General features: G+C 62.5%; 205 protein-coding genes, 4 tRNA genes, 6 pseudogenes and 1 riboswitch (1 of these 216 cut by a window edge). Of the genes and pseudogenes, 130 read left to right on the top strand and 85 right to left on the bottom strand.

Annotated features, from left to right (window positions below):
• From RVU70_RS02385 to RVU70_RS02370, 5 genes are all read left to right on the top strand, one after another.
• Positions 1-55 carry the 3' portion of a hypothetical protein gene (locus RVU70_RS02385; protein WP_363349490.1) on the top strand. The gene continues 224 nt to the left of window position 1, outside the view, so the window shows 55 of its 279 coding nt (coding positions 225-279); its start codon lies beyond the left edge, outside the window; the stop codon is at positions 53-55.
• A 459-nt stretch (positions 56-514) separates the two neighbouring features.
• A complete protein-coding gene (locus RVU70_RS02380) occupies positions 515-781 on the top strand; it encodes a hypothetical protein (RefSeq protein WP_363349489.1) in 267 nt (88 codons plus the stop codon).
• Positions 782-1,105: 324 nt separating this feature from the next.
• Entirely contained in the window at positions 1,106-1,324 is a 219-nt protein-coding gene (locus RVU70_RS21590; RefSeq protein WP_405044839.1) for a GCG_CRPN prefix-to-repeats domain-containing protein, read from the top strand.
• Between the two features lie 82 nt (positions 1,325-1,406).
• Positions 1,407-1,643 (top strand): ArdC-like ssDNA-binding domain-containing protein, encoded by a 237-nt coding sequence (locus RVU70_RS21585; RefSeq protein WP_405044838.1) that lies wholly within the window; start codon positions 1,407-1,409, stop codon positions 1,641-1,643.
• A gap of 31 nt (positions 1,644-1,674) precedes the next feature.
• Positions 1,675-2,037: a YidB family protein gene (locus RVU70_RS02370; RefSeq protein ID WP_363349487.1), complete on the top strand. Its 363-nt coding sequence runs from the start codon at positions 1,675-1,677 to the stop codon at positions 2,035-2,037.
• A 17-nt stretch (positions 2,038-2,054) separates the two neighbouring features.
• On the opposite strand, the gene RVU70_RS02365 is transcribed toward RVU70_RS02370, so the two are convergent.
• From RVU70_RS02365 to RVU70_RS02345, 5 genes are all read right to left on the bottom strand, one after another.
• Positions 2,055-2,483 carry a hypothetical protein gene (locus tag RVU70_RS02365; protein ID WP_363349486.1) on the bottom strand — a complete coding sequence of 143 codons (429 nt, stop codon included), beginning with the start codon at positions 2,481-2,483 and terminating at the stop codon, positions 2,055-2,057.
• Between the two features lie 64 nt (positions 2,484-2,547).
• Positions 2,548-2,883 carry a hypothetical protein gene (locus RVU70_RS02360; RefSeq protein WP_363349485.1) on the bottom strand — a complete coding sequence of 112 codons (336 nt, stop codon included), beginning with the start codon at positions 2,881-2,883 and terminating at the stop codon, positions 2,548-2,550.
• 110 nt (positions 2,884-2,993) lie between these two features.
• Complete coding sequence (locus RVU70_RS02355) at positions 2,994-3,299, bottom strand: hypothetical protein (protein ID WP_363349484.1); 306 nt, start codon at positions 3,297-3,299, stop codon at positions 2,994-2,996.
• A gap of 458 nt (positions 3,300-3,757) precedes the next feature.
• Positions 3,758-5,875 carry a hypothetical protein gene (locus RVU70_RS02350; protein WP_363349483.1) on the bottom strand — a complete coding sequence of 706 codons (2,118 nt, stop codon included), beginning with the start codon at positions 5,873-5,875 and terminating at the stop codon, positions 3,758-3,760.
• A gap of 554 nt (positions 5,876-6,429) precedes the next feature.
• Positions 6,430-6,732, bottom strand: a complete 303-nt coding sequence (locus tag RVU70_RS02345; RefSeq protein WP_363349482.1) for a hypothetical protein — start codon at positions 6,730-6,732, stop codon at positions 6,430-6,432.
• A gap of 1,328 nt (positions 6,733-8,060) precedes the next feature.
• On the opposite strand from RVU70_RS02345, the gene RVU70_RS02340 reads away from it, so the two are divergent.
• Complete coding sequence (locus RVU70_RS02340; RefSeq protein ID WP_363349481.1) at positions 8,061-8,192, top strand: hypothetical protein; 132 nt, start codon at positions 8,061-8,063, stop codon at positions 8,190-8,192.
• Between the two features lie 247 nt (positions 8,193-8,439).
• Here RVU70_RS02340 and RVU70_RS02335 read toward each other — a convergent pair whose 3' ends face one another.
• Positions 8,440-9,333, bottom strand: a complete 894-nt coding sequence (locus tag RVU70_RS02335; protein WP_363349480.1) for a site-specific integrase — start codon at positions 9,331-9,333, stop codon at positions 8,440-8,442.
• A gap of 414 nt (positions 9,334-9,747) precedes the next feature.
• Between RVU70_RS02335 and RVU70_RS02330 the strand changes: the two genes are divergently transcribed.
• Positions 9,748-9,999, top strand: a complete 252-nt coding sequence (locus tag RVU70_RS02330) for a helix-turn-helix transcriptional regulator (RefSeq protein ID WP_363349479.1) — start codon at positions 9,748-9,750, stop codon at positions 9,997-9,999.
• Positions 10,000-10,145: 146 nt separating this feature from the next.
• Here RVU70_RS02330 and RVU70_RS02325 read toward each other — a convergent pair whose 3' ends face one another.
• From RVU70_RS02325 to RVU70_RS02315, 3 genes are read right to left on the bottom strand one after another with little or no spacing between them, the layout of a single operon-like run.
• Positions 10,146-11,063 carry a cation diffusion facilitator family transporter gene (locus tag RVU70_RS02325; RefSeq protein ID WP_363349478.1) on the bottom strand — a complete coding sequence of 306 codons (918 nt, stop codon included), beginning with the start codon at positions 11,061-11,063 and terminating at the stop codon, positions 10,146-10,148.
• A gap of 42 nt (positions 11,064-11,105) precedes the next feature.
• A complete protein-coding gene (locus tag RVU70_RS02320) occupies positions 11,106-11,762 on the bottom strand; it encodes an isoprenylcysteine carboxylmethyltransferase family protein (protein ID WP_363349477.1) in 657 nt (218 codons plus the stop codon).
• Positions 11,763-11,820: 58 nt separating this feature from the next.
• A complete protein-coding gene (locus RVU70_RS02315; RefSeq protein ID WP_363349476.1) occupies positions 11,821-12,948 on the bottom strand; it encodes a PAS domain-containing sensor histidine kinase in 1,128 nt (375 codons plus the stop codon).
• Positions 12,949-13,337: 389 nt separating this feature from the next.
• Here RVU70_RS02315 and RVU70_RS02310 point away from each other — a divergent pair, with 389 nt between their 5' ends.
• Positions 13,338-13,691: a Rieske 2Fe-2S domain-containing protein gene (locus RVU70_RS02310; protein ID WP_363349475.1), complete on the top strand. Its 354-nt coding sequence runs from the start codon at positions 13,338-13,340 to the stop codon at positions 13,689-13,691.
• A 36-nt stretch (positions 13,692-13,727) separates the two neighbouring features.
• Positions 13,728-15,446 (top strand): ATP-binding protein, encoded by a 1,719-nt coding sequence (locus RVU70_RS02305; RefSeq protein WP_363349474.1) that lies wholly within the window; start codon positions 13,728-13,730, stop codon positions 15,444-15,446.
• A gap of 34 nt (positions 15,447-15,480) precedes the next feature.
• Here RVU70_RS02305 and RVU70_RS02300 read toward each other — a convergent pair whose 3' ends face one another.
• The 3 genes from RVU70_RS02300 to RVU70_RS02290 all read right to left on the bottom strand — a co-directional run bounded on the left by RVU70_RS02300 (position 15,481) and on the right by RVU70_RS02290 (position 17,731).
• On the bottom strand, positions 15,481-16,038 hold the full coding sequence (locus RVU70_RS02300; RefSeq protein WP_363349473.1) for a hypothetical protein: 558 nt from the start codon (positions 16,036-16,038) through the stop codon (positions 15,481-15,483).
• A 314-nt stretch (positions 16,039-16,352) separates the two neighbouring features.
• A complete protein-coding gene (locus RVU70_RS02295; protein ID WP_363349472.1) occupies positions 16,353-17,285 on the bottom strand; it encodes a trypsin-like peptidase domain-containing protein in 933 nt (310 codons plus the stop codon).
• 8 nt (positions 17,286-17,293) lie between these two features.
• Positions 17,294-17,731: an OsmC family protein gene (locus RVU70_RS02290; RefSeq protein ID WP_363349471.1), complete on the bottom strand. Its 438-nt coding sequence runs from the start codon at positions 17,729-17,731 to the stop codon at positions 17,294-17,296.
• A 277-nt stretch (positions 17,732-18,008) separates the two neighbouring features.
• Here RVU70_RS02290 and RVU70_RS02285 point away from each other — a divergent pair, with 277 nt between their 5' ends.
• From RVU70_RS02285 to RVU70_RS02275, 3 genes are all read left to right on the top strand, one after another.
• Complete coding sequence (locus RVU70_RS02285; RefSeq protein ID WP_363349470.1) at positions 18,009-19,388, top strand: histidine kinase; 1,380 nt, start codon at positions 18,009-18,011, stop codon at positions 19,386-19,388.
• A complete protein-coding gene (locus RVU70_RS02280) occupies positions 19,385-20,056 on the top strand; it encodes a response regulator transcription factor (RefSeq protein WP_363349469.1) in 672 nt (223 codons plus the stop codon). Before RVU70_RS02285 ends, RVU70_RS02280 begins: the two co-directional genes overlap by 4 nt.
• Positions 20,057-20,179: 123 nt before the next feature.
• A complete protein-coding gene (locus RVU70_RS02275) occupies positions 20,180-20,761 on the top strand; it encodes a DUF3280 domain-containing protein (RefSeq protein ID WP_363349468.1) in 582 nt (193 codons plus the stop codon).
• Between the two features lie 803 nt (positions 20,762-21,564).
• On the opposite strand, the gene RVU70_RS02270 is transcribed toward RVU70_RS02275, so the two are convergent.
• The 3 genes from RVU70_RS02270 to RVU70_RS02260 all read right to left on the bottom strand — a co-directional run bounded on the left by RVU70_RS02270 (position 21,565) and on the right by RVU70_RS02260 (position 24,740).
• Positions 21,565-23,031 carry an outer membrane beta-barrel protein gene (locus tag RVU70_RS02270; protein ID WP_363349467.1) on the bottom strand — a complete coding sequence of 489 codons (1,467 nt, stop codon included), beginning with the start codon at positions 23,029-23,031 and terminating at the stop codon, positions 21,565-21,567.
• Between the two features lie 134 nt (positions 23,032-23,165).
• Positions 23,166-23,687 carry a polysaccharide biosynthesis/export family protein gene (locus RVU70_RS02265; RefSeq protein WP_363349466.1) on the bottom strand — a complete coding sequence of 174 codons (522 nt, stop codon included), beginning with the start codon at positions 23,685-23,687 and terminating at the stop codon, positions 23,166-23,168.
• 198 nt (positions 23,688-23,885) lie between these two features.
• Complete coding sequence (locus RVU70_RS02260; protein ID WP_363349465.1) at positions 23,886-24,740, bottom strand: metallophosphoesterase family protein; 855 nt, start codon at positions 24,738-24,740, stop codon at positions 23,886-23,888.
• 467 nt (positions 24,741-25,207) lie between these two features.
• On the opposite strand from RVU70_RS02260, the gene RVU70_RS02255 reads away from it, so the two are divergent.
• The 19 genes and pseudogenes from RVU70_RS02255 to RVU70_RS02165 all read left to right on the top strand — a co-directional run bounded on the left by RVU70_RS02255 (position 25,208) and on the right by RVU70_RS02165 (position 48,663).
• Positions 25,208-26,653: an exopolysaccharide biosynthesis polyprenyl glycosylphosphotransferase gene (locus RVU70_RS02255; protein WP_363349464.1), complete on the top strand. Its 1,446-nt coding sequence runs from the start codon at positions 25,208-25,210 to the stop codon at positions 26,651-26,653.
• 78 nt (positions 26,654-26,731) lie between these two features.
• The gene (locus RVU70_RS02250) at positions 26,732-28,180 is read left to right on the top strand and encodes an O-antigen ligase family protein (RefSeq protein WP_363349463.1); all 1,449 of its coding nucleotides are present in this window, start codon (positions 26,732-26,734) and stop codon (positions 28,178-28,180) included.
• 61 nt (positions 28,181-28,241) lie between these two features.
• On the top strand, positions 28,242-30,470 hold the full coding sequence (locus RVU70_RS02245; protein ID WP_363349462.1) for a polysaccharide biosynthesis tyrosine autokinase: 2,229 nt from the start codon (positions 28,242-28,244) through the stop codon (positions 30,468-30,470).
• Between the two features lie 17 nt (positions 30,471-30,487).
• Entirely contained in the window at positions 30,488-31,159 is a 672-nt protein-coding gene (locus RVU70_RS02240; RefSeq protein ID WP_363349461.1) for a hypothetical protein, read from the top strand.
• A 416-nt stretch (positions 31,160-31,575) separates the two neighbouring features.
• Positions 31,576-32,922 (top strand): WcaI family glycosyltransferase, encoded by a 1,347-nt coding sequence (locus tag RVU70_RS02235; protein WP_363349460.1) that lies wholly within the window; start codon positions 31,576-31,578, stop codon positions 32,920-32,922.
• 63 nt (positions 32,923-32,985) lie between these two features.
• Positions 32,986-33,723, top strand: a complete 738-nt coding sequence (locus RVU70_RS02230; protein WP_363349459.1) for an FkbM family methyltransferase — start codon at positions 32,986-32,988, stop codon at positions 33,721-33,723.
• 62 nt (positions 33,724-33,785) lie between these two features.
• Positions 33,786-34,925, top strand: a complete 1,140-nt coding sequence (locus RVU70_RS02225) for a glycosyltransferase family 4 protein (protein ID WP_363349458.1) — start codon at positions 33,786-33,788, stop codon at positions 34,923-34,925.
• 443 nt (positions 34,926-35,368) lie between these two features.
• A complete protein-coding gene (locus RVU70_RS02220; RefSeq protein WP_363349457.1) occupies positions 35,369-36,160 on the top strand; it encodes a glycosyltransferase in 792 nt (263 codons plus the stop codon).
• 280 nt (positions 36,161-36,440) lie between these two features.
• Positions 36,441-37,274 (top strand): glycosyltransferase, encoded by an 834-nt coding sequence (locus RVU70_RS02215; RefSeq protein WP_363349456.1) that lies wholly within the window; start codon positions 36,441-36,443, stop codon positions 37,272-37,274.
• Positions 37,275-37,590: 316 nt separating this feature from the next.
• Complete coding sequence (locus RVU70_RS02210; RefSeq protein ID WP_363349455.1) at positions 37,591-38,814, top strand: O-antigen ligase family protein; 1,224 nt, start codon at positions 37,591-37,593, stop codon at positions 38,812-38,814.
• 95 nt (positions 38,815-38,909) lie between these two features.
• Positions 38,910-39,581 carry a methyltransferase domain-containing protein gene (locus RVU70_RS02205; protein WP_363349454.1) on the top strand — a complete coding sequence of 224 codons (672 nt, stop codon included), beginning with the start codon at positions 38,910-38,912 and terminating at the stop codon, positions 39,579-39,581.
• A 523-nt stretch (positions 39,582-40,104) separates the two neighbouring features.
• Positions 40,105-41,070, top strand: a complete 966-nt coding sequence (locus RVU70_RS02200) for a hypothetical protein (protein ID WP_363349453.1) — start codon at positions 40,105-40,107, stop codon at positions 41,068-41,070.
• A gap of 169 nt (positions 41,071-41,239) precedes the next feature.
• Positions 41,240-42,424 carry a glycosyltransferase family 4 protein gene (locus RVU70_RS02195; protein WP_363349452.1) on the top strand — a complete coding sequence of 395 codons (1,185 nt, stop codon included), beginning with the start codon at positions 41,240-41,242 and terminating at the stop codon, positions 42,422-42,424.
• Positions 42,414-43,988, top strand: coding sequence for an FAD-dependent oxidoreductase (locus tag RVU70_RS02190; protein WP_363349451.1), 1,575 nt, complete (start codon positions 42,414-42,416; stop codon positions 43,986-43,988). The genes RVU70_RS02195 and RVU70_RS02190 overlap by 11 nt, the downstream gene beginning before the upstream one ends.
• On the top strand, positions 43,985-45,010 hold the full coding sequence (locus RVU70_RS02185) for an aldo/keto reductase (RefSeq protein ID WP_363349450.1): 1,026 nt from the start codon (positions 43,985-43,987) through the stop codon (positions 45,008-45,010). Before RVU70_RS02190 ends, RVU70_RS02185 begins: the two co-directional genes overlap by 4 nt.
• A gap of 255 nt (positions 45,011-45,265) precedes the next feature.
• Positions 45,266-46,219 carry a class I SAM-dependent methyltransferase gene (locus RVU70_RS02180; protein ID WP_363349449.1) on the top strand — a complete coding sequence of 318 codons (954 nt, stop codon included), beginning with the start codon at positions 45,266-45,268 and terminating at the stop codon, positions 46,217-46,219.
• 313 nt (positions 46,220-46,532) lie between these two features.
• Entirely contained in the window at positions 46,533-47,912 is a 1,380-nt protein-coding gene (locus RVU70_RS02175) for an oligosaccharide flippase family protein (RefSeq protein ID WP_363349448.1), read from the top strand.
• A 61-nt stretch (positions 47,913-47,973) separates the two neighbouring features.
• Positions 47,974-48,199, top strand: a pseudogene (locus RVU70_RS02170) (IS701 family transposase); the annotation flags it as partial.
• A gap of 173 nt (positions 48,200-48,372) precedes the next feature.
• The gene (locus RVU70_RS02165) at positions 48,373-48,663 is read left to right on the top strand and encodes a transposase (protein WP_363349447.1); all 291 of its coding nucleotides are present in this window, start codon (positions 48,373-48,375) and stop codon (positions 48,661-48,663) included.
• 47 nt (positions 48,664-48,710) lie between these two features.
• Here RVU70_RS02165 and RVU70_RS02160 read toward each other — a convergent pair whose 3' ends face one another.
• Positions 48,711-48,821, bottom strand: a complete 111-nt coding sequence (locus tag RVU70_RS02160) for a transposase domain-containing protein (protein ID WP_363349446.1) — start codon at positions 48,819-48,821, stop codon at positions 48,711-48,713.
• 52 nt (positions 48,822-48,873) lie between these two features.
• On the opposite strand from RVU70_RS02160, the gene RVU70_RS02155 reads away from it, so the two are divergent.
• Positions 48,874-50,060, top strand: a protein-coding gene (locus RVU70_RS02155; protein ID WP_363346330.1) for an IS3 family transposase whose coding sequence is annotated in 2 segments (ribosomal slippage) — positions 48,874-49,126 and positions 49,126-50,060 — 1,188 coding nt in all. Because the reading frame shifts where the segments join, the coding sequence is not laid out codon by codon here.
• A 4-nt stretch (positions 50,061-50,064) separates the two neighbouring features.
• Here RVU70_RS02155 and RVU70_RS02150 read toward each other — a convergent pair.
• On the bottom strand, positions 50,065-50,391 hold the full coding sequence (locus tag RVU70_RS02150; protein WP_363349445.1) for a transposase: 327 nt from the start codon (positions 50,389-50,391) through the stop codon (positions 50,065-50,067).
• Complete coding sequence (locus RVU70_RS02145; protein WP_363351184.1) at positions 50,370-50,681, bottom strand: transposase; 312 nt, start codon at positions 50,679-50,681, stop codon at positions 50,370-50,372. The genes RVU70_RS02150 and RVU70_RS02145 overlap by 22 nt, the downstream gene beginning before the upstream one ends.
• On the opposite strand from RVU70_RS02145, the gene RVU70_RS02140 reads away from it, so the two are divergent.
• A complete protein-coding gene (locus RVU70_RS02140; RefSeq protein WP_363351406.1) occupies positions 50,613-50,960 on the top strand; it encodes a hypothetical protein in 348 nt (115 codons plus the stop codon). The genes RVU70_RS02145 and RVU70_RS02140 overlap by 69 nt on opposite strands.
• A 2-nt stretch (positions 50,961-50,962) precedes the next feature.
• On the opposite strand, the pseudogene RVU70_RS02135 reads toward RVU70_RS02140, so the two are convergent.
• From RVU70_RS02135 to RVU70_RS02110, 6 genes and pseudogenes are all read right to left on the bottom strand, one after another.
• Positions 50,963-51,082, bottom strand: a pseudogene (locus RVU70_RS02135) (hypothetical protein); the annotation flags it as partial.
• On the bottom strand, positions 51,052-51,291 hold the full coding sequence (locus RVU70_RS02130; protein ID WP_363349444.1) for a hypothetical protein: 240 nt from the start codon (positions 51,289-51,291) through the stop codon (positions 51,052-51,054). The gene RVU70_RS02130 and the pseudogene RVU70_RS02135, both read right to left, overlap by 31 nt.
• Positions 51,292-51,360: 69 nt before the next feature.
• Entirely contained in the window at positions 51,361-51,717 is a 357-nt protein-coding gene (gene tnpB / locus RVU70_RS02125; protein WP_363349443.1) for an IS66 family insertion sequence element accessory protein TnpB, read from the bottom strand.
• Complete coding sequence (gene tnpA, locus RVU70_RS02120) at positions 51,714-52,145, bottom strand: IS66-like element accessory protein TnpA (RefSeq protein WP_405044836.1); 432 nt, start codon at positions 52,143-52,145, stop codon at positions 51,714-51,716. The genes tnpB (RVU70_RS02125) and tnpA overlap by 4 nt, the downstream gene beginning before the upstream one ends.
• A 104-nt stretch (positions 52,146-52,249) precedes the next feature.
• Complete coding sequence (locus RVU70_RS02115; RefSeq protein ID WP_363349442.1) at positions 52,250-53,197, bottom strand: GDP-L-fucose synthase; 948 nt, start codon at positions 53,195-53,197, stop codon at positions 52,250-52,252.
• A gap of 882 nt (positions 53,198-54,079) precedes the next feature.
• Positions 54,080-55,045, bottom strand: a complete 966-nt coding sequence (locus RVU70_RS02110; protein WP_363349441.1) for a tyrosine-type recombinase/integrase — start codon at positions 55,043-55,045, stop codon at positions 54,080-54,082.
• A gap of 385 nt (positions 55,046-55,430) precedes the next feature.
• Between RVU70_RS02110 and RVU70_RS02105 the strand changes: the two genes are divergently transcribed.
• Positions 55,431-55,637, top strand: coding sequence for a hypothetical protein (locus tag RVU70_RS02105; RefSeq protein ID WP_363349440.1), 207 nt, complete (start codon positions 55,431-55,433; stop codon positions 55,635-55,637).
• Between the two features lie 381 nt (positions 55,638-56,018).
• Here the strand turns inward: RVU70_RS02105 and RVU70_RS02100 are convergent, their stop codons facing one another.
• The 4 genes from RVU70_RS02100 to RVU70_RS02085 all read right to left on the bottom strand — a co-directional run bounded on the left by RVU70_RS02100 (position 56,019) and on the right by RVU70_RS02085 (position 58,627).
• Positions 56,019-56,255, bottom strand: coding sequence for an HGGxSTG domain-containing protein (locus tag RVU70_RS02100; RefSeq protein ID WP_363351181.1), 237 nt, complete (start codon positions 56,253-56,255; stop codon positions 56,019-56,021).
• Positions 56,256-56,265: 10 nt separating this feature from the next.
• Positions 56,266-57,063 (bottom strand): hypothetical protein, encoded by a 798-nt coding sequence (locus tag RVU70_RS02095; RefSeq protein ID WP_363349439.1) that lies wholly within the window; start codon positions 57,061-57,063, stop codon positions 56,266-56,268.
• 198 nt (positions 57,064-57,261) lie between these two features.
• Positions 57,262-57,933 (bottom strand): L,D-transpeptidase, encoded by a 672-nt coding sequence (locus tag RVU70_RS02090; RefSeq protein WP_363349438.1) that lies wholly within the window; start codon positions 57,931-57,933, stop codon positions 57,262-57,264.
• 466 nt (positions 57,934-58,399) lie between these two features.
• On the bottom strand, positions 58,400-58,627 hold the full coding sequence (locus tag RVU70_RS02085) for a hypothetical protein (RefSeq protein WP_363349437.1): 228 nt from the start codon (positions 58,625-58,627) through the stop codon (positions 58,400-58,402).
• A 121-nt stretch (positions 58,628-58,748) separates the two neighbouring features.
• On the opposite strand from RVU70_RS02085, the gene RVU70_RS02080 reads away from it, so the two are divergent.
• The 8 genes and pseudogenes from RVU70_RS02080 (at position 58,749) to RVU70_RS02045 (ending at position 67,297) form a co-directional block, all read left to right on the top strand.
• Positions 58,749-59,522 (top strand): ATP-binding cassette domain-containing protein, encoded by a 774-nt coding sequence (locus RVU70_RS02080; RefSeq protein ID WP_363349436.1) that lies wholly within the window; start codon positions 58,749-58,751, stop codon positions 59,520-59,522.
• A complete protein-coding gene (locus RVU70_RS02075; protein ID WP_363349435.1) occupies positions 59,519-61,033 on the top strand; it encodes a glycine betaine ABC transporter substrate-binding protein in 1,515 nt (504 codons plus the stop codon). The genes RVU70_RS02080 and RVU70_RS02075 overlap by 4 nt, the downstream gene beginning before the upstream one ends.
• A gap of 1,393 nt (positions 61,034-62,426) precedes the next feature.
• Complete coding sequence (locus tag RVU70_RS02070; protein WP_363349434.1) at positions 62,427-62,654, top strand: hypothetical protein; 228 nt, start codon at positions 62,427-62,429, stop codon at positions 62,652-62,654.
• 356 nt (positions 62,655-63,010) lie between these two features.
• Positions 63,011-63,244, top strand: a complete 234-nt coding sequence (locus RVU70_RS02065) for a hypothetical protein (RefSeq protein WP_363349433.1) — start codon at positions 63,011-63,013, stop codon at positions 63,242-63,244.
• A 263-nt stretch (positions 63,245-63,507) separates the two neighbouring features.
• Positions 63,508-66,081 carry a TonB-dependent receptor domain-containing protein gene (locus RVU70_RS02060; RefSeq protein WP_363349432.1) on the top strand — a complete coding sequence of 858 codons (2,574 nt, stop codon included), beginning with the start codon at positions 63,508-63,510 and terminating at the stop codon, positions 66,079-66,081.
• A 17-nt stretch (positions 66,082-66,098) separates the two neighbouring features.
• Complete coding sequence (locus RVU70_RS02055; protein ID WP_363349431.1) at positions 66,099-66,305, top strand: hypothetical protein; 207 nt, start codon at positions 66,099-66,101, stop codon at positions 66,303-66,305.
• Positions 66,241-66,462: pseudogene (locus RVU70_RS02050) on the top strand (hypothetical protein); the annotation flags it as partial. The gene RVU70_RS02055 and the pseudogene RVU70_RS02050, both read left to right, overlap by 65 nt.
• A 49-nt stretch (positions 66,463-66,511) precedes the next feature.
• Positions 66,512-67,297 carry a transposase gene (locus tag RVU70_RS02045; protein ID WP_363349430.1) on the top strand — a complete coding sequence of 262 codons (786 nt, stop codon included), beginning with the start codon at positions 66,512-66,514 and terminating at the stop codon, positions 67,295-67,297.
• Between the two features lie 577 nt (positions 67,298-67,874).
• On the opposite strand, the gene RVU70_RS02040 is transcribed toward RVU70_RS02045, so the two are convergent.
• Genes RVU70_RS02040 through RVU70_RS02020 form a run of 5 tightly spaced genes read right to left on the bottom strand, consistent with a single transcriptional unit; the run spans position 67,875 to position 73,224 of the window.
• Positions 67,875-69,158: an NAD(P)/FAD-dependent oxidoreductase gene (locus RVU70_RS02040; RefSeq protein WP_363349429.1), complete on the bottom strand. Its 1,284-nt coding sequence runs from the start codon at positions 69,156-69,158 to the stop codon at positions 67,875-67,877.
• Positions 69,159-69,205: 47 nt separating this feature from the next.
• The gene (locus RVU70_RS02035) at positions 69,206-69,652 is read right to left on the bottom strand and encodes a GtrA family protein (protein WP_363349428.1); all 447 of its coding nucleotides are present in this window, start codon (positions 69,650-69,652) and stop codon (positions 69,206-69,208) included.
• Between the two features lie 11 nt (positions 69,653-69,663).
• The gene (locus tag RVU70_RS02030) at positions 69,664-70,413 is read right to left on the bottom strand and encodes an SDR family NAD(P)-dependent oxidoreductase (protein WP_363349427.1); all 750 of its coding nucleotides are present in this window, start codon (positions 70,411-70,413) and stop codon (positions 69,664-69,666) included.
• A complete protein-coding gene (locus RVU70_RS02025) occupies positions 70,410-71,735 on the bottom strand; it encodes an FAD-binding oxidoreductase (RefSeq protein ID WP_363349426.1) in 1,326 nt (441 codons plus the stop codon). Before RVU70_RS02025 ends, RVU70_RS02030 begins: the two co-directional genes overlap by 4 nt.
• A gap of 13 nt (positions 71,736-71,748) precedes the next feature.
• Positions 71,749-73,224, bottom strand: coding sequence for a UbiA family prenyltransferase (locus RVU70_RS02020; RefSeq protein WP_363349425.1), 1,476 nt, complete (start codon positions 73,222-73,224; stop codon positions 71,749-71,751).
• A 226-nt stretch (positions 73,225-73,450) separates the two neighbouring features.
• Between RVU70_RS02020 and RVU70_RS02015 the strand changes: the two genes are divergently transcribed.
• Together RVU70_RS02015 and RVU70_RS02010 are read left to right on the top strand one after the other, a co-directional pair.
• Positions 73,451-75,031 carry a hypothetical protein gene (locus RVU70_RS02015; RefSeq protein WP_363349424.1) on the top strand — a complete coding sequence of 527 codons (1,581 nt, stop codon included), beginning with the start codon at positions 73,451-73,453 and terminating at the stop codon, positions 75,029-75,031.
• A gap of 104 nt (positions 75,032-75,135) precedes the next feature.
• Positions 75,136-75,497, top strand: a pseudogene (locus RVU70_RS02010) (transposase); the annotation flags it as partial.
• A 24-nt stretch (positions 75,498-75,521) separates the two neighbouring features.
• Here the strand turns inward: RVU70_RS02010 and tnpC are convergent.
• Both tnpC and tnpB (RVU70_RS02000) read right to left on the bottom strand, forming a co-directional pair.
• A pseudogene (tnpC, locus tag RVU70_RS02005) lies at positions 75,522-77,087 on the bottom strand (IS66 family transposase).
• Positions 77,088-77,159: 72 nt separating this feature from the next.
• Positions 77,160-77,504 (bottom strand): IS66 family insertion sequence element accessory protein TnpB, encoded by a 345-nt coding sequence (tnpB, locus tag RVU70_RS02000; protein ID WP_363349423.1) that lies wholly within the window; start codon positions 77,502-77,504, stop codon positions 77,160-77,162.
• 639 nt (positions 77,505-78,143) lie between these two features.
• On the opposite strand from tnpB (RVU70_RS02000), the gene RVU70_RS01995 reads away from it, so the two are divergent.
• The 3 genes from RVU70_RS01995 (at position 78,144) to RVU70_RS01985 (ending at position 80,934) form a co-directional block, all read left to right on the top strand.
• Complete coding sequence (locus RVU70_RS01995; protein ID WP_363349422.1) at positions 78,144-79,118, top strand: NAD-dependent epimerase/dehydratase family protein; 975 nt, start codon at positions 78,144-78,146, stop codon at positions 79,116-79,118.
• A gap of 300 nt (positions 79,119-79,418) precedes the next feature.
• Positions 79,419-79,907: a hypothetical protein gene (locus RVU70_RS01990; RefSeq protein WP_363349421.1), complete on the top strand. Its 489-nt coding sequence runs from the start codon at positions 79,419-79,421 to the stop codon at positions 79,905-79,907.
• 46 nt (positions 79,908-79,953) lie between these two features.
• Positions 79,954-80,934: an IS1595 family transposase gene (locus RVU70_RS01985; protein WP_363349420.1), complete on the top strand. Its 981-nt coding sequence runs from the start codon at positions 79,954-79,956 to the stop codon at positions 80,932-80,934.
• Positions 80,935-81,058: 124 nt separating this feature from the next.
• On the opposite strand, the gene RVU70_RS01980 is transcribed toward RVU70_RS01985, so the two are convergent.
• Positions 81,059-81,772, bottom strand: a complete 714-nt coding sequence (locus RVU70_RS01980) for a DUF3800 domain-containing protein (RefSeq protein WP_363349419.1) — start codon at positions 81,770-81,772, stop codon at positions 81,059-81,061.
• Between RVU70_RS01980 and RVU70_RS01975 the strand changes: the two genes are divergently transcribed.
• Positions 81,771-81,959 (top strand): DNA-binding protein, encoded by a 189-nt coding sequence (locus tag RVU70_RS01975; protein WP_363349418.1) that lies wholly within the window; start codon positions 81,771-81,773, stop codon positions 81,957-81,959. The two genes, RVU70_RS01980 and RVU70_RS01975, sit on opposite strands and share 2 nt — an antisense overlap.
• 110 nt (positions 81,960-82,069) lie before the next feature.
• Here RVU70_RS01975 and RVU70_RS01970 read toward each other — a convergent pair whose 3' ends face one another.
• Positions 82,070-82,276: a hypothetical protein gene (locus tag RVU70_RS01970; protein WP_363349417.1), complete on the bottom strand. Its 207-nt coding sequence runs from the start codon at positions 82,274-82,276 to the stop codon at positions 82,070-82,072.
• 32 nt (positions 82,277-82,308) lie between these two features.
• Positions 82,309-82,542 (bottom strand): DUF2188 domain-containing protein, encoded by a 234-nt coding sequence (locus RVU70_RS01965; RefSeq protein WP_363349416.1) that lies wholly within the window; start codon positions 82,540-82,542, stop codon positions 82,309-82,311.
• Between the two features lie 730 nt (positions 82,543-83,272).
• On the opposite strand from RVU70_RS01965, the gene RVU70_RS01960 reads away from it, so the two are divergent.
• The 3 genes from RVU70_RS01960 (at position 83,273) to RVU70_RS01950 (ending at position 85,750) form a co-directional block, all read left to right on the top strand.
• Positions 83,273-83,881, top strand: coding sequence for a DUF1190 domain-containing protein (locus RVU70_RS01960; protein ID WP_363349415.1), 609 nt, complete (start codon positions 83,273-83,275; stop codon positions 83,879-83,881).
• A 213-nt stretch (positions 83,882-84,094) separates the two neighbouring features.
• Entirely contained in the window at positions 84,095-84,904 is an 810-nt protein-coding gene (locus RVU70_RS01955) for a uridine kinase (protein ID WP_363349414.1), read from the top strand.
• A 12-nt stretch (positions 84,905-84,916) separates the two neighbouring features.
• The gene (locus tag RVU70_RS01950) at positions 84,917-85,750 is read left to right on the top strand and encodes a molybdenum storage protein subunit alpha (protein ID WP_363349413.1); all 834 of its coding nucleotides are present in this window, start codon (positions 84,917-84,919) and stop codon (positions 85,748-85,750) included.
• A gap of 340 nt (positions 85,751-86,090) precedes the next feature.
• Here the strand turns inward: RVU70_RS01950 and RVU70_RS01945 are convergent.
• A tRNA-Lys gene (locus tag RVU70_RS01945) sits at positions 86,091-86,166 on the bottom strand.
• 116 nt (positions 86,167-86,282) lie between these two features.
• Positions 86,283-86,837, bottom strand: coding sequence for a hypothetical protein (locus RVU70_RS01940; RefSeq protein WP_363349412.1), 555 nt, complete (start codon positions 86,835-86,837; stop codon positions 86,283-86,285).
• A 279-nt stretch (positions 86,838-87,116) separates the two neighbouring features.
• On the opposite strand from RVU70_RS01940, the gene mdh reads away from it, so the two are divergent.
• From mdh to RVU70_RS01920, 4 genes are all read left to right on the top strand, one after another.
• The gene (gene mdh, locus RVU70_RS01935; RefSeq protein ID WP_363349411.1) at positions 87,117-88,079 is read left to right on the top strand and encodes a malate dehydrogenase; all 963 of its coding nucleotides are present in this window, start codon (positions 87,117-87,119) and stop codon (positions 88,077-88,079) included.
• A gap of 183 nt (positions 88,080-88,262) precedes the next feature.
• On the top strand, positions 88,263-88,880 hold the full coding sequence (locus RVU70_RS01930; RefSeq protein ID WP_363349410.1) for a carbonic anhydrase: 618 nt from the start codon (positions 88,263-88,265) through the stop codon (positions 88,878-88,880).
• Positions 88,881-89,015: 135 nt separating this feature from the next.
• Entirely contained in the window at positions 89,016-90,206 is a 1,191-nt protein-coding gene (gene sucC, locus RVU70_RS01925) for an ADP-forming succinate--CoA ligase subunit beta (protein WP_363349409.1), read from the top strand.
• 282 nt (positions 90,207-90,488) lie between these two features.
• Entirely contained in the window at positions 90,489-92,279 is a 1,791-nt protein-coding gene (locus tag RVU70_RS01920) for a tetratricopeptide repeat protein (protein ID WP_405044834.1), read from the top strand.
• A 107-nt stretch (positions 92,280-92,386) separates the two neighbouring features.
• Here the strand turns inward: RVU70_RS01920 and RVU70_RS01915 are convergent, their stop codons facing one another.
• From RVU70_RS01915 to RVU70_RS01895, 5 genes are all read right to left on the bottom strand, one after another.
• Positions 92,387-92,809, bottom strand: coding sequence for an EVE domain-containing protein (locus tag RVU70_RS01915; RefSeq protein ID WP_363349408.1), 423 nt, complete (start codon positions 92,807-92,809; stop codon positions 92,387-92,389).
• Positions 92,810-93,091, bottom strand: coding sequence for a YciI family protein (locus tag RVU70_RS01910; protein WP_363349407.1), 282 nt, complete (start codon positions 93,089-93,091; stop codon positions 92,810-92,812).
• A 69-nt stretch (positions 93,092-93,160) separates the two neighbouring features.
• A complete protein-coding gene (locus RVU70_RS01905; protein ID WP_363349406.1) occupies positions 93,161-94,189 on the bottom strand; it encodes a hypothetical protein in 1,029 nt (342 codons plus the stop codon).
• Between the two features lie 171 nt (positions 94,190-94,360).
• Positions 94,361-94,951: a DUF1134 domain-containing protein gene (locus RVU70_RS01900; protein WP_363349405.1), complete on the bottom strand. Its 591-nt coding sequence runs from the start codon at positions 94,949-94,951 to the stop codon at positions 94,361-94,363.
• A 134-nt stretch (positions 94,952-95,085) separates the two neighbouring features.
• Positions 95,086-95,916 (bottom strand): inositol monophosphatase family protein, encoded by an 831-nt coding sequence (locus RVU70_RS01895; protein WP_363349404.1) that lies wholly within the window; start codon positions 95,914-95,916, stop codon positions 95,086-95,088.
• Between the two features lie 186 nt (positions 95,917-96,102).
• Here RVU70_RS01895 and chpT point away from each other — a divergent pair, with 186 nt between their 5' ends.
• Positions 96,103-96,786, top strand: a complete 684-nt coding sequence (chpT, locus tag RVU70_RS01890; RefSeq protein ID WP_363349403.1) for a histidine phosphotransferase ChpT — start codon at positions 96,103-96,105, stop codon at positions 96,784-96,786.
• 83 nt (positions 96,787-96,869) lie between these two features.
• Entirely contained in the window at positions 96,870-97,250 is a 381-nt protein-coding gene (locus RVU70_RS01885; protein WP_363349402.1) for a response regulator, read from the top strand.
• Positions 97,251-97,372: 122 nt separating this feature from the next.
• Here RVU70_RS01885 and ctrA read toward each other — a convergent pair whose 3' ends face one another.
• Complete coding sequence (gene ctrA / locus RVU70_RS01880) at positions 97,373-98,074, bottom strand: response regulator transcription factor CtrA (protein ID WP_363349401.1); 702 nt, start codon at positions 98,072-98,074, stop codon at positions 97,373-97,375.
• Between the two features lie 854 nt (positions 98,075-98,928).
• Between ctrA and rpmH the strand changes: the two genes are divergently transcribed.
• The 9 genes from rpmH to dapE all read left to right on the top strand — a co-directional run bounded on the left by rpmH (position 98,929) and on the right by dapE (position 106,318).
• Positions 98,929-99,063: a 50S ribosomal protein L34 gene (rpmH, locus tag RVU70_RS01875; RefSeq protein WP_165052887.1), complete on the top strand. Its 135-nt coding sequence runs from the start codon at positions 98,929-98,931 to the stop codon at positions 99,061-99,063.
• Positions 99,064-99,101: 38 nt separating this feature from the next.
• On the top strand, positions 99,102-99,539 hold the full coding sequence (gene rnpA / locus RVU70_RS01870; RefSeq protein ID WP_363349400.1) for a ribonuclease P protein component: 438 nt from the start codon (positions 99,102-99,104) through the stop codon (positions 99,537-99,539).
• Positions 99,536-101,317 (top strand): membrane protein insertase YidC, encoded by a 1,782-nt coding sequence (gene yidC / locus RVU70_RS01865; RefSeq protein ID WP_363349399.1) that lies wholly within the window; start codon positions 99,536-99,538, stop codon positions 101,315-101,317. Before rnpA ends, yidC begins: the two co-directional genes overlap by 4 nt.
• A gap of 51 nt (positions 101,318-101,368) precedes the next feature.
• Positions 101,369-102,025, top strand: coding sequence for a ribosome biogenesis GTP-binding protein YihA/YsxC (gene yihA / locus RVU70_RS01860; protein WP_363349398.1), 657 nt, complete (start codon positions 101,369-101,371; stop codon positions 102,023-102,025).
• Positions 102,026-102,118: 93 nt separating this feature from the next.
• A complete protein-coding gene (argB, locus tag RVU70_RS01855; protein ID WP_363349397.1) occupies positions 102,119-102,988 on the top strand; it encodes an acetylglutamate kinase in 870 nt (289 codons plus the stop codon).
• A gap of 8 nt (positions 102,989-102,996) precedes the next feature.
• Positions 102,997-103,725, top strand: coding sequence for a pyrimidine 5'-nucleotidase (locus tag RVU70_RS01850; protein WP_363349396.1), 729 nt, complete (start codon positions 102,997-102,999; stop codon positions 103,723-103,725).
• Positions 103,726-103,796: 71 nt separating this feature from the next.
• Entirely contained in the window at positions 103,797-104,654 is an 858-nt protein-coding gene (dapD, locus tag RVU70_RS01845) for a 2,3,4,5-tetrahydropyridine-2,6-dicarboxylate N-succinyltransferase (RefSeq protein ID WP_363349395.1), read from the top strand.
• Positions 104,654-105,133: a hypothetical protein gene (locus tag RVU70_RS01840; protein WP_363349394.1), complete on the top strand. Its 480-nt coding sequence runs from the start codon at positions 104,654-104,656 to the stop codon at positions 105,131-105,133. Before dapD ends, RVU70_RS01840 begins: the two co-directional genes overlap by 1 nt.
• Positions 105,134-105,151: 18 nt before the next feature.
• Entirely contained in the window at positions 105,152-106,318 is a 1,167-nt protein-coding gene (dapE, locus tag RVU70_RS01835) for a succinyl-diaminopimelate desuccinylase (protein WP_363349393.1), read from the top strand.
• A 14-nt stretch (positions 106,319-106,332) separates the two neighbouring features.
• Here dapE and RVU70_RS01830 read toward each other — a convergent pair whose 3' ends face one another.
• The 3 genes from RVU70_RS01830 to RVU70_RS01820 all read right to left on the bottom strand — a co-directional run bounded on the left by RVU70_RS01830 (position 106,333) and on the right by RVU70_RS01820 (position 107,574).
• Positions 106,333-106,731, bottom strand: a complete 399-nt coding sequence (locus RVU70_RS01830) for a hypothetical protein (RefSeq protein WP_363349392.1) — start codon at positions 106,729-106,731, stop codon at positions 106,333-106,335.
• 64 nt (positions 106,732-106,795) lie between these two features.
• A complete protein-coding gene (locus tag RVU70_RS01825; RefSeq protein WP_363349391.1) occupies positions 106,796-107,143 on the bottom strand; it encodes a hypothetical protein in 348 nt (115 codons plus the stop codon).
• Positions 107,144-107,274: 131 nt separating this feature from the next.
• Positions 107,275-107,574 carry a hypothetical protein gene (locus tag RVU70_RS01820; protein WP_363349390.1) on the bottom strand — a complete coding sequence of 100 codons (300 nt, stop codon included), beginning with the start codon at positions 107,572-107,574 and terminating at the stop codon, positions 107,275-107,277.
• A gap of 350 nt (positions 107,575-107,924) precedes the next feature.
• Here RVU70_RS01820 and RVU70_RS01815 point away from each other — a divergent pair, with 350 nt between their 5' ends.
• The gene (locus RVU70_RS01815) at positions 107,925-108,677 is read left to right on the top strand and encodes a polysaccharide biosynthesis/export family protein (RefSeq protein WP_363349389.1); all 753 of its coding nucleotides are present in this window, start codon (positions 107,925-107,927) and stop codon (positions 108,675-108,677) included.
• A gap of 19 nt (positions 108,678-108,696) precedes the next feature.
• Here RVU70_RS01815 and RVU70_RS01810 read toward each other — a convergent pair whose 3' ends face one another.
• The 3 genes from RVU70_RS01810 to RVU70_RS01800 form a co-directional block, all read right to left on the bottom strand.
• On the bottom strand, positions 108,697-110,919 hold the full coding sequence (locus RVU70_RS01810; RefSeq protein WP_363349388.1) for a transglycosylase domain-containing protein: 2,223 nt from the start codon (positions 110,917-110,919) through the stop codon (positions 108,697-108,699).
• Positions 110,920-110,930: 11 nt separating this feature from the next.
• A complete protein-coding gene (locus RVU70_RS01805; protein ID WP_363349387.1) occupies positions 110,931-116,753 on the bottom strand; it encodes an MG2 domain-containing protein in 5,823 nt (1,940 codons plus the stop codon).
• Between the two features lie 100 nt (positions 116,754-116,853).
• Complete coding sequence (locus RVU70_RS01800; protein WP_363349386.1) at positions 116,854-121,986, bottom strand: hypothetical protein; 5,133 nt, start codon at positions 121,984-121,986, stop codon at positions 116,854-116,856.
• A 204-nt stretch (positions 121,987-122,190) separates the two neighbouring features.
• On the opposite strand from RVU70_RS01800, the gene RVU70_RS01795 reads away from it, so the two are divergent.
• From RVU70_RS01795 to RVU70_RS01745, 11 genes are all read left to right on the top strand, one after another.
• Positions 122,191-122,589: an SH3 domain-containing protein gene (locus RVU70_RS01795; protein WP_363349385.1), complete on the top strand. Its 399-nt coding sequence runs from the start codon at positions 122,191-122,193 to the stop codon at positions 122,587-122,589.
• A gap of 327 nt (positions 122,590-122,916) precedes the next feature.
• Positions 122,917-124,566 (top strand): cytochrome-c oxidase, cbb3-type subunit I, encoded by a 1,650-nt coding sequence (gene ccoN, locus RVU70_RS01790; protein WP_363349384.1) that lies wholly within the window; start codon positions 122,917-122,919, stop codon positions 124,564-124,566.
• Between the two features lie 12 nt (positions 124,567-124,578).
• Entirely contained in the window at positions 124,579-125,334 is a 756-nt protein-coding gene (ccoO, locus tag RVU70_RS01785; protein WP_363349383.1) for a cytochrome-c oxidase, cbb3-type subunit II, read from the top strand.
• A gap of 4 nt (positions 125,335-125,338) precedes the next feature.
• Complete coding sequence (locus tag RVU70_RS01780; RefSeq protein WP_363349382.1) at positions 125,339-125,524, top strand: cbb3-type cytochrome c oxidase subunit 3; 186 nt, start codon at positions 125,339-125,341, stop codon at positions 125,522-125,524.
• Complete coding sequence (gene ccoP, locus RVU70_RS01775; RefSeq protein WP_363349381.1) at positions 125,517-126,407, top strand: cytochrome-c oxidase, cbb3-type subunit III; 891 nt, start codon at positions 125,517-125,519, stop codon at positions 126,405-126,407. Before RVU70_RS01780 ends, ccoP begins: the two co-directional genes overlap by 8 nt.
• Before the next feature lie 128 nt (positions 126,408-126,535).
• Complete coding sequence (gene ccoG, locus RVU70_RS01770; RefSeq protein ID WP_363349380.1) at positions 126,536-127,987, top strand: cytochrome c oxidase accessory protein CcoG; 1,452 nt, start codon at positions 126,536-126,538, stop codon at positions 127,985-127,987.
• Positions 127,988-128,008: 21 nt separating this feature from the next.
• Positions 128,009-128,539: a FixH family protein gene (locus RVU70_RS01765; RefSeq protein WP_363349379.1), complete on the top strand. Its 531-nt coding sequence runs from the start codon at positions 128,009-128,011 to the stop codon at positions 128,537-128,539.
• A gap of 22 nt (positions 128,540-128,561) precedes the next feature.
• The gene (locus RVU70_RS01760) at positions 128,562-130,841 is read left to right on the top strand and encodes a heavy metal translocating P-type ATPase (protein WP_363349378.1); all 2,280 of its coding nucleotides are present in this window, start codon (positions 128,562-128,564) and stop codon (positions 130,839-130,841) included.
• The gene (ccoS, locus tag RVU70_RS01755) at positions 130,838-130,996 is read left to right on the top strand and encodes a cbb3-type cytochrome oxidase assembly protein CcoS (protein WP_363349377.1); all 159 of its coding nucleotides are present in this window, start codon (positions 130,838-130,840) and stop codon (positions 130,994-130,996) included. Before RVU70_RS01760 ends, ccoS begins: the two co-directional genes overlap by 4 nt.
• Positions 130,993-132,147 (top strand): MFS transporter, encoded by a 1,155-nt coding sequence (locus RVU70_RS01750; protein WP_363349376.1) that lies wholly within the window; start codon positions 130,993-130,995, stop codon positions 132,145-132,147. The genes ccoS and RVU70_RS01750 overlap by 4 nt, the downstream gene beginning before the upstream one ends.
• Positions 132,148-132,197: 50 nt before the next feature.
• Positions 132,198-133,556 carry an MBL fold metallo-hydrolase gene (locus tag RVU70_RS01745; protein ID WP_363349375.1) on the top strand — a complete coding sequence of 453 codons (1,359 nt, stop codon included), beginning with the start codon at positions 132,198-132,200 and terminating at the stop codon, positions 133,554-133,556.
• Here the strand turns inward: RVU70_RS01745 and RVU70_RS01740 are convergent.
• A complete protein-coding gene (locus RVU70_RS01740; protein ID WP_363349374.1) occupies positions 133,553-135,817 on the bottom strand; it encodes a lytic transglycosylase domain-containing protein in 2,265 nt (754 codons plus the stop codon). The two genes, RVU70_RS01745 and RVU70_RS01740, sit on opposite strands and share 4 nt — an antisense overlap.
• A gap of 201 nt (positions 135,818-136,018) precedes the next feature.
• Between RVU70_RS01740 and dapA the strand changes: the two genes are divergently transcribed.
• Together dapA and smpB are read left to right on the top strand one after the other, a co-directional pair.
• Positions 136,019-136,912: a 4-hydroxy-tetrahydrodipicolinate synthase gene (gene dapA / locus RVU70_RS01735; protein WP_363349373.1), complete on the top strand. Its 894-nt coding sequence runs from the start codon at positions 136,019-136,021 to the stop codon at positions 136,910-136,912.
• Positions 136,913-136,971: 59 nt separating this feature from the next.
• Positions 136,972-137,448 (top strand): SsrA-binding protein SmpB, encoded by a 477-nt coding sequence (smpB, locus tag RVU70_RS01730; RefSeq protein WP_363349372.1) that lies wholly within the window; start codon positions 136,972-136,974, stop codon positions 137,446-137,448.
• A gap of 79 nt (positions 137,449-137,527) precedes the next feature.
• Here smpB and RVU70_RS01725 read toward each other — a convergent pair whose 3' ends face one another.
• Positions 137,528-138,154, bottom strand: a complete 627-nt coding sequence (locus RVU70_RS01725; RefSeq protein ID WP_363349371.1) for an NYN domain-containing protein — start codon at positions 138,152-138,154, stop codon at positions 137,528-137,530.
• Between the two features lie 380 nt (positions 138,155-138,534).
• Between RVU70_RS01725 and rpoZ the strand changes: the two genes are divergently transcribed.
• The 8 genes from rpoZ to recO all read left to right on the top strand — a co-directional run bounded on the left by rpoZ (position 138,535) and on the right by recO (position 145,874).
• A complete protein-coding gene (gene rpoZ / locus RVU70_RS01720; RefSeq protein ID WP_363349370.1) occupies positions 138,535-138,921 on the top strand; it encodes a DNA-directed RNA polymerase subunit omega in 387 nt (128 codons plus the stop codon).
• Between the two features lie 155 nt (positions 138,922-139,076).
• Complete coding sequence (locus RVU70_RS01715) at positions 139,077-141,290, top strand: bifunctional (p)ppGpp synthetase/guanosine-3',5'-bis(diphosphate) 3'-pyrophosphohydrolase (RefSeq protein ID WP_363349369.1); 2,214 nt, start codon at positions 139,077-139,079, stop codon at positions 141,288-141,290.
• 148 nt (positions 141,291-141,438) lie between these two features.
• On the top strand, positions 141,439-142,194 hold the full coding sequence (locus tag RVU70_RS01710) for a pyridoxine 5'-phosphate synthase (RefSeq protein WP_363349368.1): 756 nt from the start codon (positions 141,439-141,441) through the stop codon (positions 142,192-142,194).
• 158 nt (positions 142,195-142,352) lie between these two features.
• Positions 142,353-143,123, top strand: a complete 771-nt coding sequence (gene lepB / locus RVU70_RS01705; RefSeq protein WP_363351177.1) for a signal peptidase I — start codon at positions 142,353-142,355, stop codon at positions 143,121-143,123.
• Positions 143,124-143,134: 11 nt separating this feature from the next.
• Positions 143,135-143,824 (top strand): ribonuclease III, encoded by a 690-nt coding sequence (gene rnc, locus RVU70_RS01700; protein ID WP_363349367.1) that lies wholly within the window; start codon positions 143,135-143,137, stop codon positions 143,822-143,824.
• 83 nt (positions 143,825-143,907) lie between these two features.
• The gene (gene era, locus RVU70_RS01695) at positions 143,908-144,813 is read left to right on the top strand and encodes a GTPase Era (protein WP_363351175.1); all 906 of its coding nucleotides are present in this window, start codon (positions 143,908-143,910) and stop codon (positions 144,811-144,813) included.
• Positions 144,814-144,821: 8 nt separating this feature from the next.
• Positions 144,822-145,049 (top strand): DUF1737 domain-containing protein, encoded by a 228-nt coding sequence (locus tag RVU70_RS01690; protein ID WP_363349366.1) that lies wholly within the window; start codon positions 144,822-144,824, stop codon positions 145,047-145,049.
• 102 nt (positions 145,050-145,151) lie between these two features.
• Positions 145,152-145,874, top strand: coding sequence for a DNA repair protein RecO (gene recO, locus RVU70_RS01685; protein ID WP_363349365.1), 723 nt, complete (start codon positions 145,152-145,154; stop codon positions 145,872-145,874).
• On the opposite strand, the gene RVU70_RS01680 is transcribed toward recO, so the two are convergent.
• Entirely contained in the window at positions 145,871-146,218 is a 348-nt protein-coding gene (locus RVU70_RS01680; RefSeq protein WP_363349364.1) for a hypothetical protein, read from the bottom strand. The genes recO and RVU70_RS01680 overlap by 4 nt on opposite strands.
• Before the next feature lie 110 nt (positions 146,219-146,328).
• Between RVU70_RS01680 and parC the strand changes: the two genes are divergently transcribed.
• Positions 146,329-148,596, top strand: coding sequence for a DNA topoisomerase IV subunit A (gene parC, locus RVU70_RS01675; RefSeq protein WP_363349363.1), 2,268 nt, complete (start codon positions 146,329-146,331; stop codon positions 148,594-148,596).
• 176 nt (positions 148,597-148,772) lie between these two features.
• On the opposite strand, the gene RVU70_RS01670 is transcribed toward parC, so the two are convergent.
• The 3 genes from RVU70_RS01670 to RVU70_RS01660 are packed head-to-tail and all read right to left on the bottom strand — an operon-like array spanning position 148,773 to position 151,038.
• The gene (locus RVU70_RS01670; protein ID WP_363349362.1) at positions 148,773-149,372 is read right to left on the bottom strand and encodes a hypothetical protein; all 600 of its coding nucleotides are present in this window, start codon (positions 149,370-149,372) and stop codon (positions 148,773-148,775) included.
• 2 nt (positions 149,373-149,374) lie between these two features.
• Complete coding sequence (cysE, locus tag RVU70_RS01665) at positions 149,375-150,223, bottom strand: serine O-acetyltransferase (RefSeq protein ID WP_363349361.1); 849 nt, start codon at positions 150,221-150,223, stop codon at positions 149,375-149,377.
• Positions 150,224-150,270: 47 nt separating this feature from the next.
• Positions 150,271-151,038, bottom strand: a complete 768-nt coding sequence (locus RVU70_RS01660) for an alpha/beta hydrolase (protein ID WP_363349360.1) — start codon at positions 151,036-151,038, stop codon at positions 150,271-150,273.
• Positions 151,039-151,200: 162 nt separating this feature from the next.
• On the opposite strand from RVU70_RS01660, the gene RVU70_RS01655 reads away from it, so the two are divergent.
• Together RVU70_RS01655 and RVU70_RS01650 are read left to right on the top strand one after the other, a co-directional pair.
• Positions 151,201-151,277, top strand: a tRNA-Arg gene (locus RVU70_RS01655).
• 242 nt (positions 151,278-151,519) lie between these two features.
• A complete protein-coding gene (locus RVU70_RS01650) occupies positions 151,520-151,651 on the top strand; it encodes a hypothetical protein (RefSeq protein ID WP_363349359.1) in 132 nt (43 codons plus the stop codon).
• A gap of 399 nt (positions 151,652-152,050) precedes the next feature.
• On the opposite strand, the gene RVU70_RS01645 is transcribed toward RVU70_RS01650, so the two are convergent.
• The 4 genes from RVU70_RS01645 to RVU70_RS01630 form a co-directional block, all read right to left on the bottom strand.
• Positions 152,051-152,296 (bottom strand): hypothetical protein, encoded by a 246-nt coding sequence (locus RVU70_RS01645; protein WP_363349358.1) that lies wholly within the window; start codon positions 152,294-152,296, stop codon positions 152,051-152,053.
• A gap of 126 nt (positions 152,297-152,422) precedes the next feature.
• The gene (locus RVU70_RS01640; protein WP_363349357.1) at positions 152,423-154,051 is read right to left on the bottom strand and encodes a CopD family protein; all 1,629 of its coding nucleotides are present in this window, start codon (positions 154,049-154,051) and stop codon (positions 152,423-152,425) included.
• A complete protein-coding gene (locus RVU70_RS01635) occupies positions 154,048-154,404 on the bottom strand; it encodes a copper resistance CopC family protein (RefSeq protein WP_363349356.1) in 357 nt (118 codons plus the stop codon). The genes RVU70_RS01640 and RVU70_RS01635 overlap by 4 nt, the downstream gene beginning before the upstream one ends.
• Before the next feature lie 138 nt (positions 154,405-154,542).
• Positions 154,543-155,595 (bottom strand): alpha/beta fold hydrolase, encoded by a 1,053-nt coding sequence (locus RVU70_RS01630; RefSeq protein ID WP_363349355.1) that lies wholly within the window; start codon positions 155,593-155,595, stop codon positions 154,543-154,545.
• 252 nt (positions 155,596-155,847) lie between these two features.
• Between RVU70_RS01630 and RVU70_RS01625 the strand changes: the two genes are divergently transcribed.
• Entirely contained in the window at positions 155,848-158,253 is a 2,406-nt protein-coding gene (locus RVU70_RS01625) for a DUF4838 domain-containing protein (protein WP_363349354.1), read from the top strand.
• Between the two features lie 491 nt (positions 158,254-158,744).
• Here RVU70_RS01625 and RVU70_RS01620 read toward each other — a convergent pair whose 3' ends face one another.
• The gene (locus RVU70_RS01620) at positions 158,745-159,005 is read right to left on the bottom strand and encodes a hypothetical protein (protein WP_363349353.1); all 261 of its coding nucleotides are present in this window, start codon (positions 159,003-159,005) and stop codon (positions 158,745-158,747) included.
• A 237-nt stretch (positions 159,006-159,242) separates the two neighbouring features.
• On the opposite strand from RVU70_RS01620, the gene lepA reads away from it, so the two are divergent.
• The 3 genes from lepA (at position 159,243) to RVU70_RS01605 (ending at position 161,679) form a co-directional block, all read left to right on the top strand.
• Positions 159,243-161,051, top strand: coding sequence for a translation elongation factor 4 (lepA, locus tag RVU70_RS01615; protein WP_363349352.1), 1,809 nt, complete (start codon positions 159,243-159,245; stop codon positions 161,049-161,051).
• Positions 161,052-161,173: 122 nt separating this feature from the next.
• The gene (locus tag RVU70_RS01610; protein ID WP_363349351.1) at positions 161,174-161,428 is read left to right on the top strand and encodes a type II toxin-antitoxin system prevent-host-death family antitoxin; all 255 of its coding nucleotides are present in this window, start codon (positions 161,174-161,176) and stop codon (positions 161,426-161,428) included.
• Positions 161,425-161,679, top strand: a complete 255-nt coding sequence (locus RVU70_RS01605; RefSeq protein ID WP_363349350.1) for a Txe/YoeB family addiction module toxin — start codon at positions 161,425-161,427, stop codon at positions 161,677-161,679. Before RVU70_RS01610 ends, RVU70_RS01605 begins: the two co-directional genes overlap by 4 nt.
• On the opposite strand, the gene RVU70_RS01600 is transcribed toward RVU70_RS01605, so the two are convergent.
• The 4 genes from RVU70_RS01600 to RVU70_RS01585 all read right to left on the bottom strand — a co-directional run bounded on the left by RVU70_RS01600 (position 161,680) and on the right by RVU70_RS01585 (position 164,585).
• A complete protein-coding gene (locus RVU70_RS01600) occupies positions 161,680-162,582 on the bottom strand; it encodes an EamA family transporter (RefSeq protein WP_363349349.1) in 903 nt (300 codons plus the stop codon).
• Between the two features lie 36 nt (positions 162,583-162,618).
• Complete coding sequence (locus RVU70_RS01595) at positions 162,619-163,356, bottom strand: class I SAM-dependent methyltransferase (protein ID WP_363349348.1); 738 nt, start codon at positions 163,354-163,356, stop codon at positions 162,619-162,621.
• Between the two features lie 78 nt (positions 163,357-163,434).
• Complete coding sequence (locus tag RVU70_RS01590; RefSeq protein WP_363349347.1) at positions 163,435-164,121, bottom strand: MOSC domain-containing protein; 687 nt, start codon at positions 164,119-164,121, stop codon at positions 163,435-163,437.
• The gene (locus tag RVU70_RS01585) at positions 164,118-164,585 is read right to left on the bottom strand and encodes a redoxin domain-containing protein (protein WP_363349346.1); all 468 of its coding nucleotides are present in this window, start codon (positions 164,583-164,585) and stop codon (positions 164,118-164,120) included. Before RVU70_RS01585 ends, RVU70_RS01590 begins: the two co-directional genes overlap by 4 nt.
• Positions 164,586-164,809: 224 nt before the next feature.
• On the opposite strand from RVU70_RS01585, the gene RVU70_RS01580 reads away from it, so the two are divergent.
• A complete protein-coding gene (locus tag RVU70_RS01580; protein WP_363349345.1) occupies positions 164,810-165,607 on the top strand; it encodes a metallophosphoesterase in 798 nt (265 codons plus the stop codon).
• Here the strand turns inward: RVU70_RS01580 and RVU70_RS01575 are convergent.
• Positions 165,604-166,089, bottom strand: coding sequence for a Crp/Fnr family transcriptional regulator (locus RVU70_RS01575; RefSeq protein WP_363349344.1), 486 nt, complete (start codon positions 166,087-166,089; stop codon positions 165,604-165,606). The genes RVU70_RS01580 and RVU70_RS01575 overlap by 4 nt on opposite strands.
• A 151-nt stretch (positions 166,090-166,240) precedes the next feature.
• On the opposite strand from RVU70_RS01575, the gene RVU70_RS01570 reads away from it, so the two are divergent.
• Positions 166,241-166,495: a hypothetical protein gene (locus tag RVU70_RS01570; protein WP_363349343.1), complete on the top strand. Its 255-nt coding sequence runs from the start codon at positions 166,241-166,243 to the stop codon at positions 166,493-166,495.
• 2 nt (positions 166,496-166,497) lie between these two features.
• On the opposite strand, the gene RVU70_RS01565 is transcribed toward RVU70_RS01570, so the two are convergent.
• A complete protein-coding gene (locus RVU70_RS01565) occupies positions 166,498-167,712 on the bottom strand; it encodes a polyhydroxyalkanoate depolymerase (protein ID WP_405044872.1) in 1,215 nt (404 codons plus the stop codon).
• 113 nt (positions 167,713-167,825) lie between these two features.
• Here RVU70_RS01565 and RVU70_RS01560 point away from each other — a divergent pair, with 113 nt between their 5' ends.
• Together RVU70_RS01560 and RVU70_RS01555 are read left to right on the top strand one after the other, a co-directional pair.
• Complete coding sequence (locus RVU70_RS01560) at positions 167,826-168,479, top strand: glutathione S-transferase family protein (protein WP_363349341.1); 654 nt, start codon at positions 167,826-167,828, stop codon at positions 168,477-168,479.
• A gap of 86 nt (positions 168,480-168,565) precedes the next feature.
• A complete protein-coding gene (locus tag RVU70_RS01555; protein WP_363349340.1) occupies positions 168,566-169,549 on the top strand; it encodes a YihY/virulence factor BrkB family protein in 984 nt (327 codons plus the stop codon).
• On the opposite strand, the gene RVU70_RS01550 is transcribed toward RVU70_RS01555, so the two are convergent.
• Positions 169,550-170,614 carry a sodium:proton exchanger gene (locus RVU70_RS01550; RefSeq protein WP_363349339.1) on the bottom strand — a complete coding sequence of 355 codons (1,065 nt, stop codon included), beginning with the start codon at positions 170,612-170,614 and terminating at the stop codon, positions 169,550-169,552.
• 81 nt (positions 170,615-170,695) lie between these two features.
• Here RVU70_RS01550 and RVU70_RS01545 point away from each other — a divergent pair, with 81 nt between their 5' ends.
• The 5 genes from RVU70_RS01545 (at position 170,696) to RVU70_RS01525 (ending at position 174,293) form a co-directional block, all read left to right on the top strand.
• Complete coding sequence (locus tag RVU70_RS01545) at positions 170,696-171,085, top strand: hypothetical protein (protein ID WP_363349338.1); 390 nt, start codon at positions 170,696-170,698, stop codon at positions 171,083-171,085.
• A gap of 23 nt (positions 171,086-171,108) precedes the next feature.
• The gene (locus RVU70_RS01540; protein WP_363349337.1) at positions 171,109-171,345 is read left to right on the top strand and encodes a hypothetical protein; all 237 of its coding nucleotides are present in this window, start codon (positions 171,109-171,111) and stop codon (positions 171,343-171,345) included.
• Between the two features lie 10 nt (positions 171,346-171,355).
• Positions 171,356-171,517, top strand: coding sequence for a hypothetical protein (locus RVU70_RS01535; protein WP_363349336.1), 162 nt, complete (start codon positions 171,356-171,358; stop codon positions 171,515-171,517).
• 143 nt (positions 171,518-171,660) lie between these two features.
• The gene (locus tag RVU70_RS01530; protein ID WP_363349335.1) at positions 171,661-173,079 is read left to right on the top strand and encodes a glycosyltransferase family 1 protein; all 1,419 of its coding nucleotides are present in this window, start codon (positions 171,661-171,663) and stop codon (positions 173,077-173,079) included.
• Positions 173,080-173,096: 17 nt separating this feature from the next.
• Positions 173,097-174,293, top strand: a complete 1,197-nt coding sequence (locus tag RVU70_RS01525) for an acyltransferase family protein (RefSeq protein ID WP_363349334.1) — start codon at positions 173,097-173,099, stop codon at positions 174,291-174,293.
• A gap of 30 nt (positions 174,294-174,323) precedes the next feature.
• On the opposite strand, the gene RVU70_RS01520 is transcribed toward RVU70_RS01525, so the two are convergent.
• The gene (locus tag RVU70_RS01520) at positions 174,324-175,715 is read right to left on the bottom strand and encodes a cytochrome B6 (protein WP_363349333.1); all 1,392 of its coding nucleotides are present in this window, start codon (positions 175,713-175,715) and stop codon (positions 174,324-174,326) included.
• A gap of 172 nt (positions 175,716-175,887) precedes the next feature.
• Between RVU70_RS01520 and eutB the strand changes: the two genes are divergently transcribed.
• From eutB to RVU70_RS01505, 3 genes are all read left to right on the top strand, one after another.
• On the top strand, positions 175,888-178,062 hold the full coding sequence (gene eutB / locus RVU70_RS01515) for an ethanolamine ammonia-lyase subunit EutB (RefSeq protein ID WP_363349332.1): 2,175 nt from the start codon (positions 175,888-175,890) through the stop codon (positions 178,060-178,062).
• 324 nt (positions 178,063-178,386) lie between these two features.
• Positions 178,387-179,319: a CAP domain-containing protein gene (locus tag RVU70_RS01510; protein WP_363349331.1), complete on the top strand. Its 933-nt coding sequence runs from the start codon at positions 178,387-178,389 to the stop codon at positions 179,317-179,319.
• 292 nt (positions 179,320-179,611) lie between these two features.
• Entirely contained in the window at positions 179,612-179,752 is a 141-nt protein-coding gene (locus RVU70_RS01505) for a Flp family type IVb pilin (protein WP_363351173.1), read from the top strand.
• A 184-nt stretch (positions 179,753-179,936) separates the two neighbouring features.
• Here RVU70_RS01505 and RVU70_RS01500 read toward each other — a convergent pair.
• Positions 179,937-180,026 (bottom strand) — tRNA-Ser (locus tag RVU70_RS01500).
• Between the two features lie 50 nt (positions 180,027-180,076).
• Between RVU70_RS01500 and RVU70_RS01495 the strand changes: the two genes are divergently transcribed.
• Genes RVU70_RS01495 through RVU70_RS01485 form a run of 3 tightly spaced genes read left to right on the top strand, consistent with a single transcriptional unit; the run spans position 180,077 to position 181,661 of the window.
• Complete coding sequence (locus RVU70_RS01495; RefSeq protein ID WP_363349330.1) at positions 180,077-180,523, top strand: gamma-glutamylcyclotransferase family protein; 447 nt, start codon at positions 180,077-180,079, stop codon at positions 180,521-180,523.
• Positions 180,520-181,374, top strand: coding sequence for a pantoate--beta-alanine ligase (panC, locus tag RVU70_RS01490; RefSeq protein WP_363349329.1), 855 nt, complete (start codon positions 180,520-180,522; stop codon positions 181,372-181,374). The genes RVU70_RS01495 and panC overlap by 4 nt, the downstream gene beginning before the upstream one ends.
• Positions 181,371-181,661, top strand: coding sequence for an acylphosphatase (locus RVU70_RS01485; RefSeq protein WP_363349328.1), 291 nt, complete (start codon positions 181,371-181,373; stop codon positions 181,659-181,661). The genes panC and RVU70_RS01485 overlap by 4 nt, the downstream gene beginning before the upstream one ends.
• 19 nt (positions 181,662-181,680) lie before the next feature.
• Here RVU70_RS01485 and RVU70_RS01480 read toward each other — a convergent pair whose 3' ends face one another.
• Positions 181,681-182,010: a hypothetical protein gene (locus RVU70_RS01480; RefSeq protein ID WP_363349327.1), complete on the bottom strand. Its 330-nt coding sequence runs from the start codon at positions 182,008-182,010 to the stop codon at positions 181,681-181,683.
• Between the two features lie 653 nt (positions 182,011-182,663).
• Between RVU70_RS01480 and RVU70_RS01475 the strand changes: the two genes are divergently transcribed.
• The 4 genes and pseudogenes from RVU70_RS01475 to RVU70_RS01460 all read left to right on the top strand — a co-directional run bounded on the left by RVU70_RS01475 (position 182,664) and on the right by RVU70_RS01460 (position 187,483).
• Positions 182,664-185,780 carry a CheR family methyltransferase gene (locus RVU70_RS01475; protein WP_363349326.1) on the top strand — a complete coding sequence of 1,039 codons (3,117 nt, stop codon included), beginning with the start codon at positions 182,664-182,666 and terminating at the stop codon, positions 185,778-185,780.
• Positions 185,735-185,836 (top strand): annotated as a pseudogene (locus tag RVU70_RS01470) (hypothetical protein); the annotation flags it as partial. The gene RVU70_RS01475 and the pseudogene RVU70_RS01470, both read left to right, overlap by 46 nt.
• Positions 185,837-185,857: 21 nt before the next feature.
• On the top strand, positions 185,858-186,385 hold the full coding sequence (locus RVU70_RS01465; RefSeq protein WP_363351171.1) for a HAMP domain-containing sensor histidine kinase: 528 nt from the start codon (positions 185,858-185,860) through the stop codon (positions 186,383-186,385).
• Positions 186,386-186,463: 78 nt separating this feature from the next.
• On the top strand, positions 186,464-187,483 hold the full coding sequence (locus RVU70_RS01460) for a chemotaxis protein CheB (protein WP_363349325.1): 1,020 nt from the start codon (positions 186,464-186,466) through the stop codon (positions 187,481-187,483).
• Positions 187,484-187,490: 7 nt separating this feature from the next.
• Here the strand turns inward: RVU70_RS01460 and RVU70_RS01455 are convergent, their stop codons facing one another.
• The 8 genes from RVU70_RS01455 to yajC all read right to left on the bottom strand — a co-directional run bounded on the left by RVU70_RS01455 (position 187,491) and on the right by yajC (position 195,514).
• Complete coding sequence (locus tag RVU70_RS01455) at positions 187,491-188,900, bottom strand: MFS transporter (protein ID WP_363349324.1); 1,410 nt, start codon at positions 188,898-188,900, stop codon at positions 187,491-187,493.
• A gap of 87 nt (positions 188,901-188,987) precedes the next feature.
• On the bottom strand, positions 188,988-189,590 hold the full coding sequence (locus tag RVU70_RS01450) for an ActR/PrrA/RegA family redox response regulator transcription factor (RefSeq protein ID WP_363349323.1): 603 nt from the start codon (positions 189,588-189,590) through the stop codon (positions 188,988-188,990).
• 64 nt (positions 189,591-189,654) lie between these two features.
• A complete protein-coding gene (locus RVU70_RS01445; RefSeq protein WP_363349322.1) occupies positions 189,655-190,989 on the bottom strand; it encodes an ActS/PrrB/RegB family redox-sensitive histidine kinase in 1,335 nt (444 codons plus the stop codon).
• 32 nt (positions 190,990-191,021) lie between these two features.
• Entirely contained in the window at positions 191,022-191,840 is an 819-nt protein-coding gene (locus RVU70_RS01440; RefSeq protein ID WP_363349321.1) for a squalene/phytoene synthase family protein, read from the bottom strand.
• On the bottom strand, positions 191,840-192,214 hold the full coding sequence (locus RVU70_RS01435) for an MTH938/NDUFAF3 family protein (protein WP_363349320.1): 375 nt from the start codon (positions 192,212-192,214) through the stop codon (positions 191,840-191,842). The genes RVU70_RS01440 and RVU70_RS01435 overlap by 1 nt, the downstream gene beginning before the upstream one ends.
• A gap of 18 nt (positions 192,215-192,232) precedes the next feature.
• Positions 192,233-193,318 carry a protein translocase subunit SecF gene (gene secF / locus RVU70_RS01430; RefSeq protein ID WP_363349319.1) on the bottom strand — a complete coding sequence of 362 codons (1,086 nt, stop codon included), beginning with the start codon at positions 193,316-193,318 and terminating at the stop codon, positions 192,233-192,235.
• A gap of 15 nt (positions 193,319-193,333) precedes the next feature.
• The gene (secD, locus tag RVU70_RS01425) at positions 193,334-194,923 is read right to left on the bottom strand and encodes a protein translocase subunit SecD (protein ID WP_363349318.1); all 1,590 of its coding nucleotides are present in this window, start codon (positions 194,921-194,923) and stop codon (positions 193,334-193,336) included.
• Positions 194,924-194,968: 45 nt separating this feature from the next.
• Positions 194,969-195,514, bottom strand: coding sequence for a preprotein translocase subunit YajC (gene yajC / locus RVU70_RS01420; protein ID WP_363349317.1), 546 nt, complete (start codon positions 195,512-195,514; stop codon positions 194,969-194,971).
• Between the two features lie 255 nt (positions 195,515-195,769).
• Here yajC and RVU70_RS01415 point away from each other — a divergent pair, with 255 nt between their 5' ends.
• Positions 195,770-196,042 carry a hypothetical protein gene (locus RVU70_RS01415; protein WP_363349316.1) on the top strand — a complete coding sequence of 91 codons (273 nt, stop codon included), beginning with the start codon at positions 195,770-195,772 and terminating at the stop codon, positions 196,040-196,042.
• A 41-nt stretch (positions 196,043-196,083) separates the two neighbouring features.
• Positions 196,084-196,563 (top strand): hypothetical protein, encoded by a 480-nt coding sequence (locus RVU70_RS01410; protein WP_363349315.1) that lies wholly within the window; start codon positions 196,084-196,086, stop codon positions 196,561-196,563.
• Between the two features lie 21 nt (positions 196,564-196,584).
• Here RVU70_RS01410 and argE read toward each other — a convergent pair whose 3' ends face one another.
• Both argE and apaG read right to left on the bottom strand, forming a co-directional pair.
• A complete protein-coding gene (gene argE / locus RVU70_RS01405; RefSeq protein ID WP_363349314.1) occupies positions 196,585-197,742 on the bottom strand; it encodes an acetylornithine deacetylase in 1,158 nt (385 codons plus the stop codon).
• A complete protein-coding gene (gene apaG, locus RVU70_RS01400; protein ID WP_363351169.1) occupies positions 197,742-198,134 on the bottom strand; it encodes a Co2+/Mg2+ efflux protein ApaG in 393 nt (130 codons plus the stop codon). The genes argE and apaG overlap by 1 nt, the downstream gene beginning before the upstream one ends.
• A 197-nt stretch (positions 198,135-198,331) precedes the next feature.
• Here apaG and RVU70_RS01395 point away from each other — a divergent pair, with 197 nt between their 5' ends.
• The 7 genes from RVU70_RS01395 (at position 198,332) to RVU70_RS01365 (ending at position 220,961) form a co-directional block, all read left to right on the top strand.
• Positions 198,332-198,700, top strand: coding sequence for a hypothetical protein (locus tag RVU70_RS01395; protein ID WP_363349313.1), 369 nt, complete (start codon positions 198,332-198,334; stop codon positions 198,698-198,700).
• Positions 198,701-198,864: 164 nt separating this feature from the next.
• Positions 198,865-201,294, top strand: a complete 2,430-nt coding sequence (locus tag RVU70_RS01390; RefSeq protein ID WP_363349312.1) for a TonB-dependent receptor domain-containing protein — start codon at positions 198,865-198,867, stop codon at positions 201,292-201,294.
• Positions 201,295-201,997: 703 nt separating this feature from the next.
• Positions 201,998-209,590, top strand: a complete 7,593-nt coding sequence (locus RVU70_RS01385; RefSeq protein ID WP_363349311.1) for a SpvB/TcaC N-terminal domain-containing protein — start codon at positions 201,998-202,000, stop codon at positions 209,588-209,590.
• A gap of 106 nt (positions 209,591-209,696) precedes the next feature.
• A complete protein-coding gene (locus tag RVU70_RS01380; RefSeq protein ID WP_363349310.1) occupies positions 209,697-219,605 on the top strand; it encodes a neuraminidase-like domain-containing protein in 9,909 nt (3,302 codons plus the stop codon).
• Between the two features lie 230 nt (positions 219,606-219,835).
• Positions 219,836-220,204, top strand: a complete 369-nt coding sequence (locus RVU70_RS01375; RefSeq protein ID WP_363349309.1) for a DUF2946 family protein — start codon at positions 219,836-219,838, stop codon at positions 220,202-220,204.
• A gap of 109 nt (positions 220,205-220,313) precedes the next feature.
• Complete coding sequence (locus RVU70_RS01370) at positions 220,314-220,526, top strand: hypothetical protein (RefSeq protein WP_363349308.1); 213 nt, start codon at positions 220,314-220,316, stop codon at positions 220,524-220,526.
• A gap of 12 nt (positions 220,527-220,538) precedes the next feature.
• Complete coding sequence (locus tag RVU70_RS01365) at positions 220,539-220,961, top strand: hypothetical protein (protein ID WP_363349307.1); 423 nt, start codon at positions 220,539-220,541, stop codon at positions 220,959-220,961.
• A gap of 68 nt (positions 220,962-221,029) precedes the next feature.
• Here the strand turns inward: RVU70_RS01365 and RVU70_RS01360 are convergent, their stop codons facing one another.
• On the bottom strand, positions 221,030-222,223 hold the full coding sequence (locus RVU70_RS01360; RefSeq protein WP_363349306.1) for an O-succinylhomoserine sulfhydrylase: 1,194 nt from the start codon (positions 222,221-222,223) through the stop codon (positions 221,030-221,032).
• A gap of 85 nt (positions 222,224-222,308) precedes the next feature.
• A riboswitch (SAM riboswitch) is annotated at positions 222,309-222,388 on the bottom strand.
• Between the two features lie 118 nt (positions 222,389-222,506).
• Between RVU70_RS01360 and RVU70_RS01355 the strand changes: the two genes are divergently transcribed.
• From RVU70_RS01355 to RVU70_RS01325, 7 genes are all read left to right on the top strand, one after another.
• Positions 222,507-223,631 carry a 2'-deoxycytidine 5'-triphosphate deaminase gene (locus tag RVU70_RS01355; protein ID WP_363349305.1) on the top strand — a complete coding sequence of 375 codons (1,125 nt, stop codon included), beginning with the start codon at positions 222,507-222,509 and terminating at the stop codon, positions 223,629-223,631.
• A gap of 65 nt (positions 223,632-223,696) precedes the next feature.
• Complete coding sequence (locus RVU70_RS01350) at positions 223,697-225,097, top strand: HAMP domain-containing sensor histidine kinase (protein ID WP_363349304.1); 1,401 nt, start codon at positions 223,697-223,699, stop codon at positions 225,095-225,097.
• A 63-nt stretch (positions 225,098-225,160) separates the two neighbouring features.
• Positions 225,161-225,235: transfer RNA gene (locus RVU70_RS01345), tRNA-Gly, on the top strand.
• Between the two features lie 76 nt (positions 225,236-225,311).
• Positions 225,312-226,649 carry a 3-phosphoshikimate 1-carboxyvinyltransferase gene (gene aroA / locus RVU70_RS01340; protein ID WP_363349303.1) on the top strand — a complete coding sequence of 446 codons (1,338 nt, stop codon included), beginning with the start codon at positions 225,312-225,314 and terminating at the stop codon, positions 226,647-226,649.
• The gene (gene cmk / locus RVU70_RS01335) at positions 226,646-227,287 is read left to right on the top strand and encodes a (d)CMP kinase (protein ID WP_363349302.1); all 642 of its coding nucleotides are present in this window, start codon (positions 226,646-226,648) and stop codon (positions 227,285-227,287) included. Before aroA ends, cmk begins: the two co-directional genes overlap by 4 nt.
• Before the next feature lie 113 nt (positions 227,288-227,400).
• Positions 227,401-228,255: a tRNA glutamyl-Q(34) synthetase GluQRS gene (gene gluQRS, locus RVU70_RS01330; protein WP_363349301.1), complete on the top strand. Its 855-nt coding sequence runs from the start codon at positions 227,401-227,403 to the stop codon at positions 228,253-228,255.
• 104 nt (positions 228,256-228,359) lie between these two features.
• Entirely contained in the window at positions 228,360-228,623 is a 264-nt protein-coding gene (locus RVU70_RS01325; protein WP_363349300.1) for a phosphopantetheine-binding protein, read from the top strand.
• 5 nt (positions 228,624-228,628) lie between these two features.
• Here RVU70_RS01325 and RVU70_RS01320 read toward each other — a convergent pair whose 3' ends face one another.
• Positions 228,629-230,680, bottom strand: a complete 2,052-nt coding sequence (locus RVU70_RS01320; protein ID WP_405044833.1) for a M23 family metallopeptidase — start codon at positions 230,678-230,680, stop codon at positions 228,629-228,631.
• Between the last annotated feature and the right edge of the window lie 6 nt (positions 230,681-230,686).

Here is a 230,686-nt window from a genome sequence, read left to right as displayed (position 1 = left end):
CGGCGCGTGGGTGTGGAACAGGATGCAAGCGCGAAGTGAAGGATCAATACGCTAGCGAACGCGAACCGATATCGGCCTCGCTCTCAGGCCCATGTCGAGTGCCTCGCTGAGGCTTGCTCGGACGGGGTTCTTCACCTTGGCAGCCAGGGTTGAGCCGGTAGCGCTTGACAGAAACCGGCCGCTCAGTTGGGATGATCGCGTGAAGTGGCTAAGACAAGTAGACGGCCCTCAGCCCAGGGAGGTTCGAATGGGATGGCTCATTCCAATTTGCATGCTGGCTATGGTCATAATTCTCGCGGTGACCCTAACGCGCCTCTAAACCAGGGCGTGGCTCTATGTTTGCTCAAAGCAGATCGTCAACGGTCGCCCCTCGCAATTAGCAACTCGGCCCGGGGCATGTTGCGGCTGTGCTCAGCGGGCGCTGGGGATAGGCCACGTCTCTTTATTGCAGCGGATCGCATCTGCGTCATGCAATTAATTACGAAAGGACTCTTGCGGTAAGAAGGGAACGCGAATGAACCATAAGCATCGGACAGCTCTGCATGCCTTGTTTTCGCACCCTATGAGCAGCAATATCGATCCGAAGATCGTCAAATCAATGCTGGAAGAACTTGGCGCTGAAGTCACCCATAGCCGGCACAACCATTTGTTGGTCACGTTGAATGGCGTCGCACATGGGTTTCACGACACCCACCATAGCCTTTCAAAAGACGAGGTTGCAGCCCTGCGTAAATTCCTTGCAGAGGCCGGCATCGATCCTATTCGCGACTACCCACTGTGACGCTGCTTAAGCAGAAGTGTAGCTGGTTAAGGTGTTTGTCTTCCTTTTTCAGGCAAACCCCGGGAGGCTTGCGAGCCTTGTTTCGTGCGGACTTGACAAAGAGCGCAGCAATCTTGCTCTCGTCGCGCCGGCTGTCTTGCTCATTGCAAGCACGCTGGAACCCTTCCACGCGAGCGCGCGAGCGGCGGACTTCAATCTCTCTTGAGAACGGCGAGGGGCGGGTAAGCCTCCTGACTGAAAATTCTACCTGACCTAGCCAGGTTAATTCCTCATGATAACATCAAAATCGCCATTTGTGACGATGGCGAAAAAAATAGGTGGATCATGAAGAAATTGTCCGCTGTGCTTTGCGCCGCAATTCTTTCGGCCTCGTTATCTTCGGTAGCTACGCCTGCTTTGGCGTTGGGCGGCTGCGGTCCAAACGGGCACCGCAATGCGTGGGGTTATTGCGTGTTCGGCGGCCAAAATCAGGATTGGTGCCTCAGAAGGACCGGCCATCCAGCCACTCGCATGCCAAACGGCACGCTTCGTTGTTTCAGGTGAGCAGTTTCCCCGAAGCTTAAGCCAAGCTGAAGTGGCGCACAGGCGGTCGCTGTCGACAACCTTTGAACCACTCATAGCCGCCATGCTCTCCGCGAGGTTCGCGCTGTGGGCGCTCCCAGCAAGGACCTCGCGCGTATCGGGCTCCGGCGCCTGGTTGGCCTATAAGCAATGGGCCGAGGCCGGCGCACAAGTGCGCAAGGGCGAGGTCGCCACATGCAAAGATTGCCACGAGATCGGAATCAGTCGCTGCAACCGGGCCGGCATTTACGAAGTCACAAGGAACGCGACCTATTCTGGCCCCAATAATGGGGGCAGTTAACCGAAGCCGTTGCATGAAGCTAGAGGGTGACATGAACTGGATCAATCGCCTCTTCGAGTTTTTCTCCTTCGCATTTGTTCCGGCCTCAGCCGTTATCGTTACGGTCGAACGGAACGAACGGGATAAAGTGCTCGGCCTGCTGCAGGATTACATTAAGTCCCAGGGTGGAATTGACGAAGTGAGGCGGCGTTTTGAAAGCGCCGGCTTCATCGGCAAGGTGCGTTCCTGGGATTCAGATCGCCCCCTCCCCATCAACTCCGTCGAGGCGTTGCAGCTCATGGGCTGGAGGGACCTCCGCACGATGGCAGAGAAGGCGGAAATGCCCGTTGATCGAGCGCGCGAGCTATTGGCTGAACTGCTGCCCATCGCCGTCAAACGAGCCTTTTCGAAATAAGCGCTCGGTAAATAAGGCTACCTGTTCCGTGGCTCGCTCCTGTATCGAACCGAGCCACAATTCAAGCGGGCGCGTGGCTCGTTAAAAATATGGGTGGTCTGTAAAGGCTCGAGCTTGCGCGGCGCATCAAAGAAGGCGCGGACCTCAGGCGGAATGACTCGGAGCTTTTCGTTGAGCACCGATATTGCGAGGGCGACGCTTTCGGCGATGTTAAGCCCCGACAAGTCGACCCAGTCTTCGCCGAGACAGGCCGAAAGGTGATCAAGTTCGTCGGCCGCGGAGTCGGTCGACTCTAATTGAATATTGTGCGTCGAAACGCCGAGAGCCCGGGCGAGGGCGTCGAGCGGCGACTCGCCCTCGCGCCAGCCGCCGACGTGATAAGCTAAAATAGCGCGTTTAGAGTTGCGCCATTCGTGCTCGTGATGTGGCCAATCTGATTTGAACATGGCCCCCACCTCCGCACGCCATCGTCAGTGTCCTGCGTCCCATTTATCGGCCCGCCGGGGTCAACTAGGGTTGACCGGATGGCAAAGGAGGCAAAGACTCAATGTGCTGGCCAACGCCCGCGTAGCTTTGGTTCCCGACTTGAGTGACCGTCGTATCGTTGCTGAGCGAGCTTCCTGCCTTGCCAATGGCGACTTGTTGGACGCCGTAGAAATTGACGAGGCTGGTCTGGGTGGCGTTGTCGGTGTTGTGTTGCCCCAGCGACACGCCGGCCTTGGCGCTCAAGAGCGGGTTGTTGCCGAAGTTGACGCCGATGAAGCTCGGCTTGACGCTGATGAAGTCGCCCGCGTGCGCCTGGCCCAGGCCAATGCAAGCAAGGACGGGAATAAGCCAATATTTCATTCGTCTATTCCCTTCCGTCGTCAATGGCGACGACAGGTCGCTTCAGTATTTTTGGAGATGCGATCGCGGCCAATGTGGCCGCGATCAACTTCAAGACCGCAGAGCTATTCTCACGGAGCGCCGAAATTCAGCGGAACCTGAGCCTGGATAACCGTGCCCTTGTTGATGGCCGTGCCACCCTTCGACGTGTCGCCGATGCTCTGGCCAACGTCCAACTTCTGCGTAATGTCGCCGTGGCCGGGGTTGACCGGAACCTGCGCCTGCACGATGAAAGCCTTATTGAGCGCGAAGCCGCCCTTCGAGGTGTCGCCGATCGTCTGGTTCAGCTTCAGCGACTGGCTGATGTCGAGACCGCCTGCCAGAGCGAAGGTGGTGGAAAGGGCCAGAGCGGCCGAAACGAGAAGCAGCTTTTTCATAAAAGAATCCTCCGGGCTTCAAAGAAGCTACGTTTCTTAGCTTCTGCTAGGAATTTTATCTCCGCTCCGTGGAAGCGCTAGACGCCTCTTTGGCTAAATTCGGATTACCCTGCAGGGTCGGGAGGGCACCCAAATTGGGTAAGTATTTTTCCTAGGTGGTTACCGCGCGCGCCTCGCCGGATGGGTGCGCTGCGTAGTTCGTAGTTCTACGAATTCACGGGCAGGCGCTTGGTCGCTTAACTGACGGGGGTTCAGTATAAATTGCATCTCCGGCCGTGAGCGGTCTGCCCGACAAGAGGGCGGGCCGCTCATGTGCAGCGCGTCAACCGTGAGCGCCATCGCTGGCCTCGTGGCTGCTTCGGTTGGCGTCGCTCGTTTAGCTTGGCCTCCTCACATGCGCAGATGTGCTTCGGCGCTCGAGTTTGGGCTACATGTCAAGGAGGGGCGTTACCCCGCGCTTACTTCAAACGAACGCACGACGCATAGGCTCCTACCCGGTCGTTTTCTCCTGCGGGCGAGACGCGCAGCCGGATATCCTTGTTCGGCCCCTTATAGATTTCCGCGAAGGGTTGAGCTTTTCCGCCGTCGCGCGTGCTGGCCCAGGCGCCGGTGATTCCGGTGATGTAGCATCGCACATCATTGGCTTGGTCGGACGGCGCGAGCTGCACATCCGACGTGGAAAGGACCTCGGTCGCTGCAAACGGCGGCGACCACGCGGCGCATCCGTTTGTCCAGGATTCGCCGGTCATGGGTCTGAGTCCGGAGGGCGGCGCGTGCTCCTGCAGCAATGCGATTTTGCCGGCCGTCTCGAAGACGTGGAGCTTGTCAGGACGCTTGTCTGCATTGGCGATCGCAACGTTGCCGATAAAACCCGACAATACGTTTGCTGACGCCGCGCCGGTGACGGTGGCGTCGATGTTTTGCGCCAGGCGAGAGCCATCGGGATCGAAAACAGTGAACATGTTTGCGTAGCAGTTCTTGGGGTCTGGAACCGAGGCAATCTGATTGTAATTGACACATTCGGCCGTTCCGCCCGGCGGCGCGGTGGCTGGTCCACCGGTGGGATCGACGAAGGCGCGCCACTTCCATTTGCCGCCGTCGGCGTAGATGCGGGCGAACCCGCCGCGATAATTGGCGTCGCCAATCGGGATTTCGGACTTCGTCGTTTGCCAAAACGGTCCATGTAACGTACGCCAGTAGCAGAATCCGAGCGGACAGTCCCCGCTTGGCGCGCAGGCGCTGAGGTCGCCGCCGGTGTCGCTGCGGCTCGACGTCGGCTCCGTTTGCGTGGCGCCATTGATGACGATGCCGCCTGAGGGCGGTTGTGCGCAGGCGGCGGTCAGCGCGTCCTTATGCTTGGCGTAAGACGCGTTGTTGCCAGGATTGCTCGGCGGCATCGTGAATTTGATCGCCTTGGGCAGGATGATCGAACAATAGCCCGGCGTCGCCGTCGAAACCTCGGGAAAACGGCGGCCCGGAGGCCTGTCGTGACAGGAGGAGCAGGAACTCTCGCCTGAAGTCAACGTGATTCCCTGCAGAGCGTTGGTCGGCCCGGGGTTTTGCGGCCAGCTCGGATGAACCAGCGGTTCCAGCCAAGTCTTGGGAATGATTTTGGAACCCAGATCCATCGGCTCTGCGGGATGCACGATGTAGGGATTTTCTCCGGCGTGACAGTCTGTGCAAACGCCTCCCGTGCCGCCCTGCAGGTCGGCCCCGCCAGCAAAGCCCGATATCGAAACAGGCGTATTTTTTGGAATATCATATTGCTGCTTGTTGCGTTGGTTGTCCCAATAGCAGGATTTGCTTGTGTCGACGCCAAGACAGATGATCCCGAGAAGGCTGATCGTGTCGCCCGCCGATCTCGGCAAAGCGAAGCAAACGCCGCGGGGCGACTCGCTCTCGATTGCGAACAGTTCCGCTTCGATGCCGCTGCTGATGAACTTCATGTTTAATTTGCCGCGCGATTGCCAATTTGGACTTCCCCAATCCGACGGCAGCGGCACGCCCGACTTGCGGCATTCCTCCAGATAGCTTGCTCCCCCGGCATTCGTGGCGGCGTAAAAAGTCAGCAGATTTTGACGCCTGAGATAATCAAAGAACTCCTTACGGATTCCGCCCGAAGGCGGGTCCTTCGTCTCAACTCCATCATCCGTTATCCGCACGAAACGCGCCAGCAGGGCGGCGTTCTTGCTGGCTAAAAACGGCGCCTCCCGCTGTTCTGCCGCATCGATGAAGCGCGCGATCAGCGCGGCGTTGGCCAGGATGTCTTCAGACTGGGACCGGGATTTGAATTCGTTCAGGCCACGCTGGGCCGCGATGAATTCGCCGCGCCGCCGCTCGTCCATCAAACCGTATAATTTCTTGAGGTAAAACCTCTGCGCGTCGATGACGGCCTCGGGCGACGGATTGATTTCTTCCCCTTCGCGATTGAAAATCGCGCCATGCCCCACAGTTGCGATCGGGTCGCTTTCCGCAACCCGCCATGCGCTGATGTCTTCCGAAATGCCCTGGCTTTTTTCTTTCTCGCAGCCTGCGATTGACAGCGCGAGCAACAGGATCGCGAGCAATTTGTTCATGATGACCCTCGAAATCAATGTGCGCTAAGTCTGCGCAGCTTGCACTTAGTCCGCTCGCTTTTCTGCCAACGTGTCCGAGCCGCTTTCGAAGCCGCGAGCTTTTCTCTTAGCCATAGTGGCGGCGGCGTAATGCAATGAAATATTGGGTTACAAGAGCAATTTCACCCTGGGACCTTAGCCGATTCCGCGTATCTGAACTGGCAGATCTTAATCATTACGATTGTTATCGGGGTCGCCCGGCGCACGCAGCGCAGGCTAGACGTAGCGTTCCGATGTCGCACAAGCGGCCAATAAACCCATCGGCCAGGAGTCATCAAAAGCGCAAATGTCGGCGAGTGCAAGCGCCTTATCAAAAGGCCCAGTCCGCGCGTTGCACATCCCTGGCGTGACAACGACACATCGGATCGCCAGAGGTCCCGCCTCTTGCCGATGCTTTCGCTCTTTTCGGTATAGCGCCCACTGGCTTGCTGCCGGCCGCTGTGCTTCCCACAAGGGCTGCGACTACGGCTCTCTAACGTTCCCTGAACCCGCCCGTCGTTTCCGACAGTCACGACTCAACGGTGCATTTTATCCGGGACTGTAGGCGGCAGCATTTTGTTTGGAACCTGCATTTGATTGGGAAACGGCAGCGGCGCCAGATGATCGGGAATTATAGGCGACGACGGCGCCGTCGGCGCTGCGGGACACCACCAAAGCGACGGCGCTGCTCTGCACAAAAATGGCTGTGTCTTGGCTGCAAAGGCGCTTATCGCGTCGATCAAGGCAACGGCCGCTACCAAGAAAGCAGTCAAAGCCGCCATCTTGGCTGTCAGACTCTTCGATCCTTGAGAGGCAGAAAGATTGTCTGGCAAATTCATTGACTTTAAACTCCAGCGGGCGCTCGGGAATGATTGGACCCTATGCTACTGCATTTTACTGGTTTGCAGAATGATGGATCCATTCAACGCCCGAAACTCGTCCCCTCCGATGGCGGCGACGGCGCTTGCCTCACGCCCGATAGGATCGAGTCCGTCTGACCTGCCTCGGGCGAAGGATAATGCTTGGCATCCGCTGGGGTGCGTCCACATGGCTGATTGACTGTCGGTCCACGAAGGCCGAAAGTTCGGCATGCTCCGTGCTCCCGTCGCAGATTCCGTGCTTGGGTCCATTCTCGTCGCCGTCATCCTCGGCGGGGTGATGCTGGTGCTTCTCTACCTATGAATCGCTAAGACGAAACGAGCCATCTCGTCTTGCACAACCATTCAGGCCTTCCGCGCCGCTTCCGGATATGACATCCTTTGCGGATGATCATCCGAGACGAAATCAGCTACGCCATCATGCTGTCTGTGCTTGTCGCAGCGCTGGCGATCATTCTGTGGATCGCGAACGGCTGAAGGCGCTCCGAAGGCCAATCGCAAAATGAAGACGGCTCGGCCTGGTGATCTGTGCGGGCGCGCTTTGCATCGGGCCGAGTTTTGTCAACGGACACGATCTAGAAAAACTCGCGAAATATCGCTGAGGCTCCGTTTGTGTAACAATGCTTGCGGTGGAGTTGTTTCCGCGTCGGATCGGCCGCGGAGGCAAGAACAGCTGGAAACGCCAAGTTAAGTCTCCCTTCACTGAATAGTGGATTCCTGATGGAAGCTGGGGCCCTTTGGAGCTTAGTCCCATGATGAAGGCTAGACGCTCACTCCGCATCGCTCGTATCTACGCCGCCTATGCGCTCCGGCGTCTGATTGGTTTACCGGATATGCTGGCCGCAGCCATGGAGAAGCACGCCCGCGGCGATTAGCAGAGCAAGAACGCCCCGTCGTTGAGTACGGTCGGGGCGTTTTGACGGCGTTCAAACTGCCACAATCCGCATCGCTGCGAGGATCATCAGCAAAAATGCCTCCAGGGTGACGGCCAGGGCTATGACTTGTTCCGACATGGCAAGCTCTCAGGCAAGCGAGGGACCCCCTGAGAGCTAATGCAAGAAATCGTGTTCAGTTCCAAACAGTTGCTGAAATAACAAACAAAGCGCCCGCGCCTGTCCATCCCAGGTCGCGGGCGTCCTGTGTCGGCGCGCCTTTCTGCGACTCATGCTCCCGCGCCAGAAGTCATGGCGCCCGATGCTGCGTGTGCGTGCGGCAGCGCACCTCCAACTGGTTTGGGTTCGGCTTCTCTCAGCCCATCGAACGAGAAGAGAGAAATGAGGGAGCCGATCATGACCAAGCTGACCACTATCGTCGCCGCCATCGCTCTGACCCTGAGCGTCGGCTTCGCCAGCACCGCCTCCGCGGCCCCCGAAGGCTTCAACAATTTTGATGGCAGCGCCTGCTACTTCATGGAACCGTGATCACGATTTCTGTGGGGGGGGGACGGAAAACGGGGAGAGGGGGCGCTCATGTGCCTGCTTTTTGAGCGCCTCAGATGGCTCCTAGGGCGGCTCGAGGCCCAAGGAGCGCGCCTGGGCGGGCGAACCGGCGCCCGCGCGCCCAAGTTCGTGGGTCGTCTGCACCCAGGCGTCAGCCCTTCGAGCGGGCGTAGCGCCATACTTTCCAAGCTGCCCCGCCCACGTGAAAAGACGTGAGCCAATCGCGCGATCACGCTAATGTTCTTGCCCGCATTTCAAGCTTGCGAATGGCGCTTTCAGCGAGCGCCGGATCGCGCTGTAGGTAATTCGCGTCCAAGATGCTTCTTACGTCGCGCAACGAGTGGCCCGTAAGGGTTGCAATCTCCGCCTCGGTCGCGCCCGCGAGCGCAAGCCGAGTAACGGCCGTCCCCCGTAAATCGTGGAAGGTCAAGCCTTCGACGCCCGCGCGTTTGCACGCCTTCGCCCAAGAGGCGCGAAAGCCGTCCGGGGTCCAGGGCTTGCCGTCTAGATTGACGAGGATGACGGAGCTTTCGCGTTTGGCGGAGTCGAGCGTCGCCTTAAGGGGCCCGCCAACCGGCAAGACGACCCGGACGCCGGTCTTACTTTGAGAGAGCCGTATGCGCGCGCCGTCATAAGCCGACCACGTCAGGCGCAATAGGTCGCCTTGGCGCTGGCCCGTCCACAGCGCCAGTTGCAAAGCGAGCCGTAAGGGCGGACTTGCCGCCGCCACGAAGGCAGCTTCATCTTTTTCGGTCCAAACCTTATCCGCACGGTTGCCGCGATAAAGGCGGCCGCCTTTCTCGCAGGGGTTAAGCGGAACAAGCCCCCGCTCACAGGCCCACGAGAGCGTCCGCGCCAAGACCGTATAGGCATAATCAGCCTGCCGAACGGAGCGAATAGCAAGCCGATCGCGCCAAGCAAGGAACTCGCCACGCGTGCGCCGATCCGTCAGCCGCGCCAGGGGAAAATCTGCAAAGTCGGTTTGGATTTTTGCAATTTGCCGCGTGTAATCGGCGCGAGAGCGCGGCGCGAGGCGCAGGAAATCGGCGCTGTCCTCGAAGGCGCACAAGACCGCGCCGAGCGTTTCGTAGCGCGCCGCGCCGCGGCGTTCGCTCGGGCGCATGGGGCCGCCTCTCAGCTCCGCGAACGTGTCCCTATTATCCTCGCTAAGAGAGAGGGAAACCTTTCCATTGGAGGCGATTTCGATCCCGGAGAGATTGAAGCCGACCGATTTGACTGCCTTCAAAGCGCGCGCCAACTGGGTCTGGCTGAGGCGTGCCGGCTTTTTGTTCGTTGCCATAGCGACTCCGCAATGCAGGGCGGTCTTAGCCCACCACTCCGCTCGGCGTCGGGCTTGCAACCATCGCGTCCGGTCTCTTTGATCGCCGCGCGGAGGGCCCATCCTCGCGCTGGGACGAGGGGGAGAAGCGGAATGTAGGCGTGGCACATGAGCAAACCTGTCGGTTCACCGAATTATGTGTCTGCTCAGGTTTGTGGTAAGCGCAGAGTGATCGATTTTCGCATATGGAAATAGCACATGCCGAAGCATGTGACAAGAGCACAGATACGCGCCGGTAGAGCGCTGGTGGATTGGAGTGTTCGAGAGCTTTCCGCACGTTCAGGGGTGCATCGAAACACAATTACAAATTTCGAAACCGGGAAGTCCGGTGGAGATCAGACTACGCTTTCGTCGTTAAGAGCGGCGCTTGAAGCTGCGGGCGTCGTGTTTATTCCTGCCAATGGCGGAGGCGCCGGCGTCCGGTTGAAGAAAGAGCCAAACGAAGGATGATATTTAGCTTTGCCTTTAGGTAGCAAGGCCTCCTCGCGGGCCTGTCGCCAGTGCGCGTTTTCACGTATAGCTCCGGCCCGTACTCGGAAGAGGGAGGCCGGCGATGCCTCCGTTCCTAAAGGAACGCAGGAGTGGATGATTCCAAATCACACGACATGGCTCGGCGCGAGGCGGCATTCCGTCGCGCCGCTTTCAATCTGGATCGTGGCGTGATGGATGCAAAAGCGACGATCGAGCTCTCGCGCGACGTCCGCCAGAAGCGGGTCGTCCAATCCGGCGTGTGGACGCACGAGATGCGCCGTCAACGCGGTTTCAGTCGTGCTCATGCCCCAGATGTGGAGGTCGTGGACTTCGATGACGCCGGGCAGGCCTGCCAAATAGGCTTCCACCGCGGGTCGGTCTATTCCTGCCGGGACGGCGTCGAGCGCCAGATTGAGCGCATCGCGCATCACGCCCCAGCCGCTCCAGAGGAGGACGACAGCGACTGCGACGCTCGTTACGGGGTCGAGCCATAACCATCCCGTTTGACCAATAAGCAGCGCGGCGATGACGACGCCGAGCGACACCGCGGCGTCCGCCGCCATGTGCAGGAACGCGCCCTTGATGTTCAGGTCCTTTTCGCGACCGCGCATGAACATCAGCGCCGTCGCGGTATTGATGGCGATCGCGATCGAAGCGACCCATAGCACGGTGCTGCTTGCGACGGGCGGGGGGTCGGCGAGCCGTTGCGCAGCTTCGGCGAGGAGGCCGCCCGTGGCCACCAGCAGCAGGGAGGCGTTGCCAAGCGCCGCCAAAATCGATGCGCGCCGATAGCCGTAAGTGCGGGAGGCGCTCGGCTGGCGCGTCGCGAGCCAGGATCCGCCCCAAGCGAGGAGCAGCCCGAGCACATCGGAGAGATTGTGCACCCCGTCCGAGATCAGGGCGAGGGAATTCGACAGAAAGCCAAAAGCCAGTTCCGCAAGCACGAGCGCGAGATTGAGCGCGACGCCGAGAGCGAAGGCGAAATCATAGCCTCGCGGCGCGTGGGCGTGGCCCTCATCATGGCGGCGATGGTCGTGCGGCATCTCTATTGTCTAACATCCTTCCACTGTTTCGCAGCAAAGGCGTCAATATACCCCGGGCATCAGCCGATAGGTGCGGGCGCGATAGGCCCGATAGGCGTCGCCGAAATGGTCTTCGAGCAGCGCCTCCTCGGAATGGATGCGCGCGATCAGCGGCGGGATGAACAGCGCCGTCAGCGCCACCCCCGCCAGCGAACGGAAGGTCAGCCCCCAGCCGAGCATCATCACAATAAGGCCCAGATAAGAGGGATGACGAATGATGCCGTAAAGCCCGCCGGTCTCCAGCGTATGCCCCGGCTGGATCGCCACCAATCCGCTGAAGCGACGACCGAGCACGAAAGTCGGAGCGAGGCGCAGAGCGCCGCCGGCGGCAAACAGCAAGACGCCAAGCCAGCGCACGCTATCGCCGTCAATCACCAGAAAGTCGTGGCGATCGGACCATGCCGGCAGCCAACCGGACAACAGGCCGATGATCAGAAAGGGGATGAAGATCCAGCGGTTGCTGCGATCTTCCCGCTCGCCTGTCCGCAGGCCCGCTTCGCTAAAGGAGCCGGCGACGGCGAACGCGAAGCCGATTATCACGAGCGCGACGCGCGCCGGATGGGCGAAGAAGGCCGCGAGCCCGCCCCAGCCGAGAACCGCGAGGCCAAACCAGAGCAGCGACGAGAGGAGAATGATGAAGAGAAGGGCGGGCTTCGGCATGTTCGGCTCTCAACCATTCGCTCATCCGCGGGCGCTACGGCCAGGCCAGGGCGTTAAACTAATGCATGGCGGCTAAAGGCTGGTTGAGCGGAATATCCACCTGGAACCCAGCGCCATGGTCGGGCAAAGTTTCGATTTTGACCGTCCAGCCATTCTGTTCGCAAATCGATTTGACCGCCGCGAGCCCTGCTTCGGAGGGGATTTGCGACAGGGTTTGAAGCGAAGCGCTCGGTCCGTCCTTACCAACATCGCGCCCGCCAATCGCCAGCCGGATGCGATTATGTTCTTTGTTCAGCACCGCCGAAATGTTGATCTGAGGCGCGGCGGGCCTGCGCGCGACAGCCATAGATCTCTCGATGAGATTGCCGACGAGGCGCATGAATTGGTTGCGGTCAGCTTTTATCGTCAGATCGACCGGGACATTATTGGCGATCTTTACGCTGGCGTCGCCTTGCTGCGCGAGCTTTGCAATAATGAGATCGATTTCGCTTCTGAGATGAATAAATTCCAGATTGAGAATGGCGGAGGCTTCCAGGCTGTATTCCATCAGCGCGCCGACGAGCCGCTCGGCCCGCGACGCCGAGTCGAGGGCAATCTCGCCTGCGTTTGCCGCCGCCTTTGCGTCGCCCTGCGCCAGAGCCGTCGTAACGGCGTCGCAGCAGGACGCGATCATGCGTAAACGATCGCGAAGGTCGTGGGTGGCGAGATAGGCGAATTTCGAAACGCGACGCTTGGCCTCCTCGAGCTGGCTGCCTCGAAAAAGCAGCTCCAGCTCAGTCTGCTTGTATTTTGTGATGTCGAAGATGGTGACGGACAGATACGACGCCGCATCGGTCTCGATCCGGGACGTGCCGACGCGTAAGGTCAGCTCGTCGCCTTGTTTCGTTCGGCCTTTGATCTCCTCATCGTCTCCGACGATCCTCCGCCCCGGGAAATAGCGTCGAGGCACAGCAAGATTGCGATCTTTCGGGGACTTGAAAATGACGTCCACCGGCTTGCCCACCAATTCGCCCGGTGAGTAGCCGAACAAAGTTTCGGCGGCCCGATTGGCGAAGACGACGGCGCCTTCGCGGTCGACGAGCAACCGACTTGCGAAAGAGCTGTCGATCATCAGTCGGAGCCAGGAGTAGCCCTCGTCCATGTCGCGGGTCCCGTTTTCACACAGGGAAAACGTAGCTTTCGCCACGGTGTTTTCAACCGTTCGACGGCGTTAAACGCGTGTTTGGCTGCTGCTCTGAGCGGCGCGCGCGGTAGGTTATCAGCCAAACATGCGGCGGCTTCTGGGGCGTTTTGGAGAGCAGGGGCGCCACGAAGCTTCCCGGCTCGGCTTGCCTAACGGTAAGAGCGCCTATTTGTCGGCTTCGCAACACAGTGCGAAGCCTTGTACTCTATTGACAGGCTTTCCGCTGGGGCAGGGCAGGGCATTGGCCTGCGACGCAGACGCTGCACACCCTGAATAAGGCGCGTCGTTCGCGTCGACGCGGCGGCCTGATCCTCTGCTCCTTACGCCGGCTTGTCTGCTGGCCTGCTATTTGCAGCGATCGTGTCCATCTGCGTCTCGAAAAGGCGGCGGCGATGGCGTTCACCTCTATCTGTCACACAAGCGACGTGGCTGAGGGCGGCATGGGCCTTTTTCATGCCGGTAAGAAAAGCGTGCTCCTGGTTTGGCCCACGGGGGGTGAGCTCAAGGCCTTTCGTGGGCGCTGTCCACATGCGGATATGCCGTTGACCGACGCGACGTTCAACGGGAAGACCGTTACCTGCCCGCTTCATCAATGGGGTTTCGACGGCGTCAGCGGCAAATGCGTGACGCATGTGGTTCGCAACGCCCTTCATCCCTACGACTTGCGCATTGAAGGCGATCAGATTCAGGTCGACGTTGGACCGATCAAGCCAGCACGTTCGCCGGCGGGCGTCACCTCCGCTTAGAAGATCAGGGCGAAGCCAGGAACGACGGCGGACAGGATGAATATTGAAATAGCAAGAGGCGATGTCGAAGCGTTGATCGCGCGTTTTCCTTCTCAGGAAGGCCTCGCCGCGCAACTGCGCTTCAGCGACCGCGTCGACGTCAATCTATCGCATCTCTCCAGCGAGCAACTGGATTTCCTTGAGGAACGCTACCGGCGCGCAGGGCCGGAATTGCGGGCTCGCGCGGCGCAGCTCGCGACCTTGCGGGGCGCGTTGGCGACCGAGGGCGTCCGGTTCGAAGCCGGCGATCTCGAGGACGCGCTGCCTGCCTTGGTCAGATATCTGACAGTGGCGCCGATCCATGGCTGGCTGTTCACCGCAAACGTCACCACCAAGGCGTTGCCATATGTGATTACGCGCATCGATTACGTGCCGGCGTCGAACGACGAAGCTGGAAAGATTCTGATCGAGTTGAAGGCCAACGCCAAGGGGACGCTCCAGTCGAGTCTCATCCGCATCATGGCGGGGGACATCAGCGGCCGCACGATCAGCGAGGTTCTCGCGGCGAAGGGATTCCTGCGCGAGACGCCGCAACTCGTCGAGGCCTTCGAAGCAGCGAGTGCGACCTATTTCGAGTGGCGCTCCCGATATGGCCAGCAATTCAGCGGCAAAGGCATCGGATTTCACGCCGAGGACCCGAGTGCGACGCATCGGGACACGGATTGGGCGCGTAAGGATATTGTGGTCCTGTCGACGAGCGGCGCCGACGCGCGCCTTGTCAATGATGAAGGCGTGCTCTCGAACCGCAGCCTGACGCTCGAGGCGCCGGGAGACATTCTGGGCCATTTCCTGCGCAAAGCCGGCAAGAGCAATCGCTTCGCAGCGGAGGACGAGATCGCGGAACTGCGCGGGCATATACCGGAGGGCCTCTTCACGCGCATTCCGGTCCATCCGTACATCTTGATGTTCCATCTCGATCTGCACCAGCATCTTTGGGTGCATGTCGACGAAATGCAGCCTTACCGCTATCAGCCAGAGCTCAAGGACAAGCTGGTGCTTCCGCCCGAGCAGACGGACCTGATCGACATTCTCACGGCGGAGATGGATCTGCTGATGGATGACATTGTGAAGGGGAAGTCGGGCGGAACGACTGTGCTCTGCGCCGGGCCGCCCGGAGTCGGCAAGACCCTGACGGCGGAAGTCTATTCTGAAATCATCCAGCGCCCGCTCTATCGCGTGCACTCGGGTCAGCTCGGGCTCAATGTCTCGACCATGGAGACGGCGCTCAAGGAGGTTCTCACGCGCGCGCAGCGCTGGGGCGCGGTCATGCTGATCGACGAGGCGGATGTCTATATCCGGCGGCGCGACGACAATATGGCGATGAACGCCGTCGTCGGCGTTTTCCTGCGGGTGCTCGAATATTTCAACGGCTTGCTCTTCCTCACCACCAACCGGGTCGACGACATCGATGAAGCCATCGTATCCCGCTGCATCGCCTTGATTCGTTATTATCCACCCGACGAGGAAGCCCGACGCCGCATCTGGCGCGTCATGTCGGATCAGTTCGCACTCGGCCTGGATGACCGGATCATCGACGCGCTGGTGCGCGCATTCCCCGAGGCGACAGGGCGCGATATCAAAGGTCTGACGAAGCTGGTCGCCAAATTCTGCCACCACAAACAGGTTCCGCCGGATCTGAGCGTCTTTCGACGTTGTGCGATCTTTCGTGGTCTCGATATGGCCGCAATGGACAGGAGAACCGATGCGGCGGCCTGACGCCGCTCGGACCGATCGCCGCTATCTTTGCCTGCTAACGAGCGCTTCGCCACATCGTGGAGGTGAGCGGCGCGCCGGGAAGCGTCGGAAACGCGCTCTTGATGAGATCAAAGCCGAGTTTGAGATAGAGCGCGACCGTCCGGGAGTCCTGCGTTTCCAGATAGGCCGGCCATCCGTTCGCGTCGACTTCTTCGAGCAATTTGCGGGCTAGGATCGCCCCAATGCGGGCCCCGGCGCGACCGCCGAGAAAGTAGCCATGGCAATGCGGCTGTTTCGGCCGCAGGCGATCGAGCGCGGCCTGGATGCGGTACAGTTTGAATAGGCCGAGGGGATCACGGCAGGCGATGCGCAGATAATCCGGGAGGCCCCGCAAGGCGCGGCGGGTCGTCATCGGATAGGCCCCCGGCGGGTACCACAAAAGGACGCCGACAATATCGTCCGCGACCGCGACGTCGACGCGACCGAAAATCAACGCGTCCTCGACGATGGGGCGAAAAAGCCGGCGCAAAATCGCGCGTCTTGACGCGACGCGGGGAAAGGCGAAGTCGAAAAGCGGATGGTTTTGGAAGGTATCGGCAAGTAGAAGGATCACGTCGCCCTTGCGCGGGTCGGCGGGCGTCAGCCGCCGGATATCCAGATTAGAAATGCTCGCCTCCGAATCTTAAGATCGACCATCAACTTCGCCAGGACAATACGAAGCCGAGAACGGGTTCGTAATACGTGATCCTACCTAGTCCCGCGCGGTCCGCCCAACGACGGCGGCGCGCATGATCCATCCTGCAACTCTACCACCCAAGAATGAAAATTTCGATCAGGGCAAGAGCGTAGAGGAGCGCCACCGCGCCCATAACCGTTTTTTGGTTCATCATCGCCGCCTCCTCGATCAGATCGCTGAGATCTATGATTTCACGCCGCCTGACGCTCCTTCGGTCCAACCCAAAAGCGCTTGAGCTCGGAGCGCCGCAGAACGTCGAACGCGACGACGCGGCCGATCACCTCCGGACCGAGGAATCGGATGAGATCATTCGCCCCGGAGACGGTCTTGTTGTCGACGCTTAGAATAATATCCCGCGTCATCAGCCCCCCTTCCCAGGCGGGGCCGTCGGGTTCGATGCTGATGATCGAGGCGCCCAGCTCCTGTCCGATGCCGAGCCGCAGCGCGATCCGACGCGGCACCGAGACCGTGGCGGCGCCGACGCCGATATGACCCCGTCGCACGCGACCATGCTGAAGAATCTCGCTCATGACGAATTCCGCCGTGTTGGACGAGACCGCGAAGCAAATCCCCTGCGCCGCTCGAATGATGGCGGTGTTGACGCCGACGACCTCGCCGGCGGTGGTGATCAACGGCCCGCCCGAATTTCCCGGGTTGAGCGCCGCGTCGGTCTGGATGACGTCTTCGATCTGACGTCCCGTTCGCGCAGCGAGGCTTCGACCGAGCGCCGATATGACGCCGACCGTTACGCTCGCCTCGAGGCCGAGAGGGTTTCCGATCGCCAACACCAGCTGGCCGCGCTTGAGGCGCGTCGAATCACTGAGTCTCGCGGCCGGCAAAGCCGCGCTCTCGTCGATGCGCAGCAAAGCGAGGTCCGTGTCAGGATCGTCGCCGAGGACGCGGGCCGAGAGCGCGCGCCCCTCCATCGTCGAAGCTTCCACGCGGCGGGCTCCGTGGACGACATGGCTGTTGGTCAAGAGCAGGCCATCAGGGGAAACGATCACGCCAGAGCCGGAGCCCGCCCGCTCGGCCCCGCGACGCACGTCAATTCGAACGACCGACGGCGAAACGGCCTCGACGGCGTCGCTGAGCATTCTCGAATAGGGATCGAGCCCGTTGGTCACGTTTCGCTCTAGCCTTTAACTGAGCTCCCCAGCTTGGCGTCCAAGGTGATCTCAGCGTTGAGGAGCTTCGATACCGGACAGTTCGTTTCGGCGGTTTTGGCCATCTCGACAAAAGCCGCCTCGTCGAGCCCCGGCACGCTCCCCCGTAGAGTCAAAGCTGAGCTTCGAATGCGAAAGCCTTGTCCCTCCGGCTCGAGCGTCACCGCCGCTTCCGTGTGTAATTCATCAGGCGTATGGCCGGCCGTCTGAAGGAGAAAGGCGAGCGCCATTGTGAAGCAGCCCGCATGCGCGGCGGCGATCAGTTCTTCCGGATTTGTCCCGCGTTCGTTCTCGAAACGCGTCTTGTAGGAATAGGGCGTATGCGAGAGCACGCCGGAATCGGTCGTCAGCTCCCCGCGGCCATCTTTGCCGGCGCCGCGCCAGACGGCTTGTGCTCTGCGGATCATGGGCCTCTCCTGCTTCGCGAAAACCGGCCCGTTGGTAGAATTTATGTGGACCGCCCAAGACAGTCAGAAGGCTCCAATTATTGTTGCAGACCCTGGAGGCAAGGCCGCGCAGGGCGGGGGGCAGGCAAGGCCATGCGCGCGTTTCTGTGGATGGCGCGCGGACGCGGCCCGTTGGGCAATTTGCCCGACATCCTGTCGATGAGGCGCGGTCGTCTTGGCGTTTCAGCCGTTCGCTGATCTAATCGCGGCGTCCTGACACTATTTGACGGCGGCGCCCATGCGGCTGATCTTCCGACTGGTTCTGCGTCTCACCGCGATTGCGCTCGCGTGTCTGGTTCTCACCGCAAGCTTCGTTATGGTCGACGCGCACAAGGCGATAGAGGCGGAAACGACGGCCTCGGCGGAGCGCGTCGCTCATGGGCTCGAGAATTTGTTCTGGCGCGCGATTTTGTGGCGCGCGACGATGCGGCGCGACAATGTCCTCCCGACGCCTGACTGGGAATCCTTTTCGACTCTCCGCCTCATCTCCCCGGGCGTGTGCATCTCTTACGCCCCAGCGGGGGATACGCCGCGCACGCTCTGCAGCCAGACCGAAAACGTTGGCTCGGCCGCGCCCCCATGGTTCTCCGACCTTTACGAAAGCGCTTTCGGCGCGCCGGGCTCGGCGACGCGCCTCTTAACCGTGCGCGCGCCGGATACGGGCCTCGTCGTGGCCAGAGCTGATCCGCAAGCGGCGATTCGTCAGGCCTGGCGTCGGATTTCCGTCGTGCTCAGCGTCGCCGCGACGATGGCCGTCGGCATCTGCGTTCTTTCGGGGATCGCCATCTGGCAGGCGCTTGCGCCCACAAGAGCCATCGTCGATGGACTGCGCAAGCTAGGGGAGGGGGACTATCGCCACCGGATCGCTGTGTTCACCAAGGAGGAATTCGGCCTGATCGCCGCGGCCGTCAACGACCTTGCCGAACGTCTTGCGCAGACGACGGCCGAGCGGGTGGCGCTGACCAAACGCCTGTTCGAGGTTCAGGAAGACGAGCGCCGCGCGCTTGCGCGCGATCTGCACGACGAATTCGGCCAGTGTCTGACGGCCATGATCGCCTTTGCGGCGGCGATCGAGTCTAGCGCGAAGGATCGGCCAGACCTGGCGGAAGACGCCCGCGCCATCGCGAAAGTCGCCAAACGCATGATGGCGTCATTGCGGGAGACGCTTGCGCGACTGCGGTCGCAGGATTTGGAGGAGCTTGGCCTTGAAGCCTGCCTCGTGCGGCTCGCCGCCAGCTGGAACGCGCGAACTGCTCCCAAGGCCGTTGTGCATCTCGGCCTCGTGGGCGATCTCGGGGCCTTGCCGGTTGCGGTTTCGACCAGCGTCTATCGAATCGCTCAGGAATGTCTGACGAACGCGATGCGCCATGGCGCGCCGAAAGAGATTCACTTGCGCGTTGAGCGCGCCGGCTCGGATGAAGACGCGGTCTCCCTGGTCGTCGAGGACGACGGAGGCGGCGATCCGCAGAAAATCCACGCGTCCTCGGGGCGCGGCATTCTCGGCGTGCGCGAGCGGATCGCCGCTTTTGGCGGAAGCCTGTCGATCTGCGGCGCTGCGCGCGGCGTAAGGATCTCCGCGCGCATCCCCTGCGCGGCCAGCCGATTGGTGGAAGCGTGAGCACGATCCGAATTCTTCTTGTCGACGATCATCCCATTGTGCGGGAGGGCTATCGACGCCTCCTGGAGCGCCAGCCGGGGCTGTCGATCGTCGCAGAAGCGGACACGGCGGCCACGGCCTATCAGGCCTATAAAGCTACGGCGCCTGATCTGGCGCTGATGGATCTCTCCTTGCCGGGCGTCGGCGGGCTCGAGGCGATCCGGCATATTCGGCAGTGGGACAAAGGCGCGCGCATCCTCGTTTTCACCATGCATAGCGCGGCGGCTTTCGCGCTCAAGGCTTTCGAAGCCGGCGCATCCGGCTATGTGACGAAAAGTAGCGACGCCGCTGAGCTCGTCCGCGCGGTGACAATCGTGGCCCGGGGCGGTCGGGCCTTGAGCGACGACGTCGCCCGCGAAATCGCCGCTGAGCGGCTGGGCGACGGCGCCGCGCTCGCGAGCGAACTTGGGCCGCGTGAAACTGAGATCTTGCGGCTCGTGGCGTCTGGCCGCACCACGGAAGAGATCGCCGCGCTTCTCCATCTCAGCGCCAAAACGGTGCAAAACTACCACTATCAGATCAAGTCCAAGATCGGCGCGCGCACCGACGCGCATCTTGTCTGGCTGGCGATGGGCGCCGGCCTCGTCGAGCGCGACAGCGCCATTTCTCCAATCTTCCAGAGCTTTTGACTCCGTCGGCGCGCGCAGGCGATTTGCCCAGGCGAGATCAGGCGCCGCGCCTAGGCGCGCTTCGTCGCTTCGGCGTTACGCTCTCTTTGGATGTGACGAAGTCGCGTCGAAGGGGAGGGCCAAATGCCGATGACTTCTAGTTTTCGGGGGCTGCTGCGAGCGTTGGCGGTTGGGGTCATGGCGTTGGCGACGCTTCCCTCAGTGGGGTTAGGCGAGAATGCCCGTCCGATCCAACTTGCCGTCTTCGCAATGGAGCTCGACGATTTCAGCGCCGGCGGCCCGCTCGCCGGGGAAAGCCCAACGGAAACCGCGCGGCTCGAGCGCATGACCGATCTGGCGCGCGAACGCCTCGCCAGCTCAGGGCTATTCAAAATCATCGATGGCCGTGCGTCGCGCCATGAGATGGCCAAGGAGCATTGGCTGCGAAAATGCAACGGCTGCGAGGCCGACGCCGCCCGCGACCTCGGCGCCGAAATGTCCTTCATCGGCTTCTATCGTAAGATCAGCGTGATGGAGCAAAATCTCGAATTTCGTATTCGTGACGCGCGCAGCGGGGAATTGCTGAATGTCTCGCAGACCGACTTGCGCGGAGAAACCGACGAATCATGGAGCCGCGCGCTGAAGTTTCTGATCAGATATGCGCTGGTGGAGCCGGAGCTGCGCCGCCGGTCGGCCGGAAGTCGGCGGGAAACGCCGCCGCTTTGAGGCGAATGTGCCGTTCAGCAAAAGCTGAGTAGTTTTGTACTGCTAAGCGTTCGCTCGACCGTATCCTTTACAATAGAGGGTGAAACCGCGTCCTGTACAATAAGAATCAGATAGGGGTGGTGGTTGTCACGTTCTGGCCTGACGCATAATCGTCTGTTTTCTCGTCGCTTCGCCGCAAGAATTGAAAAGGCCGTCGTACGCTGGAGCCTCCCGTCCGCTATTGTAAGCGGGGCCAAGAAGTCCTACGCAGCCGCGAGAGTTTGACGTGCAGCTTTTTGATGCGTTGTGCTTATTGTCCTTGTGTAAAATATCCTGTAAAGTGAGATTATTAGCAGGTGGAGGATGTCATGAAAGTTTATTTGAGATACGGCCTTCTTGCCGTCGCGCTATCAATGGTCGCCGTGCCGTCTGCCGCTGAGGCGGCGCCGTTTGGGGGATTCTTGGGCTGGATTCTGCGGCCGATCTTCGTCCGTTTTCCTGGTCACCTCCCCAATCCGTTTCCTGGTAACCCGCCGGGAAATTTCCCGCCGCCCGGCCCGGGTTGCTGGTTCCGCAACTGTCCATCGCCGAACTGAGCACGGACAGGCGCGATACAGAGCCGATGTTATGCGCGAACTCCTGCCGGATGGAGTTCGCGTTTTTTTTCTCTAGCACGGCGTCTGTCAGGGCCGGCCGCCCTCCGACGACTTGGCGTCAATCGGCCGGCCAATGCATTAGCGTGGCAATAGGTTTTTTGTTTTTGCGAGTAACGGAGTATGTGCCGTGAGATTAGATGCTAGTCTGAAAACCGCGACGGTGGTTTTTTAGTATTTATAAGTCGCGCCAAGCGTGATCTGGTTTCGGTCCCAAGTATTATTGGCAAGGCTAGATATTACAGAGAAATAACTGTATTCGAACCTGGCGTCGAGATTCCGCCAAATTTCATAAGAAACATTTAGGCCGGCCTGCCAGTAACGAGAGTGACTGTGATTGGCGTCCTTGACGTATTTGAAATCGAGGTAGCCGCCAAAAATCGATGTCCGCCAGCTGCGTGATAAGGCGTAGTCGATCCTGACCTGCGACAGGAAGGCCTTTGCCGGGCTCCCCAGGACATTGCCGGTCGTTGGCATGAAGGCGTCTTGAATATATTGCGTGGCGAGAGCCGATATCGTCCACGCCCGTGTCGGGCTCCAAGAGGCGCTCCCCCCAATGACAGGCATCTCGACCGACTTGTAGCGCGCCCCCTGATAGAATTGCTGCTGAAACCCCGCATAGACCTCGCCGCGCAACAAACGTTCGCCGGTTTCACGGTCCTCGCCCCGGTCAACCCCCAAACCCGCAACGGCCCGATAGCCATGCGCCGCAAAATCGGCTGTGCCGAACGGCGTGGTGAGTGGCGGGAGTCCCTGGGAGAAGTCAGGCGTCGTGAAATTATAAAAATCGCGAATGCTGCCCGAGCCCTCGGAGAAGACGTAAAACGACGGGATCAGCCGGTAGCCGACGCGAGCAGTGACCCAATTGACGAAATCATGGCGCCGACTCGAGGCGTAATAAGCGACGCGCGGATTGATCGGCTCAAAATCCAATAGCGCAGTATTGAGGCTCGCGCCGACGAACAGACGGTCGAAGCTCTTGAGCGCGGCGACGGATCCGGTCAGCACGTTCCACTTTTGCAGATCGCGTTTCCGGCCCAAAGACGATGACGTCGATATCGGCAGCACGCCCAAACCGCTCTCGCCAAACAGAAACGCCCCAGAGCCATAGACGCTGGTAAAGTGATCCGCTTGCCCATGGAACTTGACAAGCAAGTCTCGTCTCACCTCCCAGACATGAGAGAGACCCAGCTGCCCATTGATCAGATTGTAATTATTGACGTCCGGCACGATCGTGAGATCGCCGGAGCCATAGACCTTGGTTCGATGAATGCCGGTGTCGCGAATCGCGACAAACCTAGGCTGCAGACGTATCCCTGCGGCGGCGATGGGCTTGACGCTCGAATAATAGATATTGTCACTATAGGTCGCGCCGACTGTCAGTTCGCCGGATAACATCCAGCCTGCAAGCGACACCCCATGATAATTGCGGGTCGGCCGACGCCGAATTCTATGGGCGAAGGGGGTCGGCGCAAGAAGACTGAGCGTGTCTTCCTGGTAGCCAAACGCATTAAAGCCGCTTCCCGAACTCACCTGGGGCAAAATAACAGTCTGCGCGACGCCATCACGTATCGATAGCGCAGCGCAAAAGAAAGCGAGGACGCCAAAGCGACGCCGATGTGATCGTTTTGCAAACACGCAACCTACCATGCGGCAAATGAGAAAAGCTTAACTAATCATCGTGCGTCCATAATCTAACCAGTGATTCTCACGAAACTTTGGCGGGAGATAGGACAAGCGCCAATTGTGCACAACGCAGAACCCAGCCCAACCTAAAAATATCGCTCAGGCAAGCGAACGACGTCTCCGGGATAAACCAGGATCTTCGGAGATCTCGGGCATTCGCGGTAGCCCGTGTCGCCGAGACGCTGAATGAGAACCCGCGTTTCACTAGCGCGATAGGTGTGGCCCCCGGCGACCGCGACGGCGCTTTCGACGTTGAGTCCGCCCTGATAAGGATACTCACCCGGCTTTTCGACTTCCCCGAGCACGTAGAACGGCTTGAACGACGCAATGTCGACGGTGACCTTGGGGTCAATGACATATTGCGCCCGGCGCAGCCGCTCGGTGAGCAGCCGTTCAAGTTCAGCCTTCGTCATCCCGGCGACCTGCACGGTTCCGACGAGCGGCAGCGACAGGCTGCCCCCGGGATCCACGAAATAGTCGCCGGTCAATTGCGCTTCGCCATAGACGGTGACACGCAGTCTGTCGCCAGCCCTCACCTCGATCGGCCCTGTGGCCCCGCCAGGCCCGATCTGGTGCGACTCGATCCCGACGCAGGGCTCCGTGCTCATCTCGATAGTGTCGCAGCCCGCCAGACTTCCTGCGAGCAAAAAGCTCAACAGTACTGAATGTGTCTGTCTGAACGATCTAAAGCTCAACGATGAACACTCCAAAAGGAATTGGTGATTTTTAATAGTGCCACGCCCTCTTGCCCGCAAGTCATTTAACCTGCAACTACAAAAGTGCGCTACTTCTCACAAGCGTTATAGTTAGCCATTGGTAAGACTGATCGCGGCGCCTCCAGCGGTGTCCAAAATCCACGAATCATTTCCCTCGAGCACCACGGCTGTCAACACATTCGTCGCGTAAGCGCCGGTGTCGGCGTTGATGCGGTTCGGCAAGATTTCGACAGTCGGTACGGCATTATGCCCGTGAACAATGATTTTGCCGAAACTCTCGGAGGCGCCAAGAAACTCGTCTCTTATCCACAACAGATCTCGTGGTTGTTGCTGATCGAGAGCGACCCCCGGGCGAACGCCCGCATGGCAGAAGAAATACTCCCCAAGCGTATAAGAGAGGCACGTTTGCTCTAAAAATTCGCGGTGCAGATCGGGCAGGTTGTGGCGCAGACGATCCTGGGCGGCTTTGAAACCCCGGCCCCGCATGACCTCCGTAACTTCGACATTATAAGAGGCGAGCGTCTCGACGCCGCCGAAGTGGCGCCATTTATCTAAAACGCTCTCATCCTCGAGAAACTGAAGCATGACCGCTTCGTGATTGCCGCGGAGCGGGATGAAAGACGTCGGGAAGTTGTTCGACGCTAAGCGCTCGATCACGGTCGCGGAATCCGGACCCCTGTCCACGTAATCACCCAGGAAGATCGTGAGCACGGTCTCGCACGGTCTCTCGATCACGTCTCGCCATATTTGTTCCCCGAGACAGTCCAATAAATCCGCCCGTCCGTGGATGTCGCCGATCGCATAGACCCGACAGCCAGCAGGCAGAAAGCTTTGATCCGCTCCGCCCGCTTGGCGCTGTTGACCTCGAAACAGCCGCCATGCCGATGGAAGCAGGTTGGCGGCGCCGCCAACGTCAAATTTGAAGCGTCTCAGATTTTGCAGCAAGGCGTCGGCGCCCCAGGAGAAACGGAAAGCGTCGTCGGGCGAGGGGTCGATCGGAGTGGAGCGGTCCGGAAAGCCGATCATGTGAATAGCCTTGAACGAATGCATGAGCATTATACGGAGGATCCTCGCTCCGGCAAGCGCTTGGCGCGTCGCTCGCGTGTCAATAAATAAGAGCGCACGGCGCCTCGCCTCGCGAGCTGGAAGCTATTCAAGTCATATCACTTGACCTTAGCAGAAGTCCTGTCGAAGGCTTTAGCGAAATGATTTACGTCAATTTGTTGAGTTAAGTAGTTTTACTTAAGCCTCGGCGGCGCTCAAAAAAATGGCCAAAGAGATTTCGATGCTGTTGCGCCACCGAGCAGCTGGCCTGTAAATTGTATCTATGCTGAACCGCGGCGTGGGTTGCGCGCGCGCATTGAGTGTGCAACTCTAACTTATTGTTACTACGGCTCACTTTAAGGCTAAACATGTTGAAAACCGATCTGAGCTCGCAGGATGGTTTCTCGCTTGCCGAGGCTCATGACGCTCTTTCCGAGCATAAGAAGATATGTCCCTATAACCACGTCGCCGCACTTGTTGTTCTCGACGCGGTTGCGATCGCGGTCGTCGGCATTGTCGCAACTTGGGCTATCGGATTCGCCCGCGACAGTTCGATGGAGCTGCAGCAATGGCAGATCTTCGCCATGACATTTGGGATCCTATTGCAATTCAATACGGCGAAAGCGGTGGGCGCTTATGACGTCGATAAAGCGTTTGACCTCACGCCGTCAGTCAAGGCGTCCATTTGCGCCCAAGTGACGACCTTCGCCATGCTGGCGGTTGCAGCGGCGGCGGCAAAACAGGCCGGACACTATTCGAGGCTCTGGTTTTTCACCTGGGCGCTCAGCAGCGTACTATCTGCTCAGGCCCTGCGCGCCTTTTTGGCAAAACGCTTCTACAATAAGATCGACGCTGGCCACCATATGAGCCGCGCCATGTCGATTGGCGTCGGCGGCGCCCCAATCGAGCGTGATGACATCGAGTTCGCCACGCAAAAGAAGGTGCGGGTCATCGTCGAACGGCGTCTCCAAAGCCACCATGATCTCGCGGCGCTTGCCAAGACCATTTCCGAACGGCAGATCGATTGCCTGTTCGTCTCCGGGCCTTGGGAGGCGATCCCAGAGATCGCCTCCGCGCTCAGCGCGCTCAAACACCTCTCGGTAAGAATACTTATTCTCCCCCGCGAAAAAGCCCTGTCGACGATCCTCGACGCTTCGCTCTTTGACGGGGATCGCTTGGCGCTTTGCGTCAGTAATCAGTCCATCGCCGGTTGGGGGCTTTGGCTCAAGCGCGTAGAAGACATCTTTATTGCCGGCGTGGCGCTCGCTTTGCTGACCCCCTTGTTCATCCTCGTGTCCTTGGCGATCAAGCTCGAGAGTCCGGGGCCGGTGTTTTTTCGGCAGACGCGCGTTGGCTTCAACGGCGAACGGTTTCAGCTGTGGAAGTTCCGGTCGATGTATGTCGAAGCCACCGACCCGCACGCTCAAATTCAGACCGCTAAGGGCGACACGCGCGTGACCCGGGTGGGCCGCCTCATTCGTCGCCTGAGCATCGATGAGCTGCCGCAGCTTCTCAATGTCATCGAAGGCGACATGTCGATCGTCGGGCCAAGGCCGCATGCGCTCGCGACCAAGGCCGAGAATCTCCAGCTCGAGGACGCTTTTGACGATTATGCCGCTCGACATCGCGTCAAGCCGGGAATAACCGGCCTCGCGCAGGTGAGCGGCTTTCGCGGCGAGCTGACCAGCCTGGAGAAATTGCGCCGGCGGATCGACTACGATCTCGACTACATCAAACACTGGAGCCTTTGGCTTGATCTCCAGATCATCACGAAGACGGCGGTCATCGTCTTGTGGGACAAGAACGCTTACTGATAGAAAGAACCTCGAAACGAAAAGGGCCGCTTTCGAAGGGCGCCCGCATGAAGAGTTGGAAAATTGCCGGATGCGTGCATGCCTAGCAGCGTAACTTTGGCGGGTCTCTCTGCAGCTGAGGCGCCATTAGCTTCATCTGCGTCGACAGAGCGCTCATTCGATCGCAAGCTGTTTGCGGCCTTGATATTCGGCCTCGCCTTCGCGCCGTTTTGGTTGGGCTCCAACCGCCCGATCGCTTGGGGCCTAAATGCGATCTACTATGGCGCGCTCGCCATCCTTTATGAGGCCGCGCTGCTCTGGAGCGGCAGAACCCATCCCGTCGCCTTGCGCCGTATTTGGTTTCCGGCGATCGCTTTCATGAGCGTCGTCGTGTGGTCGCTCTTGCAGATTGCGCCCTTCATGCCGGAGAGCTGGCGTCACCCGATCTGGCGCATGGCGAGCGACGCGCTCGGCGAACCGATCGCCGGCGCGATCAGTGTCAACCCCGACCTGACGGTTCTGGCGGTGACGAGGCTCTTGACCTGCGGCCTGGTGTTTTGGTTGTCATTGCAGCTTTGCCGCTCCGAGCGTCGCGCGCGCGCCATGGTCAAGGGAATAGCCCTGATTGGCCTCGGCTACGCGGTCTACGGAATCCTCGCCTTCTTTGTCTGGCCCGACACTATTCTCTGGTTCGACAAGGAGTATTATCGGGACTCGGTAACGTCGACGTTTGTGAATCGGAATTCATATGCCACCTACTCCGCGATAGGACTTGTTTGCTCGCTAGTTTGCGCGCTGCGCGTGTTTCAGCGCTTGACTCCGCCTGGAATGGCTACCGTTGGGCAGCGAGTCGCAGCTTTGATCGCAGCGGCACTGGGTCCCGGCGGCTTCTGGATTGTCTGTGCATTCATAATCGGCGCTGGTCTTATGCTTACAGGCTCGCGGGGGGGCATCGCATCCTCACTGGCTGGCGTTTCGGTCTTTTTCGTGCTGGCGGCCATCCGCGGCCGTAAAAACCCAATTTTTGTTAGCGTCACCCTATTGGTCATGGTCTCTGTGGTAGGCGTCACCTTGCTTTATTTCGGCGATTTCCTCGCCCATAGGTTAAACACGAACCATATGGATGATGAAGGTCGGCTTGCTGTTTATGCTTTGACATGGCGCGCGGTCTTGGACGCTCCCTGGCTTGGAACTGGTTATGGTACCTTCCAGGACGTCTTTAAGATGTATCGTGATGCAACTCTCGTATCGCTGTTTTTTTGGGATCGCGCACATAATACTTACCTAGAGCTGTTCCAAGGATTGGGGTTTCCGGTGGCAATCTTTTTTATGCTAAGCGTAGCCAATATCGTCGGGCACTGCATTTTGGGGGTGAAACAGGAGGCTGTGGCACCCGTCGCGGCCGTCGCCACAAGCGTGGTCGTTTGCCTGCACTCTTTTGTTGACTTTAGCTTGCAGGTCCAGGCTCTGGCGCTGACCTGGTCGGCACTGCTCGGGGCAGGACTCGCGCAATCCCCCAGTGTAATAAATCCTGACGGCTCCTTTTAGAGTCAATGGCACATGATTGGCTTTTGCCGGAGGTTTCCGAATTGCAAGTCGCAGAGGAAAAATGAATCAGCCGATCCTTGTGAACCAACGTTCGCCAAATGTAGGTGCAGGCACTACCAGCGAATTGGATCTTCGCCAAGTACAGGACTTCTTCTGGCGAAGGTGGAAGAATATTCTGGCGGTGACGGCCGTCGTGGTGGCATCAGCGACGATTGTGTTGCTCATGATGACGCCGCGCTATACCGCTACTGCGCAGGTATTCCTCCAGCCGAGAAAAGAAAAAATCCTCGGGACTGAACAGATTGTCGCAGAACTAAGTCTTGAGACTAGCAACGTTGACAGTCAAGTGTCTGTAATACAGTCAACTAACCTACTTCGTCGTGTTGTCGAGACAGAAAGACTTGCAGATGACCAGGAATTCGGCAAGGGCGAGTTAGGTCTGTTTTCCTTTCTCACCTCCATCTTTGATTCACTAGGAGGCGAACCGGGGGAAGGTGATCCAGACGCCGCAAAGACCGACGTCATTCCGCCAAAAATATCGCGCGCAATAAGGAATTTAAGAGACGCGTTGGAAGTACAGCGGCTGAATCGAACGTTTGTCCTGTCTATATCGGTTACTTCGAAGGACCGGGTAAAGGCAATGCGGCTAACGAACGCTATAGCTAACGCGTTTGTGCTGAATACCGTCGAGGCCCGTTATGAAGCGGCAAAACATGCTTCGGTCTGGCTCGGCGAACGGATAGAGGAGTTGCGCCGGCGAGTAAGACAGTCTGAGGAGGAGGTGGCAAAGTTTAGACGCGACCATAATTTGGTTGCAACGACAAGCGAAGGGAAGCAAACCGTCACCGAACAGCAGCTTTCGGAGCTAAATGAAAAGCTGATCGTTGCCCGGGCGGACACTGCAGAACGGCGCGCCAAATACGAGCAAGCTAAGAAGGTTGTTGTCGAGGGTGGAGATGTGCAGGCGATCCCAGACGCAGTCCGCTCAGAGGCGATTTCCAGGTTACGCGAGCAGCAGGCAGAGGTCACTCGAAAGGAGGCAGACCTTTCAGCCCGCTATGGTGCCAGAAATCCAATTCTGATCAACGCCCGCGCGGAGCGTCGTGATATTGATCGATCAATCTCGGCCGAGGTGCAGCGTATATTGCTTAATCTCAAAAACGATTACGAGGTAGCGGAAGCTCGCGAGAAATCGCTTGAGACGAGTCTTGATCAGGCGACAGGAAGGACGGGCGTCGATAACAACATTGGTGTGCGGCTTCGGGAACTCGAACGGATCAATGCTGCAAACAAGATGATTTTCGAAAACTTTCTTTCACGCTCAAAAATCACGCAGGAAGAGTCAAGCTTAGAAGAGCGGGAAGCGCGCGTTATATCCCCTGCTACGAAGCCTGTGAGGCCATCGCACCCCAAGAAGGTTCTCATTCTTTCGCTCGCTACTGCTTTTGGTATCATTCTTGGGATAGGGGGCAGTGTTGCCCTTGATCGCTTGAACCCGGGCTTCACATCAGCAAGGGAAATTGAAGAAAAACTTGGATATCCAGTGCTGGCGACTATACCCCTGCTTACTGACAAAGAACTTCGAGTCAACGATAAGGTAATGGACCCCGCGAGCTACCTTGCTAAGAAGCCTCTCTCACGTTTCGCAGAAGCGGTGCGTGCAGTTAGGGTCGGGATTCAGATGGCAGCTGTAGATCAGCCGCCGAAAGTTTTCCTACTCACCTCCTCCGTTTCTGCCGAGGGAAAATCAACATTGGCGCAATGCCTCAGTTTTTCTTCTGTGAAAAGCGGTCAGAAAGTGTTACTAATAGATGCTGACTTAAGACATCCCTCAAGCACGAAGTATTTCGACGCGGAAAACCATAAGGGGCTGGTCGAGGTGCTTACGGGATTAGCTACTATCGAAGAGGCTACCTTGCATATGAATGGTTTGAGTTTCCTACCAGCGGGAAGGAAATCCCAAACTCCGACGGAATTACTTAGTTCCATGCGTATGAAAAGTTTGGTAGAGCATTTTCGCGGGAACTTTGGCTGGATTATTATTGACGCGCCTCCCCTTGAGCCGGTTATTGACGCCAGAGTGTTGAACAATCTTGCAGATAAGGTGATTTTTGTGACGCAGTGGCAGCTTACAGCCAGAGAAACTGTGGCTCGTAATGCTGGAGTTTTCGCTGCTTCGGGAACCCTCGGCGGTATCGTTTTAAATCGTGTTGACGAGAGCAAGGCCCCACGTTACGGCGCCTATGCCGAGTATAAGGGTTATTATCATAGCCGTTACTATGAAAACTGATACGAGAGCAGAGAAACGTGACCAGCAAGGCTTTAGCAATCTCGGTGATGCTAGTGTCGCTAATTGTATTTTTAGAAGGGGCAAGTCTTCTCTTCTATGAAGCCTTATGCGCGCAAGAAGCCTACGTGATCTGGCCTGCGATCGAGCAAAAAACCAACTTTGTTACTCCTGGACCAGAGACCGAGGAACTGATTTCCAAATTTCGCGTCTTCAGCTCTCTACCGGGTACCAGCGGAGGTGCGCGAAGGATGCTCCAGACCCTGGATGAGTTAGTGTCTGCGGCAAAGCGCGTTGAGGAGGTGCACCCGAAGGAAATCCTCAAAGTAGAACCCACCTCCGGGACCAAATGGCTTGAGCTCGCGAAATTAAGAGCGGCGCGCTTTGGGTCAGGTAGTAAAGCTACGTTATCAGCTTTAGAAATGTCAGAATTAACTGAGCCACGCGAGATGGATGCTGTTGTCCAGAGGATAGTTTTTTACCTTTTGATCTGGGATGCTTTACCCGAAGGCAGACAAAGGCTAGCTCTCAGTGAACTATCGGATGCCGTGATTTTGATGGATGTTCAAGCCAAGCAAACCATAAGGTCCACCATTGCGGCAATGGATGCAACATCAAGGCAGGTTATCAAACAGAGGCTCGCTCCTTTGCATCCGGGAAAAAATGAGTGGATGAAAGCCATAGGGTTGTGATACTTTACGATCGATCTATAGCGTTTTGTCTTGCTCTGTGCAGGGGGGTGAGCGTTCAACGCGTCAATTGTGAAGCAAATAATAAGAACTATTGTGGACCCTTGACGAGGAGGTTTAGTAAAGGAATCACGGGGCGAAAGTCACCCTGTGTGCGGTAGCGCGCAAACATGAATTACATAGGATGCCACCTCGCGACGACAGGGAGGCTACGCATGCACATAGCATTAGTGGCGCTCTGGCGGTTTTCATCCGGACCGAGGAATGAGGCGCAAAACGTAAAATGATCTATCCTACACCAGGAAAGATGGCGCAATTGCCGCATGAATGGGCGCTAGCCAAGTTGGTGCCAAGACTTCCTGATCATCTCAGTCAATGTCAAGTCAGGCATCACCAACAGGCGGGATGCTCTCCCTTCTATGCCCCAGCGCGATGGTTCCTTCTACCGCGGTAATAAAGACGAGCTAGTTATGGATCTCAAAAGCTGTCGCGTTAGGCCAAAGAAGATATTGGTTCAAGCAATCAATTTTGCTCCAGAATTTATTGGTTGCGCAAAATACACAGCGGAACTGGCACAATATCTTGTATCGCGCGGCCACATAGTTGAAGTTATTACAGCGCCGCCACACTATCCCGGTTGGTCTGTGTGGGCGCCATACCGCGGGTTTTTATACGCAAAGGAGACACTCCACTCTATTAAGGTGTACAGGTGTCCAATTTTAGCGAAGGGCAAGGGCGGAGGTATTTGGCGGTTAATCGCCCCTCTATCGTTCGCTCTCGCTTCGATGCCGGTAGTTGCTTGGCGTATCTGGCGGTTTCGGCCAGAGGTCGTGCTCTGTGTGGAACCAACAATGTTTTCGGTTCCCACAGCAATAATAGCTGCCAAACTTGTCGGCACCCGATGCATTCTACACGTCCAAGATCTTGAGGTGGATGCCGCCTTTGAAGTGGGCCACATAAGGGGCGAGGCGCTTCGAAAGTTTGCGACTGCAACTGAACGGAGTCTTTTGAAGAAGTTTGACCGTATCATCACAATCTCTCAGGGGATGCGTGAGCGATTGATAGCAAAGGGCTTGGACGCGACCCGGATAACTATGGTGCGAAACTGGGTGGACACAAGGACGATCAGGCCGATACCGAGAAGCGAGCCAAATCTATTCCGCCTCGAGCTGGGGATAAATGAAATGAAATTTGTCGCTTTGTATGCCGGTCATATAGGCGCAAAGCAAGGATTAGACGTAATTATTTCGGCCGCCCGGGAGCTGCAGTTTCGAGACGATATTGTGTTTGTGATTGCAGGTGACGGTCCGTTGCAGGAACGTCTCAAGGAAAGCAGTGCCGAACTGCTTAATATTTCGTTTCTTCCTTTGCAGCCGGTGGATCGTTTGAACGAACTGCTGTCCATGGCGGATTTGCACGTACTGCCCCAACAAAAATGGGCCTCTGATTTAGTACTGCCGTCCAAACTCGGTGGCATGTTAGCTAGCGGACGGCCAATCGTCGCTGCCGTCGACACCGGGACAGAACTGTTTCGCATTCTATCGGACATTGCATTACTCGTGCCCGCAGGCGACCACGTTGCGCTCGCCAAGGCTGTTTGTCGCGCTAGAGAAGAAGAGCTTTCTTCGATGGTAGAGAGAGGATTGATGCTTGCTGATATGTTAGATGCCACGCAATTATTGCCGATGTTCGAACGAGAGCTATTTGAAGCCGCGGAGGATGACTCGGACGTTGGAACCGGCCTTAGGGTCGATGTTGAGCTTTAGAAGCTTGCGGGTGCGTCGCGTTAGATAAGCTCGCGCAAATCCCCTCTTTCCAAGGGTGCAGTTTTGGAGCCTCAGACCATAAATCGTTTCATCAAATATCTTAAGGCTGCGATGACGCCGTCGTTTTGGCCAGCCCTTGCAAAGGGAGTCATGCCAGCGGTCGAACATATCGGGGCGATTAAACGGCTCGCGCCAAGGACGCTGATCGATATCGGCGCTAACAAGGGGCAATTCTCACTGATGGCGCGGTACTTGTTTCCTTCAATTGAAATTCAAGCTTTCGAGCCTTTGGACCGGGAACTCCAAATCTACCGGTCGCTAATTGGAAGGCGCGCTCAACTTCATGCTACCGCGCTTGGGGACGTCACGGGTAGTGCGAACTTCTTCGTCACAGCGCGCGCTGACTCGTCCTCACTCTTGGAACCCGATTTGGGCCAGGAGAAGGCTTATGGGATACGGACTAAGGCATCGATGCTTGTCCCTGTTGCTCGGCTCCCGGAGATCATTGACGTTGAGACGTTCAAGCGACCTATACTAATGAAACTCGACGTCCAAGGTGCTGAACTGGAAGTGCTAATGGGTGCAGAACAAATACTGCGCTTCATTGATGCCATCTATTGCGAAGTGTCTTTCGTCGAACTCTACAAAGGGCAGCCCCGCGCAACGGAAATCATTCAGTACTTGGCCCAGCGCCAATTTGAGCTACGCGGGGTGTTCAATATGTCGACCACAAAAGAATACGGGCCTACGCAGGCGGACCTCTTATTTCTGCCGCGCGTCGAGGTGGGTCAGGGCCCCTAACCTCTCATTTCGATGCATTAACCGGGCTAGGGTGCAACCAAGGCGGCGGCAGCGAGCTGAAATTGAAAAAAATTGCATTCGTATGGGATAATTTTGGACCGATGCATATCGACAGGTGCGACGCCTTAGTGCATGAATGGGGCGGCCGCGCTTTGCTCATCGGGGTCGAGATATTCGGAAAGAGCGAAACGTACATATGGCCCTCATCAAAAGCTCGAACGTTCGAAAAAGTCACCCTCTTCCCTAATGGACTTCCGCTCTATCAACGCCAACTTAGGTTAACCCAGTCCCTTGTCCGAGCAATAAGCGAAATCAACCCATCTGCCGTGTTCTTTTGCCACTATGAACTCCCAGCTATCTGGGCGGCGGCCGCGATATCACGGATGCGCGGACGACATGTCTTTGTCATGAATAATTCTAGGTTTGAGGACAAGGAGCGTTTCCGGCTTAGGGAACTTGCAAAGGCCTTGTTCCTATTACCGTACGAGGGCGCGCTGGTAGCTGGAGAGGGAAGTAGGAGCTATCTTGAATTCTTGGGAATGTCACAATCACGGATTGCTCTGGGGTATAATACTGTTTCGGTCAAACGCATTCAACGCCTCTGCGAAGCGCCTCCGGCTCCAGAGGGAGCTCCTTTTTCCGATCGCCACTTTTCAATCATCGCGCGATTCGTTCCAAAGAAGAATTTGGCTACAGCGATTGAGGCCTATGGAGAATATGTCAAACTTGTCCCGCAGCCACGCGCATTGCATATTGCGGGCTATGGTCCAGATGAACCAGCATTGCGCAAGCTCGTTTCCGACTTAGGCTTGTCCCATAACGTCATTTTCAGAGGTGCGCTGCAAATCGAGGGTGTCTCAGAAATGTACTCAACGACCCTTGCGCTGATACTGACAAGCATAGAAGAGCAGTTCGGAAACGTTGTTATCGAAGCACAAGCGACCGGGCTGCCAGTCATCATTTCTGACCGTTGCGGGGCGTGGGAAGTAATGGTGCAGTCTGGGGTGAATGGCTTCGTAGCGGAGTCAGACAACGCTCCTGGTTACGCCTATTTCATGTCGCTTCTATCCGAGGATGAAGGCCTGTGGAGGGCGATGGCCTTGGCAGCGCGACAGAGTGCACGGCGCGGCGACGTGGAGAGATTTGTTGAAGGTGTCAATTCGCTGATTGGGCCTCTGGATAGCCGTCCGAGGGTGAGCTAGTGAAATCCCGAAAGTGCGGTGAACGCTCTGCCATGTCTTTTCCCACTAACTACGTAAGACGTTACATTACGGAATACCCATGTGGAAGGGAACGCAGGCGAAAGCCGCTCGTATTCGTTTGGGATAGCTTCGGTCCAATACAGGCAGATCGCTGTGACGCTGTCGCGGAACACTACGCGGGTCATAGAGTGGTGATAGCATTGGAGCTTGCTGAAAGCAGCGACCCCAGTGCTTGGTCATCGCCGGGTCCAAACAGGTTTCAAAAGTTTACCGTATTTCGAAATTCCGGTGCAGCCAAAGTTTCCCTAGTGCGTCGTCTAGTTAGTCTGCTCAAGGCAACGTGGTCAATAGGCTCAGCAGACTTCTTCTTCCGTCATTATGAAGCACCAGAAGTTTTTTTAGCCGCTCTCGCACTGAGACTTAGGGGTTGTCACGTATACATAATGACTGATTCGAAGTTCGACGACATGCCAAGACGCGCGTGGGGAGAAGTTTTGAAGGGTTTGGTGTTCCTGCCATACCATGGCGCGCTCATCACCAGCAGGCGGGTCGAGGAGTATATGAAGTTTATGCGCTTCCGAGCGGACCGCATCGCTTATGGATATGACTCGCTATCTTTAGAGCGCATCCGCGGGCTCGCAGAAACTGAACCCGCGCCACGTGGCGTCCCGTTTTCTTCCCGCCACTTCTCCGTCATCTCAGGCTTTGGCACAGAAGAGAGACTTCCGTCTGTCATAGATGGTTATGCTCTCTATGCAAAAAAAAGCTCAAACCCTCGCCCACTTCACCTTTTCGGAATCGGAGCGTTAGAAGCTCGGCTCAGAGAAAAGGTTACTTCATTGGAGCTTGACGAGTTAATAGTTTTCAGAGGCACTGTCCGTTCGCATTCATGCTCGCGTGCGTTGGCGAGCACACTTGCGTTGCTGCTTGTGGGTGCTGAGGAGCAATCCCGGCTGGTCGTGATCAAGGCGCAAGCCTTGGGGGTTCCCGTGATCTACTCGCCAGAATCTGGTGCCCGGGACGAAATACTGCGTTCTGGCATAAATGGCTTTCTCATCGGCCCAGATGATCCGGAGGGGCTCGCCTTCTTTATGGATTTAGTCGCTTCGAACCGAGCGCTTTGGGAGAGGGTCGCGACGGAGGCGCTAAAGGCTGCGAACCAGGGAGACGTGTCGCGGTTCGCTGCCGGAGTAGGACAATTGTGCGGGGCGAGAGCTTTTGATGCGAAATTCTGAAGGGTATCATCATAACACCGGCGGTGTCGTCGTTGCAGTGCTAGCCTTGCCTCCACCCATAAACGGCCAGACGATTATCAACGAGAGCATCGTCTCAGGACTAAAAAGGTCGACGCGTGTCGCTATAAAGCTTGTTGATACCTCTCCTCGCAACCACCGACGAACAAGAACTTACCATTTTCGGCGCATCATACGGACATGCTTTTCACCGTTAGTATTGCTATATAACACTAGTTATAAAAAGCGGAGCTTTTACACGGTGATCGAACCAGGATTGGGCATGTTTTATAACTTCCTGACTGTCACCTTCGCCAGATTGTTTGGTTACAAGCTGTTCCTTCACCACCACGCCTCGTCGTACATTAAGTCTTATGATTTACGGTTCGCTACACTTTGTCGGCTGGCAGGTGAGAGGTCTCTTCACATAGTGCTATCAGAGCAGATGGCAAAGGACTTGAAATTGCATTATAATAGCGCTCAGACCGTTGTGGCCCACAACGCGAGCCACATTCTCGCTTGCGAGAAGCACGAGCGCATTGATAAGAATGGGATGCTCACTATGGGGTTCCTATCTAATCTTACGATAGAAAAAGGCTTGGATACTGTTCTTGACGCGTTCGAGTCGATATATTCTGACGGCCTAGATGCACAGTTATTGCTCGCAGGCCCAATTGTTGACGAACGTGCACATGCTTTGATTGCAGCCGCCCGTTTGAAGTTTGGGGATGCTCTGATCGAGCTTGGGTCGGTATCGGGGGAAGCGAAGGATCGCTTTTTCTCGAGTATAGACTTGTTTCTCTTCCCGTCCCGATACCGCTTTGAGGCGCAGCCGCTCGTAATACTTGAAGCTCTGAGCCACGGCGTCGCCGTGCTTGCCACTGATCATGGCTACATTCAGGAAATTATCTCGCCGCTGGGGACGGGCGTTGGCGCCTCTGATTTCATAAGCTTTACGGACAGATATGTACGTGAGTGGACCAGAGACGAGACCTTTCGATGCTCACAGCGCGCAGCTGCCCGTTGCCGCTTCCTGGAACTTGCGAACGAAGCAAAATGCCAGGAAATTAGTCTCTATCAGCTGATCGCCGGCGATCAATCTACATCCGCTGGCTAAGGAAATTATCTTTAATCCTCTATAGAATCTTGTTTTGCAACGCGCCAGGTGAGAGGTCTTTGAACTTCGCAGCTTTGCTTTCTTCGTTGACAGAGGCTGTCACAGCATCTCGCTCTGCGAGCGTGCTGATTCCGCGCGGTCGTAGAGCGTTCGCTGGAGTGGAATGTGGTGCCAGCAGATGCTCGCCATGCAGCGGCTGGCAGATTTTGTCGACCGCCAGAAAATGTTATAGCGGATCACGTAGCGGAGGCCGTTCTTAATAAACGTGTCTGACACATTGAATCTACCTATTGGGCGCTTGAGCGAGCTCGATGATATGACCAAGTATCTTTTATCTTTAGCTCTATTCGTCCTTCTCTTCGCTAACGCTGAGGCGGGGAGCGCAATGTTATTCCAGCTTGGGGGCATTGGGATAATCACGATGATGGCAAGTGTAGCAGTGCTTCGGGAGGGTATAGATCGAAAACCGTTAAGCTTATTTGAAACCGTTATGTTAATTGCAGCTTCTCTTTCAATGGCAATTTCCATCTTTTCTGAAGTAGAGTACACGTCCTTATACTCGTTGACCTTCCTATATGTTATTTGCCTTGCTATAGTAGTGGCTCGAACAGTAACGCTCAGTGACATTCTATCAGGTGCCACGTATTCCTACTTGGCCATGATTTCAGCTTGCTTCCTGCTCACGCGCCAGGAGATGTTTGACGCTCTAAATATCAGCTTAGATAATCGTTGGGCTTTGCGATATGCTCCTTTCGGTTTGCATCCGAATTTGGCGGGCTTTATATTTGGGGGAGGAGTTGCAGTTCTGATAACGCAGGCGCTGGTTTCGACAGGAAAGAATAGGCTCCTGTTTGCTGGCGCTTCCCTGCTGAGCCTCCAAATTGTGATGGCATCATCTTCACGTGCGTCATTTCTGGCGTTGGCGCTTGCCGTGGCAATCGCATCTCTCGCGAACCTGAAACGAATAGGTGCCAAGGTGATAGGTGGCACAATAGCCCTTGCCTTTATCGTTGTTCTATTAAAGACTCAATCGCTCTTCGATTATCTCAGCGAGATATTTGAACTCTCTTCCGAACAAAGAGGTATCGGTTCGGGCGGCTCTGGGCGCCTTGAGCTGTGGCAAATGGCTCTGGACAGACTATTTAGCGACCCAATTCAGCTGTTCTTGGGGGGGGGGTTGCGATCCTCGTCCTATGAGTTACTCGGATTCAACACGGAGAACTCCTACTTAACAATTATGTTAGATTCGGGGATTCTGGTAGGTACGGTTCTCATCTTTTCGATATGCAGATTGATATCTCGGCTTTGGCGTCAAATAAGAGCACCGCAAGGAAGAGAATGGCGCCTTTATACGGGGGTTCTGATGTTAATAACATATACCGTTGCGGAATCGGTCTTCAACAGATACCTGATTGCTATCGGCAATCCACTATCCGTGCTTTTCTTACTTTTGTGCGCCAAGACAGAACTTGTTACGCAACATAATAGCCAAGAAGTCAATGATTACAAAGAAATGATTGAAATCCGAAGTCCATTTTAGGAGGCTTACAAAGCCAAGACGACGAGGATTATCTGGCTTGGCATGGTTGGCATGTTCTTATGACTGAAGACGGATCTCAGTGAGGAGCGGGTGATATGGTGACGTATGATAGACAAACGGTAAACTCGCCCAATCCCATCGCTCGCTTCGCTCATAGGACTCGCTTATCGAAATCCATCTTGTTAGCTGATAAGCATCTTCCATGCCGAGGCGCTGTTGCGGATTTTGGCGCTGGAAATGGCTATTTCTTAAGCGCTCTCGGAGATGTAAGAGTAGATGCCGTACTCTACGCGATTGAGCCTTATATGCCACCATCGGCGGACCCGCGGATACAATATATCTCCGATCTTAGAGGAACTCCTAGGGAATTTGATGTAATAACTGCTCTAGAAGTTTGTGAGCATCTGACAGACGATCAGATCGACATATTTTTAGCCGATTGTAAAAAAAAGCTTCGTGCCGATGGAAAGCTGATTATTTCCGTGCCGATCATGATTGGAGCGGCACTCCCTATCAAGGAGCTGAGTAGGACTATTTTATTTCAAAGACGGTCCGACTACTCAACGTCGGAGATTTTGTTAGGGTTAGTCTGCTGCGATGTGCAGCGGCCCGAGGATCGGCGACCTACTCACAAAGGATTTGATTTCAGGTTGTTGCGGAAAACTCTTTGCAAAAGCTTTGTGATAGAGACTGAGCTCTACTCCCCGCTACCGATTCCATGGTGGGCAAACTCCCAAGTTTTTTTTGTTTGCAGAAGGTTGAAATAATAGAAAAAACGTCGCTAAATGGCCGCTTATGATTTTGCAAAGGATACTAATCAACCTGATTTTAGGGGTCGGTGGATCGAAGCGGCGAAGGTCCATCGGGGCACACACCGCGACAACTCTTGCGAAAAATCTTCAACGGCCGTTCGTGGCTTGAGGAGAATTTGTTACCTCGGCTGCGGCCCGTATCTACGAGATTTACGGGGGATCGTCTATTTTTAGCCACGTTGCACTTGTCTAGATACCTTCCGTAAACTCATGCGCGATGGCGAGTGGGTGCCGGCCGTTAACACCAGGTGCGCCCTAGACCTGGGCACCAACCGCCTTCATGTCAGCTCACTTAAAGTCAGCGACGACCTCGGGGTAAAAAAATAATGAGGTCAAGGAGGGAAGCAGCAGATTGATCCCCCTGGGCTCCGTCCTCCTGCCCACATCCAGTTCGGTGTTAGGTGCTCTAGGGGTGAGCTTATGCGTTTCCTTGCCTAGACCTTGAATAGCAACGCTGAGCAAGAATAAGAATATGTTCATGAGATTCGGTCTCCGTGCCTTCTCGCTTCTCTGCGCATTGTGGCGCTTTGCCCTGCAATTTGCCTGGGCCAGCCCATTGGATCAATTTGATCCAAATGATCCGTCCGCGTCAGGTTACAGGAAAGTTTTCGAGGATGATTTCATAGATAACGCAGGGATAGATCTCAATCGCACGGGCAAGCCCGGTTATCGATGGTATCTAACAAAGTTTATCAAAGGCCATGTTCCGACGCCGCCGGAATCACTAGTCGTCAAGGATGGGGTCCTTACCCTAACCCCCACCGACTCTACCAATTGGAGTTTGGCTTCTGCGGGGCCAAGTCAAAATGGAACTGGATACGTTGGCCAGGCGTTCGGCGGGGGATTTTTTGTCGAGGCGCGAATCTCCTTCTCACCGAATCTGAGCAATGCCGAGAGAGGCTGGCCCGCTTTTTGGAGCATTGCGATCGAGAAGCTCACGTTGAACGGCGCAGATCATTGGGAGGATCAAGAGCCAGAGTTCGAGCACTTCGCGGAGGATGACTTATTTGAATATAACATCTCAGCATGGGCGGGTCCCAACTCTTTTACGAGCACGATGCTCGACTGGTATGGTAAATGGCGTAAAACCTGCTCCGAGGGCTTTTGTAGGATTGGCAATTTCGGCAAGCCTTCCCGTTTTGACAACCATGTGGTGCATATTAGAGAGGTCGTAAATTGGAGAGAGTTCCACCGGATCGCACAGTTATGGATCCCAGCAACGTCCGAACCGAATTCAAAGGGGTACATCCAAAATTACTTTGACGGCCTTCCAACGCGTTCGCGTGTGAGCTGGAGCAAATACCAAGAGGGAACTCCTCCTCCTCCAACCGGAGATGCAATCTTTAGTATAATCGATAGACAGCACTTGGTGATCATCATTGGATCGGGAATGGATCAGCCATTGCGAGTAGATTGGGTTCGCGTTTGGCAACTGCAAAAGTGAGAATAACGCTAAGCGGAGGCCCACCATGCCCTAGTGAAATGGGGGATCCAACTCGAATGATTCTTCCGCTACTGCTTGGAGGCAGATTGTGAGTTTACCCCGGGTTGGGGTGTTTCACCCCGGGACGCAACATTCGTGGCAAACGGCTCGTGCATTTGCAAAACGGGGGATGCTTGAATGGTACGTCACGTCTATCTTTTACCAGCCGCAGAAGTGGCCGTATCGTATCGAGGCCTATGCCCCGGGACGACTCCGGGATTTGTTGCATAGAGACTTTAAGCGGTTTTATCATCCCGACCTTGACGCTGCTTTGGTGCAAACGTCCGGGATATACGAATGGGCCTTTAGAGTGGCTCGGCGCTTTGGATTTGCTGAATCCGCGAAGAAGCTAAACAAGGTCAGCAATAAGTATCTAGCGAAAAGGGTTGCTAGTATATTGAACGCGGAACCGATAGATGTTCTTTGGGGATATGACGGTTGCTGTCTCGAAGCATTCGCTCAAGCCAAAAAACAAAACGTGCAAACAGTGCTAGATAAGACTATAGGAGACCCGCGCGTTTTCAACAAAATCATAGCAGAAGTTTATGAGGAGTTCCCAGAGTTTTTCGAAACGCGAAAGTTCCGGTTGCCAATGTCTACGATAGACAGGCAAGACCATGAGTACGATTTAGCAGATAGAATTCTGGCCGGTTCTGAGTTTTGCCGCGAAAGCATCGTAACTGCGAGACCGGAGCTCGAGGCGAAACTGCAAGTCGTTCCCTATTGTTTTGATGATGTTTTCTTTCCACAAACAACAAGAAGCTCACAGACTCCGTCGGTTGCGAGGCCCGTCCGCTTCATATTCGTCGGACAGGCAGGCCCGCGGAAGGGTATTCATCTGATTTTACGCGCTTTTGAGAAGATTGAGAAATCCGCGGCCCACCTCACAATTCTTGGTTCGCTGCAGGTTCCAAGAGAAGTGTTCGCGCCTTTCGCAGACCGCGTAGAAATCGTGCCGACGGTCAGGCGCGACGAGGTGTCTTGCTTCCTCGAGCACGGAGATTGTTTGCTTTTTCCCAGCTATTTTGAAGGGTCAGCAATTTCGATATACGAGGCGCTGGCTTCAGGGCTCGGCATAATCCAATCTAAGAACACCGGCGTTGTGATTGATTCATCAGTGGGATGGACTCTACAACAGCTCAATGTAGAGGAACTGCTGAGCGCAATAAGGACTATAATTGATTCACCGGAACTGTTGGCCTCTTGGAAGGCAAATGCTCGAGGGTTTGCTGAAAGGCTCAGCTTCGCGAACTACGCGGAAAAGGTGCAACGCATTGCAATAGATTTGGCGGATAGACAGACACATGATATCTGATTTTGAACAATTCGATTGCGGCGAGCTGGAATCTGACGTGGTGGTGGTGGGGGCGGGGGCGGTTGGTCTCGCCGTGGCGATATGCCTTTATCGAGCAGGGAAAAGTGTCGTCCTGCTGGAAGCAGGCGGGGAATCGGTGGAAGAACGATCACAGGCGTTCTTGCGGAATGCGATTTCCACGGGACGTCCTTTTGCAGGATTGGAAACCGGTCGCTTTAGCAGCCTTGGAGGGACTACTACGGCTTGGGGCGGACAACTAGTGCCGTTTGATCCCATTGTTTTCGAGCACCGCCCCTGGGTTTCGAGCGCAAAGTGGCCCATAAGTGCAGACAGCCTTGCTTATTATTATCAAGAAGCTGCGGCGTTGATCAACGCGAAGGATCCGCTAGTCCCAAGCGCAAGCCTATGGTCAAAGCTTGGCATCCCAATCGTAGACTGGAGCGAGGAGATCGAGCCGCTCCTCACGCAATGGCTCCGTCAACCAAATTTTGGAACGCTTTTCTTCCCTGAGCTTTCGGCGAAAGCGGGACCCCGGATCGTGCTTCACGCCAGAGTTACAGAGATTGACGCGTCGCCAGACGGTACTATCAATAGCCTTGCCTTCGTAAATCAAGCAGGAAAAGTTGGACTCGCCAGTGCCTCATGTTTCGTTTTGGCTACGGGAACCGTTGAGACTATTCGCCTGTTGAAAACCCGCCTGTCCAGAGGTCGATTCGCAACGTGGTCTGAAAATAATCTGCTGGGCTCGTATTTCACTGATCATATTGACGCTTTTGTAGGGAGGGTACGTCCTCTTGACAAGGCTCGTTTCCACGACGTCTTCGATAGTGCGATCCTAGATAATGTTAAGTACTTTCCGAGGCTCAAGCTGTCGGCACTATCGCAGCGAACAAATCATATGGTCGGTGTAGCTGGGCATATGATATTTGATTCTCTACTAGAGGACCATCTACAGAATTTTAAGGCGTTTGCGAAGGCGATTCTCCACGGTCGCTGGCCAAAGGATGCCATGAGTGCACCGTTTCACGTTTGGCAATTGGGCCGAGTAATGTTTCCACTGGTGACCCGATACGTTCGCTCAAATCGGATCCTCAGCCTTTCGGACAGAGGGATCCGGCTTCGGCTAACCTGCGAGCAAATCCCCATAAGGGAGAGTTGCGTCACCATAGGCGATCGGTTGGATGCCAACGGGATCCCGCTCGTGCAATTGAACTGGGCGCTCGATGGCCGAGAGTTGGAGTCGATGGCATTCCTGGCCAAAGCGATCCGTAACCAGCTTTGGAAGCAGGGCCTTGCCGAGGTGGAGATTGACGACCGTTTGGCGAAAGGAGAAGCTACGTTTCTAGACACGGCCGATGATGCCTATCATCAGATGGGGGGCGTGCGTATGGGATTTACTCCCGAAGAAGGGGTGGTTGACGCGAACCTGCGCGTGCACGGAAGTACGAATCTCTACGTAGCTGGCGCAGCGACGTTTCCGACAACCGGTTTTGAAAATCCCACGCTTACGGCTATATCCTTGGGCATTCGGCTTGGTGAGCATTTGACGAGGAGTGTTTTGTGACGAGGTTCCCAGGCTCTAATATTGAAACATCACGGATCGGCTTTGGCTGCGCGTTCTTGGTTGGCGGTGCGAGCGCAGGCGAGAGTGCGCGCCTTGTCGATGCGGCGTTTGACGCGGGGATCCGCCATTTCGACGTTGCGCCGAGCTATGGTCTTGGTCTAGCTGAGGACGTAGTAGGCGCTACGCTCAGCCGTCGTCGTCATCGCATTACGATCACGACCAAGGTGGGCGTGCCTCGCCCCCGTTGGGGTTATCAGCTTTCAGTGGTCCGTTCCACAGTACGGCCCTTGCTTCAACGCGTGGGCCGCCTCAGAGAGACCTCCGCGCGTATTGGAGGTGCCTTGGCTTCCGGGCGTGAGAAACTTGACCGGGTCATTCTTCGGCGTGGCCTGGAGGAAAGTTTGCGGCGGTTGAGGACCGACTACGTGGATGCCCTTCTTCTACATGAGCGGGCCCCGCATGAAGTTGGAGCCGAGATCGTTGAATCTCTCGAGGGTTTTGTCGATTCCGGCCAGATCGGTTCCTATGGAATCGGAATCGTTGGACCTGGAAATAACGATCTCTTTGAACGTCCAATAGGAAGAATTGTTCAATTTGCGTCGTCCATTTTTTCGCAACCATACGCTGCGGGATGCGGCCAGATGGTCATCACACACAGAGCCATAATGAATGGCCGCTTGAAGCTTGCTCGCGAACTTGCAGACGATGCCGCGCTAAGAGGACAGGTTTCTGAATTAGTTGATTTCGATCCCGTCGAGGAAGAGCATCTAGCGGATTTGCTCTTGGCTGCCGCCTTTCAAGAAAATCCAAGTGGTATAGTCCTCGTGTCTTCCAGGAAGGTAGAGCGAATCGCGCGCTATGCCCAAATCCCCTTTAATTCAGGGTTGATGGAAGCGGGCCGTCGGATTGCCACTCATTTCGGGGCTACGAGCCAATCAACATCTCGGGCACTGAACAACTCGGAAGCGGTGGAAAAGCCAAGGGGGCCGCGTTCTAGATTCAAGGATTCCGCCACGGGATAATTGCAGGTCAGACAGCTTCACCTGAGCTTCAGCTCCACCTTGAGGCAACGGGGCGGCTGATCTTGATGTTGTGTCTCTTTAGGGCGCTTCGTTCGGCGTCTCGTTGAGAGGCGTGCTGGACTCTCACTCTTGTGAGATCGCACCATAGCGGGAAGCGAAGCTCCATCCCCGCTGTGCGGCTCGACGTCATGCAGAGATGAGGGTGCAAAGGCATTATCGCGGTGTAACTTTCGGCGATCGGTATGATTTCTCCGAATGACGCTCAATGACTTCGCGCAAAACAACTCGACGCCTACAAAACAGAAGGGCCTAAGAATGACTAAGCTAACCTATTTTGCACGCTCGGCGCTAAAACTGTCCAAAAGTGAGCAATACCACTGCCCGAACTGTGGGTGCAAAGGTTCAAAATTAGTAGAGAGAAAGTATTTCATAACCGCATTGAGGCGGTGTGATGAGTGTAAGCTGATGTTTCGAACTCCGACAGACTCTCCGCAAGAAAGCGCTGCATTCTACAACGATTTATATGAGCAGGGGTTTACTACAGGTATGCCGACCGACCAAGAGTTATCAACTTACAAAGCGTCCAACTTCAAGGAATCTGATAGGGACTATGAAATATATTTATCAGTTCTCGCTATGCTTGGATGTTCGCCCGGTCAGAAGCTTTTCGATTTCGGGTGTTCTTGGGGCTATGGTAGCTACCAGCTCTCCCTAGCGGGATACGACGTAACTGCAACCGAAATATCACTGACACGTAGAAAATTTGCAGCAGAAAAGCTTGGGGTGAGAGTAAATTCTGATTTCGAGGGGTGGTCCCGCCGTCCGGAAAACCTGTCTTCATTCGACGTTTTCTTTTCATCTCATGTACTCGAGCATGTGCCGTCTCCTTCGAACGTCATAGATGCCGCTTTTAGAATTTTAAAGCCGGGCGGCTTGTTCGTAGCCTTTCACCCAAACGGTAGCGAGCCGTGTCGGGCCACACATCCAACGTGGAGTCGGCTTTGGGGAGAGGTTCACCCCAATATGATTGATGACATCTATTATGATAACGTTCTTGGCAAGTATTCCAGAATCTACGGCTCTACGCCTAGCACAATTACGTCCGAGCAACGGGATTTTTTGTTCAAAAGCTCCCGGCCGGGCGTATTGCGGACCAATAATCTAGAAGGTAGCGAAATGTTTGTTGCGGCGCGAAAGAACGGTCACTAGACCCCTTAGTCCCCTGCTGCAAAATCCAAATCTACTCGAGCGAATAATACCAGGGGTGACAACAAGGTGACGCCTGAGCGCATGCAGCACGCCCCAGGTCGCTCGCAAGACCGCGTCGCCAGCGCCTCTTGTTGGAACTGCTTGCTGTTGCTTCATCAGAGTGTCTTGGATCCCTAGCAAAAGCGCCGGGTGTCGTTCATTATTGACGCTTGGCAGCAGTCAACCCTAATCTAAGAATGCATCCGCTGGGACGATGGCAACGCCTACACAGCTGACAGCGGCGGCTTGCTCCTCCAATGATTAGAGCAACACCATGATATCGCGTGACCGTATTAAGCAAAGAATGCTCGGCGGTTTTGTTGCTCATTTTGGTAGTCGAGTATGGTTGATTGTCGCTCGGCTAGTTGAAGCTCCACTTTTCCTTTCGTATTGGGGAAGGGAGCTGTGGGGTGAGTGGCTGATGCTTACAGCTATCGCTGAATACGTGAGTCTTTCGCAAATCGGAGTGTCAGACGCGGTTCGTAACGAGGTCGTTATGGCGGTCGCGCGAGGGGATACTAATTCGGCTACCAAGAGTCTGCACACGACTCAAAGTGTATTGATTGTGTTAAGCGGGGTCGCCTTAATCCTAGTTTGCGCGGTTGTGTCTCTTGATCTCTCTCGTCACCTACACATTACAAATATTTCGGAAGCGTCAGCCAAGTTCGTGATCATTTTTAGTTCAATTCAAGCTGCGATCCGGTTGCAAGCTGCGATACCTCAGGCGACGTTGAGTGCGTCGGGGTATTATCCTCTTTCAACTACTTTGTCTGTTTGTGGTTCGATAATCGCGTTCGTGCCCTCAGTAATTCTTGTCCCACTGGAGTTTGGGCCTGCTTCATTGGCAGTTGCGCAGCTTTTGGCGGCGATACTGGAACTGAGCGCGTTTTGGGGGGTAACGCTCTACCTTTCTCGTTGGGCTAGATTTGGAGTTATCTGCAATAATTATAATGAATTGCGACGAATAGCTCTCCCGGCAATAAAAATGGCGTCTTTTAATGTGGGACAAATGCTCAACACACAAGGCTATCGCATCATAGTAGGGTTGGTTCTCGGTCCCAGCGCATTGAGTAGCGTTACCGTTGTCCGCACTTTCTGCCAGACACTTACACAAGGCGGCACTATGATTAGCCAAGTTTTTCATCCTGAATTAGCAGCCGCACAAGGGCGAGGGGATTTAGAAGACTTTCGTAAGCTTGCGCATTCATGCCTCCGCTGGTCCGCATGGGTTGGATTTGTAATCTTTCTAATTGCCACTCTGTTTGGGGAGAAATTCATCTTCTTTTGGACGAATGGTAAGGTTAAGTTTGGGATGGAGGCGCTTTTTTTGCCACTGCTGGCAACATTAATGGATGCAGTTTGGCGTAGTGCAATGATACCGGCTTATGCTACAAATCGGGCTGGCAAAATCGGATTTGTCTTTTTGGTTACGTTTGGATTTGGGTTCCTATTTGCAACATATTTTTTCAGCTACATAGGCGGAATTAAAGGAGCACTTGCAGCTCTACTACTGCCTCAGCTGGTAATGACATTTGCAGTTTTCTTCATCGTGCCTCCTATCTGCGGAGACTCTGGATTTTTTTGGTTCAAGATCATGCTTAGTCCGCCTATCGACTTGGAGATGTTAAAGAGAAGAATTGCATCATGGATTTAGCACTACTTTGGCAGATTTTTTGGAGCTCCGGCACTTTTAGGATTCCCTCGGATCGTTTTGCGTGATTCATGGGTGGTCGGCTTTTGGAGGGCCGGCCATGGACGAAAGCTGGAAGTCCGATCTCGAACGGTGGCTCACGCCTTTCATCGACGCACTTCGGCACAAGACGCGGGCGCGGATGTGTCCGGTTTATGTGGCGGGGCTGATCGGCGCAGGTGACCGTGGCGGCGCGGGATGGCGAGGTCGGCTACGACCAGCTTCATCACTTCATCGCCAGCAGCGTGTGGGGTATCCCCACGGGGTGGACCACCTTTTGAAATTTCGGCGAAGCGTGATGCTGTGCAGCTAAATCGGCTTTATGAGCGAGGCTAGCTGCACAGCATGGTAAGCGTTCAGCCGGCGCCATTCTGGCGGCGAGCGGCGTGGAAGTGGTAGCGGTTGGACATGGATAGCAACATCTATGTCTACGCCTATGCGCAGAACTGACACGAACCAGTTCATCGAGGTCCGCGCGGAACGTCTCGAAGGAGCGCTGGTCGGAGAACGCCGACGTTGGTCGGAGGACTTCAAGGACCGAGCGATCGCCGCGTCGCTTGAGCCCGGCACGAATTTCTCGGCGCTGGCGCGTTCGCCGGATATCGCGCCGTCGCAACTTTTCGGGTGGTGTCGCGCTGCCGCTCTGCGGGCGAAAAAAAATCGATTCAGGCGCCGGCGGAGCCGCGTGCGGCAAAGACGCGGCGCGTGGAGATAGAAAATCGGCGGCGCGGTCGTGCGGGGTAAGCGTACACCCGGCACCGTTCACTCGGTGGGCTTGAAATTCCAGGGCATGAGCGCCTCGATGTTCTTGTTGGGCCATCGATCGGCGATTCGTTCGAGGGTCTGCTGGGCCCAGGCGTAGTGACCTGGCACTGCAAAGTTCCTCCACGACCGATTAGAGTCCGGCCTTTGAGAGGACGGACGAATGAAGCGTGCACGTTTCACTGAAGAGCAGATTATCGGCGTGCTGCGGGAGCATGAGGCAGGCGCGAAGACCGCCGATCTCGCCCGCAAGCACGGCGTTTCCGAAGCGACGCTCTACAACTGGAAAGCCAAATACGGCGGCATGGACGTTTCGGAGGCTAAGCGTCTGAAGGCGCTGGAAGAGGAGAATGTAAAGCTTAAGAAGCTGTTGGCGGAAGCCATGCTCGACGCCTCCGCGCTCCGTGAGCTTCTGTCAAAAAAATGGTAGGGCCCGCCGCCAAGCGCGAGGGAGTCGCGCATCTGCGGGCCGCGATGGGCCTGTCGGAACGGCGGGCCTGTGGCCTTGTCGGCGCGGATCGCACGATGATCCGCTATCGTTCTCGGCGTTCGCCGGACATAGAGCTGCGGGAGCAGATCCGCGATCTCGCCAACGCCCGCAAGCGCTTCGGTTACCGGCGTTTATTCATTTTGCTGCGCCAGGCGGGCGAGCCTTCGGGCGTCAACCGCATCTACCGGCTCTATCGCGAGGAGGGCCTGAGCGTGCGCAAACGACGATCGCGAAAACGCGCCGTCGGGACACGGGGGCCAATTCCAATTGAGGCAAAGGCCAATGCGCGGTGGTCGCTCGACTTCGTTCACGACCAGTTCGCTAGCGGTCGCCGCTTCCGGGTTCTGAACATCGTGGACGACGCGACGCGTGAATGTCTCGCAGCAATCCCCGACACGTCGATTTCGGGCCGTCGCGTCGCGCGGGAGCTTACGGCGCTGATCGGCAGGCGCGGCAAGCCAGGGACGATCGTTTCCGACAATGGCACGGAGTTCACCTCGAACGCGATGCTCTCCTGGTCAGAGGAGCATCGGATCGCTTGGCATTTCATCGCCCCGGGCAAGCCCATGCAGAACGGCTTCTGTGAGAGCTTCAATGGGCGGATGCGCGACGAACTCCTAAACGAGACGCTGTTTCTCGGGCTAGACCACGCCCGAGAGAAGATCGCGGCCTGGGTCGATGACTACAATCACCGGCGACCGCATTCCGCGCTCGCCTACCTAACCCCGGCAGCCTACGCCGCCTCGCTCCCCGCAACATGCAATCGGCTGCGCAACCCCGACCAGCTTCGCCGATCGCATGTTGCTCACATCGCGCCTCACGGCGTAAAACTCCACGGGGCTCCAATCGCCGCTGGATGAAACTTCAGTGGCAGGTCAAGATCCGTTCGCCCTCGCGGATGCGCGCGAGCACATGCGCCGCCAGCGGCTCGAAGTGGAAAGCTACCGCGCCCATCCATTGCGCCATCAGCGAGCGTCCCAGCTCAACGCCGTCGCGAACGTAGATGGCCTCTTGGCGGTAGAGCGGCAGCCCATCGGCGTATTTAGACACCGCGACTTGCGCGAGCAGCGCTTCCGTCGGCAAGCCGGCTTCAACGATGTGCTCGGGCGCCGGCGCTTGCAGGATTGCGGCGGGGTCCTTGTAGGCGTATTTCGGCCGGATCGTCACGATCAGCCGGAAACGCGCGCGCACGACATCGAGCCTGACGCTCTCCTCCCGCCCGATCTCGACTCGCTCCTTGCCTTGGAGCTCATCGGGAATCCAGGCTCCATGACTTCCTCGACCCGCTCCAGATGCGAGGGAAACCGTGGCTTGTCGCGACGCGTCTTGCGCGGCTTGGAGTCCGCCTTCGCGGCCAACCGCGCGTCAATTGCCGCGAGCCCGGTTTCGACTTCTTCGAACACGAAGCTTTGTTGCTCGGCGTCGTCGGCGCCGAGCTTTTCGGAGCGCTTCCCGAAGCGGTCGCGATGAAGCGTCTTGATGATCGAAGTCAGCCGATCGATCTCGGCTTTCGCCGCCGCATTCGTTTGCGTGAGTTCCTCGACCTTCGCCGTCAGGCTCAATGTTTGCGAACGGAATGCCTCGCGTCGGTCTCTGAACGATCGACGCGCGCCAAGGCATCGCGCGCCAGCGCCTTCAGTTCGTCAACGTCGTCAGGAAGCTCGCCGAAGCGCTCGATCATGTTGCGTAAGGTACCGCTTTCGTCGCTGAAAGTCCCGCATTTTCTGGGTTTTTCAACGCTTCCGGCACGTCTTTTCTAAGGTCAGCCTGCGCTCTGCGGCGCTCGTACGTTCGCAGCCCGAACCCGTCGCCAGTCGAGTCCTTCGACCAGCGCCATGACTTGCGCGTAGCTCAGACGAACCTCGTGGCTCCCCGCTGTCGGCCAGCAGAAATGCGAGTGCTCGAGGCGCTTGGCGAAAAGACAAAGGCCTGAACCGTCTGACGCAGCGCGAGATCATCCCCTGCGGCCCACGCCGGATGCTTACTCTCCTTGATGATTTGAACGAGGCGCTCGTTGCGCGCCCGCTCGGCGAGAAGCATCGCCTTCAGCTCGTTGGGGTCGTCGGGAAGATTCTCGATCGCCTGCGCCATGTGGGCAGAAGACCATATTTGACGCCGGCTTTCGACGATCTTAGTCGCCCTGATTCACTGTGTCGCGGCTCATCCCGACAATGCCGGCGCCGGCGTCTCTTTCGCGCATTGGACGCGCCGCCAATCGAGCCCCTCGAGCAGCGCCGAAAATTGCGTCGCGGAGAGCCGCATCGTTCCGTCTTCGATCTTCGGCCAGCGAAACTCGCCATCCTCGAGCCGCTTGGCGAAGAGACAGACGCCTGTGCCGTCCCAATAGACCAACTTGATCCGATCTGCGCGCTTGGCGCGGAAAACGTAGAGCGCGCCGTCGAAAGGGTCCGCTTTCATTGTTTCGCGCACCAAGGCGGCGAGGCCTTCGGCACCCTTGCGAAAATCCACGGGCTTCGTCGCCACCATTACGCGAACCGCGCGAGTCGGGCCGATCATGACCAGGCCTTCAATGCGTCGATAATGGCCGTGACCATGCTGAGATCCGCGTCGCGCCAGATCCAGACGCTCGCGCCATTAACATCGAGTTCGATCACATGCGCCCCGACCGCAACCGCCTTGCTCTCCGGCGGCAGCGGCGCCGGCGCTGTCCCTCGCGGTTCAACAACGACCGGCGCGAAGGGAACTCCATCGGAAGCCGCCGCCTTTTCGCGTGCTTCGCGCCGCCAGGTGAACAATTGCTGCGGGGTCAATCCCCGCCGCCGCGCAACCTGCGAGACAACCATGCCGGGCTGCAGCGATTCCTCTACTGCCTCCGCCCTCTCGTCATCCGACCATCGGCGCCGGCGTTCCCCACCGCCCGTGATCACCTCAATGCGCTGGACAGTCTCGCCCTTCGGGTCAAGCGGATGATGAAGTTTGGACACAAGCCTTACCTCCTGCAGGAGATAAGACTCGCAGCTGTCGCTCCCGTTTTGAAGGTGAGGTCAGGACATCGCTTACCCTTAAAACCATCCCGCGCTTCGTGCTTCTAGGCAGCCTTATCCCCGGCGCGCGCTACCCAATTCGAGAGAAACCATGCATATGTTCGCGCAATTCCTTGCTCAAGGCTGATTTCGGGGGTCCAGCCCAGTTCCCGAATCCGACTGGAATCCATTAGTTTGCGAGGCGTGCCATCTGGTTTCGTGATATCGAAAACAATCCGGCCATCGTATCCAACACTGGACGAGACCAGCTTCGCAAGAGCTTCAATTGAGATCTCGGACCCGGCACCGCAGTTGATGTGTTCATATTCATTGTATTTATCTAAACAAAATAGTACGCCCCGCGCTAGATCGTCGACGTGCAGAAATTCTCTGAGGGGCTTTCCTGTCCCCCAGACAACAACTTCCTTGGTTCCCTCAACTCTCGCTTCATGGAACTTGCGGATGAGCGCGGGCAAAACGTGGCTTGTATTAAGGTCGAAGTTATCGTTGGGCCCATAGAGATTGCACGGCATCACCGAAATGTAGCGCCGTCCATATTGTTTTCGGTAAGCTTGGCAAAGTTTGATTCCCGCTATCTTTGCGATCGCGTACCACTCGTTGGTTGGCTCGAGCGGGCCGGTCAAGAGCGATTCTTCCTTTATAGGCTGTGGCGCAAACTTCGGATAAATGCAGGAAGACCCCAAGAACACCAGGCGATCTATTCCTGCTTGATGCGCTGAATGGATAATATTAGTTTCGATGGCAAGATTATCATAGATGAAATCCGCTGGAAAGCTGTCATTAGCGGAGATCCCTCCGACTTTTGCAGCTGCAAATAATATCGCATCAGGCTTGTTCTGCTTGAGCCAAACCTCGACGGCGAGTTGGTTGCGGAGGTCAACAATAGACCGATCAACCTCAAGAACGTCGTCTCCGCGGCCTCTTAGTTGGCGCACAAGAGCGGAGCCAACCATGCCTTTGTGACCGGCCACCCAAACGCGTTTCTTGCTCATTACAGTTCTCCTCAAAAATTGATTTAGTGTTCTCTATTGTCCCGAACCGCCTTCGGCCCGTCAAGGTGAGAAGTCTCTGCCTCTTGCAGCTGACCACGTACGTAGTCGTAATGTACGATATCGTCTTGAGAGCACGAGCACGGCGTCCGGCGTCGTCAACTGGCTTCTTAGCGCCCATCCACCGCCAAAGAACATCCTCGTCGTAGTGCGGCTGTTGAGAAGCGGGAGACCGGTCTTCCGATTTTTCTCTGCAGGCACGCTCGAAGCCTATATTATGGCTTTCGGCTAGCTATCTATCAATCGCTTCTATCTTCTTAAGATATCCACAAAGTGGGACGGAACAGATTTGCCTGCTTGATCGGTCTGGACCTAAGTGATCGACTTGCGTCCCTTTTGTGGTCGTAATTAAAAGTGTCGCCTGATGATCACAGTGATTAAGGTATTCAAGGCGCCACCTGTTTTCCTGCTTGTTGTAGTCATTGACGGTTATTTGGAAGCAACCTAGGTCCCTGGGCAAATTGAAGCTACTAAGGGCATATGTGTCCGAATACAAAAAGTAAGTTATTATAAACCCCATGATGCGCGTTAACATGATGGCCTCTCAGAAAATGACAGTATTAAAGGAGATTTGACGAACCGAAGCGTTGCTTGTTATCTTCTCGTACCAATGAGGCGCAGATATGATCGTGCTAGATACCCGCTTGCTGTAGACTTGATATTTTGAAGCTTACGCCGGGGCTAGGAGCCAAGGTCGCGCGGTGAGTCCGGCGTGGCTTCTCGGACTTGTGCAGCTTAGATTGCGCCACCGCGACCAGGTGCTCGTTGCGCGCCCGCTCGGCGAGGCGCCATCTCGATCGCCTGCGCCATCGTCGCACGGCTTCCTTACTTTTTAGCGATCATTTGGACTCCTGCTCGGGCTCTTTCCAGTAATGGAGTAAGATTTGCGTTTTCAACATACCTGTTTACGACATTGACGGACTTCCATCCACCAGCCTGCATGATGGGCAAAATACTCAAGCCCGAAACGATCATGTCTTGAGCGGCGCCAACGCGCATTGAATGCCCCGAGATCGCCTCTATGTCCCTAGGGTGAAGTTTGGCCGCCGCCGCATTTCGCTTCAGGATGCGGTTGATAGAAGAGGGGTGCAGCGGTTGGCGACCAACGCTGCCCCGGCGCACTGTCCGGAAGATAAATCCTTCCTCGATTTTCGCTGCTCTAAGCCACACGTTCAATAACTGGCGGGTATCTGGTGAGACATATCCGAGGCGTCCGTGTCCGTAAGGATCGCTTTTGGAGCGCCTGATGAGGATCTGGGCGGTTTGATTGTCGGAGCCAACGATGTCTTCCACTTGGAGGGCGACAAGCTCCGCACGGCGGCAGAGCGTATCATAACCAAGGGCGATGAGCGCACGGTCTCGCTTCCCAAGCAGTGAGTCCGGACATGCTGCAATAAGCCTGTTGCGGAAGCTGCTTGTTAGCCCTAACGCTTGCCGCGGCCGCGTCGGCCTTTTTCTCAAAGCCCGACGCATCGCGATGAGCACTTCTTCATCCGTTGCCGGGTTTTCCAATTTCATAAGTCTGTGGATTTTGCGAATTGCCGCGACGCGCCGCTTCAATGTTGAGGGCGCGACAAGTTCGGATTGCTGCGCGACGAAAGCGGCGAGCGTTTCTGGACAAGCGGGGATTGCCGCTCGTTTCGCTCTACTGCACCAGCTCTCAAAAACTTCCATGTCTGCGCGATAGGCGCGAAGGGTGCCGTCCGCGTAGGCGCCTTCAAGCCGAGTGAGGGCGTGGCGCCAGTCCTTGAGGCCGCGCCCGAGGCGTGGTCTACTTACTTTCGTATCCATTCCCGATCTTAGCAGAACCATTAGTGGTCCTAATAATACCGTTTGCGGTGAGAGTCAATGATAACGGCAGCTCAGATTCGTTGCGCGAGAGTAGCCTTGCGTTGGTCGGCGCTGAGATTATCGAAGGCTGCCGGCGTGGGGGTTCAAACGGTGAAAAGATTCGAAGCGGCGGATGGTGTCCCGCCCAGCAGGTCTTCGACGCTCCTAGACGTCAAGAAAGCGCTTGAAGCTGCCGGGATCGAATTCATCGGCACGCCGGAGGAGGGGCCGGGCATCCGTATCTGGGCGAAGGGAACGGCCGCGCCTAAGCCAACGGAAGCCATTGATTTTAGCTCAGAACGAGACTAGGTGGCGAACGTGAACAGCGTTGGAGGCGCGTCTTTTCATGCCAAGCGCAAAGCGCCAGCTGGAGCCAGCATCGGCGCCGCCGTCCGTGGGACGCGGCGATCTACAAAGTTTGCTCGGCGCGGCCCCGCTGCTCGAGGGCGAAGACGCGGACGCCTATCACGCGCTTTATGGCCACATCCGCGCCGCCGTCGAGCCCAACGACGCCATTGGAAGGAATTTGGGTGCGCGACGTGGGTCGGGCTGAAAGAGCGATCTCGACCGCATGGGCGGTAAGGCGGGCGTCAAGGATCTCCGATTTCTGATAGAGCATGCCCCGACGCCCCGTACCGCGGATAAGCGGGGCGTTTTTTGCTTTTCGCGTGCCCGTACCGAGTCAGTAATAGCGCGGCGGCGACGGCGCAGGCTGAGGCGATGTCAATGCGCCTACCGCCGCCCCAGTGGCCGCCCCGACCGCAGCGCCGCCGAGAGTTCCTGTCGTCGATCCGTCGAGGCAAGAGCGCCTATGCCTGCCCTCCGAGACCGCCGACAGCGGCCCCGCCGACTGCTCGTTCTCTGGGCGAGTTGCATCCGGTCGTCCCTCGATGGGGCGGACGACGCAGATGCGCGAGGGGAATGTCTAGGCGTGCTATTCGACCAATTTTGCGCGGTTACGTGACTGCCGGATCAATTCGCGGAGGGCCTTGCGGGCCTTGATGGCCTCCGCTGTAGAGAGACCGTGCGTCAATGCGTTGGAGTTCCTCTTCGGCGCGCCCGATCCCTTTGCGCCGCCATGCATACGGCATCGGGCCTTGCCCGAAACCGCCGGCGCCTGGCAGGGGGCGCCGGAACGGGTTTTGGCGCCACACCGGGGGCTCGTCAGCATCGGGTCGGTATTACGCGGGTGATTTCCTGCCATTCCTGCCCTTCCTGCGAGTCCGTTGTAAGGGGACCGGCGCCGCCTGCGTGACGTCGAGCATTGGCAGGGGCGCCTCGCCCGACGGCGTGAGCGCAAGCGGCGCAGCTTTAGCGTTCCCGGGCGCGGCGCCTGTTGGCGTCGTCACATTGCCGACGATCGCCTGTCCGCCGTCACTCACCGTGACATGCTGAACCGTCACTTTTTGTTCGCCGCCCGAGCGGTAACGCTTGAGCGCTTCGAGCTGCGCCGTAAACGTGCGGGTTAGCTTCGTAAAGGCGCTAACGGCGCTATCTTGCTGCGGGATGTTCTCGACATGGGCGAGCCGGCGCGCAAATGTCATGATGGACTCGTGAACCACGGCCATTTGCGCCGCCAACATGGCCTCCATCTGATCGCGCGGCCGGATGTCCTTGATCACCGAGATCAGGAAATTGAGGTCCTGCTCCTCCAATTTTCCGTTGCGTTGCGCGGCGTTTGAAAGTTGCCTCAACAGGCCGTTGACGAAGTCGATATCGACGGATCCGAGCGCCTCGGCGAGCAAGAGATGTCCGACGTCCTGGTTCGCGTGCGAGACAGTAAGCCTCGCGCCGTCTTTGGTTTGCTCGACCTTGACCCGCGGCGCAGTTGAATTGTCTCGGTCCCGCTTCTTGAAGAACCTTTCGACCGCCGCCTGCTCGGCGGCGGTCAATTCGTAACCGTCGAGCTTGCCGCCTCCGCGCTGTTTTGCGGAAGCGGAGGACGGTCGCTTTGATTTCTCGGATTTTGAGGGAGCCATGGTCGACGTCAGCGGCGCGCGCGGGTTTCTCGCTGATCTACCAAATATCGACCGGCGTTTCACGCCATTTATAAGCCCCAAAAGCTACTGTGCATGGGGTTGTTTTTGGCTTTTTTTTGACGCCTCCCCCCTGCCGCCAAGGCGCGATAACGCAAGTTACCAAGACTCTTCATGGACGTTATGAGTAGTGATAAATCATCATGCGAGGACAATGACCGGGGTTCCGATGGCTACGCGCGCATAAAGATGAGCGATGTCTTGGTTGATCATGCGAATGCACCCCGACGAAACGTTGGTTCCAATCGTTTCGGGCTCGGTGGTGCCGTGAATTCGGTAGCCCAGATCGCGGCCTTCGCCAAAAAGATACATGGCCCGGGCGCCAAGGGGACTGCGGGGGCCGCCCGGAACCCCGAGGCCGCGGGGGGTAGGCTGCAATTCAGCGACAATTTCTGGAGTCCGACTGACCATTTCCGACGGCGGGATCCAGTCAGGCCAGTCGCGCTTCATGTTTATGCGGGCGTTGCCAGACCAGGCGAACCCATCGCGACCGACGCCAACGCCATAACGCGTCGCTTTGCCGACCTCTTCCACGAAATAGAGGTGTCGGGTCGCGGTATCGACAACGACTGTGCCCGGGCGCTCGGGACCGCTATAGGCGACGGTTTGGCGAAGAAAGACCGGGTTGGCTTTCCGGTAATCAAACCCTCGGATTGCAAATCGCTCTCCGGGATATTCGTTATAGATCGCCTTGTAGTCAGGGCGCGCCAGCGTGACGTCAAGAGGACGGCTGGAGGGGGCGCCCGTGCAGCCTGTGAGAGCCCCGGCGCCCATAACGAGGCTGCCCGAGCAGAACTTGCGGCGGGTGATCATTTTTACGTCTCAACGATGGAACCTAGCGAAAGGCTCGGCGATCCCGGTTAACAATCATTTGACGAGGTCGCTTATACGAGCCGCCTGAGAAGAGGCCGCAGCGCAATCTCCCGCCAGCTTTCTTGGCGCCAACGCGCCGGGCGAGATGGTGAGAGGCTTCTTCTGAAGCCGGCACAAGAGCGGTCCACATCTGAATGGGTCGCTGTTATCATCGCGCGCGTCTCATGAACAGGAGCCTGCGAAGCTCGCGTCAACGGCAATATCGAGCGGGCGCCCGGAAGAGGAACGCGCGCAGCAGACCTAAGCCACACTCTCAGCTAAAGAGCCTTATATCGCCGCATTAGCCGAAACGCGGCCGCCGCGCTGGTCAAATGAAATACGAGCGCGAGCCGCACAGTTAAGCGCGGCCGCACGCATGACAAGGTCTCAAATAGCCGGGCTCGAGCGAGTGAGGAACCGCTTCCTACTAGCGGGAGAAGCCTGCCATTCCTACAAGCCGCATTGGGAAAATAACGATCAGGCTCAGTAGGACTAGCATTACGGTTGCAGCCGGAAACAGGTACGCCGCCAGCGCGACGAAAATCGCCAAACCACCGAAAACTTGTCTGGACTTCTCTTTGCTGTATTCGAGCCTCCTCGCCAGCTGCGCGGTAGACGGCACCCAGAGGCGTAGCGGATCGGCTTCGCCATTCACTCCCCAACTCCGAGGAGGCGACGGGCATTGCAGCCTCTCACGCGGGACCGCTCTCCCCGGTCTTGTCGTAATTGCACTCGCTCTAGATGATTAGAAGCGAACCATACAAGCGGCGGCAAGAATGATTCGACTGGAGAAAGTCAGCAAATTTTATGGCGAACTCCGAGTCATTGACGACGTTAGCCTGGCTATAAGACGCAGCGAGACAACAGTGCTAATCGGGCCGTCTGGATCGGGAAAATCCACGCTGCTGGCGTTGATGACAGGGCTGGAATGGCCCGACTGCGGGGCGATCACGATCGACGCCTGTCCGCTCACGCCTCGGTCGGCGCTCCGACTGCGGCGGCGGATGGGCTACGTCATCCAGGATGGCGGACTGTTCCCTCATCTCACTGCCCGCCAGAATGTCGAGCTCATGGCGAAGGAGGCCAGCTGGCCGGCGGAAAAGCGCCGTGAGCGGCTGGATATGTTGTCCGCGCTCACGAGTATCCCATCGTCCGTTCTGAACCGTTACCCCTTGGAGTTATCGGGGGGGCAGCGCCAACGTGTTTCCCTCATGCGGGCGCTGATGCTCGACCCTGATATTCTTCTAATGGATGAGCCCCTCGGCGCGCTTGACCCTATGATCCGAGCCGACTTGCAGGACCAGCTCAAGACCATCTTTCAGAATCTGGCGAAGACTGTCGTGCTCGTAACTCACGACCTTGGCGAGGCGGCGTTCTTCGGGGCGACAATCATACTCGTGCATCAAGGGCGGATCGCTCAGCAGGGGCAATTCCACGACCTGGTCGAGCATCCGCTAGAGCCCTTCGTCAGCCGGTTTATTCATGCGCAACTGCCGCGCCTTTCGATGTTGGATAGGCAGGCTCGCAACTCCAGAGGGCCGCGCGGGTGAAACGACGCGGAAAGAAATTCCTACTTGTCCTTTGTCTGGCTTCGATTCTTAGTTCGTCACTTAACGCGAGTCGTCCCGAAGAAGAAATCCGCATCGGCTCCAAAAAATTTACCGAGTCGGTGATCCTCGCCGACATAGCGTCAAAACTCGCCGGCTCGATCGGCGCAACCGTAATGCATCGTCAAGAACTCGGTGGAACAAGGCTGTTGTGGGGGGCCTTGCTGGCGGGCGAGATCGACGTCTACCCAGAATACACCGGAACGCTCATGGGCGAGATGTTCGCGCGTGAAGGCGTCCGCGATCAGGCGTCGCTTGGCCAGGCGCTTGCCAAGCGTGGGCTCCTCATCAGTCGCTCGCTCGGCTTTAGCAACGCCTACGGTCTGGGCATGGCGGCGGGCCGAGCGGAGCTATTGAGAATCTCCAAGATCTCAGATCTTCCCCGTCATGCGTCGCTGCGTTTCGGGCTGGGCGATGAATTCCTCAGTCGGGCAGACGGTTGGCCTGCTGTCCAGGCGACTTACGGCCTCAGCGCCGCGGACGTCCGCGGATTGGACCACGACATTGCTTACAAAGGACTGGCCGAAGGCTTAATCGACGTAATGGACGTATACCGGACCGATCCCGAAGTTGAGTACTACGGCGTTCGAACCCTTGACGACGATTTGCACATTTTTCAGGAGAGTACGGCCATCCTTCTCTATCGGGCCGACCTCCGCCAGCGCGCGCCAAGAGCGCTCTCGGCTATGCTTCGGCTCGAGGGTCGAATCGACCAACAGTTAATGATCGGCATGAATCGCGCCGTGAAGGTCGACCGACGCTCAGAAAGCGAGGTGGCGGCTCAGTTCTTGGCCGCAAATTTCTCATTGATCGATACGCAACCTTTAGAAGGTTTAGCAAGACGACTTGTTCGTCGCACCATCGAACATCTAAAGCTTACCACCATCTCGCTTGGCGCGGCGATTCTCGTCGCCTTGCCGCTAGGCGTCATCGCCGCGAGGCGTCCAGTCCTCGGTCGAGCGATCCTGGCGGCGGCGAGCATTGTTCAGACAATCCCTTCGCTTGCGCTTTTAGTGTTCATGATCCCAATACTAGGCATTGGCCCGGGGCCCGCCATCGCCGCGCTATTTCTTTACAGTCTGTTACCGATCATCCGGAACACAGCGACGGCGTTGCAGGACATCCCCCCTTCCATCCGCATTTCCGCAATCGCGCTCGGCCTGACGCCTAGCCGGCGCCTAACGCTCATCGAGCTTCCGATGGCTTCGCCAGCAATTCTAGCCGGCATGAAAACGGCCGCAGTGATCAATGTTGGCGCTGCGACGCTTGGCGCCTTGATTGGAGCCGGAGGCTACGGCCAGCCGATTTTTACCGGCGTGCGACTGGATAATTTTGGTCTGATCCTCGAAGGCGCCGTGCCAGCGGCGCTGCTCGCACTTCTCGTGCAGGGGCTGTTCGACCTCGCCGAGCGTTATTTAACTCCCCGCGGGTTGCGTCTCAAGCAGCCGGTCTGATCCTGGACTTGCTTCGCGTTAGGGATAGGGGCATGTTCGCCAGGTTCAGACCTGCCGTCGGCTGATCGAGGCGAGCGGACGCTGTCCGCCCGAAGATGTCGGTGGGCCTTGGAGCTAGGCGGAAATGTCGGAGCCAACCGGCGACAAAGCGCATGAGCGCCACGCCGAAATCTGCGAGTGGCTCGGAAGCGCGTTCGATCCTGAAGACTTCGACCCAGAACCGCTCAAAGCGGACGTTGCCGCTCCCGCCAAACGGTGGTCACGAAAGACGGCCGCCAAAAGACCGCGACCCGACGAACCCGCGCGTCTCACCGGATGCTTACATCGCAAGGAGTGCTCCTAGCGGTCTTCTCAATATTGCCCTTGGCGAGGCGCCGAATAGGCCCGTAATCGGGCTACAAGCCGCGTGGGTGGGCGAAAGGCGGCCGGGTTACCCTCGGGGTAGTGGGGTTGACCATAGCCAACCCCCTGCCTTTACCGTGGCCATAATGGCGGGGCTTCGGGCAGCAAGTCGTGCCGGTCGGTGAGTCAAGCCATGGCCCTTTGGCTAATTTCCAGCCCATGAGAATCCGCCTGTCCCCTAAATCACGAGGTCGGGCGCAGCAAGGTATCCGGCACGTCCACGAACAGATCCATTGGCGCTCGGTCCTTAGTGCGATGAGGAGCGTGATAACCACTCTGTATTGCCGCCATTGACCCCTTGAAAATCAGTTTCGACGCCAACAACAATCCGATCCGTGACCTGCCAATTGTAGCCCACCTGGCCTCCACCGACGAAACCAGGCTTCTTTGTCCAAGCAAATCCCGCTTGAGGAACCGATGCAAAAGCGGTTGAGTAAGCGAAATTCCCCGGCGCCAGTCGGGACCAAGCCACAGTTGCGGGGGCGTTGCCGTTACTCCAAAGACCTCCCGCGTTCAGACCCACGTAAAACCCGGTCCAGGTCGGGAGCGGCGCGAGGTGTGTTCCCCTGGGGCCAGTGAGTTCGTCGCCATAAGCAAAGGGGACACCCAGGAGGACCAAAAATATCAAGGCGGCAGAAATCTTAGTCACTCGGTGCTTCCGGGAAATGCGTAGCTTATCAATTTTCGTCCGATCTTTTCCTTGTTGAAATTCTTACGGGTAATTTAGGCCCCACTGTGGCGACCGGGTTGTTGATTGCCTAATTCCATCCATGATCTGACCATCCCCCAGTAAATTGATTCGCGTTGATGTGCGTTTCCACTGCAGAGGACTTGCCATATAGCGGAGTTATCGAAAGCTTGGGTTTGGGCAAGCTATCAGGGTGTGGTGCAGGACAACAGCACAAAGGGAGCGGCCCAAGCACCGGTCCAAGGTTTAGCTGAAGATCGGGTCGTGCCGTTCAGAGCGACAACGAACTTTCGGAGCAATGCGATGGATCGAGATACGGCGGAAGCCAGGACAAAATTCGGACTAGCGATTGCGGCTTCGATACTGATCGGGGCGTTTTTCAAGCTCATCGCTTTGGCGCTGTTCTTGATCGCCGTCCTCTTAATTGTATCTGGCAAGGAACCACAAAAAACTCGGGAATTCCTCGCAGGCGTTCCAGGCGGTAACTACGTCATCAAGGCACTGGCCCGCGTGGATGAGTGGATTTCGTAAGGATGGCTCAAGTGATCCCTGAGCAATGACGAAAGCCGGCGCTTCCGGCCCCTAGATTGCGCCGGTGTTTATATCGAATTCATTTCGTTACTGCAGTTAGGTCGAGCTCATGAAGAAATTGAAAGAGCGTGTGTCTCAATTCATCGCAGACCGATTCCCTGACGAGGAGGTCCCCGTTGAAGCCTTGTGCCAAGACAAGAATGGAACGTATGTAATCCCTTACGCCTGCTGCCGCTTTGATGAAGAATGGCGCAATTTCGACACCGACGAAACGGTGACCGCCACTATCATAGGTTGGCGTCCAATTTCCGAAAAGCCACGGTACCGGCCTCTGCGAAAAAAGTAAATGAAAGCAAATGAATCCGTTTTTCAGGGCGTCGAATCAATCTTTCTACCCCTTGTCTCGTCGCTTCAAAGACCTTGGCTCGCGTGCCGTCGCGAATAATGCCGAAGCCGATATTCTCTTCGCCGATGCAGCGAATGCCCAACTGCACTTGACGCGGATGGCCGCGATATTTTGGAAAGGCGTTTTGAAGAGGATCCGCTTCAAGTTGAATCTGTTCATAAAAATCAGGCGAGCTCTTGGGTAAATGCCCTTTTCACGATTCCAGATGTGTGCATGGAATACGCCATAATCGCCCTGGCGATATCGCATGGTTGCCGATTGCGGCGCCTTCCGAGACGGCTGCGTCCTGTCAGAGGCCGCAAATTTGGGGAAAGTTGCATCCAAGCCGGAGACATCCGGCGACTCCCGGTTACAGGGGCGGGGCATCTTGCAACAAATTCTCGCCTTGGTTGCACTATTCATGTCGACAAACGAAGGTGATGCAACGCATTCTCACGTCAGCCCGCCATGAAGTCAAAAACACTCCTCCTGCGCATCCTGGCCATTTGGGTCATCTGGGGGAGCATTCTATCGCCTGCCCAATCCCTGCAGTCCCTGCCTACCATCGAGATCAAGCGGGGACCGGCGGGCAACCCGAGCCTGCGGAGAGTCCCAGGCGGCCAGCCACAGAAGCCAGCCGCCGCGGCCCAGGCGAAGCCCATTGCACAGCCTCCGCCTGTTCAACCGTCAGGCACGGGCGAGCGGCCTCCCGCCATAGTAGAAAAATTCCAGATCCCGAACTCCATTTCGAGCGTCACACGGGCTCAGATCGACCGACAGGTAAACGTCGTCGATACGGAAGATGCGCTGAAATACATGCCGAGCCTCGCGGTCCGCAAACGCTTCAACGGCGATACGCAGGCTCCGCTCCAGACCAGAACCTGGAGTTTCAATTCGCCCGCGCGCAGCCTAGTGTACGTGGATGATCTCCTGATCAGCAATCTGATGTCGAACGAAACGCTCACCGGCGCGCCCCGCTGGGGAGTTGTGTCGCCAGAGGAGATCGAGCGGATCGACTTTCTATACGGTCCTTACTCTGCCCAGTATCCCGGAAATTCGATGGGCGGCGTTCTTCTCATCACCACCCGAACGCCGGAAAAGCTCGAAATTTCGGTGCGTAATACCACGAGCGTGCAGGATTTTTCCCTTTACGGCACTTCACGGGCATTCACGACAAACGCCACCAATTTCTTCATTGGAGACAGGGTCAACGATTTTGCCTGGTCCCTCTCGGGCAACTGGCTGGGGGGCGCCCAGCCCCCCCAGATCATGGTGGTCGCGCAGCCCACGAACACATACCCGTATCCGGGAGCGTTCTTCGCCTTGAACAGGTTTGGTTTGCCTGCACAGGTCCTCGGGAGCGCGGGAGGGCTCGACGGCAATCAGCTTTCGGGCCGATTCAAGGCCTCGTACGATCTCTCGCGTGACGTTCGCGCAACCTACTCCGTCGGACTTTGGTCGAACGATGGAACATCCCGGCCCGAGAATTACCTGACGCTCGGGCATGTCCCCTATTTTGGCCCGAGCCCTTTGCCGAGCCCGCCAGGCCTCGGACCGGTCGCTTTTCTGACTTTCGGCAGCGGCTATTTCCGCACGCAGGAGAAGTTGTTGACGAATTCCGCCGCCATAAAGTCGAACAGTGGCGGCCTTTTCGACTTCGAATTATCGGGATCCAATTTTTCGGTGCTTCAGTTCGACCAGATCAGTCCCTTCTCAGCGGCGTATCCCTACGGGGGCTATACGTCCAATGGAAAGGACTTGCGGTTTGGCGGGACGTATTGGTCGCTTCTCGACCTGAAGGGCATTTTACGCCCCTCCATCGACGCGCTGAAAGATCATAATCTGAGTTTTGGCCTCCATGGCGACCAGGTGCATTTCAGCAACCCGGTTTATCTGACCACGAATTGGCCTGCGGGCATGTTCTCGTCCTACGGCGTAACAGCGACGCGGAGCAGCGGCACGACCAGGACACAAGCGCTGTGGTTTCAGGACGCCTGGTCGATTAACCCCGAAACCAAACTGACCCTTGGGTTGCGCGCGGAGACCTGGAAGGGCTCCGACGGATTGACGCAGACGATCGGCAATCTGACGAGCACGGGTCTTCCGGCAAATCTGAGTCTCCAGCGACTGGCGCCGTCCTATCAACCAGTCACGAGCTATGCGAGACTTTCGCCCAAAGCCTCATTCGAACGCGCGTTGGCCCCGGACTGGTCAATTGCCGGAAACATCGGCGTGGCCAACCGCTTCCCTACGCCGCGGGAGTTATATGGCCTGAACAGCGCCGTCACATCCGGTTTTGACGTCATTCCCAATCCGACCTTGCGGCCCGAAGTGGCCCTCACCAAGGAGATCGTTTTCAAGCATGATCGCCAGGGAGGAGGAACCATCCGCGCCTCCTTCTTCGACGAAGAGGTTCGCGACGCCATGATCGCGCAGACAGCCCCTCTGGCCGGAACGTCTCAATTGAGCCTCACAGTGAAGAACGTTGAGCGCGTTCGCAACAGTGGCGTCGAGCTTGCCATCAATAAAGATAACTTTTTTCTGGAAGGTCTCGAGCTTGCTGCGAGTGCCACCTGGGTGAAATCGAGAGTGATCTCGTTTCCCGGCTGGTCTCCGAGCGTGGCGTGGCCGCGGTCGCTCTCCGAATTGTTGCGCAACCCTGGCAACATGGATTTCTGGTGTTATTCGGTCGCCGGAAAAAATCTTCCCTATGTTCCCGAATGGAAAGCAAACCTGGTCGCTACCTACCGCCCGGACGATCAATGGTCATTCACGTTCGGCGCGCGCTACCAGAGCAACATGTCGACGACCTTCTCCAATAACGACTTTGTTCATAATGTATACCAGTCGTTGGATGGTTTTTTCGTCGCTGACGTCAAGGCGCGACTGAAGCTCGATCAGTCGACCGCTCTGGATTTCGGCATCGACAATATCGGAAACTACAAATACTTCATCGTCAATCCGATGCCCCAGCGCACATTCTATCTCGCCCTGAGCCACCAGATTGGCGGCAATAGCGCTTTGACCCGGACCGCGCCCTAGAGAAAGTTGCGGGCAAGTTGGTCGCCGCCCTTGAACGTGGTTATGACGGCCTCCGCATCAGCGGCAGCACCTTTTCGCTGGCGCGGGACGATTGGGAGTCTTTCGTGCGCTATGAGGCGGCGATCGACCGCATCGTCGGATATAAGCGGATTTCTCGCGATGTGCGCCTATTCGCTGCAGAAGTGGAGCATGAGCGAAATCTTCGACGTCATCGCAACGCATGATTTCGCCCTCGCCAAGGAAGATGGCCGTTGGCGGGCGTCCAAGAGTTTCTCCCGCGAGCGGATCGAGCAAGGTCTGAAAGAGAGTGAAGCTCGCCTGCGCGCCACCCTCGAAGGCGTCTGCGACGGCGTCATCACCACCGATGAGTCAGGCGCCATCGTGTCAATGAATCCGGCGGCCATGCGGATCTTTGGATATTCGCTTTGGGATGCCTACCAGCGACGACACGACACTGCGCTGTCTCAAACGACGAGTAAAGGCGCGCGGCTCAGAGGAGACGGCGCGCGTCGTAGGCGTCGACGACTGGGCTTGGCGCAAAGGCTCGACTTACGGGACCATCATCGTGGACCTGGAGCGACGGGAGGTGCTCGATCTATTTCCCGAACGCGCCGCAGGCATGCCCGCGGATTGGCTCAAGCGGCATCCTGGCGTCGAGATTGTCAGTCGCGATCGCTGCGGTTCATTTGCCCAAGGGGCCGACGAAGGCGCGCCGCAGGCACGGCAAATAGCCGACCGTTTTCATATCCTGCAGAACCTGCGGGAGGCCGTTCAGGCGCAACTCGGCCGCGCATCAGGGTTTTCCGCACGTCCATTGTTGCCGGCAGACGGCGAGGAGGTCGCCAGCGTGAGAGACAAGCACGGCGGCGCTGAGCACCGCCGCCGCACCAGAGTAGCGAATGAGCGTTCAAGGCAAGCGGTTTTCGGGCGGGTTCGCGCGCTCTACAAGGAGGGGAGAAATGTGATGGAGATCGCGCGCCAGACGGTTTCGATCGCCGCACGGTCGCCAAATGGATCCGAGCCGAAGCACTTCCTCAACGGAGCGCTTCGACCCCGAAGACAACGTCTCCGCGGCATTTCGAAGAATATCTGTCGGAATGTTGCGTGCGCGGCCGGCGCCTGTTCCAGGAGATCAGAGCACGCGGTTACACAGGCAGTTTCTCAAATCTCGAACGGCTGCTGGCGAAGTGGCGCAATCCGAGATCCAGGACTGTAACGACCACATCGACTGTTTCGAATCCGCGACCCGTCGATCCCGCGACTGGACGTTCGATCTCACCGATCGTCTCCGTCGCGCTCTGCATCAAGCCGCGTGGGCTGTTGACCGTTAATCAAGCTGCAAAAGTCGAGTCTATGAAAGAGGACTGGCCAGAGTTCGCGACAATCGTCGGCTCGCTATGCGCTTCAGGGGCCTCCTCAAAAGCAAGAGCGCCAGCAAGCTTGGCGCCTGGTTGAGAGACGCCCAGAAATCGGGCTTGTACGCGATGCAACGTTTCGCTCGCACGGGCGCAGAGAGACATCGACGCGGTGAGAAATGCGATCACTGAGCCGTGGAGCAACGACCAGACAGAAGGACAGATCAATCGCCTGAAGGCACTCAAACGAACGATGTATGGACGAGCAGGGCCAGAGCTCCTCCGGGCCCGCCTGCTTCCTGTGTAGCAATCACTGCAACAGGAATTGAGGAAGACCCCATTAAAGGTGAGAATATCGACCAAGCGTGTTCTCACGTTTGATGGCTTTTTCGATTCGGAATCGGAAATTCTCAAGCAAAGATGGCCCCTGACAGCCCGCTAAGGCGATATGTTCTGTCCCATCGCTCTTCCGAGTCTGATGCTCTCGGACAAGCCCCGATCTTCCGGGTAATAGAAGCAGGTGTCAGCGATTTGCAGCCCGTCGATCGGCGTCCGGACAGGCGGGATACGCGCTGCAAACCCTGTCGTGCAAACAGGCTGAGCGTAACGTAATCGGCCGACATGCGAGGCGCAAACATCTTCGCGCTGTATTTCAGGATTTACGCGCTGCAGGTATGAGAGGGCTTCGCCGAGGAGCTCATCGTCTGACCAGCTAAACTTGGGGTGATCTGTAGGCATATAATACGGAATATAAATGACAGTGTTTTCCAGGTCTCTCAGGTTCGAGAACTCGACGAATCCTGGGATCTCTATTCCCGGTTCCGAAACGTTAACCCAGAAGTGAGGCGTCACTGAGCGATTGAGCAGGAAAACAAGGCAGCAAACGCCGATGTTCTCGATGCTGCGGTAGCGCGCGAGCAAGTCTTCGGGAAGGTCAGGGACGAGATCTGGAACCAAAGGTATGGGCGCGGTGCAAATAACCGCGTCGGCTCGGAGCGTTCCATGCGGCGTCCTCACGCCGACCACTCGGCCTGCTTCTGTCATCACCCTTTCTGCAGGGCAGGAACATTTTATCTCACCGCCGAGAGCTTCTATTCCTTGCCGCAGCGCATTCACCAGAGTCTGGCTACCACCTTCTATATGCCCGAGCTGCTCACTAAAGATTGACTTCCGCGACTTTCCCAGCCGTTTGATTCTTGTCCATATCCATGCTGCGGAAATGTCATCGGCGTATCGGTAGAATTTGTAGTGGAATAGCGGTCGCCATAGTCGATCATAAACATCGGATCCACACCAGCCTTCGATCCAGGTTCGGGCCGGCTCGTTTTCGAGTGCCGGCCAATTCCTTCTGCGGATCGAGACAAATGCGAACAACGCGTATCTCAATCGAGAAATCAAGCTGACCTCAGGAAATTTCAGCAAGGACAATGGATCGCCCCAGGGGTGCAGACGCCCCCCCGTAAAATACCCCATGGTCGTGCGCTTCCACCGAATTTTATCTCCGATTCCAAGCTCTTCCATGAGCTGGAAAGTCGGCGCGTCGGACTTACACACAAAATGATAGAAGCGCTCAATCGAAAGACCGCTCAGGTCGAAATGAGCCGCCATTCCGCCCGGCTCGGGCGCTGCTTCCAGAACCTCGACGCTATGGCCTTCCGTCGCCGCCTGATAGGCAGCCGCCAAGCCCATCGCGCCGGCTCCAATAATAATTACTTTAGACATTCGAGACCTACAGGACAGAAGATGGACATATCCGCCAGCTACGACTGCTAACGCTCCGCGATCGTCCCCGTGCGGGCAAAGGAGAGTTTCTTGTGTCCGAAATACGACGTCACAGCGGAACTTGATAGGCCGATAAAATGCGCCGTCAGTTCCGGATAGAACGTTACGTCGAAAAACGGCCAGACGAGCCTCACGAGGCCAACGGCTACGATCCACGTTTGAACGAGCGACGCGGCGTTTACGATCGCAAAACGCGTAAACTCGGAGGCAACGGGTCTTCCCGTCGGTTCAAACACGAAAAGTTTCGTCAGCGTGTAGGCGGTCGTCATCCCACACAAATGCGACAAAGCAACCGCCGCCTCAAAGTAAGTTACCAAAGAAAATAACGCGCGCGACGCAAGATTGACGGGAACAGACAGGCCAGCAGCCGCGACGAACTTGACGAACTGCGACCGTTCGCCTGCAAGGTCCCGGATGACTTTTTTGAAAGGCACTGCGCACCCAATCATATTCTGAGCCGGTTGAAGATCCAGGTTGGGGCAAGGCGTATAATCAACATAATCCACCCCCAAAATGAAGGAGCGTATACGATCGGGCCTCCACGCTCGGCGCTCCTTGCGATGATCCGGGCGACATCCTCCGGACGAGACCAGAGGAAACCTTTTTTTTGAAATGCCTCGGTCATGGGTGTATCCACTAAACCCGGCTTCACTACCACGGCGCGAGCGCCCGTTGGCGCCAATTTGTGAGCAATTCCCTCAACGAGGCATGCGAGACCGGCTTTTGTCGCGCCATAGACGAAGTTTGATTGACGCCCGCGATCGCCAGCTACAGACCCCAAGACAATGAGCGTTCCGGAACGCTGCTGCTCCAAAATACGGCTGGCTGCAAGCGACCAGGCGATGGAACTCGTAAAATTCGTGGCGACTAAGCGCTCAATGGCCTTCTGGTCTTGTTCCAGTATCTCCTTATCTCCGAGAGCGCCATAGGCCAAGAGCAAGAGGTCAAGTCGGCCGAGCGTCTTGACCATTTTTTGAAGCTCGTCCCTCGCATTGGCCCGGACGCAATCAATGCTCACGATCGACGTACTCTTAGCTCCCCTGACGCTCAAATCTTGAGCGATCGCTTGAAGACGCGCCGGGTCCCGCCCGACCAGCACGAAGTTCGCGCCGGCTGCCGCCCAAATGCGAGCCGTGGCTTCTGCGATCGCAGACGTGGCACCGAGGACAATGATATTTCTCGCTCTCACGGTCATGAAGCTACTCGTCGCCAGAAATCTGAACTCATGGCAGGATCTGTGGCCTTGCTGAATTCTTCCCACCCGGGGAAGGACTGACGAAATAATCGCGCCGGCATGCGCCCGTCCTTAGCCGGGTAGAGTGCGCCATGGAACTCCTGTACGATCTGGTCAAGACGGGCGAGCGCCTCGAGAGTATCTCGCCCACGGTTGGGAAAGTCGATCGCCAGGGTAGCGCCTTCCCGAGGAAAGGACAGGAGCCCTGGGGAGGCGAGCGCCCCGAAAGTTTTCAGGACAGCAAGGAAAGAGGCGCCCCCGCTCCTGGTAATTTCGCTCAGCATATGCGGGATCGCCCGACGAGCTTCCCCTTTGGGGATGACGCATTGATATTGCAGCATGCCGCTGCGGCCATATAGCCGATTCCAATGCAAGACAGAGTCTAGCGGATAAAAGAACGGGGCGTAATGGAGCCGAGACTTCCTCTTTCGTTTTTGCAGATGGTAATAGACCTCGTTGAATGCACCGATCGAGCGAGTGTTCAGCAAGGAAGACGGCGCTTCTATAGGTACGGTCTTCCAAGTTTCGTCCTTATGAGGGATGAGCGAGCCGGTTGTCGACCAATTGCCCCGCGTGAAAATTCCTCGACCGATCTTCGAGCCCTTTGAAACGCAATCGATCCACGCGACCGTATGTTCGAAATTCCCGACGCTTTCCGCGGAGAGCGCCCAAAACTCTTCCAGATTTTCAAAAGGCAGGCACTCAACGTCAACGTGGGCGGCGGCTATTCTGGCAAGATCGAGCTCGACCCATTCGATGACTCCGGTCAGGCCGAGCCCACCGATTGTCGCCGAGTACAGCGCAACCTCCGACGCCGGCGTAACCGTCAATCTCCCCCGGTCGCTCCGAAGCAGACCTATCGCCCGCACATGGCGGCCGATTGAGCCTGCGCTATGGTGGTTTTTGCCATGCACGTCATTGGCGACAGCGCCGCCAAGCGTAACGAAGCGCGTCCCGGGCGTCGTGGGCAAAAACCAGCCGCTCGGCACGGTAAGGTGGAGAATATCGGAAAGGACTACCCCCGCTTCGGCCCGCAGAACGCCCTTTTTGGCATCGAAAGAAATGAAGCGATCAAGACCGCACATATCGATGAGCGAGCCATCGCTATTGAGACAAGAGTCACCGTATGATCGCCGTCGCCCAATCGCAAGCTTGGACGAAGGAAGGCCGACGAGGCCGGGCAATTCAGAAAAAAAATGCGGACGAACGACACGCTGCCTCCGGCGGACAACTCTACCCCACGAGCAATAATCGTCACGATCGATGAGGGGAGGAGAGCTCACAATCTTATCTCTTCTACGCCACCGCTGCGGCAAAAATCAGAACCATCATCGCCCCATAAATTAGGCTGACACGGTCCTTGAGCGCAAATGCGACCGGGTCATCTTGGAGCTCCCCCCGGTGAGCAAGCAGCCAAATCCTCCCCAGCCAAAGGAAGATGATCACGGGGAAACCCCAGAGAAAATTCGGATTTTTATAGTAACCAACGGGAAAGGCATCCTCGACGAGATAGATTACCATGATAAGAACTGTGGCGATCATCGCGCCGACGCCGAGCGCGAGAAGAAGGGGACCGTCACTCGCGTAGTACCCCCTCCCCGGCGTCTTTCGATGCCCATGTTCAACCATGCGCGCGATTTCCGTTTGCCGCTTAGCAGTCGAAAGGGAAAAGAACAGGAACATCGAGAAGACCAGCAGCCACATCGAAAAAGGCACATCAGCCACGACCATGCCCAAACCGAGGCGCAATGAAAACAACGCGGCGAGAACGAAGACATCTATCAACGGCTCGCGTTTGAGCCGCCACGAATACAACAGGCTAATGCAAAGGTACACCAGGAGCATCAGCGCGCAGGATTGTCCAATTGCAAGGCCGATCGAAAAAGCCAGAACCGCTCCGCCAGCCATCAGACCCACCCCTGTCGCGATAGGGAGTTCGCCGTTGGCAAGAGGCCTGTGCCTCTTGGACCAATGCTTTCGATCGTCAGCGAGATCCAGCAGATCGTTGAGGACGTAGGTGGAGGACGCCAGGAGGCTGATGGCCAAAAAGCATCCCAGTGCGTATAACCACGCTGATGCGTCCGCTACCTTGCCTCCCAAGATGAGGGGCACAAATATCAAAGCGTTTTTGGCCCATTGATGAACTCGCAGTCCGCGACGTAAAGAGTTCAAACCAAGCCGCTTAGCAGGCACTGTAGCGAAGAGTTCGGTGCGTTCGCTGATCTGCTTCTGCAACGTCGTCGATCGCCTCGTCAGAATCGCGGCCGAGGCGACGGTCCAGACATCGAGATCGGACGCGGAATTACCCGCATAGATAAACCCCTCAGGGAAGCGCCTTGCAATTTCCTTTGCCTTGGCGGATCGATCGAGACTGTTCCCGCTGTCCGCCAAAACGAGCACATTACTAACAAAAACGAACTGCTTCTGCAATTTTGAATTTAATGGGACATTCGAGCTTGTGACGATAACGACCTCGCGCCCTCGACTGGCTTCCTCCGCCGCCAGCGCGACCAGATCTTCGTTGATAGGCAGACTTGTCGCCTCGTCATCCGAGAGCGCAGAGGAGATCGATTGCTTCAGCGTCCTTCGGTTCCTGAGGAGCCAATAAGGAAGCCTCCAAGCGGGGTGGCGCTTCAAAAAGAATAAAATCGACTCGTGGTGGATCGCCGTTGCGAACAGCGTTTCAATGTCTAACACCAAGGGGATGGAGACATCGTGAGGTATACTATCAACCGCTCGACGAACATCGGAACCATGGACTGAAAAGGTCATGTAGTTGGGGCCTATTGACATGCGGAAGTCGATTTAAATTGAGCTGTATCAGAGGCACAATTAAGATCAAAGTCCCTAAATCCCAAATATATAGCCAAGATAAAGGCTCATTGGCGCTTGTATCGCCAGCGTGTGGTCGCTAATAAATAAAGCCACAGCCCAAGCAGCGGGATCCGGATCGTTTCATCTGAACCGGTGTGGGCAGGTCGATATAAAAGGAAAGATCGTGAATTTCCTGCCAAAACAGACTCGTATTGAGTTCTTGATAAGAATGGCGGACGCAAGTCTCGCTCGGTTTGGCTCGATTTTCTTGACGATAGGACTTTTGCCGTTCCTTGCCTTCACGTTTTCATCTTTGTCGATACGTCCTTTATGGAACGACGAACTATTCACATATTACATCGGCTCCTTGGCATCGCTCTCGGAGGTCTGGCAGGCTCTTGCCACGGGTGGCGAGCAGATGCCGTATTTCTACTACATCATTATGTGGAATGTCTTACATTGGTTCGGCGCCAGTGAGGTGACTGTACGATTGCCGTCATTCCTCGGATTTCTGGTCGGACTGTCGTCGATTTTCTTTGTCCTTCGTCGCCGAATTGGTCCCTCCTACGCAGCCATTGGAGCCATGTTGCCGGCGGCGACTGGATTTGCTTCATACCTTAGTGAGGGACGGCCCTACGGACTTTTAGTTGGCTTCACAGGTCTTGCCCTTTGCGCATGGCAAGCGGCTGGAGACTCAAAGTGGCGTCGCCCTGCTCTTTTTTTATTGACGGTCTCGCTTTTTGTGTTGCCAGGGATTCACTACTTTGGCGTCCTGATCCTTCCGATCCTCGTTCTAGGCGAAGCTTTGCGCGAACGTTCCTCGCACGCCTTCGACCTAGCAGTGATCGCGGTGCTTTTTCTCGCGCCCCTAGCCTCCTTGGGCCTGAATCTCCCCTTGTTGTTCATAAGCGCGAAGGAAAATGTTGGAACCTTTTGGGCCTCGCGAGGATCCTTGGCCGACGCCGCTTATGTCGTAAGGGTTGCTTACATCAGCGCGTGGAGCGCGCCCATACTTGCTATGAGCTGGCTGGTCCCGTTAGCGATCAGGGGCTGGCTCAGGGAGCCCTATAGCGAAGAAATACGGCCCGCAAACCCACTTCCTCCTGCAGAATGGGCTATTGCAATAGGAGCGTCGCTTCTGCCATTCTTGGGCCTGATTGTCACCTACGTTGTGAAGGGCGCGTTTGTCGATCGCTATTTCATCCAGATGATATTCGGCGTAAGCATCATCACGGCGACCATCCTCTCGATATGTTTTTTGCCGTTTGGTAGGAACGGCTCCTTCGCCAAAGCCAGCGCCATGAGCGTCGCTGTATTCCTTGCGTTAGCCGGCTGGCAAATCCTCAAGGAAGCTAAAGCTAAGCGTAACGAGCTTGCTGCTGCGGTTGATATCCTCCAGTCCGACACGGACGCATCAATACCTATTGTGTCCTGTGAAACGCATAAGTTTCTCGAGCTTAGCCATTATGCCCAAGCGCCCATCAAGGACCGTCTCGTCTATCTCAGCAATCGCGAATACGCGAGCCGCTGGCTTGGCGTTACAAGCGTGGAAAAAGGCATGTATCGCCTTGTCGGTCCCTGGTTCCGGACGAACGTAGCGGATTATGACCAATTCCTTAGAGATCATCGAAAATTTTTGTTGTTTTGTGACGCATCGGGTGCGTGGGTTCATGAACAGCTCGCTAGCGAGGGGTGGTCGTTCGAGCTCAGGAAGAAAGCGACGCTATTCAATCTGTTTGAAGTGCGCAAAGAGAGTTCGAACTAAACCTACCTGTCTGCATTTATACTAGGACGTAAACTCATAAACGGCGCGGTCGGGATTCCCGAATCGTCAGTGGCGTGATTCAAGCTCCTCGAAGGAGCTTTGCCATGGCCCATTATGAGCTGACCGATTTCGAGTGGAAGGCGAACGAGCCGCACCTCCCCAACAAGCCCCGTGGCGTCCCGCAGGTTGATGACCGGCGTGTTCTCAACGGCATTTTCTGGTTGTTGCGCTCGGCGCGCCGTGGGGTGGCTTGCCAGAGCGCTATGGTCCACGCACGACGGTCTACAATCGGTTCAACCGCTGACGAATGGCCGGCGTCTGGGATCGTCTGATGGACGCGATCGTCAAGGCGCATGAGGGCGATGTGCAGATAATCGACAGCTCCGTTGTCCGCGTGCATCAGCAAGGCGCGACGGCAATAAGGGCGCGAAAGCTGCAAGCGATAATCGATGTTTGGGGCGCTCCCGAGGTAAGCGTCCAACGCTTGGCGTCAGGGGCTTGCGAAGTTCCAGGGCATGAGTGCGTCGATGTCTTTGTTGGGCCAACCGGCGGCGATTCGCTCGAGCGTCTGCGTCAGCCATGCGTTGGGATCGACGTCGTTGAGACGCGCGGTTGCCAGGAGCGATGCGATTGTCGCCCAGGTGTCGCCGCCCGCCTCTGACCCGCGAACAGCACATTTTTACGCGTGATGGTCTGCGGGCGGATTGCGCGCTCCACGCTATTGTTGTCGAGCTCGACGCGGCCGTCATCAAGAAAGCATCGGAACTCCGTCCGAGTCAGGCCGTATCGGATCGGCTCCGCAAGTTTGGATTTTCCGGAGATCCGCGCCAGCTCGGCTTCCCATTGAGTCTGAAGCTCGTCAACAATCGGCGTTGAGGAATGGCGGCGAACGTCACGACGGGTTTGCGGATCGCAACCTCTGATCTGCTCCTCGACCGCCCATAGGTCCGCCATGCGCTCGACTGTCCAGGTCGCCGTCTGCGAGACCCCCGCGATATGGAGTTTGTAAAACTCCCGGCGCAGATGCGACCAGCAGCAGGCAAGCGTCACCGGTCCCCCGGGCCGGTCGGGCTCCGCAAGTCGGCGATAGGCCGCATAGCCGTCGCATTGAAGGATGCCGCGCCAGCCTGCCAGATGCCGTTCGAGGCGCTCCGCACCGCGGCTGTCCTCAAAGCGGTAGACGACGATCGGCGGCCCGGCGCCGCCCCAGGGCCGGTCGTCTCGCAGATAGGTCCACAAATAGCCAGTCCGCGTTCGGCCCCGTCCGGGCGCAAGCACCGGCAAGGTTGTCTCGTCGGCGAAGATTCTGTCAGCAGCCCTGACAACCTCAAAGAGGCGTTCGGCCAGCGGCTCGAGATGGAAGCCGACATGCCCCATCCAGCCGGCCATGAGATTACGCCCGAGTTCGACTCTCTCGCGCGCAAAGATTGTCTCCTGGCGGTAGAGCGGCAATCCATCGGCGTATTTGGAGACGGCAATGGCGGCGAGAAGCCGCTCCGTGGCGATGCCACCCTCGATTAGGCGGGCGGGAGCCGGCGCCTCGATGATGCTCTCGCGGCATGCCGTGCAGGCGTATCGGGGGCGGCGCGTGACGATCACGCGGAACTTTGGCGCGGTGACGTCGAGGCGTTCGGTGACGTCCTCCCCGATCTTTACCCGCGCACAAGCGCCGCAGGCGCACGTCAGCGGATCCGGCTCGATGACTTCTTCTATCCGCTCCAGATGCCCCGGTAGCGGACGACGGCCGCCGGATTTATGAGCCGCTTTTGGCCGAAGGCTTTCCAGTTTGGCCTCGACCGCGCCAAGCCCCGTCTGCACTTCTTCGAAGGAGAAGGCGTATTGGCTGTCGTCGAGCTTCTCGGAGCTGCGCCCGTAGGTCGCGCGTTGAATGGTTTTCAACAGAAGATGCAGACGTTCGATCCGCGCCTGCGCCTCGGCGCCCGCCGCTTTCAGCGCCACGACTTCCGCCTGGAGAGACGTGCGAAAGCCGCATGTCGGCGATCATCGCCTTCAGCGCCGCGGGGTCGTCCGGGAGGTCGTGCAGGTCGCCGTCCATGCTCTAAAGACAAGCATAAAACCGGCGACTTGTGGCGCCCCTTTCTTCTCCCTGAATCACTATGCCGCATCTTCAGCCGACGCTCGTCGGCCTTGTTTGGGGGGCGCTGCGAAGCCGTGTCCAATCCATGCCCTCGACGAGGGCCGTAAGCTGGGAAACGGACATATGGATCGTTCCCGACATGAGCTTCGGCCAGCAGAAACGATCTGTCTCCAGTCGCTTGGCGAACAGGCACAGGCTCGTGCCGTCCCACCAGATAATCTTCACGCGATCGGCGCGCTTGGCTCGAAAGACGTAAAGGGCGCCCCCGAAGGGATCGCCGCCAGCGTCGCGCACGAGCGACGCCAGCCCGTCCGGGCCTTTGCGAAAATCGACCGGTGTCGTCGCCAGAACAATACGAGCATGTGGAGGGATCATGCCAGGCGTGCCGCGCGAAATGAGCTCGACCACCCGTTTTGTGGGCACACAGGGGCCGATGCGCAGGATGACGCCCCCCGGCCGATGTTGGCGCGAACAGCTAGCCGATTGGCTGCTGCAGCCTTATTAGGAATAAGCCTAGTACCTGGCGTTTGGCGAAACGAAGCCAGTTTACGAGCAGCGCGCCGGAGCCGCTATTATTCTCTCGCGCCTGCCAGACGGGTCTGCTTGCTTTCGATGCTGATCATTCAGTCAATGGAAAAGCCGACCCGGCGGCGCGACGTCGAGGCGCGACAAACTGCGTTATCGACCCTTGCCGGTTGAGCCTTCCGTAAAGAGAAGAACGCGGATCTCGAATGCGTGAACGACGAGCGGGAAAGAAGTGGTGGGCTTTAGCTCTACTGCTGGTTTTCTGAGGAGATGCGCGCGCCGAAGGTCTAAGCGGCGCGGCGACGGTCCTCCACAGAGCGTTTTGAAAGAGCCAATGACTTACTGGAATGCCCCTAATGCTTGACTTGTTCAACACGGGCCTCGTCTATTGCATTCGCCCAAAATCCGACGTATTTGCGTCTCTCCCCCGCATGTCGCCGGACGCATCTGGGGAAGGGGCAGGACGAAGCAAATTCGGAAGGACGGATTATGCGCAAGGCTCTTGTTTGTGGGGCAGGCGGCTTTATTGGCGGTCATCTGGTCAAGCGCTTAAAAAGTGAAGGTTTTTGGGTCCGCGGCGTCGACCTTAAATTTCATGAACACGCCGAAACCTGCGCGGATGATTTTCTTATCGGCGACTTGAGGGACCAGGATTTTTGCCGCGACGTCGTCGACGGCTATTTCGACGAGGTCTACCAGCTCGCCGCCGACATGGGCGGCGCCGGCTATATTTTCACCGGCGATCATGACGCCGACGTCATGCACAATTCAGCAACAATCAATCTCAACATGCTGGACGTGTGCATGAAGCGAAACATCAAGAATGTGTTTTACTCGTCCTCCGCCTGCATCTATCCGGCCTATAATCAAGAAGATCCCGACAATCCGAACTGCGCTGAAGCTTCGGCTTACCCGGCCGCGCCGGACAGCGAATATGGCTGGGAAAAACTGTTCAGCGAACGTCTCTATCTCGCCTATAACCGCAACTACGGCATGCGCAACAGGGTCGCGCGCTACCACAATATTTTCGGCCCCGAGGGCACCTGGGACGGCGGAAAGGAAAAATCTCCTGCGGCGATCTGCCGCAAAGTCGCGCGCGCCATGGACGGCGACGAGATCGAGATCTGGGGAGACGGCAAGCAAACGCGCTCGTTCCTCTACATCGACGAATGTCTCGAGGGAACGTTGCGCATTGCGCGGTCGCCGGATTTCGAGGGACCGGTGAATATCGGCTCCGAAGAGATGGTGTCGATCAACCAGCTCGTCGACATTGTCGCCGATATCGCCGGCAAGCGCGTCGGAAAGAAGCATGTGCCCGGTCCGCTCGGGGTGCGGGGACGCAATTCCGACAATCGGCTCGTGAAGGAAAAACTCGGCTGGGCGCCGTCGCAGCCGCTGCGTAAAGGGCTCGAGGTCACCTATCGATGGATCGAGCAGCGCGTGCGCAAAAATAGTCCGGCTTAAACACAGTAAACGCCGCCGACAGGAGTTTTTATCAATCCCTGTCGGCGTCGTCTCGTGCCGGCGGCCGCGACGCAGATGGGCGCGGCGCCGTGTGCGGATGCGCGACAAAGCCTCATTATCTGACTCATAATCCGAAGAATCGCCATTTCCTCCTGCGGGGACGCCTAGGCCGATTTCGTTGCGCCCTTTCAGCTTTCGCACGCGTCACGCGCGGCGACGCCGGAGCGCGGGATTTTGCATCGCTGGCGCAGGATGCTACGGTTGAAAGCCGCATTGGCGACCGTTAACGTTTCGATCCAAATGGCTGATATCCAAGGCGCGTCTGAAGAGCCCGCCGGTCTTTTGCAAAGCGATAAGATCTCGCGTCCGGCGCGCCTGGCGGTCGCCGCGTGCGTCGTCGCCATCGTCGTTCTGTCGCTCGTGCCCTACGCCGAGCGGCCCGAGACCGGCATGCCGAAAGAATTCGAGCATTTCATCGCCTATGCCGGCGCTGGATTTTTTCTGCCGCTGGCGGCGTCGTCGCTTCGCCAGCGCCTTCTCGGATGGTCGTGCCTTGCGGTGGCGAGCGGCGTCCTCGAAGTCGCCCAGCAGTTGTCGCCGGGGCGCACGCCGAGTTTGAGCGATGCGCTGGCGAGCGCGAGCGGCTTGACGGCGGGGGTGTTGTTCGGGGCGCTTGTCGCGCGCATCGCCGCCGCACATATCGCGCGTCGCCCGATGGCGGCGATCGCCGCGGCCGCGGCGGTCCAGAAACTGCGCGAGTTAGGAAAGAAAGGGCGATTATGTAGTTGACAAACCACCAAGCGGGTAGTAGCTTCAGAGTCAAGGAGCTATACCTATGTCTGTGCTTTCGAAGCCTTATTTCCACGACGAAGCCGCTGCTTTCGCTCATCTTGAAAGCGTTCTGTGGCCGGAAGGCCCGGTCTGCCCGCATTGCGGCTCGGTCTCTGGAAAGCATTACGACCTGCACAAGACGCGCATGGGCCTGCGCAAATGTTCTGATTGCCGCAAGCAGTTCACGGTGAAGGTCGGCACGGTTTTCGAATCCGCGCATATCCCGTTGAACAAGATGCTTCAGGCTGTCTACTTGATGACTTCCTCGAAGAAGGGCATCAGCGCGCATCAGCTGCACCGCGTTCTTGAGGTTCAGTATAAGACGGCGTGGTTTCTGGCGCATCGCATCCGCGAGGCTATGCGAGACGGCACGCTTGCCCCGATGGGTGGCGCGGGCGGCGTTGTCGAGGCCGACGAAACATATTTCGGCAAGACGGCAGACCAGCCGGGAGCAACCACGAGTGGCCGCCCGTTCGCCAAGGGCGGCAAGCGCGGCCCGGCTGGCAAGCGTGCGGTTGTGGCCCTTGTCGAGCGCGGTGGCTCGGTTCGTTCGTTCCACGTCGACAAGGTGAACAAGAAAGAGGTCGCCAAGATTGTCGGTGAGAACATCGACCGCGAAACGAAGCTCTACACGGACGAAAGCCGCCTATATCCTGAGGTTGGCAAATCGTTCGCTGAACATTCGACCGTGCGTCACAGCGCCGAAGAATACGTTCGCTACGAAGGTGAGAGCGCCATCCACACGAACACGATTGAGGGCTATTTCTCAATCTTCAAGCGCGGCATGAAGGGCGTCTACCAGCACTGCGGCGAAAAACACCTTCACCGCTATCTGGCGGAGTTTGATTTTCGCTACAACAACCGCTCTGCGCGGGGTTGTGAGGATCAGCAGCGGGCTAGTCTCGCGTTGCGAGGCATTGTTGGTAAGCGTCTGACTTATCGCTGGCCTGACGAGGCGGCGGAACAAAACGAAAGAAGATTCTGATCAGTGGCTTAGCAAGCCGCTGATTCTACTTGACAAAATGCTACCCGCGCCATATTCTTTTCCCAAATGGATTGGCGTTATGTCGGTCGGCGAGGGGCATCCATTTCTGGATGCCCCTTCTGCTTTATGAAGGGAAAATCTTTAGGCCATAGCCTATGATTTGGCCGTCCATTGATTGCCTTAACCGGGGCTTAACTGCCACCCAGTCTGGCCGTTTCGTCTCCCTATTCCGAACGAAGTGCGATATGGGGTAGCTGGCAAGGTCAGCGACTTGAAGCCCTGTAACGTTGAACTTTTTCTCGGAAAAACAGTGGGTGAAATCGAATTTTTTTGACCTGTAGTTGCGTCCGCCGCAAATCTCGTTTGTCCAATTCGAGACAATTGCATTCTCTTTTACCCCTCTCGATTCGAATACAAGGTGAACGCGGCCGTAAGTAGCTTTGTGGATGCGTTCAAGAACGAACTGCATTGAAAGGAAATAAGGGTCTTCAGGGGAAGAGTATTGTTTCTTGTGTCTTTCCTTGTCTATCGCGGCGGCGATAAGGGTAGCTGATGACTTTTTAAAAAAGTCGCCTATTTCTTGGTGTAGCTTCTTAGCTTCCGATGAGTCGGCGCAGAATGAGAATTGCCCGCGTTTCTTTCTGATTTCATATGAGTGGAAGACTACGCCTTCGTGGCCCCATCTCTCAATTTTCAGCTTCGTCATCAATGGCGTCTCTTTGCCGAGATAGTCGTCAGTTTGGTAAAGAGCGCATCCAAGGACAAAAACGGGAGACGATGGGTCTATGACTTCAAGGCCATGATCGCCGGACTCGTCAATGAAAGCGATATAACTCATGACGAAAACTCCTAAAGAAAAGAAGCAATCAGATGCCTTTGTCGACGCGGCCCGTGCCATCGGCTGCGACGAATCCGAAGAGCGCTTTGACGAGGCGCTAAAGAAGGTTGCTAAGCATAAGCCACCGAAAGACAGCGAGGAAGGTGCTGCGAAAAGCCAACCAACCCAGAGCAAAGACGACCGCTGAGCCTCGCCAGCGGTCGCAAATGAGAGCCGCATATATGACTGATGATGAGCTTAGAGTTGAAGCACTTAAGCTAGCTGTCCAATCACATGATAAGGGTGTTGGCGCATCTACTATCGTCGCGGCGGCGCAAGATTATCATGATTTCCTTTCAGCCGACCGGCCGGGTTACGGACAGCGAGCAGGCACTCAGAATACAGGTCAAGAATAGCTTCGCGTGTTTTGCAAGCCTCGTATGCTGCAATTGTCTGGAACAGTTTGTAAGCGACCTGCTCAGGCGAATTCTCCCCGATGTGGGCAACAGGCGCGGCGTCGGCCATGGTAAAATCTCCTTAGTAGAATGGTTTGCTGGTCAGCCTTTCGGCGGGTATGGATCGTGGCCGTATGTCCATTCTGTGCGGAACTGATTGTTCTGACCTTGGACAAGAACCTGTGCGTCATGTCCAAGTCTGCCAGCTTCATGGGCTGAGTTGATGGCCTGTTGTATGGCGAGGGCTTGCGACGCGTATGGCCCATAGTGAGTCCCATCATATCTGATCTTCCACTGGCCATCGTGATGGACGACGAAATATTGCGCTCTAGCCATAGCAACCTCCTGAATGGAAATAACGGCGTGACTCTACCTCCTGAGCTACTTCCCAAGCGCAGGTCTCTAGTCACTTACTGCGCACATGGACAATGCCATGACCGGACAGTGCCGTGCGAAAACTGCATAACCATCGATCCAGAAGGAATGCTATCCGATTCTCCAATGGTTTGTAAACTACATAATCACCAAAGAAAGCCTAGCGCGCGCTATTCTGGCGGAAGCCAATTGAGGGCGGCGCGTCAGGTCAAAGGCATGCGCGATAAGGCGCAATAGCGCCAATCTTGCGCGAATGTCGATGCCGAATAACCCAGCTTTGCGCCAAGCGCGGTCGACGGCGCCACTGCGGGAGCCCAGCCGGCGACGGCCGTTGGGCTCATCCGCCCCTTATAATAAGCGCATGGCCGCCGCCGCGACCGCGAGCATAATGGAAAAGCCGGTAAGCGCGACTCGGATCGTTGCGGTCTCTCGGTCGCTTTCTCTCGCCGCAGGGTGGCGGAGATCAAGCGCAGGCTCCACCAGCACAGCCCGGCCGGCGCAAAGCAACGACGCATCGTAACGCTAGCGCCTCCATGCGCCGGTCTAAGTTTCTCCAATCTTCATGGTAAGAAATGAAAAGCAGACGGCGTCGGGGCTTACATGCGCCGACGCCCAGCGACGTCTCTTGACCGCAGCAGCAGGGGTCGCCGCCTTGAGCAAGAAATAATTTCAGAAGACCAAGGAGCTGGATATGCGACGTTCTTTGATCCTGATTGCTTTATTCCTTGACCCGCCGGCGACGTCAGCGGCAGCGCAAAGCAACCAGCCTGGAACGCATATATTCGGTTCCGAAGCCGGCTGCCGCGCGAGTGGGAAAGTCAGCGAGATGATTTGCAGCAATGCGGCGCTCAACGCCGAAGCTGAGTTTCGCGAGAAGGCGCCGCGCTTTTCCTCGCGTCCCGAATGCGAAAGGATGTTTCGGCAGGGGTGCAGCGTCGGCATAAGCGGCGCCGCCGGCTGGGCAGGCAAGAAAAGCGGGATTTATTTTCATCCCAGACAAACGGGTTTTGCCGTGGAGGTCCGATCCAATCAGAGCATCACCGTTTCGCCGCTCATCGCCGGCAACATCGTCAGGTTCGGCGCGAGAAGCGCATTAAGCCGCGACCTGCACATCGACTATCGCGCCGCGCAAGTTCGATATGCGGCTCCCTTCGGCGGCGCCCTGGAAAGGGGAGGCGGCGGGCCTGGGGGAGCTCTTCCGCCGCGCCCGCCGATGGATCCGAATTTCGATTGTTCTTCGGTCATCGAGCCCGATGGAAAAGACGCTTCGACGGCCTGTTATCCGGCGCCGAAGCGGTGAAACGCGCATTGTTCAACAATTAACGATTCGGACCGCGCGAAAATTCCGCAATCGCCTGGCCAATCCCATAAACAACACGCGATTTTCGCATATTGCAGAGGCGCGCCTCCGCCTTTACCCAAGGCATTGCAAGGGGCCAACGCCCTGGACAGCGTCGGAAAAACTTCTCCCAGTTCGGCGCTTGGGCGATTGGCGACGAACGAAAGGCGTCTCATGTCCACGACGGCGGAGCTCGAAGCGCTCCTCATGCAGCGATCGCTGACCGATCCGCAGCTCTTGGCCGCGGCTGAAGCCGCCGCCGATTTCCGTATTTTGCCGGACGCGACAGTAATCAAGATCGGCGGGCAGAGCGTCATCGATCGTGGCCGCGCCGCCCTCTACCCTCTCGTCGACGAGATCGTCGCTGCGCGCAAAGCGCATAAGCTGCTCATCGGAACCGGCGCCGGCACAAGAGCTCGGCATCTCTATTCGATTGCGGCGGGGCTCGGCCTGCCGGCGGGCGTCCTGTCGCAACTCGGAGCCTCCGTCGCCGATCAGAACGCCGCGATGCTCGGTCAACTCCTCGCAAAGCACGGGGTCTCGGCGGTCAACGGCGCCGGGATGTCTGCAGTGCCGCTCTATCTCGCCGAGGTCAACGCCGTCGTCTTCAGCGGCATGCCGCCGTATAATCTCTGGATGCGTCCTGCCGCCGAGGGCGTCATTCCCCCTTACCGCACCGACGCCGGATGCTTTCTGCTTGCCGAGCAGTTCGGCTGCAAGGCCATGATCTTTGTGAAGGATGAGGACGGGCTCTATACGGCGAATCCGAAAACTGCAAAGGACGCCAAATTCATTGCAAGAATTTCGGTCGACGAGATGAAGGCGCAGGGCCTGCACGATTCGATTCTCGAATTCCCCGTGCTCGACCTCTTGAAGGCGGCGCGCCACGTTCGCGAGGTGCAGGTCGTGAACGGCCTGGTTCCGGGCAATCTGACCCGCGCGCTCGCCGGCGAACATGTTGGCACCATCATCACCGCGAGCTGAAGAAAGACGGCCATGACCGACACGGTTAACAGCATCAAGCATGTCGCCTCGCCGCTCGCGCGCCAGACCCTTCTCGACAGCGACCTCACCCGTCCGGTCGCCGGCCGGCGTCCGATCCGGCTGCTTCCTTGGCTTCATGTCGTCAAGATCGGCGGCCGGTCCATCATGGATCGCGGCGCGGAGGCGATCCTTCCCGTCGTGGAGGAGCTGCGTAAACTCCTGCCCGAGCATCGCATGCTCATATTGACCGGCGCAGGCGTGCGCGCGCGCCATCTCTACGGCGTCGGTCTCGACCTCGGCCTGCCCGTGGGATCGCTTGCGCCGCTCGCCGCGAGCGAAGCAGGCCAGAACGGCCACATCCTCGCCTCGCTGCTCGCCCCCGAGGGCGTCTCCTATGTCGAGCATCCGACGATCGCGAGCCAGCTCGCGATCCATCTCTCCGCCGCCCGCGCGGTGGTGGGGAGCGCTTTCCCGCCCTATCACCACCATGAGTTCCCGACGTCCCGCATTCCGCCACACCGGGCCGACACGGGCGCCTTTCTCGTGGCGGACGCGCTCGGCGCGGCCGGTCTGACGATCGTGGAAGATGTGGACGGGGTGTATACGGCCGATCCGAAAGGCCCCGAGGGTCAGCAGGCGCAGCTCCTGCGCGAGACGAGCGCCGCCGATCTCGCGAAGGTCGAGGGCTCTCTGCCTTTCGACCGCGCGCTTCTCGATGTGATGGCCACGGCCCGCCACCTCGAGCATGTGCAGATCGTCAACGGCCTCGCGCCCGGCCGGCTCACAGCCGCTTTGCGGGGCGAGCATGTGGGAACGATCATTCACACCGGCGCGGCGAAGGCATAGGGCGATCCACAAGAGGTGGATCGGCGGAGAGCCCGTGTCGCGCGGCGACAGGCGTGTAAGCGAAGCGTCGCCTTGGTCATAGCTTGAACGTGACAATGTTTGCGCGGGAGCCTTGCCAAGCCATCCCGAACAAGGCAGCCGGAACAACGAACCCTGTTACGCTGGGTGACGCTCTACCGCTCGAGCGAATGCGTGCAAGCCGAAGTCACGGGCAATGGATCCTCGAGGTCACACCGGTCTCTGGCGCCGAGATTTTCCAGCGCCGTCGCGGCAAAGGCGGCGACAGCGCCCTTGTCGCGGGCCAGAGGCCCTACCTCTAATTTCTACCCGGTGATTTTTTTGGTGGGCGCACAAGGGCTCGAACCTTGGACCCGCTGATTAAGAGTCAGCTGCTCTACCAACTGAGCTATGCGCCCGTCCGTCAGCGTCACGACGCTCTCGGAACGGGGGAGCGAATATCAAATGCCGATCCCCCTGTCCAGCGCCGTGTTGCCCGACGGAACCAATTTTCCCGACGGGAGGCTGGCCGAGCCTATTTCTGGGCCGGCCAGCCGTGGATCGCGCGGACTCTGGTGACGAGGTCGGCCCAGGGGCCCTTGTAAGCGTTCCCGGCCTGGGCCGTCGGCGCCGATTGCTTCTTCTCACAAATGTCCTTGGCCCCCGCGGACTTGGGGCCGTCCACGAAAAAGTAGATCACGTTGAGGCGCAGGGTCGAATAATACTGGTCGAGCACCGTGCCGCGCTTCAGCGCATTCGTGCCCCACACGGTCGTCTTGCGATCCTCCGGCGCAGCCGAGGGCTTGAAGCCATAGCCATAATCGCCTTCGCCGCGCAAAAGGTCGAAGCGGACATAGCAGAGCGCGCCCTTGGGCTGCTCATCCTTGAAGACGAGCTCGCGCGTCGCCACGGCGTCCTGGTCGTTGTAGCGAACGGTGGCGTCGACGGGGAAATGCCAGACATCGACTTTCTCGAAGTATTTCAGGAGGTCCGCTTCGTCGGGATCCTCGGCCGCGGCGGCCGTCCCGGCCGAGAGCGCCACGGCGGCGGCGATGGCGACGAGCCGACTGCGCGAGATGAAACTGCCCATATTCAATCCTCTCAGGCGCCCGGACGGCGCCCCGCTAGGCAGGTGGGAAGCGCGGCGGCGGCCCGCAAGGTCTGCGACATTTGCGCCCGGGCGCGGTTTTTTGTCCTGCCTGCGAATAAGGCGCGCGCTGCCGGCGCCGGTGATTTGGGCGCACTGCGAGTGAGTTAGCCCGCTTGTTCCCATTGAGGTTTCGGCGGGCGGAAAAAGCCGCCGCCGCGTCTTCCCTCGCGCGCAAAAGCGCGCTAGCAGTTTGAGGGAAATAACAGCACGAGATTGATTATGTCGCGGAAGAAAATCGCTCTGATCGGCGCCGGCAATATCGGCGGAACGCTCGCTCATCTCGCCGGTCTGAAAGAACTGGGCGATATCGTGCTCTTCGACATTGTTGACGGGGTGCCGCAGGGGAAGGCGCTGGACCTTGCGCAGGCGTCGCCCGTTTCGGGCTTCGACGCCGATCTCGCCGGCGCTTCCGATTACGCCGCCATCGCCGGGGCGGACGTCGTCATCGTCACCGCCGGGGTTCCGCGCCAGCCTGGCATGAGCCGCGACGATCTGCTCTCGGTCAATCTCGGCGTCATCGCCAAGGTGGGCGCGGGCGTGAAGCAATATGCCCCCAACGCCTTCGTCATCTGCATCACCAACCCGCTGGACGTCATGGTCTGGGCGCTGCAGAAAGCGTCCGGCTTGCCGACGAACCGCGTGGTCGGCATGGCCGGCGTGCTCGATTCGGCCCGCTTCCGCTACTTCTTGTCGGAGGAGTTCAAGGTCTCGGTCGAGGACGTCAGCGCCTTCGTGCTCGGCGGCCACGGCGACGACATGGTGCCCTCGGTGCGCTATTCGACGGTCGGCGGCGTGCCGCTGCCTGACCTCATCGCCATGGGTTGGACCAGCCAGGCGCGCATCGACGCCATTGTCGACCGCACGCGCAAGGGCGGCGGCGAGATCGTAGGCCTGCTCAAGACCGGCTCCGCCTATTACGCTCCCGCCACCTCGGCCATTGCGATGGCCGAAAGCTACCTCAAGGACAAGCGCCGCGTGCTGCCCTGCGCGGCCTATCTCAATGGCGAATATGGGGTGAACGGGCTCTATGTCGGCGTGCCGGTCGTCATCGGGGCCAATGGCGTCGAGAAAGTCATGGAAATCAAGCTCGACGCCACGGAACAGGCGATGTTCGACAAATCCGTGAACTCCGTGAAGACGCTGATTCAGGCGGCCAAGGGTCTCAATCCGGCTTTCGCCTGACAGCAAGAGATGGTCTCTTCGGACATGGCGGGTCTTCGGATATGGCGCGGCGGCGGCGGCTCTTCGCCGATTGCGGCGCCGATCGTCGATATCCGCGCCCTGCGGGGACGGGGGCGCTGATCCAAACTTTGCTGAAAGTCACGGCTGCGCTTATACTTGCGCATCTCTAGGAAGCCGGACCCGATGTCGAAGCACACAATTGACGACCTGCTCAAAGGCAATGAGCAGTTCGTGTCGGAAGAATTCTATCCCCACGCGGCGTATTATCAGGCCATCGCCAAGCGGCAGTCGCCAAAGGTTTTGTGGATCGGCTGCTCCGATTCGCGCGTCAGCGAAGACGTGATCACGGGCTCGCGACCCGGCACCATGTTCGTCCATCGCAATGTCGCCAACATCATCGCCTTCAACGACGTCAACGTCGCGTCGATCATCGAATACGGCGTGGTCCATCTGAAGATTGAGGACATTATCGTCTGCGGCCACACGCGCTGCGGCGGCATTGCGGCGATCGAGGACGGTGTTCACGAAAACTACATCGCCGACTGGCTCTGCATCGCGAGCGGCGCCAAGGACGCCGCCGACCGCATCGCCCGCGAGAAACATCTGTCGCGCGAGCAAAAGCTCGAAGTGCTGACGGCGGAGAACGTGAAACTGCAGATCAAGCATTTGAAAAGCCTCGCCATCATCCGGAACATGCACGCCGGCGGCCCGCTGCCGCGCATCCACGGCTGGCTCTACCGGGTCGAGTCGGGAAAGATCGACGTGCTGGTCGACGGGCGGGCCGGGCACGAAGCGGGATGAGCGGCCGCGCCTTGGTCGAAACGACGCAACGGCTGCAACGCCCCCGCGACCTCCCGTCCGCTTGACGCCGCCGCCCCGCCATGGCCATTAGGCCGCAAGCCCCGCCGTTTCTTGCTTCGAGGGAGAGCCCACCGCATGAATATCCACGAATACCAGGCCAAAGCCATTTTGCGCGAGTTCGGCGCGCCCGTAGCGGCCGGCGTGCCGGTGCTCAAGGCCGAAGAGGCGGCCGCCGCCGCCAAGCAGCTTCCGGGTCCGGTCTATGTGGTGAAGGCGCAGATTCACGCCGGCGGCCGCGGCAAGGGCAAATTCAAGGAAGAGAAGGCCGGCCCGCAGGGCGGCGTGCGCATCGCCAAGTCGATCGAAGAGGCGGAAGCCTTCGCGAGGCAGATGCTCGGCGCGACGCTCGTCACGCTGCAGACCGGCGAGGCCGGCAAGCAGGTCAACCGCCTCTACATCGAAGACGGCGCCGCGATCGACAAGGAATTCTATCTCTCCATGTTGATCGACCGCGCGACCTCGCGCATCGCCTTCGTCGTCTCGACGGAAGGCGGCATGGACATCGAGACCGTCGCCCATGACACGCCCGAGAAGATCGTCACTTTCTCGGTCGATCCGGCCACCGGCCTGATGCCGCATCACGGTCGCCGCGTCGCCGACGCGCTCAATCTCAAGGGCGATCTCGCCAAGCAGGCGGGCGACCTCGTCGAGAAGCTCTATGCCGCGTTCGTTGCGAAAGACATGGAGATGCTCGAGATCAATCCCCTGATCACCACCAAGGACGGCAAGCTGCGCTGCCTCGACGCCAAGGTGAGCTTCGAGAACAACGCCCTCTATCGCCATCCCGAACTCGCCGCGCTGCGCGATCTCTCGGAAGAGGACGAGAAGGAGATCGAGGCGTCGAAATACGACCTCGCCTATATTTCGCTCGACGGCAACATCGGCTGCATGGTCAACGGCGCCGGCCTCGCCATGGCGACGATGGACATCATCAAGCTCTACGGCGCCTTTCCGGCGAACTTCCTCGACGTCGGCGGCGGCGCCACGACCGAGAAGGTGACCGCGGCGTTCAAGATCATCACCGCCGACCCGAACGTGAAGGGCATCCTGGTCAATATCTTCGGCGGCATCATGCGCTGCGACACCATCGCCGAAGGCGTGATCGCGGCGGTGCGCGAAGTTGGGCTCAAGGTGCCGCTGGTCGTGCGCCTCGAAGGCACCAATGTCGAACTCGGCAAGAAGATCATCAGCGAGTCCGGGCTCAATGTGATCCCGGCTGACGATCTCGACGACGCCGCCCAGAAGATCGTCAAGGCGATCAGCTAACGCTCACGTTCTGAAGGGGGACGACGCGTCCCTCAAACGCTTCATCGCCCTTGCCCTGTATGCGGCCTCTTCAACGGCTGCACGCCAGGGCGAGGGCTGTAGTTTTTCAGGGGGTCTGGCGACGATTGCCCCGGCCGACAATCATTGCGTCGGGACTCGCCTTGCGCTGCGAGCGCAAAACCGCCATCTTTAACCGCGAATCTCCTGAACTCCGGCCACTCGTCCTGGCGGAACGGCCGCGTCTGCCGCAGGCCGCGTCGCCTCTTTTCTAGGAAAGCGCCTGTGCTTCAACTCGTTCGCCCGCTCGCCATCTTCTCTCGCGGCGTCAGGCGCCGGCTGCCGCTTCGCACGACGGCGGTCGCGGCCGTTTTCGCGCTATCCTGCGCCTTGCCCGGGTCCAGCCACGCGACGGCCCGGGAAGGAACCCTGTCGGTCCCGCGGCCTTTCGAGGTCGGAACGAGCCTGTCGGGCAATTACCTCGCCGCCATCGTCGCGGGCGCCGAGCGGGACACGCTCGCCGCTTCGACGTTTTTCCGCGAGGCGCTGCGCGACGATCCGAACAATCAGGACCTGATCGACCGCGCTTTCGTCGCAGCGCTCTCCAACGGCGCCATGGCGGAGGCCGTCGCCTTGGCGCCACGCGTGCTCGCGCATGACAAGGGCAACGGACTCGCACACCTGACCAAGGGCGTGGATCTCTTCAAGAATCGCCGTTACGCGGCGGCGCGCGCGGAACTCGCCAAGGGTGGCGGCGACCGTCGCCGCGACATCACGACGACCCTGCTCACCGCCTGGACCTACGCCGGCGCCAAGGACACGCGCAAGGCGCTGCAGACGCTCGACGCGCTCAACGAGGACATTTTCGTCGTCTTCCGGGATTACCACGGCGCGCTGATCGCCGATCTCGGCGGCGACAAGGCGGAGGCGGAAAAGCGCTTCAAATCCGCCTATGCGGCGGAGCGAAACACGCTGCGTCTGGTCGACGCCTACGCCCGCTTCCTCGCGAGCCGCGGCCAGCGCGAGGACGCGAAGAAGCTCTACGAAACGTTCAACGAGGTGGCGCCCGGCCACCCGATCGTGGTCGCCGCCATTGCGGCGCTCAACGAGGGCAAGCCGCTGCCGCCTTTTGTGCGCACGGCGGATGACGGCGCGGCCGAAGCCCTCTACGGGCTCGGCGCCATCGGCGGCCGCCAGGGCGACGAACTCGCCTCGCTCATCTATCTGCGCCTGTCGCTCGCTCTCGCGCCGGAGAACGCCCTCGCGATCCTGACGCTGGGCGACGTCTATGAGCGCATGAAGCAGCCGGAGATGGCGATCGATCTTTACGACAGCGTGCCCAAGGACAGCCCGCTGCGCGTCAACGCCGATATTCAGGCGGCGCTGATTCTGGAGACGCTCGGCAAATCGAAGGAAGCGACGGACCATCTTTCCGCGGTCGTCGCCGCCAATCCGAAGAACCAGGAGGCGCTGACGGCGCTCGGCAATCTGCAGCGCTCGCGCAAGCTCTATGGCGACGCGGCCGCGACCTATTCGCGCGTGATTGCGCTTCTGCCCAAGGACGAGAAGAGCCAGTGGCTCCTCTATTATTATCGCGGCATCGCCAATGAGCGCCGCAAGGACTGGAAGGCGGCGGAAGCCGATCTCAAGAAGGCGCTGGAGCTCAATCCGGATCAGCCGCTGGTGCTCAATTATCTCGGCTACAGCTGGGTCGATCAGGGTGTCAACGTCGACGAGGCGTTCAAGATGCTGCGCCGCGCCGTCGACTTGCGGCAACGCGACGGCTATGTCGTCGACAGCCTTGGCTGGGCCTATTACCGGCTCGGCCGCTACGACGACGCCGTGCGCGAGCTCGAGCGGGCGATCGATTTGAAGCCGTCGGATCCGGTCATCAACGACCATTTGGGCGACGCTTATTGGCGCGTGGGCCGCAAGCTCGAAGCGCAGTTCCAGTGGAACCATGCGCGCGATCTGAACCCCGAGCCCGAAGACCTGCCGAAGATTCTCGACAAGATCAAGAATGGCCTGAAGGATCAGCCGGAGGTCGCCAACGCCACGGGCAAGACCGGCGGATAGACGGCGACGGTTTTTTCCGCGCAGGCTGCGGGTGACGTCGTCATGCCCGGCCCTGGGCCGGGCGTCCCTCGCCGGGGGATGAGCCCGGCCATGACGAGGCGAGGGAATTACGCGCTCTTTTCTCCCGCCATCTTCATCACAAGCGCCCACTCCGCATCCGTCACCGGCTGGACCGACAGACGCGAGTTATTGACCAGCGCCATTTCCGCGAGACGCGGCTCGGCCTTGATCTGAGCGAGCGTCACCGGCTTGGCGAGCGGCTTCGCCGCCTTTACGTCGACCATGCCGAACTTGCCGGTCTCGTCGGTGTGGTCGGGGTAATATTCCTTGATGATCTCGACGATCCCGACGATCGCGCGCTCGTCGTTCGAGTGATAGAAGAAGGCGCGCTCGCCCCTCTTCATCGCCATGAGATGCTTCTTGGCGAGATGGTTCCGCACGCCGTTCCAGAACGTGCCCTTCGCGCCTGCGGCGACCTGCTGGTCCCAGGACCAGGTCGAGGGTTCGCTCTTGAGAAGCCAGTGCGCCATCTAGAGCGCCGCGCCGACGACGCGCTTCCAGGCGCGCAACTCGACCCGTTCGAACAGACCGGCCTGCGCATAAGGGTCCTCGGCGAGCAGGGCGCGCGCCGCGGCCTCGTCGGGACAGTCGAGGATCAGCATGGAGCCCACGGGCGTCTCGCCGTCGAGAAAGGGTCCGCCGAGCTTCACTTGCGCCGCATGCGTCTCCAGGAAGGCGAGGTGGGCGGCGCGGGTCGAGAGGCGCAGATCGACATGACCCGGCTTGTCCTGGCAAAGGGCGACGAAAAGCAAGGTTTCAACCTCGTGGCGAACGTGACGTTGCGACCCTTGTCCCAAAGCCTCGCCGCCCGGTCAAGCGACCTACTCGACCCGTTCCGGCGTGGTTTCCGCGAGTTCCGCGACGCGCGTTCCGAAGTCCGTTAGAGTTTCCCGCAGCGCCACGACATCCGCCTGAGACGCCGGCTCGCTTGTCGCGGCGGTCCCGCCATTGCGCCGCTGATGCGCGCGTTCGGCGCGCAACGCCTCGACCGCGCCGTGAAGCATCGCGTTGTCGGCGCGCGTGGCTTCGAGCCTGTCCGCCGCGCTGCGCGCCTCGTTGCGCGCCAGCCGCAGGGCGTTTTCGAGAGAATCGGCCTCGTTGCGCCGGCGCTCCTGCTCGGCGGCGAGTTCGGCGCGGGTCTCGTCGCGCTCCTTCAAGAGGGCGGCGTATTCGCGCTGTGCGGCCTCGAGCTCGTCGTTCTTGTGGGCAAGATGCTTGGCGAGCCCCGGCGTGCGCGCGGCCTCGGCGGCGACGCGCTCATAGTCCTGTTTCAGCACTTCGAGCTCACGCTGCAGACTGGCGTTTTGTTCGTGCAACGCGCCAATCTTCGCTTCATGGGCGACGACCCTGGTCGATTGCGCCTCTTTCTCGCGGCCGAGCTCTTCCTTGTCGGATTCGAGAAGGCGCAGACGCTCGACGTCGCGGTCGGCGCGCTCGGTCATTTCGATCAGGGCGAGTTCGGTCGAGCGCAGGAGATCGGTGCGCTCGGCAAGGACCTTCTGCGCCTCGCCCAGCGCCACCGCCATGTCGCGGTTGTCGGCCTCGGCCTTCTTGAGCTGCGCTTCGGCCTGCGCGACGCGCGATGCGTGGCGGCCGATGGCGGCGAGATCGAAGGCCTTCGAGGCCTTCACCGCCTCTATCTCCTGCTCCATCCGGCGCTCGCGTACGGCGAATTCCGCGCGCAGCAGGTCACGCTCGGCGATCACCTCCTCCATGGACATGGGGGCGAGCATTTGCAGCCGGCGCATCGACAGGCGCATGGCGCGCCGCCAGAAGGCCGGCAGAAACAGAAGCGTGATCAGCCCGGCGACGAGAAAGCCGAGCGCGAAATACATTGCCTGTTCAATCAAGACGCCAACCTCGCGCCGCCGTGCGCCCTATTCGCCTGCGGGACGCGCGCAAGAGTGCCACGACTGGCCGGCGAAATCAAAAAATCAACGGCTCAGATTTAGCTTAAGACTCGCCCAGGCCGCTGGCGGCGCGCCCTCTCTTCGCGCCCGGGCGCGGAGCGGTCCTTCGTCTCAGAACGGGTTCCAGGTCGAATCCGGGGTAAATTTCAAATAGCTCAGCGCGAGGCCGAGTCGCGCGCCGAGGCCTGCGCGCACCGGCATGACCACGACCTCTTCATTGTTGAGCGCGGTGAAGCCCAGGCCGCCGACGAGATAGGCCGAGCCGTTGACGCCCGCATAGCGGCGGTAGATCGCCTCCACGTCCGGAAGATTGTAGACCAGCATCATCGTGCGGTCGCCGTCGGCGCCGGCGTCGAGGCCGATGGAGGGACCCTGCCAGAAAACCGGCTTCTGGCCCGCGTTGCGGGTGAACATCTTGCCCTCGCCGTAGCGTAGCCCGCCGACAAAGGCGCCGCCGGCCTCCTGGCCGAGAATATAGGCGTTGGGGCGGCCCCATTTCTTATTGGCCTGCTCGAGGCCTTCGGCGAGCCCGCGCGAAATGGAGCCGAAGAAGCGGTGGCCGTTCTCGACGATTTCGCCGCTCGTAAAGGCCTCGGGTCTTTGATTGGCGCGCGCCAGGCCGGGCAGGGCGGCGCAGGCGGCGGCCGAGGCTGCAAAGCGAAAGAGATCTCGGCGGGACGAGGGACGATGCCAGGCGCTCATGATCGCTTGAAACTCCAATACGCAAACGGTGTCAGGCCGAGTGACGGATCGGCGCGGAATGCGGCCGTCGCGCGGCGCCTCGGCGTCGCGGCGGCGCCGTACGTCACGCATGGCGGAAGAGTCGCGCAGCGTCGTTAATAAAGCGTTGCGACCGCAGGATCGCCCCAGGAAATGAAGGGGCCGTTGCGGTATTTTGCGGCCGCCTTGTTGTAGAGAAGCGGCGCGCCCGCCGGATCGAGCGTCACGCCGCCCGCCACGCGGAGGATCGCGTCGCCCGCGGCGGTGTCCCACTCCATGGTGGGGCCGAAACGCGGGTAGACGTCGGCCGTCCCCTCGGCGAGGGCGCAGAATTTCAGCGACGATCCGACGGACATGCGCGCCGCGACGGGAAGGCGCGCGACGTAGGCCGCCGTTTCGGCGTCGAGATGCGATTTAGAGACGAGCGCGGTGAGCCCGTCCTCGGGCGCTTTGCGCGTGCGCAGAAGCCGCCAGTCCTGCGGCGCCGGCAGGCGGCCGCCAGGCGCGGCGTCGGCCACGAAGCTGTCAGCGCCGGCGAACCAGACTCGGCCCTGCGCCGGCGCCGCCACCGCCCCCGCGGCCGGCGCGCCGTCGACGATCAGAGCGACATTGATGGTGAATTCCGAGCTGCGCGCGAGGAACTCGCGCGTGCCGTCGATGGGATCGACGAGCAGGAAGACGCCGCCATGGGCCGCGCTTGTCCCGCGCGCGGCGCTTTCCTCGGCGACCGCAGCCAGCCCCGGAAGCGCGCGGGCCAGGGCGGCCAAAAGATACTCCTCGACGCGCTGATCCGCCTCGGTGACCGGAGAATGATCGTCCTTGAGGCGCGAGGCGATTTGCGGCCGCGCCAGCACGTCCATCGCCAGCGCGCCTGCGCCGGCGACGAGATCGCCAAAAAGCCGCGCGAGGCGCCGGCGCTCGGCGGGAGGCGCGTAATCGTCGATCATGCCCGCTCTTTCAAGCTTTGTTTACGAACATAGGGCGCGCAATTTGCAATCCGCGCGGCCGCGGTTACCCTTGCACAAGACGAAATCCAGTGATTCGTCGCAAGCGTGCCTGTTCGCGTTACGCAGCAAAGATCCTTGATTGTCTTCTCACCAGCAAGCGGCGCCGCGCGCCTCCGGGATTGCCTTATGACCAACTTCTCGCTCGACGCTCTCGATCTCGCGGCCTTGCTGTCGTCGCGAGTCTGCCACGACGTGATTTCACCCGTCGGCGCGATCGTCAACGGGCTCGAAGTGCTGGAGGAGGAGAAGGACGCCGAGATGCGCGGCCATGCGCTGGCGCTCATCAAATCCTCCGCCAATGAGGCGTCGGCGCGCCTTCAGTTCTGTCGCCTCGCCTTCGGCGCCGCCGGCTCCAAGGGAGCCTCGATCGACACCGGCGACGCGGAGCTCGTCACCCGTCAGCTTCTCGCCGATGAGCGCACGCAGCTCAATTGGAGCGTGCCGCGCGTTCTGATGTCCAAAAACAAGGTAAAGCTGCTGCTCAATCTTTGCCTGCTCGCCGACGCCGCCATCCCCCGCGGCGGCGTGATCTCCGTCTCCTCGACGGGCGCGGACGACTCCATTTCCTTCAAGGTCGAGGCGCGCGGCGTCAATGCGCGTCTGGCCGCGCATCTTCCGGCGCTTCTCGCCGGCGAAGCGGAGGACAGCGCCATCGACGCTCGCGCCATCCAGCCCTACTACACGGGTCTCGTCGCAAAGGCTTGCAACCTCGCCATCACAGTCGCGACCGAACCGGAGCTCATCAGCATCGAAGCCCGGCCGGCGGCCGCCTCGGACGAGGTGGAAGCGCCGCAAAGCGCTGTCGCGTAACGGTTCGGGTTCCGCTTCTTTAACCGGCCTGCGCCGATACTGCGCGCATCGCCGCGAGATGCGCGGCGGCAGGGGCGCGCCAGATGAAACAGGTCCTCGTGGTCGACGATTCGCCTGTAGTGCGAAAGGTGGCCCGTCGAATCCTCGAAGGCGTCGACCTGCGCACGCGGGAGGCGGCGAATGGCGAGAGCGGTCTTATCGCATGCGAAGAGCGAATGCCCGACGCGATACTGCTCGACTGGAATATGCCCGGCGCCGACAGCGTAGAATTTTTGCGCGCGCTTCGCCGGATGCCGGGCGGCGAGGTCCCAAAGGTCGTCTTTTGCACGTCTGAGAACGACGTCGGCCGTATCGCCCGCGCCCTGCGCGCCGGCGCCGACGGGTATATGTTGAAGCCTTTCGACCAGGACCGTTTGCGGTCAAAGTTTTGGGAGATGGGAATCGTCTTGACGCTTCGGCGCTGACGCCCCCTTGCGCGTCACGAAGACGCCGTGGGCGGCTTCTCAACGGGGCGCTGAGGCCCTCATCCCAAAGGCCAACAAAGCGCGCGTCTCAGCAGGAGGCGGGAAAAAGGGCTCCTGCCTTGTTACGCCGTGATGCGCTCGTCGGCCTCGTTCGGCTCACGCAGCACATAGCCGCGACCCCAGACCGTCTCGATATAATTGCGGCCGTCGCTGGCGTTGGCGAGCTTCTTGCGCAGCTTGCAGATGAAGACGTCGATGATTTTGAGTTCCGGCTCGTCCATGCCGCCGTAGAGATGATTGAGAAACATCTCTTTGGTCAGCGTTGTGCCTTTTCGCAGCGAGAGCAGCTCCAGCATCTGATATTCCTTGCCGGTCAGATGCACGCGCACGCCGCCGACTTCGACGGTCTTCTGGTCGAGATTGACGATGAGGTCGCCGGTGGTGATGACGGACTGCGCATGGCCCTTGGAGCGACGGACGATGGCGTGGATGCGTGCGACCAGTTCGTCCTTGTGGAAGGGCTTCGTCAGATAATCGTCGGCGCCGAAGCCGAGGCCCTTCACCTTGTCCTCGATTCCGGCGAGGCCGGATAAAATCAGAATGGGGGTCTTTACCTTGGCGACGCGCAGCGAGCGCAAAACCTCATATCCCGACATGTCGGGAAGGTTCAGATCCAGCAAGATGATGTCGTAGTCGTAGAGCTTGCCGAGGTCGATGCCTTCCTCGCCGAGATCCGTCGTATAGACATTGAAATTTTCGGATTTGAGCATGAGCTCGATGCTTTGAGCCGTCGCGCTGTCGTCCTCGATCAATAAAACGCGCATGTTGGGTCCCCACCGAGCTCCATTAATCAACGACACGGCGCCGTAGCGGGCGCGCATCGGCCGCACGCCAGCCCCCTGGCCTGCGACTCTTCCCGTCTAGTTTCCGACGGTAAGCGGAATTGGTTAATAAACCTTCACTTGCGCCCGCACTGCCGCCCAAAGTCTTAAGCTTGGGCCCAGGGCGAGTAACGCGCGAGACGCAACTGGGTCGAACGGGCGACTCGGGTCCGCGATCGCGAATCAGTCGCCACAATCCATCTATACGCCCTCGTGAGTCGCGGGCGCAAAGACAAAAATATTCAATACGGGGAACTACGTGCCGTCTTCGCCTAAGAGATTGCCGGGCTACGCGGTTTCCTAAATCGTCGCGTTCACCCTGGACGATGCGGTCGGGCCTTCGGGCCGGCCTTCTCGAGCGGGTCGCCGACGCCCGCCGACGTCATGGTCTGAAGGCCGACGACGATGACGGAGCCATCGCTCGGCCCGGGCAGATCGAGCTGGCTTTTCTAGGGCAGGGGAGCGCTGACAATGAGGCGCCAGGCGAGGGCGCCGGGCTGAATCGCGGGCCCCGAGAGGGGCGTCGTGATGAAGCCGTCTGAGGGCGGAGCGCACACCTTGACCTCAGGCGTGAGCCGCCGGACAAATGGTGCGAAAGGCTAAAGGCGCGTCATTGACTTGCGCTGAGCCTTTCTCCTATATGCGTCGCGCGGCGCTGCTCCGAGAGGGGCGGCGTCCATCTGTTTTGTCGCCTCGGCGTCCTGACGCCCGCGCGCGTTTGGCGCGGAAAGGATCGGCGGGGCAAGGAAGACGGGCCGAGGCCTAAAAGGCTTCAGCATCGCCAGCGGAGACGTTTCGTGAAGAGAACTTATCAACCCAGCAAAATCGTGCGCAAGCGCCGTCACGGCTTCCGCGCGCGCATGGCCACCGTGGGCGGCCGCGCTGTCATTGCCGCGCGTCGCGCTCGCGGCCGCAAGCGCCTCTCGGCCTGACCCGGCTCGGCGGAACGACGGAAAAGGCGGACGCCCAGATGACGACGGACGTTCCCGCCGAACCGCGGACGTTGACGAAAAAGCCGACGCGCCTGCGTCGGCGCCAAGATTTCGTGCGTGCGTCGAAAACCGGCGCGCGCTTTTCGGCGCGTGCGTTTACCCTCCAGATGGCGGGCCGCGACGCGACGGAAGAAGAATCAGCGGCCGAGGCCCGTTTCGGCTTCACCGTGACCCGGAAGGTCGCGGGAGCCGTCGGGCGCAACCGCATCCGCCGTCGCCTCAAAGAGGCGCTGCGCGTCAGCGGAGACCTTGGCGCGCGGCCCGGCCGCGATTACGTGTTTGTCGCCCGGCGGGGGGCGCTCGACGCGCCCTTTGCCGAAATCGTCACACAAATGGCCGAAGGATTCGCGCGGCTCGACGAGCGCCACGCTGCGAACCAACGGCGCAAACAGAAAGACAGGCCTGCGGCGTCATGACCGAAAACACCAAGAACATGCTCATGGCCGCGGCGCTCTCGCTGATCTTCATCGGGCTGTGGGATTATTTCTACGCCTTCCCCGAGTTCGAGCGGCAGAAGCAGGCGCAGACCCAGCAGATGAAATTGGCGAAGGCGCCCAAGCTCGGCGCGCCCGAGCAGGCCGGGGGCGTCGCTGCGCCCGCGACGCCCGCCGTGCGCACGCGCGAGGAGGCTCTGGCGCTGAGCCCGCGCGTGACGATCGACACGCGGTCGATCGCCGGCTCCATCGCGCTCAAAGGCGCCCGCATCGACGACGTCTCGCTCAAGCACTATCGCCAGACGGTCGACCCGACGAGCCCCATCATCACTCTGCTGTCGCCGGAATATGGGCCGAGCCCCTATTTCGCCGAGATGGGTTTCGTGACCGGCGAGACAGAGAACGCGCCCGCGCTGCCGACGACGGAAACGCTTTGGACCGCCGACTCTGACAAGCTCACCTCCGGCAAGCCGGTGACGCTCACCTGGGACAATGGCCAGGGCCTCGTCTTCAAGCGGGTGATTTCGGTCGACGACGAATATCTCTTCACCGTCAAGGACAGCGTCGAGAACAAGGCGGGCAGGCCCGTCACGCTGTACAACTATTCGCGCATCAACCGCATCGGCCGTCCGCCGTCCTCCGGCTACGCCATCCTTCACGAGGGCTTCACCGGCGTCATCGGCGACAAGGCCGAAGAGCTCAACTACGACAAGATCGAGAAAGAGCCCGACGCCACCAAGACCTTCAAGGGCGTTGGCGGCTGGGTCGGCCTCACCGACAAATATTGGGGCGCCGTGGTCGCGCCCGACCAGAACGCCTCGATCGAGGCCCGCTATGTCGCCATGGGCGGCGCCACCAAGACCTATCAGGCCGCGACCGTCACCGAGCCGAAGACGATCGAGCCCGGCGCGACCGCCGAGACGACGGCTTATGTCTTCGCCGGCGCCAAGGAAGTCGATACGCTCGACGCCTATAAGGCGAACCCGGGCCTGAAGCGCTTCGACCTCCTCATCGACTGGGGCTGGTTCTATTTCATCACGCGGCCGATGTTCCGCCTGATCGACTTCCTCTATCGCGTGCTCGGCAATTTCGGCCTCGCGATCCTGGCGGTGACGGTTATTGTGAAGCTCGCCTTCCTGCCGCTCGCCAACAAGAGCTACAAGTCGATCGCCAAGATGAAGGAGATTCAGCCCAAGATCAAAGAGCTGAAAGAAAAATACGGCGACGACAAGCACAAGTTCAACATGGAGCAGATGGAGCTCTACAAGCGGGAGAAGGTCAATCCCGCGAGCGGCTGTCTGCCGGTGCTGTTGCAGATTCCGGTGTTCTTCTCGCTCTATAAGGTGCTCGTGGTCACGATTGAGATGCGCCACGCTCCCTTCTTCGGCTGGATCAAGGACCTCTCGGCGCCCGACCCCACGAATATCTTCAACCTGTTCGGCCTGCTGCCCTTCGATCCGACGCACGTCGCGATTTTCGGGCCGTATCTGGCGCTGGGCGTGTGGCCGCTGGTGATGGGCGTCACCATGTGGCTGCAAATGAAGATGAATCCCGAGCCGACCGACGAAATCCAGCGCACCATGTTCGCCTGGATGCCGGTGATGTTCACCTTCACCATGGGCAGCTTCGCCTCCGGCCTCATCATCTACTGGTCGTGGAACAATCTGCTCTCCATCATCCAGCAGGGCGTCATCATGAAGCGCGCCGGCGTGAAGTTCGAATTGTGGGACAATCTCCGCAAGACTTTCGGCATGGCGTAACACTCAAGCGGCCGGGACGACCTCCCGGCCGCAAGGCTTTTCAAGCAGACGATGACCGACGAGCCCGATTTTTTCGAGGACGGCCGCATCCTCTTCGCCGGCCCTTGCGAGTTCATTTTCGCGAGCGCAAAGGCCGGCGATCTGCCGCCGCTGGGCCCGCCGGAGATCGCCTTTGCGGGCCGCTCCAATGTGGGCAAGTCGTCGCTGCTCAACGCGCTCACCAACCGCAAGACGCTCGCGCGCGTCTCTCATACGCCGGGGCGCACGCAGCAACTCAATTTCTTCGCGCTCGGCGGCGCGCCCGGCGCCGAACGTCTGCGCCTCGTCGATATGCCCGGCTATGGCTATGCGGCCGTCGGCAAGGAGAAGGTCGCGAGCTGGGGCGTGCTGATGCGCGACTATCTGAGGGGCCGCGCCTCGCTCACCCGTGTCTTCGTGCTGATCGACGGACGCCGCGGCGTGAAGCCGGTCGACGCCGAGATGCTGGATCTTCTCGACCAGTCCGCCGTTTCCTATCAGGTCGTCCTGACTAAGCATGACGAGTTGAAGGCCGCCGAGAGGGAGAGCGTCCTCGCGGCGACCGCCGAGGCCCTGGCCAAGCGCCCGGCCGCCTTTCCAGACATTCTCTTCACCTCGTCGCATACGGGGGAGGGGATCGCCGCGCTGCGGGGGGCCGTGGCGAAGCTGCTCGCCGAACGAGGGGCTTGAATATGAAGGTTCGAACGGGCTAGTTCGCACCGCCCTCTCCCAGCCCTCGCCCGCGATGCGGGAGAGGGAGGCGCTAAACCGTCAGGACGCCTCATGACCACGCACCCCGCCGACAGCGCGCTCGAACAGGCCCGGATTCTGATGCAGGCGCTGCCGCATATGCAGCGCTACGACGACGCCATTGTCGTTGTGAAATACGGCGGCCACGCCATGGGCGACGACGAGGTGGCGCGCGACTTCTCGCGCGACATGGTGCTGCTCGAACAGTCCGGCGTGAACCCGGTGGTGGTGCATGGCGGCGGGCCGCAGATCGGGGCCATGCTGAAGCGACTGGGCGTCGAATCCCGCTTCGCCGACGGCTTGCGCATCACCGACGGCGAGACCATGGGCATTGTCGAAATGGTGCTCGCCGGCGCCATCAACAAGCAGATCGTCGGCTACATCAATGCGGTGGGCGGCCGCGCCATTGGCCTCACCGGCAAGGACGGCCGCATGGTCACGGCCAAGAAACTCGAGCGCCCCGACGGCGTCGATCTCGGTTATGTTGGCGAGCCCGACAAGGTCGACACGACGGTGCTCGACCAGGTGCTCGGCCGCGAGCTCATCCCGGTGCTGGCGCCGGTGGCGCAGGGGCCGGGCGGGGCGAGCTTCAACGTCAACGCCGACACATTCGCCGGCGCCATCGCCGGCGCCCTCGGCGCCAAGCGCCTTTTGTTCCTGACCGACGTGCCGGGCGTGCTCGACAAGGAGAAGAAGCTCATCGAGGAGCTCAAGGTCTCCGACATTCCGGGCCTCATCGCCGACGGCACCATTACGGGGGGCATGATCCCGAAGGTCGAAACCTGCATGTACGCGATCGAGCGCGGCGTCGAAGGCGTCGTTATCCTCGACGGCAAACTGCCGCATGCGGTGCTCGTGGAGCTGCTCACCGATCACGGCGCGGGCACGCTGATCACGCGGTGAAGAAACCTTTGGCCCCTCACTTTGACGCTCCCCCCGCCAGCGGGGAGAAGGCGCTCAAGGACCGCTTCGCGCATATCGACACATGGGTGTTCGATCTCGACAATACGCTCTATCCGCAGACCGCCGACCTCTGGCCCAAGATCGACGCGCGCATCACGCTTTTCATGATGCGGCTTTTCGGCCTCGACGCGATCTCGCTACGGGCGCTGCAGAAGCATTATTATCTGCGCTACGGCACGACGCTGCGCGGGCTCATGATGGAGCACGATATCGACGCGGAAGTTTATCTGAAATTCGTGCACGACATCGACCGCTCGTCGCTTGCGCATAATCACTCGCTTGCCGAGGCGATCGCCGCGCTGCCGGGCCGCAAGCTGATCCTCACCAATGGTTCGCGCCATCATGCGATCGAGACGGCGAAGCAGCTCGGGATCGATCATCTCTTCGAGGATATATTCGACATCATCGCCGCCGATTTTATCGCCAAGCCCGAGGAGGCCGCTTACGAGCGCTTCTTCGCCCATCTCAAAGTCGACCCCGAACGCGCCGCGCTCTTCGAGGACCTTCCCCGCAATCTCATCGTGCCCCATGCGCGCGGCATGACGACGGTGCTGGTCGCGCCAGCCGTGGGGGAGGAGGTTGAACGCGAGGCCTGGGAGATCGCGACGGGCGAGGAGCCGCATCTGGATTTTGTGACCAACGATCTCGTCGGGTTTCTGGAGGCGCTGGCCAGGTGACAGGCGCCGGTTGACTCCCCCCGCCGTACCCCTACAACCAGCCGAGCTTTTTCACTTCGCACGGAACGTTCATGCCGCACACGGGACTCGAGACCCTCATCACCGCCGCCTTTGAAGACCGGGCCAACATCAATACGGAAACCCAGGGCGACATCCGCCGCGCCGTCGACAGCGCGCTGCGCCTGCTCGATTCCGGCAAGCTGAGGGTGGCCGAGAAGATCGAAGGCGAGGAGGGGCCTCAATCCTGGAAGGTGAATCAGTGGCTCAAGAAGGCCGTGCTGCTCTCCTTCCGCCTGAATGACATGTCGGTGATCCCGGGCGGCCCCGGCGGCGCCACTTGGTGGGACAAGGTGCCCTCCAAATTTTTGGGCTGGGGCGCGGCCGAGCATACGGCGGCGGGCTTCCGCTCCGTGCCGGGCGCGATCGTGCGCCACTCGGCCTATGTGGCGCCGGGCGCGATTCTCATGCCCTCCTTTGTCAATCTCGGCGCCTATGTCGACGCCGGGACCATGGTCGACACCTGGGTGACGGTCGGCTCCTGCGCGCAGATCGGCAAGAATGTCCATCTCTCGGGCGGCGTCGGCGTCGGCGGCGTGCTGGAGCCCCTGCAGGCCAATCCGACGATCATCGAGGACGACTGCTTCATCGGCGCGCGCTCGGAAGTGGTCGAGGGCGTCGTCATCGGCAAGGGTTCGGTGCTGTCCATGGGCGTCTTCATCGGCGCTTCGACCAAGATCGTCGACCGCGCGACCGGGAAGGTTCATGTCGGCTTTGTGCCGCCTTATTCGGTCGTCGTATCGGGGAGCCTTCCCGGCAAGCCGCTGCCCGACGGAACGCCCGGACCGTCGCTTTACTGCGCCGTGATCGTGAAGACGGTCGACGCACAGACGCGCTCCAAGACCGGCATCAATGAATTGCTGAGGGACTGATGGCGATCGATCGCGAGCGCATCCGCTTTCTCTACCGCACCGAGCAGGGGCGCATCGACCGCGCAACCTGGCTCAAAGGCGCGGGCGCGCTCGCGGCGATCCTCGCGCCCTTCTTTGTGATCTGGCTTGCGCTTGCGCCCTACACGGATCACGATCTGGCGAGAGACCCGTTCTTCATGCCGATGACGGCTGTCGCTTACGCCTTCGTCATCTTCTATTCCTTCGTGATCCTGCTCCTCGCGGTGAGCTATGTGAATCTCTCCGCCAAGCGCTTTCGTGACCTCGGCCGCGCCGCGCCTGTCGCCTTCGCGGGGCTCGCGCCGCTCGTCGCGCTCATCGCCGGCGCGACGCATTGGCTGCAGCCGCGCGTCGCCGAAGTAATGCCGCGCTTTTGGGTCTGGGGCGTGGACGCGGCGCTTGTCGCGGTGGTCGCCTGGAGCTTTTACGAATTGGGATTGAAAGACCACGCCAACGCCTGAGCAGAGGGTCTTCTGCGCATGTCAGTCTCTCGCGCCGTTTCGCTCACCCGCGATCTCATCCGCTGCCCGTCGATTACGCCCAAAGACGCGGGCGCGCTCGATGTGGTGGCGCGCGTTTTGCAAACCGTTGGCTTCGAGACTCATCGGCTGACGTTCTCCGAGCCCGGAACGCCGGACGTCGATAATCTCTTCGCCAAGATCGGGTCCGGCGCGCCGCATCTCGTCTTCGCCGGCCATACCGACGTCGTGCCCACTGGCGACGTGTCGCGCTGGAGCCGCGATCCTTTCGCGGCCGAGGTCGTCGACGGCGCCATCATCGGTCGCGGCGCAAGCGACATGAAGGGCGCGATCGGCGCCTTTCTCGCGGCGACGCTCGCCTTCATCGAACGCCACGGCCCGCCGAAAGGAACGCTCTCCTTCCTCATCACGGGCGATGAGGAAGGTCCCTCGATCAACGGAACCGTCAAGATGCTCGACTGGGCGCTTGCGCGGGGCGAGAGGTTCGACCACGCGATCGTCGGCGAGCCGACCAATGTTTCGAGCCTCGGGGATACGATCAAGATCGGCCGGCGCGGTTCGATGAATGGAAGGATTCGCGTCTCCGGCAAGCAGGGCCATGTCGCCTATCCGCATCGCGCCGACAATCCCGTGCCGACGATCGCACGGATCGTCGCGGCCCTGTCAGCGCATGACTTCGACTTCGGGACGACCCATTTCGATCCGACGAATCTCGAAGTTTCCTCGATTGACGTCGGCAACCCGGCCGTGAACGTGATCCCCGGCGAGGCGCGCGCGCAGTTCAACGTGCGCTTCAACGACGCCTGGACGCTCGAGACTTTGCGTGACCGTATTCGCGACGTCGTGAGGGAAGCGGCAGGGGAGGCGCGCGTCGATGTCGAATTCATGCCGAGCAACGCCGTGTCCTTCATCACCCAACCGGGCGAGTTCACCGGACTCGTGGCGCGCGCTGTGGAGGAAGTGACGGGAATGACGCCGGAACTGTCCACGAGCGGCGGCACGTCGGACGCCCGTTTCATCACCCGCGCGTGCCCGGTGGTGGAGTTCGGCCTCACGAATGAGACAATCCACGCGGTCGACGAAAACGCCTCCATCGCGAACATCGACGCGCTGGCCGCGGTTTATCACCGAATATTGGAAGCCTACTTCCTGCGCCCCCGTTCTTGAGAGCGACGTTGCCGCTAATTGAAGCGGCGAGGATCGCCCAGCCTCTCGGCGCGAGGGCTCCGCAGCAGCTCGAGCTTGCGCGGCGCGTCAAAAAACGCTCGGACTTCGGAGGGAACTTCCGCGAGTTTTTCGCTAAGCAGCGAAATGGCGAGAGCGACGCTCTCTTCGATGTTGAGCCCCGGCCGATCGATCCAGCCCGTGTCCAGACAGGCGGACAGCTGATGGAGTTCGTCGCGCTCAACGGTCCGGTCGGTCGCTTCCAACACGGTGGTTTCCGCTTCGACGCCGAGGGCGCGCGCAAGAGCGTCGAGCGGCGACTCGCCCTTGCGCCAGCCTCCAACGTGGTAGGCTAAAATGGCGCGTTTCGAACTGCGCCATTCACGATCGATACGACCCCAGTCAGATGTGAACACGGCCTATCCCACACGCCGCCATTACGCTGTCTTCTTGTGGCGTCGATCGCCCTTATTCAACTGATCAGGGCTGGCCCAAGCCCGGCAGCGGGGGCAAGGATTCGATGTGCTGGCCGAGACCCGTGTAGCTTTGATTGCCGACCTGGGTGACGCCGGCGTTGTTCGACTGCGAGCTGCCGGCTTTGCCGATGGAGACCTGCTGCACGCCGACAAAATTGGTCAGGCTGTTCTGCTTGACGTCGAGGTCGTTGTGCTGGCCGAACTGCACGCCCGCGACGGCGCTCAGCAGCGGGTTGTTGATGTTGACGCCGATAAAGCTCGGGCTGACGCTGATGAAGCTTCCGAGCGCCTGCGCCTGCGCCTGAGCGGCTCCAGCGCACAACAGAACTGGAATAAGCAGAAATTTCTTCATTTTACGCTCCGCTCTCTATTCCGCCGCCTCGGCGACGACGACAGGCAGGGACGCGGTCGCGCCCTACATTGAGATCGCGGCCGTCGCCGGCCGCGACTCGGTGCTAGGACTAATTGCTCGAGCGGCAATTATCAGGGGGCGCTGAAGTTCAGCGGAACCTGGGCCTGGATCACCACGGCCTTGTTCTTGGCTTCGCCGCCCTTGGTGGTGTCGCCGATCGACTGGGCGATGTCGGCCTTCTGCGTGACGTTGCCCGACGTCGTGTTCACGGGAACTTGCGCCTGCAGAACGAAAGCCTTGTTGAGGGCGAAGCCGCCCTTCGAGGTGTCGCCGATCGACTGGTTCAGCTTAAGCGACTGGCTGATGTCGAGCGCGCACGCAAAGCTGGTGGAGAGGGCCAGAGCGGCCGAAACGAGAAGCAGCTTCTTCATGAATAATCCCTTCGGATTTAAGGAGAAGCTCCGATTGCGAGCCTCCACGCGTGGTCTTAGCGCGGGGCCGCAAACGCCGATAGGCGCCAATTTGGCTCGCCGGATGTCACCCAAGCGGGTGAAGGACGGCGCCATATTGGCGTACGTAGATGCGCGTAGCGTCGGGCGGGTTGATCGATGACGCGCGCCCCGCCGCCATGCAACTTTCCTGCCTCGGCGTGGCGGGGCTGGCGACGGCGGATCGTCGCGCTTCGCCGATTGTGATCAGAAATGCCGCAGAATAGGCGCTTTCAAGGGTTCCTTAACTGACGTACTCTGACGATTGGACAGATATGTATTTGGGTGAAGTCATGAAGCTTTCGCTGCACAAAGTCCGAACCGTGACCGTAGCTGTCGTCAGCGCGGTCATCGCAGGACTGGGCGGCTGCAATGGGATGCCCGGCGATGGGGCGAGCATGGCGTCGCCGGATCAGCCACAGACAGCTGCCGCCAAAGTCGAGAGCCGCGTTGTCGCCGCCTCCAAACCCGGCGGCCCGAGCTACATGATCGGGCCGATGGATGTCGTGCAGATAACCGTCTTCAAAGCGCCTGATCTTTCCAGGGCCGTGCCGGTCGCAGAGGACGGCACGATCAATCTTCCCCTTATCGGCGCCACTCCTGCGGCAGGCAAGACCTCAGCGGATTTGGAGCGCGAGATCCAGAAACGCCTCGACGCCGGTTATATGCGGTCGCCGCAAGTCACCGTCGTCGTGACGGAATACAACAGCCGCCGCGTCACCGTGGAGGGCGCGGTGAAGACGCCGGGCGTGTACCCGCTGCGTGGGCGGGACACGCTCGAGCAGGCGATTGCGAAGGCGGGCGGCCTCGACCGGAACATGGCCTCGGATAGTGTCACCGTTTTTAGAAATGTGGACGGCCAGAGGAGCATGATCCCCTATGATCTCGCCGCTATCCGCAGTGGACAGGCCGACGATCCCGAAGTCGCGCCCGGAGACGTGATCGTTGTTGGCGATTCCGCCCTCAAAGTCGGCATGTCTTACTTCCAGCAATTGAACCCGGTTGGGCAGACGGGCTTGTCGGTCGGGCAACAGGTCGCAAGATAAGGCGGGCGAGAAGGGCGCGTTACTCGACCGTCACGCGCACCGGCCGTGATGCGACCGGCGCCAACGGCAGCCGCGCCTGAATGCGGTGCGCGCCGGGCGTCATCGGCCAGAAGACGGTCTCATCCGCCTGCGCCACCGCGACAGGCGCGCCGTCGACGGTCCACACGATCTGCGAATTGGCGGCGCCGTTGGCGAGTTTCAGCGCGAGCTTGTTGAGCGCCGCCGGCTGCTCCGGGTTGCGCCACACATGCATATTGTGTTCGGGCGTGGCGATCACGAGAGCGCCCGCGTCTGCTGAAACCGCATCGTCCAGATGCGCCAGCGTCGACGCATTGGGCGTGGCGGCGATTTCTTCCGGCTTTACCCATTCGCGCAAGGAAAGCGGGCAGTCGGGACCCGAGTCGACGCGGCAAAGATCGACTGCGACGCGCCCCGGCGGCGGCGGAAAGGTCTCTGGCGCAATCTCCCCCGGCCGCGCGCCATGCAGCCCCGCCATCACCGCATGGGCGAGACGCGCGGCCGAATTGGCGCCGGCGAGGCCGCGCATGCCGCTGGCGTCGGCGCGCCCGATCCAGACGCCGACGATGTATCTATTGGAGAAGGCGAGGGTCCAGGCGTCGCGATAATTCTGCGAGGTGCCCGTCTTCACAGCGACGGCGAAAGGATATTCCAGCGGACCGTAACGCGGGAAGGACGGGAGACGCGCCTGTGGGTCAGAAAGGAACGAGGTGACGAGCCGCGCCGTATCGATGGACATCACGCGGCGCGGCGGGGCTTTTCGTTCATCCGCGGCAAAGGAAAGGTCTCGCATGACGCCGTCGTCGGCAAGCGCCGCGTAAGCGCGCATCAGATCCTCGAGCCGCGTCGGAAGGGCGCCGATCGCCATCGAAATTCCGAAGCTCTCCGCCGGCGCATCGAGATTGTGCAGTCCGAGTTCGTGGAGGAAGTCGAAATTTGCGAGGAGTCCCACCCGCCGCAGGAGGTTGGTCGCGGGCACATTGCGGGAATTGGCGAGCGCCTGCCGCGGCGTCATCGGACCGAGGTAAAGTCCGTCGGCGTTGGCGACGCCGGAGGCGCCTTCGGGCATGTCCTGGAGGAGATCGGTCGGCTTCAGCGCGCCCCGCTCCAGGCCGAGGGCATAGACGAACGGCTTCAGCGTCGAACCCGGCGAGCGCATCACCCGCGTGAAATCGAAGGCGCCGGCGCGCGGATCGTCGTAATCGGCGGATCCGACGTCGGCGATGACGGCGTTGGACCCGCGCTCGGCGACCATCACCGCAACCTGCCGCGCGCCCGCGTGACGGAAGATCGACAGATAACGCCGCGCGAGCCGCATGGTCTCGCCTTCGACGACGAGGTCGATCGTCGCGTGGATGCGCGGATCGTAACGGGAGGCCGCGCGCACGCGGCCCTCGCGCGCCAGACGCTCGTAGCGCAAGGCGAGATGCAGCGCCTCGGGACGGCGCTTCGCCGCGAATGGGCGCATCGCGGCGAGCTCGCGTCGCGCCAGTTCGCCTTGCGTGGCGTCGAGCGCGCCGTCCTTTTCGAGCTGGTCGATCGCATAGCGCGCGCGGGCCACGGCGAGCTTCAGGCCGCTTGCGCGCGTGAGGTTCATGCGGCCCGGCGATTGCGGAATGGCGGCGAGCAGCGCCGTCTGCGCCCAGGAGAGATCGTCGACCGGCCTGTCGAAATAAAAGCGCGCGGCATGCGCGACGCCATGGCTGCCGAGCCCATAGGGCGCGAGCCGCAGATAATGGGCGAGCGTCGCCTCCCGCCCGTATCTCGCAACGAGGAGAAGGCCGGTCGCCGCCTCGCGCAACTTGTTGAGCAGCGTGCGGGGACGGGGCGCCTGCATGCGCGCGACCTGCATGGCGATGGTGGAGGCGCCTTCGGCGCGTCGGTCGTGCGCGAGATTGTTCCACAAGGCGCGCAGCACGGCGCGGGGATCGACGCCCGGATGCAAGGAGAAGCGGCGGTCTTCGAGAATGAGCGTGGCGCGCGCGACGCGCTCGGGGATTCTTTCGAGCGGCCAATAGCCGTAATCGATGCGCTTGCCTTCCCGCGCGTCATGCGTCGCATGTCCGATCTGCGCGAGATAGGCGCCGTTGCGGTCGTAGACGATCGGCGTCGCCGGCGGCGCACGAAGATCGGCGCCGTCCGCGGCGTCCCTGAAGAGCAGAGCTCCGCCGCACAGCGCCGCCGCCGTCGCGGCGCAGGCGGCGATGAGCGCAACTCTGCTCATTCGCGCTTTTCTCATGGCGCTTTGGCGATCTCCACCCGGGCGCCCGCGCTCGCGCCGCGAACGCCTTTCTTATACATCGTCTCCGCCGTCGCGGGCGGCTGCGTGTATGCGCCCGCCGTTTGCGCCTTGAGGCGGAAGGCGAAGCGGTAATTGCCCTTGGGCAGCAAGTCGTAAGCGTAGAGCACGCGGTCGTCGCCATAGGAGACCCATGTCGGCGCGAGCGTCGGGGCGCTCGACGGCTGCGCTTCGGCGGGCGCCGTGGCGATATTGGGATTCAAGGGCTCATAGCCCGCCGCGAGCGGCAGAGAGATTGCAACATAAGTGCGATCTTCCGGGTTCACGACCTCCGCCGTCTCCTCGATGACGTCGCCCTGCGCGACGCGGATCACGCTATCGGCGGCGTCGAGCTTTTGCGGCGCCTCGCCGTTCTTCACGCGCCAGCTCTGCCGCGTGACGACGAAGCCCTCGCTCGCGGCTTCGGCTTTGGCGCCGGGCTCCGCCGGCGTGTAGCGCGTCTCGACAAGCGCCAGGAGCGGCGCGTTGGACGTGTTGGAGATGGTCAGCGGCGCGTCGGTCTCGCTCATGTGACGCGCGACAGGATTATTGGCGTCGATCGTCATCGTCTGCGGCGCGCCGCCTTGCGCGAAGGCGACGGCGAGCGGCGTCACCGGCCTTCGCCAGCCTTCAGCGAGCGCTTCGATGGCGCTGGCGTTGGCGTTGGTCGTGCCCCAGCCGTCGCCGTCGCCGAGACGCAGCAGCGCGTCGCGCAGCGCCGGCGCGCGCGGGTCGGCGGGCGCAGCGAGGGCGGCGGCGCGCAACATTTCGGCGAGGTTGCGCGTCTCTGAGGGCAGGATCAACTCGGAGGCGCGTTCGCCCGCCTGTCCGGCGTAGACCTGCGCGCCATTGCGGCTTGCAAATTTCACGCGCCCCCACATCGTTTCCATCAGCGAGGCGAGAATGCGCTGATCGGCGTCCGGCAGCCGCGCCGCCGCCGCCGCGAGCTCGGCGACGCTTTCATTGGGCAGGAAATCGGCGCGGCGCACGAATTCGGCGACATAGGATTCGTCGAGCTTGCCGCCTTCCGCGAGCGCCGCGAGCGCCGCCGCGCGTTCGCGCAACTCTTCGCCGCCGAGCAGGCGCGCGTAATCCGAACGCAAGGAGAGGCGCAGAATATTGGCGAGGCGATCGCGCAGCGTGGCGTCCACCGGCTCGCCGGCGCGTTCGGCGCGCGCGAGGAAGGCGTAGGACCAGGCGGTCAACAGCACATTGCCGCGCGCCCGCGGCCAGAAGGCGACAAGCCCGTCGCTGTCGACTGACTGCTCGATCTGCTGCGCCGTGCTGCGCACGCTCGCGGAGACGCGGTCCTGCAATCCCGCGGCTGCGAGGATTGGCGCGAAGCCATTCAGCGACAGAGCGGCGCGCGACAAGGCAAGCCGCTGCTCGGTGCAGCCGTAGGGATAATCCACGAGCATATTGAGCCCGGCGACGAGTTTGACGATCGCAGGATCGGCCGCGACGACGATGTCGCGGGAAAAGGTTTTCGCGCGCATCGGGGCGCCGACGGCCGCAAGCGTCTTGGTCTCGCCGGGGGCGATTTCGACGACCTCGTAGCGCGCCGCCGGCTCACGGTCGGGCTTCACCGGAAGGTCGATCTCGACCGCGTCGCGGGCGTGATCGGCGTCGCGCTCGATTCGGAAATTTATCTTTGCGCTGTCCTGCAAGGACGCCGGCGCGTCGGCGCTTAGATCGACGCGCACCGGACGGTTCGGCGGCCATTCGATCTTGCGGCTGCTCTCGCCCGCGAGTTTCAACGCGGACGCCGCGATCGCCGCCTTGCCGGCACCGCCCGGTCCCTCGACGATGCGCGCCACGAGGCCGATGTCGAAGGCGTCGCCGGGACGGATGAAGCGCGGCAGCGCGGGCTGGGCGACGAGGTCCTGTCGGATGAGCATTTCGCCGCCCGCCGCGCCGAAGCGATCCGGGCCGCTCACCGCCTTCGCGCGCAGCTTGAACACAGTGAGCGTATCGGGAAGCGTGAGTTTGATCTTGGCGACGCCGTTGTCGCCCACCTTCACGCTCGGAAGATAGATCGGCACGGGCGTGAAATTCTTGCGTACGGAAATGTTATTCTCTGCGCCCCATTCCTGCAGCTCTTCGTCGCCGCCGGCGATCTCTTCGAGCGGAATGACTCCGAAGGCCATGTTGCGCGTGTCGCGCGCCGCCATCTTCGTTTCACGCGCGACGATGAAATCCGGCAGCGGATCGAGCGGGCGCTCCTTGGCGAGCGACAGCACGGCCTGGTCGACGAGCCAGAAAGTCGCTTCGCCCGCAAGCGGCTTGCCGGCGTCGTCCGTCAGGCGCAGCGCCACTTCCACTTCCTGGCCGGGCCGCGCCTTGCCGGGATGCTCCAGTTTGACGTTGACGATGTTCTTGACGGGCGTCACCTCGATCCATTTCGTCGCCGCGATGGTGACCGGTTTGCCCTGGTCGAAATTCGCGGAGGGCTGCGGGGCGCTGTTCTCCAGCCGCCCGCGCATGATCAAGAAGTGGATGGCGAGCTTCGGCAGTTGCTCCTTCTTCACCGTGAGCGGAAAGCGGCCGAAGCCATTGTCGATGTCGACGAAGCTGTAGTCGTAGACGCCGTTGGGCTGCTCCACGATGGCGAGGGCGCGCGCCTTCTGGAAGGGCGACTGAATGACGAGCGTCGCCGTTTCGCCGGGCGCATATTTCTCCTTGTCCGTGGTGATCGTGGCCGACTGCGCGGGCGGACGTGCGAATGTCACGGGCGTGTCGCCGCCGACGAAGAAGTCGACGCTGACCTGCTGCCGGCGCTTCAGGCGGTCATAGGCTTCGAGCTGCACGAGATAGACGCCGGCGCTCTTTGTTTCGAGCGCGATTTTCTGCGCCTCCTTGGCGCTGGCGACCTTCTGCTCGAAGACCGTCTCGTCCTGCACCTGCGTGACATATTTCGCCGCGCCTTGGGCGAAGTCGCTCGCCTGCAACGTCGAAATCCAGTTGCGCTTGATGAGGCGCAGCGTCATCTCGAGGCCCGTGACGCTCTCGCCCTTGCCGTCGACAGCGATGATTTCGGGCGTGACCGCGCCAGGCCGTTCGACATAGCGCGGCGTTTTCACGCCGAGCACGAAGGGCGGCAAGGCGATGACGTTTTGCACATTGCGCACTTCAACCCCGTCGTCGCCGGTGACGGTCGCCTCGATCGAATAGCGGCGCGGCTGCGCGGTCGGTTCGATCGTGGTGTCGAAGGTCATGCGCGCGGCGCCGCCGGCGTCGGTACGCTGGTCGCGCTCGAGCACGGCCGTCGATTTGAACTTGCCGTCGCCGGAGAAGCGCGCATCGGTCGAGAACAGGAACCCCTCGCGGTTCGGCGGCGTGAAAACATGCGGGAATTGCGCCGCGCGCCATTTCACCGGACGATCCGCCGCGAGCCCGCCCGCGAAATAGCGGGCGAGCAGATCGACGTCGAAGGTCGTGTCGAGCGCGACCGTCTGCGGCGCGTTGAGCACGACCTCGAAGGTCGGCAGACGATAGGCTTCCTTCTTGAATGTGAATGTCCCGCAGGACGTATCCTGCGCCACCTCCGCGCCTTCGCCTTCGGCGGCGTCGGCGGCCTCATCCTTCTCGGCCTTCTTCGCCTTGGGGGCGTCGGGCTCGAATTTGACCGAATAGTCGCCGGTGGCCGGCGTCTGCGCGTCGAATTTGTGATAGAAGCCGCCCGCCGCGTCGAGCTTCACCGGGATGCGCCATTCCTGATTGTTCGGCCCCGTGACGACGAGCGCGCCGCCGGTCTTCGCGAGGCTGAGCGCGCCGCCCTTGTAGCTGCGCACGAAGCCCTTGATATGGGCCGGCTCCTCGGGCCGGTAGATCGGCCGCTCGGAAAAGACATGGCACAGCGTACGCGCTTTCTCTTCGCGCGGCGTATCGGTCTCGGAGACCCAGGAGAGCCACGCCGCCTCCGGCTTCGACCAGAGTTCCCTGGCGTATTCGGACGGCGCGCTGTCGGGATCGATGACGAGCGTATCGAGCCCTTTACTGACGACGACGCGGCGCAGCTCGCCGTCGCCGCGCTTGATCGGCGACCAGGAGAAGAAGCCGTTCTCGTCAGTCGTTCCTGTCGCGAGCGTGATGAATTTGTCGTCCTTGACGCCCTCGACGCGAACTTGCGCGCCGCTCACCGGCTGCGCCGTCGCGAGCGAGGTGACGGCGAAGCGCACGCGCGTCGGCTCCTCTATCGCCGAGAGCGAAAGGTCCGTGACCTGAACGCGCAGCCATTTGCGCTTGTCCTGATCGACCGCGCGCAGGCCGACAAGATAGGTTCCCGGCTGCTCGCGCCCGCCGATGCGCGCGAAATCTTCCTTCAGATCGACGCCGAATTTCGCATCGGCGCTATTGCGTTTGATCGGCAGATCGACGAGCCGCGAGACGGCCGGCGACCCCAATGTCTTGATGCGCGCCTTGATCGCCTCGGCTTCGATATTGCCGCTCTCCGCCCAGCGCGCAGGCTCATTGCCGGGAAGCGGCGGCGCCTCGGCGTCAATCGTTTCGACGCCCTGTTGCGGGAACGGCCAGAAATCTCGCGCGAGCGGATCAATGGCGTGGATGCGAATGTCGGCGCGGTCGTAGCCGCGGCCCCGCAACGGCAGGAGCTGCGCGCCAAATCGCTCGGCGAGGCCATAGCCCGCGTCCCACTGCAAAGCGGGAATGTCGCGCGTGAAGGCGAAGCGCTGCGAGAAGGCTCCCGCCAATGCGCGCCCGCGACCGTCTTTCATCGCGCCGGGCGCGACGGTGAGTTCGTAGACCGTGTCGGAGAGGAATTTGCCGCCGATCCTGAGATGATTGCCGTCGGCGTCGACGGCAAGGTCGTCGACGGGCGGCGTGATCCGCAAGGCTTCGCGCGCCCGCAAAATGTCGAGCGTTTCAGGCTGCGCGTTGAAGGAAAGAGACAGCCGGCGTTTGTTCGCCGCGGCATAGGTCGAGGCGACGTCGCCGCCTTCCTCCTCGCCGGTCTCGGGCGCCGGCGCGAATCCATTGGCCGCGCAGCGAAGCACGCCGCCGAGATGCGTATCGTCCCAGCCGCGCCCGCAGCTGGCCTCCGTAACGGCGAAGGGCAGAGCGGTGCGGATGCGCAGCTCGTATGTTTCGTCGTCGAGACCGGGCTCGTCGGAGAGCTTCAGACGCAGAATGGCGACGCGACCGTCCGCGATGCTGTCGCGCAGCCGCAAGACATAAGTCTGTTCGTCGCCGCGCGCGCCGCGTTCAAGCGGCCGAATATCATAGGCGGAAGGGCTGAGCATCTGCCCGCCCTGCGGCGAGACGCCCGGCGCCGGGCGCAGCTCCACGGAGACAAGGCGCGAGAGCGCCGCCGCGTCGATCGGCTGTGCGAAGGTGAGGGCGATCTGCGTCAGTTCTGGCGTCGGCTCGGCGTCGGCCGCCGGATTGGTGGAGGAGGGCGTCGGCAGCAGCGCCACGAGCTTGCGCTCGTCGCCGCCGCTCCTGACGCTCACGCGCGCAAGCGGCGTCCACGCCTCGGCCGGGCGAAACTGCAAGGCGCGTGGGCCGATCCAGCGCCAGTCGCCCGCGGGCTGCGGGGTGATCGTCGCATATTTCGTGGGCGCATCCTCAGGCCCGCCGGCCTTGGGGCCGACGTCGCCGGGGAAGAAGATGGTAAGCGGATCATAGGCGCGCAAAAAGCGGTCAGGCGCGATGCGCGCGCCATCGGCGCGCTGCGCGCGATCGAAGACCGGCGGCGCCTCGGCGCGCGAGGGCGTCGCAAAGGAAAAGGCCGCGCACAGGCAAAGCAGCAAAGTCTTCTTCATCGCAGCAACTTTCATCCGTGAACCAGCGTGCTTCCGCGTTTCCCTCTCCCCGCGCGCGGGGAGAGGGAAGAATGGCGCAATCGAGCGACAGGCCTGTCTTTCATTTGCTCTTCTTCATCCCGGCCTTGTCCAGCAGCTCGGCGACCACCTCTTCCGGCGGCGCGGCGGGCGGGGGCGAGAGGCCGACGATCGCGACGCGAAGGGTCGTCGCGCCGGCGTCGGCCGGCGCGCGCGCTTCGAGGAAATAGCGGCCGGGCGCAAGCTTTGCGACCTGATTGACGCCCTCGGCCAACGTCTTGCCGCTCGCGTCCATGAGACGCGCGCTGACGCGGTCGGGTTCGGCGCGCACGCCGACGCCGATCTCGCCGTCGCGCTTCGTCTCAAACGCGAAGAGCGCGCTGGCGCCGGAGGGGACCGCGATGGCGTCGTTCACCCCCTCATGCGCCTCGATCACCGGCTGCGCCGCGAGGTCGAGCGCCCCGCTGAGCGCGCCGTCATGCGGCGCATAGAGATCGAGCGTCGCCTCGCCCGCCGCCACATAGTGACGGAATTCGACGCCGGCGGGGAAAGCGAACGTCTCGCGCTTGCCGTTCTGGGTGAAGGAGAGCAGCGCCGGCGCGCCGCTCGAAACGCTCAGCATGACGGGCGCGCCTTGTTTGAGCGCGAAGCGCGCGGCGGCGCCGTCGAGCGTGACACGTTGGGGAAGCGCCAGCGCGCGCGCCGCCGCCTGCGGCCAGGGCGCGACGCCGCCGCGTTCGATCCAGGCGGCGACGAGGCCGGGCTTGAAGTCGAGAGTGACCTCTCCCGGGCCGTCGAGCGCGAGGTCGCGTCCCCGCAGCACGCGTCCGATGGTCGAGACGACGGTCGCGTCGGCGCCGATGACGATCAGGCGGTCGTTGGGCTGCGCGTCGAGGGGCAGCGCGAGCTGGCCGGCGGCGCCGAAGAAGCGTTTGAGCGCGGTCTTGGCGTCGAGCTTCATACTGGCGTCGGGCGCGCGTGCGATCCGGACGGGCAGGGGCGTCGCCGTCATATTGACGAGCAGCACGCGCGATCCCGCGCCATGAAGGACGCGCGAGACCGCCGCGCCGTCCCCGAAGACGCCGGTTTTTCCTACAAAGGCGGCGAGCCCTCCGGCGAGGTCGAGCGCGAGCGGGGCGTCGGAATTCGCCATGTCGACCGGCTGCGCGCTCATCGGCGGCACGAGGCCGGCGAAACTGACGCCGCCGCTGACGGCCGCGCGCGTCTCCACGTCGATGGCGGAAAGCGCCGCGCGCATGGCGGCGGGGCCGCTCGCGTTCCACACTTGTGGCGCAGTATCGCCTGCCAGGGCGAGCGCGGCGCCGTCGGCGACGCCCATGCCGGCGCCCGAGTCGATCGCCGGCTGCGCGAAGGTCGAGCGCGCGAGCCAGAGCCGAGTCTTGCCGCGCGGGGCGCCGAGCGGCGGCAGAACGGCGCGGTCGCCCTCGCCGAGATCGAGCGCGACGGCCTCGCCGAGCCAGTCGAAGGCGGCGACATGGGCCTTCGCCTTGCAATCGCGCGCAACGAGCCAGAGCGTCGGCGACTGCGGCGCCAGCACGCCGGCGCGCGCCGGGCGCAACAGCCGGCCCGCCGCCGAGCCCGCAAGGACGCCCGTCGGCGCGGTGACGTCGACGAGCGCGGCGTTGGGCGCATCGACCCGCGCGACGCAGAGCGGCGGCGCGATGTCTCCTTGTGGGTCGAATGAAATCTCGCCCGCGCGCTGGGCGCGTCGCTCGATCGCGCGCGCGGCGACCTCGATTGGTTCACGGCCGCCGCCCAGCGGCCAGACAGTTACGCGCCACGCGCTCTTGTCGCTGGCGGCGGGCCAGGCGGCGACGGGCGAAAGGCCGCGCTCGACGCCGATCATGCGCCAGACGCCGTCGGCGCCGCGCCGCTCGATCGACAGCGCGACTTCGCTCGCCGATTGCGCGGCGACGAGGGCCAGCGCGTCGCCGGCTATCGCCGGCAACATGAGACGCTGCGCCTCGCCGCCGGACAGAACGGTCGCGCCGGTTGCGGCGAGCGTGGGTCCGTCCTTCTCACTGAGCGCCGCCAGACGAACCTCGACGCCGCTTTCCGCCTCCGCTTCTTCGGACTCGCCCGCCGCGGCGCTCTCCTCCGAGGCCGCGGCCTCGCTCGTCTCTTCCTCGCTGTCCCGCGCCGCTTCTTCCTGGCCGCCGTCCTGGCTTGCATCCTGCGAGACAGGCGCGCGCGTCGCGGCGAGCGCCTCCAGCTCCAGTCGATAGGCGCCGGCCGGCAGACGGCGCGCCAGCGCGACATTCCAGTCATTGGCGCGCGGCTCCAGCCGCTCCACGACGTCGCCCGCCGCCGTCTTCAAGACGCCGATCGTTTCCTTGTCGCCGAAGCTCGAAAGGTCGACGACGCTTTCCTGCGCGAGATTGAAGTCGAGCCGCGCCGGCAGGTCGACGCGCTTCGGCGCGCCCGGCTGCAACTGCGGCGAGGAAAGCATGATTTCGTAATCGAGCCGGTCGTCATGAGCGAGGCTGCGCGCCTCGATGCGATAGTCGCCCGCCGAGAGCCTGCTCTTGAACGGTCGGTCGCCCGCGACCTTGCCGATCAGCGCGTCGCCTTTCAGCACCTCTCCAATCATGCCTTCGCCGATCGAAAGCTCCACGTCGGAGTCTCCCGCGAGCACAAAAGGCCAGACGTCCGGCGCGCGCGGCGCGTCCTTCGCCTGGGGCTCGCGCCACTGCAGCTTCCGACTCGCCTCGAAGGGCAGGGGATGCGGACCATGTCCTTCGAGCGTCGGCGGCGGAACGATGGGGGCGAGGCGCGCGATCATGCGCGCTTCGACGTCTTCCGGGCTCACCACAAGTCGATAGGCGCCCGGTTCGAGATGCAGCGTCTTGCGCCGGAAGGAGCCGGGCGCCGTCAGCGGCCAGCCGTCGGCGTCCTCGAGCCGGGCGCGCCACTCCTGCGTCAAACTCGCGAGCGCCAGCCGATAGTCGCCGGCGCGCGTGATCTCGATCGGAACCAAGGCGCCCTTGCCCGGCGCGAGCGTCGCGCGCGCTTCGCCCGCGTCGACGATTTTGGCGGTCGACGCCAGCGTCGCCGGGGCGACGGAAAGGCCGAGATGGCCAGCGGACTCTTTCGCCGTGACGGCGGCGCGATAGGCGCCGGCGCGCAGATAGGCCGTCACCAGGCCGTTGTTGCCCGGCCCATTGGCCTCGCCCTCGCCGAGCTTCGGCGAGACCGCCGCGCCGACGCGCAGCGCCGTCTTCAGCCGGCCAAGCGTTTCGACGCGATAGAGACCGCCTTGGGCGACGTCGAAAGAGAGGCTCCTCGTTTCGTCGCGCGCCAGATCGAAAAAGGCCGGCCGGCCCGCCGAGGCGCGCGGCCCCTTGGCGGCGGCGGCGGCTTGCGGGCTCGTCTCGGAGGCGGACGGCGGCAGATACATCAATCCCAGCGCGCGCGCTGCGGCGGGGGGCGCGATTTTCACCGTGACGAAGCGCTGGTCGTTTTCCGTCTTCTCTTCCGCGAAGGCGAGCGGAATATCTGCGCCGCTCTCGTCGCGCGCGGCGACTTTGCCGTCTTTCGGCAGGCGCAGAGGCAGCGCGATCTCCTGCCCGGCCGACTGACGCAGGGGGAGCGGCTCTTTGTCGAGCGTCGCCGGCAGGGCGACGACCCGCGGGCCGGTGAGAAGCCCCGGCGCCGTGTTGGCGAGAATAAGATAGGCGCCGTCGCCTTCGAGAGTCTGCTTGCCAAAGGAAAGGGACGCGCGCGACGGCAGCGGCGCCGGCGCAGACACCGCGAGACCAGGCGCGCCGAGCGTGAGGTCGACCACGCCGGCCCGATCGCCCAAGGGCTCGAGCGTCAGGAGATAATAGCCCGCGGCAAGGTCGTAGCGGCCGGCGTCCCGGCCGACGCGCGGCGGCGCCAGCGACCCCAGCGCCGGCTCGATTGCGGCGCGCAGCTTGACGCCCTTGGCGTCGATTGCAACGGGTCCGTCTTTCGTCGCCTCGAATAACAGCGACACCGGTCCGAGCAAATTGAATTTGCCGCGCCACGCCTTGCCGGCGCCGATGCGCGGCAGGTCCGAGGCGATGACGCGCGTCTTGCCGTCCCTTTCAATGCGCGCGAGGAGGGCCGTCGCGGGCGGATCGTCGCCGCCCTCTCCCGCCACCTCGAGCGAGACGAGATGCGGCCCCGCCGCCTCGAAAGTCTCGCGATTGGATTGGCGCATCGCACGCAGCGTATAAGCCTGGCCTTCATAGCCCGAGACGTCGATCCGCGCCGGCGCGGTCCCGTCGTTCGCAAGACGCAGCGTGGCGACGGGCGCGCGGCTGGCCTTGCCGATCGTCGCCATGTCGCGCCCCGCGCCGCGCCGCGCGTCTATGCGCGCGGGCGCCTGCTCGGGCAGCTCCAGGCGGAAGCTGTCGTCGCGTGCCGGCGCCTCGTAGCGCGCGGCGCCGAAGGGACCGATGACGCCTTTGGCCACGCCCGCCGCGAGCAGCGCCGGCTCGGCAAGACGCAGCAGGAAGGGCTGCGCGCCGGCGCCGTCCGACCAGACGAGCTTCTCGCCGCCATAGGCCGTGACGACATAGCGGCCGGGCGCGACTTTCCCTTCGAGCCGCAGCCGGTTCATCGAATGGCCCGGCTGCGTTTCAACCGTGGTGCGCTCGAAGAGAAGATCGACGAGCGCGCCGTCGGCGTCCCACAGGCGCAGGTCCTGAAGGGCGCGGCCGACCGCCTCGAGATAGACGGGGCCGTCGCTTTTGACCTCCAGCGCATAAGAGCGCTGCTGCAGGTCGCCCAACTCGCCGCGCGCAATGACGTTCGGCGTCAGCGCCGGCCGCGTCGTCTCCACCTCGGCAAAGGGCTCGACGCTGACCGTCGCCTTGCCGGTCGCGCCCTTCACCGCGCCGATGCGCAGCTTGTAGACGCCCTTGTCGAGCAAGGCGTCGATGCGGCCGTCGCGCAATCCGGCGGCCCCCGAGGAGTCGAGGGGGCCCGCGATCATGTCCACCAGTTCGATGCGTGCGCCCGTCGAGCTTTTGGCGCGGATCGCGTAGCGCCCCGCGGCGGGGATGGTCAGCAGCGTCGCGCCGTCGCGGTCGAGGGCCAGCTCTTTCGGCGAGATTACGACCCCGGCGCTTGTCTGCATCTCCGGGACCGCGGTCTTCGCGAAGGAATTAGTGGGGAAAAACAGCGAGGCCGCGCCGGCCGCCAAAAGGGAGAATGCAAGTCGCCGCATGAAAACACCCTGGAGAGGACAGGCGCGCCAGCCTGCCATCGACATTAGGGCGCGCTCATCGCAAGAGTCGAGGGCGCTCGGCCGCTTGTCCCCGATCGCCATATGCGTCTCCTTGCCGACGATTTCCACCCGTGGAATTTTCTTTTAGACTGCGCCCGCTTCGTCGAATTTGCGCTGGCGCACGCGCCGCGCGCAGGGGGTGCCATGCGGCGGTCTTTCTTATGTGTGTTGGCCTTTCTTGCGTTCGCCGCTTTTTCGGGCGCCGCCCTCGCCGAGATTCTTACCCTCCATGCGCCTGTCGAATTGCGCACGCGGCCGACGGTCAGATGCCCGGTGACCGTCATCGCCCCGGCCGATACGGATCTCACCATATTGGGGGACGGCCGCACCTGGATTCCGGTGGCGCTGAACGGCGAACGCTTCTTCGCGTCGCGGGCGGAGCTCGTGAACGCCTCTCCAGCCCCCGCGCCCGGTCCCGACCCGACCTGTGATTATGGCTATCCTTATTCGGGAAGCGGGCTGTTCTTCGCGCGGCCGCTTGCGCAATTTCGCCACGGACCGCTTGGATTCCTGCTCGGAACGCATCGTTTCTATCCGTGCTGAAAAGTCCGAAGTCGGTCCGCTGGCGACTGCGACATAAACGCGCGAAGGCGCGTTCTTCCTTTGCGTGAAATCTGTCGCAAATCGTAAGCGCTATCCGCAAACGCCGGCGCGGCTAGGATGATCGGCGTTCGATTTTCTTGATCTGTGACAATTCCGCGCAGAGGCTGAAGTGCGCGCGTGTAATTGATCGAAGTCAAATTTCTGTTGCTATTGCGCTGTACAATGCCAAGCGTGAATCGAAGTCGCGCTGGGGCGACTTTGTCACATTTTTCCGGCGCCAGCGTAATTCTCGCGTCTGCAAGAAAAGAACCTCCAGAGGACAGAATCATGGAGCGTCCCCCTCTCATCGCGAAACAAATGACCTTCAGCGAGAAATCGCTGAGCGCGATCTTCGTCGCCCTTGCGCTTGCGACGGGCTATATCGCGACAAAAGCCTATACGCCGGCCTTCGCCTTCCACGCGGCGCTGTTCTCTCTGGGCTCCATCGGCGCCGTCGTCGCCATCCTGCTGCGCTATCACGCGCGCGGGCCGCAACTGCCGCCGCTCACAATAGATGGGCGGCCGAACTATAACTACGGACCGATCAAATTCGCGTCGATCGCCTCGCTGTTCTGGGGCGTCGCGGGGTTCATCGTCGGACTGTATCTGGCGCTGGAGCTCGCTTATCCCGCCTTCAATCTCGACCTGCCCTGGATCAATTTCGGCCGCCTGCGGCCGCTGCACACATCGGCGGTGATCTTCGCTTTCGGCGGCAATGTCCTGCTGGCCACCTCCTTCTACGTCATGCAGCGGACGAGCCGGGCGCGCATCGCGGGCGATCTCGCGCCGTGGTTCGTCATCCTCGGCTACAACTTCTTCATTGTCATCGCCGGCACGGGCTATCTGCTCGGGGTCACGCGCGGGCACGAATACGCCGAGCCGGAATGGTACGCGATCCTGTGGCTCGTCGTCGTCTGGGTCACCTACCTGCTCGTCTATCTTTTCACGCTCGCGCGGCGTCAGGAGCCACATATCTACGTGGCGAACTGGTTCTACCTGTCCTTCGTGGTGACGGTCGCCGTGCTGGTGCTCGGCAACAACGCCGAGATCCCGGTGTCGATCTTCTCGCCTCAGTCGGTCATCGTCTGGGCCGGCGTGCAGGACGCCTTGATCCAGTGGTGGTACGGCCATAACGCCGTGGGCTTCTTCCTCACCACCGGCTTTCTCGGCATCATGTATTACTTCATCCCCAAGCGCACCGGGCGGCCCATCTACTCCTACCGACTGTCGATCGTGCATTTCTGGTCGCTGATCTTCCTCTATATCTGGGCCGGCCCGCACCACTTGCTCTATACGGCGCTGCCCGATTGGGCGCAGACCCTCGGCATGGTGTTCTCGGTCGTACTGTGGATGCCCTCCTGGGGCGGCATGATCAACGGCCTGATGACGCTCTCCGGCGCATGGGACAAGCTGCGCACCGATCCCGTGCTGCGCATGCTGGTCGTCTCGGTCGCCTTCTACGGCATGTCGACCTTCGAGGGTCCGCTCCTGTCGGTGAAGGCGGTGAACGCTCTGTCGCATTACACCGACTGGGGCATCGGCCACGTGCATTCCGGCAGTCTCGGCTGGGTGGCCTTCGTGTCCTTCGGTGCGCTCTACTGCCTCATTCCCTGGATCTGGAACCGGCAGCTCTATTCGCTGAAGCTCGTCAACTGGCACTTCTGGATTTCGACGATCGGCATCGTCTTCTACATCACGTCGATGTGGGTCGCGGGCATCATGCAGGGTCTGATGTGGCGCGCCTACACCCCGCAAGGCTTCCTCGAATATTCCTTCGTCGAGACCACGGAGGCGCTGCATCCCGAATATGTGATCCGCGCCATCGGCGGCGGGCTGTTCGTGATCGGCGCGCTGATCATGGTCTACAACATCTACCGGACGCTCGCCTCGCCAGCCGCGGAAAGCGCGCTCGCCCCGTCGCCCCTGCCTGCCGAGTGAGGATAGGAAACCATGTCGCAATCCTCTCAACACGCGCCCGCCGGCGGCGGGTTCCAAAAAATCCTCGAAACCAATTCGATCCTGCTCATCGTCGGCATTCTGCTGCTCGTGTCGGTCGGGGGCATCGTCGAAATCGTGCCGCTCTTCTACCTGAAGAACACGATTGAGAAGGTCGAGGGCGTTCGTCCCTACACGCCGCTCGAGCTTGCGGGCCGCAACATCTATGTCCGCGAGGGCTGCTACACCTGCCATTCGCAGATGATCCGCCCGCTGCGCGACGAGGTCGAGCGCTACGGCCATTATTCGCTCGCGGCCGAAAGCATGTATGACCACCCGTTCCAATGGGGCTCGAAGCGCAACGGCCCGGACCTTGCGCGCGTCGGCGGCAAATATTCCAACGACTGGCAGCGCGATCATATGCGCAGCCCGCAGTCGGTTGTGCCGTCCTCGATCATGCCGGGCTATCCGTTCCTGGCCTCGGCGCCGCTCAAGGCCGAGCATCTCGCCGAGCAGATGCGGCTCCTGCGCGTCGTGGGAGTTCCCTACAGCGACGAGCAGATCGAGAACGCGCAGGCCGATCTTCTGGCGCAGAACGGCGCCGACTCGGCGGCGGCGGCCGAGATGCAGAAGCGCTATCCGAACGCCGTCCTGAACGATTCACCCGCCAAGGGCGGCGTGACCGAAGAGGACGCGCTCATCGCCTATCTGCAACACCTCGGCGTCTCCGTGGATTTCAAGCTCTACGAAGACAAGGCCAACATCAGGTGATCCCATGAACGCCTCAGCGGCCGAAGCCTTATCGACCTATGAGTATCTGCGCGCGCTCGCAGCCTCCTGGGGCCTGATCTTCTTCGGCTTCATTTTTCTCGGCGTCGTCGCTTACGCCTTCTGGCCCTCGCGGCGGAAGCAGTTCGAGCAAGACGCCCAAATTCCCCTTCGGGAGGACGACGATGTCTGAGGACACGTTTGACAAAGGCAAGATTAAAATCGACGAAGTCAGCGGCACGCCGACGACCGGCCACGAGTGGGACGGCATCGAGGAATTGAACACGCCGCTGCCGCGCTGGTGGGTGTGGACCTTCTGGATCACCATCGTCTGGGGCGTCGGCTACACGATCGTCTATCCCGCCTGGCCGACGTTCTCCGGCGGCACGCAGGGCGTCACCGCGTGGCATTCGCGCGATCAGGTTGCGGCAGAGGTCGCCGATCTGCAGACTCTGCGCGGCCCCGTGCTCGACAAGATCAAGGACGCGCCGCTCGACAAGATCGAGTCCGACCCCGACCTGCTCGCCGCGGCGCGCACTGTCGGCAAGGTGGCTTTCGCCGCCAATTGCGCCTCCTGCCATGGCGCCGGCGGGCAGGGCGCCAAGGGCTACGCCAATTTGAACGACGACGACTGGATCTGGGGCGGCAAGCTCTCCGACATCCAGCAGACGATCGAGCATGGCGTGCGCTGGGACGCCGACAAGGCGACGCGCGCCTCCGCCATGCCGGCCTTCGGCCGCGACGGGCTTCTGACGCCGGAGCAGATCTCCGTCGTCGCCGACCATGTGCGCACCTATGCGGAGACGCCGGATTCGGACGCGCCGACGGCGGAAGGCGAGAAGCTTTACGCCGAGAATTGCGCCGCCTGCCATGGCGTCGAAGGCAAGGGCAATCCGGAGCTCGGGGCGCCGGCGCTTTATGACCAGGTGTGGCTCTACGGCTCCGACAAGCCGTCCGTCGTCGCCCGTATCGCCAATGGCGGCGGCGCCGTGATGCCGGCCTGGAAGGACAGGCTCGACGACACGACAATCAAGGCGCTTGCCGTCTATGTGCACTCGCTCGGCGGCGGGCAGTAGGGGGCGGCCATGAGGCCCCTCCCTGCCCGTCGGCGCGATGAGCGCTCTGGATAAAGGCCCGCATGGACTCCCTCTCCCGCGACGCGGGGGAGGGTTGGGGTGGGGGAGCTAAGGAACAGTAGAAGACAATGTCCAGCGCAGACACACAGCACTCGCTCTTGGACGAACCCCTCGTCGAAGCGGCGCATCGCATCTATCCCAAGAAGGTCGACGGACATTTCCGCCGGATCAAATGGGGCATTCAATTCGCGACGCTGGCGATCTACTATTTTCTGCCTTTCGTGCGCTGGGACCGCGGCCCGAATGCGCCCAGCCAGGCGGTGCTGGTCGACTTGCCGCATCGGCGCTTTTATTTCTTCTTCATCGAGATCTGGCCGCAGGAAGTCTATTACGTCACCGGGCTGCTCATCCTTGCGGCGCTGACATTGTTTCTCATGAACGCCGTCGCCGGCCGCATCTGGTGCGGCTATATGTGTCCGCAGACGGTGTGGACCGATTTCTATATGACGACGGAGCGATGGATCGAAGGCGACGCCCGCGACCGCATGAAGCTCGACAATGGTCCGCTTACCGTCGACAAAGTCCGTAAGAAAATCTCGAAGCATTTCGTCTGGCTGCTCATCGCCTGGTGGACGGGCGGCGCCTGGGTGCTCTATTTCGCCGACGCCCCGTCGCTCGTCTATCGACTCGCGACCTTCCAGCCGGGCGCCGGCGAAGCCTATCTGTGGATCGGCATCCTCACCTTCACGACCTATATCTTCGCCGGCTGGATGCGCGAGAAGCTCTGCCTGCACGCCTGTCCCTGGCCGCGCATTCAGGCCGCGCTCACCGACGAATATGCGCTGAACGTCACCTATCGCTATGACCGTGGCGAGCCGCGCATGTCGCTGAAACAGGCGACTGCCGCGCGCGCCGCTGGCGCGCCTTCAGGCGATTGCGTCGATTGCGGGCAATGCGTCGCGGTCTGTCCGACGGGCGTCGATATTCGCAAGGGCGCCCAGCTCGGCTGCATCCAGTGCGGCCTTTGCATCGACGCCTGCGACGCCATCATGGAGAAGATCCATCGCGCGCCGCGGCTTATCGGCTATGACACGGAAATGAACCTCAAGCGGCGCGGATGCGGCGAGCAGCCGGTCTTCAAGCCGCTGCGCGTGCGCACCCTTTTCTACGCCGTGCTCATTTTGGCGATCGGCGGCTTCATGTCGGCGACGCTCGTCACGCGCGGCGACATGCACGTCAGCGTGCTGCATGATCGCAACCCCCTTGCGGTGCGGCTCAAAGACGGCGGCGTGCGCAACGGCTATACGCTGCGCTTTTCCAATAAGAAGCCTGAATTTCGGCGGTTCACGCTCGCCGTCTCTGGCGTCGCCGGGGCGCAGACGGAGGTTGTCGGCGTGGCTCCGGACGCCAGGGGCAACGTCGTGATCGACGTCGGGCCGGATCAAACCCGCGAAGCGCGCGTTCTCCTCTCGACCCACGGCCCGGCCGCCGCCAAGGGACAGGCCCCTGTCCTCTTCACCGTGACCGACGCCGGCGACGGCGCCGCGGTCGAGGTGAAGGACGTGTTCATTTCGCCGTGAGGTCCGACGATGAGCCTGGTCATGAGCAAGAAAACTCCGTTCGAGCCCGATCGCTTCTCGGACTATGAGGCCGGCGGCAAGCCGCTCACCGGCATGAAGGTGCTGGCGATGATCGTCGGCTTCTTTCTCTTCGTCTTCGTCGTCGACGGGGTGATGATCTACAAGGCCGTGAAGACCTTCTCGGGCGAGGTGACTCCGCATCCTTATGAGCGCGGTCTCGCTTATAATCGGGAGATCGCGCAGGCCCGCGAGCAGGCTGCGCGCGACTGGAAGGTCGACGTGCGGCTCGCGCGCCTTCCGGCCGGCGAGACGGAGATTCGCGTCATTGCGAGCGACAGCGCGGGCGCGGAGGTGTCGGGCGTGGAGATGACCGCGCTTTTCGCCGCCCCCGCGGATCTTGCAAAGGACGTGCGCGTGAGGCTCGCGCCCGTCGCGCCCGGCCGCTATGCTGGCAAGGCGGCCTTGCCCAAGGGCCAGCGCGACCTCGTGCTCACGGCGGCGCGCGGGGGCGAGGAGGTCTTTCGCTCCAAGAATCGGATCGACGTGGAGTAGGGCGTCGCATGAGGGGGCTCGCATGACCGTCGCATTCGACTATGAGGCTCTCGTCACGACAGGCGAGGACGGCGCGCAGCGTTTCGAGGCGGCGATCGACGGCATGACTTGCGCCGCCTGCATCGGCGAGATCGAGCAGGGCCTTTCTGACCTGCCGGGCCTCGAGCGGGTGCGGGTGAATTACACGAACCGCCGTTTGCAGCTCGAATGGCGCGACGACTCCTTCGATCTTGCGACGGCCTTCGAGCGCCTGCGGCGCATGGGTTATACGCTGCATCCTTTCGAATTGGCGGAGAGCGAACGCGCCGAAATCGAGACTTCACGCTGGCTGTTGCGTTGCCTGGCCATCGCCGGCTTCGCCGCCATGAACATCATGATGCTTTCCGCGGGCATTTGGGTCGGCGAGGGCGGCGGGGACATCGACCCTGCGACGCGCGATCTGTTCCATGGCGTCTCCGCGCTCATCGCGTTGCCCGCGGCGGCCTTCGCGGGCCAGCCCTTCTTCAGGAGCGCGTTCGCCGCCTTGCGCGTCGGTCGGCTCAATATGGACGTTCCCATCTCGCTCGGCGTGCTGCTCGCGCTCGGCATGTCCGTCTATGAGACCCTCACGCACGCCGAGCACGCCTATTTCGACAGCGCGACCATGCTGCTCACCTTCTTGCTGCTGGGCCGCTTCCTCGATCACGCCATGCGCCGCAAGACGCGCGCCGTCGCCGCCAATCTCGCCGCCCTGCGCGCGCCGCTCGCCTGCCGCCTCGGTCCCGACGGCGCCGAAACTCTCACCCCGCTCGCCAAAATCCAGCCGGGCGATCTCGTTTTGACGCGCCCCGGCGAACGCGTGCCGGTCGACGGCGTCATCGAGCGCGGCGCCTCCGAGCTCGACGAAAGCCTCATTACGGGCGAAACCGCGCGCCGCGCCGTCACGGCCGGCGATCAGATCTACGCCGGCAGCATGAATTACGACGGCGCGCTGGCGCTGCGCGTGGCGGCGGCGAGCGGCGCCACGCTGCTCGACGACATCGAGCGTCTGCTGGAAAAGGCGACAAGCGCCCGCTCGCGCTATGTGCGTCTCGCCGACCGCGTATCGCAGCTCTATGCGCCGATGGTTCATGTCGCGGCGCTGTCGACCGCATTGTTCTGGCTCTGGCGCGGGGCGAGTCTGCACGACGCGCTCGTCACCGCCATTTGCGTGCTCATCATCACCTGTCCTTGCGCGCTGGCGCTGGCCGTGCCGGCGGTGCAGGTCGTGGCGAGCGGCGCGCTGTTTCGCGCCGGCGTCCTGCTCAACAGCGCCGACGCCATAGAGCGGCTGGCCGAGGCCGATACGATCGTCTTCGACAAGACCGGCACGCTGACGGCGCCCGAGCCGCGCGTCGTCAACGCCAGCGAATTGGACGTCGAACTCCTGGACCTCGCCGCGCAACTCGCTCGAGCGAGCAGCCACCCGCTGGCGCGCGCGGTCGCGCATGAGCGGCCAAGCGGCGCGGCGCTGGAGGCGCGGGAGGAGCATGGGCAGGGCGTCTGCGCCCTCGTCGAGGGCGCAGACGCGCGCCTCGGGTCGCCGCGCTTCTGTGGCCTCGAGCAGGAGGCGGCGCGGCTCGGCGCGCTCGATCCGGACGTGTCGCTCGTGGCCTTTCGGCATGGCGACCGGCGCGCGCTGTTCCAGATTCGGCAGGCCCTGCGCAGCGACGCCGCCGAAACGGTCGCCGCGTTGCAAGCGCGGGGCTTCGCCGTTGAGATCCTCTCCGGCGACCGCGTCGCGGCTGTGGAGAAAATTGCGCAGGCGCTCGACGTCTCGGCGTGGGCGGGCGCGCTGAAGCCGGCCGACAAGGTGGCGCGGCTCGAGGCGCTCCGCGCGCAGGGGCGCAAAGTGCTGATGGTCGGCGACGGATTGAACGATGCGCCGGCGCTTGCCGCGGCTTACGTCTCCGTCTCGCCAATCGACGCCACGCAAATCACCCAGGCCGCAGCGGACGCGGTCTTTCTGGGCGAGCGTCTCGCGCCGGTTCTGACGACGCTCGACATCGCCCACAAGGCGCGCGGCCTGATGCGGCAAAATCTGGCGCTGTCGGTCATCTACAATGTCTTCGCGGTGCCGCTGGCCATGGCTGGCATGCTGACGCCGCTGATCGCCGCGGCGGCGATGTCGGGCTCCTCCATTCTCGTCACGCTCAACGCCTTGCGCGCCGGGCGTGCGGCTGCGGCCCCGCTCGAGCCCTCCCTCGCTTCGCGCGCGAGCGGGCGGCTCGCGGATAGCGTTCGGAAAGGGACGCCGGAGCCTGTCATCGGGCCAGCCGAATGACCGTGCTGCTTTTCCTCATCCCGCTGGCCCTGGCTCTCGGCCTCGCAGCCCTCGCGGCTTTTATGTGGTCGTTGCGCAGCGGCCAGTTCGACGATCTCGACGGCGCCGCGCATCGTGTGCTGATGGACGACGACGTCGACGAGGCGAAGAAATGAACCTTCGCGAAAACAGCGCCTCGGATGTCGTCACCCTGGCAGGCCCTCCAAGCGAGCTGAGTTGCGACGCCTCGTCAGTCGACGACGGCTCCGACGCGGCGATGCGCGTCGGCGCGCTTTATTGCGCCTGTCCGGCGTCGCTCACGCGCGCCAACGTCACCGACAACCGGCTGACTCTCGCGCTCGGCTTCGGCCTGGCGGTGCTGGCGCAGGCGCTGGTTCTCACGGCGCTGCCCGAACAGAGCCGCTTGATGGCGCCGAGCGTGGAGCGCATCGGCTGGCCTTTCGCGCTACTGCTCGTCGGCGCCGCCCTTGCGAGTTTTCCCGCAGCGCTGCTCGTCGACGCCTTTGGGCGGCGCGCGGCCTTCAGTCTCGGCGCCAGTCTCGGCGTCGCGGGCGGCGCGCTCTCAGCCTTCGCCATCGCCAAATCCAATTTCTTCGGACTGTGTCTGGGCGCCTTCTGGCTCGGCCTGGCGCAGGGCTTCGCCCTGTTCTACCGCCATATCGCCGCGCAGGGGTCGGCGCGGGGCGGGCTCGTTGTGCTTGGCGGCGGCGCCGGCGCGGCGCTGGCGGCGCCTGTTGTCGTCTCTTTGGCGCCCGAGCCCGGCGCGACCCTGCTCGCGGCCGCCGGCCTGCACGTCGTCGCGCTGGGCCTCGCCGTACGCATGCCGCACGTTGTCGCGCCTGACTCGGCGGCGCCCGCGCCTGCGCCGATTTCGCGCCGCTTCGCGCTCGCGACGCTCGCCGGAGCGGTGGCCTGGTTCGTCATGTCGGCCGGGATGCTGCATGGGCCGTTGACGCTCGCCGTCTGTGCGGCGGCGCCCGCCTTCATCGGCGGAGCCATGGGCTGGCATCTCTTTTCGATGTACGGCCCCGCGGCGCTCGCAGCTTCTCTGCCCGGCCTGTTCTCAACAGCGCCGACGCTCGCCGCCGGCCTTGCGGTCATGGTCGCCGGCGCGGGCGCGGTTTACGCGGGGCTTTCGATCGCGAGCGTTACGCTCGGACTCATTGCGATCGGTCTCGGCTGGGGCGCGGTGAATGTCGCGGCGCTGCGTCTCTTGCATGAAGGCGCGCGTCCATCGCGCGCGGCGCTGGCGCTGCACGACCTCTGCCTGCTGGGCGCGGCGGCGGCGGGCGCGTTGCTCTTTTGAGGTCCGCGCTGCTACGCTGACCGAGGCGCAAACATCAGCGAGAGTCCGCAGTGCAAATTCATTTCCTCGGCGCGGCGGGAACCGTCACCGGCTCCCGCTATCTGCTCGAAAGGCAGGACACGCGCCTTCTCGTCGATTGCGGCCTGTTTCAGGGCCTGAAAAATCTTCGCCTGCGCAATTGGGCGCCTTTCCCGGTGAAACCCAAGACCATCGCGGCGGTGCTGCTGACGCATGCGCATCTCGACCATTCCGGCTATCTGCCGGCGCTGGCGCGCGACGGTTTCGATGGACCCATCTACTGCTCGAAGGCGACGCGTGAACTCTGCAAAATCCTGCTCGCCGACAGCGCGCGACTGCAGGAGCAGGACGCCGAATACGCCAATCGCCGCGGCTTTTCGAAACATCATCCCGCTTTGCCGCTCTACGATTCGCAGGACGCCCGTCGCGTGCTGCGGATGTTTTCCTCGCTTTCCTTCGCCGACAGTCACGATCTTCGGGAAGGCCCGGTTTTGCGACTGCATCGCGCCGGGCATATTCTCGGCGCCGCCTCGCTCGAAGTGAACTGGAGAGGCCGGCGGATCGTCTTCTCGGGCGATCTCGGCCGTTACGACGATCCGCTGACCGTCGATCCCGAGCCGATCGACGGCGCGCACTATCTCATCGTCGAGTCGACCTATGGCGATCGACTGCATGATCGACGCGACCCCAAGGAGGCGCTCGGGAGCGTCGTTGAAAAGACAATTCGCCGCGGGGGCACGGTGATCGTTCCGGCCTTTGCGGTGGGGCGCGCGCAGATGCTGCTTTATTATCTCGAGCAGCTGAAAGCGTCGGGCCGCCTCGCCAATGTGCCAATTTATCTGAATAGTCCGATGGCGGCCGAGGCGAGCGAATTGTTCGTGCGTTATGGCGACGACCAGAAGCTTTCGGACGAGCAGCGGCGACGCGCCTGCGCGGTGGCGAAATATGTTCAGTCAGTCGAGGAGTCAAAGGCGCTCAACGATGACGAGACGCCCAAGGTGATCATTTCGGCGAGCGGAATGGCGACGGGGGGCCGCGTGCTGCATCACTTGAAGAAATGCCTCCCGGACCCGCGCAACACGATCCTCTTCTCCGGTTTTCAAGCGGCGGGCACGCGCGGCGCGGCGCTGGTCTCTGGCGCCGACAGCGTCAAGATTCACGGCGAATATGTGCCCGTGCGCGCCGAGGTCGAGAATTTAACGATGTTGTCGGCGCATGCAGACGCGGACGGCATTCTGCGCTGGCTGCGCAATTTCACTAATCCGCCGCGCATGACCTTCGTCACGCATGGCGAGCCGACAGCCGCCGATACGCTGCGGCGCCGGATACAAGACGAACTTGGATGGCGCTGCGTCGCGCCGGAACAGCTCGAGCGCGCGACGCTGTCTTAAGACCCGAAGCGCGCGAGCTGCACTTGCGGCGGCTCCGTGCCGGTGTCGCCGAATTTCGCGCGGTAGACGACGAAATTCTCCATCACGCGCTGCACGTAATTGCGCGTTTCGGTGATCGGGATGCGCTCCACCCAGTCGATCGGATCGACGTTGGGCTTACGGGGATCGCCATAGGCGTCCATCCACTGCTTCACGCGCCCGCCGCCGGCGTTATAGGCCGCGAAAGTGAGAAGATAAGCGCCTCTGTATTCGCCGAGCAGCGTGCCGAGATGCGCCGCGCCGAGCCTGGCGTTGAAGGCGGGCTCTTTCACCATGCGCGCGGCGTCGAATGCGAGGCCATGCTGATAGGCCGTATGCCGCGCGGTCGAGGCGATCATCTGCATCAGCCCCATGGCGCCGGCGGAAGACACAGCCTTGGGATCGAAGGCGCTCTCCTGCCGCGCGATCGCATAGACGACCGAACGCGAGGCCGAGTTCGGAAGCGCGTCGAAATTCGGCACGCCATAGGAGGGAAAGGCGACGTCGTCGAGCGGAATGCCGCGATAAGACGCGCTCTTGCCGAAAATCAGCGACATCTTCGCGTCGCGCTGGCTGGCGATCGCTTCGCCGAGCGCGGCGATCTGCCGGACGTCGGCCATGTTTTTCGTCGCCTCGAGGGCGAGCGGCGCGGCCACGTCCTTGTCGCCCGTCGCGAGCAACAGCTCGACGACGCGCACGGCTTCGTGGCGCTCGTGATCTCGCGCGACGGCCGGGGCGGGGCGCAGCGGCTGGTCGTCGCCGCCGAGCTTGGCGCTCGCCAGCTGACCGTAGAAGGTGGTCGAATGGGCGGCGGCTTGACGATAGAAATCGCGCGCCTTCGCGTCATCGTCCGGCGTGTGATAGGCCTCTGCGGCGCGGGCGCGCCAATAAAGCGCTCGCGATTTTTGCAGCGGGGTCTCCGCGACCTGACCCAGCGCTGCGAAATGCCTTGCGGCGCGCGACGGATCGTCCAGAAAGCGCAGCGCAATCCAGCCCGCCATGAATTCGGCTTCGACCTTGTTGCTCGTCGACTCGGCGCCATGTTGCGACGCGATGAGATAGGCGGTGTCGGCGTCGCCCGTATCGAGCAGCTTGCGCGCGGTCTGGCGCCGTTCGGCCCACCAGGCGTCGCCGTCGACCACTTTCGCCGGATCGGTGGGCGCCTTGCGAAACAGCGCGCCGGCCTCGGCGAATTTCTTGGCGCCGTTCAGACTGCGGATGCGCGAAAAGAGCAGGCCCGGGTCGTTCTGGAGCGACGGCGGCACGGAAGCGAAAAGCTTCTCGCCGCCGGCTCCGTTATTCGCCGCCGCGCGGGCGCGGGCGAGAGCCGCGACATCCTTGCCGGCGAGTTCGGCGGCGCGCAGGGCGAGCACATTCTTGCCGGCGTAAAGCAGACGGTCGGCGCGATATTTGTGATCCTCGGCGGTAAGCAGCGCGCCGAGTTCCTTGTAGAACTGGTTCTCGAAACTTTGGCCGAGATCCTCTTCGCGCCAGGCCTCTCGGGCGAGCGCGCCGGCGGTCTCGAAGTCGCCGTCGCGCGCCAGCGCGCGGGCCAGCGCAAATTTGCCATAGGCCGTCTGCGGCTTGGTTTCGGCGAACCAGCCCTTCACGACCCGGTCCGGGTGGTGTTCCGCGACGAGGGCCTCTTCGGCGCGGCGACGGAGCCAGTCCGCGGCCGGCCAATCCGGATGCGCCGCGAGAAAGGCTGTGATGCGTTTGAAGCCCGCCTCGTGGGAATGGAGCTTGAGTCCGACCCAGCGCGCGGCCGTGTCCGCGAGATCGGTCTGCAGATTGGCCGCCGCCTCTTCGCCGCTCGCGAAGTCGCCGGCGCGGAAGGCCGCCAAAGCGGGGTAGAAATTCTCGAAGTCCGGCCCGAGAAGTTTCGACGGGTCGGTCGCGTTCGGCGCAGCGGCGCGCGGCCATCCGTCCGGCGGCGTATAACGCGCGAGCGGGGACAGGCCCGCGTCGTCCTGCCCAAACAGGGAGATCTGCGGCGGATGCGCCGCCTCGGTGTGGGGCGGCTCGCCGGTGACCAATCCGCGCACCGTCTCCTCGAGATTGCCGACGCGCGCGCGCCAGGCCCCGACGCTGAACGGAACATGCGGAACGATGTTGACGTATTCGCGCCGCGCTTCCCCATCGCCCAGATCGTCAAAGCCCGTGAAGGCGGGCGTGATCAGGGCGATCACGGCGGCGGCGGCCAGGAGCTTGAGGCGCATCGAAACCCGTGGAGGCAAGGTCATCGCGTTTCGTTTCCGTCTTCAGAGGCTGGACCTTATTCACTTACGAAGCGTTAACCAAGGCGTCGCCGTAGCGCCCTGCCTGACGCGCCCCAACTCGCCTAGGTGGGGCTTTTCTCACAAGCCCCCAGCGGCTATGAAAGACCCGTCTATGATACGGGCGCGAATACGGCGGCTGTGAGGCGTAAGGAAGTTCCTGATTCTATGAGCAACAAGCCGATTTTTCATGGGTCGATCACGGCTCTCGTCACGCCTTTCGCCAATGGAGAGGTCGATTACGACGCGCTCCACGCGCTCGTCGACTGGCAAATCGAGCAGGGAACGCATGGGCTTGTTCCCGTCGGGACGACGGGCGAAAGCCCGACTCTGAGCCATGAAGAACATGGCCGCGTCGTCACGGAAACCATTCGGGCGGCCAAGGGGCGCGTCCCCGTCATCGCCGGCGCGGGTTCGAACAATACGCGCGAGGCCATCGCCCTTGCGGGTCACGCCGAGCGCGCCGGCGCGGACGGACTGCTGATCGTCACGCCCTATTACAACAAGCCCAATCAAGAAGGGCTCTATCTGCATTTCAAGGCGATCAACGACGCGGTGTCGATTCCGATCGTTATTTATAACATCCCGCCGCGCTCGGTGATCGACATGAGCGTCGAGACGATGAAGCGTCTGTCGGAGCTCAAGAATATCGTCGGCGTGAAGGACGCGACCGGCAATATCGGCCGCATTTCGCTGCAACGCGAGGCGATGGGGCCGGACTTCATCCAGCTTTCGGGCGACGACCTCACGGCGCTCGCCTGCATGGCCGCGGGCGCGCATGGCTGCATTTCGGTCGTCTCCAATATCGCGCCGCGCCTGTGCGCCGATCTGCAGAGCGCCTGTCTTGCCGGCGATTACGCCAAGGCGCTGGAAGTTCAGGACCGGCTCGTGCCGCTCCAAGTCGCGACCTTCCTCGAGGCAGGCGTCACAGGCGCGAAATATGGTCTGTCGCTGCTCGGGAAGGCGCGCGAAGAGGTGCGTCTGCCGCTCGTGCTCTCGACGCAGCCCACCAAGGACCGCATTCGCGCCGCCATGATCCGCGCCGGCCTGCTGCCGGCATAGAGCTTTCGACGCGTCGTCGCCGGGAATCAGTCTTCGCTCGAAAGCTCTAGGAACGGGCCGTGGCCGCTAAGCAGGAGCCGAATCACAAGGTTGTCGCCGACAACCGGAGGGCGCGCTTCAATTATGAGATCGGCGAGACCTTCGAGGCGGGGCTCGCCCTGACCGGGACGGAAGTCAAGTCGCTGCGCACCGGCAAGGCGACAATCGCCGAGAGCTACGCCCATGTCGACAGGCATGGCGAGGCTTGGCTCGTCAACGCCAATATTCCCGAATATCTCTCTGGCAACCGTTTCAACCACGAGCCGAAGCGACCGCGAAAACTATTGCTGAAGTCCCGCGAGATCGCGAAGCTCGCGCAGGCGGTGGAGCGCGAGGGCATGACCATCGTGCCGTTGAAGCTCTATTTCAACGCCAGGGGACGCGCGAAACTCCAAATCGCGCTCGCGCGCGGCAAGAAGATCCACGACAAGCGCGAGGTCGAGAAGAAACGCGATTGGAGCCGGGAAAAGGGGCGGCTCATGCGCGAGAAAGGTTAGTTTCGGCCGGCAAGGACGCCTCGGAGCGCAAAAAAGCCCGGCGAGGGCCGGGCTTTTGGACTCTCGAAGCAGAGGAGCCTTATTCTTCGTCTTCTTCGCTATGCACGCCGGCCGGGGCGGGCGCGGGCATTTGCGGACGGCTGGGGCGCTCCTGGTAGCGCTGCATACGCTCGGCGCGTTCGCCAGGATCACGTCCGATCTTTCCGACCAGATGGATGAGGTCGATGAATTCATCGGCTTGGCGCCGCAGTTCGTCGGCGATCATCGGAGGCTGCGTGGTGATCGTCGAGATCACCGAGACGCGCACGCCCTTGCGCTGCACGGCCTCGACGAGCGAACGGAAGTCGCCGTCGCCCGAGAACAGAACCATGTGGTCGATATGCTCGGCCATCTCCATCGCGTCGACGGCGAGCTCGATGTCCATATTGCCCTTGACCTTGCGGCGGCCCAGCGAGTCGACGAACTCCTTGGTGGGCTTCGTCACGACAGCGTAGCCGTTGTAATCGAGCCAGTCGATCAACGGGCGGATCGAGGAATACTCTTGATCCTCGATCAAGGCCGTATAATAGAACGCGCGTATAAGTCGCCCCTTGGCCTGAAACTCGCGCAGGAGGCGTTTGTAATCGATGTCGAAGCCAAGCGACTTGGCCGTGGCGTAGAGATTAGCGCCGTCAATAAATAACGCAATACGTTCGATATCAGCCATTTTATTCTCGCGTTCGTTATGTAGGTCGCCTTCGCCCGAGCTCTCGGCCTTGGGCCCGGCGCCGGCGCGTTCAACCCTGTTGAAGCGGCCTTGACTGCCGACAAACCATCGCCGGTTTCATTTTGGAAAGGCGCCTTTGTCGGAACACGGACGCCGCAGCGTCACGACCGGTAGATTGCGCCGATGTGCCGCAACGTCAAGAGCAACCCGAGCTTTAAGCAGACAATACTTTGTTAAATTTCCGATAAGTTGATGGTTTACCGCTCAATATGGGCAACCATAACCCGGCGTGGGTTCGTCAAAAGCCCAGTTTGCGATTGATCTGTCAACCATATTGGTATAACTGCCTTCGTTTCCCCTCGGACAGGAGCTGTGGACAGATGGCGCGCGTCACCGTCGAAGACTGTATCGACAAAATTGAGAATCGATTCGATCTGGTTCTTCTTGCGGCTCATCGCGCCCGGCTGATCTCCTCCGGCCAGCCAATTCTCGTGGATCGCGACCGCGACAAAAACCCCGTGGTGGCCTTGCGCGAGATCGCCGAGACGGCGCTGTCGCCGGGCGATCTGTCGGAGGATTTCATCCATTCTCTGCAGCGCCACGTCGAAGTCGACGAGCCGGAGGCCGAGGCTGCGCCCGCCCTTACCCCTGCCGCCGGCGCCGACCTCGAGGGCGAGACGCAGTTTGACCGCATGACCGAGGAAGACCTTCTGCGCGGCCTCGAGGGACTTGTGCCGCCGGCCGAGGTCGAGGAAGACGGCGAGTAAAAGCCATTGGCGATGCGGTCTCCCCTTGGAGACCGCGGCAAAGCTGCGCTACAATTCGGGTCAATTCCCAGCGGCCTGACGTCGCCCGCCCGCTCCGCGCCGCTCGGATGCGAGGGCCGCGTCGGCCGCGCTATCCTGTCGTGGCGTTTAAGCGCATGATGCGTCAATACGAGCTTGTCGAGCGCGTTCGCAAATACAACCCGAACGTCGACGAGGATTTGCTGAACCGCGCTTACGTCTACGCGATGAAGGCGCATGGCCAGCAGACGCGCGCTTCCGGCGACCCCTATTTTTCCCACCCTCTCGAAGTCGCCGCCATCCTGACGGATCTCAAGCTCGACGACGCGACCATCGTCGCCGCCGTGCTGCACGACACGATCGAAGATACGGAGACGACGCGAGAAGAGATCGATCGCCTGTTTGGCGAGCAGATCGGCCGGCTCGTGGACGGCCTCACCAAGATCGAGAAACTCGACCTCGTTTCCAAACAGGCCCGCCAGGGCGAGAATTTCCGAAAGCTGCTGCTCGCCGTCGCCGAAGACGTGCGGGTGCTGCTCGTCAAACTTGCCGACCGCCTGCACAACATGCGCACGCTGCATTTCGTGCCGCAGGAAAAGCGCGCCCGCATCTCGCAGGAGACGCTCGACATTTATGCGCCGCTCGCCGGGCGCATCGGCATGCAGCGCCTGCGCGAGGAATTGGAGGGGCTCGCCTTCCGGCATCTGATGCCCGAGGCGCATCAGACGATCGAGCAGCGCCTGCACGAGCTGCGCACGAAAAATGGCCGCATCATCAAGAAAATCGAGGACGAGCTGAAGCGCGAATTCTCCGATCGCGGGATAGAGGCGGCGGTGACCGGGCGCCAGAAGACGGCCTATTCCGTCTGGCGCAAGATGGAGCGCAAATCCATCTCCTTCGAGCAGCTCTCCGATATCTTCGGTTTCCGCATCATCGTCGGCACCGTCGAGGACTGCTATCGCGCGCTCGGCGTCGTGCACGCCAAATGGCCGAACGTGCCGGGCCGCTTCAAGGATTATATTTCGACGCCCAAGCAGAACGACTATCGCTCGATCCACACCACCGTGATCGGACCCGGCCATCAGCGCGTGGAGCTTCAGATCCGCACGGCCGAGATGCATGAGATCGCCCGTTTCGGCATCGCCGCCCACGCCCTCTACAAGGACGCGACGGGCGACGAAGGGCGCGAGGAGCTCGCCAAGGAAAGCCGCGCCTTCCGCTGGCTGCAGGAGACGCTCGATCTGCTGGCGCATGGCGACAGTCCCGAAGAGTTTCTCGAGCATACCCGGCTCGAGCTGTTTCAGGATCAAGTGTTCTGCTTCACGCCCAAGGGCGGCCTCATCGCCTTGCCGCGCGGCGCGACGCCGATCGATTTCGCCTACGCCGTCCACACCAAGCTCGGCGATTCGGCTGTGGGCGCCAAGATCAACGGCCGCGTCGCGCCGGTTTTGTCTCAATTGCAGAATGGCGACGAAGTCGAGATCATCCGCGCTGAAGGCCATGTGCCGCCGGCTGCCTGGGAGGCCGCTGTCGCGACCGGCAAGGCGCGCGCCGCGATCCGCCGCGCCACGCGCGAGGCGGTGCGGCAACAATACGCCGGGCTCGGCCGCCAGATCGTCGAGCGCGCCTTCGAGCGCGCGGGCCGCGCTTACTCCGACGACAGACTCAAGGGCGCGCTTACCCGTCTCGCCCGGCCCTCGATCGACGACGTTCTGGCCGCGGTGGGACGTGGCGAAATCTATTCCGGTGACGTGGTGAAGGCGGTCTACCCGGACTTCACGGAGGAGCGCAAAACCGCGCAGGCGCCGATGGCGCCGGGCGAACCGGGCTGGTTCGGCGTCAAGGCCAACGCCAATGTCGTCTTCAAGGCGCCGGGCGCGGCGGGCGACGGGGACCCGGGCGCCATTCCCATTCGCGGCTTGCGCGGCGACGCGCCGGTGCGCTTCGCGCCGGAGGGCGGCGCCGTGCCGGGCGACCGCATCGTCGGGATTTTCACGCCGGGCGAGGGGATCACCATTTATCCGATCCAGTCGCCTTCGCTCACTGCCTTCGACGACCAGCCCGAGCGTTGGCTCGACGTACGCTGGGACATCGATCCGGAAAAGCCCGCTTTGTTCCCGGCGCGCATCGTCGTCACGGCGATCAACGAGCCCGGCACGCTCGGCGCCCTGGCGACGCTGATCGGCGAAGCGCGCGCCAATATCGATAATATCCGTTTCAAGGCGCAGTCGCCGGATTTCCGCGAGATGACCTTCGATCTCGAGGTCGCCGACCTCAAGCATTTGACCGACGTGGTCGCCAAGCTGCGGGCGAGCGCGCTGGTGAGCAAGGTCGAGCGGGTGATCGGGTAGTTGGCCTTAGCCGAGCAGTGCGATCGACAGGCTTGAACCGCCCCCCTCCGTGCGGCGCTTGTTAGAAGCTCGCGTTTCGAAGGACCAGGGCGCGTCTGGCTAGCGCCTCCGGCATGACAAGCGTCCCCTCGCTGCGCTATGACGCGCCATGACTACAAAACCCCTTCGCCTCGGCGTCAACGTCGATCACGTCGCCACCATCCGCAATGCGCGCGGCGGGCCGCGTCCCGATCCCGTTCGCGCGGCGCTCCTCGCCATTGAGGCGGGCGCCGACGGGATCACCGCGCATCTGCGGGAAGATCGCCGCCATATCACGGACGCCGACATGGCGCGGCTGAAGGCGGCGATTTCAAAGCCGCTCAATTTCGAAATGGCGGCGACCGGGCAGATGCTGGACATCGCCCTCGCGACCGCGCCGCATGCGGTCTGTCTCGTGCCCGAAAAGCGCACCGAGCGCACGACCGAGGGCGGCCTCGACGTGATCGGCGGCCACGATTATCTCGCCCCCTATGTTGACCAGTTGACGCGCGGCGGCGTCCGCGTGTCGCTCTTCATCGAGCCGTCGCCGGAGTCGATCGACGCCGCTGTCTCGATCAAGGCCCCGGTCGTCGAGTTGCATACGGGGGCCTGGTGCCACGCCGTGGAAGTGGGCGATCTGGCGCTGGCGGATCGTGAATTTGCGCGCGTGCAAGAAGCCGCGGCCTATGCCGGGGGGCGCGGGCTCGAAGTCCACGCGGGCCACGGCCTCGACTACGACACCGCCCGGCGGGTCTCGGCGCTGCCGCAGATCGTCGAGCTGAACATCGGCCATTTCCTCGTGGGCGAGGCTGTCTTTGTCGGCCTCGCCGAGGCGATCCGTCGGATGCGCCAGGCGATGGAAGAGGGGCGGGCGGCGGCGGGCTGACGGGTCCGGGCCTGGGAAGCCCGGATCGGGCTTGCCCGGTAACCGCTTGTCCAGGCCACTGGTTCTCATCTGGGCGACGCCGTGCTAAGCGGGGTCTCGGGGCGGATTCTGGCCGCCGCCAAGGTCAAGGAGCAGTCGGCTTGAGCAGGAACGTCCCGGTGGCACAGAAGCAGGAAGAGGGCGGAGTTCTCGAGACCATCAAGGTCATCATCCAGGCGCTGGCCATTGCGCTCGTCATCCGCACGCTGCTGTTTCAACCCTTCAATATCCCATCGGGCTCCATGATCCCGACGCTGCTGATCGGCGACTATGTCTTCGTTTCGAAATACGCCTATGGCTATTCGAATTATTCGATGCCTTTCGGCCCCAATGTTTTTTCCGGCCGCGTGCTGGCCTCGCCGCCCAAGCGCGGCGACGTGGTGGTGTTCAAGCTGCCGCGCGACAATGAGACGGACTACATCAAGCGCGTCATCGGCTTGCCCGGCGACCGCATTCAGATGATCGAAGGCCGCCTTTACATCAATGGCGTCGTCGTGCCCCGCGAGCGGATCGCGTCGGCGGAGACGGAGAATAGGGAAGGGCGCGAGGTTCCGGTCGCGACCTATAAGGAAACGCTGCCGGGGGACGCCCAGCATCCGGGCGTCGAGCACACGATCATCGAGATCGAAGACGATTACGGGATGAACGACAATACGGGGCTCTTCGTGGTGCCGCCGGACCATTATTTCATGATGGGCGACAACCGCGACAACTCGACCGACTCGCGCATCGCGCCGGAGAGCGGCGGCGTCGGCTACGTCCCCTTCGTCAACCTCGTCGGCCGGGCCGAGATCATCTTCTTCTCGGTCAGGAAAGATGAGTCGGCGCTCGCCTTCTGGCGCTGGCCGTGGTCCGTGCGTTGGAGCCGTCTGTTCAAGTCGGCGCATTGAGCGGGCGCGCCATGGCGCGAGGCAAGCCCGATCTTGCGGCGCTCGAGGGGCGCGTCGGGCATGAATTCACGGACAGGGACCTGCTTCGCTGGGCGCTCACCCATGTCAGCGCCGCGCCGCGGCGGCCGGACTCCTACGAACGGCTGGAGTTTCTTGGCGACCGCGTGCTCGGCCTCGCCGTCGCGCATATGATCTACGAAAGCTACCCCGCCGAGAGCGAGGGCGAACTTTCGCGCCGTCTGGCCGCGCTGGTGCGCAAGGAAACCTGCGCCGAGGTCGCCGAACTCTGGGGCGTCGGCCCCTATATGCGCCTCGGCGAGGGCGAGGCGCAGACCGGCGGGCGCAAGAAGCGCGCAATCCTCGGCGATATTTGCGAGGCGATCATCGGCGCGGTGTTTCTCGACGGCGGAACGGCGGCCGCCGAGCGTGTGGTGCGCGCCGCTTTCGGCCCTAAAATGCGCGAGGCGGGGCGCAATCTGCGCGACGCCAAGACTGCGTTGCAGGAATGGGCGCAGGCGCGCCGCCTTGCCCCCCCGCGCTATCGGCTGGTGGCGCGCAGCGGACCGGATCACGCGCCGTCCTTCGAACTCGCGGTTGAAATCGAGGGGTTCGAGGGGGCGACGGGGGCCGGTTCGTCGAAACGCGCCGCCGAACAGGCGGCCGCGGCGGCCTTCATGGCGCGCGAGGGCGTAGAGGAGTAGGTCTCCTCGCTCCATCGCTGGCCCGCGAAGGGGGAGACGCTGCGGTAATAGAATTGGAAGAGCCAGTGAGCGACGCTAACGCCATGGAACATGAAACGCGCTGCGGCTTCGCGGCGCTAGTCGGCGCGCCCAACGCCGGCAAGTCGACGCTGCTCAATCAGCTCGTCGGCGCCAAGGTCTCCATCGTCTCGCGCAAGGCGCAGACGACCCGCGCGCTGGTGCGCGGCATCGCCGTCGATGGGCCGGCGCAGATCGTGCTGGTCGACACGCCCGGCATTTTCAAGCCAAAACGCAGGCTCGACCGCGCGATGGTGGCGAGCGCGCTCTCCGGCGCGGCGGATGCGGACGTCATTGCGCTGCTCGTCGACGCGCGCAAGGGCCTCGACGAGGAAGTCGAGGCGATCCTCGAGCAGCTCGCCGAGGCGAGGGCGCCCAAAATCCTCGTCTTGAACAAGATCGACGTCGTCGCCCGCGAAAAGCTGCTGGCGCTGACGGCGAAGCTCAACGAGCGCCAGAAATTCGAGGAAACGTTCATGGTCTCGGCGCTCACCGGCGACGGGGTGGACGATCTGCGTCATGCGCTCGCGAGGCGGATGAAGCCCTCGCCCTGGCTCTATCCCGAAGACCAACTCTCCGACGCGCCGCTGCGCCTGCTTGCAGCCGAGATCACCCGCGAACAGATCTACGAGCGCCTGCACGACGAACTGCCGTATCAAAGCACGGTCGAGACCGACTCCTGGACCAATCAGAAGGACGGCTCGGCGCGGATCGAGCAGACGATCTATGTCGCCCGCGACGGGCAGAAGCGGATCGTCATCGGCGAGGGCGGGCGCACCATCAAGGCGATCGGGCAGGCGGCGCGCCGCGAGATCGCCGAGGCCGCCGAGCAGCCGGTGCATCTTTTCCTTTTTGTCAAGGTAAGGGAAAACTGGGCGGAGGACCCGGAGCGCTATCGCGAAATGCGGCTCGACTTTCCCAAGGGCGAATAGGCTTTCCCATGGCCAAGAAGCACAAAGTTCTGACCGTCTACCGCTATCTCACCGGCCCCGACGACGCGGCCTTCTGCCACCGCGTCACGGAGGCGCTGAGCAAGGGCTGGAGCCTCCATGGCGGACCGACGTTGACCTTCGACACGGCGCAAAATCGCGTGATCTGCGGTCAGGCGATCGTCAAGGACGTGGAGGGGATCGAGTACAGCCCCGAGATGAAGCTGTCCGAGCAGTAACGCCGCGTGAGGCGAGGCGCACGACGAGGATCGTCGACCCCGCCCCTATCCCCTTCTCCGCAAGGGTGACGGGATTAGATTGTCGTCGTTGAAGGGCGCGCCATGGAATGGCAGGACGAGGGCCTCGTCATCGGCGTCAGAAAGCACGGCGAGACCTCCGTGATTCTGGAGCTGATGACTCGCGCGCATGGCCGCCATCTCGGCGTCGTGCGCGGCGGCCGGTCAAAGGCGATGCGTCCAGTCCTGCAGCCCGGAAATCTGGTGGCCGCCAATTGGCGGGCCCGGCTCGAGGATCATCTGGGCGTCTTTTCCGTCGAGCCGCTCGCCAGCCGGGCCGCGCGTTATCTGGATCGGGGCGCAGCGCTGCATGGCGTCGCCGCGCTGACGGCGCTGCTGCGGCTGCTTCCGGAACGCGATCCTCAGGAGGAAATCTTCGACATGGCGAACGCCATCGCCGCGGGGCTCGATTCGGCGGACGCCGCGGCGCCGTTGATGGCCCGCTTCGAGCTCTCTCTGCTCGCGGCGCTCGGCTTCGGTCTCGACTTGCAGAGCTGCGCCTTGACAGGCGCGCGCGAAGGGCTCGCCTTTGTCTCGCCGAAGTCGGGCCGCGCCGTCAATCGCGACGCGGGCGCGCCGTGGAGCGCGCGGCTCCTGCCTTATCCGCGCTTTCTGCAGGATGCGTCAGAGGCCCCCTCAGTCTCGGAGATCGTCGACGCTTTCCGTCTGACCGGCTATTTTTTGACGCGCGACGTGCTCGCGCCGCGCAGCGTCTCCATGCCAGCCTCGCGGGCGCTCTATCTCGAAGCGCTCGGCGGGAAGACTTAGCGAAGCGCGTCGCAGATGACGCGTGATTCGTGATTCGTCACGCCATATCCCTCATCCGTATCGACGAGGATCTCGCGACACATCGCCTGCATCGCGGTTTCTTCCTGCGATTGCCCCTGATGGGCGCTCCGGAGGGCTGCATTGTTATTTGCAACCTTCTTGTTTTCCAGCGCCAGAGCGGCGCCGGCAATGAGCGCCGCGCCAAGAACCACAAGAATTCTGAGGGTTGATGGCATGTCGGAAACCAAAGGAAATGTAAGAGGAAAGCGCTCGGGCGAGCAGGAACGGCGCTGTGGAGGCCTCCTTTTTAAGGAGCGGCGTGAATCGCCGCAAGCGATAATCACGACAATTCGCGCCAAAAAATATTGTTTACATTGTTAATGCCGGCGCGCGCTTGCGCCTGCCGCCGGCAGCCCATAGGAAACGCAGGCGAAAGAAACAGGAACGGATCGGAATGGCGCAGAAAGGCGGTTCGGCGGGGAAGGGCAGGGACGGCGGCGGCGAGAGCGTGGTGACGCCCGTCGATCTGCGCGAGGCGCTCGAGGAGCGCTATCTGCGCTACGCGCTCTCGACGATCACCGACCGCGCGCTGCCCGACGCGCGCGACGGCCTGAAGCCCGTGCATCGGCGCATTCTCTACGGGATGCATGTGCTGCGGCTCGACCCCGGCGCGCCGTTCAAGAAATGCGCCAAGATCGTCGGCGACGTGATGGGCTCCTACCACCCGCATGGCGACCAGGCGATCTATGACGCGCTGGTGCGGCTCGCGCAGGATTTCTCGTCGCGCTATCCGCTCGTCGACGGACAAGGAAACTTCGGCAATATCGACGGCGATTCGGCCGCCGCCTATCGCTACACGGAAGCGCGCATGACTGCCGTCGCGCGCGCCCTTCTCGAGGGCATCGACGAGGACGCGATCGACTTCAAGCCCAATTACTCCGGCGAAGAAAAGGAGCCGGTGGTTCTGCCGTCCGCGCTCCCCAATATGCTCGCCAATGGCGCGCAGGGCATCGCGGTCGGCATGGCGACCTCCATTCCGCCGCATAATCTTGCCGAGCTCTGCGACGCCGCGCTCTATCTCATCTCGCATCGCGGCGCGACGAGCGAGCAATTGCTCACCTTCGTGCAGGGGCCGGACTTTCCGACCGGCGGCGTGATCGTCGACAAGCGCGCGGAGATCGTTGAGGCCTATCGCACCGGCCGCGGCTCCTTCCGGGTGCGCGCCCGCTGGACGCGGGAAGAACTGCCGCGCGGCGGCTGGGTCGCCGTCGTCACGGAGATACCCTATGGCGTGCAGAAGTCGCGGCTGATCGAAAAGCTCGCCGAGCTGATCGCCGAGCGCAAGCTCCCCCTCGTCGCCGACGTGCGCGACGAATCGGCGGAGGACGTGCGCATCGTCTTCGAGCCGCGCACGCGCGCCATCGATCCGGCGCTGATGATGGAGACGCTCTTCAAGCTCTCCGAACTCGAGAGCCGTTTCAGCCTGAATATGAATGTGCTGGTCGACGGCGTGACCCCGCGCGTCGTCTCGCTCGACGAAGCGCTGCGGCAGTGGCTCGACCACCGCCGCGCCGTCTTGCAGCGCCGTTCGCGCCACCGGCTCGCGGCGATCCTGCGCAGGATCGAGCAGTTGGAAGGCATGGTCATCGTCTTCCTCAATCTCGACGAGGTGATCCGCATCATCCGCGAGGAGGACGACGCCAAGGGCGAGCTGAAGAAGGCGTTCAAGCTTACCGATCTGCAGGTCGATTACATCCTCGACACGCGGCTGCGCTCCTTGCGCCGGCTCGAAGAGATGGAGCTGCGTCGCGAGCTCGACAACCTCTCCAAGGAGCGCGCCGACCTCGAGGCGTTGCTCGCGGACGACGCCAAGCAGTGGAAGGCGATCGCGAGCCAGGTGCGCGACCTCAAGAAGCTCTATGGCCCGACGACCCCCGTCGGCAAGCGCCGCACCACTTTCGAAGACGCGCCCGCGACCGTCGATCTCGATCTCGCGGAGGCGATGATCGAGCGCGAGCCGATCACCGTCGTCGTCTCGAAAAAGGGCTGGATTCGCGCGCTGAAAGGCCATGTGCAGGATTTGTCGTCGCTGCAGTTCAAGAGCGACGACGCGCTGGACACGTCCTTTTTCGCGCAGACGACCTCGAAGATTCTGGCGCTCGCGACGAACGGCAAGGCCTATACGCTCGACGCGTCGAAACTGCCGGGCGGGCGCGGCCATGGCGAGCCGATCCGGCTCTACGCCGACGTCGACGAGGGCGCGGAGCTCGCGCGCGTCATGCCGCATCGCGGCGGGGACTCGCTGCTGATCGTCGCCGACGACGGGCGCGGCTTCGTCGTCGCGCAGGACGATCTTCTGTCGTCGACCAAGAAGGGCAGGGCCGTTCTCTCCGTCGATCCGCCGGCGCGGCTGAAAGTCGTGACCGAGGCCGAGGGCGACCATGTCGCGATCATTGGCGAGAACAGAAAGCTTCTGGTTTTCCCGCTGGAAGAGGCGCCGCGCATGGCGCGCGGCAAGGGCGTGCGCATGCAGCGTTACAAGGACGGCGGCGTCTCGGATGCGAAAGTGTTTGCGCTGGCCGACGGGCTGACATGGACGGACTCCGCCGGCCGCGTCTTCACCGTGGCGGCGGCGGAGCTTTCCGAATGGATGGGCCACCGCGCCGAGGCGGGGCGGCTGCCGCCGCGGGGGTTCCCGAAGAATAACAGGTTTGGAGGGTGAGCGCAGGGCTTGCCTTATCGCCTCGTCTTGACCCCACCCGACCCCGCTACGCGGGGCCACCCTCCCCGTAAAGGGGAGGGATTGAGAGCGGCGAGAGCGACGCCAAGGAATTTCGAACCGGTCGATTAGTCTCGGGCTGACCGACGCGAGGCGACGTTGAGTAAGGCGCCTTCGGGCTACGACGGTTTCGCGAAATTCGGGATCTTGAAACCGAGCTTCCCCTGCCGCCACAAGGTGAAGGCGACCGCGCCCCCCACGATCGCGAAAACGCCAAAGCCGATGTAGAGGTAGAACTCCTCGTCGGTGATGAGACCCACCGAAAACGGATGGCGCCCCTCGTAGCTCCTGGCGCCGTCGTCGCTCGTCAATTTGACGTAGAGCACGTAATTGCCCGCCTGCCGGAAGTCCTGATCGAAATTCACCATGCCGTTGCGAAATTTCTGCAAGGGCAGGCGGCTGACGGCGTCGGCCTCGGGATCGGCGGCGCCGCTTTCATCCTTGGCGCGCAACACGCGAATGTCCCAGGTCATGTCGCGCAGCTCATTGTCGGCGGCGTCCAGCACGATGACGGACGCGCCGATATCGGGGAGGGCCACGCATTCCCGATCGACGCTTTTCTTCGGCTGCATCGCCACGAATTTCATCGATTTCGTCCCAAGCGCGATGGGACATTCGGGATCATAATAGTGCCAGCCCGCGGCCTGCGCGTCGCGCGGGGCGACGCCCGCGGCCAAAAGAAAGGCGAAAGCCGCCAAGCCGATCAGTCGTTTCTTCACCTTTAAAGCCCCGTCCTCGTGTCCGACGCCGCATCCAATACCGCGAGCATCTGGTCCATGGCCAGAGCCGGCTCCGCACATTTCGAATCGCCGACGATCCGCGCCGGCACGCCCGCCACCGTCTTGTTCGCGGGCACGGAATCGAGCACCACCGAGCCCGCCGCAATCATGGCGCAGCGGCCGATCTCAATATTGCCGAGAACTTTCGCCCCCGCCCCGATCAGGACGCCGCGCCTGACCTTCGGATGGCGGTCTCCGCGCGATTTGCCGGTGCCGCCGAGCGTCACGCCATGCAGCATCGAGACGTCGTCCTCGATCACGCTCGTCGCGCCGATGACGACGCCGGTGGCGTGATCGATGAAGACGCCTTTGCCGATCCGCGCAGCGGGGTGAATGTCGGTCTGGAAAATCTGCGAGGACAGGCTCTGCAGCGTGAGGGCGAAATCGCTGCGCCCGTTCATCCACAGCCAATGGGCCAGACGGTAGCTCTGCAAGGCGTGGAAGCCCTTGAAATAGAGCGCCGGCTCCAAGAGCCGCGTGCAGGCCGGATCGCGTTCGAGCACGGCGAGAAGGTCGGCGCGGAACGCCTCGAGAATCGCCGGCGAGCGGGCGAGGCAGGCGTCAAAGGCCTGTTTTATGGCTGCATAGGGAGCCTCGGGCCGGTCGAGGCGCTGGGCGACGCGATGCGTGACGACCCCTGCAACCGAATCCTGGGCCAGAATCGCTCCATGGACAAAACCGCCGAGCTCCGGCTCGCGCCGCAGCACGTCCTCCGCCTCGAGCCGCAGCCGGGCGAGCAAGGGGTCGAAATCGATCACGGACGCGGTTTTCTCGCGCGGGTCGGCGGCCATCGTGCTCCTCCTGCGCCGCTATATAGCGGTTCGGCCGCCGTCGCGCATCAGGGCCGTTGGGCCAGGAATTCGAGCGCCGCCTGTTTGTAGATCCGGTCCCCGACCGCCCGGTTGTGGTCGCGGCCGGGGATGTCGACGAGGCGGACGTTGCGAAACAGCGGCTCGAGCGGGGCGGGGTCCCCGGCGACGTCGTCGCGCGTGCCGACGCAGATCAGCACGGGGCATTCGATCCGCGCAAGCAGCGCCGGATCGATCGTCTTGCGCGCGCCCCGCACGCAGGCGGCTAGCGCCTTGAGATCGCTTCGGGTCGATTCGGCGAAGCCGCGGAAAATCTTCATCATGGGCGTATCGACGTCCTCGATCCGCTCGGCCTCCATGGCCTCGGCGAGGCCGCCGGGGAGGCCGGCCTCCTGGACCAGATATTGGCCGATGCCGCCGAGAATGAGCGAGCGCACCCGCTCGGGTCTCGTGAGGGCCAAGACGGTTCCGATCCGGCCGCCCAGCGAGTAGCCCATCACGTCGGCGCGGGCGATGGAGAGGTGATCGAGCAGATTGGCGACGTCCTGGGCCATCAGATCGAGCGTATACTGAGCGGGATCGTAAAGCTTCTGCGACCGGCCGTGACCCCGGCTGTCGAAAGCGATCACGCGGCGGCCGTCCTCGGTCAACGTCTTGACCCATTGGGTAAAAAGCCAGTTGACCGCGTGCGTGGAGGCGAAACCGTGAATGAGAACGATCGGCTCACGCCGGTCTTCGCTGAGGGGCTCGAAATCCGAATAGGCTATCTCGACGCCATTCGAGACGAAAGTTTCCATCGCAAATCCTGTGTGACAGCTTTTTAATTAAAGGCTCACGCAAGCCGTGCAAGGCGCGCGGCCCCAAAAATAACGGCACTTGCCATTCGCCTCGCTTGTCGCTAAACGGTGGCCAGTCGCAGCGCCGCGGCCCCGACGGGCCCCTCAAAGCGCACGCGGCGGGCGCCCGTAGCTCAGCTGGATAGAGCACCAGACTACGAATCTGGGGGTCAGAGGTTCGAATCCTTTCGGGCGCGCCATTCCCGAACAAGCAGAGAGAAGCGCGGACGGGCTGGTCGCCTGCTCCGTCCTCGGCGCCAGCACAGGCGTCCGACAGGTAATGCCCGTCCTCCGGTCGCGGCCTACCCAGCGGTCGCTCGACCCTCAAGCCGAAACCCGCGGGTTCCCCTTAGCCAGTCATGTGCGCCGCCGCATCTACATGCGCGGCTGCGCGAGCTACCGTCAGATCATCGAAACAAGGACCGCACCGAGGGAGATGACCATGACTAAGCTGATCACGATCTTCGCCGCCATCGCTCTGACCCTGAGCATTGGTTTCACGAGCTCCGCTTCCGCGGCGCCGGAAGGTTTCAACAACTTCGATGGCAGCGCCTGCTACTGCATGGACCCGTAAGGCGATTTGGCGCGGGCGGAAAGCAGACCAAAGGGGGGCCGTCCATGCCCCCCTTGTTTTTTGGCTGAGCGGTCCCGGTCAGCTCTCTCGGCTCCGCGAGTCCGAGGCGACGCAGCTGGCAGCTTTCTCGAACGACACCCGTTAGACCGCCATGATCCGAGACACGGCAAGGATCATGAGCAGAAAGGCCATCAGGGTGACGGCAAGGGCCATCGATTGGTCCGACATGGCGAGCTCTCGATCGGAAACGGCGACCCGCCGTGATCTAGCGCGGCGGGAAGCGAGTGGGAGGGCGCCTGCAGTAAGAAAAAGCCCTCCAGCGTTTGTGCAATAAGAAGCGCCGAAACGCCGCGATCCATGATCGCGGCGTTTCAATTGATCGGCGCGAAGGCCGATTGTCTAGTAAGTCGCGACGATCGGCGGCGGGGCGGCGGCGTATGTGCGGCGACAGCTGAAGACGGTGTCCAGTTGGCTGAAGATGCCGCCGTCAGCCGGGGTCGCGCCATAATACGCGTATGCCGCAGCCTGTGGGTCGTAAACAGGCGCGGGCGCGCTCACGACAACACGGTGGCGCGCGCTGGCCGCGCTGGCCGATACCGCCAGCGCAACGGCGACCAACAAGAGCGTTAATTTGGAATGCGCCATTGCATCTACTCCATACGTCATCCAGCCTCTCAATCGATGTAGGGCGCGTGTGGGCGTCAAGCTGCAAAAAACTGTGAGGGCGCGGCGGGCGTGCGCTTGCATGTGCGCGACGCCCGCGCCGCGAAGCTAGAAAGTTTCCCGATACAGCAATAAGAACGCGCCCCCGGCCATGAAAGCGATCGGCCACACGATCCCGGCAACCCGGCTCAGCGACGATGCGGGCAGACGAATCTCCAGCCAGCGGGCAATCGCCGCGATCACGCCGATCAGCGCAACAGGCGTATGGCTGATCTCGATCAGCACTTCTTCCTTGCTGTCGGTATGGCCGTAGTGAGTCAGCAGGAACGCCGCGGCGGCCGCGAGCGTCAGCGGAAAGACATAAGACGGCCATTGCGACTTAAATCTTTGCAGCTGCACGCGCCATTCATATATCGCGAAGGCCGCAATCAGCGCGATCATGAACTTATGCTGCGCAATCCGCGGCGTCGCCAGACTTTCGAAAAAACCGATCTTGCCGAGCGGCCATGCGTCTTCATCGGCCACGACGAAGAGATAGCCCGCAAGGACAAGGAAGAGCGCTGGCCAGTTTCGCGTGAAGCGGCCGATGCGCCTGCTTTGCGAGAAGAGCGCCACGAGTCCCGCGGCGACGACAATGAGCGCCGCGTAGTGGTGATGCGCTTCGGACCACGCAATATCGAAGGCGCTGCGCTCAGGCTGCGACGTCGAGGGTCGGGGCGCGACGGGGATCTCAATTGCGGGTGAGTCAACCGCGGATGGCTGCGCAAAAGCGGGGCTCTCCAGGCGTGGCCAAGCAAGCTCGAAGCGCTTTGCGATATCCGCCGTGTCGGGTCGCGACGCTGACGTTTCAGACGCCAAAGGCGATGCGGCGAGGGCGGCCGCGCAAAAAATTGCAATAAGGCCGACGCCGACTTCCGTCTCTGCGATGATTGGCGCGCTTCGAAGGGTCAGAGCGGAATCGCGCTGAAGCTTTCGTATCGCGAGGAAATTCATGGCCCCCAGACAGAGAAGGATAATCAGCAACACGCTCTTCGTGCTGATCAGCAGGCCATAATTCGTTTGGTAGAGCCCCCCCAGCGAGCCTGCGAAAGGAACGGCCATGAAAACGCCGGTGGCGACGACGACAAAGACAGACACAAATGAGACGGCGGAGAAACGCCTGGCGACAAATCTGTAGCTCTCACGGTCGCCGAGCATGCGCAGCGACGCGACGAAGTAGGGGACGCCGCCGATCCACGCGGCCAGGGCCAAGAGATGGAGCATCTCCGCCACGAGCATCGCGGCGGAGACTTCCGTCCTGCTCGCGGCATGCGTCAGCCCCGTATGCGCGACGATGAGGATAGAAGACGGCAGCACAAGCGTCCAGGGCGTCCAGAGCCGCGGCCAGCGGGCCACGCAGGCGAGGGCGAAAGCCGCGCATGCAGAAACGACATGGAAAGTAATGGCGTCCGCGCTCATCGCGGTCTTCAGATCAGCGCCCGCCGAGCCGATGAGAAACGCTGTGAGCGCGGCGGCGGCCATGAGCTGCGCAACGCAAGACGCCGTGGCTGACCAAAACATGACGCGCATGCAAAAGCGATCGAGTGCGGCGCGTCCGCCGCCGCTTGCGTTTGAAGGGGCGAGCGTCAGGAGAAAATATGTCGCTCCTCCGACCGCAACTGTCTGAGCCGCCATCGCGGCCCCTCGCAAAATCCAGTCGATCAAGCTGTAGATGGACAGGAACGCCTGCATCCTCATGGCCTCACTTCGAACTTGATCTCGCCTTGATTGGCGTGCCCATCGACGCTCAAGACACGCCAATAGAGGACGTAACGCCCTTCAGTCAGTCCCGTTCCGCTTGCCCTCAATACGCTCGGCGAATTCGCGGACTCCATCGTCAGCGCCGCCTGATTGTCGTCCGCCCTCAACAGCTTGAGACCGGAAAAGCGCGCATCGAGGCGACTATCGAAACGAAGCTCGATCGACACGCGATCGCCTGCGACAACTGCGCCTGGCTGGGGAGACGCCTGAATAAGAGAAGCGTGCGCAACCGCGCTTGACGTTGCGTGCATGAAAAGGACAGTCGAAAGCGTGAGCAGTCGCCAGGTCATGAGTAAGCCCTCCTCGGCCTTTCGCCAGGCTCGGAGGTAAATTGCGTGCTAGGCAAGCGCGACAAGCCTCACAGGGCGGTCCGCTTGCTGGAAACCCAGCATGTGCAGAGGCGGCGCCCCTGCCGGACGTCGTCGGATTTATTGACGCTCTTCGCTGTCAGCCGTCTCCACTTTGCCGCTCTCGTCGCCTTCGGCGGCTGTCGCCATTTGGGCTCCGATCTGACGGACGACGGCGGGGACCTCAGCAAACGTGTTATGTCCCATGACATCCGTGTTCAGTCGCGACAGGTCGCGCACCGAAACGCCTAAAGCTTCGAGCGCGGCGCGGTCCTTGGGGTTGCTGGGATCCATTGCGCCCAGCCTCGGGCGGTCGCCCGCGATATGAGCCGAGATCGACAGCACGCGATCCGTATTAGAAACAAAAACCGTTACATGCTCGGCGCCAACGCGCGCAAGCTGCTGGCTGAAGACGCTGAGATCGATGTCCGGCGCAGCCAGCATCACTTCACCGAGTTTCCCGTCCAGATCTGGACGGCCCGAGATCGCGATCGAGCGCAAACTCTCCATCGCCAGCCACGCGCCCATCGAATGGGCCAGGACATGGATCCGCCCCACGCCTTCGACCCGAGCGAGATCCAGCAGTAGATTTTCCAGCGCGTCTCTCGCCACAGTCGCGCTTTCCTTGTCGGAATGATAGGCGGAGAGGCCGCGCCGGGAGATCGAGTCCCAAGTAAACAGAGCCGATGTTCCCTCGAAGCGGGAATCCAGCGTGAGTTGCGCCGTACGAAACTGAGCTTCATTCAGGCTCGTGTCGTAACCATGGACATAGACGAGGATGTCCCTGCTGGAGGGCCGGCCCGACACATGAGCGGCGATCTCATCGAAAAACAACGTCTCATTCAAGTTTCGACGCGACTCGACTGCGAAGTTGCGACCTGCCCTTGGCGCGCCGAAGGTGGGGCCTTCGACGACTCCGGCCCTGTGGTAGGGAGGCACACTGATGGAAACCAGAGAGAAACGCCCGTGGGCGCCGCTCTCGCCGGCTCCGTCTTCCCGTCTCGTCGAGACCACGAAAATCGGCACATGCGCCGGCTCGGCCGCGAGGGCGAGGAAGCTTGCTCGATCCGAGGCGTCGAGACCGTCCGACGCGCAGGCGCCGAGTCCGACGGCGACTAGCCCTAAAAGCGCCATGGAAAAAAGACGAGATCGAGAAAACACTGCAACCACCGGGGCTGGATTTGCGGAGGCGGCTGTCTGCCTGCGTTAGTGTAATTGGGAGTCTTAAAATAGGCCCGATGTTTTCGTGGCGGCTTCGCTCTTGGCTAACGAAAAGCTAACTTCACTGTCTACGACGCTGCAGCTGCGTCAGATGCGAGACCTGTCTGACTGACCCACTCCTGGCGTTCATCCATCCTCAAGCGATTGATCCAGAGGCGTAAACCAATGCTGATCCGGCGATTGACATTCCTCCTTCTCTTCGCAGCATGGAGCGTTCCCGCTGTTGGGGCGACGGCTGGCGGCGGGGGCGGTCAACCCCTGGAGATCGTCGGCGGCGGACGAAGCGCCGCCCTTATCATCAGCTCGCCGCGCGCCGGCCGTTTTGAAGCGCAGGCCGCCCAGGATTTGCAAAAATACATCGCGCGCATGACCGGCGTGACCTTGCCGCTCGTCAGCGCTCCGGAGGCAGTCGACAAGGCCCTCAAGAGCGGCCGTCCGTTGGTGATAATTGGGGACGCCGCTTTGCAGCTCAATCCGGAGATCAAGGCGAAGCTCGCGTCTGTGGTCAAGCCAAAGCCGCGTCTTCGTGCGGACGCCATAGCGCTGTTGCGAGATCGAAACCGCATTTTTCTCGCGGGCGTCAATGACGAGAGTCATTATTTCGCCGTTGCGGAACTCCTTCGCGCATGGGGCGTGCGCTGGTTTATGCCGGGCGATTTCGGAGAATGCGTTCCGACGGAGTCCAGGCTCACGGTCGGCGACCTCGAGGTTTATTATGCACCGCCGTTCGAAATACGCGCGTTCTGGGTTTCCTGGTCGGGAGACGCGACCGGCGTAACGGATTTCCAGCTGCGTAACATGATGGTGAGCGCGACGACCGTTCCCCCGAACGGCCACAGCCTCGGTCAATTCATGAAAGGCCTTGGGACGAGCGTTTTCGATGTCCCGCTCACCGATCCAAAAAGCGCTGAACACGTCGCCAATGCGGTCGACAGCCTATATGCCGCGGGCGAGGGCATCTCGCTCAGCATGGAGGATGGTCTCTACGCTTCCACTTATCCGCGCGACGTCGAACTTGGAAAGCTGCAGTGGGATAAATACTCGCTCCGCCCCTCCGTTACCGACGCCATGCTGGAGTTGCTGAACAATGTGGCGCGACGACTGCGGGAGCGTCATCCCGAAAGTCGGTCGAAGATCGGGTTTCTCATTTACTCGAATATGTTTCTTCCGCCGGTACGGAAGGTCGCGCTGGAGCCTTCACTCTACGGCGTGATCGCTCCAATCGACATTGACCCTATTCACAGCGTCGACGATCCGCGCTCTCCGCAGAAGCAAGAATATCTGGACATACTGAAGAAGTGGATGAAAGTAACTCAAGGCCGACTTACGATCTATGACTATGATCAGTCCATGCTCGTCTGGCGCGATCTGCCCAATCCAAGTCACCAGGCTTTCGAGGCGGACGTGAAGGCCTATCGGGACGCCGGCGTCTTAGGGATATCGACCGAAAGCCGGATGGCGCTGGCGACGACCTTCACCAATCTCTATCTGCGCGCCCGACTCATGTGGAAGCCGGACTCCGACGTTTCTGAGTTGCTCGAGGACTTCTATGCGAAGTTTTTCGGACCCGCGCGAAAGCCGATGCGAGACTATTGGTCGGCGATTTTCGACGCCTGGAGGAAGACGAACGTCACCGAGCATGAATTCTTCGTTATTCCCGCCATCTACACTTCTGGGCTCGTCGAACGCCTTGGCGCATCGCTTCAGGAAGCAGAAAGGGCGGTGGAGAACTTGCGCGCGTCGGGCGGCGCCCTCGCTCCCGCCGACGCTCTTTACGTCGAGAGGGTGCGCTTCGTTCGTCTCGGATACGAGACCATCAAGCATTATGTAGAAATGACCAGGGCGGGGGCGCGCGACCTCGATTACGAGAAAGCCGCCGTCGCCGGCGACCAAGGTCTACGGGCGCGCGACGCGCTCACGGAAATGAACAAGGCCTTCACGACGCCCCGCTTCGAGTCCGGCGACGCCTTTTGGAAAGGCGAAATCGACCAATACAGACGCCTTCTTTCCCTGACCAACGGGGAAAAGGGCCGTCTTCTCGCCGCGCTTCCTTTGGAGTGGAGTTTTCACCGGGATCGTGAAGGAAAGGGGATGGAGCGCGGCTACGCCGACGGCCCGCTCGATCTGTCATTCTGGCGCGAGCATCGCGGAGAATACGATCTCGACACGCGGAAAGATTATCCGGCCGACAAGTGGGAGACGGTCCGAACGGATCTGTATGTCCAGGCGCAAGGCGTTCGCGATCCGGATCAGCGGAGCTTTACGGGCGACATCTGGTATCGCACGACGATCGCGCTATCGCCGGACCAATTGGCGGCGAAGCCCCACATTCATTTTCCGGGGCTCTTCAACGCCTGTGAACTCTATATCGACGGGACCTTGGTCGCGAAACGCCAGCAGTTCGAGCCGTGGTGGTTCAACGATTACAAGTTCGAATGGGACGTCTCGCTCGCCAACAAAGCAAGCGTAGGAGATAACATCATCGCGCTTCGTTGCCACAATCCACACCACCTTGGCGGCATGTTCCGCCGTCCGTTTCTCTATGCGCCCATTGACGGCGGCGCCCACTGACACGGGCCGCTCAGCTTTCGGGGTCCAAGATGTGGAGGGGAAGATGTGGCCGGACGGGCTTGCTGACCTATCTTACTGAAAATGAGCCAGCCGTCGAAACGAGATCAAAGAGACGATCCCGCCCGCTATGAACGCGCAAAGCGGCGCAAGCTCATCGAGACCGGGAAAGTGCCCGGCCTCTTCGTCGCCGGCAGCAAGAAATTGCGACCCGAGGTCAAGGCGATGATCGAGAGCGCTGTCGCGGAGCGCGCGATGGACGCGTCAGGGCCATAGTCGGCCAGATTGGCTAGTCGTTGCGCAGCCAAAAATAGCCGACCGTGGCGGTTCCGACCGCCAGCATGAGCACGAAAAGTCCGTATCCCGCCATGCTGTCCTCCCCTTGCTGGGATTTCGATCACGGCCGCGGCCGATCCGACACGCCCTTTACGCACGAAGCGTGCGCCTCCTTTTTCGGCGGGTCGATCTCGTTTCTCGCCAATTTCCGAACAGAGCTAGTCAGGCGCGCGTCCGAAGGACCGCCTGGGGACCTCGGCCGCGAGGCGGGCGTGGTCGAACAGGTGCAGGGTCCGGATCAGATCGGAGACGTATCGCTCTGCCCCGAGCTCAGTGAACCTGTTGATGTCATTGACGATCATCCCGCGAACCGTCGAGCGGCCGCGGCCCATGTTGCAAAGATAGCTCGCCAGCATCTTTGTCGGGCGACCGCTGTCATTCGGCCCAGCTGAGCCGATCGTGGCCTGCGAATGCCGCATCGAGTCTCCTCCCTCGAAATTCAGCTGGCCATTTTTCAGTCTTTGCTTTCGCCAACCTTGCCAGCATGCCGGCGCGCGCCCCCGCCAGAAAGCTGTGGAAACTACGGGACTTCTGTTGCAACGCGGTAGACCATGGCGACGCCCCAGCCTTTTCCGCGGCCGGCCCTCGGGGCCCTCGCGCCAATCGGGACATCGCGCCCTTCCCTTTGAGGGCGGGCGCTGCTATCCCCTCGCGCCATGAGCACCCCCCACAAATTCGACAACATCCGCAATTTCTCGATCGTGGCGCATATCGACCATGGCAAGTCGACGCTTGCGGACCGCCTGATCCAGGAAACCGGCACGCTCGCGGCGCGCGAGATGGTCGAGCAGGTGCTCGATTCGATGGATATCGAGCGCGAGCGCGGCATTACGATCAAGGCGCAGACGGTGCGTCTGCATTACCGCGCCAAGGATGGAAAAGACTATATTCTCAACTTGATGGACACGCCCGGGCATGTCGATTTCGCCTATGAGGTGTCGCGCTCGCTGAAGGCCTGCGAGGGCTCGTTGCTGGTCGTTGACGCCTCCCAGGGGGTCGAGGCGCAGACGCTCGCCAATGTCTATCAGGCGATCGACGCCGGGCACGAGATCGTGCCGGTCTTGAACAAGATCGACCTGCCGGCCGCCGAGCCCGACCGCATCAAGGAGCAGATCGAGGAGGTCATCGGCCTCGACGCCTCGGACGCCGTGCTCATTTCCGCCAAGACCGGCATCGGCATCCCGGACGTGCTGGAGGCGATCGTCACCCGCCTGCCGCCGCCCCAGGGCGACGAGAAGGCCCCCCTCAAGGCGCTGCTCGTCGACAGCTGGTACGACGCCTATCTCGGCGTCGTGGTGCTGGTGCGCATTTTCGACGGCACGTTGAAGAAGGGCCAGAAAATCCAGATGATGGGTACGGGGGCCCATTACGAGGTCGACAAGATCGGCGTCTTCCGTCCCAAGATGCAGGACGTCGCCGCGCTCGGGCCGGGCGAGGTCGGTTTCATCACCGCACAGATCAAGCAGGTGGCGGACACCCGCGTCGGCGACACGATTACCGACGAGCGCAAGCCCTGCGACGCGGCGCTGCCGGGCTTCAAGCCGGCGCAGCCCGTCGTGTTCTGCGGCCTGTTCCCGGTCGACGCCGCCGATTTCGAGGACTTGCGCGCCGCGATCGGCAAGCTGCGCTTGAACGACGCCAGCTTCTCCTACGAGATGGAGACCTCCGCGGCGCTCGGCTTCGGCTTCCGCTGCGGCTTTCTCGGGCTCCTGCATCTCGAAATCATTCAGGAGCGCCTCCAGCGCGAGTTCAATCTCGACCTCATCGCGACGGCGCCCTCGGTCGTCTACAAAATCCTGCTCACCAATGGCGAGGAGATCGAACTGCACAATCCGGCCGACATGCCGGATGTGGTGAAGATCGAGGAGATCAAGGAACCCTGGATTCGCGCCACGATCCTCACGCCCGACGATTATCTCGGCTCGGTGCTGAAGCTCTGTCAGGACCGGCGCGGCGTTCAGGTCGATCTCAATTACGTCGGCAAACGCGCCATGGCGGTCTATGACCTGCCGCTCAACGAAGTGGTGTTCGACTTTTACGACCGTCTGAAGTCGATCTCCAAGGGCTACGCGAGCTTCGATTATCAGCTCACCGACTACCGCGTCGGCGATCTCGTGAAGATGAGCATTCTGGTCAACGCGGAGCCCGTGGATGCGCTGTCGATGCTCGTTCATCGCACCCGCGCGGAAGGGCGCGGCCGGCAGATGTGCGAGAAGCTCAAGGAGCTGATCCCGCCGCATATGTTCCAGGTGCCGATCCAGGCGGCGCTCGGCGGCAAGATCATCGCGCGCGAGACGGTGCGCGCCTTCCGCAAGGACGTCACCGCCAAATGTTACGGCGGCGACGTGACCCGCAAGCGCAAGCTGCTCGAGAAGCAGAAGGAAGGCAAAAAGAAGATGCGCCAGTTCGGGCGGGTGGAGATCCCGCAGGAGGCGTTCATTGCGGCGCTGAAGATGGAGGAGTAGCGTTCCTCGGCCTTAATGTTGCAATCATCGCCCGGCGGCCTCGCGTGGATGGCCGGGACAAGCTTGGCCATGCCGGTTGGCGGCTACTTGCTTTTGTACTCGATTACGTACATATCTGTGTCATGCGCACAACTTCCTTCAGTGACCTCCGCAAGAACCTCGCGGCCACGCTCGACCGCGTGACCGAGGATCATGAGCCCGTCGTGATCACACGGGACCGAGGGAAGCCTGCGGCGGTGCTCATCTCGCTCGAGGATTTCGCATCCTATGAAGAGACGGCATATTTGTTGAAAAGCCCCCGCAACGCCGAGCGCCTGCTGGCGGCGATCGACGAACTCGACGCGGGCAAGGGCGCGGAGCGCAAGCTCTCTGAATGAAGCTCATCTTCGCGGAGCAAGCCTGGGAAGATTACCTTTATTGGCAGTCACAGGACGCGAAGATCCTCGAGAGGCTCAACGATCTCATCAAGGAATGTGTGCGAACGCCATTTTCGGGCACAGGGAAGCCCGAGCCTCTTCGAGGCGACTTGCGCGGTTGGTGGTCCCGTCGGATCACACTGGAGCACCGGCTGGTGTATCGCGTCGAAGGCGCAAGCCTGCTGATCGCGCAGTGCCGATATCATTACTGATCACCCCCGCGCCAGCACGATCATCACCGCCCCGGCGAGCATGACGGCCGCGCCCAGAAACCGTCCGCCGGTCTCCTCTTTCAGCACATGCCCGCTCGCGAGCACCGTGAACAGCGCCGACAGGCGCTTAATGGCGATGACGTAAGGGGTGAAGAGCACCGTGAGCGCCCACATTTGCAGCGCCGTCCCGAAGGACATGGCCGAACCTGCAATCAGGGCATGGCGCAGCGCCTTGCGGCCCGCGCCCGGTCGTCCGCTGGCCAGCCAGTAGGCCAGCGAACACGCCGCGATAAAGGCGCTGAGCGTCGTGATCCAGACGAGCGGCGTTGACGCGATCACGCCGAGCTTGTCGAGATTGGCGCAGACGCTCCAGATGCTCGCCGTCGCGATCATGTAGCGCGGGCCGGCGTGGCGGATGAAAACGCCGAAGTTGAATCGCTTGCCGTTGGCCTGATTGGCGTCGAGAAGGCCGACGCCGAGCACGGTGAAAATGACGCCGAGAACGCCCATCGGCGGCGCCCTTTCGCCGGTCATGATCGGCGAGGTGACGAGCATCAGCACCGGGGTCAACAGAACGAGCGGCGCGACGAGCGACGCGTCTGAGAGACGGAAGGCGCGGATGAAGAAAATATAGGCGACGACATTGAGGGAGCCGTTGAGGACGAGCAAAGTCCAGAAGCCCGGCTTCGTCAGCCCGTCCAGCGTCTCCACGGGCGCGCTCAGCAATCCCGGATAAGCAATGGCGCTGGCGACCAGCAGCAGCGCCGTGCAGATCGTCCATTGCGCCGCGAGGATGGCGCGATCGTCGGCGGCGCGCGTCGCGGCCTTTGTGCCGAGATCGGTGACGGTTTGACAGAGGGCCGTGATGAGCGAGCCGAAGAGGGCCAGAAGCGCGAGATCCATGCTCAGGCTATAGCCCGCCTGTGTGACTTTGGAAAATTACGGCTTGTGGGCCTTCGCCAGCGTGTCGACGCCCTCGCGGAAAGCGACTTCCACTGGCGCGAAGCCGAGCGCGGCAAGCTGGTCGAGCGCCGGCTGGAGATACATGATGTGGTCGGGCGACTCGTCGCCGTAGAGATGGACGATCCAGTCTTCGAGCAGATCGAGGCGGTCGAGTTCCTTGAAGAGCTTGAACCACTGGCGCATCATCGCCTGCGTATCGGCAAGATGCGCCGCGCGATCGTCGATCGCGTAGCGGTCGCCATTGACGAAGAGGCCGCCCGGCGTCAGGACGCGGTAGACTTCCGCGAGCGTTTGCGCGCGATATCCTTGCGAGAAATTGTGAATGGCGTAATTCGACGCCACGACGTCGACGCTCCCGTCAGGCAGCGCCTTCAGCGCTGCGAGCGCATCGGCTTCTCTGAAGTCGACGCGGCCGGCCGCCACATAATCGGCGAGACTCGCCCGCGCCTGATCGAGCATCTTCGCGGCGCTGTCGACAGCGATGAGCGTGAGGTCGTCGCGCGCGGCGAGGAGCGCGAGCGTGCAGATTCCCGTGCCGCAGCCGATCTCGAACCCTTTGAGCGCGACGCCCGGCCTGAAGCCGGCGACCGCCTCGCCAACCGACTTGGCAAGCAGGACGTGGTTGGGGCACATCAGCCGCAGCAGCTCATATTCCGCGCCAATCTTGCCGGCGAAGAGATTGTCTTGCAGCGTTTCGTGCAGGCGGGCGGACATTGCGTTCCTTACGCTTATTGCAGGGCTTCAGGCTCAGCGGCATGTTAGAAAGTTCGCGGCGCCGTGGCAATCGCGCCCTCAGCCGAAAAGGCGCGCGTCCCAGCTCTCGATCCGGCCGCTTTCCAGCCGCCGCCGCGCCAGCCGCCGCCAGCCCTCCGCGAGCGGGTCGAGCGCGGCCATGGCGGCAAGAGTCGCACGGTCCCCCGTGTCGCGATAGAGCAGGCGCGTGAGCCGCGAGAGCGGCCAGTCGGGGCAGGGGCGTTCGACGAGGGCGAGCAGGTCGCCCGGCCCGGCTGCGCCTTCTTCGAGAACGCGATAATACCAGCCGCTGCGGCCGCTCCTCTGGACGCGCAGCGCCATATCCGAGACGCCGAAGCGCCGATTGAGCTTCCAGCAGGGCTGGCGGCCCTGGCTGACTTGCAGCAGCGCCTTCCCGAACCGGACGACGTCGCCAATGCAGACATCGTCCTCGGTCCAGCCCAGCGTGGAGAGGTTCTCGCCGAAGGCGCCGGGGGCGTCGAGCGGCGCAGCCGCGCCGATATCCGCGCGCCAGGCGCCGTAATGGTCGAAGGGATAATGATGCAGCGCCTTCTCCGGCCCGCCGTGATGGGCGAGATCGGCCTGAGCGTCGCCGGCAAGGCCGGTCTTGCAGATGCGCCAGGGGCTGGGCGCGGGCTTCTTGTCGATTCCGCTCACCCTCCCGTCGGCGCCGAGCGGCGCGACGGCCCCAATCAAGACCAGCGGCTCGACAGAAGGAAGCGTCACGGCGTCTCCGCCAGCAGCGCGCCGAGGATGGCGCCGAGCGCCAGATCGTCCTCCTGACCGAAGCCGTGGTGGCGGATGGTTCCGTCACGGGCAATGACGATGGCGGTGGGCGTGCCGCGCATCTGATACCGGCGCATGGTGACCGGGATCGGCCCGTCTTCCGCAGGCGCATCCACGCCGATGGGGAAAGTCAGGCGATACTCGTGAATGAAGGCTTCGAGCGACACCGGGGTCATCGCCGCGTGATGCTCGAAAACCGTATGCAGGCCAATGACCGTCAGGTCGGCGTTGCGGAAAAGCTCATGTGCGCGCTGCGCCTGCGGCGTTCCATGCGCCACGCAGCCGGGGCAGAGCATCTGAAAGGCGTGCAGCAGCACGACGCGCCCGCGCAGTCCTTCGAGGGAGATGGGCTTTGGCGTATTGAACCAGCGCGAAACGGAAAGCTCGGGCGCGAGCGTAGCCATGATGATCCTTGCTCTCTGATTTTGCACGAGAGATCGCGCCGCGGCCGAGTCTTGGCAAGGGCCACTGATCCCAAAATGGGTAAAGCCTTTACCTTTCGGGCAATTTGCGAGAGCTTTGCAGAGTAGCTGGCGCCGCCGCGCGAGCGGTTTGGGGGAGGGTTCGCCATGCAAAACTTCGCGGTTCTCGAGGCGCCGCTGGCGACGCATCCGCGGTAGGCTCGCCCATGCGCTGGCTCATCGTTTCAGATCTCCATTACGCGCTGCCGCAGTTCGACTGGCTGATGAGCGCGGCGCCGCAATTCGATCTCGTCATTTTCGCGGGCGACGCGCTGGATGCAGGCTCGATCGTCGATTACGGCGCCCAGATCGTCGTGGTGCGCAAATATCTCGAGCGCCTCGCCGCGACCACGCGGGCGATCTTTTGCAGCGGCAATCACGATCTCGATTCTCGCAGCGACAGCGGCGAGAAGATTGCGCTCTGGGTCGAGGAGGCGCGGCGCCTGGGCGTCGCCTGCGACGGCGACGCCGTTGAAGTCGACGACGCCTTGTTCTCGGTTTTTCCCTGGTGGGACGGCCCGCAAGTCAAAGAAAAGCTCGTCGGACAACTCGCGGCGGACGCGGAACTGCGGGAAGGCCTGCGCTGGATCTGGGCGCATCATGCGCCGCCGCGCCAGTCGCCGACCAGCTGGTCGGGCAAGCAGAGTTTCGGCGACGCCGACCTCGTCGACTGGATCGGCCGCTATCGGCCTGATTTCGTCATTTGTGGGCATATCCACCAGGCCCCCTTCGTCGCCGAAGGCTCCTGGGTCGACCGCCTCGGCGACACATGGGTGCTCAACGCCGGGCGCCAATATGGCGCGCCGCCCGCCTATATCGTCATCGATACCGAGTTGCAGGAAGCGTTATGGCTTTCCGCCATGGGCGGCCAATCCGTCCGGCTCGATCAGCCGCTGGTGCGGCCGATTGCGCCGTTGAGCGCCTTGCCAGACTGGTTCACGCCGCCGCCCTTCCCGGCGTTTTAGTCCTGATAGCCGTCGCGGTCAGAGGCCTGCCGGCCCCGGGAAATCCCTTGCTGATGCATCAGCGATTCGAGAACTTCCCCGACCATTTCGAGGTGGTTGCCGTAGCCCGCGAACTGCCGCTTGATGTCGACGAGATAGGTCGTCGCCGCGTTGAGGCGGCGGGCCAAAAGGCGTGAGACCAGCCAGGCGAGTTCGGGACGTCCGCTCAGAAAGTCTGCGCCGTCCTTCGCCACATATACTTTCGCCTCCCCGAGGGCGCGGACGGTCGCCGTATGCGGGGAATCGAGCAGAACGGCCATTTCTCCGATGAGCGAGCCGGGCTCCTCCAGAAGCGCGACCTGGGTTTCGCCGCGCAGCACTTCGAGCCGCCCCTCGGCGAGGGCATAGAGATGGCCGGTGCGGTCGCCCTCGGAAAGCAGCGTCTCCTTGTCGCCGAGAGCGCGCAACGGCACGCCGCCGAAATGGGCGAGAATCTCACGCATTGATCCCTCTCCCGCGTCCCATGGACCTCTTTCTCTGCGCAGGGTGACCATTCCTGCCAGCGCCTGTCAAACGAAGAGTCGCCGGCGCCGTGAAGCGGCCATTTTCCTGCTCGACCTTTTGTTGGGTTCGAGCTTTCACGAGGGTTGCGCAATGCCGAAGATTGGCGTTCTGGCGGCGATGGCGGCGGGCCTGCTGCTTTGCGCCTGCCAGACGACCTCTCCCGCCCAGCAGCGCGCGATGGACGACGCACGCTGCCGCTCTTATGGCTTCCGGCGCGGGACGGACGGATTTTCCAAATGTTTGCTCGACGTCGACCTCGACCGGGCCGCCGACCGCCGCGTGCAGCGCGAGGAGCTGTGGCTCATGACCGGGCCGCGCTACGGGCCCTACTGGCGCTACTGGTGAGATCACAGGCTGTTACGGATGTGTTCGCGCAGCACCGGATAGATTTGATGATCCCAGCGCTTGCCGTTGAAGACGCCGTAGTGGCCGACGCCCGCCTGCATGTGATGTGACTTCATATAAGGCCGTAGCCCGCTGCACAGGTCCTGCGCGGCGAGCGTCTGGCCGACGGCGCAGATGTCGTCCCTTTCGCCCTCGACGGTGAGAAGGAAGGTTTTTCGGATGGCGCGCGGCGTGACGGTGCGTCCCTTAAAGAGCAGTTTGCCCTCGGGGAGGGCAGATTTCTGAAACACCGTCTCGATCGTGTGCAGATAAAACGACGCGTCGAGATCCATGATGGCGAAATATTCCTCGTAGAACGAACGAATTTGCGCCGCCTTATCGACGTTGCCTTCGACCCGGTGCTTGAACAGGTCGGCGAAGGCCTTGCTGTGCCGATCCATGTTCATGCTCATGAAGGCGCAAAGCTGCAGAAAGCCGGGATAGACGCGCCGCCCCGCGCCGGGCAGTCCGCGCGGCACCGTGCTGATCATGTTCTGCCGGAACCATTCGATCGGCTTCGACGTCGCGAATTCATTGACTTTCGTGGGCGACACGCGCGTGTCGATCGGCCCGGCCATCAGCGTCAGGCTCGCCGGCTGGTCCGGGTCGTCGTCGGCGGCCATGAGGGCGACGGCGGCCAGCGCCGGAACCGTCGGCTGGCACACGGCGACAAGATGCGAATGCGGTCCGATGAACTTCAGAAAGTCGATCACATGCTGGACGAAGTCCTCGAAACCGAACGTTCCCTGACCGAGCGGCACGTCGCGCGGATTGCGCCAGTCGGTGACATAGACCTCGTGATCGCGCAGCAACGTGCGGATCGTGCCGCGCAGCAAAGTGGCGAAATGGCCCGACATGGGCGCGACGAGAAGCACGCGCGGTTCTGCGCCGCCGCCCTGTCGCGAAAAGCGCAGGAGCGTGCAGAAGGGCGTTGTGAAAACCGGCGTTTCCGTCACGGGGACGATCGCGCCGTCGTCCGTGGCGATCTCCTGAATTCCGTAATCGGGACGATGATGCGTGAAGCCTGCGAGCGCGATCAACTCATGATAGGCCTGGATGCATCGAAGGGGGTGGGCAAATTGCATCGCGCCCCAGACGCTCATTACGCGTTCATGACGCGCGGCCGCCCGTCTAATCTGATCATGCAAATGGGCGTAGGCGTGATAAGCGTCGTACATGCGCAGTGACAATGACCTTCGCGTTGCGTTGGTCGCTGGCGAGCAAGGCCTGTGCCATCAGCAGCGCACACTGGCACATGACTTGCTGAGCGCCGTTGCAACAAGGAGCAGCCATGCCGGACGTCACGCTTACCATCAGCAGCAGGAACTACTCCTCCTGGTCCTTGCGCGGCTGGCTGATGATGAAGCTTTCGGGCGTTCCGTTCGAAGAGATCGTCGTCGATCCGGACGACGCCGCCGCGCGCGAGGAAATTCTCCTGCTCTCGCCCTCGATCCTCGTGCCCTGCCTCACCTATGACGGCTACCGCATCTGGGACACGCTGGCGATCGGCGAGTTCTTGCACGAGATCGCTCCGCAGGCGCAGCTCTTGCCCTCGGATCGCCTGAGCCGCGCGCGAAGCCGCTCGATCTGCGGCGAGATTCATTCAGGCTTCAATTCGCTGCGCTCGGCGCTGCCGATGAATCTCAAGGCGCATTTTCCAAAGTTCAAGGTCTGGTCCAAGGCGCAGGGCGACATTGCGCGGATCACGCAGATCTGGCGCGACTGTCTCGACGCCCACGGCGGGCCCTATCTCTTCGGCGAATTCTCCATGGCGGACGCCATGTACGCGCCCGTCGCCACGCGTTTTCGCACCTATGACGTGCCGCTCGACCCGGTTGCGCAAGCCTATTGCGACCGCATCTTCGCCTGGCCCGCAATGCAGGAATGGGTCGCCCAGGCGCTTGCCGAAAAGGAAGAGATCGAGGAGCTCGAGGTCGAATTCTAATCGCGCGTCCGTGCGGAACGCACATTCCCTGACGCAGTTCTTCCGTGACAGCGCGGTGGACGCCGCGCGCTGCGGAGGTTTCGCACATGGCGATGGATCAGGCTTCTTCATCGGGCCGGGGGGCGGCGGGTCGCGGAAGAGACGCGTCCACGCCGGCCGAGATCCCCGCGTCCGGCTGGATGGATGTGCTCGGACGGGTCTACAACAATATCGCCGAGCACCGCGTTCTCGCCATCGCCGCAGGCGTGACCTTCTATGCGCTGCTCGCAATCTTTCCGGCGATCGCCGCCTTTGTCGCGCTTTACGGGCTCGTCGCCGATCCCGCGACGATCGCGGGGCATATCAACGCGCTTTCAGGCGTGCTTCCGGCCGAGGGCCTCTCGATCGTCAGCGACCAGATCCAACGCGTCTCGGCGCAGGGCTCCGCCCGTCTCGGCGCCGCCTCGATCATCGGCCTGCTCGTGTCGCTGTGGAGCGCCAACGCCGGCATGAAAGCAATCTTCGACGCGCTCAACGTCGTCTATCAGGAACGCGAAAAGCGCGGCTTCTTCAGGCTCAACGCGGTGACGCTCGCCTTCACGCTGGGCGGCATGGCGATGATCGCGATGTCGCTCGCCCTCGTGGTCGCCGCGCCGCCGGCGCTTCAGGCGCTGCGTCTGCCGCCCGAAGCGGAGACGGCGATCGCCCTGCTGCGCTGGCCGATTCTGCTTGTCCTCGTCGCGCTCGCCATCTCGCTCGTCTATCGTTTCGGGCCGAGCCGCGACGAGCCCAAATGGCGCTGGGTCAGTTGGGGCGGCGCCTTCGCCGCCATCGTCTGGCTCGCCGCTTCGCTTCTGTTCTCCTGGTATGCCGCCAATATCGGCAAGTTCAACGAGACCTATGGCTCGCTCGGGGCCGCAATCGGCTTCATGCTGTGGATGTGGGTGTCGTCGATCGTGCTGCTCATCGGCGCGGAGCTCAACGCCGAGATGGAGCATCAAACGGCGAAGGACACGACCGAAGGCCATCCCCGCCCGCTCGGCGAGCGCGGGGCGGTGATGGCCGACACCGTGGGACGGCCGAGCTCCTAGCTAGCCCCACCAGAAGATCGCCGCGATGATCACATAAAGGCCGATGAGCGCCGCGCCGTCGACCATGTCGGCCTCGCCGTCCACGGTCACCACCGTAACCACCATGACCGAAAGAAACATGGCGGCCGCGAGGATGGTCGGGATGGCGAGGGTGAAGGGCGGGCCGCCGAGCGCGACGCTCACGAGCACCAGGATCGGCACGACCACGACCGCGACTTGCAGCGCGCTCGTCAGCACGACGCTGACGGCGAGATCCGCCTTGCCCGCCGCCGCCAGGCGGATGCCGACGACGTTCTCGATGGCGTTGCCGGCGATGGCGACGACGACGAGGCCGGCGAAAGTCTGGCTGAATCCGAGCGTATCCATCGCCGGCTCGAGCGCCTCGACGAACCAGTCCGAGACCAGCACGGCCGCCGCGGCGCAGACCAGAAGCACGCCGACTGCGACCGACAGCGGCCAGGCGTGGGCGCGTGCGTGCGCCTCCGCCGGGACGGTGCGCTGGCCGGGTCCGAGCATTTCCTTGGTCATGATGGCGAAGACGAGCAGCAGGACGACGGCGCAGACGACCGCCAGCGGCTGCTCATGAGCGGCCGCCGGCAGATGCAGCTCATTGGCGAGGGTCGGCAGAGACAGCGCCGAGACCGCGAGCAACAGCAGCGAGGCGATCATTCGCGTCGTGCGCACGCCAAAGACCAGGACCCCGTGACGCCAGCCGCCGACGATAAAGGCCAGGCCCAGCACCAGCAGGACATTGGCCAGGATCGAGCCGATCAGCGCCGCCTGCACGACAGTGACGAGGCCGGCTTGCAGCGAGAAAATGCAGACGAACAGCTCGGGCAGGCTGCCGACGGCGGACTGGACGAGGCCGGTGGCGGCGGGGGAGAGGTGATTGCCGACCTGATCCGTCGCCTCCCCAATCACATGGGCGACGCCGGCAAGCGCCACGGCGCTGGCGAGGAAACCAAGAATTGGCCCGGCGTGCCAAAGATGTGCGCCGCCAGCTGCGCCGACCAAGGCCGCCGCCGCCGCCATCGCCGCCATGTCTTCCCGATCTATCCTCGCCACGGGTGATGTCCTTTCTCGCAAAAAATGCCGCCTCGCCCGCCGAGCAAAAAACGCAATATGCGAAGCTCTGCCTGATGCTTTATGAAAAAGCCGACGGGCATGACGGGAATCATCGCCATGGTAAAGCTTTTTTGCGCCAGCCTCTTCTTCTCGATCGCCCTCGTCGGGTCCGCGCCCGCCAAGGCGCAAGCTGGGCCTTTCGCCTGCCGGCTGTTGGAAACGGCGGCTTTCCTGCCCGAATTGCAGACATTCAGCGGCTATCGCTGGATCGAATGCCTCGTGGTCGGACCAGCGGTCGCGGAGGTCGAAGGCGTGGCGGTGAACAATGGCAAGTGCCAGACTTTCGACTACTGGTATGCCGGCCGCAGCTTCGCCAGGGGAGAGGCGATCTACATCCCCTACGCCTGCATGACTCCGGTCAACGTGACAATTTCGGCCAACGGGCTATTTTGGCCGGTGACCTTGCGCTAGGAATTTACTCAAAGAGGGGAGATATGCGCTATTTGGGCGTCGCCGTTCTCATGTTCGGCCTGACCGGCTGCAACAGCAGCCCGCAAAGCGTCAAGGATGCGGCGAACAGGGAATACGCCGTCAGTTCCTACGAACAGTCGCTCGAAGCCTATCAGATCTGCGTCGCCCAAAATCCGAATGATCAGCAAAAGTGCAGCGCTCTCGCGCGCGTGATAGACGCCGATCGCAAACGCTACGAAAAACTGCCGCCCGGCCTGTGACGTGGCGCGCATGGGACGTCTCGGCGGGGCCTTGCTTGTCGCCGTCTATGTCGCCGCCGCCGTCATCCTGGCTGTGCTGCTCGCCCAGGAATTCAGTCGCGACCGCTTTGGGGATTGCATGAGCCTCGGCGCCTACTCCAGGGAACAGTGCGACGAATATGCGCGCGAGTAGGGGCTCCAAGCCCCCGGGTCGCAAGAGCGGCGTTGGAGGTCAAGCTCGGCGGCCGGCCCGAGCCTATGACCGCGGTTTTGACAGGCAGGGGCATGTGTGATCTTTCGCCATGACGCCCCATCCGCGGCAGGAGAATGTTTCTTTTGCGCACGCATGACGATTTCGCCGCGGAAGCCCGCGAAAAAGACGCTTCGTCCCGCCTCGCGGAGCAGGAAGGGCTCTTGGCCCATCAGCTGCAATATCTCTACGCGGAAGTCCTTCAACTGAAGAAGGAACGTTACGAAATCATCTATACCGCAAGCTGGCTCGTGGTGCGCCCGCTGCTGCGTCTCGAGGAGGCCTTGGCCGGCTTCGCGCGCCGCCTCTTCTCCGCCGCGCCCGCTCCCGCGACGACGGGCGCCGCTTCCGCCGAAGCTGGCGAAACGCGGGCGGCGGAGCCGCGTCGCATTCTGATCGACGTGACAGGCACGGTCGAGCGCGACATGGGAACGGGGATCGAGCGGGTCGCCAAGGATTTGTCCAACGCTCTCCTCGCCGCCGATCCGGCGCATTGCCTGCTGGTGAGATGCGACAAGGGCCGGCTTCTCGAATGCGTGGCGCCGATCGGCGCCAAGGACAGGGCGGGAGATACGGAGCTCGCGGTCGCACCCGGCGACCAGCTTCTCATCCTCGCCGACGCCTGGAATTACCCGCAAGCCTATGCAGGCGTATTCGACGCGGTTCACGCCGGCGGCGGGCGGGTGATCGTCTGCGTGCACGATGTCATCCCCGAGCTTTTCCCGGCCGTCTGCCATGAGCGGACAGTCGCGCTGTTCGGGCCGTGGCTGCGGGATATTCTGCCCAGCGCCGACGGCGTTCTCACCATCTCTCGCGCCTCTGGCGCCGATCTCCGCGCGCTGATCGAAGACAAGAACCTTGCGCACCGGCCGGGCCTCTCGATTGGCTGGTTTCACAACGCCTCCCATTTCGCGCCCAATTCGACCGCTAAGGCGCGAGAAAAGATCGCGAAGGTCGTGCAGGACCACGCGCCGGTCTTTCTCTGCGTCGGCACGCTCGAGCCGAGAAAAGGCCATCTCGTCGCGCTCGACGCCTTCGAGCGGCTGTGGGCGCAAGGCCATCCGGCGCGGCTCGTCTTCGTCGGGCGGCGGGGCTGGTTCGATTATCGGCTTGTCGCGCGCATCACGACCCACCCCGAATTCGGCCGCCGGCTGTTCTGGTTCGACGATGTCGACGACGCTGAACTCGCCTTTCTCTATGCGCACATGTCCGCTCTGGTTTTCCCCTCTTTTGCAGAAGGCTTCGGACTGCCGGTGATCGAGGCGTCGCGCTGCGGCAAGCCGGTTTTTTGCAGCGACATCCCCGTTTTCAGAGAGATCGGCCGCGACGGCGCCATCTATTTCGCGTTGAACGATCCGGCGGCTCTGGCCGACGCCATCCGGCGCTGGGAAGCGGGCCTCGCGCCAGCCCACCCCGAACGCGTGCTGGGGTCGTCATGGGCGGACGCCGCGGGGCGCATCCTCGATGCGATCAAAAGGAACCACTGGGCTTTTCATTTGGCCTGAATGCGAAGCGATCTTCGATGACGCCGACGACCGAGGCATTCGCCTCTCGCAACATAAGCTTCTTCCGTTGGATGAGCGCCGGCGCGGTGGTCGTCATGCATGCGACCGCCCTCCTGCTCGCGCAGGCCGACATTATGAGCGCCCCGCATAATTTCTTCGAATATGTCTGGTGGTTCGTCTCCAACAAGGAGGTCGGCCACAAGGCCGTCGTCGGCTTCTTCGTGATCTCGGGCTATCTCGTGGGCGGCGAGGTCGTCAGGGGCGTGAGGAGCGGCGAGTCATACTATTACGCTTATTTTCTGAAACGGTTCGCCCGCATCTATGTCGTGCTGGCTCCGGCGCTGGCCTTCACTTTCCTGATCGACGCCGTCGGCGGCGCGCTTTTCAGGAGAGGCGGTTTTTATAGCGATCCGATGTTCGCCGGCCATTTCGGCTTCGACGTTTTCGCGCTCAATCTCCTCAATCTGCAAAACATCCTGGCCGAGCCCTACGGCACGAACATCCCGCTGTGGTCGCTCGCGGTCGAGGTCTGGTATTATATTACTTTCCCGCTGCTGCTGATGCCGATTGCAACGCATCTGTCGACGCGCGCGCGGCTCTTCTGGTTTTGCCTCGCCGTCCTCGTCTGCGGCTATTTTTCGCTCGTTTCCTACCTCTTCTTCTGGGGCTACGTCATGTGGATCGCTGGCGCGGTCGTGGCGATGGCGCCGCGCCCGCTCATGCGCTCCTACTGGGCGGCGCTGGCGCTCTTCATCACTGTGATCGTTCCGATCCGCCTTCTGGTGCGCGGGCCGCTCGTCGAGTCCTTCCCGTCGGCGCGCACCGCGAGCGACGTGGTTTGCGCGCTCGCTTTCGCCAATCTGCTTCTCTCGTCGCGATTTTCGGCGCCCCGCCTGTTCGCGGCGCTGCCGGCCCCGCGGCTCGACATTCGCAATTTCACCTATTCCTTGTATCTGACGCATCTGCCCATCATCGTTTTCCTCCGCGCCGGACTCGAAACCTTCGCGCCGGGCTGGGCGCTGCAAAACGCGACGATGGGCAACTGGCTGGTCACGCTCGGCGTAATCGCCGGCGCCGGCGCTTTCGCCTATGCGTTCTCAGGGCTGACGGAAGCTAAAACTGCACTGTTCAGACAGTATGTGCAACGCAAGCTCGAGGGCGTTGCGCGCCTTTCTGGAATGTTAGACGTCGGCCGGTCGCGGGTCGGGCGATGAATTTGGGCGGCGACTCACGCGCCGCCCCGCTTACAGCGCCAGCATATAGGCGACCAGATTGTCCTTCTCTTCGCGCGTCAGCTGGAGGCCGAGCACGAGGTTGAAGTATTCCACCGTATCCGCAAGGGTCGGCAACCGGCCGTCGTGCAGATAGGGCGGCGAATCCTTGACCCCGCGCAGCGTGAAGGTCTTGATCGGTCCATCCGGCACGACGATGAGCCCGTTGATGTTCTTGCCGATTTCGTAGAATCGCTCAGCCTTCAAATCGTGCATATTGTTGTCGAGGAAGGAGAGGTTCGGGATATGGCATTCGGCGCATCGGCCCTTGCCCAGGAACAGCTTCTCGCCCGCCAGCTCCTGTTGCGTCGCCCGCGTCGGATCGAGGCGCCCGGTCGGATCGAGCTTCGGCGCGGGCGGGAAGTCGATGATGTTCTGCATCTGCGCCATCATCGCGACCTGATCCGCGCGGTTGGGCAAATGCACGCCCTTGCGTTGGGCGCTGACCTGATCGCCGTTGAAATAGGCGGTGCGCTGCTCGAATTCGCTGAAATCCTCGACCGAGCGCAAAGACCGCTTCGACCCATGGATTTGCTGGTTGAACATGCCGCGCAGGCTTACCGTATCCAGCCTGAAGCGCACGGCCTGGGGCCGAAGGTCCGGCGTCTGGTGGAAAGCCGCGTTGGTGTGGAAATTCGAATGACAGTCGAGGCAGGAAATGCCGAGCGACTGTTCCGCGACCTTGCGTTCTTCGGTCTGATTGAATTCCTCCTGCGGAAATGGCGTTAGAAGCAGGCGAAGACCCTCGAGCTGCACCGGCGTCAGCAGCCCCACCATCATCTTGTAATGGTTCCTGATCGTTAGCAGCTGGCCGCGCGAGACGTCGCCAAGATCGGGGCGCGTCGTGAGAAAGATGGGCGGCGGAAACTCTGGCGTCAGATGCGCCGGCAGGTCGAAATCGACGTCGAAGCGTTTGAGGTCGCGGCGCTCCTGACGGCTGATTTCGTCGATCTGCTCCTTGGGTATGACTTGCCCGCCGGTTGATTGCTTGACGTGCGGAAGCGGCAGGAAGCCCGCGGGAAAGAGCCCCTTCTGCCGGATTTGCTCCGGCGCCATCGTGCCGAGACCGTCCCAGGTCGCGCCTTTGGGCAGCTTGACGCGCACGCCGCCCTGGACCGCCTTGCGCCCGCCCGACATCATCAGGCCGGGAATCGGTTTGTCAGAAAGATCGTAACGCTCTTCCAGCAATGCGCGCTGCTGCTGCTGGACGCCGGCCTTACTCGCCTCGTCGTCCGCCTTTACCGCGTCGAAAGGCCGGGTGGGCAATGGGCGATAGCTCGCATCCGGCAAAGATTGTGCAAAGCACACGGAAGCGAAAAGCGACAAGATGAGCGGAGAAAGCGATCGTGCAGGGCGACCAGGCATGGGCGTCATCCCCATAAGGCAAGCGAACACTCTTCAACCGCTCGGCAGTCTCAATGTTCCTTCTTATCCTCCTGGAGCGCCGCTTGAGCCTGTTTTGTCACGTCCTATAATCGCACCAAAAGCCGAAGCAACGCCTGAGCCATGCTCGGCGGCGGATGAGAGGAATGCGCCGATGCGTGGTCTGACGCCTCTTTCCAAGATTGCTATACCGGACCCTCGTCCGATAGAGACGTTCGAGGCGACGCTCTTCGATCGCAAGTTCGTTTTCAAAGGGCTGAAGCGCCTACTCGGCGCTGCCGATTACGACAAGGCCGGAGATCGATTGGCCGGCCTGGCCGCGACAAGCGATCTCGAGAGAGAGGCGGCGCGACGCATTCTCTCCAGCTTGACCTTGCAACATATTTACAATTCCCCTCTCGACGATGGCGATGGCGATGGCGTCGTCGACGAGGTCATGCGGGTCAATTACGATATCGACCTAACTGTGTTCCGAGAGATCGCGTCCTTGACCGTCGGCGCGGCGAAGGACGCCATCCTTGGCGGCGACGCCGCCGTCGTAAAGCGCTTGGGCCAAGGGGTCACCGGCGTGATGGCGGCGGCGATCGCGAAAATCATGGACGTGCATGAGCTCATCTATGCCAGCAAAAAGCTGTCGTGCTCTGCAACCGCGCGAACAACGGTCGGACTACCAAATACGCTTTCCTCCCGGCTTCAGCCCAACGATCCGACGGACGACCTCGACGCCATCGCCTTGCTTATTCACACGGGTCTCAGTCTCGGGGCCGGCGACGCTCTGATTGGCGTCAACCCGGCGATCGATACGGTGGAAAACACGACAAGGCTGCTGACGCACATCGACGCCGTGAGACGCCATGCCGGAGCGCCGACGCAAATATGCGTGCTTTCCCACATTCGCACGCAACTCGCCTGCCTTGAAAATGGCGCGCCCGTGGAAATCATGTTTCAAAGTCTGGCGGGAACGGAGCGCACCTTGTCGGAGGAATTCGACTGCACGATCGCGCTTCTCGACCATGCCTACACGGTCATGTCGGAACGCGGCGCGCTCGGTCGCGACGCAAGACAATTCATGTATTTCGAAACCGGGCAGGGAAGCGAAGTCACTTACGGAAAACATAATGGCGTCGACATGACCACCGCGGAGGCGCTCTGCTATGGCCTCGCGCGGCGCTATGATCCCTTCATGGTCAACAATGTCACAGGCTTCATCGGCCCTGAGACACACCGAACCAACATGGAGATGATCCTGTCGAATTTGCAGGATCATTTCATGGGCAAGCTCCTCGGTCTGCCGATGGGCATGGCGCCCTGCTATACGCTCCACTCGGAAATAACGACCGAAGGCCAGCAGGTCGCGACGGCGCTGCTGACGGCGGCGGGGGCCAATTACTTCATGGACGTCTATCTCGGCGTCGATCGCATGCTCGCCTATTTCGATACGTCCGGGCACGACGACCAGACGCTGAGAGAAATCTTCGAACGCACGACTGCGCCGGAATTTGCGATCTGGGCGGTCGACCGCGGGATCTTTCAAAGGGATGAAACGGGCGCTCTTCGGCGGGGCCCGAACTGGGGCGATCCACGCATTTTCAGCGACGGGCGAGCGTTCGAAAGACGATGCAAAAAACTGCCGGCGGCCTATGGCTGGGACAATGCCGGCGCTCGGCCCTCCAATGACGTCTCACGTCGAACGCGCGCCAATCTCGCCCTCGGGCGGGAGTCGATTTATGCAGAATTGTCAGAAGAGAAGCTCGGCCCGATCACGCTTCGCCGCATCGACACCGCCGCCGCCACGAAGCTTGAACATTTGAATAATCCCGAACTCGGCGCCACTCTCGACGCGCGTGCGCTCGCGATGCTGACGCCCGAGGGTCGCGACGTTCAGATCCTCATTTCCGATGGACTGAGCGCGGAAGCCATCCATCACAACATCCCGAGGCTTCTTCCGCCGCTCCTGTCCGAGCTTTCGCGAGCGAAGGTCACCGTCGGCGAGCCATTTCTCGCCCGCAACGGCCGCGTCAAGCTCGCAGAAGCAATCGGGAACGCGCTGAAGCCGCAACTCGTCGTCACGCTCATCGGCGAACGACCTGGAGGCGACGGCATGGCGTCGCGGAGCATGTCCGCCTATCTCGCTTTTCGCGTCGAGCCGGAAGACCCGGCCAGGTCCAATAAGGCTGCGCGTTACGAGTATACGGTGATTTCGAATATCTATCAGCAAGGGACGCCCCCTGAGGACGCGGCCGTCATTATCTTTGATAAAATCAGACAGATCCTGACCCATCGCGCCGCCGGCAATCGACTCGAGAGCATGATTCAGAAAACAAAGTAAAGCCCGGACGCAGATGGGGGGTCGCTGGTCTGGAACGAAATCACTGCGCCAGCGTTTCTGAAAGATTGACGCTAGAATCATTTCTCACTGAGACTGGGACGCCCGTCCATGCGCTCAACCGCATTCAGCAAAATCCTCAAGTGGCTCAATCAGCGCGCCGGAGGGGTTATCTTCGGCGCGCTTTGTCTTTCTTTGCTCTCAGCTTCGCCCGTCAGAGCGGCGCAAGAATTTCCTCTCTACGGAGGCCCCGGCGGCGGCGCCTTTCGTTTCGACTGCCCCGCGGGACACTTCATGGTTGGGGCGAAATACCGGGCAGGATCCTGGTTGGATCAGATCGCCGTCATTTGCGCCAAAATCGGTCCTTTAGGATTGGATTACGATCCGATCGGCCCGGCGTTCGGTGGAAATGGCGGCAATGTCTCGCGCATCGAAACCTGTAACTTGAATCAGGTGATCACCGGCGCCGCGGTGCTTCTCAACTCGTCGAACAAATTCGTCAAAGAGATCGATTTCGGATGCAGGTCGCCGTACAACGGCTCCTATCGGTCGATCATCGTTGGATCGCCCGCAAGCATATTCCCCGACCATTATCAACTTTGTCGCAACGGCGAAGCCATAACAGGAATTCAGGGACGCGCCGGACTCTTCATCGACGCGATCGGCATGATTTGCGGAGCGCTTCCGGAAATTGCGCCCTCCACGCCGGAACCGCCGCCGGAACAGTGCGCGGGACTGAAAGAGGATCCGGCTCCAAACCAATGGGTCGACATGCTTCGCGCGCATAATGAGCGACGCGCCCAACATTGCGTCGCGCCGCTCAAATGGTCGGCTGAACTCGCCCAGCAGGCTCAAGCCTATGCGGAGAAATGCCGCCTCGGCGTGCATGGTTCAACTGGAGAGAACCTTGCCGCCGCCTGGAAAGAGGTCAATGGCGCGCCCGTGTTGCCGGCGTTAACCGACAGAGAGGCCTTCGAGACGACGTGGTATTGTGAAAACAAGAACTACGATTTCAACAATCCCGTGTTCAAAGGCGGCTCCACTTCGGAATGCAAGGACGTGAACGGTCACTTTACGCAGGTCGTCTGGAAGGACTCCTGCCAGCTTGGATGCGGACGCGCGGATTGCGACATCACCGACAGCAACGGGATCGTGCACAATGGCACGCAATGGGTCTGCAGATATCTGCCTGCAGGGAACGTCAATGTGACCAACGTCGACGTGCTGAAGGATCAGGTCCGCCCCGGTACATGCAAATGAGGTCCCTCGGTCGGCGTGGCCCGCGCGCTCATGTGAGCGGCATTGGTTTGGCAACGACCGCGAGAAGCTCATGGCCTGAGGGACCTATGACAAGGAGCGGCGGCGCCTGGACAAAAGCCAGGCGCCTCGGCGCGAGGGTGCGGCGCTGACGCCATTCGGCTGTGGCGCGCGATGCGATCGAAAAAACGGATGCGTCATATTCATATATCCTATTTTTCTATTTGTTCTGGGCAATCTACCTTGGCCTTGCGTAAAAAGTCGGAGGTCCAGCGTGCAAGTGCTCGTAAATTTTATGAATGATGAAACAGGAGCGGTTGCGATTGAATATGGTTTGATCGCCTCGCTCATCGCCATCGCGACAATCTCGGCAGCGAGATCTGTCGGAAGCAAACTTTCGGGGACGTTCGCAAGAATCTCGGGCAATTTGGCCTGAGCGGGGAGGGCGGGGGCGCGTCGCCGCGTTGAGCAAGGCCACCCCGAACTGCTTTCCAGAAGATGCAGGGAAGTTCGGCGGGCCGGGGCCGAAGAGCCATCACCCGCAAGAGAGCCCTCGTCCTTCCTTTGCGCGCGTCCGGGGCTGACCATGCCCCATTCGATGAAGAAAGATTCTCTTCTGATGGCGGAAGAGGTGGGATTCGAACCCACGGTGGAGTTGCCCCCACGGCGGTTTTCAAGACCGCTGCCTTAAACCACTCGGCCACCCTTCCTTGCGGTCGTGATATAGCACGCTTGCGCCGTCGCGCGAGAGGGTCTGACCGTGCCGCTTCATTTTGCCTATGGCTCCAATATGGAGGCCGCCGCCATGGCCCGGCGCTGCCCGCGCTCCAGGCTCGTGGGGCGGGCGCGGCTGCCGCGCTGGCGCTTCGTTATTCTCCCTTCAGGCTTCGCCAGCGTCGCGCCGGATCCCCGCGCCACGGTCCACGGGGCGCTGTGGGACGTTCCGGTCTCCGACGTGACGGCGCTCGACCGTTACGAGCAGGTGGGGCAGGGGCTCTACGCCAAGCGGATCATCCCGGTCCTGCGCGAGCCCTTCGGCTCCGCGCCGGCGCTGGTGTATATCGGGGCCGCGCCGAATCAGGGCGCCGCCTGGCCCGGCTATCTCGCCGACATTGTCGCCGCGGCGCAGGCGCTGGAGCTGCCGCCCGCCTATGTCGGCTCTCTCTCCCATCTCCTGGCGGAACAACGGAAAGGCCCGCGCGGATGAGCTTCGAGGTTCCTGTCGTTCACACGATCGAGGAGATGCGCGCGTTCGTGCGGGCGCAGCGCGCGAGCGGCGAGCGGATCGGGCTCGTTCCGACGATGGGCGCGCTGCACGCGGGCCATCTCTCGCTCGTCGAGGCGGCGCGCCGCCACGCCGATCGGGTGATCGCGACCGTCTTCGTCAACCCGACGCAGTTCGGGCCAAACGAGGACTTCGCCCGCTATCCGCGCACGCTCGCCGCCGATCGGGAGAAGCTCGAGAGCGTCGCGGCCGATCTCGTCTTCGCGCCGGCGGTGGAGGAAATGTATCCGCAAGGCTTTTGCACGACGGTCTCGCTCGACGGCCCCGCCAAGGCCGATCTCGAGGATCGCTTCCGCCCCGCGCATTTCGCGGGCGTCGCCACGGTTGTGGCGAAGCTGCTCAATCAGGCGCAGGCGGATGTCGCGGTCTTTGGTGAGAAGGATTACCAGCAGTTGCTCGTCATCCGCGCCCTGGCGCGCGATCTCGACATTCCGACGCGCATTCTCGGCAGCGCGACGCTGCGCGATCCGGACGGCCTCGCGATGTCGTCGCGCAACGTTTATCTGTCGGCGGAGGATCGCGCCCGCGCCCCCGCGCTGCATCGCGCGATGTCCGTGGCGGCCAGACGCATCGCCGAGGGCACGGCGATCCGCCTCGTAATGGCGGAGGCGCGCGAGGCGGTGGCCGCCGCCGGCTTCGAAATCGATTATGTGGAAGCGCGTCACGCCGAGACGCTGGCCAGCGTCGCGGCGCCTTCCGACGGGCCGATCCGCATCCTGGCCGCGGCGCGTCTCGGCGCCACGCGGCTCATCGACAATGTCGCGGTTCCATGAGCCGTCGCGTCGTTCGCTTTTTCGTGGCGGGGCGCGTCCAGGGCGTGGGTTTCCGCGCCTTTCTGATCCGGGAGGGGAATGCGCTGGGCCTCGACGGCTGGGCCCGCAACCGGGCGGATGGCTCGGTCGAGGCGCTGGCCGCCGGCTCCGATGCGGCGATCAGCGCATTTCTGGAGGCCGCGCGACGGGGGCCCTGGGGGGCCCGGGTCGACCGCCTCTGGCAGACGCCGGCCGACGAAAGCGAACTCGCCGGCGTCGACGGCTTCGGCATGGCGGCGACCGTGTAGCAAGGGTGCCGAGCGCAGCTTATCCGAGCAAAGCGTCCAGCATCCCCAAGACCTTGAGCAGAACGCTCCCGCCCGGCACAGTCTCCATGAAAGCCTGAAAGCGCGTCGGCTCCAGGCCCGAGAGGATCAGCAACACGGCCAGGACGAGAAGCAGAAAGGCGATCTTGGGGAAGAAGAGCCCGATGATCATGGCGAGGGCCAACGCAGCGCCACGCCGCGTTCTTCCCGATAGGCCTGCCCCCTCGGTCGACGAATTTCCGAACAGCGGCAGAGGATTGGCGGTCGCCTTATCCTCGCCGGCGACGGCGCGATATTGGCTCCAGACCCATGCTTTCGACGTATCGGCCATGGCTGCGGTCCTCGAATCAGCGGGTGCGTTCTTCGGAGAGTTTCTGCTAAAGTGCGCAATGAGGAAAGAGGGCTCGGGTTCCAGCGTTTTCGTCACAGCCGAAGGCTTGGACCATTGGAGGGGAAGGCGCCATTAAATGAGGCGGCCCGGCTTTATCTGCGCCGAGGATGGTCGGTTCTGCCTGTGCGGCCCCACGACAAGCGCCCACTGATGACAAGCGCCCTCTGATCCCATGCACCAATCTGCAAGACAGCCGCCCTTCCGAGCAGGATATCGCCGCATGGTTCGAACGCTGGCCGAACGCCGATATCGGCGTGGCGGCGACGCCGCGCTTTCTCGCCTCGAGCAACGCAATCGGCCTCTCCCCGCCACGATCGAGTCGGTCACGGGCAGCGTGACGCAGGGGGAGCGCAATTCGACGATCGCCTCACTGACCGGTCATCTGCTTTGGCGCGACGTCGACCCTCGGTCGCGTTGGAGCTCATGCTCGCCTGGAAACGCATGCGTTGCCGCCCGCCGCTCGAAGACGCCGAGGTGGCCGCTGTCGTCGCCAGCGTCAGCCGCCTGCACGACGGCAGTTGAACGTTTACCGGAAAGAGATAAACCGTCCTACATATCAAAAGCATCGAAGATTTAGCCAAGATGGGATCGGCGTGACCAGCCTCATTAATTCCGGCTCGAGCCATACGCCCTTGTGCGCGATCGGAGCGTCGGCGGGCGGCGTGGCGGCGCTTCAGGAGTTTTTCGGAAGCGTGAAAAGCGATCTCGGCTTGGCCTTTATCGTGATTGTACATTTGTCGCCGTCACAACCGAGCGCGCTGCAGGAGATCATCGCGACGCGCACGCAAATGCCCGTCGTCGAAGTTGAGACGTCGGCGGAGCTCCGACCGAACTGCGTCTATATCATCGCGCCCGATCGAGAGCTGGTCATCGAAGGCGACGATCTCGCCGCGAACCCCTTCGTCGCGCCGAGGGGCCGGCGGTCGCCGATCGACACATTCTTCCAGTCCGTCGGGGCGAGCCGCGGCGACGGCATCGCCATTCTCTTGAGCGGAACCGGCTCGGATGGGACGCTTGGCGTGCGCGCCGTCAAGGAAGCGGGCGGTCTGGTTTTCGCGCAGGACCCAAGGGAGGCCGAATACGGCACAATGCCGGAGAACGCCATTGCAACCGGGGTGGTCGACTTCGTCGGGACGATCGCCGCGCTGGCGGAGCGGGTCGCCGAGGCGGTGCGGAGCAAGGAGGCGTTAAGCCGCGCCAGCCGCGAGGAGGTCGAGCAGCAGGTCCGCGCCATTTTGACGTTTCTGCGCCTTCGCACCGGGCACGATTTCTCCAATTACAAACGCGCGACGCTGCTCCGGCGCGTCGCGCGGCGCATGCAGATCACGCGGCAAGTCAATCTCGGCGACTATTATAAATATTTGCACAGCCATCCCTCCGAAGCGCAGGAGCTGTTTTCGGACCTGCTCATTTCGGTCACGATGTTCTTTCGAGACCCGCAGGCCTTCGCCGCGCTCTCAGAAAGCGTCATCAAGGTGTTGTTCGATCGCCTCGCCGACAGCGATGCGTCGATCCGCGTGTGGGTGGTTGGATGCGCGACAGGCGAGGAAGCCTACAGCATCGGCATTCTCTTGCTGGAGGAAGCCGCCCGGCGCGGGATGCACCCGATCATCCAGATCTTCGCCACGGACATTGACGGCTCGGCCCTGGCCCTGGCGCGTGAAGGCCGCTACCCGAGGTCGATCGAATCCTCAGTGTCCGAGGCGCGTCTCAAACGCTTTTTCACGCAGGACGGACCCTATTACCGCGTCCGACAGGAATTGCGCGACCTCGTGCTCTTTTCCCTTCACAGCGCGCTCAAAGACCCCCCCTTCATCAAGGTGGATCTGATCTCGTGCCGTAATGTCTTGATCTATCTCCAGCGGGATCTCCAGCGCCAGCTTTGCACCCTCTTCCACTACGCCTTGAAACAGAACGGCTATATTTTCCTGGGCTCCGCGGAGACCATCGAGACGACGCCCACGCTCTTCACGCCTGTCGATCGGGACGCCCGAATTTACGCTGCGCTGGCGACCTTGGAAAAAGTTGCGCCCGTCATGCCGCAGCTCAGCCCCGACCGGCATTTTCTGGAACAGCCGGCCAAGCAACGCCTCGACGCAGATCATGGCGGAGGGCTTGGACACTCCCATGCCTCCGCGCTCGAGCACTTCGCCCCGCCCAGCGTTCTCGTCGACAACGCTTACCGTATCCTTCATCTGTCCCCTACTGTCGGCCGCTTCTTTCGGCCCCAGGAAGGGCCTTTCAGCGTGGAGCTGCCCGCTCAGGTGCGTCCCGAATTGCGGGTCGATCTGAAGCTCGCCCTGCAGCGGGCGCTCGAGCAGCAAGAGTCGTCATTGACCCTCCCGCTCGGCGTCGCCTTCAATGGCGAGCGCAGGCTCGTCGCCATGCATGTCATTCCGACAGCCGACGACGCAAAGCGCGCTCTGGTTTTTTTCCTGGACGCTGGCCTTGCGGACGTCAATGAAAAGGCTCTCAAGGACGAAGACGTAACTCTCACGGAAATCACGCGCCTGCGTCAGGAGCTGAGCGCCGCGCATGATCGGCTGAGCGCCAGCCGCCGCGAATATGAACAGGCGACGCAGGATCTGAGAGCGGCGAACGAGGAACTGCAATCGATCAACGAGGAATATCGCTCGACCGCCGAGGAGCTGGAGACAAGCAAGGAAGAACTCCAGTCGATGAACGAGGAGCTGCAGACGGTGAACGGCGAGCTGAAGAGCAAGCTCGAGACGATTTCGGCAAGCCATAACAATTTGCAAAATCTCATCGCGGCGACCCAGGTGGGGACGCTGTTTCTCGATCGCGACTTCAGGATAAGACTCTTCACGCCGCCGATTACGCGCTATTTCGCGATTACCGACGCTGACGTCGGCCGGGCGATCTCCGATTTCACGCACCGGCTGGTCTATGCAGATCTGGATGCCGACGCCGCGAGCGTATTGAAAACGCTTGTTCCGCTGGAGAAAGAAATACGCACGACCGACGGCCAATGGCTTTCCATGCGTATGCGGCCCTATAAAACGCTCGATAACAGAATCGAGGGCGTTGTCGTCACATTGTCGGACGTCACCAAACTCAAGCTCGCGGAGGAGGGGCTGGCGAAGGAGCTCCGTGCAATGGAGCGTCTCCAGCAACTCAGCACGAAGGTCGTGGAAGCCGATCGACTCGACGCGCCGCTCGAAGCGATTCTCGACTCGATGATCCTGTTGCTCAACGCCGATTTCGGCTTCATTCAGCTTTACGACGAGAAAAGCAAGACGCTCCGCATCGCCGCCCAGCGTGGGTTCGAGCAGCGCTTTCTCGAGCGTTTCGAAAGGGTCGACGCTTCGTCGCAGCTCGCCTGCGGCGTCGCATTGTCGAAATGTCAGGTCGTCGTTTTCGAAGATGTCGAGAAGGAGCCCGGATTTGCGCCCTGTCTGGAGGAAGCGCGGGCCGCGGGTTATCGCGCGGTCATCGCGAGCCCGCTTTGCGACAGCTCTCGCAAGGCGATCGGGATGCTTTCCATCCACTTCCGCGCGCCGCATTCTTTCTCGGCGCATGATCTGCGCTTCGTCGATATTTGCGCGCGTCTCGCCGCGGACGCCATCAACGCCTACCTGCTTCAAGCGGCGTTGCGCGAGGCGGATCGTCGTAAGGATGAGTTTCTCCAACGCTGGCGCATGAATTGCGCAACCCGCTGGCCTCGATTCACAATACGCTTGGCATCTTGAAGCGTAAGGAATTGCCTGAGGACATGGCGTCGCTGCGGGCGCTCCTCGAGCGTCAATCGACAAGGCTTCTGCGCCTTGTGGACGATCTGCTGGACGTGGCGCGCATCACCCAGGGCAAAATCGAACTGCGCAGGGAAAAACTTGATCTCAACGAGCTTCTTCGCACGGCGACAGAGGCGGATATGCCGCAGGTAGAGGGAAAGCACCCGCATGTTGCGGTCTCATTGGCGCCTGAGCCGTTGGTGATCGACGGCGATTCCATGCGGCTCGCTCAGGTCTTTGCTAACCTTCTCCACAACGCGGCCAAATTCACGCCGCCAGACGGACGCATCGACGTCACAAGCCGCCGGGACGGCGACCTTGCGGTTGTATCCGTTCGGGATGACGGCTGCGGCATCGGGGCTGACAAGCTTCCGCGCGTCTTCGACCTGTTCAATCAGGCCCATCGCACCGTCGGTAGCGAGCGGGGCATCGGCGTCGGGCTTGCGCTTGCGCGCAGCATCGTCGGCCTGCACGGCGGCGAGGTCCAGGCATTCAGCGAAGGGCCTGGAAAAGGCAGCGAGTTTCGAGTTTCTCTGCCTCTCGTCGACGGCCGCTCGTCATAAGGGGCGCAAAAAAGCGTAGGGAAGGTGGAAGCCGCGCTGCCCCGCGCTATCTGGCCGGTGTCGCGGCGTGGAGCGCTCATGACAAATCGGGACCTCGTCGCGATCGGCGCGTCCAGAGGCGGGTTCGACGCCCTACGCTTTATCGTCAGTAAAATCCCGCTGGATTTTCCAGCGTCCATTCTCGTCACCTTGCATCTTCCCAGCAACTTTCCCAGCGCGCTCGACAAGATCCTCGCGAGTGCGGGGCCGCTCCGGGCTCAGTTCGCGACTGAAGGCGGGCTGTTACAAAAAAGCCAGATCTACATCGCGCCGCCCGAACGGCATTTGATCCTCGAGGGAGACCGTCTCGCGCTTGGCGCTGGCCCGCGAGAGAATTTTGCGCGGCCGGCTATCGACCCGATGCTGCGTTCCGTCGGCCTTTGCTGCGGCTATCGCGCCATCGGCGTCGTCATGACAGGAGAATTGATGGACGGGGCGTCGGGTTTGGCGGATTTGAAAGCATGCGGCGGAATCGCTGTGGTCCAGGACCCTGCCGATGCGGCTTACGCTGAAATGCCTCAGCAGGCGCTCGAAGCGCATCCGGATCATGTCTCTAAGCTCTTCGACATCCCTGGCTTGCTCGAATCTCTCGTGCTGCAGCCGGCGCAAGCGCCCTTGCCTGCGCCTCAACGGTTGAAGCTCGAAGTCGCAATCGCCAAAGAAGGCAACGCCAGTGTGGACGAAATGGACGCCATTGGCCGCCGCTCGACCTTCGTCTGCCCAGAGTGCGGCGGCGTTTTGTGGGAAGTCGAGGATAAGGACGCCCCCTCACGATATCGCTGCCATGTCGGCCACGCCTATCATCATGAGCTGCTTCGCGTTGCTTTGGACAGCAATGTCAGAGTCGCGCTTGGAACAGCGCTTCGGACGCTCAGCGAGCGCCTGGCGCTCACACAGAAGCTCCAAAAAGACGCGGTGAGTCGCGGACAGAGACTGAGCGCCGAGTCATGGGCGCGAAAAGTTTCTGAACTGGAAATGGAAGCCGAAACGATCCGCAAGGCGATCGCCGTCGCCGACACGCTACAGGCGCAGTTCTCCGCATCCAAGGACCCGGCTTAGGGCTCAGTCAATGCGGCTCCGCTGGAGTCCCGCTGACATTTGCGCCATCGCCCCTGCGCAGCGTCCAGAAGGCGAGAGACGACAAGATCGTCAGACCGCCGAGCGTGAGATAGGCGTGATGCAAGGCGGCGGTGACCGCGAGGCGGTCGCTCTGCGGCGCGCCGCCAAGGAACCATGCGGCCACGAGTGAGCCGACCGCAAGTCCAAAGCTCATGGAAATCTGCTGGAAGGAACTCGCCATCGTCGCGGCCATGCTCGAATCCTCCGGGTCGATGTCGGCATAGGCCATGCTGTTGACGCTGGTGAACTGCAAAGAATTGAAGAAACCCAGCGTCAAACCGATCGCAGTGAGGAAGGCGTACGAGGACTCGCTCGTGACCAGCGCATAAAGGCAGATGGTGGCGCCGATCATCACGGTATTGGCGACGAGCACGCATTTATAGCCAAAGCGCTTCAGGATCGGCGCGGAGAAGAATTTCATGCCCATGGCCGCGGCCGCCGTCGGCATCATGAGCAGGCCCGATTGCCACGCCGGCAGGCCCAGGCCAACTTGAAAGAGCAAAGGGGTGAGAAAGGGCAGGCCGCCGACGCCGAGCCGGGTGATGAAGCCCCCGATGAGAGAGACCCGAAAGGTTCGCGTTCCAAACAGCGACAGTCTGAGCAGCGGATAGGGCGTGTGGCGGGCGTGCAGCACATAGGCGACGAGCAGCGCAAGGGAGACGATGAAGAGCCCCACGCCGGCTTCGGCGTCGATCTGGTGCTCGCCAAAAATTTCCAGGAGCCAGGAGAGCAGCGCCGTGCCGGAGCCAAACAGCAGGAGGCCTGTCCAGTCGAAGGGGCGTCTCGCCTCCTCCCGATAATCGGGCATGTAGCGATGCACGAGCCATTGCGCGAGAATACCGACCGGAACATTGACGAAGAAGATCACGCGCCAGGACGCAAAGTTGACGATCAGCCCGCCGACCGTCGGCCCGAGCAATGGCCCGATCAGCGCCGGGATGATCACGAAGTTCATGGCGCTGAGCAGTTCCGACTTCTCGAAGGCGCGCACGATCGTCATGCGCCCGACGGGCGTCATCCGCGCCGCGCCGGCGCCTTGAAGGATGCGCGCCGCGACCATCTGCCGGGCGCTTTGCGCCAGGCCGCAACAGATGGAGGCGATGGTGAAGACCGCGATCGCCAATGCAAAGACGCGGCGCGACCCATAGCGGTCCGCCACCCATCCGCTTACCGGAATGCCGACGGCGAGGCTGAGGATATAGCTTGCGGCGACGGCCTTCAGGCTCAACGGCGCGACATGGAGGCTCGCCGCCATCGCCGGAACGGCGGTGTTCACGGTCGTCGCGTCGAGCTGCTCCATGAAGAGCGCCGTCGCAACGACCCAGGGCAGGGAACGCTTGAGTGTCCGCTCGTCCATCGACCCGATCTTTCGTCCCCTCCGAACGCGCGGCCCGCGGCCGTCGGTCAGTCCAGGACGAAAAACCGGCTGATTTTCGAAAAAAGCCTAACGAGGCGCGCGCTTGGCCAGAATGCGCTGCAGCGTGCGGCGATGCATGTTGAGGCGGCGGGCGGTCTCTGAAACGTTCCGATCGCAGGACTCGAACACGCGCTGAATATGCTCCCAGCGGACGCGATCGGCCGACATGGGATTTTCCTGCGCGTCGGGCTTGTCGATCGTCGTCGCCATCAGCGCGTGATAGATCTCGTCGGCGTCCGCGGGCTTGGCGAGGTAATCGAAGGCGCCGAGCTTCACCGCGGTGACCGCTGTGGCGATATTGCCGTAGCCGGTGAGAATGATCCCGCGCGCGTCGGGACGCGCTTCCTTGAGCTTCTGGATGACGTCGAGGCCGTTGCCGTCGCCCAGTCGCATGTCGATGATGGCGAAGGCCGGCGGCGCATGCTCCAGCGCGGCGAGGCCCTCCGCGACCGTTTCACATTGGGTGACCAGGAAGCCGCGCGACTCCATGGCGCGCGCGAGGCGATGCAGGAAGGGCTTGTCGTCGTCGAGGATCAGCAGCGAGCGATCGTCGGGAAGCGCCGCGTTCGGAGACTCCGAGTGCGGGTCGAGCGCCGCATCCTCGGGTTGCACGTTCTCTTCCGGCATCATCCGTCTGCGCTCCCACAGTGATTTTTGTCAAAAATAGCTCAAGGATCGCCGGCCGTCGAGGCTCTCAAGCTTCGGACGACGTGAGCTTCGCCATGGGAATCTCCAGCGCGGAGCGCGGCCAGGTCACCTTGACCACCGCCCCCGTGCGGGGCGGCGAGACGTTGAAGGTCTCAACCGTTGCGCCGGAGCGTTCGAGCAGGGTCTTGGCGATGAACAGGCCGAGTCCCAAACCGGACTGGCTATCGTTTTTGGTGCGCCGCTCGGTCGGGCGGCCCCGCAGATAGGGGTCGCCGAGCCGGTCGAGGATCGCCGGCGAGAAGCCCGGGCCGTCGTCCTCAATGGAGATGGTCACCAGATCGCGGGACCACCAGGCGTCGATCCGCACGCGCGATTGAGCGAAATCAATGGCGTTCTCGACCAGATTGCCGAGCCCGTAGAGAATGCCGGGATTGCGCTCCAAGGCCGGCGGCGCGGCGGCGCCGTTGCCGCGCTTTGCGATTTCCAGCTTCACGCCGAATTCGCGCTGCGGTCCGACCACTTCCTCGATGAGCGTATCGATCGAGAGGACATTCATCATGGTCCCCTGATCGGCTCCGAGCGAGGCGAGCTTGCCGAGAATTTCGCGACAGCGCGCCGCCTCTTGCGCGAGCAGGTCGAGATCGTCCTTCAGGCCCTCTGGCGCAACCTTTTCCGACATCTTCTGCAGCTCGCGGATGATGAGGGTGATTGTCGCGAGCGGCGTGCCGAGCTCATGTGCGGCGGCGGCGGCGAGGCCGTCGAGCTGCGAGAGATGCTGCTCGCGCTCCAGCACCAGTTCGGTCGCGGCGAGGGCGGTGGCGAGCAGCCGACCTTCGTCGGAGACGCGCACGGCATAAAGGGCGATAAAGGCGGCCGAAAGGGCGAGCGACGCCCAGATGCTCGCGCGGTAGAGCAGCGGGAACCTCAGCGCCTCGTTCTCGTACCAGGGCAGCGGCTCGAACTCGACGCACAGGAACGTCGCCGCCGCCAGCATGACGATGCCGAGAAACAGCGTCAGATTGCGCGGCAGAGACACCGCCGAGATCGTCACGGGCGCCAGAAGCAGCATCACGAAGGGATTGGTGACGCCGCCGGTCAGATACAAAAGAAAGCTCAGCTGCACGAGATCGTAGCACAACAGCACCACCGCCTCGAGATCGCTTAAGCGAAACGTTCCGGACGTGCCGAAGCGCAGGCCGAAATTGAGGGTCGCGGAGGCGACGATGAAGACGAAGCAGAGTCCGACCGGGAAATCGAAGTTGAGGACGAAATAGACGAAAAGACAGGCAATGCTCTGTCCGAGAATGGCGATCCAGCGCAGGAGGATGAGCGTGCCGACGCGCAGGCGGCGGCTGTCGTCGTCATAAATGTCGGGTTTCATCCTCGCGCCACCCTGCGTTCTTCCCGGTAAATCTAAAGGCCGACGCCGCGCGCGGCGCGCCATAGCCGCCATTGCCGGCGCAGCGGCGACGGCTCTCGGACGCCGCGCCACGGATCGTAGTCCCGCCCGATCATCCGCGCCAGATAAAGAGGAACCGTCGCCGCCGGCAACAGGGCCTCGTGGCCTTTCGTAAGGGTCGGCGCCGCGCGCCGGGCCGACTCGTAGGAGGAGAGCGCCCTGTGGCGCAGGTCGGCGTGCACGGCGCGCAGACCAGGCGAGTCGAGATGAATGTCCGCGCCATGACGCGCCAGAAGGTCCGCCGGATAAAAAGCCCCCGGCGGCGCGCGCAAGATGCGTGTGAGGCCAAGCGCGAGCCCCGCCTCGTCGAAGACGGGAGAGGGGCTTGCGCCCAGAATTTTCGCCGCCCAGCGCATCGGCCCCGCGCTGGTCATGTGGCAATAGGCTTCGAGAGTCGCGAGGTCCGGCGTCTGATCGTCGTAAAGGTCGGCGACATGCGCGTCCGCGAGGGCGATGAGTTCCGCGCGGGGAAGGTCGAAGCGCGTCGCCGTGTCGAGCAGCGCGTCGGCCACAGGATGCGCGCGCACGCTCTCGACGGCTTCGTCCGTCAGCGAGTCGCTCCACCAGCGCAGCCGCATTTCTCCCAAGAGCGGCTGCGAGACCCGCGCCCGCACGTCGGACGCCTCGATCGCATAGGCGTAAACGGCGTGGATATGGCGACGCGCCGGCTGTGGCGCAAAAAGGCAGGCGAGCCAAAGATCGCGGTCGCGCTCGCGCAGCAGCGCCTCGCAATAGGCGTAATGCGCGTCGCTGGCGGGCGCGGCTTCGGCCATCAGACGGCGATCAGCAGCGCGGCGACGCGGCGGCCCTCGTCGAGGAGCATATTGTAAGCGCGCACGGCGGCGCCCGTCGACATGACCTCATTGCCGATCCCCGCCGCGCGCAGTTTCGCGCGCAGCGCCGAGGCGACCGGCATGAGGTCCTTGCCGGTGCCAAAGATGAAAAGGTCGAGCTCGCCGGCCTCGGCAAGCGCGTGATCCACGGTCGCGGCGTCGATCTCGTTCCAGGCCGTCGCCGTTATAGCGCTGACGCCGGTGGGGAGGGCGAGGATCGAGCCGCGGTGGGACATGTCGGCGAAGCGGAAGCCGCCCCCGCCGTAATCGTCGATCTTGTAGCGGCCGGGCACATGGCCCTGCGCGGCGGTCATGTGGGCGCGCCTCGCGCTTTACTTCGGTCTGCGCCGCGCCCCCGACTTGGACCGCGACGCGGGCTTTTGCGCCGTCCGCTTGGGCGCGGGCGCGGCCGGAACGGGCGCGTCGCCGATATCGTCATACATGGAGGCCAAGGCGGCGGGCTCGGGCTGATAATCTGTCTCGACCTCGACTTCCGTCTCCGGCTCGACCTTGCGGTCGACGTCCTCGTTGCGCAGCCCAAGATAGATGAGCATCGGCGAGCAGATGAAGATCGAGGAATAGGTCGCGACGAAAATGCCCCAGATCATCGCCAGCGAGAAGGAGCGGATGACCTGGCCGCCGAAGGCGACGAGGGCGAAGAGCGCCAGCATCACGGTCGTCGCGGTCATGATCGTGCGCGGCAGGACGGCGTTGATCGACATGTCGATCATCTGCGCCGTGGCCATTTTCTTGTATTTGCGCATGTTCTCGCGGATACGGTCGAGCACCACGACCGTTTCGTTGAGCGAATAGCCCACGATCGTGAGGATCGCCGCGATCGACGTCGTGTTGAATTCGAGCTGGGTGATCGAGAAGAAGCCGACCGTCAGCAGCAAATCGTGCATCGTGGCGATCACCGCGCCGATGGCGAACTGCCACTCGAAGCGGAACCACAGATAGGTCAGAACGGCGATGATCGACAAAACGACGCCCAGCGTGCCCGACTGAACGAGCTCATTGGAGACGCGCGGGCCGACGACCTCGACGCGACGCAGGTCATATTGGGCGCCGACGGCGCCGCGGACGCGCTCGACCGCCTCCTGCTGGGCCTTGTCGCCGCCGGGCTGCAGCCCGAAGCGCAACGTCGCGTCGGACGGGTTGCCGAAGGCCTGCACTTCGATGTCGCCGAGCTTGAGGCTTTCGCCCAGCGTGCGCAGCGTCCCCACTTCGGCCGCGCCGGACTTGGCGCGCAGTTCGATCACCGTGCCGCCAGCGAAGTCGATGCCGAAATTCATGCCCTTGAAGACGAAGAGCGCGACGGCGATGAGCGACAGCAAGGCCGAGAAGGGATAGCTCACGCGCCGGAAGCGCATGAATGGGAATTTGGTGTTCTCCGGAGCGAGGCGCAGGAGTTTCATCGGTCTTTTCGCCTCTTAGATCGGCAGCTTGGTCGGGCGCGCATAGTGGTACCAGACCGCGATCATCATGCGGGTCATGGTCACGGCGGTGACGATGGTGGTGAGGATGCCGAGCGCCAGCGACACGGCGAAGCCGCGCACCGGGCCGGAGCCCAGGAAGTAGAGGATCGCCGCCGCGACGAACATCGTCACGTTCGAGTCGACGATCGTGGCGAAGGCGCGGTTGAAGCCCGCGTCGAGCGACGCGAGGATCGAGCGGCCCGCATGGTTCTCTTCGCGGATGCGCTCATAGATCAGCACGTTGGAGTCGACGGCCATGCCGATCGTCAGCACGATGCCGGCGATGCCGGGCAGCGTCAGAGTCGAACCGAGCAGGACGAGGCCAGCGAAGATGAAGGCGATGTGCACGAAAAGCGCCAGATTCGCGAAGACGCCGAAGATGCCGTAGGTGATCAGCATATAGATCACCACGAGCCCGGCGCCGACATAGGCTGCGCGCTTGCCGGCGTCGATCGAATCCTGGCCGAGGCCGGGGCCGACCGTGCGCTCCTCGACGATGTTGAGCTTGGCGGGCAGGGCGCCGGCGCGCAGCAGGATCGACAGATTATTCGCCTGCTCGACTGTGAAATGTCCGGAGATCTGGCCGGAGCCGCCGGTGATCGGCGTGAGGATGCGCGGCGCCGAAATCACCTTGTTGTCGAGCACGATGGCGAAGAGGCGGCCGACGTTCTTCGAGGTCACGTCGCCGAATTTCTGCGCGCCGCGAATGTTGAAGCGGAAGTTCACGACGGGCTCGCCGCTGCGCTGCTGGTCGAAGCCGGGCTGGGCGTCGGTCAAATCCTCGCCCTGGACCATGACTTGCTTTTCGATCGGCAGCTTGCCCTGCTCGTCGACCTGCTCCAGCTCCTCGACTTCGGACGGGTTCTGGCCAGGTTCGGCGACGAGGCGGAACTCGAGTTTGGCGGTCTGGCCGAGGATCTCTTTGAGCGTCTGCGGGTCTTGCAAGCCGGGGACCTGCACGAGCACGCGGTCGTCGCCCTGGCGCTGGATCGACGGCTCGCGCGTGCCGAGCGCGTCGACGCGGCGGCGGATGACTTCGATCGACTGCTCGACGGCCTTGCGCGACTTGTCGCGAATGCCGGCGTCGGTGACGGTGATGCGGATCAGCCCTTCCGGGGTGGTTTCCACCTCGAGGGGCGACTGGCCGCCGATATTGCTGCTGAAGCTGTTGCGCAGCTGGCGTAGCTTGGGGAGGATCTTGTCGCGGTCGGCGGCGTCGGCGACGCGCAGCTGCACGCCGCGCGGCGTCGCGCCAATGCCGCCCGTGATCGCCACCTTTTCCTCGCGGAGAATGCGGCGCACGTCGTCGCGCAGATTCTTCACCTGGGTGGAGACCAGGTCAGCCTGGTCGACTTCCAGCATGACGTGCGAGCCGCCCTGCAGATCGAGGCCGAGCACGATGGTCGGCGGCGTGAGCCAGGACGGCAGCCGCGCTTTCAGCGCTTCATAATGCGCCGGCGACAGCATGCTCGGCGCCACCACAAGGACGGCGGCGAGCGTCATCGCCACGATCGCAAAGAATTTCCAGGTCGAGAATCGCAGCATCGTGTCGCATTTCGTCTCTAGGAGGGCAGGCGAAGCTTTCGCCGCTTACGATTTCGCCTTGGTGTCGGGCTTCGCCGCCGATTTGGCGGGGGCCTTGGACTCGTTGGCGGGCTTGGCGGCCGGCGCCGCCGGCGTCTCCTTTACCGGCTCGCCCTTGGCGCGGACTTCGGCGATCGCCGCGCGCATGAGGCGGATGCGGGTGTTGGGGGCGATCTCGAGCTCGATCTCACTATCGTCGATCGACTTCGTCACCTTGCCGACGAGGCCGCCGCTGGTGACGATGGTGTCGCCGCGGCGGACATTGCGCAGCGCGGCGAGCTGTTCCTTCTCACGGCGGGAGCGCGGGCGGATGACGAGGATATAAACGATGCCCATCACCACGAAGATCGGGACGAGCTGGGCGACGAGATCGGAAAGGGACGGGGGCTGCGCGGCGGCGTCAGGGGCTCCGCTCGCCGCCGTGCCCGTCTGGGTCTGGGTCGGTTGCGCCGGCGCGCTCGGCGCCGGGGCGACGGGCGCAGGAGCGGGCGTGGGCGTGGGCGTCGCGGCCGGCTGTTCGGTTTGCGCCATGGCGTCCGGGATCAGTTTCATCGCAGCGTCTCTGTTTGGCGGCGCGACGCGCGCATCGGGCGTCGGGCAGGCTCGGAATGGGCGCGGACTATAGCCGCTCGACTTACGAAAGCAATGCCAATGGCGCGGTTGGCGCGCGCCGCCTTCGGGCAAGCCGCTCCGCCCACAATCCGCCGCGGAGACGCGCGAACAAGATCAGGCGCAGCTGTAGCGTCGAGTCGGGCGCGCGTCCGCTTCCCCTCCGGCGCAGCGAGGGACCTTGGCTTAGGAGAGACGATGATCAGGAAGATTTTGTCGACCGCGCTCATGGCGGGCGCGCTGCTGTCGCCGCCCTCCGCGCTCGCTTGGCATTCGGGCAAAGGCTGGCTCACGGGCGATTGGCGCGGGGACAGAGTCTTTCATGGCGGCTATTGGGGCGGCCGCGGGGCCTGGCATGGCGGCTACGGCTGGCAGGGAAGCGGCTATTACGCGCCGCCCTACGGCTGGTCCGCAGGACATGGCGGCGCCTGCTGGCGGTGGTGGTACGGGCAGTGGGTCTGGGCCTGCTGATCAGCCGGGCGGCGGTTTCAACATAGAACGGAAGGATCACAATGCTTGCTTTTTGCAAATTGGCTCGGGCGGCCGCGCTGGCGGGCGCGCTCGTCCTGCCGGCGGCGGCCGTGGCGCAAGGCTGGAGCGGCGGCAATTACGGCGGCTATGACGCGGCGCGTGACGACGAGGGCGGCGGCCGCGCCGGTTACGATCAGGACCGCGGCGGAGGGGGGCAGCGTCGCGGGGATCGCGACGGCGGCAGAGGCGGCTGGAGCGACGGCCGCGGCGCCGATGACGACCGGCGTGGCTGGGACGATGGCCGGCGCTACGGGGACGACCGGCGGCGCGGCGATTACGACCGGCGGCGCGGCGATTACGAGCGGCGCGGCTGGGACGACCGGCGCCCCGGCTGGGGCGGCGGCTATGGGCCCGGTCCGGGCGGACAGCGCTGGTGGCATGGACGCTGGTGGAGCTATGGCGCCGGCCCCTGCTGGCGCTGGAGCCAATGGCGGCAGAACTGGAAATGGGTCTGCGACTGAGGCGAACCGGGAGGGAGGCCGTCAGGCCTCCAGCTCTCGCGCCAGCGCGCGCATGAACTCGACGCAGGCGGCGAGTTGTGAAACCTCGACATATTCGTCGGGCTGGTGCGCCTGATCGATGCGGCCGGGGCCGCAAACGACGGTCGGCGCGCCCGCCTCCTGGAAATGTCCGGCCTCGGTGGCGTAGGGCACGGCGATGGTGCTGTTGCGCCGGGCCAGCCGCAAAGCCAGCGTTTCGGCGCTCGATCCCGGCTCCGGCGCGAGGCCCGGCACTTTCACCAGCGTGTCGATGTCGATCCCGCACTGCGGGAAATTGGCGAACGCCGTCTTGCCGAGCTCTGCGGCGAAGGCCGCCAGCCGGTCGTGCGCGAACATGGGATCCGCGTTCGGCAGGCCGCGGAACTCCCATTCGAAATGGCAATCCTTGGCGACGATGTTTCGCGCCGTGCCACCCTTGATGACGCCGACGTGGATCGTGGAATAGGGCGGATCGAAGCGCCCGGAGGGGTCGCCCGCGGCGCGCAATTCATCGGCGATCCGCTCCAGTTCGCCGACCAGCCGGCAGGCGATATGCACGGCGCTGACGCCGCGGTGCAGATTGGCGGAGTGAATCTCGAAGCCCCTGACGCGCGTCAGATGGGTGGTGACGCTTTTATGCGCGTCGGCGACCTGCATGGAGGTCGGCTCGCCGACGATGACGGCGTTGGGCCGGGGCAAGTCGACGCCGAGCCGGGCGATCACGTCGAGCGGGCCGAGGCAGGTCGTCTCTTCGTCGTAGCTCAGCAGAATGTGGATCGGGCGCGCGAGCGCCGCCCTCTTGAATTCCGGAATCATCGCCAGCGCGACGGCGCCGAAGCCTTTCATGTCCACCGCGCCGCGCCCGTAGAGGCGGCCGCCGTCCAGGCGCAGGGTGAAGGGGTCGGAACTCCAGTCCTGGCCCTCGACGGGGACGACGTCGGTATGGCCGGAGAGAACCACGCCGCCGGGCCCCATCGGCCCGATGGTGGCGAAAATCGCCGCCTTGTCGCCAGCGGCGTTGGGCGCGCGCACGAAGGGCACGCCGTGTTCGCGCAGATAGGATTCGACGAAGTCGATGAGCGGCAGATTGGACTTGGCGCTTTCTGTGTCGAAAGCCACCAGTCGCGCCGTCATGTCGATCGCGCGGTCGAGGGCGTCCATCAGTTCAACGTCGGGTTGGACAGGGGACTGTCGAGCGAAAAGGCGGGAATTTCGACGTCGAAGGCCTCGCCCGAATCGGTCACCATGCGATAGCTGCCCTGCATCAGCCCGGATGGCGTCGTCAGCGGACAGCCGGAGGCGTAACGAAAGGTCTCGCCCGGCTCCAGCACCGGCTGTTCGCCGATAACGCCCGGGCCGCGCACTTCCTCGCGCCGGCCGTTCGCGTCGATGATGATCCAGTGCCGCGACAGAAGCTGCACGCGAGTGCGGCCGAGATTCGCGATCTCGATCGTATAGGACCAGAAATAGCGTCCCTGATCGGGGTCGGAGCGGTCCGGCAGGAAGTCCGGCAGAGCCGTGACCTGTATGTCGTTGGTGATGGCGATATACATGACGGGAATCTTAGAACGCTCCTGGCGAAAGGGGAACGCCTTTCTCACGGCGCGGCGCCCGCCAAATGAGCGACGGGAGCAAGCCAAATGTGACATATAAGGCACAGCGCCGGATTTTGACTTTTGACTCGTCAGATGTGCTTGCGCGTGCGCCGCAAGCTGGTCAATTGTCCGCAAGGCATCATTTGGAATAGCTTATGCGTCCGTCTTCGCTTCGCGCGCTGCTTCTGGCGTTTGCGCTGGTCATACAGACCATCGCGGGCGGGGTCGGCGTCGCGCGCGCCATGCCGGGCGAACTCGCGCTCAAGGCGCATTGCGCCGAAATGGCCGGGCAAGCTGGCGAGGGGGCGGACAGCCGCCATCAGCGGCGTCATCAGCATTGCGAGTCCTGCTGCCTCTGCGCTGGACCGCCGGGCGTCTCGCTCACGGAATTTGCGCCCGCGCCGATGGCGCCGCGCGCCTACCGCGTCGCGGCCCCTATCCCGGGCGACGCCGGCGGCGTCACACCGCGCCTTGCGCAGGCCCGGTTCGCCCGCGGTCCCCCGGCCGATTCCGTCAGCGCCTGACGCCTGACGCGTCTCGACGCGACCGGCGCGCGTCTTCTTAGCCACAAACACGCGGCTGCGGCCGCACAAGATCGTCCTTCGCTCCGCGTTCCTGCGGCGGCGTGCAGAACCCTTCTGCGCCCGACGCCGACAGGCGCGCGTGGGCATGCCAGAAAGCCAAGCGCATGTCTCGTCATCATTTGCTGGGCGCGGCCTCCGTCCACGCGCTCGCCCTCCTTGTCGCTACTTCCGCCGTGGCGCAGCAATCGCTTCCGACGATCGACGTCGGCGGCGCGCGGAGCGGCGCCCGGCGCAGCACCGCCGCGGCCGCGCGCACCGCCGGCCCGCGCGTGACGACGCCGGCCGGCTCTCTCGTCACCTCGCCCAATCCCGATCTCGCCGCGGCGCCCGGTTTCAGCCCCGAAAAGCTCAGCATGCCGGTCTACCGTCAGCCGACGGGCCAGACCTTCACGACGGTGCGCGGCAAGGATTTCGAGACCATGCCGCTCGTGACCGTCCGCGAGATGCTGCAATACAGCCCCGGCGTCTCGTTCAAACAAGGCAACGGTCTGCGCGACATCGTCATCTCGATTCGCGGCTCGTCGGCGCGCAACGGCTTTGGCGTGCGCAACATCGTCATGCTGGAGGATGGCTTCTCGGTGACCCAGCCGGACGGCTTGTCGCGCACCGATCTGACCGATCCCCACGCTTACGCCGGCGTGGACGTCTATCGCGGCCCGTCCTCGGCCCTGTTCGGAAATTTCGCCAATGGCGGCGCCATCAATTTCCGCACGCGCACCGGCGCGGAGATCGACGGCGTCGATTATGGCGTGGAAACCGGCTCCTTCGGCTATCTCAATAACTTCGTCGCCATTGGCAAGAAGCAGGACAATTTCGACATCGCCGTCTTCGCCAGCGACGTGCGCCAGCAGGGCTTCACCTTTCACACGCGCGGCGACACGCAGACCGTGAACGCCACCGCGCGCTGGCAGGTGACCCCAAACGACCTGCTGACCTTCAAATTCATCCACAATCAGCTCTACAGCGATCTCTCGGGCCGGCTGTCGCTCAATCAGTATTATCTCAATCCTTATCAATACGGCTGCTATCTCTCGCCGCAGTCGGGCGTCGCCCAAACAGCCTTCACCAATCTTTGCGCCACCGCGGTGGTTCCGATCGACGGCCGCAACGCCCGGAGCAACCAGCTCAATTTCCGAACGACGGCCTGGCTCGCGGGGTTCAACCGCAACGATCGGCGCGACATTATCGGCTTGCGCTGGGAACATGATTTCGACGTCAATACGAAGTGGCGCACGCAGGTCATCTACGACGACAAGAACATCATCCAGCCGACGGGCGCCACGGCGGCCCTGCAGGACGAGCCGGCGGTCAACGCCACGACGGATGTGACAAAGGTCGGGTCGCTGCTCGGCTACGAGGCGCGGCACTTTGCGGGCCTCTATTTCAACCGCACCCGCTACACGAGCTACACCAACAACACGCTCGGAATCGGCAATGGCGCGACCGGCGCGCTTCAGGCGCAGCAAAACGCCATGATGCAGAATTTGGGCGGGCGCGGCCGCGAGGAGGTGGCGCTTTCCAAGGACGTCACCATGGTGCTCGGCCTCGCCGCCGAAATGACCAAGATCGCCGCGCTGCAGGACCAGTACTCCTATTTCCAGACGGGTGCGCGGATCGGACAGATCGCCAGCTGGCAGGGCATACCGGTCAACAAGACCTACTGGAATTTCGGCCCCGAGGCCTCGGTGACATGGCGCGTGCTGCCCGACCTGCTGACGCATTTCCGCGCGTCGAGCGGCTATGGCACGCCCAATCCCGGCCAGCTCTTTGTCAATCAGCGTGGCCAGCCGGGCGCCAATGTCGATTTGAAGACCCAGCGCAACACGGGCTTCGATATCGGCTTCGACTGGAAGCCCTATGACACGCTGCTCTTCAGCCTCACGGGCTTCTACGAGTGGTATCAGAACGAACAGCTCACCCAGTCGCCGGGCGCGGGCCTTTTGAATTACACTTTCAATGCGCCAGGCTCCGTGCACCGCGGCGTCGAGACGCTTCTCGACTGGCGGCCCTATGACGGCGTCCGCGTCATGGCGAACTACACCTACAACAACCAGATCTTCACCGAGTTCGTCGAGCAGCTCGGCACTGCGGCGCGGACGGGCTATTTCGACCGTGCGGGCTACAAGATCCCCGGCGTCGCGCCGCATACGGCGACGGGGCGTCTCTCCTATGACCTGCCGTTCGGCGATCTCAGGGGGCTCGGCGCTTTCGTCGAATACACCTATCAGAGCTCCTATTTCATCGATAATGGCAACGTCCTGACGATCCCCGGCTATGGCCTCGTCAGCGCCAATGTCCATTTCGACAGGGACGTGGATTTGCTCTGGCTGAAGCGTTTTTCAGCCTATTTCGAGGTGCGCAACATCTTCGACCGGAACTGGGTCGCCTCGGCCAATAATATCCAGAACCAGGTCGGCCTCGTGAACGGGCAAATCGTTCAGGCCGGCTACACAACGCTCGCGCAGAACGCGACCGGCTCGATCTACGCCGGCAATCCGCGCCTGTTCCAGGGCGGCGTGCGGTTCAAATTCTGATCGGTTCAATCTCTCCGCGGCGGAAGCGAGCGACGCGGAGAGATTTCCGACCTCGCCTGCGGTCGCGGCCGCCGTCAGTTCCAGGGCCAGTCGAACAGCGTCTCCTCCGGGTTCTTGACGATGGGTTGGGGAGGAGCCGGTCTCGCGCGCTTCAATCGTGGGTAGGCCTGTGGGGGAATTCGAGTGACGCGGCTCTTCGGCAAAGCTTGTCGCGCCGCCGGGGCGAGAACGGTTGGATTTATCTCCGGATTTGCCAGAGCAGCCTGCTGCGCGCAAAGAGCGCTACACGCCAAAAAGATCGTCGAGATTCGCATCTGTCTCCCCCCAACCCCTGTCTGCGCGCCGTCGCCGATACGCGCGTCGCGTGTAAACTAGAGATTGCACGGCCTAAGCGCAAACCTGGCGTGGGGGGCGGCGCGCATGTCGTCGGTCGCTCGAGATAGCGGTCTCCAGTGATCGCTTAACTCCCCGGCGTGCTGCAAGAAATCAACTCAGCGTCTTCGCCCTCGGCTCTGGGCAAGGAGGGCGCGCCAGCGCTTTCGGAAGGAGGTGCGCCAAAGAATTTGCAACCCCCTGCATTATTGACCGTCAGCTCTTGCCGAGACTACCTTGGAGAAATCGTGAGCAAGGCTCGGTTGGTCGCTCAACGACGGATATATCAAGTTTATTTTTAAATCCTGCCGGTCTCGACGCGAGGTAGGCCATGGCGCTGGGCGACCGTCAAAACTTCGGCGACCGCGCCGCACCGTCGGAGGACGGACGCGTCGGCTCAACCGCAGCGGACGCCCGAAGGGATCGCCCGGCGGCCGCCATCGACGCCGCGCCGCAGATCGGACTTCCGAAGGGCGGGGGAGCAATCCGGCCGCTCGGCGAAAAGATTCAGGTCAACGCCGCGACCGGAGCCACCAGCTTCAGCATTCCGCTTCCGTTGTCCCCGGGACGCCCCGGGGAAACGCCGGCCCTTGCCGTGTCTTATGACAGCGGCGCCGGGGCGGGTCCGTTTGGGTTGGGATGGCGGCTCGACCTGCCGGAGATCTCGCGCAGAACCGACCGCGGCCTGCCCCGTTACGACGATCGTCTCGACAGCGACGTGTTCGTCTTCGCGGGACGCGAAGACCTCGTGGCGATAGACGGCGCCGATACGGTGCGCGACGGGTTCCAGGTTCGCCGCTATGCGCCGCGGATCGAGGGCTCCTTTGCACGCATCGAGCGCTGGACGGCGCCGGACGGCGTTGTGCACTGGCGCAGCATCTCTACCGACAACGTTGTGACCTTGTTCGGGACGAGGCCTGACACGCGCATCGACGCCGGCCCTGGCGACGCGACGCGCGTGTTCCGCTGGCTGGCGGATGAGGTCCTCATGCCGAACGGCGGGCGCACGCTGATCGACTATGTGCGGGACGCCGGGGCGGACCGGCCCGGCTTTGTCAATCCGCAGCGTCTGCCCAAGCGCGTCCGCTACGGAGTCTCGGCGCCGAAGGGGCGTGATGGAGACGAGCGGTTTCTGTTCGAGCTCGTGTTCGACTATGGCGACCACCCCGGACCGATGCCGGGCCGGGAGCCGACAGGCGCCCCGACCGTGCGGCCGGACGCCTTCTCGAGCCGCCGCGCCGGCTTCGAGATCCGCACCTCGGCCCTGTGCGAGCGCGCGCTGATGTTCCACCGCCTGCCTGCAGGGCGCGAGGCCGACGCCGTCCTGACGCGCACGCTCGCCTTTTCATATGATCGCAACCCGGTGGCGTCGCGGCTCGTCGAGGTCGTCGCGACCGGCCATGCGGCGACCTCTGGCGGCGTAGCCAGCTCGCAAAGCGGACCGCCGGCGCGCTTCGCGTATCAGGGCCTTTCGGAGCCGCTCGAGCCTGCCCTCCTGACGCCCGACGCCGCCGGACTCGCCGAGTTGCCAGCCGGCTTCACGGCCGACGATGTCGCGTGGGTCGACCTCGAGGGCGACGGCGCGGCCGGCGCGCTGGTGGAGACCGAGGCGGTTTGGCTGTTCAAAGCGAACCTTTCGCCCCTCGCCACCGCCGAGGCGGGCGCCCCCGCGGCCCGGCTCGGCGGCGCAGCGCAAGTCGCCGAGCATCCGTCGGGCGCACGCCGGGACGGCCTGCGGCTCGACGACATCGACGGCGACGGGCTGGTTGACGGGGTCCGGACGACAGGCCCCGACCCGGGCTACTGGCCGCGGCGCGAGGACGGCGGCTGGGAGCCGTACCGCGCCTTTGCAATGCTGCCCCAGATCGATTGGGCGAGCCCCGACCTGCATGTGCTCGACCTCACCGGCGACGGACGGCCGGATGTCGCATTGGTCGAGGACGAGCGTCTCGCCTGGGCGCCGTCACTGGGCGGGGAGGGCTACGGCGACCTCGCCTGGAGGCGGCTCGCGGACGGGGACGACGCCGGCCCCCGAGAGGCCCTGCGTGACCTGACGGGCTCGGTCTTCCTGGCCGACATGACCGGCGACGGCCTCACCGACATCGTGCGGGTGGAGGCGCGTTCCGTCCATTACTGGCCCAATCTCGGCTATGGCCGTTTCGGCGAGCGCGTGACGATGGAAAACGCGCCAAGCCTCGACGATGACGGCCCGTTCAATCCCGCCCGCGTCCGGCTTGCCGACGTCGACGGCTCCGGCGTGGCCGACATCGTCTATCTCGGCGAGACGGCCTGGTCGGTGCACGTCAATTGCACGGGAACAGCCTTCGCCCCGCCGCGCCTGTGGACGAAGCCGCCGCCGCTCGACGCCCTGTCGCGCGTGGAGGCCTTCGACCTTCTGGGCAACGGCACGTCCTGTCTCGTCTGGTCGAGCCGCGATCCGGCCCAAGACAGCGCGCCGGTGCGTTATCTCCCCCTGGCGGGCGGTCGCAAGCCCTATCTGCTGACGGAGGTCGACAACGGTCTCGGGTCCGTGACGCGGCTGTTCTATGCGCCGTCGACGGTCTTCGCTCTCCGCGACAGGCTTGCGGGCCGCCCCTGGGCGATGCGGCTGCCCTTTCCGGTACAGGTGGTCGAGCGCATCGAGACGCATGACAGGACATCCGGCCGCCGTTACGTGTCCCGCTACGCCTATCACCACGGCCATTACGACGGGCGCGAGCGCGAGTTCCGGGGCTTCGGCTTCGTCGAGCAGTTCGACGCCGAGAGCTTCGGCGCGCCGCTCGCTTCGGCGGCCAATGCGGAGGAGGCGTATCGAAAGCCGCCGGTGCGGACGCGCCGCTGGTACCATACGGGCCGCGCATCGCCCGACGGCGGGCAATCCGGGCTCTACGCGTCCGAATTCTTCGGCGCCGCCGCCGGGCCGGGGCCCAAGCGCGATCTGGCCCAGCGGCTGAGCGTGCCGGACGCACGCATCCCCGCCGCCCTGTCGCCGGCCGACCATCGCGACGCCTGTCGTGCGCTGAAGGGCATGCTCCTGCGCGAGGAGATTGCGGATGATCCCGGCTCGTCCGGTTCCGAGCCCACCCCGTATTCGATCGCCGTTCATGGCTACGAGGCGGAGGCGCGCCAGCCTGGCCGGACGGGCCGGCCCGCCATCGTCCAGGCGCTGGCGCGCGAGAGCCTGTCGGTCACGCTCGAACGCAGCCTCGGCGCGCCACGCGTCAGCCAGAGCTTCGTCCTGCGGCGCGGCCCCCAGGGGCAGCCGGTCGCATCGCTCCTGGTCGCCCATGGCGGGCCGGCGCCGCCCTTCCCGGGGGAGGCTGCGCAAGCGGTGACCCGCACCCACGCGACGTTGCAGTGCGTCGACCTCACCAACGACGTCGACGCGCCGGACTCGCGGCGCCTGCCCGCCGTGGCGGAAACGCGCGGCTATGCGCTGGCCGGGACGGCGCTGCAGTCACCCTGGCCGCTGCGCCTCGAACAGGCGCACGCGCTCGTGGCGCAGGCGCGTGACGTCGAGAGGCTCGATCCCCTCGCGTCTCCGTGCGGACGCCTGCTCGTCACGCGGTCCCGCACGCTGTACCGACGGGACGACCTCGCCGGTCCGCTGCCCTTCGCCATCCTGGAGCCGCGCGGACTGGTCTACGAAAGTCTCCAGCAGGCGTTCACCCCGGCGCTGCGCGCCGCGTGCTTCGGGGCGCAGGGGCCGGATGCCGCCGTCCTCGCCGAGGCAGGCTACCGCGATCTCGATCAGGATGGCGGCCTGTGGTGTCCGAGCGGGCGCACCTTCTTCGTGAAAGGGGGGCCGGATCCGTCCGAGGCCGCAGGCGCGGTCGAGCGGGTGGCCCGGGCCCAGGCGGAACTGGCCGAGGCGACGGCCCACTTCTTCCTGCCCCGCACCTTCCGCGACCCCTTCGGCGGGGCAGCGCATGTCGACTACGCTCTGGACCTTCTGCCGGCCGTTGGCGAGGACCGGGTCGGCAATGTGACGACGGCCGAGCACGACCGGCGCACGTTACTGCCCCGGGTCGTCACCGATCCCAACCTCAACCGCAGCTTCGCGGCGTTCGATCCATTGGGCTCGGTCACGGCGGCGTCGCTGGCCGGCAAGGCCGCCGCGCCCGAGGGAGACGAGGCGCCCGACGCCGACGCCATGCTGGCCACGGTGGATGTCGAGGCCCTCCTGGATGCGCTTGCCGATCCCGTCCGCGGTCCGCAGGCGGCTGCCGCCGCGCTGGGCGCCGCCACAACGCGCACGATCGCGGATTCGACACGGTTCTCCCGCACGGGACGGCCCTGCGTCGCGGTGGCGCTGAGGCGCGAGACGCACGCCTCCGATCTCACCCCCGGCGAACAGACGCGCATCGGCGTGTCGCTGTCCTACCTGGATGGCGGAGGACGGCCCTTGCAGACCAAGACGCTGGTCGACGCCGGCCCCCTGTCGCCGAACGGTGCGACGGCGCCCGTCCGCTGGGCCGTCACCGGCTGGACCGTCCACGACGACAAGGGCAACGCCATCCGGACCTTCGAGCCGTTCTTCTCCGCCTCGCCGGATTTCGAGCCCGACCTGCAAGTCGGCGTCAGCACGATCACGTTCTATGACCCGCTGTCACGGGCGGTGGGAGCCCTGCACCCCGACGGATCCATCGAGAAAACCCGCTTCACGCCGTGGACCAGCACGGTGTGGGACGCAAACGACACGTCGCTGATCGTCGATCACGCGGCCGACCCCGATCTCGGGCCGCATGTCGCGCGACTGCCGATCCAGGATCGGCCCGTCGCGTGGTCGAAGCAGCGCGCCGACGGGCTGAAGGGCGAAGCCGGCAAGCGCGCGGCCGCGGCCGCCGCCATTCATGCCGAGACGCCAGCACGCACCTATGTGGATGCGCTCGGCCGTCCGGCGCTCGTGGTTGCGGACGGCGGCGGCCAACTCTGCGTCACGGGGACACTCTATGACGACCGCGGCCAGGCCGCCGCCGTGGTGGACGCGCTGGGGCGCGTCTGCGCCCGTTCGCTCCACGACATGCTGGGCCGGCCGGTCCGGGCGCACAGCATGGAGGCGGGACTGCGCGTTTCACTGCAGGCGGTGGATGGCAGGCCCGTCTGGGCCAGGGACTCTCGAGGCCATGTCTCCCGCCATCGCCACGACGCGGCGCGGCGGCCTACGGAGGACATCGTAGAGGACGCGGCGGGCGTTCGCCTGCGGGGCAAGGTCGTTTACGGCGAGGGGCAGGGGAGCGCCTTAAACCATCGCGGCCGCGTGTTCCAGACCTTCGACGGCGCAGGGGTCGCGACCGTCGAGGCCTATGACTTCACGGGCGCCGCACGTCGCGCCAGCCGGCGCTTCGTGGCCGATCCGCAAGGGCGACCCGACTGGAGCGCCGCGCCGGCGCTTTCGCCGGAAACCTTCACCAGCCGCGTGTGGACGGACGCGCTCGGCCGTCCCGTCCAGACCATGACGCCGCTGTCCGACAGAGGCGGGGCTCTGGCGAGCGCGATCCGTCCGGTTTACGACAGGGCCGGGCGCGTGGCCGTCGTGGACGTGTGGCTGGACCTGCCGGTGGCGCCCGACGGCCTGCTGGACCCCGCCTCTGCGACCCGCCGCGCCGTGCGGGCGGTCGAGCACGATGCAAAGGGCCGCCGCACGCGCGTGGCCCATGGCAACGGCGTGGAGACCTACTACGACTTCGATCCCGTCGACCAGCGCCTGAACGCCATCCGGACGCTGCGGGGAAGCGGCTTTCCGGGGGACGCCCCAGAGGGCGTGCAGAACCTCGGCTACGTCTACGACGCCGTCGGCAATGTCACCGAGATCGCAGATACTGCGCAGCAGCCCGTGTTCTTCCGCAATCAGGTCTGCCGGGCGGAAAGGCGCTACCTCTACGATCCGCTCTCGCGGCTGATCGAAGCCCGCGGCCGGGAGCATCGCGGCCAGGGTGGGGCGGCGCCGCCCACCTGGGACGACGCGGAGCGCCGCGCCGAGCACCCGGCCGACGGCGCCGCGATGCGCGCCTATGTCGAGTCTTACGTGTATGACCCCGTCGGCAATCTGAAGCAGGTCCGCCACGTCGCCGACGGCGGTTCCTGGACGCGGGACTACGCCTATGCGGAGGCCAGCCTGCTCGGCGCCGGCGTCTCGAACCGGGTGAGCAACGTCGAGATCGCGGGCGAACGTCAGACCTTCGCCTATGATGCGCACGGCAACGTGACCCGGACCGATCGGCTGGCCGACATGGTGTGGGACGAGGCCGACCGGCTCGCCTCCGTCGACCTGGGCGGCGGCGGCCGCGCCGACTACCAGTACGACGGCGCCGGCCAGCGCATGCGCAAGCGGATCACCCGCGTAGGCGCAGGCGGCGCCGCCGCCGGTCACGAGGAGTGGCTCTATCTCGACGGCTTCGAAATCTGCCGCGAGGTCGACGCCGCCGGCAATCTGAAGCGCGAGCGAGAGACCTTGCGGGTTGCGGACGGGCAGAAGGCCTTTCTCGATATCGAAACCCGCACCCGGGGCAGGGGAGGGCCGGCGCGGCTCTGGCGGCATTGCTACGACGACCATCTCGGATCGTCGGCGCTGGAACTCGACGAGACCGGCGCGATCCTGTCCTACGAGGAATACCACCCGTATGGCTCGACCGCCTATCAGGGCGTCCGGGCGCAACTCGAGGCGCCGAAGCGCTACCGTTTCACCGGCAAGGAGCGGGATGGCGAGACCGGGTTCGCCTATCACGGCGCGCGCTACTACGCGCCGTGGCTGGGGAGGTGGATGGCGTGCGATCCCGCGGGGTTCGTGGATGGGACGAACCTCTACGAATATTGCCGCGGCAACCCCATTACGATGCGCGACCCTGACGGCCATGCAGGGCAGTCACTGGAAAGCTTGATGGCGCAGAACGCACGCCGGAAGAACCAGCTGACCCAGGAGCAGGTCGAGAAAGAGTGGCGGCGAGAACATCCCGGAGCCGCCCCAAAAAAGCCCCGCAAAGCGGGGGCCCCCGGCGGGGCGCCAGGGGGAAATCCCGGTGGCGCGCCCACACCCGGCGGGACGCCCGCGCCGGGCGGCGGTTCTCCGACGCCTGGCGGGGATGCGCCGACGCCCGGCGGCGCTCACGCGCCCGGTGGCGCGGGGGTCGTCAAGGACGGCGGGAGCAGCACGGCGCAGGCCGGCGGCCATGGCGACCGGAAGGACGGGCAGCCGCCGAAAACCGAGATGGATTACGGGCTGATGCTCGCCGAGACCCAGAATCCCCCCTTTCTCGAGAGCATCCTTTCCCTTTTCGGCAAGACGGGCGACGAAGTGAACAGCGGGGGCCTGAGCTTCGGCATGGGCTCGAAGGAAAACGCCAGCGAGGCGGGTCAGGCGGCGGTAGCCGGGGTCAACCTCGTCTTCACTTTCCTCGACGTGTTCATGGCTGTCGGGCAGAAGGCTTTCTCTTCGCTCAGCAAGCGCGGTCAACTCGATATCTTCAAACGCTTCACGCGCTCGGGGTGGTGGCGCAGTCAGAGTCTGGAAGAAGTGACGAAGGCGCCCGCGCAGTTGACGCAGGCCGAGCAGCGGGGAGCGAACGCCTTTCGCCAGGAGCTGGTGACGTCGCACGATCCGAGGCTCGCGGGCACGGAGGGCCACAGAGCGGCCGGCGCCAACACGCACCCCGAATGGGCTCGCTACGGGGACTCGGCCAATGCTGGGCCGGACTTCGTTCTCCATGGCGACGATCCTGCCTTTGGCGGCGCCGCGACGAAGGAGTTGAAGTTCCACGCGGGCGCTCCCAAGCCCGAGCATTTCACCGACGCAACGGCGCAGACGATGCTGGACACGATGCGCTACCAGCAACAGACCGGCCTGGTGAAACTGCGGCTGCCCACGGTCCACATCTACGTCAATCCAAAGACCGGACAGGCGACGAAGTATCTGCAGAAATTCTGAAAGACATTCGAACGGGCCAATACGGAAGCGATTGGCGTCATCCTGTAACCACATCGATCGGGCCGGCTGATCGTCGGGCTGAACGGTCGCCGTCAACGAGGTCAGCATGGAACCGCTTGCGCTTGTCGCCCTGACCGTTCTCGCGTTCCGCGCGCAAGGCGACGGGGTGTCCAACCTCCACGCCTTTCTCGACCGGATGGGTTTCGGCGGCCATATCGCTCCCGAGGAGCGCGAGCGCGCGCTTTACGGCGCAACCACCCTGGAGGCCGTCAGGGCCTTCCAGCAGGAGTTCGGGATCGCCGCGCCCGCGCCAGGCGAGATCAGCCCCGAGGTTGCGGCGCAGATGAACGAAATTGCGCTGCGACGGGACGTGTTCTTCCTTTGCGCCGGGGCGGTGATCGGCGCGGACGGCGCGCCGGCCCCCGACGTGGCCCTCGAACTCGGGGACGTGGACAATCCCGTCGCCTGCGCTCGCGTGCGCAGCGACGCCAACGGGCGCTACCGCGCCTTTTATGACCCGCGCTTTTATGCCCGCGAGGGCGCTCTGGTGCGCCGGCCAAAGGATCGCCCCGACCTCGTGCTGCGGGCGCTGGGGCCCGACGGGGCCGAGCGGGCCCGATCCGAGACTGTGCGCGGCGACCGCCCGGAGATCGCGATTGATCTCAGGCTGCCCGCCGAGGGAGGCCCCGAGCAGCCCCAGGACGCGCCCTACAGCGTGAGCGGCGCGGTCGTGGGCGCGGATGGCCTGCCCGTTCCGGGTGTCACGGTCGTCGCGTGGGACCGGGACGTCGGGCCGGCGCGCGAGCAGCTCGGACGGCGCGAGCCCCCGGTCGTGACCGACGCCGAGGGCAGGTTCGCGATCGCCTACGGGCCGTCCGCGTTCCGGGAAGGCGAGGGGCGCGGCGACGCCGCTCGGCGCGCCGACATGCTGTTCACGCTGGCCCAGGGCGAGCGCCCGGTCGAATCATTCTCGATCGTCCGCTTGCCCGTGCAGGGCGATCCCTCGATCGCCGACGAACTGCCCGTCGGGGTGGACGAACTGGCGCTCGGGCTCGTGGCGCGGCCCGACGAACGCGTGCGCATCGTCCTCGACGATGTTCGCGCGCCGCGCGGCCCTTCGCTGTTCGAGCGCCTGACGGAGGCGCTCGCGCCGCTCACGACGCGCGCGCCGCTCGCCGATTTCGACGAGGCGGCGAATGGCGACGTCCGCTTCGCGGCGCGCGAATGCGGGTTGGCGCGCGCGGACGTTGCCGACATGGCCGATGCGCATCGGCTCGCTCGCGACCTCGACTGCAAGCCTGAGCACGCCTTCGCTGTCGTGCGGCTTCTGAGCGCCCGTGACCTGCGCGCGGTCGCAGCGCAGACGCCGGCCGCGCTCGCTCGCGCGTTCACGGACGCAGTCGCGGACGGGCTCATTCCCCCGACGCCCGAGGCGGACATCGAGGATGCGGCGGCGCGGATGCGCGACGCCGCGGCGCGGCGCGCCATGGCGCTCCCGCTGGACTCTGGGGCGAGCTTCGATGCGAGCCTGCGCGACGCCATTCCCGATCCGGCGGTGCGCGCCGACCTGTTCGCCCGCGCCGCGAGCGGCGGTCTCGACGACGAGGCGTGGGCGCGCTTCGCGGCCGACCGGCCGGGCCTGGACGTGGCGGGGGCGCGCTTCGCCCTGCAGACGGCCGCGCTCGCGGGCGGCGCCCCCGGGCTGGCCGAGCGCCTGCGCGCGGCCGCGCCCGGGGCGACCACCCTGCGCACGCTGGCTCTGGAGCTCGACGAGCGCGCATTGGCGGACGCGGTCTCGCTGGCCCGGCCGGCGCCGCGGACGGGCGAAGACGCCGAAGCGGCGGCCCAGCGCAGGGCTGCCGAGATTGCGGGGCTGCTGGCGGTCACGCAGACCACCGCCGTGGTGGCGCGCGACGTCGCGGCCGTGGCGCGCGACGCGCCAGGGCTCATGCCGCAGGCGACCGCCGACGCGCTCGCCCGCGCCGTACGCGCCACGCCGTTCGACCTCGCCCGCGACCGCGTCGCCGATCTCGTGAACGCGCATGCCGACACGCTTTTTGAGGGCGTGAATGATCCCGCCGCGCGCGCCGAGGCGGTCGCCGGCCTGGCGCGCGTGCAGCGCCTCTTTCGCGTGAGCCCCGACCCGGTCACACTCAAGACGGCGCTGTCGCTGCGCGGGGCGGACGGAGGGCCCTTCCGCGGCGCGCTCGACATTGCACGCCTGAGCGAAGACGCTTTCGTGGCCCGCGCCGTCGGCGCGACGCCCGAGCAGGTCTCCGGTCTGCGCGCCCTGCACCGGCGGGCCGCCGGCCAGGCGGAGACCGTCTCCACCCTCGTCGTGGGCTACCACCAGGAACGCCACGACGCGACGCCGGCGCTGGCGGTCCCCGGTAGACCGCTGGGCGCCGAAGCGTCGCCTGTCGCTCCTGCAGAGCCCGCGGCGCAGGGTGCGCGGGGAGAGCCGAAGCCGGACGCCGTCGCTTCGCTGCAGGATCTGCTCGGCGGCGCGGAAATGTGCGAATGCGACGACTGCCGCTCCGTCATGGGGCCGGCGGCCTATCTGGTCGACCTGTTCGAGTTCCTCGACAAGCGATGTTCGCCCGACGCCGCGGGGGTGACGCCGCTCGACGTATTGATTGGCAACGTCGACAAGCAGGCTCCAGGTCGGCGACCGGATCTCGCGCACATCAAGTTGAGCTGCGAGAATACCAATACGACGATCCCGACCATCGATCTGATCAACGAGATCCTCGAAAGCATCGTCGCCCAAGATAAGCCCCCGAGCGGATTCGACCTGGCCGGCAAACCGCTGGAATCCTCCTACGGCGTCACCGGACCACAGCTGTCGGCCGCGCCCGAGAACGTCCAGGACAAGGCGTACGAGATCGTTTCTGCGGCCGTCTATCCGATGAGCCTGCCGTACGACAGGCTGCTCGCCACGGCGCGGGCCGCCTTGGCGCTCGGAGGGGTCGACCGCGCTGCGTTGCTGGAGCTGTTCGACGCACGCGGCGCCGCGACCGCCTTGCAGGCCGAACGGCTTGGCCTGTTCGCCCGCGACGTCGAGATCCTTACCGGCATGAGGCTCGACGGAACGCCGGGCCCGACCCCGATCGAGACCGCCGCCCTGTTCGGCCGTGAGGGCGTGGAATGGATGAAGGGCTTGCCGAAGGTCCGCACGCTCCTGGAGGCGCTGGACATCACTTACACGGAACTGGTGGCCCTGCTTCGCACGCGCGTCGTCGGCGGCGAGGTCCCGGATCCGGACGCGCGTGACGTTCGGGCGCGAATCTACCTGACCGTCGACCAGCTCAAGACTGTGCGTCAGCCCGGCTACCAGGAAGGCTCGGACGCCAAGATCACCGAGGCCATGGCTCTTGGCCAGGTCAGTCTGGCCGACGTGACGGACCTGCTCGAGGCGCGTAAGGATCGGCTCGACCGGATCTGGGTGCTCGATCCGCCGCTCGGCTGCGACCTCGACCTTCTCGAGGTTCGTACGCTCGACGGCGGCCGTCTGGACGGGAGCGACCCCGGGACACGTGCGCGCACCGAGGCCGACTGGCGGCGGATCAACGGGTTCGTTCGCCTGGCGCGGCGTATGAGGGCGACCTTCGACGAGCTCGATGCGGCGCTCGAGGCTGTCGGCCCGCATGGCGACGAGGCCTTCTCGCTCCCCCACCTGGAAGCCTTGGGAGCGCTGGCTGAGCTGCGGCGCCTGTGCGACGTCGATTGGCATGTCGCGGCGGCCCTGGCTGGCGGCATCGGCGCCAGCGGTCGAACATCGCTCTACGCGCGGCTGTTCCTGGCCACCGGGATCGCGCGACTGCACCCGGCCTTTGGGCTCGACGCGGATGGCGCTCCGCTCACGGGAAATTCTTCTCTGGAAACCGGCGTCCCCGGGATCGCCGCGGCCCTGGCGCTGGAACCCGCCTCGGTGCGTGAACTCGCCCGATCGATGAATCTCCCAACCCTCACGCTGGAAGCCGTGTCGGCGCTGCACCGCGTGACGACCATGGCGGGCTTGCTCGGGCTCCCGGCGCTGGACCTCGTCTCGCTGGCGCAGGCTCTCGGCGGCCCCGACCTGGCGGCGTCGGTCGCCCCCTCGGCGCTGCTCGCATTCATGCGGCGCGCCCGCCTCGTTCTCGACGCCGTCCCGGACGTCGACGCCATACGCACGTTCGTGAGCGACGCGCCGGACGCTTGGAAACCTGCCGCTGTCAGCGACGCAATTGCGCGCGCGCTCGTCTCCGCCAACGACGCAGATGCGGCCGAGCGGGCCGACGAAACGACCGCTCCGGCGCAGGGCGAGTCCGATCTGGACGAAGCGACGCGCGTCAGCCGCGCCGAGGCCCGCCAGGAGGAGCTCGAGATCCGGGAGAATGCGCGCCTGCGCCGCCGGCGCGGCGCGGCGCTCGCCGCGACAACGTCCGCGATCGGCGGGTCCGCGGCCACCGTGGCGGCTCTGCTGGGTGCGGCGGACGATCCGGCGAAGGCGCTGCTGAAGGTCGGCGACCGTCCGGCTTTGGACGTGATCGCGGCCGGGGAAGATGCATCCGGCGAGCTCCTGGCGGCCTGGCGTGCGGTCCAGATCAGCGCGGCTCTCGGTTGGGACGACGCCACGACTGCGCTCGCAATGGGAGACATGGGACTTCTCACGCAGGCGCGCCTGGGCGGCGGGGCGACCGTCAGGGCCATGGCCTTGGGCGAGATCGCCGTCGCTCAGATGTGCATCAAGGCGACCGGCCGTCCCGCCGCGCTGGCGGGTGCGGCGGCGGCGCTCGTCAAGGCCGCAGGCGCCATCGACGCCACCGCCGCGGCCGCCGTGGGTCGGTGGCTCTCGACGCCGGCCGCCGCCGTTTCGGATGCGGGAGCGGCGGCTTTCGGGGCGCTCGAACCCGACCAGGCGGCGGCTCGCCCATTTGCGGCGCTGGCGCTGCTGAAGGCGCGTATCGAGGCGGCGCACAAGCTTGGCCTCACCTGTGCGCAGTGCGCGGCGGCTGCGGTCGAACCGGTCCCCGCCGCGGCCCTGGACATCGTGTTGCAGGGGCTGAAGTCGCGCTTCAGCGCGTCGGGCTGGCTGGACGCTTCACGACGGATCTTCGATCCCATCCGCGAGGCGAGTCGGAACGCGCTCGTCGCCTATCTGGTTCGCAAGAAGGAATTGCGCGATGCGGACCAACTCTTCGGCCTTTACTTCATCGACATGCAGACCAACGCCTTCGTGCTGACGTCGCGTATTCGGCAGGCGATTTTCGCCGTGCAGATCTTCGTGCAGCGCTGCCTCATGGGGCTGGAGATCAAGAACGGAGTTGCGCCGAGCCAGATCAACGCCAAAGAATGGCGCATCACCGGGCGCTATCCCACCTGGGCGTCGCTGGTGCAAGCGCTGCTCTTCCCGGAGCACCTGCTGGAGCCGGGTTGGCGCGACGACAAGACGCCGGCCTTCATGGCCTTCGAAAACGCTCTGCGACAGTCCGATGCGACCGCGGCGACGGCCGAGCGCGGCTATTCCGACCTTCTCGAGTCCGTGTGCGGGGTGGCTTCGCTGGAAGTTTGCGGCACGTTTCTCCAGACCGTCTTCGAGGGAGACGAGATGGGCGCATTCACCTCTGTGCTGCACGTCGTCGGCCGCAGCCGCGGAGGCGTGCCACGCAAATACTATTACCGGAGGCTGAACCGCTACGAGCATCATCAGGAGTGGACTGCCTGGTCGCAGATCAACGCCGACGTCCAGGGCGTGGAAAAGGATCGCCTCAGCCCGCGCGCCGGCGACGGGTCGAACGGGAGCCTGTTCGAATCCGGCGTCCACGTGCTGCCGGTCATGCACGAAGGCCGGCTTCATCTGTTCTGGCCGACGCTCGTGCGCAAGGTCGATCAGCCCGAGCAGGCGTCGATCGACCCGCAGAAAAAGATCACGCCGCGGTTTGCGTCTCCCTACTGGGAGGTCAAGCTCTGCTGGTCGCAGCTGCAGGGGGAGACCTGGACGCCAAAGCAGCAGTCCTCGGCGCTCTACGAGAGCTGGTGGAACGACACAGGCGTCTCGATCAGCGGCGGCCCCAGGGGAGCCGGCGGTCTGTTGGCGGGCCTGTCGCCGGGCCAGCTCGTGGCGGTCTTCGCCCGGGACGAGCCGCAATTCCCCGATCCCGCAGACCTGGTGCTGAAGGCGACCGGGACCGGCGACGCCGCCTCCATCGTCCTGGGTCTGCGCAGACCGAGATCGGCCGGCCGCGCGCAGCGGGTCGAAGCCCTGGCGCGGTTCTCCCTGCCGACGCGGTCGCGTGAAATGGTTGCGCGCAGCCAGGGCGGGTTCGTAGACGGCGACCACGTAGCCCTGTCGGCGGCGTCCCTGTCAGGCTCCTACATGGGGTTGTCGGCAAGCGGCGCCGTCAAGGCGACGCCGCCCGGTCAGACGCGTGAGGGCGATCGGCTGTTCGACGCGCCGACCGATACCCGGATCGTGACGCTGAACCAGGGCTTCGGAGCGCCCCTGCAGGCGCCGCTCTTTCTGAACGCCAGCGGGCGCAGCTACATCGCCTTTCCGTCGGTTGGGACCACGACGATCGCCGCGGATGCGCCCAAGACGCCCAAGGACCATCTGCCCTGGACGACGGCGGTCACGAGCGGAGTGGACCGCGCGGCCCTGCTCGCAGTCCAGCCCCCCGAAACGGCGCCCACCCATCCGTGGGCCGCCACGGCGACTGCGGCAATGCGCCTGTCGTCGGCCGCCGTGATCCAGACCGCTCTGGCGCCGAAGGACGATGGCGCGGCCTTCGCCGCGGCTGCGATCAGGCCACAGGTTAGCATTGCGCGGGCCGCCGCCGTCAGTCCTTCGTTCCTGGACGGCGTCGCCCAGCTTGGACGGCGCACAATGTCCGTCGACGCCGTCAACTTAACCGTCGAACCCTTCTGGCACGCCCACGCCGAGGACTTCGCGAAGGCGTTCCGCACCGGCGGCCTGGACGCGCTGCTCGCGCCCGAGACACAGCTGCGCAGCCTCGGCGCTCCGGCGAGCTTCATGGCCGCGTTCGGCGCCGACCCCAACCGTGTGACCGGGCCCACGGATGAGGGCGTCGCCTTCGAGGCGAGTTCGGCCTATGGCGTCTACAACTGGGAGCTGTTCTTCCACGCTCCGATGCTGCTGATGAAACGCCTGTGGGAGAATGGGCGTCTCGATGAGGCGCTCGAGTGGTTTCACCGGGTGCTGAACCCGCTCGACTACGGCGACGACGTGGCGAACGCCTGGCGCTTCACCCCGTTGCGCCATGTCGACATGACGCCCATCGACGAACTTCTGGCGTCGCTTTCCCGTCCCGACGGGGATCCTCAAAAGACCGCCATGCTGGCCCAGATCCAGGTGCTGCGGCTGTTTCCGTTCCGCGCGCATCGCCTCGCGCGGCTCAGGCCGGGCGCCTACAGGCGTTGGGCGGCGATGCAGTACATCCTGCTGCGGGTGGCGATCGGCGATCGCTTCTTGCGGCGTTTCACCCCCGAAGACGTCAACGCCTCGATCCAGCACTTTGTCATCGCGCATGCGTGCGCCGGCTCCCGCCCGCAGACGGTGACGGCGCGCACGACGCTGCCGGCAATGTCCTATGCGGAGCTTCGGCCGCGGCTGAACGCTTTTGGCAACGTCGCCTATGAGGCCGAAACCCTGCTGGGGCCGGCCGCGGGCGCGACCCCGGCCGCGACCACCGACGCCGCGCTGGGCGTCGTGCGGCGCGCCTCGATCCAGTATTTCGGCGTGCAGAAGAACCAGAAGCTGCTGGCCCTGTGGGACCTGGTGGAAGACCGCCTCTACAAGGTCCGCAACGGCATGAACATCGACGGCCAGCAAATACAGCTGCCTCTGTTCTCTCCGCCAATCGACCCGGCCCTGCTGGCTGAGGCGGCGGCGGCCGGGCTCGACATTGCCGACGTCGCGGCCGCGCTGACCGCGCCGCCGCCGCGTCGGCGCTTCCGCGCCGTGCATCGCGAGGCCGTGGCGCTGGCCGAAGCGATGGCGCGGCTCGGCGCGGCGCTCAGCGAATCGCGCGACCGCCGGGATTCGGAGGAACTGGCCTACAAGCGGGCCCAGAACGAGAAGGACCTGGCCGATCTCATTCTCCAGACCCGACAGGCGCAGGTGGACGAGGCCGCCAGGGCGGTGGAAAGCGCCCGAGCCGAACGGCTGGCCCCCCTGGAGCGATGGCGCCACTACCGAGACCTCTTGGGAGCCGACCTGGCCGAACCCACCTTGGCTCCCAAACCCGAGGAAGCCGGCAAGGCCGAGCGCTACACGTTGCAGCGCACGTTGAATCTCGTGCAGGCCAAGGACGTGAAGGTCGGCTCGCTTTCGGTGTTGAGCGTCGCTCCGCTGCTGCTGGGCGCGGCGTTCGGGGGGCCGGCCGCCGCGGCCGCCATGGGCGCGACCGGCGTGGGAGGCTCCACCACAGTGAGCGGTGCCGGCATCATCTCCGGCGGCACAATCCTCTCCGAGGAGGCGGGCGAGATCGAGGAAAGCTTCAAGGCCGCCGACAAGGCCGCGGAGGCGTCCAACATCGAGATCCTGGGGTCTGTGCTGCAGATCATCCCGAGCATCGAGGCCGCGGTGAAGCCGCTCGGCGGCGGCGTGGCGGTCCATTTCGGCGGGCAGCAACTCGCGGGGCTTCAGTCCGCCCTGTCGCGCGAGAAGCAGGCGATCGGCGCCATGCACAGCTTCTTCGCCGGTTTGCTGGGCAAGCAGGCGAGCTACGTGCTGCGCGAGCGCGAATGGGCGGCGCAACTGCATCAGGCCGCGGCCGACATCAAACGGGCCGAACACGCCGCCGCCGTGGCGGTCCTGCGCAAAGGCGTGGCCGAACGTGAGCTCGCAGTCCAGCAGGACGCTGTGTTGTACGCGGATCAGGTGAAGACCTATCTGGAGCAGAAGCACTCGAACGTCGAGCTGTTCGATTATCGCATCGAACGCCAGATGGAGCTGTTCCGCCGCTGCTTCGACCTGGCGCTCGAGCGCGCGCTCATGGCCCAGGCCTCGTTCGGCTACGAGCGGGAGCCACGCGCCTTCGTGCGCGTCTCGCGGCCCGCGGATGCGCGGGGCGAGCTCATGAGCGGACACGAGCTGCTGGCCTGCCTCGCCGACATGGAGCGCGCCTATGTCGAGCCGCCGGAGCTCGCCGAGATCACGCGCCAGATATCCCTGCGTCAGATCGCGCCGCAAGCCCTATGGACGTTGCGCGAAACCGGCGAAGCGCGTTTCACCATCCCCGAGGCGCTGTTCGATATCGACTACCCCGGTCATTACGACCGGCGCCTGCGCAGCGTGCAGGTCACGATCCCCTATCTCCAGACCCCAGGGGCCCCGTTAACGGGAGAACTGGTGCTGGAGGAGGCCTTCCGCCGCAAGGTCGCGCCGGCCGCAAACATGCCCGACATCGCCCCTGACGGCGTGACGCAGGCGCCCTGGATCGCGCTCAGCACGGTGCGCGAGGACGGTGGCCGCTTCGAGCTCTCGGGACAAAGTGACGATTACCTGCCGTTCGAAGGCCGGGGCGCGGTGTCGCGGTGGACCCTTCGGATGCCCAAGACGTTCCGGCGGGTGAATTACCGCGCCATCAGCGACGTGGCCATGACGTTCCGTTACGTCGCCAAGCCCGGAGGAGCCGTTGCGCGCGACGCAGTCGAGAAGCGCCTCGGGGCGCTCTACGCGAGCGTGCAATCGCTTGCCACTGCGCCGGCCGGCGCTCCTTGCGTGCTGCTGAGCCTCAAGCACGACCTTCCGGACGTGTGGGACGCGTTCCAGAAAGCGGCGGGCGCGCCCATCCGGCTCGACACGCTGGACCAGTCGCTGCCCTACCTGTTCCGCCGCTCGATGAAGACGAAGCTCGTCGAAGCGCATTTCTCGGAGATGTTGAAGGACGGCTCGCCGGCGCAGGACTGGCGACCGATTCCAAACGGCCAGGCGACGTTCACGCCGCAGGCCGCCGCGAATGATCTCGACGACGTTGCCGTCCTGGCGCTGTTCTCCGCCAGACGCAGCTGAAAGGCTGCCTCCGTGGAGAAAGAGCCTCGGCGCGACACGGTCGATCTGCGCCAAGTTTCCCCTCACCTTCAGCGGGCGTCGCATCGGCGGCCCTTGAAGTCGCCAACCGCAAATCAGCACGAAAAGTGAGGAAGCCCCCTTATATTTGACGCGATCGGTTGCAGGCGCCTGGTATTTTTGCTTCTATGGCGTCCTTCGCAAGGATGCGGTTTCGAGACTGAAGGCGTTCTATGCCCCGTCGGTGGCTGACATTTGCCCTTTTCGCTCTGGCGCTGGCCGTGCAGGCCATCACGCCGGCGGCGAATGGCGTCGCCACTGCGCATGAGGCCTTCGGGCTGTCGGAAATCTGCCTGAACGCCGCGGCCGAACATGCGTCGCAAAAGGCGCCCGGTCATACGCATCGTCACCACCGTCATCATGACTGCGCCCTGTGCCAGTCCTTCTGCGATGGCGTCGCTCCGGTCGCTGCGCGTCCCATGACGCTTGGCGTCAGGTCGGTCGATTGGGCGCCGGTCCAGTGGGCGGCGTCGGAGCGCCTTCCAGTTGCGACGCCGCGCGATTTTGCGCGTCAGGCCCGCGCGCCGCCGAGTTTCTCCTGATCTTCACACGCTGACGGCACAATGCGGCGATCGCCTGTCTTCAGGACGCGCATGCGTTTGGCCATGCAACGGAAGAGGCCGTGGAAAAGCGGCCATCGGGAGAAATGCAATGGGCATCAAGAAGCCGCCGAGCGGCCGTAGTTGCGCTTTGGCGCAAGCGGCGCTCGCAACGCTCAAAACACGAGAAAAACAGGAGCGCAGCATCGTCGTCGCCTCAGGCGCGACGCTGGGGCCGCTCGGTTTGTGGCGGGACGTGCAGGGCGGCGCCATCCGCCTCATCGATCTCGAGCGCCGAGCGCGGTTTCCGCGCGTCGCGTCATAAGCGGACGCGGCAGTGACGCGAATGGTCTCCCTCCTGTCCTTGCGCGCCAAAGCGGCGAGCCTGATCGGCCATGTGGTCGGGCGCGTTCTGCTGACGGCGGCCGCGCTGGTGACGAGCGCGCCCTTCGCGGCGCCGCTCGCCGCGCGCGCAGTCGCGGGACCATCGGACACTTTCGCGTCTTTTTTTATCTGTTTCGCGTCGGGCGCCCCCCTGTCCGACGCGCAGAAGGGGCGGCCGGGCCCCGCAAACGACCGTGGCATTGACTGCGTCCTCTGTCAGACGCTCTGCCGCGGCGCCGCTCCCCCAGCGGCGTGGCCCGGTCACGTCGGCAAGGCGGCCATCCAGCCTGTTAGCCTCCCCTGGATGGTGGCGGACCACGCCGCGCCGGCGCCTCGGCCCCGCCTGTCGAACCGGGCGCGCGCGCCGCCGGCCTGATCTTCTTGGCAGCATGCGCTACGCCCGCGTCGACGCCGGTCCCTCCTTGCGGCGTCGACGCGGAAGTTTCACCGCCTGGAGGCGGCGAGGCCTTCGGCGAGATCCTCGATCAGATCCTCGACGTCTTCCAGACCGACCGACAGGCGCAGCATGCCGTCGGTTATCCCAAGCGTCGCCCGCGCCTCCGGGGTCAGGCGCTGATGGGTGGTCGTCGCCGGATGCGTCATCAGGCTCTTGGCGTCGCCCAGATTGTTCGAAATCTTGATGATCTGGAGCGCATTGGCGAGCTTGAAGGCCTGCTCTTTGCTCTCCATGACGAAGCTCACCAGCGTGCCGCCGCCGCTCATCTGCCGCCGCGCGAGCTCCGCCTGCGGATGGTCCGGGCGGAAGGGATAGAGCACCTTGGTCACGCCCGTTTGTTCGGCGAGAAAATCCGCAATTCGTCCCGCGCTCGCCGTTTGCTGGCCGACGCGCAGCGGGAGGGTTTCCAGACCTTTGAGCATCACCCAGGCGTTGAACGGCGACATGGCCGGGCCGGTCTGGCGCAGGAAATTATGGATGCTCTCCTCGATGATCGCCTGTGAGGAGAGAATAATGCCGCCGAGACAGCGTCCCTGGCCGTCGATATGTTTCGTGGCGGAATAGACGACGACGTCGGCGCCGAGCTCGAAAGGCTTTTGCAAAAGCGGCGTCGCAAAGACATTGTCGACGACGAACCGCGCGCCCGCGTCATGGGCGATGTCGGCGATGGCCTTCAGATCATAGACCTCGAGCCCCGGATTGGTCGGGCTTTCGAGGAAGAACAGCCTGGTTTCGGGACGAACCGCCGCTTTCCACTGGGCGAGGTCGGCGCCGTCGACGAGGGTCGAGGCGACCCCCAGCCGCGGCAGCAGGTCCTCGACGACATAGAGACACGACCCGAACAGCGCACGCGCCGCGACCACATGGTCGCCCGCCTTCACTTGCGCAAGAAGGCTCGCCGTGACGGCGGCCATGCCGCTCGCCGTCGCGCGGGCGGCCTCCGCGCCCTCGAGCAGGATCATGCGCTGCTCGAACATGGCGACGGTCGGATTGGAGAAGCGGGAGTAAATGAAGCCCGGATCGTCGCCCTTGAAGCGCGCCTCGGCCGCCTCCATCGTCGGATAGGCGAAGCTCTGCGTGAGAAACAGCGCCTCCGACATCTCGCCGAAGGTGGAGCGCGTCGTCCCGCCATGGATGAGCTGCGTCGCCGGCTTGAGCTTGCGCAGGCCGTCTTTGGACATTCTTCTCTCCCTCCGGGCGCGCCGACGCGCCGCATCCTGAAAGCGGCGCCGACACGCGGGCCGCGGCTTGATAGCAAACGGGTTTCCGGCGGGAGACCCGGCCTTTTAGCGCTTTGGTTTAACGTGGCGGCAAGCCGGCCGGCTCAAATAACCACGGGGCAGTAATCCGAAAAGCGGGCGGGCCTGTCAATCTCCTGAAATGGCGGGGCGGCTATTTGCCCTTTTGCAGGCTCGGCGCTATCCCACGTTTGAGAGCTTTCTTGGGTCCAGGAGTTGAAGCGGCATGACGCCTCCAGAACATGCTCAGGGCGGCGTGCTCTCCAGCCGGCAGATCGCCGCCATGGCCGAGACGGGGACGATCCGCGTCTGCGCGCCGCTCGCCAAGGGGCAAATTCAGCCTGCGAGCCTCGATCTCCGGCTCGGCGCCACAGCGTATCGGGTACGGGCCAGCTTCCTTCCCGGCAAGGATCGCAGCGTCAAGGACATCCTCTCGGCGCTGGCTTATGACGAAATGTCCCTTCAAGGCGACGGGGCCATCCTCGAGCGCGGCTGCGTCTATGTCGTGCCGTTGCTCGAGAGCCTCGCGCTGTCCGGGAGCGTCTCCGGCGCGGCCAACCCCAAGAGCTCGACCGGGCGGCTCGATATTTTCACCCGCCTCATCACCGATCGCGGCGATCGCTTCGACGAAGTCGAGCCCGGCTATCAGGGGCCGCTCTACGCCGAAGTCTCGCCGCGCAGCTTTTCAATTCGCGCGCGAATGGGATCGCGGCTCAACCAGCTTCGGTTCCGAATGCGGCCGTCGGGGCCGGGGCAGGGCGCTGTCGCGCTCTCGGATTCGGCGCTCGCCGAGTTGCATGCGCGCGTTCCGCTCGTGGACGGGCCGCTCAATCTGCGGGACGGGATGGTGCTGCGCGTCGCGCTCGGCGCCGAGGCCTTTGGCGGCGTCGTCGGCTATCGCGCCCAGAAGCATACCGACGTCATCGACGTCGACCGCGTCGGCGCCTATCGGGTCGACGATTACTGGGACCGGCTGCCGGCGCGGGATGGCCGGCTGATCCTCGATCCCGGCGATTTCTACATCCTCGCTTCGCGCGAGCGGCTCGCCATTCCACCCGATCTCGCCGCCGAAATGGCTCCGATGGACGCCGCGATCGGCGAGTTTCGGGTTCATTACGCCGGCTTCTTCGATCCAGGGTTCGGCGCCGGTCCCGATGGCCGGCCCGCCGCCCGCGCGGTTCTCGAAGTGCGCTCCCGCGAAGTGCCTTTCGTGCTGGAGGACGGCCAGTTCATCGGCCGCCTGGTCTACGAGCGCATGGCCGAGACGCCGGAAGCGCTCTACGGCGAGGGCGGCGTCTCGAATTACCAGGGGCAGGGTCTCAAGCTCGCCAAGCACTTCGGGGCCAAATAGGGCGCCGCCCGCTCGCAACTTCATACGTCCGTCGATTTGGACAAAAGCCCGCGGAGGAACCCCTAATGGCGCTGTCGGACATCATCCGCCGGCTGCGGCCCGATCATCTCCTCGGCCAGATCTCGCTGCTGATTCTCGGCTCCATTCTCGCCTATCAGCTCGTCATCGTCGTGATGCTGCACGTGATGGAGTCCGAGGGGCGGCGGCACTACGTCTCGGAGGCGGACTTCCTGACAGGCGTTCTGGTCGCGCTCGATTCGGCGCCGCCGGAGGAACGCGAGACCATCATCCACAAAATCCATTTCGCGGCGCCTTACACCAGCATCGTCGTCAGCGACGCGAAGCCGGTTCCGTTCGAGACGACGGAACCGGTTTTTTCAGCCGAGATCAGGCGTATCAACGCGCATCTGACAGGCGCCGCCAAAGCATTCGCCACGGCCCCTCTCAACGCCGCGCACGACACGCTGGCGCTCGAGCTGGAGAAGGGCGGTTATGCGCTCGTCTCCGTCGCGCAGCACAGGAAGCCGCCGCGGCTGCTGTGGCGCTGGCTCTGGGAGCCGGAGCCGAGTTATCCCTTTTTCTTCACGCGCTGGGCCCGGGTCGGCTTCCTGTTCTTCATCAGCGCGACGGCCGTGATGCTTTTCCTGTCGAACGCCATCATCGCGCCGCTCGCCGAGCTCGCGCGGCGGGCCGAGTCCTTTCCGACCCGCGAGGGCCTCAAGGCGGCCCTCACCGACCGCGGCCCGCGAGAGATTCGCGATCTCAGCCGCGCCATCCGCGGCATGAAGGAGCGCATTCTGGCGATGATGACCGAGCGCACGCATGTTCTCGCGGCGGTCAGCCATGATCTCAAGACCATCATCACGCGGTTGAACTTGCGGACGGAGTTCATCGCCGACCCGGAATTACGCCGGAAGATGCAGAAAGACATCCATCTCATGGATTTGATGCTGCGAAAGAATCTGGAATATCTGCGAACCGAGAACACGCGCGCGGATCATTCGCTGATCGACCTCGGCAGCGTCATCCAGACGGTCGTCGACGAGTTCAACGATCTGGGCCACAACGTCGCTTATGCGAGCGACGGCGAGTTCATGATGCGCGGCTCGCTCTCCGAGATGGCCCGGGTGTTCACCAATCTGGTCGAGAACGCGGTCAATTACGCGGCGAACGTCGAGATCAGGGCGGCCGAGGATTCCGAGGGCCGTCTTCAGATCGACGTCTGCGACGATGGCCCGGGCGTTCCCGCCGAAATCAAATCGACTGTTTTCGAACCATTCGTGCGCGGCCAGGCCGGGCGGACGATGGGGGACAAGGGCGGCTTCGGACTCGGCCTCTCGATCGTGCGATCGCTCGTCGAAAGCCATGGCGGCTCGGTCGCGCTGCTCGACCGCGCGCCCAAGGGGTTGATCGTGCGCGTGACGCTCCCCAAGGCGGAGGCGGAGGCCGAGCAGGACGCGGCTTGACCACGCGACCGCGGCGGAACCCAAGTTGAATTCTGGCCAAACGAGCGTTACACATGGAATCGCGCGGGCGTAGTTCAGTGGTAGAACGACAGCTTCCCAAGCTGTATGTCGTGGGTTCGATTCCCATCGCCCGCTCCAGGACAAATTCCCGCGCGCTGGCCGCGGCCCCGTAGCGGCGGCCGCGGATGCGCGCCGCTTGCCAAGGGCCCGCATTTTGGACGCCTCCCACGCTCCCGCCGCGCCGCTGAGCGCCGCCGCCTCCGGCCCGCTGACCGGCCGCGTCCGTCCGCCGGGCGATAAATCCGTTTCTCACCGCTCCATGATCTTCGGCCTGCTCGCCGTCGGCGAGACCAAGATCGAGGGGCTGCTCGAAGGGGAGGACGTGCTGCGCACGGCGCAGGCGGCGCGCCAGCTCGGCGCCAAGGTCACGCGCCATGGTCCCGGCAGCTGGAGCGTCTGGGGGGCGGGGCTCGGCTCGCTGCTGCAACCCGTGGAGACGCTCGACTTCGGCAACGCCGGCACCGGGTCGCGGCTGATGATGGGCGTCGTCGCCGGCCACCCCATCGTCGCGCGTTTCGACGGCGACGCGTCGCTGCGCAAGCGCCCGATGAAGCGCATTCTCGACCCGCTGACGCTGCAGGGCGCACAGGTGCTCGAACAGGCGGAGGGCGGGCGGCTGCCGCTCGTCCTGCAGGGCTCGGCGGAGCCGCTGCCAGTCGAATACAAGACGCCCGTCGCCTCGGCGCAGATCAAATCGGCGGTGCTGCTCTGCGGCCTCAATTCTCCCGGCCGCACGGTCGTTATCGAGGCCGAGGCGTCGCGCGACCATACCGAGAAGATGCTGGCGCATTTTGGCGCCAAGGTCACGAGCGCGCCCCATGGCGCGCATGGCCGCAAGATCACGCTGGAGGGGCGGCCCGAACTCGTCGCGCGCCCCGTGCGCGTGCCCGCCGACCCGTCGTCAGCCGCCTTTCCGCTGGTTGCGGCCTTGATCACGCTGGGCTCCGACATTGTCGTCGAAGGGGTCATGACCAATCCGCTGCGCAGCGGACTGTTGACGACGCTCGGCGAAATGGGCGCCGACATTACGCTCGACAACAAGCGCGAGGAGGGCGGCGAAGAGGTCGCCGACGTACGCGCCCGCTTTTCGGCGCTCAAAGGCGTCGACGTTCCGGCCGAGCGCGCGCCCTCCATGATCGACGAATATCCGATCCTCGCCGTCGCCGCCGCCTTCGCCAAGGGCGAGACGCGCATGCGCGGACTTTCAGAATTGCGGGTCAAGGAGTCGGATCGCCTCGCCGCCATCGCGGCAGGGCTCGTCGCCAATGGCGTCGATTGCGAGATTGTGGGCGACGATCTCATCGTGCGCGGCGGCCCGGTCGCGGGCGGCGGAATCGTCGAAACGCATCTCGATCACCGGATCGCCATGAGCTTCCTCGTCATGGGCCTCGCCGCGCAGCAAGGGGTGATGGTCGACGACCAGACCATGATTGCAACGAGCTTCCCTTCCTTTCGCCCGCTGATGGAGGGTCTCGGAGCGCGCTTCTCGTGAGCTTCGTGATCGCAATCGATGGGCCTGCGGCCTCCGGCAAGGGCACGCTCGCCCGCCGGCTTGCGGCGCATTACGGCCTGCCGCATCTCGACACCGGCCTGCTCTATCGCGCGACCGCCTGCGCGCTCATGGACGAGGGTCTGCCGCTCGACGACGTGGAGGCGGCGGTGGAGGCGGCGCGCGGCCTGTCGCTCATCGACTTCGACGAGGCGCGGCTGCGCGGTCGCGAGATGGGCGAGGCGGCCTCGCTGATGGGCGCGATGCCGGCGGTGCGTGCCGCGCTGATCGACCTGCAGCGCAATTTCGCCTCACGGCCCGAGGGGGCGGTGCTCGACGGCCGCGACATCGGCACGGTCATCTGCCCGAACGCCACGGTGAAGGTTTTCGTCACCGCCTCGCCCGAAACCCGCGCCCAACGCCGCGCGCTGGAGCTGGCTTCGCGCGGCGAGGAGGTGGATTACGCCGCCATCCTCGAGGATGTGAAAAGGCGAGACGCCCGCGACAGCGAACGCAGCGCCGCGCCCTTGAAGCCGGCCGCCGACGCCGTGCTGCTCGATACGAGCGAGCTCGACAGGGAACAAGCTTTCGCCGCCGCTCTGGCGATCGCGGAGGGCGGGCGGATGAAGGCCCGCGCCTGAGGCGGGCGCCGGATGAGGCGGCTGGGGCGCTCAATGATAGTGGGATTTGCAATCCTCGCCCTAACGCTTTCCGCGCAAGCGGGCGTTAGGGGAAGGCTTTCGCCGAGGCGCGCATGACGTCCCGCGTCTTCCGCTTCGCGCCCTCGCCGAATGGCTTTTTGCATCTCGGCCACGCCTATTCGGCGCTGCTCAATTTCACCCTCTCGCGCGCAAGCGGCGGCCGCTTTTTGCTCCGCATCGAAGATATCGACCGGGGCCGCGCCCGCGCCGAATTCGAGACGGCGATTTATGAGGACCTCGCTTGGCTCGGCCTCGCTTGGGAAACGCCCGTGCGGCGCCAGTCGGAACATTTCGAGGATTACGCGCGCGCGCTCGAAGGGCTCGACGCCATGGGGCTGCTCTACGCCTGCGACTGCAAGCGCTCGGACATCGCGCGCGTTGCGGCGGCGCATCCCGATTGGCCCAGGGACCCGGACGGCGCGCCGCTCTATCCGGGAACCTGCCGCGAGAAGCCGCGCCGGTCTGCGCGCGACATTCTGGCCCGAGGCGGCGTCGCGCTGCGGCTCGACATGCAGAGGGCTGCGGCTCTGGCCGGGGAGGGGCTAAGCTGGCGGGAATGGCGGGAGGGCGACGACTTTGCAATTACTGCCTGTGATCCTGCGCAATGGGGCGACGTCGTGCTCGCCCGCAAGGATACGCCCGCAAGCTACCATGTCGCCGTCGTCGTGGATGACGCTTTGCAGGGCGTGACCGATGTCGTGCGCGGCCATGATCTCTTCTTCGCCACGAGCCTGCACCGCCTGCTGCAACGCCTTCTCGACCTGCCTGAGCCGCGCTATCGGCATCACGACCTCGTTCTTGATGATACGGGCGAGAAGCTCGCCAAAAGCCGGGGATCAGAGACTCTGCGCGCCTTGCGGGCGGCTGGCGCGCGCGCCGAGGGCGTCAGGCGACGGCTTGGGTTCTAAGACCATGCCTGCCCGTCGGCCATGTGCGCACGCGCACGAACACGGCGCACGCCAGCGCCTAATCTTCGAACATCGGTTTTGAGAAGCGATGCGGAGATAGAAAGATGATCGCGGCCATCCAACGCCTCATCCAGCAGGAAGCGAAGCTCGTCCTTCCGGCGGCGCAGTTGACGCCGCGCGCCAACCTTTACGCGCTGGGTCTGAGCTCCTTCGACGCGATCCGCCTGCTTGTCGCTCTGGAGCGGACCTTCAAAGTGGAGTTGCCGCGCGAGACGCTCAAGCGCGAGACCATGGCCACGATCGACGCCATTGCGACGGCTATCCGTGCGGCCCGCCCGACGCCGGCCGCCCTGCGCCGCGCGGCTTGATCTCCTTATCGGCTTGCCGTCGGAGCAGCTCCGCTGCGCGTGGCGACCTTGCTGCTGTTGGGCGCCTTGGCCATCAACGAATCGATGCGGTCGCGCTCCTTTTTGAACTCGGCCAGCATGCGCCCCTCGATTTCGCGCGTGCGCGCAAGCTTCACGCGCATCGGATCGACGAAATGGCCGTTGACCATGACTTCGTAGTGGAGATGCGGGCCTGTCGAGAGGCCCGTCGAACCAAGGAAGCCGACAACCTGCCCCTGCTTGACGCGGACGCCCTCGGTAATGCCGCGGGCGAAGCCCGACATGTGGTTATAGGTAGTGATATAGCCGTTGGCGTGCTGGATCTCGACGCGGCGGCCATAGCCTGAGTCCCACTGGGCCTTGATGACCGTGCCATTGCCGGCCGCGAGAATCGGCGTGCCGATGGGCGCCGCCCAGTCGACGCCCGTGTGCATCTTGTAATAGCCGAGGATCGGGTGCCGGCGCATGCCGAAGCCCGAGCGCGTCTCGCCGATGGAGATGGGTTTGCGCACCAGGAATTTGCGGCTCGACCGGCCATTCTCGTCGTAATAGTCGACGAGCCCGTCGTCCAAGGTTTGGAAGCGATAGTAGCGATAGGTCTCGTCGCGCGTGCTGAGCGACGCGTAAAGGAGCGAGTCGCGGGTCGGTCCCGAGCCGTCTTCCGGCTCGTCGTAGAAGATGTCGAGCGAGTCGCCGCCGGCGACGGCGCGCTGCAGATCGACGTCATTGGCGAAGACGCGCACAAGCTCGTTGATGATGGGCTTGGGGATCTGTTGTTTCAGCGCCGTCTCGTAGAGTGAATCATAAAGGCGCATCGCGCCGGGATCTTCCTCGATGTCGCCGAATTCGTCGAGCGCCGGGGAATTGCGCTTGGACCCTCCGCGCTTGGCGACAGCGGTCGGCGCCGTGGGCGTCTGCACGAATGTGCCTTTGTCGGTCGCGGCGACGATCGATTCAATTTCCTCGTCGTTGTAAACGGAGAGGCGCGCCAGCTGCATGTTCTTGCCCGAACCGTCGAAATCCGCGAACAGCAGCTTGACGCGCTGACCCTCGCGAACCGGATCGCGCTTGCCCCTGTAGGCGGCCACGACCGCGGCGATCCGCGCCTTCGGCACGCCATTGGCGGCAAGAATGGCCGCGAGATCCTCGCCGTGGCGCACGACCGCGAGCTTTTCCTCCATCTGCGTGGGCTGTGGCGTGTCGCGCGGCGCGATCGTGACGTTCTCCGGCACCATGCGGACTTCGATTGCGGAAAAAGGCGCGGTCAGCGAGGTTCCGGGAGTCGCATAGGCGAGCGCCTGCGGGTCGATGCCGGCTGCGCGGCTCGTGCGCGAGAGCAGCATCTGGCCGGGAAGCGGCAGGGCCTTGGGGCCGGCTGCAAGGCTGCTCTTCACCTGCTCGAGAACCTGCGCCTGAGCCTCGTCGAATGAAAGTTTTGCGCTTTGGGCTTCGATCTCGAGCACGCCGAGATCCTTGGTGACGAAGGACACTTCCGCCTCGTCCAGCGCTACGTCCGCGTCGCCGCTGTTATCCGGCGCGCGCGCGTCGCTCACGAGCTTGAGCGGATTATAAGGCGGCACTTCGCCCGCGAAGCTCGTCGGCGAGAGCGTAAGCGTCGCAGCCACATGGGTGAAGGCCCGCGTGCGCACCACTTCCTTGTCGCCTGACTTGGAGGTCGTCGCAGCGCGAAACGTCTGCTTGGCGGCGACGACGTCGACCGCGCGCATAATGCGGTCGCCCTTTTTTGGATTGACGATGTTGCCGTCGGGTTCCGCCTGGCGGGCCGGCTGCGCGCGCGTCGGCGCTTCGGCGAAACGCGTCTGCTGATCGAGCGCCGTATAAGCGGCGGCGCTGATGAGCAGCGCGCCGGAGAAGCCCGTCAGAACGGTGCCGGAGAGCCAGCGCGCGGAGACGCGTCGTCGATCGTCTGCCGTATGGCGGCGGCCGTCTACTTCGATGGCGGGGTCTTCCCCGAGATCAAGCCAGTCGGACCCGACCGAAGCGGATGTCGCCAGGCGGCTATTCATCTGCAATGCCATGTAGCG

It is taken from the genome of Methylocystis echinoides (assembly GCF_040687965.1).
In the GTDB taxonomy this organism is placed as follows: Bacteria; Pseudomonadota; Alphaproteobacteria; order Rhizobiales; family Beijerinckiaceae; genus Methylocystis; species Methylocystis echinoides_A.
Note: the sequence above shows the minus strand (reverse complement) of the source record. Positions and strands in the feature narration are given on the sequence as shown.

Coding starts and splice junctions, on each gene's coding strand:
- RVU70_RS02380 (WP_363349489.1), top strand. CDS start 515: ATGAACCATAAGCATCGGACAGCTCTGCATGCCTTGTTTTCGCACCCT.
- RVU70_RS21590 (WP_405044839.1), top strand. CDS start 1,106: ATGAAGAAATTGTCCGCTGTGCTTTGCGCCGCAATTCTTTCGGCCTCG.
- RVU70_RS21585 (WP_405044838.1), top strand. CDS start 1,407: ATGCTCTCCGCGAGGTTCGCGCTGTGGGCGCTCCCAGCAAGGACCTCG.
- RVU70_RS02370 (WP_363349487.1), top strand. CDS start 1,675: ATGAACTGGATCAATCGCCTCTTCGAGTTTTTCTCCTTCGCATTTGTT.
- RVU70_RS02365 (WP_363349486.1), bottom strand. CDS start 2,483: ATGTTCAAATCAGATTGGCCACATCACGAGCACGAATGGCGCAACTCT.
- RVU70_RS02360 (WP_363349485.1), bottom strand. CDS start 2,883: ATGAAATATTGGCTTATTCCCGTCCTTGCTTGCATTGGCCTGGGCCAG.
- RVU70_RS02355 (WP_363349484.1), bottom strand. CDS start 3,299: ATGAAAAAGCTGCTTCTCGTTTCGGCCGCTCTGGCCCTTTCCACCACC.
- RVU70_RS02350 (WP_363349483.1), bottom strand. CDS start 5,875: ATGAACAAATTGCTCGCGATCCTGTTGCTCGCGCTGTCAATCGCAGGC.
- RVU70_RS02345 (WP_363349482.1), bottom strand. CDS start 6,732: ATGAATTTGCCAGACAATCTTTCTGCCTCTCAAGGATCGAAGAGTCTG.
- RVU70_RS02340 (WP_363349481.1), top strand. CDS start 8,061: ATGACCAAGCTGACCACTATCGTCGCCGCCATCGCTCTGACCCTGAGC.
- RVU70_RS02335 (WP_363349480.1), bottom strand. CDS start 9,333: ATGCGCCCGAGCGAACGCCGCGGCGCGGCGCGCTACGAAACGCTCGGC.
- RVU70_RS02330 (WP_363349479.1), top strand. CDS start 9,748: ATGCCGAAGCATGTGACAAGAGCACAGATACGCGCCGGTAGAGCGCTG.
- RVU70_RS02325 (WP_363349478.1), bottom strand. CDS start 11,063: ATGCCGCACGACCATCGCCGCCATGATGAGGGCCACGCCCACGCGCCG.
- RVU70_RS02320 (WP_363349477.1), bottom strand. CDS start 11,762: ATGCCGAAGCCCGCCCTTCTCTTCATCATTCTCCTCTCGTCGCTGCTC.
- RVU70_RS02310 (WP_363349475.1), top strand. CDS start 13,338: ATGGCGTTCACCTCTATCTGTCACACAAGCGACGTGGCTGAGGGCGGC.
- RVU70_RS02305 (WP_363349474.1), top strand. CDS start 13,728: ATGAATATTGAAATAGCAAGAGGCGATGTCGAAGCGTTGATCGCGCGT.
- RVU70_RS02290 (WP_363349471.1), bottom strand. CDS start 17,731: ATGATCCGCAGAGCACAAGCCGTCTGGCGCGGCGCCGGCAAAGATGGC.
- RVU70_RS02285 (WP_363349470.1), top strand. CDS start 18,009: ATGCGGCTGATCTTCCGACTGGTTCTGCGTCTCACCGCGATTGCGCTC.
- RVU70_RS02275 (WP_363349468.1), top strand. CDS start 20,180: ATGCCGATGACTTCTAGTTTTCGGGGGCTGCTGCGAGCGTTGGCGGTT.
- RVU70_RS02265 (WP_363349466.1), bottom strand. CDS start 23,687: ATGAGCACGGAGCCCTGCGTCGGGATCGAGTCGCACCAGATCGGGCCT.
- RVU70_RS02255 (WP_363349464.1), top strand. CDS start 25,208: ATGTTGAAAACCGATCTGAGCTCGCAGGATGGTTTCTCGCTTGCCGAG.
- RVU70_RS02250 (WP_363349463.1), top strand. CDS start 26,732: ATGCCTAGCAGCGTAACTTTGGCGGGTCTCTCTGCAGCTGAGGCGCCA.
- RVU70_RS02245 (WP_363349462.1), top strand. CDS start 28,242: ATGAATCAGCCGATCCTTGTGAACCAACGTTCGCCAAATGTAGGTGCA.
- RVU70_RS02235 (WP_363349460.1), top strand. CDS start 31,576: ATGCCCCAGCGCGATGGTTCCTTCTACCGCGGTAATAAAGACGAGCTA.
- RVU70_RS02220 (WP_363349457.1), top strand. CDS start 35,369: ATGACTGATTCGAAGTTCGACGACATGCCAAGACGCGCGTGGGGAGAA.
- RVU70_RS02215 (WP_363349456.1), top strand. CDS start 36,441: ATGTTTTATAACTTCCTGACTGTCACCTTCGCCAGATTGTTTGGTTAC.
- RVU70_RS02210 (WP_363349455.1), top strand. CDS start 37,591: ATGACCAAGTATCTTTTATCTTTAGCTCTATTCGTCCTTCTCTTCGCT.
- RVU70_RS02205 (WP_363349454.1), top strand. CDS start 38,910: ATGGTGACGTATGATAGACAAACGGTAAACTCGCCCAATCCCATCGCT.
- RVU70_RS02200 (WP_363349453.1), top strand. CDS start 40,105: ATGAGATTCGGTCTCCGTGCCTTCTCGCTTCTCTGCGCATTGTGGCGC.
- RVU70_RS02195 (WP_363349452.1), top strand. CDS start 41,240: ATGCTTGAATGGTACGTCACGTCTATCTTTTACCAGCCGCAGAAGTGG.
- RVU70_RS02190 (WP_363349451.1), top strand. CDS start 42,414: ATGATATCTGATTTTGAACAATTCGATTGCGGCGAGCTGGAATCTGAC.
- RVU70_RS02180 (WP_363349449.1), top strand. CDS start 45,266: ATGACGCTCAATGACTTCGCGCAAAACAACTCGACGCCTACAAAACAG.
- RVU70_RS02175 (WP_363349448.1), top strand. CDS start 46,533: ATGATATCGCGTGACCGTATTAAGCAAAGAATGCTCGGCGGTTTTGTT.
- RVU70_RS02165 (WP_363349447.1), top strand. CDS start 48,373: ATGTCTACGCCTATGCGCAGAACTGACACGAACCAGTTCATCGAGGTC.
- RVU70_RS02130 (WP_363349444.1), bottom strand. CDS start 51,291: ATGGCGCAGGCGATCGAGAATCTTCCCGACGACCCCAACGAGCTGAAG.
- tnpB (WP_363349443.1), bottom strand. CDS start 51,717: ATGATCGGCCCGACTCGCGCGGTTCGCGTAATGGTGGCGACGAAGCCC.
- RVU70_RS02115 (WP_363349442.1), bottom strand. CDS start 53,197: ATGAGCAAGAAACGCGTTTGGGTGGCCGGTCACAAAGGCATGGTTGGC.
- RVU70_RS02110 (WP_363349441.1), bottom strand. CDS start 55,045: ATGGATACGAAAGTAAGTAGACCACGCCTCGGGCGCGGCCTCAAGGAC.
- RVU70_RS02105 (WP_363349440.1), top strand. CDS start 55,431: ATGCCAAGCGCAAAGCGCCAGCTGGAGCCAGCATCGGCGCCGCCGTCC.
- RVU70_RS02100 (WP_363351181.1), bottom strand. CDS start 56,255: ATGCTGACGAGCCCCCGGTGTGGCGCCAAAACCCGTTCCGGCGCCCCC.
- RVU70_RS02095 (WP_363349439.1), bottom strand. CDS start 57,063: ATGGCTCCCTCAAAATCCGAGAAATCAAAGCGACCGTCCTCCGCTTCC.
- RVU70_RS02090 (WP_363349438.1), bottom strand. CDS start 57,933: ATGATCACCCGCCGCAAGTTCTGCTCGGGCAGCCTCGTTATGGGCGCC.
- RVU70_RS02080 (WP_363349436.1), top strand. CDS start 58,749: ATGATTCGACTGGAGAAAGTCAGCAAATTTTATGGCGAACTCCGAGTC.
- RVU70_RS02070 (WP_363349434.1), top strand. CDS start 62,427: ATGGATCGAGATACGGCGGAAGCCAGGACAAAATTCGGACTAGCGATT.
- RVU70_RS02065 (WP_363349433.1), top strand. CDS start 63,011: ATGAATCCGTTTTTCAGGGCGTCGAATCAATCTTTCTACCCCTTGTCT.
- RVU70_RS02060 (WP_363349432.1), top strand. CDS start 63,508: ATGAAGTCAAAAACACTCCTCCTGCGCATCCTGGCCATTTGGGTCATC.
- RVU70_RS02045 (WP_363349430.1), top strand. CDS start 66,512: ATGCCTACCAGCGACGACACGACACTGCGCTGTCTCAAACGACGAGTA.
- RVU70_RS02040 (WP_363349429.1), bottom strand. CDS start 69,158: ATGTCTAAAGTAATTATTATTGGAGCCGGCGCGATGGGCTTGGCGGCT.
- RVU70_RS02030 (WP_363349427.1), bottom strand. CDS start 70,413: ATGACCGTGAGAGCGAGAAATATCATTGTCCTCGGTGCCACGTCTGCG.
- RVU70_RS02020 (WP_363349425.1), bottom strand. CDS start 73,224: ATGACCTTTTCAGTCCATGGTTCCGATGTTCGTCGAGCGGTTGATAGT.
- tnpB (WP_363349423.1), bottom strand. CDS start 77,504: ATGATCCCTCCACATGCTCGTATTGTTCTGGCGACGACACCGGTCGAT.
- RVU70_RS01995 (WP_363349422.1), top strand. CDS start 78,144: ATGCGCAAGGCTCTTGTTTGTGGGGCAGGCGGCTTTATTGGCGGTCAT.
- RVU70_RS01990 (WP_363349421.1), top strand. CDS start 79,419: ATGGCTGATATCCAAGGCGCGTCTGAAGAGCCCGCCGGTCTTTTGCAA.
- RVU70_RS01985 (WP_363349420.1), top strand. CDS start 79,954: ATGTCTGTGCTTTCGAAGCCTTATTTCCACGACGAAGCCGCTGCTTTC.
- RVU70_RS01975 (WP_363349418.1), top strand. CDS start 81,771: ATGACGAAAACTCCTAAAGAAAAGAAGCAATCAGATGCCTTTGTCGAC.
- RVU70_RS01980 (WP_363349419.1), bottom strand. CDS start 81,772: ATGAGTTATATCGCTTTCATTGACGAGTCCGGCGATCATGGCCTTGAA.
- RVU70_RS01970 (WP_363349417.1), bottom strand. CDS start 82,276: ATGGCCGACGCCGCGCCTGTTGCCCACATCGGGGAGAATTCGCCTGAG.
- RVU70_RS01965 (WP_363349416.1), bottom strand. CDS start 82,542: ATGGCTAGAGCGCAATATTTCGTCGTCCATCACGATGGCCAGTGGAAG.
- RVU70_RS01960 (WP_363349415.1), top strand. CDS start 83,273: ATGCGACGTTCTTTGATCCTGATTGCTTTATTCCTTGACCCGCCGGCG.
- RVU70_RS01955 (WP_363349414.1), top strand. CDS start 84,095: ATGTCCACGACGGCGGAGCTCGAAGCGCTCCTCATGCAGCGATCGCTG.
- RVU70_RS01950 (WP_363349413.1), top strand. CDS start 84,917: ATGACCGACACGGTTAACAGCATCAAGCATGTCGCCTCGCCGCTCGCG.
- RVU70_RS01940 (WP_363349412.1), bottom strand. CDS start 86,837: ATGGGCAGTTTCATCTCGCGCAGTCGGCTCGTCGCCATCGCCGCCGCC.
- mdh (WP_363349411.1), top strand. CDS start 87,117: ATGTCGCGGAAGAAAATCGCTCTGATCGGCGCCGGCAATATCGGCGGA.
- RVU70_RS01930 (WP_363349410.1), top strand. CDS start 88,263: ATGTCGAAGCACACAATTGACGACCTGCTCAAAGGCAATGAGCAGTTC.
- sucC (WP_363349409.1), top strand. CDS start 89,016: ATGAATATCCACGAATACCAGGCCAAAGCCATTTTGCGCGAGTTCGGC.
- RVU70_RS01915 (WP_363349408.1), bottom strand. CDS start 92,809: ATGGCGCACTGGCTTCTCAAGAGCGAACCCTCGACCTGGTCCTGGGAC.
- RVU70_RS01900 (WP_363349405.1), bottom strand. CDS start 94,951: ATGAGCGCCTGGCATCGTCCCTCGTCCCGCCGAGATCTCTTTCGCTTT.
- RVU70_RS01895 (WP_363349404.1), bottom strand. CDS start 95,916: ATGATCGACGATTACGCGCCTCCCGCCGAGCGCCGGCGCCTCGCGCGG.
- chpT (WP_363349403.1), top strand. CDS start 96,103: ATGACCAACTTCTCGCTCGACGCTCTCGATCTCGCGGCCTTGCTGTCG.
- RVU70_RS01885 (WP_363349402.1), top strand. CDS start 96,870: ATGAAACAGGTCCTCGTGGTCGACGATTCGCCTGTAGTGCGAAAGGTG.
- ctrA (WP_363349401.1), bottom strand. CDS start 98,074: ATGCGCGTTTTATTGATCGAGGACGACAGCGCGACGGCTCAAAGCATC.
- rnpA (WP_363349400.1), top strand. CDS start 99,102: ATGACGACGGACGTTCCCGCCGAACCGCGGACGTTGACGAAAAAGCCG.
- yidC (WP_363349399.1), top strand. CDS start 99,536: ATGACCGAAAACACCAAGAACATGCTCATGGCCGCGGCGCTCTCGCTG.
- yihA (WP_363349398.1), top strand. CDS start 101,369: ATGACCGACGAGCCCGATTTTTTCGAGGACGGCCGCATCCTCTTCGCC.
- argB (WP_363349397.1), top strand. CDS start 102,119: ATGACCACGCACCCCGCCGACAGCGCGCTCGAACAGGCCCGGATTCTG.
- dapD (WP_363349395.1), top strand. CDS start 103,797: ATGCCGCACACGGGACTCGAGACCCTCATCACCGCCGCCTTTGAAGAC.
- RVU70_RS01840 (WP_363349394.1), top strand. CDS start 104,654: ATGGCGATCGATCGCGAGCGCATCCGCTTTCTCTACCGCACCGAGCAG.
- dapE (WP_363349393.1), top strand. CDS start 105,152: ATGTCAGTCTCTCGCGCCGTTTCGCTCACCCGCGATCTCATCCGCTGC.
- RVU70_RS01825 (WP_363349391.1), bottom strand. CDS start 107,143: ATGAAGAAATTTCTGCTTATTCCAGTTCTGTTGTGCGCTGGAGCCGCT.
- RVU70_RS01820 (WP_363349390.1), bottom strand. CDS start 107,574: ATGAAGAAGCTGCTTCTCGTTTCGGCCGCTCTGGCCCTCTCCACCAGC.
- RVU70_RS01815 (WP_363349389.1), top strand. CDS start 107,925: ATGAAGCTTTCGCTGCACAAAGTCCGAACCGTGACCGTAGCTGTCGTC.
- RVU70_RS01810 (WP_363349388.1), bottom strand. CDS start 110,919: ATGAGCAGAGTTGCGCTCATCGCCGCCTGCGCCGCGACGGCGGCGGCG.
- RVU70_RS01805 (WP_363349387.1), bottom strand. CDS start 116,753: ATGAAGAAGACTTTGCTGCTTTGCCTGTGCGCGGCCTTTTCCTTTGCG.
- RVU70_RS01800 (WP_363349386.1), bottom strand. CDS start 121,986: ATGCGGCGACTTGCATTCTCCCTTTTGGCGGCCGGCGCGGCCTCGCTG.
- RVU70_RS01795 (WP_363349385.1), top strand. CDS start 122,191: ATGCGGCGGTCTTTCTTATGTGTGTTGGCCTTTCTTGCGTTCGCCGCT.
- ccoN (WP_363349384.1), top strand. CDS start 122,917: ATGGAGCGTCCCCCTCTCATCGCGAAACAAATGACCTTCAGCGAGAAA.
- ccoO (WP_363349383.1), top strand. CDS start 124,579: ATGTCGCAATCCTCTCAACACGCGCCCGCCGGCGGCGGGTTCCAAAAA.
- RVU70_RS01780 (WP_363349382.1), top strand. CDS start 125,339: ATGAACGCCTCAGCGGCCGAAGCCTTATCGACCTATGAGTATCTGCGC.
- ccoP (WP_363349381.1), top strand. CDS start 125,517: ATGTCTGAGGACACGTTTGACAAAGGCAAGATTAAAATCGACGAAGTC.
- ccoG (WP_363349380.1), top strand. CDS start 126,536: ATGTCCAGCGCAGACACACAGCACTCGCTCTTGGACGAACCCCTCGTC.
- RVU70_RS01765 (WP_363349379.1), top strand. CDS start 128,009: ATGAGCAAGAAAACTCCGTTCGAGCCCGATCGCTTCTCGGACTATGAG.
- RVU70_RS01760 (WP_363349378.1), top strand. CDS start 128,562: ATGACCGTCGCATTCGACTATGAGGCTCTCGTCACGACAGGCGAGGAC.
- ccoS (WP_363349377.1), top strand. CDS start 130,838: ATGACCGTGCTGCTTTTCCTCATCCCGCTGGCCCTGGCTCTCGGCCTC.
- RVU70_RS01750 (WP_363349376.1), top strand. CDS start 130,993: ATGAACCTTCGCGAAAACAGCGCCTCGGATGTCGTCACCCTGGCAGGC.
- RVU70_RS01740 (WP_363349374.1), bottom strand. CDS start 135,817: ATGACCTTGCCTCCACGGGTTTCGATGCGCCTCAAGCTCCTGGCCGCC.
- dapA (WP_363349373.1), top strand. CDS start 136,019: ATGAGCAACAAGCCGATTTTTCATGGGTCGATCACGGCTCTCGTCACG.
- RVU70_RS01725 (WP_363349371.1), bottom strand. CDS start 138,154: ATGGCTGATATCGAACGTATTGCGTTATTTATTGACGGCGCTAATCTC.
- rpoZ (WP_363349370.1), top strand. CDS start 138,535: ATGGCGCGCGTCACCGTCGAAGACTGTATCGACAAAATTGAGAATCGA.
- RVU70_RS01715 (WP_363349369.1), top strand. CDS start 139,077: ATGATGCGTCAATACGAGCTTGTCGAGCGCGTTCGCAAATACAACCCG.
- RVU70_RS01710 (WP_363349368.1), top strand. CDS start 141,439: ATGACTACAAAACCCCTTCGCCTCGGCGTCAACGTCGATCACGTCGCC.
- rnc (WP_363349367.1), top strand. CDS start 143,135: ATGGCGCGAGGCAAGCCCGATCTTGCGGCGCTCGAGGGGCGCGTCGGG.
- era (WP_363351175.1), top strand. CDS start 143,908: ATGGAACATGAAACGCGCTGCGGCTTCGCGGCGCTAGTCGGCGCGCCC.
- RVU70_RS01690 (WP_363349366.1), top strand. CDS start 144,822: ATGGCCAAGAAGCACAAAGTTCTGACCGTCTACCGCTATCTCACCGGC.
- recO (WP_363349365.1), top strand. CDS start 145,152: ATGGAATGGCAGGACGAGGGCCTCGTCATCGGCGTCAGAAAGCACGGC.
- parC (WP_363349363.1), top strand. CDS start 146,329: ATGGCGCAGAAAGGCGGTTCGGCGGGGAAGGGCAGGGACGGCGGCGGC.
- cysE (WP_363349361.1), bottom strand. CDS start 150,223: ATGGCCGCCGACCCGCGCGAGAAAACCGCGTCCGTGATCGATTTCGAC.
- RVU70_RS01660 (WP_363349360.1), bottom strand. CDS start 151,038: ATGGAAACTTTCGTCTCGAATGGCGTCGAGATAGCCTATTCGGATTTC.
- RVU70_RS01650 (WP_363349359.1), top strand. CDS start 151,520: ATGACTAAGCTGATCACGATCTTCGCCGCCATCGCTCTGACCCTGAGC.
- RVU70_RS01645 (WP_363349358.1), bottom strand. CDS start 152,296: ATGGCGCATTCCAAATTAACGCTCTTGTTGGTCGCCGTTGCGCTGGCG.
- RVU70_RS01640 (WP_363349357.1), bottom strand. CDS start 154,051: ATGAGGATGCAGGCGTTCCTGTCCATCTACAGCTTGATCGACTGGATT.
- RVU70_RS01635 (WP_363349356.1), bottom strand. CDS start 154,404: ATGACCTGGCGACTGCTCACGCTTTCGACTGTCCTTTTCATGCACGCA.
- RVU70_RS01630 (WP_363349355.1), bottom strand. CDS start 155,595: ATGGCGCTTTTAGGGCTAGTCGCCGTCGGACTCGGCGCCTGCGCGTCG.
- RVU70_RS01625 (WP_363349354.1), top strand. CDS start 155,848: ATGCTGATCCGGCGATTGACATTCCTCCTTCTCTTCGCAGCATGGAGC.
- RVU70_RS01620 (WP_363349353.1), bottom strand. CDS start 159,005: ATGCGGCATTCGCAGGCCACGATCGGCTCAGCTGGGCCGAATGACAGC.
- lepA (WP_363349352.1), top strand. CDS start 159,243: ATGAGCACCCCCCACAAATTCGACAACATCCGCAATTTCTCGATCGTG.
- RVU70_RS01610 (WP_363349351.1), top strand. CDS start 161,174: ATGCGCACAACTTCCTTCAGTGACCTCCGCAAGAACCTCGCGGCCACG.
- RVU70_RS01605 (WP_363349350.1), top strand. CDS start 161,425: ATGAAGCTCATCTTCGCGGAGCAAGCCTGGGAAGATTACCTTTATTGG.
- RVU70_RS01600 (WP_363349349.1), bottom strand. CDS start 162,582: ATGGATCTCGCGCTTCTGGCCCTCTTCGGCTCGCTCATCACGGCCCTC.
- RVU70_RS01595 (WP_363349348.1), bottom strand. CDS start 163,356: ATGTCCGCCCGCCTGCACGAAACGCTGCAAGACAATCTCTTCGCCGGC.
- RVU70_RS01585 (WP_363349346.1), bottom strand. CDS start 164,585: ATGGCTACGCTCGCGCCCGAGCTTTCCGTTTCGCGCTGGTTCAATACG.
- RVU70_RS01580 (WP_363349345.1), top strand. CDS start 164,810: ATGCGCTGGCTCATCGTTTCAGATCTCCATTACGCGCTGCCGCAGTTC.
- RVU70_RS01575 (WP_363349344.1), bottom strand. CDS start 166,089: ATGCGTGAGATTCTCGCCCATTTCGGCGGCGTGCCGTTGCGCGCTCTC.
- RVU70_RS01570 (WP_363349343.1), top strand. CDS start 166,241: ATGCCGAAGATTGGCGTTCTGGCGGCGATGGCGGCGGGCCTGCTGCTT.
- RVU70_RS01565 (WP_405044872.1), bottom strand. CDS start 167,712: ATGTACGACGCTTATCACGCCTACGCCCATTTGCATGATCAGATTAGA.
- RVU70_RS01560 (WP_363349341.1), top strand. CDS start 167,826: ATGCCGGACGTCACGCTTACCATCAGCAGCAGGAACTACTCCTCCTGG.
- RVU70_RS01555 (WP_363349340.1), top strand. CDS start 168,566: ATGGCGATGGATCAGGCTTCTTCATCGGGCCGGGGGGCGGCGGGTCGC.
- RVU70_RS01545 (WP_363349338.1), top strand. CDS start 170,696: ATGAAAAAGCCGACGGGCATGACGGGAATCATCGCCATGGTAAAGCTT.
- RVU70_RS01540 (WP_363349337.1), top strand. CDS start 171,109: ATGCGCTATTTGGGCGTCGCCGTTCTCATGTTCGGCCTGACCGGCTGC.
- RVU70_RS01535 (WP_363349336.1), top strand. CDS start 171,356: ATGGGACGTCTCGGCGGGGCCTTGCTTGTCGCCGTCTATGTCGCCGCC.
- RVU70_RS01525 (WP_363349334.1), top strand. CDS start 173,097: ATGACGCCGACGACCGAGGCATTCGCCTCTCGCAACATAAGCTTCTTC.
- RVU70_RS01520 (WP_363349333.1), bottom strand. CDS start 175,715: ATGCCTGGTCGCCCTGCACGATCGCTTTCTCCGCTCATCTTGTCGCTT.
- eutB (WP_363349332.1), top strand. CDS start 175,888: ATGCGTGGTCTGACGCCTCTTTCCAAGATTGCTATACCGGACCCTCGT.
- RVU70_RS01505 (WP_363351173.1), top strand. CDS start 179,612: ATGAATGATGAAACAGGAGCGGTTGCGATTGAATATGGTTTGATCGCC.
- panC (WP_363349329.1), top strand. CDS start 180,520: ATGAGCTTCGAGGTTCCTGTCGTTCACACGATCGAGGAGATGCGCGCG.
- RVU70_RS01485 (WP_363349328.1), top strand. CDS start 181,371: ATGAGCCGTCGCGTCGTTCGCTTTTTCGTGGCGGGGCGCGTCCAGGGC.
- RVU70_RS01480 (WP_363349327.1), bottom strand. CDS start 182,010: ATGGCCGATACGTCGAAAGCATGGGTCTGGAGCCAATATCGCGCCGTC.
- RVU70_RS01460 (WP_363349325.1), top strand. CDS start 186,464: ATGACAAATCGGGACCTCGTCGCGATCGGCGCGTCCAGAGGCGGGTTC.
- RVU70_RS01455 (WP_363349324.1), bottom strand. CDS start 188,900: ATGGACGAGCGGACACTCAAGCGTTCCCTGCCCTGGGTCGTTGCGACG.
- RVU70_RS01450 (WP_363349323.1), bottom strand. CDS start 189,590: ATGATGCCGGAAGAGAACGTGCAACCCGAGGATGCGGCGCTCGACCCG.
- RVU70_RS01445 (WP_363349322.1), bottom strand. CDS start 190,989: ATGAAACCCGACATTTATGACGACGACAGCCGCCGCCTGCGCGTCGGC.
- RVU70_RS01440 (WP_363349321.1), bottom strand. CDS start 191,840: ATGGCCGAAGCCGCGCCCGCCAGCGACGCGCATTACGCCTATTGCGAG.
- RVU70_RS01435 (WP_363349320.1), bottom strand. CDS start 192,214: ATGACCGCCGCGCAGGGCCATGTGCCCGGCCGCTACAAGATCGACGAT.
- secF (WP_363349319.1), bottom strand. CDS start 193,318: ATGAAACTCCTGCGCCTCGCTCCGGAGAACACCAAATTCCCATTCATG.
- secD (WP_363349318.1), bottom strand. CDS start 194,923: ATGCTGCGATTCTCGACCTGGAAATTCTTTGCGATCGTGGCGATGACG.
- yajC (WP_363349317.1), bottom strand. CDS start 195,514: ATGAAACTGATCCCGGACGCCATGGCGCAAACCGAACAGCCGGCCGCG.
- RVU70_RS01415 (WP_363349316.1), top strand. CDS start 195,770: ATGATCAGGAAGATTTTGTCGACCGCGCTCATGGCGGGCGCGCTGCTG.
- RVU70_RS01410 (WP_363349315.1), top strand. CDS start 196,084: ATGCTTGCTTTTTGCAAATTGGCTCGGGCGGCCGCGCTGGCGGGCGCG.
- argE (WP_363349314.1), bottom strand. CDS start 197,742: ATGGACGCCCTCGACCGCGCGATCGACATGACGGCGCGACTGGTGGCT.
- apaG (WP_363351169.1), bottom strand. CDS start 198,134: ATGTATATCGCCATCACCAACGACATACAGGTCACGGCTCTGCCGGAC.
- RVU70_RS01395 (WP_363349313.1), top strand. CDS start 198,332: ATGCGTCCGTCTTCGCTTCGCGCGCTGCTTCTGGCGTTTGCGCTGGTC.
- RVU70_RS01390 (WP_363349312.1), top strand. CDS start 198,865: ATGTCTCGTCATCATTTGCTGGGCGCGGCCTCCGTCCACGCGCTCGCC.
- RVU70_RS01385 (WP_363349311.1), top strand. CDS start 201,998: ATGGCGCTGGGCGACCGTCAAAACTTCGGCGACCGCGCCGCACCGTCG.
- RVU70_RS01380 (WP_363349310.1), top strand. CDS start 209,697: ATGGAACCGCTTGCGCTTGTCGCCCTGACCGTTCTCGCGTTCCGCGCG.
- RVU70_RS01375 (WP_363349309.1), top strand. CDS start 219,836: ATGCCCCGTCGGTGGCTGACATTTGCCCTTTTCGCTCTGGCGCTGGCC.
- RVU70_RS01370 (WP_363349308.1), top strand. CDS start 220,314: ATGGGCATCAAGAAGCCGCCGAGCGGCCGTAGTTGCGCTTTGGCGCAA.
- RVU70_RS01360 (WP_363349306.1), bottom strand. CDS start 222,223: ATGTCCAAAGACGGCCTGCGCAAGCTCAAGCCGGCGACGCAGCTCATC.
- RVU70_RS01355 (WP_363349305.1), top strand. CDS start 222,507: ATGACGCCTCCAGAACATGCTCAGGGCGGCGTGCTCTCCAGCCGGCAG.
- RVU70_RS01350 (WP_363349304.1), top strand. CDS start 223,697: ATGGCGCTGTCGGACATCATCCGCCGGCTGCGGCCCGATCATCTCCTC.
- gluQRS (WP_363349301.1), top strand. CDS start 227,401: ATGACGTCCCGCGTCTTCCGCTTCGCGCCCTCGCCGAATGGCTTTTTG.
- RVU70_RS01325 (WP_363349300.1), top strand. CDS start 228,360: ATGATCGCGGCCATCCAACGCCTCATCCAGCAGGAAGCGAAGCTCGTC.
- RVU70_RS01320 (WP_405044833.1), bottom strand. CDS start 230,680: ATGGCATTGCAGATGAATAGCCGCCTGGCGACATCCGCTTCGGTCGGG.